Raw genomic sequence first — 230,686 nt, 5'->3', positions numbered from 1 at the left:
TATTATTTGGGTAGCTTATTTTTTTCTATTCGCTTTATATTTAAAGTTAAATGATAGTGGTGGAATCCTTCTTATTACAGGCATTATGGCATTTTCGGGCTTTTTTCTAGCTAGTTCATTAGCGGTCACTGTTAGGTGGTTAATGGGTGTGTTTTAGTAATTAAGGTGCATCCTAGATCGGGTTACATTGAATAAAAAGCTCAGCAGTTAAGTGCTGAGCTTTTAAAATTTATTACTATTACCCTAAATTTATCGCTAAATATTTTATTTCGTCACCGTTTATTTGCGGTAAAAAATAAATATCTTGGTACTTAAAATATTGTTGATCGTTAATCGTGACTGCCTCTGCCGAAATAGGGAGGGTGTCGTAGGTTTGCCCTAAATCATAATTTTTAGCACTGCCTACCTTAATAGCCTGATTAACCATTATTTTAGGCTCATCAACTACTCTATAACCATTATTATCTGCCACGTAATATACATTTTGGTAGGTATAGTAAGTGGTATTATGGCGTTTAAAGTGTGAATAATGCCTTGGTAGTGAGCGTATTCTTAAGCCTCTTGGTGGCTTAACTACGTGGTAGCCTCTTTTTGCTTTTCTGTAGTAAATACCATCACTAAATGTAAACGTAATGCCATTAAATCTGATTGAAGCACTATTGCGCGGTAAATGATTAAAATAATGCCCAGGCCGGTAGGTCACTACGTTGTGGCGATTATGTCTAAAATAATTACGAGTGCGTTGCTGCTGTTTGTAATGGGCAACTTTGCGCTTTTGCTCTTTGTGGTGCTCGCGTTTGGCTTGTTTGCGCTCTTTACGGTCGTTTTTTTTATATTCTATACGCTGTTTTTTGTCATCGCGGCGCTCATCTCGTTTGTATTCGATGCGTTTTGCGCGCTCATTATTAAAACTTTTTGCGTGTTCTCGCTCATTGGGTGCTGCATATGCAGCGCCAGATACTGCACTTATGGCAAGTAGAGCAGGGAGTAATTGAGTCAGTTTCATACTAGTGCCTCGTGTATGTTGTTACATAACTGGGTTCAATACTAGCGCTTTAAACTGAATGGTAACTGACATGTAACCGATAACAGGGGCGTGTTTACAGCTTTTTACTAACGTTTACTGTTCTTGACACAAGCCAACGTTTTCTCACACTTTTGACGATTTTAGGAACTTTTATAGGCTATAAGTTGCGTAACTAATTGTTACGGCAAGTGCTTTTAACACTTAACGTAATTTATAATTAGCCTGAATTTGGATAATAAATCTATCTCGAGCAGCTATTTTCAGTGCTAACCGCGCTTAATTTACTTGCAATAGGCCAGCTATTGACGCGTAAATTTGCCTTATTTTCACTGAAAGTTTCTAGCTAGAGAAAATAAACTTAAATATCACCATGGTTCAATATGTTAGTAAATCTCTAACCAGAGTTTAGGTTAATTAGCGTTTAGGTTTTTCGGGTAGGGCTGCTTTTAATTGCTCCAGTTTTACGTTAAGTGCCTTTGCTACAACCGTTAAATCGGCATTAGGTCCGCCGGCTTTTTGCATTGCTTGCATAAGCACTTCTTCGCTAACGCCTAGTTTGTTAGCAGCCTCAGCAAACCCCGGTGGTGACATGCCGCCGTTAGGGCCACCCGCTTTTGGAGCGCCACCAGGTGGTTCATGGCGAGATATTTCAGTGCCTTCAGGTGGCTTGGCCCCTACACCCGCTTGTGCTGTGGTCGTAAAGTTGTTTTGTGCAACCACGCCTTTTAAGCACTTAGGTAAGTTAGGGAATGTATTACTTGCATGGTAGTGGTAAGTAACTATGCCGCTTTCACCCACGGGGCCTGTGTGGCCATTACAGCTATCAAGCTCGGTTGGGGATGTACCATCAATTTCTTGGCTTCCGTAAATTGGGTAGCCATCAAAGCCATAACCAAATAGGGCGCTTGGCTTTTGCGCTAAATTATTACAGTTGGCGTTTACATGTTCGTGTTTATATACGCTGTCTATATCACTGGCGGTGCCGTGGTAGTGGTACCAACCGCCTGGATCAATATGACCTGCGCACGTATCAAGCGCGGGTAAATGCCTAGTATGTTGCACACTTGGCGCATCCGAAAAAATAGGCACACCCGCAAGCGCTATACCCACTTTAGATACAGTGCCCAGCGCTGTTGATTGCTCAGACATAACAGGGTGCAGTGGTAAAAGGGCGGTAATTTCTACGCTTTTATCTACCGATACATTAATACATGCATGATCAACTGTTGGGCGAATGGTCGCGTTATCAACAATATGCACATTGCCGTCTTCATCGTAAAAGGTAAAACCTTGCTCGTTAAGCATGGTTAAAAATGCTTTATCTAACCTATATAGCCCCGCATCGGTGCCATCCCAATCCCAAATTCCGCCTACGTCGTCGAGTGTTTCTGGGCAAAAAGGGCCGACTTCAATGTTGTCGGGCTGATATTTTAAAACAATCTGAGCACACTGAGTTTGTAAGCCGTTTTCAAGCGTACACTCTACAGTTTGTGGCAGCTTTACCATGGCTTTAATATTAAATTCATCGGTATTTATAAGCGTGTTTTTAGCGCTTTTGGTTTCTGGGGAGGCAGGTGTACTTTCGCTTTTTATCTGCTCGCCACATGCAGTTAAAAGTACCGTGGCACTAAGCAGGCAAAATGCGAGCTTAGTTTTTGTAGTGTTAACGCTAGGCGCTTTTAAACGACTTCGTTTAATTGTTGTCATACTTACCCCAAAACGATTTATATACGTAGGTTTTAGTATGGCAATAAATTGTGCAAATAAAATGAAAGTTTTAAAAGAGTTATTGATATGTTTGAGATGCATGGCTAGCTTTTAATTAACATTATTGGGAGTTGTTATTAAGTTATTTAATAAACTTACACGATTAAATACGAAGTATAAAAGTACAAGTTAGCAACTGCTGTTTTTACTTGCCCAAGGTTTACCAATAAAGCTCCATATATTTAAAGCGTAAAAAGCACAAACCTAGGTTTGTGCTTTTATATTTTACGGTTAAATAATTATATTTTTTCCCAGTAGGGTTCGTCACCAAAGTAGCCGCTAAAGTAGTCTATAAAAGCCCTTACTTTTGGCGCTAATAAACGCGAACTTGGGTAAACACTCCAAATAGCGGTGTCGGATGCAAGTGGGTAGTCTTGTAAAATTTGTACCAGCTCACCACTTTGTAGTTTTTTATAGGCACACCAGCTCGACATTAACGTAATACCTAAGCCTTGCACGCACGCATCGCGCACCGCTTCACCGTTATCAGCTTGTAATACGTTATTGGTTTTAATGTTTTGTGTGCCCTCGGGTGTAATAAACGACCACGTAGTTAAACCATGTAAATTAACACAGGTATGATTTTTTAAATCTTGCGGTGTTGTTGGGGTGCCGTGTTTTGCAAGGTAATTAGGCGATGCGCAAATTAAGCGTTTATCGCGGGCAACCTTTCGGGCTATAAGGGTTGAGTCGTTTAATGCGGCGTCGCGTATTGCTATATCAAAACCACCGCCGACCATATCAATAATGCTATCGCTTAAGCGTAAATCAATTGTCAGGTCGGGGTATTGCTCAATAAATCCAGCCAATGCAGGAATAATATGCATACGCCCGAACGAAGCAGGGGCGGTAATGCGCAATTTTCCTTGTGGAGTTACACTGCCTATACCTACCGAGGCGCGCGCCATTTCAACATTGGCAAGCACTTCCTCGGCGTGGGGTAAAAAAGCTTGCCCCTCTTCGGTTAGCGATACTTTTCGGGTTGTACGATGAATAAGTTTAACGCCGAGTGTTTCTTCAAGCTTATTCATTTGGGCACTAGAAACCGCAGCCGACAAACCTAACTCCTTGCCAGCTAAGCTAATATTATGTGTTGTTGCGATTCTGACAAACAGATTTAAATGGGCAATGTTCATTATCAAATTTTTCAATAAACTGATTATTTAAACAACTATATTATCAATACTTAGTTGTGTAAATATACTAGCAGCTTATTCATTGTGACTTTTCCTGTGGCGCTTACTATAAGCGCCTTTTTTTTCGGTATTTTTCTCGTTTAAATTTTTAAGTTTAGAGTGAGCCTGCCTTATGAGCCGTAATACATCATTACTTTTAAAGTATTTATTTAAGCAAACTTGGCCTATGTTGGTTGGCTTGTTTTCTATTATGGGAAGCCAGCTGGTTGATAGTATTTTTATTGCTAAGCTAGGCGCTGAGCCGCTCGCTGTAGTTGCCTTTAGTATTGCTATTTTTCAGGTAATTGTGGGAGTACAAGTAGGCTTAGGTATTGCGGCAACTGCGACCATTTCTACTGCACTTGGGGAAAATAAAGTTAACTACGCACGCTACTTAGGTAGTTTAATCGTATTTATTGGCACCGTAATAGTAACGCTATTGTGCTTGGCGTTGTGGCTTTTTCAGCAGTCTATAATTTTAGTGCTGGGTGCAACGCCTTCGTTATTTAATTTAACCGAGCTTTACTGGTTGCCTTGGCTAATAAGCTGCTGGCTTGGAGCGCTGCTTTATTTTGGTTACAGCATTTGCCGTGCTCATAACGAAACCTTATTGCCTGGGCGAATTATGGTGCTAACCAGTGTGTTAAATATAGGGCTCGATCCATTGTTTATGTTTACCTTTGATATGGGGTTAGCGGGTGCTGCATGGGCAAGCTGTGTTGCTTTTGCAATAGGCTTAGCAGTGGTGTTTTACACGCTTATTAAACGAGAACTTGTAACCTTTGACGTTTTAAAAAACCGCACCGATCAGGCAATAAAAGCCATTGCAAAAATGATGGCACCGGCTTTACTTTCACAGTTTATTCCGCCTATTTCAGCCATGATAGTAACTGCACTGATTGCCGCGTATGGTGGGTTTGCTGTAGCAGCTTGGGGGCTTGCAAACCGTATTGAATACATTGCGATTATTTTAATTTTAGCGCTTACCATGGCGCTGCCCCCCATTGTTGGAAATTTAAAAGGGCGGGGCGAGCTTAGGCAAATATTAAGCGTAGTAAAACTTGCGTGCGGTTTTGTAATTGGCATACAAATTTTATTAGCGGTTATTATGCTAGGTGTGGCTAACCCGCTTGCAAATGCGCTTAGCAATAATAGTGAAATAGTAGCTAACCTAACAGATTACTTTGCATTTGTGCCCCTGAGCTACGCGGCTTTGGGTGTATGTATGATCACGGTATCGGTATGTAACGCGCTGGGCTTTGCGACCACGGCCTTATTTATCTCCATATTGCGGCTATTTTTGTGTTACTTACCACTACTTTGGTTAGGCTCGTATTTTTACGGTTTAACAGGGTTATTTATCGGTATGGCATGCGGTAATACCTTGTCGGGTATTGTGGGTTGGAAGCTTTTTAAGCAGCAATATAAGCGATTAACAACACACGTTAGCGTGCGCTCAAGCACTGTTTAATTATCAATATATTGAAGAAAGTTATTCCACTTAAATTGCAATTATCAAAATAGTTAAATGCAATTAGTATGCACCTCATTGAATCATTGCTTAATCTATAGCAGCTAAATTTGCTGTGTTTAGGTCAAGCAATTGCAATAAAAATAGAGCTGCTTGAGGTGAATAACATGAAACTTTATAAATTGTTTTTAATAGCTATAACGCTATACGCAGGCGCTGCAACGGCTGCACAAGATTACTTTTCGATGAGCTATATTCAAGGTGAAGGAGACGTGCGAGGGATTAAGGTGGCTTATCAATATGCCTTAGATTACCAAATAGAAGGCTTTGAAGAGCTAGAGATTTACCTAGAAGCCAATGCCAACTTTTTTGAATACGATGACCCAAAACGCTATGACGCTAATTTAGGCTTATCGCTTTCGCCTGTTATTTTTTATCCTATTGGCAGTGTGGCTGGGAACCGCGTTTTTGCCGAGTTTGGTATTGGTTTAAGCCTATTAGACGACACTAAATTTGCGGGAAAAAACATAAGCACACATTACCAGTTTGAAGACCGCCTAGGCATTGCCATGAAATTTGGTGAGGCTGAGCAACACAGCGTGTCGCTTAAGTATTTTCATTATTCAAACGCTGGTATTAAAAAGCCTAACCCAGGCCTCGATTTTATATCGCTAAGCTACTCACGCGCACTTTAAATATTACTACCTCAGTGAAAAATACTTCACTGAGGTTTTTAGTTAACCCCTTTTAACCCATCCTTAACCCTTGCCCTAATACACTGTGTGTAATGATGTAAATTAGGTACAGTTAAATGGTTTATTTTAAAAAGCGCTCAACGGTTTTATTGCTTGCACTTAGCTGCACGCTTGCTGCGTGTAGTAGCCAGCCAAGCTATACAGGTAATAGCACCGAGCAATCGCTAAAGCAGCATGCAAATTGGCAATACACACAAGATGATGCAACCGAGGTAAGTTATATCACTGATTTAGTGAATATAGCGGGGCTTGATTCGCTTATTAACCAAGCCGTTGCAAATAATCCTTCATTTAACCAGGTGCATGTGGCGCTAAAACTTGCCTATGCACAGCACGATGTTACCGCAGCAAGCCAGTGGTTTAGTGTAGATGCCGATTTTGACGCTCAGCGCAACGAAACAACTGGCACACAGTACAGCTCATCACTAGGGGTTAGCTGGGAGGCCGACGTATGGCAAAAAATTGCTGATAACGTAGCCGCGCAAGACATGACCATAGCCAGTAATCAGGCCACTTACCAAGGCGCTAAAGACACCTTAGTAGCCAGCGTGATGCGCACGTATTTAAACATTATTTTGCAGCAAGATTTACTTAACATTGAGCAGCAGCGCTTAACGGTTTTAGAAAATAACGAGCAAAGCATTGTTGAGCGTTACCAATACGGCTTAGGTGATTTAGAAGCCCTTGATACCGCGCGTACAAATACCGCTTCTACCCGAGCCACTATTGCCGATTACCAAGAGCAAATAGCGCAAGCTAAACGTGCTTTAGTATTATTAGTGGGCGTTGATAAACTTGAAAACTTACCTACTACCTCTGTTTTACCTGAGGTTATTGAGCCGCTAAGGGCGCTACCAGAGCAAGATTTAGCGCGTCGCCCCGATTTACAAAGTGCCTATTACAATATTCAATCTAAACGTTATTTAGTGGATGTAGCTTACAAAGATTTACTGCCAAGCATTACGCTTTCGGCATCGCTTAGCGATTTAGCAGCCACACCCAGCCAAGCATTATTAACCAGCCCAGTTTGGAACTTATTAGGCAGTTTAAGTGCGCCGTTGTTTCAAGGCGGGGCACTTCGTGCACAAGTTGATATTGCAAAATTAAATGCCGAACAAGCCTTTTGGGAATACCAAGACACGCTACTTAGCGCCGTAAACGAAGTAGAAAATGCACTAGGCCAAGAGCAATCATTAACACAGCAGCAGCTACAAATTAGTAAAGCACTTGCCAGTGCTAAGCGCAGTTATAGCAACTACCAAAGCAAATACCAGCAAGGTTTGGTTGATATTTTAGACTTACTAACCGTGCAGCAGCAGGTGTACGACCTACAAGCTCAGCTTAGCCAAATAAATTACACCCTTTTAACTAACCGTATAGATTTAGGCCTTGCCTTGGGCCTTGGAGTATCGTCATGAAAATTTCGCCAGTACCTGTTGTTGTAACTCTTGTTGCCATTGTTTGTATAGGGCTTGCTATTTCATATAACGGCCAAAAAATGGCGCAGCAAGCAAATGGCCCTAAGCCTGGGCCGGCTAAATCTGTGGCACCCAATGTATCGGTTATTAACGCTGTGCCAAGTACGTATCAAGCCTATGTTAGCGGCCACGGTGAGGCTAAAGCACACTGGGCACTTAGCTTAAAAGCACAAGTTAAGGGCGAAATAACGAATATGAGCGAGCAATTTGCTACCGGTAATGTAGTTAAAAAGGGCCAAGTGCTTGCACAAATAGATAACACCGAATACTTACAAGCAGTTGCGAGCGCTAAAGCCACATTGGCAGATGCCAAACTTGCCCTACAAGAAGAGCAAAACTTAGGAAACCAAGCAAAGCGTGAATGGCAGCGCTCGGGTGTAACACAAGCACCAAGCTCGCCTTTAGTATTTAGAACGCTACAGCTAGAAGCCGCCCAAGCAACGGCCGATAACGCCCAATACGCACTACAAACTGCGCAGCGTGATGAAAAAAACACCCATATAAGTGCGCCGTTTGATGCTGTTATTTTATCGCGCGATGTAGATTTAGGTACTTACGTAAGCATTGGCGATACACTGGCTACATTAAACAGCACCGACAAAGTAGAAATTAGCGTACCGCTTTCATTAAGCCAATGGCAAAACCTGGCAAGCGATAAGTCGGGCGAGGTTATTTTAAGTGATGTAACAACACAGAATCAGTGGCAAGGTTACATTGCTCGTTTTGAGCAGCATCTTGACGATAACTCTCGCCAGCGCAGTGTAGTGGTTGCGCTAGACAAACCTTTTGAGCAAGCAACACCATTGTTACCAGGTACATTTTTAGCGGTACAAATTGCCGGTAAAGCGCTTAACAACGTAATTAAATTACCCGCCTCAGCAGTATCGCAAGAGGGCTTAATTTGGTACGTAAACGAGCAAAACACGTTAATGAGCATTCAAGCGCAAAAACTATTTGAGCGCGGTGATTACGTTTATATCTCTCCTATTGAAGGACACACTAATTTACGTGTAGTGGCTCGCCCACTCGTAAGCTACTTAAACGATATGTTAGTAAACCCAATTGTTGAGGAGATGCCATAATGAGCCCGCATCAAGCACCGCAATTACCTAATAATACTAACCCTTTGCACGGCATTATTAGCTGGTTTGCTAACAACTCAGTGGCCGCCAATTTATTACTCATTAGCGTAATAGTAATGGGTATAATGTCGCTTTCTACTTTGCGTAAAGAGGCGTTTCCAAGCCTTGAGCCAGATACTATTTCGGTATCGGTGGTTTACGACAGTGGCGATGCCTTACAAGCAGAAGAAGGCATCGCCCTAAAAGTAGAAGAAGCCCTTGAAACCGTACCGGGTATTAAGCGCATTACCTCTACATCCGATGCCAGCGGCAGTCATGTAAGCATTGAGAAAAAAACCGATTACTCGCTTGATGAGCTACTCACCGATGTTAAAAACCAAGTTGATGCCATAAATAACTTTCCGGCAGATGCCGAAGAACCGGTGATCGACAAAGCGCGCAGGCAAGATCACGCATTAACTTTACAATTATTTGGTAATGCCGACCGCCATACTTTGCAAAACCTAGGTGAAAAACTAAAAGCCGATTTATTAGCTAAATCGGGCATTAGCGATGTAGAGCAATCGGGTGTGCTTGACCCTATGATATCGGTAGAAATCGACGAAGGCAAACTACAAGCCTACGGCTTAACTATTAGCGATGTAAGCGAGGTGATTAACAACGAATCATCGAGCCCGCTTTCTACTAGTTTGCGCGATAGCAATAAAATTATGCGCCTAAAAGCGGCAGAACAAGCTTACTGGCAGCGCGACTTTGCCAATATAGTGTTACTTACAACGCAATCAGGCACACAAATTAAATTAGGTGATGTAGCAACCGTTACCGACACATTCGCAGAAGATACCAACTCACTAAGTCGTTATAACCAGGAAAATGCCGTAGGCATTGAAATTTTAATGGATGAAAATAGCGATATAACCACCATAGTTGAGCAAGCACAAAGCGTAATTGATACATGGCACGAGCGCGGCTTATTACCGCAAAATGTAGAGCTTGAAAGCTGGCACGACAAAAGCACCATGATCACCGGGCGCCTATCGCTGCTTACTAAAAATGCCGTAACCGGTATTATTATGGTGTTTGTTATTTTAGCGATATTTTTAAATGTACGCGTTGCACTATGGGTTGCAGGTGGCTTGCCATTTGTATTTTTTGGCACACTGTACTTTATGACCGACAGCTACACCGCACTGACCATAAATGAAATGACCACCTTTGGTTTTATTATGGCGCTGGGGATCGTGGTCGACGATGCCGTGGTTGTAGGGGAGAGTATTTACACCACTCGCAAAAAACACGGCGACACCCTTAATAACACGATTTTAGGCACCATGAAGGTGGCTGTACCTACCATATTTGGCGTATTAACCACGGTAGCTGCGTTTGTTGCGCTTTCGAATGTATCTGGCAATTTAGGTAAAATTTACTCTCAGTTTGCAACCGTAGTGACGATTTGTTTACTGCTTTCGGTTGTTGAATCAAAACTTATTTTACCGTCTCATTTAGCCCACGTAAGTACTAAACGTCAGTTAAAGTCGGGTCTTAGTGGCTTGTGGTCAAAGGTGCAGCATGGCGCCGACAGCGGTCTAACTTGGTTTAGCGATAAAGTGTACCGCCGCGTTATTGAATACTCGTTACGATTTAGATACGCCATTGTTGCTGCATTTGTGGCCTTTTTTATTCTGGTTGTTGGTATGCCTATGACCGGTGCAGTAAAAGTAGGTTTTTTCCCAAGTATTGCCGGCGATACCGTAACCGCTGAGCTTGTTATGCAAAACGATGCAGCGTATGGGCAAACTAATAAAAACTTGTTAGCGCTTGAGCAAAGTGCACTACAAGCCCAGCAAAATTTAATGGATAAGTTTGACTCGCAAGAGAGCGAAATAACGAGCTTACAATTAGTGAGCAGTAGCGATACTAGCGGTACGGTAAGTGTTGAGCTATTAAACGAGGGCGACTTTACAGCAAGCGAATTTGCACAAGAATGGCAGCGCCTTGCCGGTATGCCAGAGGGCAGCAAAAAACTACAAGTATTGGCTACACGTAAAATGGTCGATAACTTTAAAGTAGAATTAAAAGCCTGGGATGACGAAACCGTAATGGCCGCAGGCGCATTGTTCAAAGAGCGCTTACAAAATACTGCTGGTGTTAATGGCATAGACGATAATTTAAACCCAGGTCAGCCACAGCTTAAATTTACCTTAAACGCACAAGGGCGCGCCTTAGGTATGGATACGGCGAGCCTATCAGAGCAGGTTTTACAAGCTTTTGGTGGAGCAATTGTACAGCGTTACCAGCGCGATAAAGACGAAGTAAAAGTACGTGTGCGTTACCCAGAAAACGCCCGTAAAACACCAGCCGATATAATGCAATCGCGTATTAGGTTACCCGATGGCACTGTAGTACCTTTGGTTAACGTAGCCAATATAAGTAGCGAATACCAGCAAGATGAAATAACCCGTATTGATGGCCTACGTGCAATTTACTTAAGCGCACAAGTAGATAAAAACATTGTGGTATCTAACGAATTAGTTGCTAACTTAAGCCGCGATTTAGTACCTGAGCTTAACGCGCAATTTCCTAACTTAAGTATTCACTTTGCCGGAGAAGCCGAAGAGCAAGACGAAACAACAGGCTCAATGGCCACTATGTTTATAGCCGCGTTATTAGTTATTTACGTATTGCTGGCGATTCCACTTAAATCGTACATTCAACCTATGTTGATTATGGTGGCGATTCCCTTTGGTATTGTGGGTGCTATTTTAGGCCATTGGTGGAACGACTTAACCATCAGCATACTTTCTTTAAATGGTATTTTGGCGCTCAGTGGGGTGGTTGTAAACGACAGCCTATTATTGGTATCGCGCTTTAACGAGCTGGTAAAAGATGAAGGCATGAGCACGCACGATGCCATTGTAGAGTCGTGCACAAGCCGCCTGCGCGCGGTAATGCTTACCTCAATTACAACCTATGCGGGCTTAGTGCCGTTATTAAGCGAAACCTCAATGCAGGCACAGTTTTTAATCCCTGCTGCGGCATCACTTGGTTATGGTATTTTGTTTGCCACGGTTATTACATTAATCCTTATTCCGGCATTATTAATGATTCAAATAGACATTAAGCGCTTACTTGCCAATGTGTTAGACTTTTTAAGTGGTAAACGCACCCAAGGAGCTGCCTCTTAATGATAAACGTACTACTGGTTGAAGACGACATAGACCTGGCAACAACAATTGTTGATTACCTCGATATAGAAGACATTGAGTGTGACCATGCAAGCAACGGCGTTTTGGGCTTAAATTTACTGCAAATTAATGATTATCAAATGATTATTTTAGATGTAAACATGCCCAAAATGGACGGCTTAACAATGTGCAAAACATTGCGTGAACAAGGTAAAGATATTCCGGTATTAATGTTGACCGCACGCGATAGCCTCGATAATAAACTTGAGGGCTTTGCCGCCGGTAGCGACGACTATTTAGTAAAACCCTTTGCCATGAAAGAGTTAGTAGCGAGGGTACAAGTACTGGCAAAGCGCAAAAGTGGTGAGGCAAAACGCCTCACCTTAGCTAATTTAAATTTAGATTTAGCAAAGCGCAGTGCCGATGTAGAGGGGCAAACATTAAAGTTATCGCCCATTGCATTTAAATTGCTAGAAACCTTAGTACGCCATGCGCCGCAGCCTGTTACGCGCAGTAGCATTATGCAAGCTATATGGGGCGAAGAGCAGCCCGACAGCAACAGTTTAAAAGTGCATGTGCATCATTTGCGCAAGCAATTAGAAGCAACCACACACCAAGTTACACTTGAAACCATTCCTAGTGTGGGCTTTGCAATAACAGCAAATGAAGGGCAACCACAATGAAAATAAGGCCTAGTTTAAGGCTCTACTTTTTTGCCAGTATGGTGGTGCTTAGCTCTGCTATGGCCATTGGCTTTTCGTTTTTAAGTGTAAATTACTTTATTGATGGGCTAGATAAAGGCTTAAACGGAGTTATGTTAAAGCTTTCGCAAACCACTGAAGTAAAGCCTGGGGAAACAAAAGAGCTGGTGGGCTTTAATATAGCAAGTCGCTGGGAAGACATGCCTGCGTCAATTCAGCAGCGTTTTAAAAAACCAACAGAGGTGGGGCTTTTACATAAAACAAAAGACAGGCCATCGATGTTTTCTATGCCGCAAAATTTATTTTTTGTGGTGTATTATCCAAACCCCGAAGGCGAGCCGCGTTATATATCGCGCATTATGCTCGAAAAAGACAAACCACAATTGCTCGCTAATATAGAGCCCGAACAACGCATGCTATGGATTGCCATTACAGGCATTGCTGCCATTGTGTTATTTGCGTTTTTTTTGTTTATGGTAATGAAAAAAATAGCCAAGCCAGTGGAGTCGTTAAGGGGTTGGGCTAAATCGTTAAACCAAACTAATCTACAGCAAACACCGCCCGATTTTACATATAACGAACTAAACACTTTAGCCACATTAATACGCAGCAGCTTACTTTCGGCGAATGAAAGCGTAGAGCGCGAGCAGCGCTTTTTAAGCTATGCCAGCCACGAGCTACGTACGCCAATTTCGGTTATTCGCAGTAACGTTGAGCTACTCAATCGGCTGAGCGAAAAAGCCCCGTTAAGTGATAAACAGCAGCTTACACTTGAGCGTATAGAGCGCGCCGGTTTAACCATGAGCGATTTAACCGATACGTTATTATGGCTAAGCCGCAACGAAGATCAGCAAAGTAGTCCAGAACCTGTAAACCTTAGTGATAAAATAACGACCCTGAGTAATGAGCTTAACTACCTGCTTAATGCTAAGCACGTTGAGGTGGTTTTAAACACCCAACAAGAGAGCGTTATTACCACCGATGCTACTGCGTGCCACATTGTACTGACTAATTTAATTCGTAATGCCTACCAACATACCCAATTTGGCCAAGTACATATTACGCAGCAAGGCAGTAAAGTGACTATTGTTAATTGTAGTAAGCAGGACGAGGCCCCTAAAGCGAGCTTGCCTTCAGCAAAACACGCCAGCATAGGGTACGGACTAGGCCTGCAATTAAGCGAAAAAATAATAAAACGCCACGGCTGGATTTACGATGTAAACGACAAGCCAGGGCGCTATGAAGTGGTGGTCGATTTTAGTTAGTTATTTGGTTAATTAGGTTTCAAGTATTAATAACCGCGCTAAGGCTTTTTATAAAGTGTTAGCGCGGTTTTTTGTGGTAGGTGTGAAGTTTAAAACTAGTGATAGTAAAGAGTTAAGTAATTTGATAAAACTGTATAAATAAAGGGACTACTGGGTTTCTGAATTTTAATTATTCGCGGTTCGCAAGTGGTTAAATTTCTATGGTTTGAGGGAGAGTATATGAGTGAAGATAACAAAAGTTTAGATGTATTGGGTGTAAAGCCCATAGCTGATTCTGTAAATACCGTAACAAAAGGAACTGTAGATGGTGCCTCTGCTTTTTTAAGTCGAATTTGTTTACCTGCTGCTGAAGAATTCGGATTGCTATTAAAAGATAAAGTTAGCTCATGGAGAGCAGAGAATGCAGTGAAAATTACTGATAAGGCTAAGAATATTTTAGAAAAAGAAGCTAGTGGGACAGTTGTATCTGCACATCCGAGAATTATTTATTCCACTATAGAGTATGGTTCGTGGGCTGAAGATGACTTTATGCAAAGCCTTTGGGCAGGTCTATTGGCATCTTCATGTACATCGGATGGGAAAGATGAGAGTAATATAATCTTGATTAACTTGCTAGCTCAATTAACTAGTAATCAAGCAAGAATTGTCTCCCATATTTGCGAGAATACAACAACGTATAAAGGTGGTGGAGGCTTCATTTGTAGCAACTGGTTCCATATGGAAGCTGAAGAGCTCCTTCAAGTTTCTGGTATTGAAGATATTCATCAATTAGATAGGGAGTTAGATCATTTACGTGGACTTGAACTTATAAACTCAGGCTTTGAACCAAATAATTTAAGAGCAGATGTCACTCCTCATTCACTCTGTCTCCAATTGTATGCTAGATCGCAGGGCTATGTAGGTTCTCCAATTGACTTCTACCAGGCAGTTGAAAAAACACCTGATAACTCAGATGATTGTGATGTTTGTTAGTTGTCGGACGGTGCTGCGCTTCAGACCTACGTTTTAAAACGGTTTAAAAGTGTATTAAAAAAGCGGCTTAACGCAATGAAGGTTAAGCCGCTTTTTTATGATTACTGATAGGGCGTATTACTTATAATACCCATCCTCAAAATAGAACACTTAATTAAGCAGATTGGTATAAATGATTATTCGGGGGCAGCTTGCTTGGTTTTTCTAAACATAAACTCAAGCGGAATATGTAGGCGTTTTGCCCATGCGTTTTCGGTATGATCTTCCCCCGGGAAATACTGGCTTTGCCATAGCTTTGCTGGGTATTGTTGCGCCATAAATAAATCATCAATTTGCGCTTGTAGCTTAGGGTACATGGCATCTAAAGTGCTGTCGCCATAATCAAAATACACTTTTTGGTTACTCAGCTTGGCGATGTTGTTGGCAATATAATTTTTAAACCCGGCAAATACTTCGTCGTCGTGGCTAAAAATACCCGGCCAGTGGGTCGACATACAAATAGCGCCGGCAAATTCGTTAGGGTAATTAAGTAGTGTGTACCACGATATAAGCCCACCCATGCTAGAGCCACCAATATAGCGGTGCTGCGCGCCTTTGTTTACGTTGTAGTTAGACTCTATATAAGGAATAACTTCTTTAACTAAAAAGCGTGAGTAGTTGTCTGAGTAGACCTTAGAGGCAAATAATTTGTGGCCTGGGTATTTTTCTAACTGGTATAGGGCGTTTTGCTTTTGTTTGCTCAAGGCCTCAAACGGTTGTTGTGGGTAGTATTCGCTGTGGCGGTTTTCTACGGCGTTTGGAATGCCTACCACAATAAATGGGCGTACTTTGCCTTGCTCTATTAATGAGCCGGCTACTTCATCTACGCGCCATTCTTGCTTGTTCCATGTGCTATTGGCATCAAACAGCATGCGGCCATCGTGCATGTAAAGTACATCGTAGGTGGTGTTTTTGTTGTAACCTGGCGGTAGCCATACATTTAAAAAACGGTTTTTTACAAACTGTGATTCTATATTGTCGATCACCTCAATGTGGCCCTTGCTTACTTGCACTTTGGGCGTGTTTGCATAGCTGGTATGCACTACAAATATTGATAAGCTAAACAGTAAAGCAACTAATTTCATGGTGGCGCCTTAGCATACAAAAAGTGCACTATCACAAGCTTGCATTGTTAATTCAATGTGAATACGTATGCACTTGCATTTAAGCTACAAATGCATACACATACAATTTATAAATCGTTGCGCCAGCCCATGCCCGACTCTTCCATGAGGCGCTCGTATACGCCCTCAATATTAAGTGGCAGCCATGCTTTATATTGCTTTAAATCTGAAAACTCATCGAGCTTAACGTTTTGTTTTATTTGCTCTAGGCTTTGCCCTGCAAGCGCTGCGGCGGTTACTTGGTTGTACAGTTGCTCTATATAACTTAAATAACGTGCAACATCGGCTTTATTACCCATATCGGCATGGCCGCCCACAAAGGTATTAAAGTCGTAATTTAAAACCGCTTGGGTTGAATTAATCATACCTTGAATATCGTAGCTCCATAGTTTTTGCCATGGCATTCTGCCAATGACTATCCAATCGACCACAAATAGTGTTTTTTGCTTTTCGAACAGCATACTTACCGAGCCTCGGCCATCGTTAGGGCCGTGGTAGTTAAGTTTTAAAGTTGAGCCGCCAAGGCTAAGTATTAGTTCATCATCAAAGGTAAGGTTAGGCATAACCGTTTTTATTTTTGTATTTTTAATATCTTGCGCGGTAAGTTTGTGCGCTACAAAGGTAGTGTGAGGGCTTTTAAATACCTTTGCGCCGTAAATATGGTCGCTGTGATTATGGCTATATACAACGTATTTAACGGGTACGTTATAGCGAGTTTTAATTTGCTCCTTTAACCAAGTGGCGGCTTTTTTATTAAGTGGGTCGGTAACTATTGCACCTTGTGGGGTGATTAAAAATACCGAGCGGTGTCTGTCGTCAATAAAGCGGTGGAGGCCATCGCCTAAATCTTCAATTTCGTAACTTTGCGCCATAAAACCTGTAAATAGTAGGCTGGTGGCAAGTAGTGTTTGTATTAAGCGAAGCATGCACAATCCTGTTTAATGTTCTAAGGGTCTGTTGACCTTTGCGGATTAAAATTTGTTCAAACTAGGGGCTATTTAATCGCGGCGCGAGGTTTGTAACCTAGTGGGCTAAGTAAAAGCCGAGCAAAGCTTCCGCGTCCTGCTCACGCCCTTTACCTACATCCATGTAGGCAACAAAGAGTAAATAGCCCCTAGGAAGAACCCTTTGGGCAGCGCCTGTTTGGCATTAATGCTACGTTATCGCCTATTTGTGGGGAACAACCACACTATATAGGCTCTGCCTTGCCTAAATACCAAACAGACAGCTGCAAATTTAACCTTAAAAGATCAACAGACCCTAGCATTAAGTAAGAAAGTGCTAATGAGTATAAAATTTCAGTCAAAGTAAAAGCCATTTTATTTTAAATATAAAATGGCTTTGTTAGGTTGGATTTAACGCAGGGTGAGCTGCTGGTTTATTTCTTCAAAAATGCCGGCATCGTCTATGGTTGAAGGAATTTGTAGTTCGTCGCCATCGACCAGTTGACGTAAATTTTTGCGTAGTATTTTACCTGAACGAGTTTTTGGTAATCGTTCTACGCTTACTATCGTTTTAAGGCACGCTATAGCGCCTATTTGGTTGCGTACTGTTTGCACAAGCTCTTGCTCTACATCGGTAGGGGAGCCGGTAAAGTCGTTTTTAAGTACGATCATGGCCATCGGTAATTGGCCTTTTAGTGTATCAGTAACCCCAAACACCGCGCACTCTGCAACGGCTGGGTGGGATGCGACTATTTCTTCCATTTCGCCGGTTGAAAGCCTATGGCCTGCTACGTTTATAACATCGTCTGTGCGGCCCATTATAAATAGGTAACCATCGTCATCTATGTAACCACCATCGCCGGAAAGATAATACCCCGGGTACTGAGTTAAATAACCGGTTTTAAAGCGCGCTGTGTTTTGCCAAATGGTGGGTAAGCAACCTGGTGGCAGCGGCAATTTTATAGCCACCACGCCTTGCTCGTTTGGTGCGCATTGCTCGCCTTGCATATTCAATATTTGCACATCAAACCCAGGAGTTGGCACGGTAGAGCTACCTGGTTTTGTTACTAATTCTTCTATGCCTACGGGGTTACAGGCAATGGCCCAGCCGGTTTCTGTTTGCCACCAGTGATCGAGTATTGGCAGGTTAGTTTTTTCTTTTAGCCAGTTGTACGTTGGCGGGTCGAGCCGCTCGCCAGCTAAAAATAGTCGTTTTAAACTACTGGTGTTGTACTGCTTAAAGCCCTCTGCATTTGGGTCTTCTTTTTTGATGGCTCTAAACGCAGTGGGCGCTGTAAATAATGCATTTACTTGGTATTGCTCTACTACTCGCCAAAATGCACTGGCATCAGGTGTGCGAACTGGTTTGCCTTCAAACAACACTGTTGTACAGCGATAAATTAGCGGGGCATACACTATATAGGAGTGCCCAACTACCCAGCCTATATCTGAGGCAGCCCAAAACACCTCGCCGGGCTGCATGCCGTAAACGGTTTCCATGCTGTAGTGCATAGCAACGCCATGGCCGCCGTTTTCACGTACTACGCCTTTAGGCGTGCCTGTGGTGCCTGAGGTATATAAAATATAAAGAGGATCACGCCCACTTACAGGTACTGGCTCTACTGCAGTGGCTGTTTGCATTGCCTCATCCCAGTTAATATCTCTTGTGGGGATAAGCGTGGCAGCTACTTGTTCGCGCTGGTAAATAACGCAGTGATCTATTTTATGATTGGCAAGATCTATGGCGTGATCAATCAGCGGTTTATATTCTATTACGCTATCTACCTCTACACCGCACGAAGCGCTCAGTATGAGTTTAGGTTTAGCATCGTCTATACGTACGGCGAGTTCATGCGCTGCAAAACCACCAAATACCACAGAGTGTATAGCGCCTAATCGGGCGCAGGCCAGCATGCCTATTACAGCTTGGGGGATCATGGGCATATAAATAACAACGCGGTCGCCTTTACTAACGCCTAACGATTGCATTACACCGGCAAATTTAGCTACCTCTTGCTGTAACTGGTAGTAGCTATACTTCTGCTGCATGTTGGTTACGGGGGAGTCGTAAATAAGCGCGGTTTGCTCGCCAAAACCTGCAATAACGTGTTGGTCGAGCGCTAAAAAACTGGTGTTTAGTTGGCCATCATCAAACCAATGGTAAAGGCCGTCAGTGTCTTGTGTGTAGGCGTGTTCAGGCTTTTTATACCAAGGTAAGCGCTTTGCTTGTTCAAGCCAAAATTGTGCTGGGTTTTGTTTAAAGCTTTCGTATTGTTGTTTATATGGGCCTAACATAGTGGGCTCCTAATACTAAATGTGTGTGAGAGACCTTACAAAAGGTAGGCTTTTTTTTAACCGATAGGTATTCGACTATGGTCGGCTAAAAGTTAAACAACACTTTGGGTTTTAAAATAGAAAATTGACAATACAAAGCGTGTGGCTCAGCATGGCGAGCAATTAAAATAAGAGAAAACGCAATATGAGTAACGTAGTAAGAGTAGGGGTTGCGGTTATTATAATGCGCCAAAACACTATTTTATTAGGTGAGCGAATAGGGTCGCATGGTGCAAATACATGGGCAACGCCTGGTGGACATTTAGAATTTGGTGAAAGTGTTGAGCAGTGCGCAATACGCGAGGTATTTGAGGAAACAGGGCTAAATGTGAGTAAAATTACTAAGCTTGATTTTACTAACGATATTTTTAGTGCTGAGAATAAACACTACATTACTTTATATGTAAAAGCCGGTTACGAGGGCGGCGAGCCTGTGCTAAACGAGCCAAATAAATGTATGCAGTGGCGCTGGTGCGACATTAATAATTTACCATCGCCACTGTTTACATCACTTAAAAACTACTTAACTACAACAACGCTTACGGTTTAGTTGATGGGCTTAATACTAATTTTTTAAAGCTCACTTGGGCGTAATCACCATTTTGCTTGTCGGTGGCCCAATCGCCAGTGCCTAAACAGCCTGGGTACCAAATGCCTTTAGCGCTTTTGGTGCTACATTGGTTATAAGCACCCGCTTTAAAGTAATGCCAATCGGCAGCATAGCCATTAGGGTGATCTTTTTCATCTACCTTGCCATAGGCATCTACGTTATTGCCTAAGTTAATTGCGTAGTTAACGTCTTTTTTGCCTTGGGCGCTAAAGGTTAAGTACATCATGTTTTTATGCACGTTTACTGTGTAACTAAAGTCTTCGCCAAGCGCTATGCCTGTCGCACCGGGATCGGCCGAGTTTTCCCAGGTATTACCCCACACAGGGTATGTAATGTCGGTTCGGTTAGGATCTTTTTTTGGTAAGTTACGTTCGTAATTCCAAAAAACAGATCCGGTTTTATGGCCAGGCCATTTTTTATAATAAATTTTAAGTGGTTCGTTACCCCAGCCAAAACCCAGTTTTGTATCTATTAAAGCTTGATCTTTACCTGCGTGAATTTGCCCTACCACCACAGAATAAGCAGCTTTTTTATTAGGATCGTTAGCGCGAAGCGCAACATGATCCACCTTTAGCGTGGCTTCCATTTTTCCGCCTACCGAGCCAAAGCGCTCCGATAGCGGGTGTACAGCTAGGGCAAAGTTATTCTTTGAATTTTTAGTTTTTATTTTGGTATTGGTGCCGCGGATCATTTGTCTTAGTTCACTGCGGGTATTGGTTGAATTGGCACTGGTAAGCGCTTTATTTGGCGAGGTAAATACCATATAACCTTGATCATCAAGGTAGAAAAAATCAGGGTGCGCATAGGTTTGGATCTCTTCTACGTCTACGGTATCTATTTTTCCATCGTTATTGAGATCTACAGGTACGTTTATTTTCCATTGCGATAAATCAAATTTTGACGCAGGTACTGCGACATTACTATCAACAGGTGTACTTGTGCTGGCACAGCCCATAAATAGCAAAGGGGTAACAGCAGCCAGTGCTGTGAGTTTAAAGGTAGATGTTAGATTTTTCATTGTTGTCTCTGTGTGATGATATTAAAAATGAGCGATATTAACTTCGCTTAACTTTAATCTAACATACCAATTTAAAATATCAACATTACCAATTTTTTTGTTTTTGTAGTTTTTATAGTGCCTTTTTGGTTATACCAAAGTGGTTTTTTGTTGCTGTTGTTTTTTACGTTTTTTATTTAGGTGTTTGCGCTGCGCTTTTTTTACATGCTTAACTATCCACTTTGTCATAAGAGGCATAAGTTCTGGCGCAAAGTTATGGCCCATCCCTGGGACTACTCTTAGTTTGGCTTTTTTTATAAGGCTTGCCGTTTTTTTGCCTGCACTTACGGGTATTACCACATCGTCGCTGCCGTGAATTACTAAAGTAGGCGTTTTAATTTTACGAATTAAATGTTGCCTGTCTTTACTCGCGGCCATAGCAATAAGCTGGCGTTTGTAGCCACTTGGATTATGCGAGCGCTCTACAATTTGCGTTGCATGATGGCGAAGTGCGTCTTCTGATTGAGGGTAAGCGGGGCTGCCAATAAGTTGGTTAAGTTTAATGTTGTAGTTTATCGCCTCATCACGGCTGGATGTTTTGGGCTTTAATTTGGCAAGCTTTATAAATACGCCAATGCTTTTGGCACTCAGCCTTGGCAGGCTAGAGCTTGACATAATAGTGGTTAAACTTAGCACCTTTTTTTTATGTTGAGCTGCAATTAGCTGAGCAATCATACCGCCCATAGAAGCACCTACAAAATGCGCTTTTTTTATTTTAAGCGCCGCCATAAGCGCTAATACATCGTTTGCCATATCATCAAGTAAATAGGGCGTTTGCATGCGTATAGGCAGGCGTTTACTTAACCACGATTTAAATAAACTCGGGCTAGGGTGATGCTCTAAATGGGTAGATAGGCCAGTGTCGCGGTTATCAAAGCGTATAACTCTAAACCCTTTTTTTACTAAGGTGTAGTAAAGCGAGTCCGGCCACACGGTCATTTGTGCGCCTAAACCCATAATAAGTATGATTGCAGGGGCTTTTTTATCGCCTTCGTCTTGGTAACTGAGTTTTATACCCTGTGGTGTTTTAATTGTTCGCATAGCCAACTAGCAGTGTTTGCGTTGCTAAAATTATAGACCCTGTTTATTACAACTTGTTGGCAGTAGCCGGAAACGGTAGCTGCCACTTGTTTAAAATAGCCTGATATTCGCCGTTTTCTTTTAGCGTGTTAAGTGCATGGCTAATAGCGCTTGCGGTGTGTTTATCTAGGGTTTTGTTGGCACTAAAATATAATTTTGAAGGGTAGTCGGTTAAATGAATTCGCTTAGTTATTAAATTGGGACTTAGACCTGAGTGCTTTAGTTCGTTATTTAATGTAAGTGTATTGGTTAGTACAAAGTCGATGCGTTTTTTATAAAGCATTTGCCACAGTTGCTGATAGTAGCTTACAAGAACTAGGTTTTTGTCTTCGGTAAAACCGGCGTTTTTCAAATAGGTGGCACTTGAATAGCCACGTATTGTGGCCACTTGGTAAAATTTTGCGTGATTAAGGTGGGTAACTTCATCAGTACGGTTTTTTAAGCTAACTAAATAAGCATCGGCAAAGTATGACTCACCTAGCCAGGTGTATTGCCTTGCTCTAATGGGGGTTTTTAAAAGAGACAACGCAATTGCATTTGGGTTGTTTTCAAGCATTGTAAAAATACGCGCCATAGGAATTATTTCAAACTTGGCGGATAGCTTTGTGTGTTTAATGGTGGCTTTGGCTAAATCGACTAATGCGCCGTCGGGTTCGTTATTTTCATTTATAAAATGATAAGGCGGGAGATCTTCTGCTACAAAGGTAATGGTTTGTGCGTTGCACATGGCGCTATAAAGCATAAACACACAAATACTTAATACTACACGCACAAATTTAACCCACATTTTTAATTATTATGGGCTCTAGTTTAAAGAGTGTTGATTAAAAGGTATACCATAAATGTTTATTTAATGTGAATAACACTGCGGTTCATTTACGTTTTAAAAATTGTGTGGGTGTGCAATGGTGCCATCGTAAAAAAGCACGATTAAACGAGCTCTGATCTTTAAAGCCTAACAGGTTAGCTAGTTCGCTAAGTGGGAGCGTGCCAATTAACGTGTGGGAGCGGTTTTTTCTTTCTTGTTCGAGCAATTGCGCAAAGGTTACATGTTGTTTTTTTAAATGTCGCTGTAGCGTGCGCGGTGTTACGTTTAGTGCGCTTGCAACTGTAATAAGCTGGCAATTTTGTAATGTTGTTTTTGCAATAAGTAGCTGTTTAACTTTTTCTGTTAGGCACTGCTGACTTTTAAAACGCGATAGCTGCTGTTGTGAAAGCTGCTTAAATGTAGCATTTACAATGGCGTTGTCGGTTTTAAAGGCAAGGTTTAAATAACTGCTCGGAAAATTTATTTGGTTATGCGCTGCGCCGCTTATAACGGGGCATTTAAACCAGGCCTCTAACTGTTGTGTGTGCCTTTTAGGCCAATTATGTATAAAGCTGATACTGCTTGGGCAAAGCGATGCGTTTATTAATTGGCGAATAACGCTTACCCACGCAGTCATGTTTCGTAATACTACTTGTTCATTACAATGAGGATGAGCATGCCAGCGCACCGTAGCGGTGTCTGCAGTTTGCAAAAACTGCGCTTTACCAATATCTGCCACTAAGCTGTCGTAATTTAACAGTGCCTTTATAGCGCTACTTAGGGTATCGCTCGATTCTATTAAATAGCCCAATATACCGTAATCTGCGGGGCGAATGTGCATACCTAAAGTAAAACCAAACAGCGGATCGTTTAGCGCTTTTTGGCCATACACAAGCAGCGCATTGTAACTTTGTAAACTAATCCGGGGTGCTAATTGCTGACTATGCTGGCGACTAAATTCAGTAAACCCGATTGCCTTAAGAGCCGTATTAGAATCAATATCTTGGGTTTGCAAGTAATCTAAAATGCTCGAAAAGTAATGATCAGCCAGTGTATGCATTTGTCGTCTAAAGCTAAAAAATGGTCGTGTATGAGCAAGCTTGCCATGTTCAATTTTTATATGCTAGTTACATGAGTAATTATCTTCGCTGTAAACAATGATCTTTATATCAATAAAACAAACGCTTAATGCAGATCCTTTGCAAATAATAACCACCTTGTTGGATCATCAGCAGTTAGATCGCTTTTTTAATGCCAAGTTTGAGCTAATAAAAACAGCAAATAGCGGTGAGCTAAAAGGCTGGAAAGGCGCCATTAGGCAAGTGAAAATGGCAAATGCCACGTTTAATGAGCGTATAATAATGGCTAACCCCAGCCACATTTGCTACCAAATAGTAGGTAATAAGCCTGTGGCAAACCATCAAGGTGATATTTATTTAGTTGCTAATACAGGCGCTAAAAGTATCACTACCGAGCTTAATTATTGTATACGCTGCAAAGCGCCGTGGTGGCTGCCAAATGCTTTGCTAAAACACCTAATTAGTAAAGATATAACCCAGGCATTAAATAAACTGCAGCATTACTTTATGGCGGGCAAAGTATGAACTCAGAAATTATTTTACTTGCCCTAAGCCCTGTATTTTTAGTGTTTGTATGCTTTGAATTTGTAAAATTTAAGCGCTATTACAATATAAAAGACAGCCTAGCAAACACCGTTTTAGCCTTGTTGCACCAAGGCGCAGATGCAATTGCACTGCTGCTACTTATGCCATTTTTTTACATGCTTTACGAGTACCGCTTATTTGATATAAAGCTAAGTGTATTAAGCGTTGCTTTTGCATTTTTACTGCAAGATTTTTTGTACTATTGGTTTCATCGTGCGTCGCATCATATTCATTGGTTGTGGGCTGCGCATGTGGTGCACCACAGTTCCACTAAAATGAATTTTACCACTGCGTTTAGGCAAAGCATAATGTACCCAGTAGCCGGCATGTGGGTATTTTGGCTACCTATGATACTGCTAGGCTTTGACCCTTTAACCGTATTTAGTGTAGTGGCACTTAATTTGGCGTATCAATTTTTTGTGCACACGCAAATAGTGGCTAAGTTAGGCTGGTTTGAAAGCGTATTTAATACGCCATCGCACCACAGGGTTCATCATGCAATTAATAAACGCTACCTTGATAAAAACTTTGCCGGAGTGCTTATTATTTGGGATAAATTATTTGGCACATTTGTAGAAGAAAACAAAAATCAGCCCTGTAAATACGGCATAGTAGGGCAGCTAAATAGTAATAACCCACTAATAATAACGTTTCATCAGTGGGCTCATTTATTAAAAAGTACCTATACGGCGAAAGGGTTAAAAGCTAAATGCAAAGTGCTATTTGGCTACCCAACCAGTAGTGTTAAAGTTAAAAACGAGTGATTTAGCCAAGTGGCTTTTTACTTCTTGGCGCTCCAAGTAAAATAAACATGTGGCAAATACAAATAGATAAAAACGCACTCACACCTAAGGCACCGCCATAACCATCAAGCTTTGGTACTAGGTATTCAAATAAAAACGAAAATAAAATAGATGAGCTGGCCACGGTATAAATACCAAATCGGTGTGGGGCGCTCATGCCTATAAATGTGCCGCCAAAAAACACGACTGAGTATAAGTCGGGGTTTAGGTTTAAAGCACTTAATAGTAAGTAAGCAATAATAGAAAGCGAGGCCGATGCACGTATGCCATCAAAACGATTATGTTTGGCTAAGTAAAACGTTAAAAACGCACCTAATAAGGCTATAAATGGGTATTCTAAATTCATAAAACCATTCCTTTGGCCAACATAAATAAAGCCACGCTGGCAAAGGCAACACTGCCAAGCTTACCGCCAAATCCGGTAAACATATTTATGGTAAGCACATATAAACTGGCGCCAATAACAGAAATTATGGCTATTTCCCAATAACTTGTAATTAAGTGTGTAGAGCACATGCCGGCAAAACTACCTGCGTAAATAGCCGCATAGGGATGGTTTTTAAACCGAGCAGGAAAAGGAATAAACGAGCCAATTAGCCCTGTAAGCGCCGCCGAAATAACTAAAGGCAATGCAAAAGTTGTGTGCATGGCAAAGCAGGCTACAAAGCCTAAAAAGAAGGTTATAAACTTTAAAAATAAGAATTTAATCATAGCAGCGCATTTTAAACTAATCCTTTTACGCTTTCTAACTATCTCTAATAAATAAAATGTGGGTGTTAGCGTTAAATGTTATTAAGGCTACTTTTTAATCTGGGTTGGTATTAACTATGCTTATTTGTGGCTGTTAATGTTTCATAAATTATACTTTATGTATAATAGAGGTTATTAATATACAAATTTAAAAGATTAAAGGTAATTTATGTCTAACTGTTTGCACTTGGCTATACCCGCTGGCGATTTAAAAGTAGCGAAAACGTTTTACTGTGATGTGCTTGGCTGTAAAACAGGGAACAGCGAAGAAGGGCGCTGGGTAGACATAGACTTTTGGGGTAATGAGCTTACATTACACCAAAGCGAAGAGCGCTTACCCACTGTTCGCCACGATGTAGATATGGGCGCAGTGGCGGTACCGCATTTTGGTATTCATTTATCAGAAGATGAATTTAACAGTTTAAAAAAACGTATAGAAGATGCGGGGCTTGAATACCTAGATAAACCGTATCGCCGTTTTGTTGGTGATGAGTTTGAACAAGAAACCTTTTTTATTGAAGATCCAAACGGCAACGTGCTTGAAATGAAAACCATGGTAAACCCTGAGGTTTTATTTAAAAAAGCGTAAGCAATATTTATTAAAGAATAGGCCACTTTTGTAGTGGCCTTTTTTGTACCTATAGATGAAAATAATTACACCGTATGAGTGATATTTATTCACTCTACAGTACGGAATTTTAAACGTAGACTAACGCGCAACTCTCATACTTTATAGTTATTTATGTTGCTGTTAAAACTCACCATTGCGCCATTACTTTTATTATTTATTCACTTTGCTCAAAAACGCTTTGGCAGTTTTGTGAGCGGTATTATTCCGGGCTTGCCTATTACATCGGGCCCTATTTCGTATTTTATTGCGCTTGAGCAAGGTAAGTTATTTGCGAGTAACTCGGCTGTGGCTTCGTTGTATGGCATGAGCGGTATAGGATTATTTTGTTTTTGTTATGCTGCCATGCTTGCAAAATATGGGGTAGTTAAAGCGTTGTTTGCTGCATTAACACTATGGTGCGCTTTTAGTGCATTTACCTTGTTATTGCCGGTGAATATTGCCTTTGCATCGGTGCTCTCGCTCAGTACTTTATTGGTGCTTGCGCTTGCATCGAGTAAGTTAAAATTTGCGCCCGATGCCAAACCTTTTACCGCTGCGTGGGAGCTGCCGCTAAAAATGTTATTAGTCAGCTGCTTTATTATGTTAGTTACGTTTATATCGGCAAAAATAGGCGCTATGTGGAGCGGGTTACTTTCTACTTTTCCGGTAATTTTGGCGGTTATGGGCAGTATTGCGCATGCAAGTGATAAAAAATACTCGGCGTATAAGGTGCTTAACGGCGGCATTATTGGCTCGTTAGGGGCCTGTGTGTTTTTTGCTGTGATTGCACTCGCGCTTAAGTTTGAATTTGTGATTTGGCAGGTGTATGCAGCGGCTGCAGTGTGCTCAACTTTATTTACCATTATTATGAGCCACTATGTAAACCGTAAACAATTTGCCAAGCCGGCTACGGTTTAATAGCAATAAGCAGTATTACTTAAATTTAGCCATCTACTAACGTGAGCGGCTTAACCTTTCGTTGTATTTTTTCATGGTACATGGCGGTGTCGCCCGCTTTTAAAATTTCATCAATAGAGTGGGGCGGTTCACTAAATACGGTAGTACCCATACTCGCTTTAATGGCTATAGGGTCGTTGTTGTGATTTATTGTGAGCCTATTTAAGGCGGTTTTTAAATGATGAGTTTTAGGATTTACCTGCGCATTAGTATAAAAATGTGCAAGTACGACAAATTCATCACCGCCTAAGCGCCCTACAGCATCGCTGCTGCGAACACTGCTTTTTAAGCAACGGGCAACGTTGCATAAAGCGTCATCGCCTACAGCATGGCCGTAGCTGTCGTTTATTTGTTTAAAGTCGTCTAAATCTATATACATCAAGCATAATACGCCGCCTTTTTTGGCGTGCATATTGATAAGCGCGGTTGATTTTTTAGCCCAGCCCCTGCGGTTTAAAATACCACAAAGGGGGTCGTAGTCTGCTTCGGTTTCGGCACGCTTTTGTGCAATTCGCATTCGGCTTATGCGCCTTGAAACCGCAACAGCTAATAAAAATGATTCAACCGCAAACGCTAACACAAACCCATAACGCTGCATAAACGGGCTTTGGTTAATAAGCAGCACCCTAAAAATCATACTTACTAATACAAAGCTAAGCGCTACAAATACGAGTGTTGCCTCGCGTACACCTTTGAGGGCTTGCATTGCTGCTAAAGTAAAAATAACAGCCACAATAAACAGCGAAGAATAAGCCATTATATGCCCTGCTATTGTCCAAAATAACAGGTCGGTAACGAGCATTTTAAGTACCGCGCATAGCATTACAGTACAGGCCAATGTTTTGAGCAGCTTAGTTAATTTAGGCCAGCGTTTATTAGTCTCGAGTAACGCAAGCATAAACCACGTGGCACTTAGTACGGTTAAGCCAATGCTAAGTAGGTATAAGTTAAAAATAACGCCAGATACATGCTGCGTTACAAATAAATACAGTTGCCCTTCTTGGAGTAAAATAAAGCTGCCAATACAAAAAATGTAAATGCTGTAGAGCTTAAATACACTTTCGTTAAGTCTATGCCCCATTATTAATACATAAAAAATAAGTGTAATGCACAACCCATAAAATGAGCCCATAATCAGCGAATGTTGCTGTGCTTTTTTAAAATAAATATGAGTTGGCTGCCATTTAAACCGCGGTGTGTAATTAAGCTTTGATTCTAATGTTATTGTGGCTGTAAAAGCCCCCGAGTCCATTAAGTAGGCTACTTGCCCTGCTTTTAAGGGCGCTTTTACAGTGTTGTTTTGCTGCCAAGTAAAGCTATCTAGCCCCGGGCGTAAAAAGCTTAGTACGCCACCATTTTTAACAGAGCAACTTATTTGATATTGATTAACACCGCGTTGAGCAGTGAGTTCAGAAGGAGTATTTACCTTTAGCACAGAGACAGGCGTGGGTGAGTTTAAGTGCTTTATTTTACATGTATCGGCAGCATGAGAATCAAAAGTAATAAATAACGTGAGCAAAGTAATAAAAACAAAAAAGAGCGCCCCCTTATTTTTAGGTGGGAAAAACGTCAATCTATTACCTTTATAGCTCATAAGCGGATCCAATTTTTACTACTTTTTTTATACTAGCAGAGCCGGACTATTTAGCTATTAGTTTACTGTTTAATAACGCTTAAAAGTGCGCCATTAAACTAGCTCCTGAGGTGTTTATGCCCGCTAAGTACAAAATAGCCGCAACTTAGTTAAGCAATTAAAAACACCATGTTGATAATTTGGCAATAATATTCGTATTAATTGTTTTAAATGATGATAGTAAACTGTACTCATTGGTTACTAGCCTTATTAACAATAAAACAGGATCACACTATGAAATACTTACACTCATTATTAAGCTCTAACGCAGGCATGGCAGCACTTATTTTACGTGTATCCGTTGGTTTAATTTTAGCAGCGCACGGCGCACAAAAATTATTTGCTTGGTTTGGCGGCTACGGACTTGCAGGCACAGGACAGTGGATGGCAAGCATTGGCCTTGAGCCTGGCTACTGGCTTGCAATGATGGCAGGCAGCGCTGAATTTTTTGGCGGCATTGCTTTAGCCATTGGTTTATTAACGCGCCCAGCGGCTGTAGTTACGGCGTTTACTATGTTGATTGCGATATTTAGCGTGCACATTAGTCATGGTTTATTTGTAGCAAACAACGGCTATGAGTTCGCACTTACCTTGTTAGTTGCAACGGCTGCACTGGCTATACAAGGGGCAGGTAGCTTATCGGTTGATAACGTAATTGCTAAAAAGTTAGCGAATAAATCGCTGCCTCAGTAGTAATAAATAACAATTCAGTGTTAAAAAAATAGCGGCTAAATTAGCCGCTATTTTTGTATGGATTAAGCGCTGTTTTATTTAGCGCTAAATTTTAAAGAGTAGTTGTATTGCTTTTGCTCTAGTAAATACTCTTTATGGGTACTTGGGCTCCATGAGTCATCGCCGCCAACCCCCATATGTTGATGGTCAATATGTACATGTAAGCAATCATCAGCGACTAGCTCATTAGTGTGTTTTGCTTGCGTTAACATGCTTTGTGAGTACTCGCTGGCGGCAAATAAAAACGCACCAGTTATGTTTAGGTTATTAATGCAAAGTAATTGGCAATCACTACGTACGCCATTATCGGTTGGGAATATATACGGTGTATATAGCTCATTATATTGTGCGCTGTAATACCCTAAGCGCGCAGCCGCTTTACGATCTGGGTAGTTTTCAAATGGGCCTAAACCAAGCCAATTTACTTGTGTATCGCTTGGTTTATTAAGCGTTGTGCTTACCCCTATGCGTGGCATGGGCGGGAGAGTATCGTTTAGTTGTACATCAACATTTAAGCTAATTTCACCGGTATTATTAAGTGTATAAAGCCAAGTTGTTTTTGCTTGTACTACGCCATTAAATTCATAACTAAATACACAGGTAATACGTATATCTAAGGTTGATTGCACTACTTCAAACGAGCGACATGTACGCTGCCACTGCCCAATACCTGCTCTTAACCAGCGTGCTTCCCATGCGTTAGGGTCTAGGTTGTCTACTTCGCTTACGCCTATGTCGTTATCAAGCGGGGCGCGGTAAAAATTATCAACCAATGGGCTTTTAATAACTTGGGTTTGATTGTGTAACCATTGCTCAATAAGGCCTGATTGGCTATTAAACACAAGTTTAAAGGTATCGCCTTCAATATTTAGCTGTGTGTTGGTTTCGCTAATATTTAGTGCGCCGTGCGTTGAGGCGTTTGCTAAAGCAGGCGAAAATGTATCAGCGCTTAAACTTTGGCTATTTATAAGCTTAAATTGCTCGGTGTTTAATACATGTTCGGCACTTGCAAAGCTTGAGTCGTTAATCAGTGCAACATCTAAATTAAGGTGATATTGCGCACCTGCTTTAAACACCGTTTTTTTATTAATAGTTAGCGTTTGCGTACTTTGCGGAGCAATATTAATAACTTGCTCGCCTTGCTCTACACATTGGCCATTTTCTATTAACTGCCAAACCAGTTTTTCGTTATCGGTTGCTCTAAATACATAATCGCTAAATACATCAACGGTGTATTGGTTTTGAGTTTGCTCTCGCAGCGTAAATTGTAAATGTTGCTGGCTGTATTTAGCTTCAAACAGGCTTGGATGCGGTGTACGGTCTGGGAATAATAAGCCGTTTATACAAAATTGGCGGTCATTTAGCTCATCACCAAAGTCGCCACCGTAAGCCCAGTAATGCTTGCCGTTTTTATCTGTTTTAGATAAACCTTGGTCTACCCAATCCCAAATAAAGCCACCTTGCAAACGCGGGTATTCTCTAAATGCTTGCCAGTAATCGTCAAAGCTACCTAGGCTGTTACCCATTGCATGGGCGTATTCACATAAAATAAGTGGGCGCGTTTCACCCGGTAGGCTTAACCACTTTTTAATAGAGTATTTAGGTACGGCGTCGTCGGCAACATGGGTATCTACACGGGCATACATAGGGCAAATAATATCGGTTGCGGTGGTATTTGCGCCGCCACCTTCGTATTGCACTGGGCGCGATGGGTCAAAGCTTTTAGACAAGCCGTACATCGCATCGTGGTTGGCACCGTGCCCGCACTCATTTCCCAGTGACCAAATAATAATAGAGGGGTGGTTTTTATCGCGCTCAACCATTTGCGTATAGCGCGACATAAATGCGCCAGCCCATTGCGGATCGCTGGCAAGCCTACCCATAGGAAACATACCGTGAGTTTCTATATTGGCTTCGTCTACTACGTATAAACCTAGCTCGTCACACAGCTCGTAAAAACGAGGGTGGTTAGGGTAGTGAGCGGTACGTACAGCATTAAAGTTATTTTGCTTCATCAGCTTAATATCTTCAATCATGTCGGTGGTACTCACCGTGTGGCCGTTTTCGGGGTGGTGTTCGTGGCGGTTAACACCGCGAATAAGTAGCGGTTTGCCGTTTAAGCAAAGCTGCCCGTTAAGCATTTCTACTTTTCTAAAGCCAATGTTGTAGGCTTCTACATCTACAGTGTTGCCTTGCTCATCTAGTAAGCTTACAACACAGCGGTATAAGGCCGGGGTTTCAGCGGTCCACTTTTTAGGGTTTTGTATATCAATTGTTTGAAATACGACATCGCTCCAACCGCCTTTTTCATCAACGCGTTTATTGTTAGTGCTTTGAATCTGTGGCTCACACAATGCTTGTTCGCCATCAAAAACCTGTACGGCTACTTGGTAGTTATTTGGCGCATCTATTGCGGTTTTTATATGTAGCGCTGCATCGCGGTAGCAGGCGTCTAAATCGGGGGTTATAAATACATCGCGTATTTGGTGTTGCGGTTTGGTAAGTAAATTAACATCGCGAAATATGCCACTCAGCCACCACATGTCTTGATCTTCTAGGTAACTGCCATCGCTCCAGCGAATAACCATAACCGCAATCCGATTAGTACCAGCCACTAACAGTTTGCTTAAATCAAATTCGCTGGGTAAGCGGCTATCTTGCGAGTAGCCCACCCATTGGCCATTACACCAAAGGTGAAACGCCGAGTTTACGCCTTCAAAAATAATATGGTTACGCTGAGATAATTGATCCGCTGTAATAGTAAACTCAGTGCGGTAGCAACCTGTTGGGTTATCGCTTGGTACAAATGGCGGGTTTACTGCAAAGGGGTATTTAACATTACAGTAAATAGGTTTATCAAAGCCGTGTAGTTGCCAGTTAGAAGGCACTGGAATACTTTGCCAGTCGCTGGCGAGTGCCTCACTAAGTAATGATTCATCAACCGCTTCGGGCTTATCAAATAATTTAAAATCCCACTGGCCGTTTAAACTTTGTTTTTGTGATTGCGTGTTTGTACGGGCATGGTCAACGCTTTTAAAACCATTAAGTGGGCTGTGCGCTTTTACTTGATTAACTTGCACCGAAATTGGGTTTTCCCAATCGCGGCGGTTAATTATGTGCTGTAGTGAGTTCATTCGTGTCCTATTGCATGTGTGGCAATTATAGTGGCTTAAATATAGCTAAAATAGCGCGTTGCGGTTATGCTTAAAGCTCTCTTTTATTTATCCAAAACTATCATTTTAAATTATGCGCAACACCATTGTAGATGTACTCGATATTGGCCCAGAGTGTACAGAGCGGTTTATTGATTTAGCCACGCTTTCGCAAATGCCAAGCCTTGAAATAGAGCTGGCAGGTTGCTCAAATTTATTGGGTGATTATTGTGTTGCGCGTACTAACCCGCTTGAACACACTCTGTTTTATACTTTGGCTGGCCAGGGCACGCTAAAAACCATTAATAACCAATATGCACTGGCCGAAAATAGCTTAGCGATATTGCCTGCAAGGCAAAGTTTTGAGGTTGAAATAGCGAGTGAAAAATGGGATGTGATTTGGCTAAACCTTGCAAATACCAAGCGCTGGCAACATTTAAATTTAGCGCAGGCTAAAGTATTAACTAATCAGCAGTTAGCGCCATTACATTTAGCGATGGAGCTTTTATACAGCGAGGCAAACGCTACTTTGCGCGAAGGCGTAATGCCTATTTTAAGCCACTATTTAAACACTACGCTTCAAAGCGAGCCGCAAATAGGCGGGCAAAACAGATTAACCAGCTTGTTTTTAGAGGTAGAAGAGCGCCTGCAGTTTGATTGGACAATAGAGGCTATGTGCGAACAAGTACATTACTCAGCACCGCATTTACACAGGTTATGCCAGGCACAATTTGGTAAAAGCCCAATGCAGCAGCTTATTTATTTACGTATTAAACGGGCTAAAAACTTGCTACTAAATACCCGCTGGCCGGTTGCCCATATTGCCGCTTACGTGGGGTACCCTAATATATTTAATTTTTCAAAACGGTTTAAAAAATCAGTGGGCGTGTCACCCACTGAGTTTAGAAAAATGAGCATTTAAAAAATAGCTTGGTATAAAAAGCCTGCACCAATAGCCATAGTAATAATGACAAACAAAAAGGCGGCTATCATTTGGTTTTTAAAAATTGATTTAAGCAAAATAACTTCTGTTAAGCTTGCGCCCGCGCTGCCAATTATTAATGCCATTACCGAGCCAAGCGCCATGCCTTTTTTGACTAATGCGGCACTTAGCGGAATAACGGCTTCGGCTCTAATATAAAGTGGAATACCAATAATGGCTGCAATAGGTATGGCATACCACATACCATCGCCCGCATATTTAGCAATTAGCTCGGTAGGAATAAAGCCATAAATAAACGAGCCTATTGCTACCCCTAGCATTAAGTACGGAAACACCTGTTTAAAGTCTTTAAAGGTAGCATGCCACACTTTTACCCAGCGATTAGGCTGCGCTTTTTTAGGCTCTATTGCTTTAGGTTCGCCGCAGCTTGTGGTTGCACAGCTTGGCTCAACTTCTTTAGGCTCACTACAGCTTGGTTTTGCGCAGCTACTAGTAGATTCTGTGCTGTAAGCTTCTGGTTTTACATACCTTTCAAAGCCTAGCTTTTCAAGGGTATAGCCTGCTACAACCGACACCACCATAGCCACTAAAAAGTAAAATAAAGTGACCTGCCAGCCAAAGGTAATTACAAATAACCCAATGATCACCGGGTTAAGTAGCGGGCTGCCAAATAAAAATACCATCATAGGGCCAAAGCCCGCTCTCGCTCTTAATAATCCTTTTAAAAACGGAATGGTTGAGCACGAACAAAATGGTGTAATAGCCCCCAATAAAGCAGCAACAACGTAGCCCTTACCGTTTTTTGAACTTAAAATAGATTGAATTTTTTCGGGTGTTATAAATAGCTGTAAAACACCCACTAAATAACTAATAACAATAAATAAAATAGTTAACTCTGTAGCTAAAAAGGCAAACATGCCTAACGCCTCTTTTGCCATTGCTAGCATTTCATTACTCATAACGCACTCCAAAGTACACAAGGTATAACTTACGTTAAGTAAGTTATATTTCGAATTTTATGGAAGTATATTGATGAGCAATAATATCGTCAATACTTCATTTCTAGATATATAGAAATGATTTTTATGCCCTTGTTTTTAAATGTTTTATTTTTTAACTTTTAAGGTAACTTGCTAATAAAGCTGTATTTAAAGATTCAAATTGTTATTATTTCTAATAATTTAGAAATTACGAGGTTGTAATGGAAATTATCGACGTTGCAAAAGCATTAAAAGAATTAGGCCATCCTACGCGTTTAACTATATATAAGCGTGTAGTTAAAGCAGGGCACACTGGAATTAGTGTTGGCAATATACAAGAAGAGCTAAGCATGGCGGGCTCTACACTTTCGCACCATATATCGGGCTTAGTTAACGCTGGGCTAATTAGCCAAAGGCGCGAAGGGCGCACGCTTTATTGCGTGGCTATGTACCAGCGCTTAGACGATGTAATTGGTTTTTTACAAAACGAATGTTGTGTAGACGAAGGGCAGTAAACTTTTATCAACGGTTTTGCGCGTTGTTTATTGACCTCAAGACGCGTGCGGGTTTAATATGCCGCTGTTCCTAGTTTGTAAAATAGGAACCTACTTTAAATTTAATTAGGTAATGGATGCGCTCAAACTACTTTTTAGTCGTGATACTTCTTGTGCTTGTACACAGCTTTATTAGCTGTGATGCTGCCGCGTATCATCTACAAGAAGAAGTCGATCATGCTTCGCACATTCAGTCTGTGGCCGATACAGACGATGAAGACGCGCAACCACCTACCGAAATTCATGCCCATCAGCATTGCCACTGTGGTTACTACAGTACGATAAATCATTCAATAAGCCCTGAACAAAGCCAAGCCACAAACAATGCTTGTTACAATGGTTTAAATTACCCACCAGATGTTCCGCCACCCAATTTTTATAGCTAGTTTTTAATTTTAAACACTTTGTATATAACTGCCTGCGCCTGTTCGCTACAAGGCTAGTTATGTACATATTTAGGTTGCTTAATCTCGCTTGTTTTTAAAATAGGCATAGTGATTAAGCCAACTCTGTTTGTTAAAACGGATATGCTATATGAACAAAAAACTACTTATGCTGGTGGCGCTACTGTGTGCATTACCAACACTGAGCGCTTTGGCAAAAAGCGAGCCTCAAAACGTATTAACGCTAAAGCAAGCGCTTAAAAATACCGAGCAGCAAAACTTACAGCTTAAACGCTACCCGTACCATCAAAAAATATTAACCGCGCTTAAAAGCCAAGCAGCGCTTTCACCTAACGCTGAGCTGAGCTTTGAAGCTGAAAACTTTTTAGGAACTCATGGCTCTCATGCGTTTTCGGGGGCGCAGTACACCCTGGCTTTGAGCCAGTTAATTGAGCTTGGCGATAAACGCCAAAATCGTATTAATTACGCTACTGCAAATATAAAAGCGCAAACAATTGAGTATAAAAATACTCGGTTAGCACTTTTAGCAACCACCGCTGAGCGTTATTACCAAGTATTAAAATTTCAGGCGTTAATTGCACTAAACAGTGAGCGTAAAAACACTGTTAAGCAGGCACTCAACGCAATTGAAAAACGCGCTAAAGCCGGTGCGGTCTCAAGTGCTGATGTAACCCGCATGCGCTATGCATTAAGCCAAGTAGATTTAAACACGGCCATGCTACAAAGTGAATTTGAGCGCTCTCGCTTAGCACTCAATGAGCTTTGGCAAGAGGTGAAAGTGAGTGATTACTATACGGGCGATTTATCAAAAATAGCTGCTATTAAAAGTGAGGCAGCGTTACTTGATATGGTAAATACAGCGCCTGAGTTTGCACTGCTACAGCAGCAATATATGCAACAAACTGCCAACTTAGCACTGCAAAAATCAACGGGTCAAAGTGATTTAACCCTTGGTGGTGGTGTGCGATATAACCAGCAAACTGATGCCAGCTCGTTAGTGTTTTCGTTTTCAATGCCGCTGCAATTAAGTAACGCTAATAGCGGGAATATTGAGGCGGCGCAGCATCAGCTTACGCTACTTAATGAACAACAAGGGCAATTACGTATACAGTTACGTAAGCAAATACGCACGCTCTATGCGTATTACCAAGGTAAAGCGGCGCAAGCACAGCTTTTAACACAGCGCGTTATTCCACAAGCGCAAACGCTCATAAAACAAAGTTTAAAAAGCTATCAACAAGGGCAAATATCGGTATTGCAATTACTCGATGCACAGCAAGCTTTATTTGATTCTAAACGTGCACTTATCAACACCCATAGCGAGCTATATCAAGTGCTCCTTACCCTTGAGCGTTTAACTGGCCAACCTTTAATTGAGACTCATCAATCATGAATAAAACTCTTATCGCATTATTAATTACGCAATTACTTACACTCCCATTTTTAAGTAGCATGGCTATGGCATCTGATGACAATCACGAAGAAAGTCATGGTGACAGCCACGAACAAGGCCATAAAGATGAACACACACAAAAAGGCCCGCATGGCGGCTTTTTACTAACCAATAACACGCTTAATTTAGAGCTTAAATTAACCCAGTTTGCCGGTAATACTGAGCTGCGAATATATGGGTTTAAGAACGGTAAAGCCGTTGATGTAAACCAGTTAGACGTAACCATAAACGTGCAGCGTTTAAGTGAAGCGCCACAGCTTATTCGCTTTAAAGCTGAAGATGACTATTTAGTAAGTACCGTGAGCGTAAACGAGCCGCATTCTTTTAAGCTTGATGTAATGGCTCGCTATAAAGGCGCTGAAATAAATTATCATTATGAGCAAGAAGAAGGGCGCACAACGCTAAGCGAGAAAGCAATTGAACGCGCTGGTATTAAAACTGACATTGCAAAAGCAGGTAGCGTTGAGCTAACCGATACTCTATTTGGTGTTATAGCGCCCACTGCGCAGAGCACTGTTGAAGTAATGGCGCCTTATACCGGGTTAGTTAACGATATTTTTGTAAGCATTGGTCAAAACGTTAAAAAAGGCGATAAGCTTGCCAGCATAACCAACCGCGAAACCCTACAAAATTACACCATAAAAAGCCCAATTACAGGCGTTATTACTGAGCAATATTTAAAGCGTGGCGAGCTTGCCAGTAGCGCTTTAATGCAAATAGTAAACCTTGAAACCGTATGGGTGGAGCTGTCGGCCTTTCCCGATAACATTGAAAAGCTCGCCATAGGGCAAAGCGCTACAGTGTATGACTTACATCATCATTTAAATGCCCAAGGTGAGGTGTTTTACATAGCCCCAATGATGAGTGGCGGGCATATTGCGCGTGCGCGAATCGAGCTTAAAAACCCTGATGGCCATTGGCGACCTGGTATGCATGTTAATAGCGACATTAGTACTGCAAAAGTAGATACGGCTGTACGCGTTAAAGCGATTGCTATTCAGGAATTTAACGGCAAACCTAGCGTGTTTATAAAAAGTGGCAATGTGTTTGAAGTACGCCCAGTAAAACTCGGTGCTAAAAACAGCGAATGGGTAGAAGTGCTTGAAGGACTTTCGCCAAACAGTGAGTACGTAACTGAGAATAGTTATGTAATTAAAGCCGATATTTTAAAAAGCGGCGCAAGTCACTCTCACTAGGAGGTAGCATGATTAACTGGATAGTTTCGTTTGCGGTTAAGCGCCGCATGATGGTGCTTGCACTCACACTTTTATTTGCTGGGTTTGGCGTATACAACACACAAAATTTAGCCGTTGATGCGGTACCCGATATAACTAATGTACAAGTGCAAATAAATACCAAAGCGCCGGGCTTTACCCCGCTTGAAGCCGAGCAGCGCATTACATATTTGATTGAAACTGCAATGGCGGGTATTCCTAAGCTTGATTACACCCGTTCGATTTCGCGTTATGGGCTTTCGCAAGTTACCGTTATTTTTAATGAAGGCACCGATATTTACTGGGCGCGCCAGCAAATATCAGAGCGCATTCAAAGTATTCGTTCAGACCTACCAGCCAATATTGAACCAAACTTAGGGCCAATTGCCAGCGGGTTAGGGGAGATTTTTACTTATTCTGTGCATGCAAATAACGGTGCATTAAAAGACGATGGTACGCCATTTAATGCAGAAGATTTACGTACCCTGCAAGATTGGGTTATTCGTCCGCAGTTATTAAAAGTAAAAGGCGTTACCGAAATAAACAGCCAAGGAGGCTTTGAGCGCCAATATCAAGTAGCGCCCATGCCAGAAAAACTACTCGCTTATAAGCTTACGCTTAGTGATGTTATTACGGCACTTAAATTAAATAACAGTAACCAAGGCGCAGGATTTATAGAGCGTTTTGACGGGCAATACTTAGTGCGCTCACCAGGGCAATTAAAAACCATTGATGATATAGCCAATACCGTGGTTGCTAAGCGCGATGATGCACCCGTTCGCATAAAAGATGTGGCGAACGTGCGTTTAGGCAAAGAGCTCAGAACCGGCGCCGCTACTTATAATGGTAAAGAAACCGTGCTTGGCACCGCCATGATGCTCATTGGTGAAAACAGCCGCGTAGTGGCAAAAGCCATGGCAGAAAAACTTAAATATGTACAACTTAGCTTACCAGCTGGTGTAGTGGTTGAGCCCGTGTACGACAGAACAACCCTTGTTGATAAAACCATAGACACTGTAAAAACAAACCTGTTCGAAGGCGCGGTGCTGGTGGTTGTTATTTTACTGCTACTACTGGGTAACGTAACTGGCGCATTGATTACGGCCATGGTTATTCCGCTTAGTATGTTATTTGCCATTACCGGTATGGTAGGTAATAGAGTGTCGGGTAACTTAATGAGCTTAGGCGCAATCGATTTTGGTTTAATTGTTGATGGCGCAGTAATTGTGGTTGAAAACTGTTTAAGGCAACTTGGCCTTGCGCAGCATAAACATGGCAGGCTACTTACACTAAACGAGCGTTTAAATGTGGTAACCGCCGCCACTAAAGAAGTGTTCAGTCCAGCAGTATTTGGCATTTTAATTATTATGCTGGTGTATTTACCGCTGTTTGCACTAAGCGGGGTTGAAGGGAAAATGTTTCAGCCAATGGCATTTACTGTTGTTGCTGCATTAGTGGGTGCACTTATTTTTGCGGTTACCTTTGTACCTGCCGCTATTGCGGTATTTGTACGTGGCAAGGTGAGTGAAAGCGAAAATACCGTGATGCGCGGTATTAAAAAAGGCTATAAACCGCTACTTGGTCTATCGCTTAAGTTACCGTGGGTGATGGTTAGTATTGCGGGTGTGCTTGTAATTGCACTTGGCTTTAAAGTTAAAAATATGGGCGCTGAGTTTTTACCGCAACTAGATGAAGGCGATATAGCTATGCATGCGCTGCGCATTACCGGCACCGGTATTGAGCAATCGGTAAAAATGCAAAAAGAGCTAGAGCAAGCCATTTTAGCTAAGCCGGAGGTGGCAAAAGTATTTTCAAAAATAGGTACTCCCGATGTAGCAAACGATCCGATGCCACCTAACGTTGCCGACACCTTTTTAATGTTAAAACCTCGCGATCAATGGCCAAATCCTGCTTTACCTAAAGAAGAACTGGTTAAGCAAATTCGTCATTTAGTCAATGAAGTACCCGGTAATAACTATGAGTTTACCCAACCTATAGAAATGCGCTTTAACGAGCTAATTGCAGGCGTGCGCGCCGATGTGGCTGTGCGTATTTATGGCGATGATTTATCAACATTAAAACAGTTCGGTGAAAAAGCCACAGCCTTGGTACAAAATATTACTGGCGCAACCGATGTACGCCTTGAGCAAATGGAAGGCCTGCCTACGCTTTCGGTTACGCCGCTTCGCGATCATATGGCGCTGCTAGGTTTAACCGTGACCGATATACAGCAAAGTGTAAGTGCTGCTATAGGTGGTGTACAAACCGGGCTAATTTATGAAGGCGACAAACGTTTTTCGTTATTAGTGCGGTTAGATGAGCGTTGGTCTAGCGATATAACACAGCTTGCACGTTTACCTGTTGCTGTGCCAAAAAGTGCTAATCCCGACCTTGCATTTGTACCGCTTGGCGAAGTTGCAAATATTAGTATTGAAAAAGGGCCTAATCAAATAAACCGCGAAAGCGGTAAGCGTAATGTTGTAGTAACTGCAAACGTAGAGGGGCGCGATTTAGCAAGCTTTGTAAGCGATGCGCAAACAGCTTTAAATTCAGACCTTAATTTACCTAGTGGTTATTGGATTGAATATGGCGGCACGTTTGAGCAGTTAGAATCAGCAAGTAAGCGGCTATCGCTGGTGGTACCGGTTACTTTATTACTTATATTTGGCCTGCTTTATAGCGCGTTTAATTCACTGCATGATTCGTTTATTATATTTAGTGGCGTACCACTTGCGCTTAGTGGTGGTGTGCTTGCGTTGCTTTTACGTGATATGCCGTTATCAATATCGGCAGGTGTGGGGTTTATCGCGCTAAGTGGTGTAGCGGTATTAAATGGTGTGGTTATGCTGTCGTTTATTAAACAGTTAAGAGCTGATGGGCTTAGTTTGATAGATGCAATACAAACCGGTGCGCTCTCGCGCCTGCGACCAGTACTTATGACGGCTTTAGTGGCGAGTTTAGGGTTTATTCCTATGGCGCTAAATACAGGCACCGGCGCTGAGCTACAAAGGCCGCTGGCAACGGTTGTGGTTGGTGGAATTATTTCATCAACTTTACTGACGCTATTAATATTGCCTGCGCTTTATAAATTAGTGCATGCAAAATTTAACAAGCAACTTAGTTAGTTGCAGCTCAAAATACAACGTAAAAAGCAGCTGAAGTTTCAGCTGCTTTTTTGTTGTTAAGTAAACTTTGAACATTAATTATATTGAAACAGGTTATCCCAGCGCTCATCTAAAATAGTTTTTGCATGATCTAAATTTATTGCGCTATACACATCGTTAGTGCAGGTTACTAAACGCATCCGAGTGAGCTTTTCAAGCGCATCGCTAATTTCAAAGTCGAGTTCGCACTTATACTTTGTTTTAAACCACGCCTCTATTTGCTCATCAAGCATTTGTGCGCTTAGGCCACTTTCTGATTTTAGTAAAAATGTATAGGCAAGCAGGGCTTCTTTTATGTCTTCTTCTTCGGCGGCGTCTATAAGGGTATGAAAAACACCGGCATTGTTATCTAGATTTTTAAAGTAGAGGTTATCGCTTAGCGCTTTCATAAATTTAATTTTACGGTTTTTAAATTTACTCCACTCTTTAAAAATAAAGCTGCCAAAAACCCCCATTCCAATAGCAAAGGTAATAAAGTGTTGTTGGGTCATTTCTACGGCTTCACTTCTAAAGCCACCCCAAAAAGCAAATAAAGCAAATAACAATAAAATAGATGCGCCAAGCTTAGTAATTAATACCACAGCACCGCCTACTAAAGCCGATGAGCCAATAATCACTTTATCAATAGGGCGCATACGTACTTCGCTATTTGGAAATAGCATTTCAAGGTCGGCTTTTGGGACATTTTGAAACAGCTTAACTATGGTCGAGCTTGGCTCAAACCCTAAAGGCGTTTTATTTTTAGCCTCAAAGTAGGCTTTATCTTTAAAGCGAATAAACACCGCAACGCGGTCGTAATTGGTAAAGTGCAGGGGCTTTTTACGCAAGCCCCAAAAGCTGGTTATGGTTTCAGTGAGTTGTGATTCGCCACGACGATAAAAAACCACTTCTTCAAAGTCGTCAAACTCTACCTCAAGGCGTACTTTAAATAGTGACTCTTCGTTGAGTGCATCTTGTAGGTCTTGATGGGTGATCACTTCAAAGTTAGCTGCATTAAGTACCTTAGCAAAATCTTTAGCAAATTCGCGTTGGCACTGCGCTTTTTGATCAGCTGATACTGGCGCTAAAGATCGCGTATCGCTATTAGGATCAAAGGGCGCGTAGTTATTTTTAAGCGACTCAAGTGTTGAATGGTAATCGTAATGGATAAGGCTTGCTAATAAATCGCAAAATTGTTTAAACGATGTTTGCTCTGAGTTGTTTGTGAGCTCAGCGCTGCACATATCAACAATATCTTGTTTTCTAAAGGGAATAAAACGTGCACTTTGCATTTGCTTGACTAATTTGGAAATGAAACTACCTTTAGGGATGTTAATTTATTCCCAATAAAATTGCTAACATATAAATTTACAAATAACTAAGTTTATTGAATCCAAATCACCCCTTCATACGTTGTATACATATAGCAGTTACATTTTTCTAATTGTTTTGTATTGCAATTTTGATATTATCTTATAAATAATAACTATATTTCAAACTTAACCACTATAAAATCCAGTAAAAAGGTACTGTAAGATGTTATTTTTTTGTATCATTGACTGGATTTTGTAACGATTAGAGCTACCTTTTGGCTAAGCCGCTATTTACTCTCATTAACTATTTAGGAAATTCACTTTGGAAAATATAAGTAAAGCTGTTGTTATTGTCGAACTACTAAGTGATGTCTGGGTTGTTATGGATAATGGAGATTGGGTCAAGGTAGACTCTATACCAGAGCAATTTGCCGATCTGCCTGTTTTAAATAGCAGCGACATTGCGCTAGAGGGGAACGAGCTGGTTTTTTCTGAAGCCAGTGAACAGCTTGTTGTACCTCAAGATATTATTTCACAGCTTGTATCGGATTTAAGCCAAAATAGTACCTTTGACGCCCGCAGCAATACCAGTAGCGTTACATCTTTATCTTCAAGTGATGCTAATGAAGCTCAAGTGGCCTATCAACTTATTGCTCGCCAAGGGCAAGAACTTGTTCCTGAGTCAGGCTATGAAACAACACCTACCGAAACAACAGAAGAAGAAGATCCTAATTTTATTGAGTTTAGACCCGACCCTATTTTTACTGTAGGTCAGCTCGGAGGCGATGGTGTGTTTATTAATAAATACGATGCTGTGGCTTTGGAATTTTCCGGTACTGTTGAAAATGTACCCGATGGCTCGTTAGTACAAATAGTTTTAAGTGATAGCGACGGCAACGAAATAATTGTTACAACCGAAGTGCAAGATGGTGTTTGGTCTGTAACAAATATTGATATTACAGCTCTAAATGATGGTGAAGTGACTGCAACGGTTTCTCTTGTAGGGGGTAACGAAGATGATGCAGCGAGTGAAACTAAAGTAAAAGATACTCAAGCAGATATTTTTATTGATTTTGAGGATGGCTTAAACACTAATCAACCAATTGATTTTGAAGGTGAAGTGCAAGATGTGCAAGATGGACAGCTGGTAACAGTGACCATTTTTGATGCGCAAGGTAACCCTATAGCAACGTATGAGGCAACAGTCACTAATGGTCAATGGAGTGTTGGCCCTGAGCCTTTTGCCGATTTACCGGATGGAAATTACACCATACAAGTTAGTACCATTGATGAAGCGGGTAATGACACGCAAACTCAAAAATCATTCTCAAAAGATACTACGGCCATTATAACAATAGACGTTAATGAAACCGAAGATGGCGTAATAAATAACTCAGAAAACGTAGTACAAGTAAGCGGAACAGTTGAAGGTATTGAAGATGGTCAAACAGTCTTAGTAACCTTAACAGACATAGATGGCAATGAAGTGAGTGTTGAGGCTGTTGTTGAAAATGGCCAGTACCAATTAGAAGTCGATATTTCTTCGTTAAGTGATGGAGAGATCACAGCAACCGCGCAAGCACAAGATTTATTAGGTAACGAAAGCACCGCGTCTCAGGTAATTTCACATGATAAAACATCACAGCTCACCGTCGAAATAGACTCAACACAAGATGGCGTTATCAATAGCGAAGAAGAGAGTAACGTAACTGTACGAGGTGTAGTAACTGGTATTGAAGACGGCCAAACAGTGACTGTTGTATTGAGTGACGGTGTTAACCCTCCAATTACATTAACGGCAATCGTAGTTAATGGCAGTTATGAAATAGCCGGTGTTGATATTTCATCGTTAAATGATGGCACTATTAGTGCAAATGCAACTGCTCAAGATATTTCAGGAAACCCAGCAAGCGCGAGCGATGAAGCGCAATATGACAGCTCTGTTGCAACAAGCATAGTGGCACAAGATATTGATGGGGTTATTAATAGCGCCGAGCAAAATAATGTACAACTTAGTGGCTCGGTTACAGATATTGAGCCAGGCCAATTAGTTACCGTTACTTTTACGGATAGTAATAATCAGCAAGTAGTAGTAACAGCTGAAGTTGATGCTGATGGGAATTGGCAAATTAGCGGTGATATTGAATCTTTAGCTGATGGCGAAATCTCAGCGCAAATAAGTATTTTTGATGCCGCTGGGAATGAGGCCACTCAAGAGGTTACTTTTGCAAAAGACACACAAAGCACGCTAACACTTAATATTGATAAAACTGAAGATGGCGTTATAAATGGCAGCGCTGAAAACACCGATATTTCGCTTAGCGGCATAGTAAATGGTGTTGAAGATGGCCAAGAAGTTACCATTATATTTACAGACTCATTAGGCAATGAAGTGGTTGTTACCGCAATTGTTGAAAATGGTAATTACGCGCTTTCAGGTGTGGATATTTCTGCACTTAATGATGGCGATATTTCGGTATCAGCAAGTGTGCTTGATACGGCTGGAAATACCGCAGTTGCAGAAGATTCTTTTGAAATAGATAACAGCGCATTAATAACTGCATCAATAGATAAAACAGATGATGGAGTGATTAACGGGCAAGACGACGATCTTCGCGATAATGTTAATACAGCAGAAAATGCAGGTGTGGTTGTACGCGGTACTGTAGAAGATGTTGAAGATGGCCAAATAGTTACTGTAACGTTGAGCGACGGTATTAACCCTCCGGTAATTACTCAGGCTGTAGTTCAAAATGGTCAATATGTTACTGAACCAATGGACGCAACAGGTTTAAATGATGGCACTATGATCGCCACAGCAGAGGTTGCTGATGCAGCCGGTAACCCTATTAGTGCCCAAGATAATGTTGAAATAGACACAACTGCAGCAATCACAACTAGCATTGATAAAACAGCTGATTCGGTTATTAATGGCAGTAACGAAAATCAAGAAATTGTAGTGCGTGGCACCGTGAGTGGCATTGAAGATGGCCAAGTTGTAACTATCACCCTAAGGGATGGTGTAAACCCAGATATAGCTGTGCAAGCAATTGTACAAAATGGTGAATATGTCACAGCTCCTATAGATGCAAGCTCTTTAAACGATGGCGATATTGTGGCAAGAGCCGACGTCTCTGATTTAGCTGGCAATGAAGCCACAGCAAGAGACACCGTTGAAATAGACAAATTAGCAGACATTACAACCAACATTGATAAAACAGCCGACGGTGTTATTAACGGCAGTGGCGAAAGTGCAGCCATTGTTGTACGCGGTACTGTAGAAGATGTAGAAGATGGCCAAATAGTTACTGTAACAATAAGCGATGGCGTTAACCCTGCGGTGACTACAACTGCAACCGTGATCAATGGTGAATATGTAACAACTCCTATTGATGCAAGTAGCTTAAACGACGGCACATTAACCGCCACTGCAAGTGTATCTGATATCGCGGGCAACCCTGTAAGCGCACAAGATAGCGTTGAGCTCGATAACACTGCCGCCATTACCACAAGCATTGATAAAACAGCCGATGGCGTTATTAACGGTAACGACGAAAGTGCAGCCATTGTTGTGCGCGGAACAGTTAGCGATGTTGAAGATGGTCAAACAGTTACGGTTACTATTAGCGATGGTGTTAACCCACCGGTTGAAGTGCAAGCCATTGTAGAAAATGGCGAATATGTGACAACTCCTATTGATGCAAGCAGCTTAAACGACGGCACATTAACCGCCACTGCTACAGCGTCTGATTTAGCTGGTAACCCTGTAAGTGCGCAAGATAGCGTTGAGCTCGATAACACTGCCGCCATTATCACAAGCATTGATAAAACAGCCGATGGCGTTATTAACGGTAACGGCGAAAGTGCAGCCATTGTTGTGCGCGGAACAGTTAGCGATGTTGAAGATGGCCAAACTGTTACTGTTATTATCAGCGATGGTACAAACCAAGTTGAAACCACGGCGCTTGTGCAAAACGGCGAATACGTTACCGATCCGATTGATGCAAGCGCACTAAACGATGGCACACTCACCGCCACGGCTAGCGTATCCGATGTGGCAGGCAACCCGATTTCAGCACAAGATTCAGTCGAGCTTGATAACACCGCAGTTATTACAACCAGCATTGATAAAACCGCCGACGGCGTGATTAACGGCAACGGCGAAAGCGCCGCCATGCTTATACGTGGCACAGTGACTGACGTTGAAGACGGCCAAACTGTTACTGTTATTATCAGTGATGGCACAAACCAAGTTGAAACCACGGCGCTTGTGCAAAACGGCGAATACGTCACCGATCCGATTGATGCAAGCGCATTAAATGACGGCACACTCACCGCTGCAGCAAGCGTATCCGATGTGGCAGGTAATCCAATTTCAGCACAAGATTCAGTCGAGCTTGATAACACCGCAGTTATTACAACCAGCATTGATAAAACCGCCGACGGCGTGATTAACGGCAACGGCGAAAGCGCCGCTATGGTTATACGTGGCACAGTGACTGATGTTGAAGATGGTCAAACTGTTACTATCACTTTGAGCGATGGTATAAACGCGCCAATTGAAGTTCAAGCAACCGTTCAAAATGGCGAGTATGTTACTGATCCGATTGATGCAAGCGCATTAAACGACGGCACACTCACCGCTACAGCAAGCGTGTCAGATTTAGCGGGTAACCCTGTAAACGCGCAAGATAGCGTAGAACTTGATAACACCGCAGCGATCACAACCAGTATTGATAAAACCACCGACGGCGTGATTAATGGTAACGGTGAAAGCGCCGCCATGGTCGTGCGTGGGACGGTGAGCGATGTTGAAGACGGTCAAACCGTGACGGTGATCATCAGCGATGGCACAAACCAAGTTGAAACCACGGCGCTTGTGAAAAACGGCGAGTATGTTACTGATCCGATTGATGCAAGCGCATTAAACGACGGCACACTCACCGCTACCGCCAGCGTATCCGATGTGGCAGGCAACCCGATTTCAGCACAAGATTCAGTCGAATTTGATAACACCGCGGCGATCACAACCAGCATTGATAAAACCGCCGACGGCGTGATTAATGGCAACGGTGAAAGCGCCGCCATGGTCGTGCGTGGCACGGTGAGCGATGTGGAAGACGGTCAAACCGTAACGGTGATCATCAGTGATGGCACAAACCAAGTTGAAACCACGGCGCTTGTGCAAAACGGCGAATACGTCACCGATCCGATTGATGCAAGCGCATTAAATGACGGCACACTCACCGCTACAGCAAGCGTATCCGATGTGGCAGGTAATCCAATTTCAGCACAAGATTCAGTCGAACTTGATAATACCGCAGCCATCACAACCAGCATTGATAAAACCGCCGACGGCGTGATTAATGGCAACGGCGAAAGTGCCGCCATGGTCGTGCGTGGCACGGTGAGCGATGTGGAAGACGGTCAAACCGTAACGGTGATCATCAGCGATGGCACAAACCAAGTTGAAACCACGGCACTTGTACAAAACGGCGAATACGTCACCGATCCGATTGATGCAAGCGCATTAAACGACGGCACACTCACCGCTACCGCCAGCGTATCCGATGTGGCAGGTAACCCTGTAAATGCGCAAGATAGCGTAGAACTTGATAACACCGCAGCGATCACAACTAGTATTGATAAAACCGCCGATGGCGTGATTAATGGCAACGGTGAAAGCGCCGCCATGGTCGTACGTGGCACGGTTAGCGATGTGGAAGACGGTCAAACCGTGACGGTGATCATCAGCGATGGTACAAACCAAGTTGAAACCACGGCGCTTGTACAAAACGGCGAGTATGTTACCGATCCGATTGATGCAAGCGCACTAAACGATGGCACACTCACCGCCACGGCTAGCGTGTCAGATGTGGCAGGTAACCCTGTAAATGCGCAAGATAGCGTAGAACTTGATAACACCGCAGTGATCACAACCAGCATTGATAAAACAGCCGATGGCGTGATTAATGGCAGCGGTGAAAGCGCCGCCATGGTTATACGTGGCACAGTGACTGATGTGGAAGACGGCCAAACTGTTACCATCACTTTGAGCGATGGAATAAACGCGCCAATTGAAGTTCAAGCAACCGTTCAAAGTGGCGAGTATGTCACTGATCAGATTGATGCAAGCGCACTAAACGACGGCACACTCACTGCTACAGCCAGCGTATCCGATGAGGCAGGTAACCCTGTTAAAACAGAGGATACAGTTGAACTTGATAACACCGCAGCGATCACAACCAGCATTGATAAAACCGCCGATGGTGTGATTAATGGTAACGGTGAAAGCGCCGCCATGGTCGTGCGTGGTACGGTAAGCGATGTGGAAGACGGTCAAACCGTGACGGTGATCATCAGTGATGGCACAAACCAAGTTGAAACCACGGCACTTGTACAAAACGGCGAATACGTTACCGACCCGATTGACGCAAGCGCATTAAATGACGGCACGCTCACCGCTACAGCAAGCGTGTCAGATTTAGCGGGTAACCCTGTAAACGCGCAAGATAGCGTCGAACTTGATAACACCGCAGCGCTCACAACCAGCATTGATAAAACCGCCGACGGCGTGATTAATGGTAACGGTGAAAGCGCCGCTATGGTCGTGCGTGGCACAGTGAGCGATGTAGAAGACGGTCAAACTGTGACGGTGATCATCAGTGATGGCACAAACCAAGTTGAAACCACGGCACTTGTACAAAACGGCGAATATGTTACCGATCCGATTGACGCAAGCGCATTAAACGACGGGACACTCACCGCCACAGCTAGCGTGTCTGATGTGGCTGGCAATCCAATTTCAGCGCAAGATGCAGTCGAGCTTGATAACACCGCAGCGATCACAACCAGCATTGATAAAACCGCCGACGGCGTGATTAACGGCAACGGCGAAAGCGCCGCTATGGTTATACGTGGCACAGTAACTGATGTTGAAGATGGTCAAACTGTTACCATCACTTTGAGCGATGGTATAAACGCGCCAATTGAAGTTCAAGCAACCGTTCAAAATGGCGAGTATGTTACTGATCCGATTGATGCAAGCGCACTAAACGACGGCACACTCACTGCTACAGCCAGCGTATCCGATGTGGCAGGTAACCCTATTACAGCTGAGGATACAGTTGAACTTGATAACACCGCAGCGATCACAACCAGCATTGATAAAACCGCCGACGGCGTGATTAATGGCAACGGTGAAAGCGCCGCCATGGTCGTGCGTGGCACGGTTAGCGATGTGGAAGAGGGTCAAACCGTGACGGTGATTATCAGTGATGGCACAAACCAAGTTGAAACCACGGCACTTGTACAAAACGGCGAATACGTTACCGACCCGATTGACGCAAGCGCATTAAATGACGGCACGCTCACCGCTACAGCAAGCGTGTCAGATTTAGCGGGTAACCCTGTAAACGCGCAAGATAGCGTAGAACTTGATAACACCGCAGCGCTCACAACCAGCATTGATAAAACCGCCGACGGCGTGATTAATGGTAATGGCGAAAGCGCCGCCATGGTCTTGCGTGGCACAGTGACTGACGTTGAAGACGGTCAAACCGTGACGGTGATCATCAGCGATGGCACAAACCAAGTTGAAACCACGGCACTTGTACAAAACGGCGAATACGTCACCGATCCGATTGATGCAAGCGCATTAAACGACGGGACACTCACCGCTACAGCTAGCGTGTCTGATGTGGCTGGCAATCCAATTTCAGCGCAAGATGCAGTCGAGTTTGATAACACCGCAGCGATCACAACCAGCATTGATAAAACAGCCGATGGCGTGATTAACGGCAACGGCGAAAGCGCCGCTATGGTTATACGTGGCACAGTAACTGATGTTGAAGATGGTCAAACTGTTACCATCACTTTGAGCGATGGTATAAACGCGCCAATTGAAGTTCAAGCAACCGTTCAAAACGGCGAGTATGTTACTGATCCGATTGATGCAAGCGCATTAAACGACGGCACACTCACCGCTACCGCCAGCGTATCCGATGTGGCAGGCAACCCGATTTCAGCACAAGATTCAGTCGAACTTGATAACACCGCAGCGATCACAACCAGCATTGATAAAACAGCCGACGGTGTGATTAATGGTAACGGTGAAAGCGCCGCCATGGTCGTGCGTGGCACGGTAAGCGATGTGGAAGACGGTCAAACCGTGACGGTGATCATCAGTGATGGCACAAACCAAGTTGAAACCACGGCACTTGTACAAAACGGCGAATACGTTACCGACCCGATTGACGCAAGCGCATTAAATGACGGCACGATCACCGCTACAGCAAGCGTGTCAGATTTAGCGGGTAACCCTGTAAACGCGCAAGATAGCGTAGAACTTGATAACACCGCAGCGATCACAACCAGCATTGATAAAACCGCCGACGGCGTGATTAATGGTAACGGTGAAAGCGCCGCTATGGTCGTGCGCGGCACGGTGAGCGATGTAGAAGACGGTCAAACTGTTACTGTTATTATCAGTGATGGCACAAACCAAGTTGAAACCACGGCACTTGTACAAAACGGCGAATACGTTACCGATCCGATTGATGCAAGCGCATTAAACGACGGGACACTCACCGCCACAGCTAGCGTGTCTGATGTGGCTGGCAATCCAATTTCAGCACAAGATTCAGTCGAGCTTGATAACACCGCAGCGATCACAACCAGCATTGATAAAACCGCCGACGGCGTGATTAACGGCAACGGCGAAAGCGCCGCTATGGTTATACGTGGCACAGTGACTGATGTTGAAGATGGTCAAACTGTTACCATCACTTTGAGCGATGGTATAAACGCGCCAATTGAAGTTCAAGCAACCGTTCAAAATGGCGAGTATGTTACTGATCCGATTGATGCAAGCGCACTAAACGACGGCACACTCACTGCTACAGCCAGCGTATCCGATGTGGCAGGTAACCCTGTTACAGCTGAGGATACAGTTGAACTTGATAACACTGCAGCGATCACAACCAGCATTGATAAAACCGCCGACGGCGTGATTAATGGCAACGGCGAAAGCGCCGCCATGGTCGTGCGTGGTACTGTGACTGATGTGGAAGACGGCCAAACTGTGACGGTGATCATCAGTGATGGCACAAACCAAGTTGAAACCACGGCACTTGTACAAAACGGCGAATACGTTACTGATCCGATTGATGCCAGCGCATTAAACGACGGCACACTCACCGCTACAGCAAGCGTGTCAGATTTAGCGGGTAACCCTGTAAACGCGCAAGATAGCGTCGAACTTGATAACACCGCAGCGCTCACAACCAGCATTGATAAAACCGCCGACGGCGTGATTAATGGTAATGGCGAAAGCGCCGCCATGGTCGTGCGTGGCACAGTGACTGACGTTGAAGACGGTCAAACTGTTACTGTTATTATCAGTGATGGTACAAACCAAGTTGAAACCACGGCGCTTGTGCAAAACGGCGAGTATGTTACCGATCCGATTGATGCAAGCGCACTAAACGATGGCACACTCACTGCCACAGCCAGCGTATCCGATGTGGCAGGCAACCCGATTTCAGCACAAGATTCAGTCGAGCTTGATAACACCGCAGCGATCACAACCAGCATTGATAAAACAGCCGATGGCGTGATTAATGGCAACGGTGAAAGCGCCGCCATGGTCGTGCGCGGTACAGTAACCGATGTAGAAGATGGCCAAATCGTGACGGTGATCATCAGTGATGGCACAAACCAAGTTGAAACCACGGCGCTTGTGCAAAACGGCGAATACGTTACCGATCCGATTGATGCCAGTAGCCTAGATGATGGTACGCTCAGCGCTACAGCTACGGTAAGTGATATAGCAGGCAATAACGCAACAGATACAGATACAGTGACTCATGATAAAACAGCTGTGACCAGTATTGATGTGGCAACCGGTGATGATGCATTTATTAATACCGCAGAGCAAGAAAGCGTGGTAGTAAGTGGTGTGATAGAAGAAGCTGATGCTAACCAAACAGCCACAGTGGTGTTTACCGATGAGAACGGAGATAAAGTCACGGTTGAAAACGTCGCGATTAATGACGAAGGTGAGTGGGCAATCAACGCTACGGATATTTCAGGCCTTGCTGATGGTGAAATTACAGCGAGAGTTAGCGCATTAGACGTTGAGGGTAATTTAGCCACAAACGAAACCACCTTTACTAAAGACACTACAGTTGCAGTAACAGTTGATATTAACGATACAAACGATGGCGTAATTAACGGCAATGGTGAAAACACCAATGTTGAAATCATTGGAACTACAACCGGCGTTGAAGATAACCAAACAGTCACGGTGGTTGTAAAGGATGCAGCGGGTAATGAGCGCAGCTTTGAAGCGACGGTTATTAATAATGCCTACACGATTACCGGTGCTGATCTATCAGGGCTAGATGACGGTACATTAACCGCCACAGCCACCGTAAGTGATGTTGCAGGCAATACCGCAACCGATACAGACACAGCCATTCACGATAAAACCGCAGCAACCACCATTGAAATGGCAGCAGGCGATGACGTTGTTAATACTGATGAGCAGGGTAATGTTGTAGTAAGCGGTGTAATAGAAGAGGCTGATGAAAATCAAACCGCCACGGTGGTCTTTACCGATGTAAATGGTGACAAAGTCACAGTCGAAAATGTAGCTATTAATGCCGCGGGTGAGTGGGTAATTAATGCCACTGATATATCAGAACTTGCTGATGGAGAGATTACCGCAGAAGTGAGCGCACTTGATATTGAGGGCAATTTAGCGACTAATTCAACAACTTTCACTAAAGACACCACCATTAATATTGATATTGATACTGGTGAAAGCGGCATTAACAGTAGATCATTTAAAGACGGTGAAGTAACCACGTTAAATGGTACAACCGATGCTGAACCAGGTTCTATCGTTACACTTACGATTTTTGATGGCACTACTAGTGAAATAGTGACTGCAGCAGTAGCAAATGGTGGAACTTGGACTGTTAACGGTATCGATGTATCTGAGCTTGATGATACACAGCAGTGGACTATTACAGCAACCGTTACCGATTCTGCAGGAAACACAGCGCAAGATATCGCACCCACATTAGATGCGCTTGATAGCCAAACATTAAACGAAAGTAATACTGCAAATGGTGGCACAAGCTCAGCGACTAGTTCAATAGAAATAGATAACGCTGACCTTACATTAAGTACAAATCAATCTGGCCTTGAAGGCTTAACGGTAGATGGAAACCCTGTAACTGTTACCTTAGCAAATGATGGTTTATCGTTAGAAGTTAAAGACTCTCAAGGCAACTTAGTGTTAAGTGTGGCGCTTGCTGGCGGTGAGCTTACTACCACGTTACATGCCCCCATTGATCATGAAAGTGAAAGTTTACTAACAGATATTTTTGTCGATGCGTTGCAAACAGATGCCGATGGCACAACCGAGCTTGTCGTTGTACCAACATCCGTTACGATTACCGACTCAGCCCCACAAAGCAGTGACGACAGCTTTACAGTCACCGAAGCAGACACTGATGCAGGTAGAGTATCAACAGGTAGCTTAGTCATTAACGACAGTGTAGTAGAGGGCGAGCCAACCGTTACAAGCGTTACATTTAATGGCACTGACTATGATGACATAACAGCCGATACACCTGCAATAATAGACACCGATGAAGGCACGTTAACGGTTAACAGTGATGGCACTTGGAGCTTTAACGCACTAGATAATCGTGATTCAACCCCTTCACCACAGTTTACGATTGAATACACAATAGAAGATCGCGACGGTGTAGGCAGTTCAACAAGCACAGCCACATTTACAGTTCAAGATGGCAGTGCGGGCAGCTTTACAAATCAAACAGCGTCTTATACAGAAAGCGATTATGGCAGTACTGCAAGCAGTGGTAAAAACTTTACTGTAGAGGCAGGCTCTGATGCATTAGTTGCCGATTCAATCACCTTTGATGACACTATTGCAAGTTTAGATTCGCTTAACTTAACAAGTTCAGGCTCTGCTATTACCTTTGTTTTAAGTGAAGACGGAAAAACAATTACAGGCTCAGCTAATGGCAGCGAAGTTATTCGCTTTAGCGTAAGTGCAACGCAAGATGCAAATGGCAAAGATTTAAATGCTAATGTACAAACAAAAATAAGCTTACCGCTTGATAACCCTAATGGAGAGAATATTGATTTTGCGCTTTCTATTAATGGGGAGGACAGTGATGGTACAGCAATCAGCGGTGCGGGTAACGTAACCATAACCGTTCAAGATGGCGGTGGGCCTCAGGTTGAAGATACCTCAGAAACACCTATTAGTATTGACGAAAGTGGTTTAGACCCCGCTAATAATACCACCGTATCTCAGCAAGGTACCGTGAGCACAACAGTTGGCAGTGACACAATAACATCGCTAGCATTCTCTAGTGATTCACAACCAAATTTAACTGCCGGTGGTGTCGCGCTTGTATACACTTTAAGTGATGATGGAAGAACGATAACGGCAAATACTGGCGAAGGTACAGAAACAATTTTTGTAGCGACGTTACCCGACATTAATGGCACGAGTAATCAAAACTTAACATACGAGTTTACGCTTTACCGTCCATTTGACAACACAATAGAAGGTACCGGCGTACCATTGCAAGTCGAAGTGATCGATAATGATGGGGACAGTAATACGACCACATTAAACATTACCGTTAATGATGGCGGGGCAGAGCATACTCAAAATGATATTACTTTAAATGTTTCTGAAACACCTAACAGCGTGGCTGACAATAACGAAGATGGAGATGGCCAAGCAAATACTGATACTGATACCTCATTTACAGTAACAGCAGGTCTTGATGATGTAGTGGACATGCAAGTTAGTATTACTGATGGGGCAGCGGTGCTTGATAGTAATGGTAATCAGCTAACGCAAACTACGCTCGATGAGAACGGTAATGCTGTCACCACAAATATTGTTTGGCAAGTTAATAGCGACGGTACCGCACAAGGTATTTTAGAAGGCACTTCAACCGAGGTCTTTAAAATCACTTTACCAGATGTGAATGTTGATGCACAAACCTCTGCCACCTATGCTATTTCATTCGAAATTTCAGGTGCAATAGATCACACAGGTGATACCACAGATGCACCGCAAATAGTGATTCCAGTGTACACAGAAGATACCGATGGTTCACAAGTTACAAGTAATGTTACGGTGACATTAAACGACGGTACCGATCCTGTAATAGCTAACTCAGCTACAAGTGTTGATGAAGCTAACCTTAGAGGTAATGACTCAATAACGGCAACAGGGCAAATTAGTGTTACCCAAGGCTCTGACGAGATTATTGAGATTAAGCTTGTAGATGACTTTATAACAACCTTTAACAACGAAGGTTACGTTACTGCAGATGGAAATAATGCAATTACATTAAACGATAAAAACGCTGATGGCTGGTATATCGCTACAGCAAATGGCGAAGATGTTTTACGCGTTAAATTTAATCCTGATGGCTCTTACACTTACGAGCAATTTACAGCAATAGAACATCCTGATGCTAACGGAGCCAATACGAAGGATATTAGCTTTGATGTAACAGCTGTTGATGCTGATGGCGATACAAATAACGCGTCAGTAACTATTTCAATAACAGATGATACACCAACAATTGATGCAAACCCTGTTGAAGTCAATTTAGTCGAGGGGCAAAGCACGACTATTGATTTATTAGACACAAACAGCAATGACTTTGTAGGCAATGATAATAACCCAGGCGCTGATGGTGCCAAACTGTCTTCATTTAATTACGGTGGTACTGAATATACTGCGTTTGATTCAGGCAGTGATACCAACGGTAGCTATAAAGAAGTGGCTCTGCAAGATGAAAATGGTAACGATACTCAAGGTACATTGAGAGTATACGAAAGTGGTAAAGTGGTATTTGATACATCTGCATTTGATCAAACAGCAAGTGTTGATTTTAATGAACAAATTACTTACAACGTCATAGATAATGATGGTGATGAAGTGACAGGTTCGATTATCGAACTGACCACTAGTGATGCTGAAGGTTCGATGAGCGTAACAGCACAGAATATCCGTGAAGATGCAACTGATGATAATGGCATTGTAAACTCAGCGCGTAGCCAAATCATAATAAGTATTGACCGGGGAGACATAGATCAAAACGAAACAGTGAGTGAAATTAGAATAGAAGTTGCCTCTTTACAAGGCGGCGAACTTTACCTCAATGACGCTTTAGCAACGGATAACGCTAACGTTTCGATTGTTGATGGCTACTATGTATTCACTGGCGATACGATTACAATTAACGCTGATGATACAGTGACAATAAGTGACTTATTTTTTCAACCTGCGCAAAATAGTTCAGATGAAACCCAATCTGTAACTGTAAATATAGAGGCGACAATTGGCATCGGCAGTGCCTCTAGAGAGTTGTCGGCTAGTGATACTATTGCCGTTGAGTCAGTGGCCGACACCCCTGATTGGGATGACACAAACGATTACAGTTACACAACAGCAGAAGATACCGAAGCTACTATTAATATTGGCGCTTCACTGCAAGATACAGATGGATCAGAAACACTCACTTATATAATTAATAATATACAAGAGGGCTTAATTGTTAGTGCCGATGGCCGTGAACTATCAAACGGTGATGAAATAACCGCAGCAGAGGCGCAAAGCTTAACTGTAGTTGGCGAAGAGCACGTAGCAGGTACGTTTACATTTGATATTACTGCAGTTGCTACAGAAGCTGAAAATGATGATAGTGCATCATCAAACGCGCAAACGGTAACGGTTCAAATAACTCCTGTTGCTGATGAACCTCGCTTATTTGTGCGAAATCAAACCGTAGATGAAGATGCGCTCACCCCAGCTATCGATTTATTTAGTGGTTTACTTGTAGATGAAGATGGCTCAGAAACACTGCGTTTTGAAGTTGAATTACCAGAAGGTTTTGAGCTAGTAGATGAAAATGGAAATGTATTAGCTAAAGATACAGATGGAAATTGGCTAGTCAGTGATACAGAGCTGCAAGCAGGGAACATATTCTTAAAACAAAAAGAAGATGCCAGCCGTGCAACCGATGCTACCTTCGATATTACGGTTACAGCTATAGCAACAGAAACCAGCACCGGTGAAGAAGCACGTACACAGCCAGATACTCTACAATTAACTGTTATAGGTAAAATAGATCCGCCAGAGCTAGATGAAGAAAATAGCAATGATAACTGGGCATTTGCAGAGGTAGATGAAAACAACTTTACGCTGCAAAACACCCAAGGTACGGAAGATACTAACCTACGTTTAGACTTTTTAATTGTGACCTCTGATGTGGATCAATCAGAAGCAATTAGCTTAGTTATTTCTGACTTACCAGACTCGGTAATACTAGTTGATGTAACCGGCGACCCAGCAGATTTACCAATTGTTGGTACTGATGCTAACGGCAAGCCAATGTACAGCTTAACGGCTGCAGAGATGGAAAATTACTATTTAGCGCCTGTTGATGACTTTAGTGGTGAAGTTAACTTTAATATTAAAGTAGTTCCAACAGAAGCTGATGGTGATACTAATGATTACAACATTGCTGTAACCACAAACTTTAACCCAACAATCGACAATAATACGCAAAGCCTAGCAACAACGTCTGAGGGTAATGAAGATACACGTATTGCGCTTAACTTTAACCCAGATTTAATCGACAGCGACGGGTCAGAAACAATAACAGGTGCCGTAATTACAGGCATACCAGCAAACACTACCTTGTATGTTGATGGCAACGAAGTGAGTGTAGGTAGCGGGTATGATTTAGCTGATTTAATTAATGACGAATACCCAACACTTGAGGATGTTTTAGCCAGCGATAGAGTGCGTTTACTGCCTGATGAGGATTTCTCAGGCACGCTTACTGTTGATGTACTTTATACCGTGACCGATACATCTGATGTAGGCAGTGTGAGCGAAGACATTAGTAGTCAAGTTACAGTAACCGTAAACGGGCAAGTTGATACCCAAAGCAGTGCCGAGCGCGATAACAGTGGTGCTGTTACCCGCCTTGAAGCAACCGATGAAACAATAACGAGCTCAAGCAGAACAATGAGCTTATCAGGTGCTGTTAGCTTTACAGAAGAAGATGTTGATGGCTCTGAGGTTATTACTCACATAGAGATAATACTCCCTGATGGCGTAAATATAGAGGTGCTTCATCCAAATGGGGCGTACCCAGATGGCTCTGGCCGTTGGATTATACCTATTGATGCAGGTACAAGTGACACAGTACAAGATGTAATTAGTGACTTACTTGCTGATGTGACCTTAGAAGCGCAAAACTCTACGGGTGATATAGATGTTACTGTTAAAGCGCGCGTAGCCGATGGCAGTCACGCCGTATTATTAAGTGACAACTTTACCGTTAACTTTAGTGTAACAGGTGAAGGGAGCAGCTCAGAAGCTTCTGAAGTAGGGCAATTACAAATTTCAGTGGTTGATGCAGTAGAAGATGAAGTTGTTGATTTTACAGGCCATATTAATACCAGCTTGACTGATGATGAAAACGACACCGTGACTGTTTACATAAGCGCAGACAGCTTACCTGAAGGCCTTATTATTGAAGGTGACGGTGTTATCGCAATCCCTGGGGATGATGGTGAAGTTGCTGAGTATATTATTCCAGAAGAGTCGCTTGGCAACTTAAGCTTTACCAGTGCAGGCGATGACTACTCAGGGCAATTAATCATTCCGGTAACCATTATTGCAGTAGATGATGATAGTGGTGATGAGTATATTGATGACACTCAATCTTTAGAAATAGATGTAACCCCTGTCGCCGACGGTGGTGAGTTTAGCGCTGCTATTAACAAAATTAAAGAAGATAACCGCACCACAGCGCTTGGCTTAACGTTAGCATTAACCGATTTAAACCAAGTGGATGATGATTCAAACCCTCAGCAAAATGGGGGAGTTGAAGAGGTTGATTTCAGTCAGCCTATTACTATTACTTTACCGGACGGTGTGGGGCTATATGACCCTAATAATATGTTTACCGACAACGGCGATAACACATACACCTATAACGGGACAGAAGCAGGGTTTGCCGCTGCGCTTGCAGGTATTGGCGTTGAGCCAATTGAGGACCAATCAGGAACTGATATTGATATTCAAATAACGGCAACCATAGTTGATACCGCACAATTAAGTACAGGTACAGCTACAGCTACAACGCAAGTTACTAATACAATTAGTATTGCAGTAGAGGCGGTAACCGATGAAGCCGTATTAACAGTGGCAGATGCACAAGGGAGCGAAGATGCCGATATAGCATTAGCAGGCTTAAGCGCGCTTCTAAAAGATGATGACGGCTCTGAAACTATATCAATTACTATTTCGGGCGTACCAAAAGATGCCGTACTAAAAGACGCTGATGGTAATTTACTTGTTAATAACGGTAAAGACGGTGGCACCTTTAATGGTGAAGACACCACAAGCTGGACCGTAACTGCAGAGCAATTAGCTGGTTTAATTATTGTACCGCCGCTTGATTTTAGTGGTGAGTTTGAATTAACCCTAAATGCGCTAACACAAGACGAATCACCTGGTGAAATTGTACAAACCTCAGCCTCGTTTATGGTTGTAGTAAACCCAGAAGCCGACGCATTGGATTTTTCTAAGCAGCCGTTTGAAAGCTACGACGGGCAAGAAGATGACACTATAACTATTGACCTTGAAGCATTTAGTGAAGAGGCTGATGGCTCAGAGACAATTCAGTTAACGGTTAATATAGCAGCCGATTCGGACAGTAGTGCTCTTGAGTATATTGACGGCGAAGCGTTTATTACTATTGGGAGTGAAACTGTATTCTTTACCAGTGATGGTAATGGCGGCTTTAGCGCAACAATTACAAGCGATAGCAGCTCAATAGAAAACTTTGACTTTAATGCCGGTGGTCTTGCGTTTGGTACATTGAACATGAGTGTCGATGTAGCAACAGTTGATAGCGCAGAAATTAATGGCGAAACAGTAACAAGTATGGGTGATACACAATCATCAGAGTTTATTATTGAGTTAGAGCCTCAAGCTGATGCGCCTGTATGGACTGCCGCAAATGATGTTACAAGTAATTCAACCAACAATATTGCCCTAAACTTAGATGCAGACTTGCAAAACCCTGCAGCAGATGAAACCGGCTATATTGAAATTACCGGCTTACCTGATGGATACAGCTTTAACTTTGGAGAAAAAGTAGGTGAGACGTGGACCGTTGATATTGCTGATATTGAAGCTCTCGAAATTATTGACGCCGATGCAGGTGATAGCTTCACGCTAACGCTCAATGCGTTTTCTACACTTAACGGTGAGACTCAACAAGCTCCCACCGAAGAGGTGGATGTGACAATTTCAGCTTCAGCAAGTAACACTTCAAGCTCAAGCGGCGCACAAGCTCAATCATTTAGTGAGGGCTCAAGTGGAGGTGACACTGCTTTCGCTCAAAGTATGAATGAAGCGACAGAGGGTGACCAAACTTAATGAAGTTAATTCTAAATAGAGATCAAATGTTGGCACTCGGTAAGCATATTGCCGATGCCTTGCATTTGCGTCATCAAAGCGACAACTTGTTACTTGGTTTACCAAGTAATGAGTTTTCGGCGCATCATTTAGAGCAAGCATTAAGTAACATTAATGTAAGTGCTCAACTACAAACTACGCCTAAACATTATGCTTATCCCGCTTTGGTACTCGATAAAGATGGTTTTTTCTGGCTTTTTGAAAACAGCGGTAAAAGTACGTTTAGCTCACAAGATGATGCAAATCCCAAGCAGTTAACAGACATAGATATAGAGCTTATATGGTACTTATCGCACGATAATGTAACCGATGAACGCTCTGAAAAACTCCACACCCGTATTCCAAGCTGGCTAAGGCCTGCGTGGGATCAGGTAAAGCCATTTTATAACTCATTATTATTGGCCTCACTAACTGTGAATTTGCTCGCTTTAGTGGTGCCATTGTTTACCATGAATGTGTATGACCGTGTTGTGCCAAACGCAGCTATGGATACGTTATGGGTGTTAGCAACGGGTGCAACAATAGCGATTGTATTTGACTGGCTTTTAAAACAAGCGCGAGGGCATTTGACTGATGCCGCAGGCAGGCAAATTGATTTACGTATTAGCAGTATGCTGTACGCTAAAGTACTCGGTATGAGGCTAGAGCAGCGCCCAGCTTCTTCTGGTGCTTATGCAAAGCAAGTACAAGATTTTGATAGCGTAAGGGAATTTATCACCTCTGCAACCTTGGTCTCTGTTATTGATTTACCCTTTACCTTATTGTTTTTAGCTTTAATTTTTTGGCTTGGGGGATTAATTGTACTTATTCCTGTAGCCGTGCTTAGTATTGTTATTATTACAAGTGTTGTACTCCAAGCTAGATTAAATGAAAGCGTAGAGCAGGCATCTAAGCTATCTACCCAGCGTCAAGCGTATCTAATTGAAAATTTAAACCAACTTGTTGAGCTTAAGCAAATGAATGGCCAAGCAGGGGCACAACAAAAACTTGAGCAAACACTCGCACAAATGGTTGATTGGCAAAATAAATCACGTCACAGTGCAACAACTCTAACGCATACCGTTTCTAGCCTCAGCCAATTTACCAGTATTGGATTAATCGTTTTCGGTGTGTACTTAATTAGTAATGGCGATATTAGTATGGGCGCACTGATTGCTATTGTTATGTTAAGTGGGCGTGCATCAGGGTCAATATCGTCGTTGGCTGGGCTTGTTTTAAAGTACAAGCAAACTCAAACGGCTATTGAGTCCGTTAAAAATATAATGGCGTTAGAGCAAGAGCAGCAAAGCGGTGAAAGTACTATTGATGCAACGTTAAGTGGCAATATTACAGCTCGTTATTTAAGTTTTCAATATCATGAGCAAGAGCTCGAAGCTATTCATAATATTAATTTTGAAATAAAGCCAGGTGAAAAAATAGGCTTATATGGACGAGCAGGGTCAGGTAAGTCAACCTTGTTAGCTATTATTGCTGGCCAGTTCCGAGCAACCTCAGGGCAGCTTTTAATAGACGATATAGATATAAAGCATTGGTCTTTGAGTGCACTGCGCAGACAAAGTGGCTGGGTAGCACAAAGCCCAAGCCTATTTTACGGCACCGTGCTTGAAAATATCACATTAGGTGCTCAAAACATAAACCCGACTGAACTCACCAAAGCGCTTGTTCAATCTGGCGTAAGCCGCTTTATTGATCGTTTAGAATCGGGGCTTGAAACCCAAGTGGGCGAATTTGGCCGATTTTTATCTGGCGGCCAACGCCAAGCTGTTTGTATTGCACGAGCGCTTCTACAAAGTAATAACGCCTTACTTCTGTTAGATGAGCCTTCTTCAGCTATGGATGAAGGGCACGAAAAACTATTAATAAAAACCCTAAAAGAGCGCACCGAAACTGTGGTTATTTCTAGCCACCGTAAAGAAATGCTCTCAATTTGCGACAGAATTTTTGTTATAGACCATGGCCGATTAAAAAGTATAGAAACCCCAAAATCATTATTTAGCGAAAAAGTATCGGGCGGCGTAAAACTGGTGAGTAAAAAAGTGACGCGAGTAAGTAATGCCAATAGTGGGAGCGTGTCTAAATAATGGCTGATTTATATATGGGGCAGCTGCAAGCTGCAAAGCAAGCTAAGCGGTTGGTTATTATTGTTTTTATTTTGCTGTTTTCAGTCGTTTTGTGGGCCAAGTTTGCTAAGCTAGAAGAGGTAATTATTGGACAAGGCACTGTTATTCCTGTTCAGCGTGTACAAACAATAGAAAACCTCGACGGTGGCATATTAAAAGAAGTACTTGTACATGAGGGACAGTTAGTTGAAGTGGGCGACCCATTGCTTTTAATTGATGAAACTCGCTTTGCCGCAGCATTTGCTGAATCAAGCCAAGAGCGAGAGTCTTTACTCGCAAGGCGTAACCGCCTGTTAACAGAACTTAAAAGTGTTGAACTTGATGATAAAAGTAGTTTTGGAGCCACAATTCAGCGCCTAGAAATACCACGAAAAGGCGTGTCGCCAGAAGTATATAGGCAAGCCTATAACACTTACACATCTCGTTTAACTCAGCTCGAGTCACAATTACAGCAGCGTACGCAAAGCTTATTGCAACAAGAGCAGGCAAGTAATGAACAACTGGCTAATATTTCAGCGTTAAAGCAAAGCTTAAAGCTTACGAGCAGAGAGGTAGAGTTAACACAAAGCGCAGTAGATGCTGGAGCCGTTGCTGAAATGGAACTGGTTAAGTTACAACGCGATGAAATCGCAATGAAAGGTGAACTAAACCAAGCTACGGCACTGCTACAGCAGCTTAGAGCAGCCAAAAGCCAGGTACTTGAAGAGCGCAAAGCGATTGTATTTGATTATTTAGCCGATACACAAAATCAGTTAGATGAAGTGAGTAATGAACTGGCCAAAATTTCACAAAGTAGTAAAGCGCTTGAGGACAGGCTGTTAAAAGCACAGGTAAGAGCGCCTGTAAGAGGAACGGTTAAAAATATAGTCTCGCGTTCTATCGGCAGTGTCATCGACCCTGGTGAAGTTATGATGGAGATTGTCCCTCAAAATGATCAGCTCTTAATTGACACTAAAGTACAGCCTAAGGACATTGGCTTTATAAGAGTGGGTATGCCAGCAAAGGTAAAATTTACTGCATATGATTTTGTTATATACGGAGGTTTAGAAGGTGAGGTCACATACATTAGTGCGGATGCGCAATATTTAGAAGATGGCACCGCTTATTACCAAGCTTTTATAAAAACCACCGTAAGTCAGATTGCTCAGCAGCCTATCATACCGGGTATGCAAACTCAGGTAGATATAATTACTGGGAAAAAAACTGTTTTAGATTACTGGTTAAAACCTTTGCTAAGAGCAAAGGCAAATGCCATGCGTGAACCATAATAGGAATATTAAATGCGAATTATAGGATTACTCTCTGTTTTAGCTTTAACACCAGGGTATGCAAGTGCTCTTACATTAGAGCAGTCGGTAGCAGAAACATTAAATACAAACCCTCGCTTAATGCAAAAGTATGCGAGCTTTGAAGCTAAGTATCGTGATAAACGCAGTGCATTTAGTGAGTACTTACCACAAATACGGTTATATGCGGCCTATGGCTATGAGCATGTGAATTATAAATCGGGCAGCGAATTTGATACTGAGCTCGACCGCCGAGAATTGGGCTTAAAAATTACACAAATGCTGTTTGATGGTTTTAGCACTTCTTCTGAGGTGGCTAGATTAGATAACGAAGCACGCGCCGATCAACTCGGTTTGATCTCTGAGGCAGAAAATATCAGCCTTGAAGTTGTTCAAGTCTATTTAGATTTATTAAAAGCAATTGAATTAATTGAATTGTCTGAAAAAAATATCGAAATACATAAAAAGATTTTAAGTGATATTGAGCAGCGCCACCAACGTGGTTTATCAAGTGATGCCGATGTAGCTCAAGTGCAATCACGTTTAGCAACATCGCAGTCTGGTTATCTAGCAGCTAAAAATAATTTATTAGACATACAAGCAAATTATTATGATTTAGTAGGCAAGTATCCTGAGGATCTCGTTATCCCTAAAGCGGATGCACATTACCTACCTGACTCTTTAGAAGAGGCGATGAGAATTGCAAAAAGTTCTCACCCTGAAATAGCTGCCGCTATTTACGATATTCAAGCGGCGAATAAGCAAATACAACGTGAAAAAAGCGGTTACTGGCCTAAAGTGAGTTTAGAGCTTGATGTTGCAGATAACCGAGATATATCAGGATCGCCTGGGCGAGATGACAATGGCCGTATAATGCTAACTATGAGTTACGATTTATACAGCGGCGGTAAAACTAATGCTGATACTGATGCCGCAAAATGGCGCTATCAAGAAGCTGTAGCTGTAAAAGATTCAACCCACAGACAGGTCAAAGAGGCTACTAGCTTCGCGTGGAATGCTTATGTGTTTTTAGACGAGCAAAAGAAGTTTTATCAGGAAAACGTTGGTTATGCTGAAGTGGCACAACAAGGTTACGAAAGACAATTTGGCTTAGGGCGTCGTTCATTATTAGATGTACTTGATTCGCAAATTGAATTATTCACAGCAAGAAGAAACTATATTGAATCAGCGTATGATCAACGTATTGCAAGTTACAGACTAATTAATGCAACGGGTCGTTTAGTGAGTGCCTTAAAAGTAGATAAGCCAGACTCTTGGCAGCTTGGAGATAGATAATAATGAAAAAAATAGCTTTATTAAGTGCCGCTTTACTTTTAACAGCCTGTGCTACTGAGCCAGGTCCGTACGAGCAAAAATTACAGTCTAATGATTTGCTTGATCAAGACCAAGATGGGGTTATTAACGAGCGCGATAAATGTGCAGACACACCCTTTAAAGCAGTAACAGATAACGACGGTTGCCCGCTTGAGGAAAACATAAGCACAACTCGTGGGGTGGTAATTAACTTTGAATTTGATAAGCATGCACTTACTACTGATGCAAAGCAAAAAGTAGCCGAGTTTGCTCGCTCTATTGAAAATTCACCACTACTGAGTGTTATTTTAATAGGCGATACCAGTAAAAAGGGCTCACTTGAATACAACCGAAAGCTAGCGTTAAAACGTATTGAAACGGTTAAATCAGCACTGCTTGCGCTTAATGTGAGCGAAGAGCAAATTTCGCAACAAACGTTTATCGAAACTAAAAAAATTCCGACAGAGCTACAAGGCCGAGAAACGCGTGTTATTGCTTTAGTTGAAGGTGAGCAGTCTAGCGTTATGCAAATGCAGTTTGACGTATATAACTCAACCATTTAAATAGCGCACAACAATGGATAATAGCCCGTTTTATAACGGGCTTTTTTATGCTTAAGCGTACCTTAATACTCTTACTATACACTGTGCTTACAATGGCAAATTATTAAGGGATTTACATGGCTATTCAAAAAAAACTAAAAGAAAAAACACGGCACTTTATAGATTCTAAACATATGCTAACAGGCATTACCGTAGCGTCGTTTTTAGAATCTACGATAGTCCCTATTCCGCTTGAAGCAGTGCTTGTGCCTCTTATGCAAGCACGTCGTGAAAAGCTTTGGTTAATAGCGCTTATGGCAACAGTTGGGTGCGTGATTGGTGCTTTATTTGGTTATGCGCTGGGTTATTACCTATTTGACGCTATAGGTGACTGGGTTATTGAAATGTTTTCAAGCCAAGAGCAATTTGAAAATGTTAAGCAGCAAATGCAAAGCCAAGGTTTTTGGTTTGTAATGACGCTGGGAATTGTGCCCATTCCGTTTCAAATTGCGATGCTTGCCGCTGGGGCTACAAAATACTCTATTGGTTTGTTTTTATTAGCCTCAGGTATTGCTCGTTCAATTCGCTATTTTAGTTTAGCCGTTGTTGTATATTACGCAGGTAATAAAGCCGAGCAAATAATCAGTAAACACAAAACTAAAGCAATGATTGCTATTACTATTTTAATATTAGCTTTATGGGGCCTTAGCACTTTAATATAGTTTTATACTTAGTTGTTATAAGTAAGCTGCTCAGCGCGACTAAAACTGTGTGGACACTAATGCAAATGTGGGTTTTTAGCTTTGCATTGTATTTGTGTCTGCTTTGCTCAACTCTTTGTATTCAAGGTGGTGAAATAACCCTGCAAGTACAGGGTAAGTTAACCTTTTATAACGGTTTTTTCTGGTGTGCTATAGTTTGTTAATAACGCATTAAAAAGCGCCACCCTATGATTGAAACTGTAAAACTTACCGTTAGGCTGTCTAACTTTTATAAAATGAGTTGGATAAACAAGGCGGTAAGTATAGCGTTACTGCTCTACATTATTGTTTTCTCACTTTATGCTTTAAATACTTTCCCCCCTTTAGATGTGCAAAATAACGTGTATGGTTTTACTACCGATTTTTGCAATCTCATCGTGCTCGTATTTTTATTTTGGATAGTGCAATGCTCTGAGCTTTCAAAACAAGCGTACGTGTTTTCTACTTTAGGTTTATTGCTATGGAGTATGGGTACAACGGCTGATGTAATAGATGAATTAGTTGTGCAGCCTTATTGGATGAGTGTTTATTTTGAAGACTTATGCAGAACCATGGGAATGCTTTTTACCGCCTATGGGTTATTTAAGACCATGCGTTTTGTACAAAGTATACATAACCGTTTAGCGCACGAGTTGATAACGGACGATCTTACACAAGTACATAATAGACGCTATTTTTATCGGCATGTTAAAACTGCCCCTAGTACGCCTTACGTTATTTTAATTATAGATATTGATCATTTTAAGGCTATTAATGATGAGTTTGGCCATGATGAGGGTGACTTAGTACTACAGCAGTTAGCTACTAAGTATAATAGTGCATTTGTTAATAATGCAGTATTTGCTCGTTTAGGCGGTGAGGAGTTTGGCGGCTATTTGCCTACCGGTAATATAAGCCAAGCGGCTGAATTTTGTGGGCAACTAATAGACATTGCACACAATATTAAAGTTAAACAGGTCAAACAGCTTAGTGTAAGTATTGGTATGGCGCTGCAAAGCGCTAACGAGCCCCTCGACAAGGTAATGAAGCGGGCAGACATGGCTTTATACGTTGCTAAAAATAATGGCCGAGATCAATATAAAATAGCCCCTTAAGCTTTCTACGCAAATATCCTTATTATTTGCACATTTATTACACTTTTAAACGTTTTCGTAAAGAACTGTCAGCGAGGGTAATACTTTGTAAACTATGAAATTAAAATGCAGCAAAGAAGTCATAATAGTGATTTTAATAATAAGGAAACTTTAATGACCAACTCTCTGTTGAAAGCTGCTTTACCTCTAAGTTTAATGTCTATTTTAGTTGGTTGTGGCGGCAGCGACGGCTCAAGTGATACAGGCTACGTACAATTATATAACGGCTCATATAACAGCCCATATACGCGTTTATTTGTAGACGAAACTGAGCGCTCAGGCACTGATTTTGCTGATGTAACCACGCGTCATAATTACAGCACCGGCACTTACGATTTAAGCTTTGAATACTTAGATGCAAACGACAGCTACATTACAATTAGCGAACAAGAAGTATCAATCAAAGGTGACAAAACCGAACTAATTGTAATGAGCGGTAACTTTGACGAACCTACGTTCACAGAGCTAAGTGTGCCCATTTCAAGTGATACAGATGAGTTTAACTTAGGTTTTTACAATATCACCAGTGAAGACACTAGCTACGATATTTACCTAGCAACCGATGATGGCGTATTTGAAAGTGCTGAACTATTTACATCAACACAGTATTTAAGTGAGCTAGATTTACAAACCCTTGATGAGGGTTACTACACAATTTATATCACTGAGGCAGGTAGCACTGATGTAGTGTATGAGTCGGAGTCGGTTTATTTTTACGATGAAGAAAGCTACGTAGCCATGATCCGCCCAAGCTATGCAACAGAAGAAAACGGTATCACGCTCGATATTGTGACTGACAATAACTATGTTACAGCACTAAAGCACCAATCAGCGTTAGGCCAATTGCGCTTTATAAATACCGTTGACGATTACTCGCCAGTTAGCTTTAGCACGACCCGTGGCACCACAGTTAACGATACCAATACGGTCGCAAGCGATACCTACACCGATTACGTTGAGCTTTCGCCAAACAGTTACAGCGTTGCAATGTACGACGAAGAGGGCACTAAGCTTGCCGATAACTTTTTAATGACCCTAGAGCGCGAGCAAAGTGCGGTAGGCGTTTTTTACAACGATGTCGATAATGGTTTACGCATGATGAGTGTTGAGGAAAACCTAACACCTAGCAGCTACAGCCATACTATTTCGGTTGTTAACCTAATTGAAAGCTACGCAGGGCAAACAGTAAGCGAAGTTGACGTGTACTTTACCTTAAATGGTGAAACTGTTGATGACGCCACCAATGTAATTGATGGCTTAGATAGATACGATCAAGAAGAAATTGATGTAGATGATGAAGCTTACACTGTGTATGCCGTATACGAAGATAACGGCCAACAAATAGTGTTAATTCAACAAAGCGATATAGATTTTACCGAAGAAGGTAACTATATCTTAATTTTAGAGCACGATGAGACAACCAGTTCAGGCTTTAAAATGAGTGTAACGCGCACAATTACAGACAGCGTAGAATAAGTAACATGTAACACGTTCTAGAAAGTAAAAGCCCTAAGCATTATTGTTTGGGGCTTTTTTTTGCCTGGCTGTAGCGTGATTTTGTTTACAATAAATAAACCCATATATAAGCAGATTGCTATAACTTTTAAAAATTTTAGGTACACTCATAACATAATAAATAAAAAGAGCGTGCCATGGATGAGTTTTTAGGAATAGTGGGTTTATTTGCATTTGCAATAATGGCCGGTGCTATTTGCGGTATTGTCGCAATTGCACAACTTAGTAATTTAAAGCAAGAAATTGCCCAATTAAAAGCAAAAGTACTTAGTTTAGAATTAGCTAACAACGCACAAAGCCACGGTGAAAACGCCGATAAAAGCACCAATTGCTCCACAGCTGAACATGCGTACACGGCTCAAGCAAATAGCAATGAGGCGACTTTTAATCAAGTTAGCCCTAATCAATCCAATCAGCCAAGTCAGCCTCGTGACCAGGTAAAAACGCCAGCTTCAGCAATAAAGCCTCCCGGTAATGCTTCTGCCAATAAACATAAGCAAGGCAGTAAAAATCTCAAACCCACACTTGTTACTTCTTTTTTTGAAAAATTGCGTAGCGACTTTGAACAAAACTGGATGACCTGGATAGGCGCAATCGCATTGGCGCTAGGCGGTATATTTTTAGCAAAGTACAGTTTAGAAGCCGGGTTGCTCTCTCCTGCAATGCGATTAACCCTAGGCGGTTTATTTGGTGGTGGCTTAATTGCAGCCGCAGCTTATATGCATTACAAAAATAGTGTATTTGAAGGGTTTAATAACTATATACCTGCAGCGCTTGCCAGCGGGGGTTTTATTACGTGCTTTGCACTGACCTTATTAGCGTATAGCAGCTATAACATGATCAGCCCTTTAACAACATTTGTTGTCCTTGGGGTTATTGCCATCAGTGCGAGCGCTATGGCAATAATGCTTGGCCCAGTATTAGCCGTACTAGGTATTATTGGTGCTTATTGTGTCCCCGTGCTGATTAATACCGGCAGCAATAATTTATTTGCGCTTTATATGTACATTGGGTTTGTGAGCTTATCTGCTGCGCTGGTCGCGTATAAAGTACAGCGTGCATGGCTGTGGTATTTACTTTGGGCGGGGCATTTGAGCTGGTATGTTGTTGGCTTTACTTTAGCTAACAGCAGCACCATTTGGCTTATGGGCACGTATGGGCTATTAAGTATTATTGGTTTAATTGCCGTGCCACGCTTGGGGTTAAAACTTGCGGTGGTTGAAACTCGCCCACATAGTTTAAAGCGCCTAATAAGCGCACTCCCTAGTAACCCTTTAATGCTTGCCTGTATTGTCCCTTTGTTACTGGCTATGCTTTTTGATAGTACTAACTACTTACAGTGGCAAATAATAAATGCGTTTAGCATATTAACATTGCTGTTTTTAGTGCTTAAAAATAGCCGCTGGGATTTATGGCAAGGGGTGGCGATGTTAATAGCAGTACTCTGGCTATTAAGCACGCCTTCTTATTATGCTGATTATTCTGACTCGCTATTTATATTTAGGCACCAATATGGTGGCGCTATCTTTTTAGGGTTAGCGCTCAGCGTATATGGGCTTTATTTTGGTATAAAGTGGCAACCTAAACGATTGACTTTTCATATTACTGCCTCGTTTAGCGTATTTATAATGATTGCCACCTTATACGCTATAATCCCAAACCATGCGTTGGCCACAGCCTATCCATTGTGGGCAGTGATACTACTTACAAGTAGCGCCATTTTAATTAAGTGTGCAATAGGTGGCGCAACGCTTTTTCAGCGCTTTACATATTGGGTGGGGGCAAATGCCAACATCACGCTTGCTATTACTATGTTATTAAATGACAGCGGGCTAACCATTGCACTGGCTATTCAAGTTTTACTTATTAGCGTGTTAATAAACCGCTATCGGGTGCCTATGCCACATTGGCCAATTAAAGCGCTGGTGGCTGCATTACTACTTCGCCTTACACTGTCACCGTGGACCCCAAGTTACGAGGCGCTTAGTGTATTGGGTGTACACTGGAGCTTAGTAGTTTATCCTTTGTGTGTGGTGTTATTTTATACTGCAGCCAAATGCTTTAACGCATCGCAGTTAAAAGTTTGGCTTGAAGGCGCAGCGCTGCATTGCTTGGCGTTATTTATTACCACCGAAACCAGCTATCAACTGGTAGGGCACTATCCGCAGTTTGATTCTTTGAGCTTTTACGAACAAGCTTTACTCACCTGTAATTGGCTTGCGCTGGGTTGTGTATATTTACACCGTGCTCGTATTGCCGGTAGCTTAGCTAAATTATACCAAGTGGCAGGCATGGCATTAGCAGGTGCTGCGGGTGTTACTGCACTGAGCATCTTACTAAACGCCAACCCATTTTTAAGCTCTATTTATATTGGCGAATATTTTGTATTTAATTGGCTATTTTTGCTTTGGTTAGTGCCTGCGGGTCTCGTGCTTTGGCTTTATACGTTAATTAAGCCGCTGTATACAAAAGCTGCGCCATCTATACTCACAGTAGCGGGTGTATTGAGTGTATTGGCAATTAATGGCTTTATACGCCAATACTGGCAAGGCCCTTATATTTACTTATCAACAGGTGCAAGCAACGCGGAGCTTTATAGCTACTCGGTTATTTGGCTTGTGTTAGGGGCTATTACTGTGGTGTTAGGGCATTTAAAAAATCAGCTATTAATCCAAAAAATAGGGTTAGGATTATTGGCAGCCGTTATTTTAAAAGTATTCTTAGTGGACATGGCTAATTTAACGGGACTTTTAAAAGCGCTGTCGTTTATTGGCTTAGGCTTGTCGTTAGTGGGGCTTAGTTGGTTATTTCAAAAACTGCGAAGCCAAGCCAAACCAGCCTAATAATTAAGGGTTCCAACGCTTTGTTAAGCACATAAATAAGCCCAGCTAATGCTGGGCTTATTTTTTGCTGCTAATTGGCTATTACGTGCTGTGATTAAGCAGTGCTTTTAGCTTACCAGGCTTAATCGGCTTACTTAAATAATGAATATTAGCCGCTTTGGTTTCTTGTTTAAGCTCGGTGTCGCGTACGGCGGTTATAAGTATGGCGGGCACTTCGCTTTGCCATGTATCACGCAGTGTTTTTATAAGCGAAATACCATCGCAATCATTACCTAATTGGTAATCCATTAAAATCACATCGGGCGCTGCGTGCTGTTTAGCGTGCGCGAGTACTTTATTTACATCGTCAAACAAGGTGTAATTGGCTTGCCATTTTTTAAGTAAACTGGCCATTGCTGCTAGGTTTTCGGGGTCATCGTCTACCGCGACTATGTTAATCGCGGCGCGGTTTTCTACTAAGCTGCTGGCCGTTGCTTTTTGTTGTACAAACTGCGCATCTCCATAGGGTACTTCAATACTAAAGCGGCTCCCTTTACCGGGCTCTGAGTGCACATCAAGCTCTAAGCTAAGTAAATCGGCCATACGTTTTACAACGCCAAGCCCTAAACCAACGCCTTTGTTATCACCGGCTTCTATACGGTAAAAGTCGTTAAATATTTTAGCTTGTTCTATTTGGCTAATACCTGGGCCGGTGTCCCATACTTCTATACGTAAATTATGTTTACGGTTTCTGCATGCTATTAATACTCGCCCTGTTTCGGTGTATTTAACCGCATTAGACACCAAGTTTTGTATAATTCGGCGCAAGTAGGTAATGTCGCTATGCACAATTTGTGCGTTTGAACGCACGGTTAGTTTTAAGCCTTTATCGCTTGATAAAATAGCGTACTCGCTTTGCAGTGGCATAAGTATATCGTTTATACAAAAGTGCCGAGGGGTTGGGGTCATTGCGCCTTGCTCTAACTTGGCAATTTCTAGTAAGGCTGACATTAAATGCACGGTTGAGTCTAAACTGTGGCCAAGCTTATTAAAGCTATTTTGGTTAGTTGTATCAAGCTGCTTTTCATCAATGGCTGCAAGGTATAAACGCGCCGCGTTAAGGGGCTGTAAAATATCGTGGCTAGCCAGTGCTAAAAATCGCGTTTTACTGTCGTTGGCTTGCTCTGCTTCGCGCTTGGCTAAAGTAAGTGCTTGCTCTGTTTTTACTCGGCTATCTATTTGTGCTTGTAAGTCTTTATTAATGGTTTGCACTTCTTGGGTTCGCGCTTCAATGCGGTTTTCAAGATCCATGTTAATTTCTTCAAGCGCATTTTGCGTACTTATATGGTTTGTAATGTCTGAAAAACTCGTTACAAAGCCGCCATCGGGTAGGGGGTTACCTATCATTTCGTACACTTGGCCATTACGGCGGTGGCGAATAAAGTGATGCGAGCTACCATTTTTTAAATGCTGAACGCGTTTTTCTACTTGGCGTTCTATTTCGCCTGGGCCACATTCACCGCGTACTGCGTTGTACCTTATTATATCTTCAATGGGTTGCCCCACTTCTAAAAAGCCGTCGGGGTAGCCAAACATTTGGCTGTAGCGCTTATTCCATGCTACCAGTTTTAAATCTTTATCGACCACCGAAATACCATGGCTTAAGTTTTCGAGCGAGGTATACAGCAGGTTTTGGTTAAACTGCAATGCTTGTGTGGTTTCGTCAAAAAAGTTAACCACCTCTTCAAAGGCCATACGTTTACCCGATGAAACCGTACGGATTAGCGCCTGCGCCGAAGACGCCCCTAACACCCCAGTTAACGCACGCTCGCAGTAGGCTATAAATTCGGGCTCGGGGTGGGCATTATTGTCACTTAGCTGGTGCGAAAGTGAAAAGTGCGCCAGTACTTGTTGGCTACGCTGAATACCTAAAAAGGTTTGCAGCAGTATTTTAAAGTCGTAAACCGTGGCTTTAACATTTTTGTTTAAGCGGCGCGATAAAATAGCCTGATCTTTAGGGTTAACAAATGCAGCCGCCTGAATTTTGTCTATCAAGCGCTCTTCTGCCCCTAACGAAAAGCTAATATAACAACCAATATTAGCAAATAAGGCAATCAGAGTGCCGCGTGTAATAAGTGTTTGCTGAAGCTCGCTATCAAGAGCGCTGCCGGCATCTAAAATTGGCATCATTAAAAATAATACCCAACAAATAAAACCCGCTAATAGCCCCGCATATACACCATAAGCATGGCCTTTTCGCCAGTAAAGCCCGCCCACAATAGCTGGGAGCAGCTGCGTTACTAACGAAAATGCCACCAGCCCCATGCTGGCCAGCGCACTACCATGGCCAAACCATTGCTGATAAAAATAAGCCAATATAAGTATGCCGGCTATGGTAAAGCGCCTGACTAATAAAATTTGCGATTTATAACTGCTGGTAATTAAGTTGCGCTTAAATTTACGGCGTAGCAGAAGCGGTAGCACTACATCGTTAGAGATCATGGTGCTAAGCGTAAGTGTGGCCACCACTATCATAGCGGTGGCTGCGGAAAGCCCGCCAATAAATACAAAGGTACTTAAAAAAGCTTGGTCGTGAATAAGCGGTAGCGCTAATACAAAGCTGTCGGGTGAAAAACTGCTACCAATACTTGGGTGAATTGCGGCAGTAGCAATAGGAATTATCATCGCAGCGGTGAGTAATAAATACAGCGGAAAAGCCCAGCGAGCAGTAAATAAATGGCGTTTGTCTTGGTTATCTACCACGGTGACATGAAATTGTCGTGGTAAACAAATTATGGCCGCGGCAGCCATAAGTGACTGGCCAATAAAGTTAAAACTAAAAAAGTTAAAGTTGCCCCAGTGTTGCCAAATCGACTCTGTGACTTTATCGCCGCTAAGGGTGGGTAAATTAAATAAGGTGTACAAGGCTAAGCCAGCGACGGCAATAAGCGCAATCAGCTTTATCATTGACTCAAAGGCGACTGCTAGCATAAGCCCAGAGCGGTATTCGGTAACATCTACCTTACGGGTACCAAAAAATATTGCAAACAGCGCCATAATTAACGTGGCGGTGAGGGTAAGCATTTCGCCAGATATTTGATTGCTGTTTTGCAAAAGCAAAAAGCTAGTACTGAGTGCTTTTAACTGCAGCGCAATATAGGGAATGGTAGCAAGTAGGGCAATAACAGTGACCAGTATTGCACTGGTTTGACGTTTACCGTAGCGGGCAGAAATAAAATCGGCAATGGTAGTAATGTTTTGTTTTTTACTTACTAATACCAGTTTGCGTAAAAAGCCTTGGCCAAAAAAGAACAACAATGAAGGCCCCAATAAAATGGGTAAATAGCTCCAACTACTGGTGGCAGCGGTACCAACCGAACCATAGTACGTCCACGAAGTACAATAAATCCCTAACGATAATGAATACACAAAAGGATGATGGCTAATCCGTTTAGCAAGTGGTGTTGTTTTATCGCCCCAATTAGCAAGCCAAAACAGCACCCCAATATAGCCTAATGCTACAAAAATCAGTACAGCAGTCATGTTGTTATTAAACCTTATTATTTATACCCACACACAATACCAGAGATAACTTTAAGTGTGCGTGCACAATTTTATGCAAAATATTAACGTTGTTTTTATTGTATTGATTTTAAATGATTATTTTTATTTCTGGTGATTTATTAGACTAATGTCGCACTTTTACACAAAGCCACTTAAATTTTGCCATTAACGCCCTTTGTTAAAAGCTAACTTACTGAAAATTATGTGTAATTGTATTTTTAAATACAATTACATTTGCAGTTTACGTAAACGTTAACAGGCTGTTACGACTATGGTCTCACTTCACTCTTCACGCCGCGTTGCTAAATTAATAACCGACTATAAAAAAACCACTCATTGCAATTATGCAATGCTTAAAGGGGAAAATAAAAATGGCTTTTAAAGATGAAGAACAAGCAAAAGCTTATTGGGCAGAAAACATTTCACTACTGTTTAAGTTACTAGCAGTGTGGTTTGTGGTCTCATTTGGCTTTGGCATATTACTGGTAGATGTACTGAATGAAGTACGTTTTTTTGGGTTTAAACTTGGCTTCTGGTTTTCACAACAGGGCGCTATTTACACCTTTGTAGCTTTGATTTTTGTTTACGTTTTCAAAATGAACACGTTAGATAAAAAATACGGCGTAGACGAATAGGAGCTAGGTAATGGATGTTCAAACACTCACATTTATAATTGTTGGTTTAAGTTTTGCGCTTTATATCGGCATTGCAATTTGGGCGCGTGCAGGCTCTACAAATGAGTTTTACGTGGCAGGGGGCGGCGTACCTCCGCTAGCCAATGGTATGGCAACCGCAGCCGATTGGATGAGCGCAGCGTCGTTTATTTCAATGGCGGGTATTATTTCGTTTGCAGGTTACGATGGCGGTGTTTACTTAATGGGGTGGACTGGCGGCTATGTATTACTCGCTATGTGTTTAGCGCCTTACTTACGTAAATTTGGCAAATTCACTGTACCTGACTTTATAGGCGACCGTTACTACTCACAAACAGCACGTGTTGTTGCTATTTTGTGTGCCATCTTTATTTGTTTTACTTATATTGCTGGACAAATGCGTGGCGTAGGCGTGGTATTTTCGCGCTTTTTAGAAGTAGAAATTGAAACCGGTGTTTACATTGGAATGGTGATTGTATTCTTCTATGCGGTACTTGGCGGCATGAAAGGCATTACCTACACGCAAGTAGCGCAGTACTGTGTGCTTGTGTTTGCCTACCTTGTGCCCGCTATCTTTATTTCAATGATGATGACAGGCCACTTCTTCCCGCAAACCGGCTTTGGTGCCACATTGAGTGATGGCTCAGGCATGTATGTACTTGATAAGCTAGACGGGTTAAGCGCAGAGCTGGGCTTTGCACAATACACCGAAGGCTCTAAAAGTATGATTGACGTATTTGCTATTACCGGCGCTTTAATGGTGGGTACTGCAGGTTTACCGCATGTAATTGTTCGCTTTTTCACTGTACCTCGCGTTAAAGATACCCGTATTTCAGCAGCGTGGACATTGGTATTTATTGCTATTGTTTACACTACTGCACCGGCGGTTGCCTCGTTTGCACGCGTAAACATGATTGACACCATTAACGGTAAAGATGGTAGCGGTACAGAGTACGCTCAAGCACCAGCGTGGATCAAAAACTGGGAACGCACGGGTTTAATTACCTTTAATGATAAAAACGGCGACGGCAAAATGTTTTACACCGCCGGCAAGGTAGAAGACCCAACAAGCGCAAACGAAGTAAAAGTAGACCGCGATATTATGGTACTGGCTAACCCTGAAATTGCTGATTTACCAGCATGGGTAATCGCATTAGTAGCGGCCGGTGGTATTGCTGCTGCGCTTTCAACCACAGCAGGGTTATTGCTGGTTATTTCGACCTCAGTGTCGCACGATTTACTTAAACGCACCCTTAAACCCGACATAAGCGATAAACAAGAGCTACTCGCTGCACGGTTAGCCGCGATGATTGCCATTGTTATATCGGCTTACTTTGGGATTAACCCGCCAGGGTTTGTTGCATCGGTGGTCGCCTTTGCCTTTGGTTTAGCGGCGGCGAGTTTCTTCCCAGCAATTATTATGGGGATATTCTCTAAAACAATGAATAAAGAAGGCGCAATTGCTGGCATGGTGACCGGTATAGGCTTTACCGCTGCGTATATTATCTTCTTTAAATTTGTAAGCCCTGAGCTTAATAGCCCAGAAAATTGGTTCTTAGGTATTTCACCCGAAGGAATTGGCTTAGTGGGAATGATAATTAACTTTGTGGTTGCTGCAACCGTACTTAAATTAACAAAATCGACACCGCTTGAAATACAACAAATGGTGGAAGGTATTCGTAATCCTAAAGGGTCAGGTGAAGCACACGCACATTAATGCGCTAAGCCTACTTAAAAATAAAGCACCAAAAGCCCGACTTTAGTCGGGCTTTTTATTTGTTCAAATAATGAGTACATTAGGTTTTGTGTATACTTTTTAAGAGTACAGCAATGAGTGTAGAGCAGCAGGAAGTTGCCCAGTTTGTGTGTATGCAGGCGCCATTTAGCATGCTACACGACAGTGCGTGTGAGTATTTTGTAAGCCATATTGATAGTGTTTATTTAACCCGAGAAAACCAAGCGCAGTGGCTGCAAACGCAAACCCCCAAGCTTTTTTTAATTCGCTCTGGTTTATACGACCTAGTGGATGCAAAAGGCGATGTAGTGAAGCGTTTAGCGCAGGGGGATTACTTTGGCTATCCTTCTTTGTTAACCGGAGAGGCGATTCAAAATAGGTTACAGGTACAAAAAGAGGGCATAGTGTATATGCTTGCGCAAACGCATTTTGACTTTTTACGTCATCAATACAAACCGTTTGAGCAGTATTTTGTACGCGCGCACGCCAATCGTTTGCTTTCATCACATTATAAAAGTAAAAACGATAGCTGGTCTGAGCGCAGAATATCTGAGCTGATGACCCGCAACGCCATAACCTTAGCCCCCGATGCCAGTATTAGGCAAACCGCTAAAAAAATGAAAAAACACGGTGTATCGTCAATTATGATCACCGAACACGCCATTTTAGTTGGCGTAGTGACCGACCGCGACTTACGTAACCGTGTACTGGCCGATGAAGTCGATCCGCAAGATGCGGTTAGCAGCATAATGAGTGCAAAGCCTAAATTTATATTTGAAAACAATCGGGTGTTTTCTGCTTTGCATTTAATGCTTAAATACAATATTCATCATTTACCTGTACTTGATGAAAACCATAAGCCTTTGGGTATGCTTACCAGTACCGATTTACTGCGCCAGCAAAAAAGCGACCCTGTGCAGCTTATTGGCCGCATTTATAAAGCCCACAGCATTGCCGATTTAAAACGTTATGCGGGAGAAATCCCTGAGTTACTGCGTAGTTTTTCGTACAACATAGAAGACATATCGCTAATTGGTAAACTGCTCAGCGGCTTAACCGATGCACTCACCTCGCGCCTTATTCATTTATTTCAAGAAGAAAATGGCGCAGCCCCCACCAGCTTTTGCTTCATATGTTTTGGCTCGCAAGCACGCGAAGAGCAAACCCTACATTCAGATCAAGACAACGGCTTATTACTCCCAGATGATTTAAGCGAGCAACACCAAGCTTACTTTAAACACATGGGGGAGTTTGTATGTGAGCAGTTAGTAGAATGTGGCATTAGGCGTTGCCCCGGAAATATAATGGCCAGCAGCGATGAATGCAGAATGAGTGTAAGCCAGTGGTGCGAGCGCTTTTTTAAATGGATAAAAAGCCCAACCCCAAGCGCCATGCTTAACTGCAAAATATTTTTTGATTTGCGCTTTATAGAAGGCTCCAATGCCCTATACAGCGGCTTTTGCGAGCAGTTAAACAGAATATCGCGCGATGAGTTATTTTATGCTGCTATGGCAACCGATATAAGAGCCAGTTCAGTGCCTATTGGCTTGTTTAATAAACTTAAAACGCAAAAAAATGATAACAACCATAAGTACATTGATTTAAAAAAGCGTGGTGTGGTGATCATTAACGATATAGTTCGTTTATATGCGTTAAAAGCAGGTATAAAACGCGCCAATACCCAAGAGCGTTTAGATGCTTTACTTAAGCATTCACTGCTAAATAAAGACGATATTTATAATTTAAAAGATTGCTGGCGATTTTTAACTCAGTTGCGTTTTAGTACGCAAATAAACGAAGAAGGTTTGCCAAGTAACTGCATAAATCCTGATAAATTAAGTTCATTAGAGCGTCATCAGCTTAAAGAGGCTTTTTATTTAGTAAAACAAGCGCAGCAAGCCGCGGCGTTTAAATTTGCCCGTGGCAGTTTGTAATAAGAGGTAAGCGCTGTGGTAAAAAAATGGCTCAGTAAGTATATAAAAAGGCGTAATCTTTTAAGTCAAAATGCGTTAACGCAACGCTATTTAGTGATTGATTTAGAGCTTACTGGGCTTGATGTAAACCAGCATGAAATTGTCTCAGTAGCCTGGGTAAAAATAGATAACCAATGTATAAAAATGAGTGAGTCTCAGCATTTAATTAATAAAAACGTTAAACGCTTAGACCAAAGCCCTGTTTTTCACGGCATTGTAGAAGACACCGTTGCTAAAGGACAAAGCCTGCACACTATATTAACGCAGCTAAGCCGTGATTTTAGTGACCATATTTTGGTTTTTCATAACGCCATACTGGATTGGGGGTTTTTAAAAGCAGCCCTTAAAGGTTCCAATATAAACGCACAACCTAAGTTGATACTCGACACCCTCCACATAGAAAAAAAGCGCCTTATTTGCCAAGGCGCAGAAATAAAACAAGATGATTTAACCCTAAGTGCGTGTCGCAAACGTTATGAGTTACCAAGCTATCATTGCCATAACGCACTTACAGACGCACAGGCCACCGCCGAATTATTATTAGCCCAGTGCTACCAAATAAACCGTGGTAAAGAGCTAAAAGTGGGTGAGTTAACCTAGGTTGGCTGTAGAAGCGGCTTTATGCCGCGCGAGGTAAACTCTTGCTTACAATAAAGGGCAGTTTTCTTTTATTTTTACATGTATGATTATAGGTACGGTTACGTAATCATTATTTAACTAACTACTTTAAGGAACGACGTGAAACTCATTACCACTATTCTTCTAACCTTATTCCCTGTGATCGCTTTTGCTAATTCGAGCTTACCTGCCAATCGTCATATCTCAGTGCAAGGCACTGCTGAGGTATTAGTTGAGCCTGACATGGCTAAAATACTATTTAAGGTGAATAGTGTTAAAAAGGAGCCGAAAGCCGCCAATAACGCGCTTGAGAATAAAGTGAAGTTATTAATAGATGGGCTCAATCAATTTGAAATAAGCGCCGATGACGTAGTTGCCTCAAACGTTAAAATTGAAAAAACAGGAATGGATTATATTGAAACAGGACATCAAGCCCTTAGCGAATACGCAGCGATAAGAACGTTTGAAGTAAGGCTAAACAGTATTGAGCGTGTGAGCGATTTAACCGATTTTTTATTGAACCAAGAAGTAAATGCCATTCAAAATATTGCGTTTTTATCTTCAAAATCTGAGCAATTACAAGCGCAAGCCACACAGTTAGCAATTGAAGATGCAAAAATAAAAGCGGATTTACTTGCTGATTCATTCAATGCAAAAGTAGGTGAAGTACGCACTATTCGCTCAACTAAAAACAACTATGACAGTGGTTTTAGTACAGCCATAACCAAGATGCACAGGGCGCAGCATGATAATAACTCTTTTCCTCAAATACGTAGTAACGATTTACAGGCAACAATAAGCTTTAAATCATCCATAAACGTGGTGTTTGATTTAGAGATAACTGATTAAATTAATAATTTCATTTCAAATACATGTTCGTACTGTAAGCTAGTTTTATGTTTTTGATTAATTTGAAGGTAGCAGTATTATGAGCGATGAAAGCAACACGTTAAAAGCACAAACCGAGGCAAAAGTAGCAGCAGGGCGAAAAGGTAACCCTGATTTTATGAAAGGCGTTGATGAAACCATTGCTCAGGCAAAAGCGTTTCAAGAAGGGGCAAATGCACTTAATTTAGATCAAAATGCCCCACGCTTTGAACTGCCGAACCAGCACGGTGAGCAAGTTTTATTAGATGAGCTACTTGCAAAAGGGCCTGTGGTTATAACTTTTTATCGTGGTAGTTGGTGCCCTTATTGTAATTTACAGCTAAAAGCATTGCAGTCACGCCTAGCTGAAATTCACGCATTAGGCGCACAGCTGGTGGCTATTAGCCCACAAGCGCCCGATGGCTCAATGAGCGAAAACGACATACGTAATATGGATTTTGTTGTGCTGAGTGACCAAAATGCAGATGTAGCAGCAAGCTATGGCGTAGCGTGGCAAGTACCTGCATTTTTATTAGAGCATATGCGTGAAGACCGCGGCCTTGATTTAGAGTCACTTAATAACGGCAATGGCAGTATTTTACCTATCCCTGCCACGTTTGTTTTAGATAGCCAAGGTAAAGTGACGTGGCGCTATGTTGATGTTGATTACCGCACCCGCTCAGAGCCGCAAGATATAATTAATGCTTTAAAAGCACTACAGTAAGCAATAACGCAAGCTCGCTTTATGCCTAAAAACGTCTAATTTTTCTTATAAAAAAGTGACTGGCATTTTAACAGCGATCACTTCACCTTTTGCGCACATTACGTTATTTGCAGATAAAGTAATATCAACAATTACTTTATTATCTTTTACTTGGCTAAACTCGCCTACGAGCTCTAGTTGATTATCTATAGGTGTTGGCGCTAAATAATTAATATTTAAGGCCGCTGTAACAAAACGAATTGTAGGGACGCTGCCAATAGTTAAGTTATTTTTATAATGGACAACGGCTGCTGCGCTCCCTGTGCCATGGCAATCAATAAGAGAGGCCAATAAGCCACCATACACAAACCCAGGAATAGCGGTGTGGTAAGGCTTAGGCGTAAAGTGAGCTATTGTTTTACTTCCCTCATAGTTATCTAACCAGTAGCTTTTAAGCTGATGCCCATCGGGGTTACTTTTACCGCATCCATAACAATGGCTTAAGCTTTGTATGTAGCAGTCTTGAAAAGCGATTTTAGTCATATATTGCTCTTTTAGAGATAAAGGCTTTAAATTGCTGAGGCAGGTATTTTATTAGCAAACTCAAAGCCTTGTTGAAAATGAAACTAACACGTAGCTCTTAGATCGTCGATGACTTTGCCGTCATCGCTTAAAGTGCCGGGGCTCACAAGCTCAACACTACCACTTAACTTTGTATATATTTTTAAGTTTTTTGCTAGTTCGTTTTGTAGTGTAGTTGTATCTTTATTCTTGGTATCTTTATTGATTTCGCATAAAAGGTGCATTTTATCATTATGACTTTCGTTGGTGACTTCCAATCTGACTTTAGCAATGCCACTAACACTCAATCTAACGCGCTCTACTTGCTCGGGATGAACAAACATACCTTTAATTTTAGTTGTTTGATCTGCTCGGCCCATCCAGCCTTTTATGCGTAAATTTGTACGCCCACATCTGCTTTGTCCTGATTTAATAGCAGATAAGTCACCTGTAGCAAAGCGGATTAAAGGGTAGTCATAGTTAAAGCTGGTTACAACGACTTCACCAACCTCGCCATCGGCTACTGGCTCTAAACTGCCAGGGCGAACAATTTCCACTATAAGGTCTTCAGCTATAATTAAACCGTCATCTGCAATGCTTTCGTAAGCTATTAAGCCTACATCTGCGCTGGCATAAGCTTGTAATGTATTAATACCAGCTGCTGTAAACTCATCGCGTAGTGCTTTAGGTAAAGCCTCACCGGTAACTAATGCTTTAGTAATACTGCTTATATCTCGCTTTTGTTGCTGAGCTTTGTTTAATAAAATTTTTAAAAAAGAGGGGGTTCCACAGTAGCCTTGAGGTTTCAACCCTTCAATGGTGTCGAGCTGTTGTTCGGTTTGACCTGGCCCTGCAGGTATTACAATACAGCCACAGGCGCGAGCACCGGAATCGAGTATGAACCCACCAGGCGTTAAATGGTACGACAGGCAGTTTTGCACTTTATCGTGCTCTCTAAATCCAGCTGCATAAAATGCTTGGCCCATTCTCCACCAGTCATTTTCACAGTTTTCGGGGTCGTTAATAGGGCCGGGCGATTGAAACAGCCGACTAATATGTCCTTGTTCTGAGTTTAACCCCGCTAAAGGCGATGCTGTTTTTTGTAAGCTAATGAGTGATGATTTTCTGGTTATGGGCAGTGTGGCTAATTGTTCCCGATTAGTTATATTATCCGCAGTAATATCGGCTAATATATTTTTGTAATAAGGACTGTTTTGCTTTGCATATGAAATAAAGCCAGGTAATTTTGCAAATAAATCGTGTTCTCGGCTTATATGCGATTGGCTTTCTTTTGGGTTAAATAAGTTAGTCATAAGGGGCTCCGAAGTCATGCTAAAAAGTAAATTTATTTAAACTGTTTTTATTACAGCCAGCGCTTTCTGCGTTTATAAGACTTTAAATCTTTGAAGCTTTTACGGTCTTCGTTACCACCTCCTAAGTAAAACTCTTTAACATCCTCGTTATTCATGAGCTGCTCTTGTGTTCCGTCTAATACCACTTTTCCCGACTCCATAATGTAGCCATAATTAGCTGCGCGTAGCGCGTAATTAGCGTTTTGCTCTACTAAAAACATAGTGATGCCTTGCTCTTCATTTATTTTTTTTATTATCGCGAATACTTCTTTAACAAGTAGAGGCGATAGGCCCATTGATGGCTCATCTAGGCAAATCATCTTTGGCCTCGCCATTAATGCGCGACCTATTGCTAGCATTTGTTGTTCACCGCCAGATAAATAGCCGGCTAAACCTGTTCGCTCTTTCAAACGCGGAAAGTAGTGGTAAACCATCTCAATATCTTGGTTTATTTGCGAATCCTTTCGGGTAAATGCACCTAGCTTTAAGTTTTCTAAAGACGTCATATCTTCGATAATACGACGCCCCTCCATTACCTGAAATAACCCACTGCGCACTACATCTTCTGCATTTTTAGAATCTATGCGCTCGCCCATAAAAGTAATATCACCTTTAGTTACTTCACCGTTTTCGGTTTTAAGTAACCCTGAAATCGCTTTTAGTGTTGTTGATTTACCTGCTCCATTTGGGCCTAATAAAGTAACAATCTCTCCCTCTGGGACATCTAAGCTAACCCCCCTGAGAACCTGAATAACTTCATCGTATACAACTTCTATATTATTTACGGTTAAGATGGGTGAGGCGGGTTCTAATTTTTTTGCTGCTGATGACATACACACTCCGTAATTATTTAGTCTTGTAGGTTGGTTGCAAAGAGCTTTAGTGATCTTTGCAACCAATTTTTATATTTATTAGTAGCCTAACCAATCGTCACGGCGTTCAAGTGTTACTACCGATACTTTTTCAGCAGTTACATTACCTTTGTTGTAATTGCCTTTATATATGTTTACTTGGTTTACGCCACGGTGATCATCTTTACTCCAGTTAGCAGCTAAACACACACCTTCAAGGCCTTTAGGCACCCAGTTCTTTTTTACGTACATTCCCTTTTTAATATTTTCGCCAGTTATACCACCGTTTTCTTTTGCCCACTCCATTGCTTCTTTCATGTAAAATGTTGAGCAAACACCGCGAATATAATGGTGTACACGCTGCTCTTGTCCTGATGGATCTGATTGCTTAGATATTTCTCTGACCAATTTCATGCCTGGCGCTTGATCTTCCCAAAAAGGGGTCATTGTAGGAAAAATGTAATCTTTAATGCCTTCACCGGCTGCGTTGAATATTTTTTTATCGCCGCCCCATATATTTGACATAAATTGAATATCGGTTCCGACCGTGTTACATGACTTAACTAATGAAAGTACTGAGCCACCTAAGTTACCAATGTAACCGTAATTAGAACCTGAGCTTTTTAAACTTAAGCACTGCGCTTTAAAATCACCTGGTTTCATCGAAATTACAATTGCAGGTTGTACATCAAAACCTAACTCAGTTGCGTATTCTGCACATGCTTCTTTTGGTGCATTAGGAAATGGATGGTTGGCACCAAGGTGAGTAAATTTTGGGTTACCTTTACCTCCCTTTTTTTTCCAATCTTCGGCCGCCCATTGAACAAGTCCACGGCAAGAATCTGAGTACGAAGCGCCATAAAAAAAGTTATACGGCGCTGGTTTTTTAGTGTGAGGATTTTTGCCAGTCGGGTCAGTTAGATGTCCAGAATAAGACGCTGAAAATACGGGGACTTTGTCTCTGGCTACAAACGAAATTAGCGCTTCTGTATCAGCGGTACCCCAGCCTTGCATTGCGACCATTTTTTTACGCGAATACCACTTTTTATAAGAGGCGATGGCCTGTGGTACTTTATAGGCGTAATCGATAGTTTCAGATTCTAATCGGGTGCCGCTTATACCACCATTTTCATTAATGTAAGCGAGCGAATCACGAACTCCGTCAGCATAGTTTTTCCCGACAAATGCGGTAGGTCCTGACATATCAGCTAAGTGACCTACAAACACAGAGTCTTGAGCAATAACGTGGTTACTCATAGCTAATGAGCAACATACAAATACAGAACTTAATTTTAATTTATTGTGCATGATAATTTCCTTTTTCATTTTTTGGCTGTGTTGCCAATGAGCTTGTTGTTGTCGTGTAATTTGTTAGTAAGAAAACGGGTAAAATTTCCAATAGTTTTTAATTTGTGCCCAGCGATGCGCCATGCCTTCTGGTTCAAAAATTAAAAATAAAATAATGACTAGGCCTATAGCCATTTCTTTAATGTAAGCAAGGCCATCAACCACCATAGGAATATTGCCCCAATCAGTCATTTTCATTAATCCAACGCCGCTTTCTAACACTTCAGGTAAAAACACCATAAATACAACGCCCATAAGAGTGCCCTTAATAGAACCTAAACCACCGATGATGATCATCGCTAGAAATTGGATTGACATGAATAATGTAAACCCTTCGGCTGAAACGTATCCTAGGTAATGCGCGTATAACGCACCGCCAATACCCGCATAGAAAGATGAAACCCCAAATGACAGCAAACGGTACTTGTTAAGTTTTATTCCCATAATTTCTGCTGATAGGTAGTGATCTCTTACTGCAATAAAGGCGCGGCCTTCTCGGCTGCGCATTAAGTTACATCCCCAGATATACATAAAAACAAGGGCAAATAATGCAATGTAAAAAAAGCTGCGGTCAGTATTAAACACAAAGCCAAAAATAGAGACTGGGTCAGCAGATGAACCGGCTGAACCACCAGTAAACCACTGGGCGCGTGCAAAAAAATCTTCGAGAATAAATTGGGCAGCTAAAGTGGCAATTGCTAAGTAAAGCCCTTTAATACGTGAAGCGGGAAGGCCAAATAACATGCCTACCAACATGGTTAAAAATCCTGCGATAGGGATACACAATAAAACAGGGATCCCAAAGGACATATTCAGCCAGGCTGAGGCAAACGCACCAAAGCCAAAAAATGCGCCATGGCCTAGCGATATCTGCCCCGTATAACCGACTAAAATATTAAGTCCTAGTGCCGCAATTCCTAAATATGAAATTTGAATAAACAGCGTTAAAAAGTATGCATCGACCAAAAATGGTGCGCAGCATAGTAGTGTAATGGCAATAATAGCTACATTACGAATAGTTTTAGTTTCGTAAATAGTATTGTCTTGTTTGTAACTGGTTCTAAAGTCGCCACATGGGCGCATAGTTAAGCTAGACATAAAAAGATCCTAATTTTTATAATTTATGTATAAGCGCATTGCGCTGTATTTTTACAGCGCGCCGCTAAATGTAAGCTATTAAATTCGTTCAATATCTTTAGTCCCAAATAAACCGTAAGGTTTAAACCAAAGTATGATGAGAAGGACGTAAAATGGCGCTATGTCGTACATGTTTCCTACATGAAGGTATTGGCTATCAAAAAACTCAGCTAAGTTTTCTAGCACTCCAATTGTTAAGCCACCCACAATTGCACCGACAATCGAGTCGAGGCCGCCTAAAATAACGGCTGGGAACACTTTAATTCCCATCATTGATAGAGAGCTTGAAACCCCGTTAACCATGCCTATTACAATACCGGCTGTTGCTGATACTGTTGCTGCTATGCCCCAGCTCATAGCAAACACTTGTTTAACGGAAATACCTAAGCTTTGTGCAATTTGCTGATTGAATGCAGTGGCACGCATAGCGAGGCCATATTTTGAATGTTTAAAAAAGAGGTAAAATGCGACCATAATAATTAGGGCTATAACCGTACTCATTAAGTAGGCTGACTCTATATTTAGACCAAAAATTTGAATACTTTGAGCATCAAATACTTGGGGGTAACTTTGAGCAGATACACCAAATATCCACTTCATCAACGCTTGGAAAAAAATAGATAATCCAATTGTCACCATAATGACTGAAATAATTGGCTCGCCAATCATAGGGCGTAAAACAATCATCTGAATCAAAATACCAAAGGCCGCCATAAACGCCATTGTGAGCAAAAAGCCAACAATAAAGGGGAGCTCTAAGTAAATAAGTACGCTCCAACACACCCAGGCACCGACAAGTAAAAATTCGCCCTGCGCAAAATTTACGATTTGTGTCGACTTATAAACTAAAACAAAACACATACCGACGACGCCATACAATAAGCCTACAATAAGCCCATTAATGATTAACTGAATGAGTAATTCAAAGTTCATGATGCTCTCCGTTGTGCTTCAGACTGAGTGTTGTCCACGAGGGGAACTGTGGGAGTATTAATAAGAGATTGGATTTTAAGTTGAGTTTGAATGCGTGTTTTAGTGCCATCTTGAAATACAACAACTGTATCAATATCAACTATATTTTGATTTTGGTATATCGCATCTATGATATCGCCATACTTTTGGGCAATAACGCTGCGTCTTACTTTACGAGTACGTGTAAGCTCTCCATCATCAGCATCAAGCTCTTTATAAAGTAGTAAAAACTTATGTATTTTTTGAGCGTCAGGGAGCGTTTCATTAACACGTTGTATTTCTTCACTGAGCTTTTTGTAAACTTCAGGGTGGGTAGATAAATTAGTGTAATTTGTGAAAGAGTAACCGTGTTGTTCTGCCCATTTAGCAACGATGCTGAAACGAATACAAATGATGGCTGATAAATAAGGTTTGTTTTTACCTAATATGACGGCTTCGCCAATAAATGACGAAAACTTCAATTTATTCTCAATGTATTGCGGTGAGTATTGAACGCCGTTACTTGTACATGCTAAGTCTTTTATCCGATCAATAACAACCAAATGCCCTGAAGGCTTAAAGTAGCCAGCATCGCCTGTGTGCATCCATCCATCTTTAACATCTTCATTGTATGCGTCTTGGTTATTAAGATAGCCGGTAAACATACCCACTGTTTTTGCAACGATTTCGCCAACACCGGCTTCATCCTCGTTAATAACCTTAATTTTTGCGTTATCGAATGCAAAACCAACACTATCGTAATCAACATCATTTTGATCATGGATTGTATAAGCACCACACATTTCAGTTTGCCCATAAAGTTGCCTTAACGGCACCCCAATGGTTTGAAAAAACCTAAACGTGTCTGGGCCCATTGCGGCTCCGCCTGTTGCTGCTGATTTTAAATATGAAAAGCCGAGTCTGTCTCTAAGCGCTCTCATTAAAATAAGCTCTGCAAACCACGATTTTTTACCTTTAAGCTGGCTCTTTTCGGCAATGCTCATGGCAAAAGAAAATAGTTTTCTTTTTAGTGGAGTTGAGTCCATCATCCGAGCTTGAACATCCGCTAATATTCCTTCCCATACTCGTGGGGCAAGTAATACAAAGCTTGGACCTATTTCTCTAAGATCAGACATTAATGTTTGTTGCTCTTCAACAAAGTTAACTATTTGACGTGCAATAAGCGCTTGGCCAACAGCATAAACTTGCTCCATTATCCAAGGCAGAGGTAATACAGATACGTAATTATCGCCTGGCTGGCGTGGATCGGCTCTTAAGTAAGCGCTGCAATGTTTAACAAAATTACCACCGTTGAGTAGTGCTATTTTAGGCTTTGAAGTAGTGCCTGATGTGGTGCAGTAAATTGCTATGTCATTTGGGGAGGTTGCTTCAATTAGTTGTGGGTAGCGATTGGGTTCACTGTTATCTATGGTTTGGCCAAGTGTATACAGTGAATTTACGTCTATTAAGCGCTCATCGTTGTATTTGCGCATGCCTCTAGGGTCGCAGTAAACAATTAATTTTACGTGGGAAATTTCATCGCCTAGTTCGAGTAATTTATCGCACTGTTCTTCATCTTCAGCTATTACAACCGTGGCATGACTACTTTGGAGTAAGTAGGCCACTTCCTCATGCATTGAATCTTGATAAATACCTAAAGAGTGGCATCGCATTGCGTGTGCAGCTACTTCTCCCCATACCCATTCTGGGCGATTATCGCCAAGCAAGGCAATTGCATCACCTTTATTTACACCTTTATCTAGCAATGCAAGCGTGAGCCACTTCACTCGGTTGTTATAATCTTCCCATGTAAATTCATTCCATATACCAAACTCTTTTTCTCGCATGGCTGTTTCATGGGGCCATTGCTGGGCATTAAACTGTAATATTTTAGGAAAGGTATTGAGTTCGGCCATTTCAAAATCATTAATTGAATCATGGTGAGTCATTAGCTTACTTCCTCTAATGTGGTAACTTCTTCAGGTTCGCTATCGGCTTCTTCGAGTCCTAAGTAGGCACGTTTTACGTATGGGTCTGCCATTACTTGCTCTGGTTTGGCACAAATTAAGTTTTTACCAAAATCTAAAACCATTACTTCATGTGAAATATCCATCACCACGCCCATGTCGTGTTCAATCATGACGACGGTAATCCCAAACTCTTCATTAAGGTCAAGAATGTACCTAGCCATGTCTTCTTTTTCTTCTAGGTTCATGCCTGCCATAGGCTCGTCGAGTAAAATAAGTTTAGGATTGAGGGCCATTGCCCTTGCAAGCTCTACGCGTTTGCGTAAACCATAAGACAGGGTGCCTGCTATAGATTTGCGGATGTGTGATATTTCTAAAAAGTCGATGACTTCTTCAACTTTTCGTCTGTGCTCAAGTTCCTCTTTTTGCGCACCTGATGCCCAATATAATGGACCCGTTAGCCAATTGTTTTTTAATAAGTGGTGACGGCCAACCATAATATTGTCTAATACTGACATATGACCGAATAACGCGAGGTTTTGAAATGTTCGGCCCATGCCTAAATCGGCGCGGTCGTTTGGCTGCAAACTTGTTACGTTTTTATTATTAAAAAAAATGTTACCGCTATTAGGGGTGTAGCGTCCTGAAATACAATTTAACATTGAGGTTTTACCGGCCCCATTAGGGCCAATAATCGAAAAAACAGACTCTTCTTTTACAGAAAAGCTCACATCGGTTAAGGCTTTAACCCCACCAAAAGCAAGTGATATGTTTTCTACATTAAGTATTGAAGCTGTCATTGCTGTTCTCCAAATTTTTCGGATTGACTGTCTCTAATGTAAAAAGGGGAGGAGAGTATTCTCCTCCCAAACGCAACATTGGTTGGGAGTGTTACGCGGTGCTAAGCATTAGAGGTAAAGTGGCTTAAAGTGCAAATCTCAATGTGGCTTGAACGTAGTTAGAGTCTTTATCTTGTTCATCCATACAGAAGTTACCTACTTCAAAACCCACCACTAAATCCTTGGTTAAATTTTGAAATACGTTAACGCCCCATTGAGTACGTTCGCGCTCAGACACATCACCTTCAACTTTTCCGTAGAGTACGCTTGAACGAAGTGTATCTGTCCAAAAGTGGCGGTATGCTATGAGTACCGAAGTGAGATCTTCAACTTCGTTATCGTATACATCTTTTGCAGCGGCAGCGCCGACATAGCGCCCAAGCTCACCTTTGTGAAATTGAAAGCGTAAATCATCTTTGCCAGTTGTTTTAACTAAACCTGCCACAGACATACCAAAAGCAGATTCTTGTTCACCTGAGAGAGTGTTAAGCTGACGCGCAAGGGCTGATACTGATACGTTGCCCCAATCATCTTTGAAGTTATAGCGAGCGACTAAATCGGGAAGTTTGTCGTTAGAGGTATCGCCGCCCCATGTTTCTGGGTTTTCTAGCGATAGTTGAAAATTACCCATGTTATAACGTACTTGCCCTTGGCGAATAAACACCAGGCCTGTGGTAGCACCTGCAAAATCGGCTGCTTCTGGAATTGCACTGGTATTCATAAACGTTGACCACGTTTGGCCAACAGTGAGGTCTTGATAGTTTATAAAAGCATGACGTATACGCGGGTTTGCAGAGTTCGATATTATTTCGTTACCACCACCACCGTTAAAATCCATTTCAATAAAGCCGGTAACATCGCCATGGACATACTTGGTGTTGAAACGGGTTTCATTGGCAAAAATTTTAAACTGAGAGGCGTCTTCTTCAAGCGCTGTACCATCCCCAATCCAGAAGTCACGATAAGCTACATCGCCATCAACATAACGAGAGTCTATTTTTATATAACCACCAAATGTGAGTTTATCGTTTTCAGTTAGTTTAATTTCGTAGCCGGCAAAAGTGGCTGAACTTGCAGTTAGTAACGAAGATGCCAAGAGTAGTTTTTTATATTTTGAATCAAACATCTAGCTTATTCCCTTGTATTAGTTGTTCAGCTAATAGTAAGTAAACCGAACAAAGCAACAATTAGTAATAAGACTTAGCACCTAGCGTTTAGTCCTTTAGTCTAGTTCTTTAGTTGGGTGCTATATGGTTAAATTCAGGTTATAAAAAGGGTAAATTCTACTTCTACTAATAATAAAAAACGTGCTAAATAGCACGCATAAGAAGCTCATTATGTTCTCTAACTGGTTGCTAATAAGTGTAAGCATCGGCTATATAAGCTTACTGTTTTTAATCGCTTTTTTAGGCGGGAAGTATCGTCATAAATTAGTTGCTAAGCAGCATGCTATTATTTATGCGCTATCACTGGGCGTATACTGTACATCGTGGGGTTTTTTAGGCACATCCGCACAAGCCGCCAGTGGATCCTTTAATTATATTCCTGTTTATTTAGCCCCTATTTTACTGTTTATATTTGCTTGGCCTTTTATACAGCGGATTATAAAAACGAGTCTGCAACTAAAAACAAACTCAATAGCCGATTTACTCTCTGCCCGTTTTGGCAAGTCACAAAGTTTGGCACTTATTATTACGCTTGTCGCGTTAATAGGCACCTTGCCCTATATAGCCCTTCAACTTAAAGCAATTATTGACTCATATATTATCTTACAAGAAAGTCAGGATCTGCCAGTATGGCAGCTAGGTTTAATTGTTAGTGTTATTTTAACTGGCTTTACAATTATTTTTGGTATTAGAACAATTGATGTAACAGAGCGCCACCCAGGAGTGATGATAGCTATTGCATTTGAGTCAGCCGTTAAACTGATTGCATTTTTACTTGTGGGGCTTTTTGTATCGTTTGTAATTTATGACTCACCTTTAGAAATTTTAGAAAAGTCAAAAGGGCATGTTTCATTAGCGCAGCAATTTGAGCCAAGTAATTTGGTGGGTATGTTTGGTTTACTATTCATTGTTATGTCTGCTTGCTTATGTTTACCGCGCCAGTTTCAAGTAATGTTTGTTGAAATAAAAGATAGAAAAACAAGTAGCTTAGCGCGTTGGTTGTTACCTGCTTACATTTTAGTATTTGCATTTTTTGCAGGGCCTATAGGTTTAGCTGGCACGTTAAATTATGCCGAGTCACTAAATGCAGATGCTTATGTATTATTTTTACCCGCCTATTATGGGCAGGTGTGGTTGTCATTATTTGCGTTTTTAGGGGCTGTTTCTGCAGCAAGTTCCATGGTTATTGTATCTACCATAGCGTTGAGTACGATGTTGAGCAATGAAATTGTTTTCCCACTTATATTTAAATTTTCGCCTAGAAAAAACCATGACTATTTGCATTTTCAATCACGGCTTTTATTTATTCGTAAGGGGCTAGTCGTTGTTGTAATAGCATTGAGCCTGGGGATGTTACTTATTTCTCCCCCTGGTGCGTTATCTTCATTAGGTGAAATTGCCTTTGGCGCTATTGCGCAAATTGGACCTGCATTAGTTGCTGCTTTTTTTTGGCCAAGGGCCACGCAAAAGGGCGTGTTTTGGGGGATAAGTTGTGGTTTTGTAATTTGGGGATTTGGGAATTTACTCCCACAGCTTAGTTTTTACGAACATTTATTTAGTAACACGACTTGGCCTAAAACTACGGTAATGACCCTAATAGGTTTAAGCCTAAATATAAGTGTATTGTTTATAGTGTCATTGTTGACCCGACAAAACATCCGCGAAGAAATGCAAAGTAAGTTTTTTTACGATAAAGGTAAAAATTATCATCGGCATTTTCCTAAGCAACCTAAGGTAGATATAAGTGAACTCGAATTGCTTTTAGCCCGCTTTATTGGTTTTGAAAAGTCAAAAGAATGCTTTGCTCAATTCAACTTACTGCACAAAGATAAAAAGCATAAAACCTACAATGAAGCATTACTGTTTCATGCTGAGAATACTTTGGCACCAGTACTTGGAGCAGCTTCAGCTAAACTAGTATTGTCTTTTGGTTTAGGTGGGCGCGATATGGCTTTTGACCAAGTTGCAAAAATTGTAGAAGACAATTCTACTCAGCAGCTTGAGTTTAGTCGCTCAGTACTGCAAGGCGCAATTGAAAATACAAGTGAAGGCATATCAGTGATTGATGGCGACTTAAATTTAGTGGCTTGGAATAAGCAATATCTAGATATTTTTAATTACCCAAAAGATTTTATTTATATTGGTTGCCCTATAAGTGAACTTATTAGATACAACCTTACTAATCAAAAGCGTTATGTGTGTGATATTGAGGCTCAAGTAAATAAACGTTTAGAGTATTTAAAAGCAGGTAGCAGGCATCAGTCTGAGCGGCGTTTACTTAATGACAAAATTATTAATATTGAAGGAAACCCGATCCCAGGCGGGGGCTTTGTAATGATATTTACAGATATAACAGAGTTTAGGAAAGCCGAGAAATACTTAAAAGAAGAAAACACAGATTTAGAAAGCCGCGTTTTGGCACGAACAAAAGAGTTAGAGCAAGCGAATGTTGAGCTCGAAAAAGCGAATCAAGAACTTGTTGCAGCACAACTAAAAGCAGAGCAAGCCCACCTTAAAAAAAGCCAATACTTAAGAGCATGTAGCCACGATTTATTACAGCCTCTTTCTGCTGCTCGTTTGTTTTCATCTTCGGTGAGTTTAAGCGCCAAAGTTTCTGATCAAGAGCGCATGCAAATTAAGCAAATAGATAACTCGTTAGAGATTGCTAATAACCTTTTACTTGATTTAAACGAAATAGCACGTATTGAAAGCGGTAATATAACCCCTGATATCAGTGTATTTCCAATTGAAAAACTATTCTCTATGTTAAAGCTTGAGTTTTCAGCTTTAACGCATGATTACGCGATAGATTTTAGATGTGCTTCGAGTAAGTTGTATATAAAAAGTGACTTAACTTTACTTGCCCGAATTGTACAAAACTTTTTAAGTAATGCTTTTCGTTATGCACACGATGGAAAAGTATTATTAGGTAGTCGCAGGAAAGGGCAAAACCTGTGCATACAAGTAATTGATAATGGCCCCGGGATCCCACACGAAAAACAACAGCAAGTGTTTGAGCAGTTTACACAATTACCAACCAAGCTAGTGGGGCCGAAAGGGCTTGGTTTAGGCCTAAATATTGCTAAAAGTCTCGCTGAAATACTTGACCATAAGCTTGGGCTGCTCTCAAAAGTAAATTGTGGCAGTACGTTTAGTGTAGAAGTACCTCTAGCGTCTGTAGCTAAGCTAGCTCCTCCTAAACCTATACAGGCGAGTAACAACTTACAAGGCGTGTGTGTGCTGTGTATAGACAATGAGGAAAGCGTGACGGCTGGTATGAGTGATTTACTGTCTGCATGGAAGTGTAATGTGCTAATAGCCTCAAATGCTCAACAAGCTATGTCTATTTACAAAAGCCACGAGGAAGATATTGATATATTACTGGTTGATTATCAGCTAACAGATGAAGCTATACCCGCATGTGATTCACAAACGAGCACGGGATTACTCGGGGCCCAAAAACACAGCCCTTCTCACGTTCGTTTTTACAATGGTATTGAGCTGATTCAAGCTATACGTGCAGTAAGCCGGTATCCATTACCTGCAATTCTCATTACAGCCACTATGGATGAGTCAGTGCAAAAACAGGCGCAGAATGCTGATATCGGATATTTACGTAAAATAGTTAAACCTATTGCGTTAAGAGCGCTGATGAGCTCTCTTTTAACTAAGCGATTAGAAAAAAATTATATATCCGATACATTTCTTTAAGGTGTGTTGTGAGTAAAAAAGTCATGTTCATGCTTATGATGGTTTAGCAAAATAACGGCTTGAGTACGGTTTTTAACACCCAGCTTTAAAAATATAGTACTCACATGGCTCTTTATTGTCGATTCAGACAGGTTTAGGTCATACGCAATTTGTTTATTGAGTAGTCCATCAGCCAGCATAAAGAGTATTTTTCGTTGTTGATTAGTGAGTGTTGAAATTTTACTTTCTTCTTTATCTTGCTGGGCTCCCTGTTTTAATGCATAAGCGGGAACCCAAAGCTCACCATTAATAATGCTATTAAGTGCAGCTACCATGTCGTTAACGGGAGTGGATTTAGGTATAAAACCAGCAGCCCCAAATTCTATTGCTTTATTGATTGTTTCTGACTCTTCAAACCCAGAGATAACTACTACCGCGATATGTGGGTATTTAAGGCGAATGCTATTTAGTGTATTAAACCCCTCCGCACCGGGTATATCTAAATCTAATAAAATAAGGTCGATGTCGGGTGTATCAATGAGTGCTTGTTCTAGCTCTGCAATGGTTTGAGCTTCTAGCAATGAAGAATCAGTAAAGCTTGAACTGAGCATTAGCGACAATGCCTGCCTAAACAGCGGGTGATCATCTGCAATGATAATTTTTGTGTGTGTTGTCATTTTATTTTCTAACCTGAAGTTTAGATAAATGATCTTTTATTTTGATAATTTACTTTTAAGAAAAGGTAAATTTTTTGATGTTTAATAACATAACCCCATTAGATTAAAATTCAATGTTAATTCTATAAATTAGACTAAAGGACTAAGACTTTTATTGTTTAATTAGAAGGATATAAATGCTGTTAACTAATTTTGCTTATTAATATTGATATTAAAAGGTTTATTAATTTAAAGTTTCTAATCGCTCCCTCTTATAATAATGTTCAAGGTCGATTACAATACAGCCATCTAAAAGGCATCGATGCCTTTGTCTGCACGTAAAGAGAGTGGATTTTATATTTCATGGCAATCAAACTTGCAATTAATGGTTTTGGTCGTATTGGTCGAAATATTGTCCGCGCGTTGTACGAGTCAGGTTTGAGCAACGAGATAAAAATTGTTGCGATTAACGAACTTGCTGACCCTGAAGCTATTGCTCATTTATTAAAATACGACACGTCCCACGGTCGTTTTTCTTTTCCTGTAAAACTTGGTGAAGACACCATTAGTGTTGCAGGCGATACCATTGCACTATTTTGTGAAGAAAACCCAGTAGAATTGCCTTGGCAAACCCTTGATGTAGATGTAGTACTTGAATGTACCGGTGTTTATCACTCGCGCGAGCATGCACAATTACACATTACCGCGGGTGCTAAAAAGGTGTTGTTTTCACACCCAGCTGATAACGATGTAGATGCCACCATTGTGTATGGCATTAACGATGATGAGCTCAAACACGAGCACACTATTGTATCTAACGGCTCGTGTACTACAAACTGTGTGGTGCCTGTTATTAAAGTGCTAGATGATGCGTTTGGCATTGAATCGGGCGCTATTACCACCATTCACGCGTCGATGAACGATCAACAAGTGATTGATGCGTACCATCATGATTTACGCCGTACCCGCGCTGCGAGTCAGTCTATTATTCCGGTTGATACAAAATTAGCACGAGGAATAGACCGCATTTTACCCAAATTTGAAGGGCGCTTTGAAGCCATAGCGGTTCGCGTGCCGACAATTAACGTAACGGCAATGGATTTAAGTGTTACAGTAAATGCCGATGTAGATTTAAAGGCGGTAAATACGGCTCTTAAAGCCCAAGCAAAAGACCGCTTAGAAGGTATTTTAAGTTACACCGAAGAGCCATTGGTATCGGTTGATTTTAATCACGACCCACATTCTTGTATTATTGATGGCACGCAGACACGTGTTAGTCACAAACGCCTGATAAAGTTACTTGTTTGGTGTGATAACGAATGGGGTTTTGCCAATCGCATGCTAGATACAGCACGTGCGATGATGGCTAAGTAAGCATTTTATAATAATTTTAAAATTTATTTTTCAGGTTCAAGTATCGTTAACTAAGGAGATGTTATGTCGGTCATAAAAATGGCAGATTTAGATTTAAACGGCAAGCGCGTATTAATTCGTGAAGATTTAAATGTACCAGTTAAAGCAGGTAAAGTGACCTCAGATGCACGTATTCGTGCTGCACTGCCTACTATTAAGCTAGCTCTTGAAAAAGGCGCTAAAGTAATGGTTATGTCGCACCTTGGCCGCCCAACAGAAGGCGAGTACGATGACGAATTTTCACTTGCCCCTGTAGCCGATTACCTAAACGATGCACTTGAGCAAAATGTACGCCTTGAAAAAGACTACTTAAACGGCGTTGAAGTTGCCGATAACGAAGTAGTTGTATTTGAAAACGTACGATTTAATAAAGGCGAGAAGAAAAACGACGAAGCCTTATCAAAACAACTTGCTGCCCTGTGTGATGTGTATGTAATGGATGCATTTGGCACCGCTCACCGCGCACAAGCGTCTACTCATGGCGTTGGCTTATTTGCAGATGTTGCCTGTGCTGGCCCGTTATTATCAGCAGAACTTGAAGCACTAGGTAAAGCACTAGATAACCCAGCACGCCCATTAGTGGCCATTGTAGGTGGTTCTAAAGTCTCAACTAAATTAACTGTTTTAGACTCGCTTTCAACGATTGTAGATCAGCTTGTAACAGGTGGCGGTATTGCTAATACCTTTATTGCAGCTGCGGGTCATCCGGTTGGTAAATCACTTTATGAAGCTGATTTAATGGATGAAGCAAATCGTTTATGTGCGGCAGCTAAAGCAAACGATGGTGAAATTCCGGTACCGACTGATGTTGTAGTAGGTAATGAATTTTCAGACTCTGCAGTCGCTACGCTTAAAGATGTAAGCGAAGTAACAAGCGATGACATGATTTTTGATATTGGCCCTGATACAGCCAGCCAGCTTGCAAAAATTATTGCAAACGCCGGTACTGTTGTATGGAATGGCCCAGTTGGCGTATTTGAGTTTGATCAGTTTGGTAATGGTACACGTGCTATTGCCCAGGCAATTGCTAACTCTAAAGCGTTTTCGATTGCAGGCGGTGGTGACACTTTAGCGGCAATTGATAAATACGGCATTGCCGATAAAGTATCTTACATTTCTACCGGTGGTGGTGCGTTCTTAGAGTTTTTAGAAGGCAAAAAACTTCCAGCAGTAGAAATGCTAGAGTCGCGCGCTAAATAATAAATTTTTAGCCGCATTAGGTGAGGGGAAACCCTCACCAACGATTAATTATTAAATACCTCTCACCCTTATTTAATAGTTAATTAAGACAAAACTGAGCAGTGTAAATTGCTTTATTTTGTGGCGCAGTGATTGCGTCAAACTAACATATCCGTTCAAACTAGATGGCAGGAGACTGCTGTCGATAAATTGGAGAATACCCAATGGCTTTAATCAGTATGCGACAACTTTTAGATCATGCAGCTGAACACGGTTACGGCGTACCCGCTTTTAACGTGAATAACCAAGAGCAAATGCGCGCAATAATGGAAGCGGCTGATAAAACAAACAGCCCAGTAATTGTTCAAGGATCAGCAGGCGCACGTGCTTATGCTGGTGCTCCATTTATCCGCCACATGATTTTAGCAGCCGTTGAAGAATGGCCGCACATTCCAGTAGTAATGCACCAAGATCACGGTACCTCACCCGGTGTTTGCCAACGCTCAATTCAACTTGGCTTTTCATCAGTTATGATGGATGGCTCATTAATGACTGACGGAAAAACCCCATCAAGCTACGAATATAATGTAGAAGTAACACGCGAAACCGTGGCTATGGCACATGCTTGTGGCGTATCGGTAGAGGGCGAGCTAGGTGTACTTGGCTCACTTGAAACCGGTGAAGCGGGCGAAGAAGATGGTGTAGGCGCAGAAGGTAAACTAACTACTGATCAAATGCTTACCGACCCAGAAGAAGCCGCTGATTTTGTAAATAAAACCCATGTTGATGCCTTGGCAATTGCTTGTGGAACATCGCACGGTGCGTACAAATTTACGCGCCCACCCACAGATGACATTTTAGCGATTGATCGTATTAAAGAAATTCACGCACGTATCCCGAACACGCACTTAGTAATGCACGGATCGTCGTCTGTACCACAAGAGTGGTTAGAGATCATAAATCAATACGGTGGCGAAATTCCTGAAACGTATGGCGTACCTGTTGAGCAAATTGTAGAAGGGATCAAATACGGTGTACGTAAAGTAAATATTGATACCGATTTACGCCTGGCTTCTACCGGTGCTATTCGCCGTCATATGGCGCTTAACCCATCTAACTTCGATCCGCGTAAATACCTAGCAGAAGCAACTAAAGCAATGACAGAGATTTGTGTTGCGCGTTACAACGCGTTTGGTACAGCTGGTCAAGCAGGTAAAATTAAGCCAATTTCACTTGATGACATGCACCTTAAATATTTAAGTGGTGAGTTAGACCCACAAATTAAATAATGATCTTTGATTAATAAATGGCGTTATAAAAACCAGCTGGCGTAATCCAGCTGGTTTTTTTATACCGCAAGGCACTGGGATCACTGTTGTACCAACTTAATAAAATGGGATCACTGATTTACTAACCGCCCCGCATTTGGATCATTTATTTACCAACTAGCGCATAAATTTACGCCACGTTAGGCGCTCAATTAATCAGATCGTTTTTTATTTGTACAATAGATCAGGTGCTTAGTTGTTTGACTAAGTATAACCGTGATCCCAAACCCGATCGGCTTAGTAAAAATCTGATCTTTTTATAGGCTGCTTAGTAAAAAACAGATCTATTTTTAACCACGTAATCACATCTTCCAGTGCAAACTCAGTTTCGTACCTGGTTTTTTTACTGTGTTAGTAAAGTAATGATCCCGCCATGAATATCTACTCAGAAATAAAACTGTCATCTTTTTGTAAATATGTTTTGATTAACCGTAATTTGCAAAATAGTTTTAAAAATATGACGTTAATGAGGTTTTTTGTCACTATTTTGTGTTTTTTTTACCAGGATTTTAATTTACACGTTACACTTTCATAAAAATGTCATACTTAGTCATAATAATGAAAACTAATTCGATAGCGTAAGAGATAATTTGGAATGTCACGTAAAGTACTAGTCGTAGATGATGAAGCTCCTATCAGAGAGATGTTAGTTTTTGTTTTAGAGCAAAATGGATTTCAAGCAATTGAAGCAGAAGATTACGATTCTGCAATTGCAGCTATGGTTGAACCATACCCAGATATGGTTTTACTCGATTGGATGTTACCAGGCGGTAGCGGTATTCAAATTGCTAAGCAATTTAAGCAAAGTGAATACACACGCCAAATTCCAATCATTATGCTTACAGCCCGCGGCGAAGAAGAAGACAAAGTACGCGGCCTAGAAGTAGGGGCAGATGACTACGTCACTAAACCTTTTTCTCCTAAAGAGTTAATGGCTCGCATTAAAGCGGTTATTCGCCGTGTATCGCCTACCTCATTAGAAGAAGCCATAGAAGTACATGGCTTGCGTTTAGACCCAATATCGCACCGCGTTACCTCTGAGGGAAGCGAGCTTGATATGGGCCCAACCGAATTTAGATTATTACATTTTTTTATGACTCACCCAGAGCGTGTTTATAGCCGTGAGCAACTGCTTGACCATGTTTGGGGAACTAATGTGTACGTAGAAGACCGTACAGTTGATGTGCACATACGTCGTTTACGCAAAGCGATTGCACCGCTGGGGCATGATCGCTTAGTACAAACAGTACGTGGTGCAGGTTATCGTTTTTCTAGTAAATTATAAGGTACCGCAGCTAGGGTGTGAGTACGCATAAATTACTACTCAAAGGTAAAGTGAGTGTATGTATCGAGTTATTAATAAACAGGCGTTAGTAAAACGTCTGTTTATCTATTTTTTACCCCTGTTATTAGTTGGTGTGCTTATTGGTGCACCTTTTTTGCTTTTATTTTTAGGCACTTCTTCTCTTTTAGTCTGGCATTATCATCAACTTTATCGCTTAAGCGATTGGCTTTTAAATCAACGTAGCTTTAACCCACCAGAGGGCGAGGGTGCGTGGGAACAAGTATTTGAAGGCATTTATCATTTACAGCACCGTAATCGTAAAAAACGCAATGAACTGGCCGATTTAATTCGTCGCTTTCGCGATGGAGCTGAAGCCGTACCCGATGCCGTAGTGGTGTTGCAAAGTGATTTAAGCATTGTTTGGTGTAACCAACTTGCACTTAAAGTATTGGGGCTACAGTGGCCGACCGATCATGGCCAGCGCCTAGATAACCTAATACGCGAACCTAAATTTGCCAAGTACATGCTGCGCGGTGAATTTGAAGAGCCATTAGAGCTTGATAACGGGCATATTGTTGACCAAGTGCTTGAATTTAGGGTAATGCCGTATGCCAACACGCAGCTTATGGTGGTAGTACGTGATGTAACACGCCTAAAGCAGCTAGAGCAAATGCGCAAAGACTTTGTTGCCAATGTATCGCATGAGCTGCGTACGCCGCTTACGGTTGTTACTGGCTACCTTGAGATGATGGATGGCGATATGATGCCACCGCCTGCAATGTGGAATAAAGCGCAAAATACCATGCTTGAGCAATGTAAGCGTATGGACAGCTTAGTTAATCAGCTTTTATCTCTTTCGCGTATTGAAGGGGCGCGCAGGCAAGACAACGACAAAGCCATAAATGTGCCGCAAATGCTCAACTACATTAAAACCGAAGCGCAGTCTATAAACCAAGATAAAGGCCATGAGCTTATTTTTGATATAGATAATGAGCTTGATATTAAAGGCTCTGAAGATGAGCTACGCAGTGCATTTTCTAATTTAGTGTTTAACGCTATACATTACACTAAAGCGGGCGGAAAAATTGTTGTTACCTGGCAGCGTAAAGAGGGGCTTGCGCACTTTAGCGTAAATGATAATGGCGATGGTATTGCACCAGAGCATATAAATCGTTTAACTGAGCGCTTTTACCGCGTAGATAAAGCAAGGAGTCGCACAACCGGTGGCTCAGGTTTAGGCTTAGCAATTACTAAACATGTGCTTACACGTCACGATAGTAAATTAAATATAAGCAGTGAGCTTGGTAAAGGCTCGTGTTTTTCTTTCGACTTTTCAAAGGATAAGCTTGTTAACTTAGCAAGTTAAAGGCAATAAAAAGCAAAGTCATAAAAGTGTCATTTAAGAGTAATGTAACTGTCATCTACTCACTTTACAGTAGACGACAGTTAGGAAATGGGACGAACAAATCGGAGAACCCCGCATGAAATTTAAAAACTTAGTTGCCGCAATGGGTGTGGCTGTTACAACATTAGTATCTGCACAGGCTGTTGCTCTTGACGACGCAATTCCTGAATATCAAAAAATTAACGGCGTTTCAGGTAACTTTTCATCTGTAGGCTCTGATACTTTAGCTAACATGATGACTTTTTGGGCTGAAGAGTACAAACGTATTTACCCAAATGTAAATATTCAAATTCAAGCGGCAGGTTCGTCTACTGCTCCACCAGCGCTTACCGAAGGCACCTCTAACATGGGTCCTATGAGCCGTAAAATGAAATCAAAAGAAATCGAAGCGTTTGAAAAACGCTACGGTTACAAGCCTACAGAAGTGCGTGTAGCGATTGATGCATTAGCGGTATTTGTACACAAAGATAACCCAATTGAAGGCTTACGTATTGACCAAGTAGATGCTATTTTTTCATCTACTCGTAAATGTGGTGCGTCTGAGCAAGTTAACCGCTGGAGCGATGTTGGCCTAACGGGCGACTGGGCTGCAAAAGACATTCAATTATACGGACGTAACTCTGTATCAGGTACTTACGGTTACTTTAAAAAGAAAGCACTGTGTAAAGGTGACTTCCGTAACAACGTAAATGAGCAACCAGGTTCAGCCTCTGTTGTACAGTCAATCTCATCTTCATTGAACGCGATTGGTTACTCAGGCATTGGTTACAAAACGTCGGGTGTACGTACGGTTCCTTTATCTAAAAAAGGCACTAACTACGTAGATGCAACGCTTGATAATGTTGCTAAAGGTAAATACCCACTTTCTCGTTTCTTATACGTTTACGTGAACAAGCACCCTAATAAGCCGCTTTCACCAATTGAAGCTGAGTTCTTAAAAATGGTACTTTCTAAAGACGGTCAAAAAATCGTTGAAAAAGATGGTTACGTACCACTATCTGCTAAGTTAGTAGAAGCAGAGCTTAAAAAGTTAGGTTTATAATTTAAACCCAACCAATAAAAAAACCGCTCAATGAGCGGTTTTTTTATGTGTAAAATTTTAAAGCGTAAAACAGACTAACTTACTAAAAAGCGATTACAGATCAGTCAGCTTTTGCGCTTGTGCTTTACACTGATTATAGCTCTCTACACATTTGGCAGAGCACACTTGCTGTTTTAAACCTTTGTCAATCGATTGCTGATCGCAACTATTTTCGCACTGATAGTTTTGTTGTGCGCATTGGTTTAACTCAGGGTTTTTCACTTGATTTTGGCAAGCTGCTAACAATGAAAATGAAAGGGCGAGGGCACTCGTTTTAATAAATGTTTGCATGCTTATCCTTAACGTTGAACTGCGTTTTTGTTAAATCTCAACTTGTAAGTTGTCGATTAATCTAACATTGCCTAAAAAGGCGGCAGCTAAAATAACAAGTTGTGTATCATCAAGTGTAGCAGCTTTTAATGTATCTCGTTGAGCTATCTCAAAATAATCAGGCCTTAAGCCGGCTTGCTCTAAACTAAGCTGTGCGCTTTGCTCAAGTGCTTTGTAATCGGTATTGCCTGCTTTGAGCTGCTCAGCGCAACTGTTTAGTGTTTTAAATAATGCGGTAGCCGTGGCTTTTTGCTCTGCAGATAAATAGCCATTTCGCGAGCTCATAGCTAGGCCTGAAACTTCACGCATGGTCGGTACACCAACAATTTCAACCGGAATTGATAAATCGCGTACCATGGTTTTAATCACTTGCAGCTGCTGAAAATCTTTTTCGCCAAAGCATGCATAATCTGGTTGTACTAAATTAAATAACTTAGTCACTACTGTGGCAACGCCTCTAAAGTGTCCTGGGCGCGTGCCGCCACAATACCCCATAGATACGCCTGGTACATCTACAAAGCTTTGCTCACCAAGTCCATTTGGGTAAATGGTGTCTACGCTTGGGGTAAACACAATATCGGTGTTTAAGTCGGCTAAGCCTTGTTTGTCTTCGTTTAATGTACGCGGGTAGCTATCTAAATCTTCGTTGGCACCAAATTGCATTGGGTTGACAAAAATACTCACAACCACCTTATCGGCCATTGTTTTTGCCTTTTCAACCAGTGAAAAGTGGCCGCGGTGTAAGTTGCCCATGGTTGGCACTAAAGCCACGCTTAAACCTGCTTGGCGCCAAGCTTTAATTTGACTACGTAATGATTTAATTTCAGTAATTGACTGCATTATTTAAACTCATGTTCGGCGCTTGGAAATGCGCCACTTTTAACGTCTGTACAATATTTTTTAACTGCATCTGGCATGTTGCCAGTTTCCAGTAAAAAGTTTTTAGAGAATTTAGGAATGTATCCTGCCGAAATACCGACTAAGTCGTGCATTACCAGTATTTGGCCATCCGTTACATTACCTGCGCCAATACCTATGGTAGGAATGGTGACGGCATCGGTAATGCGTTTAGCGAGCGCACTTGGGATACACTCAAGCACTAATAATTGGGCACCTGCGGCTTCTAGGGCTTTTGCATCATCAATCATTTTTTGCGCTTTGTCGTCTTCGCGGCCTTGAATTTTAAAGCCACCAAATACGTGTACTGATTGCGGCGTTAATCCTAAATGGCCACAAACAGGAATACCTTGCTGCGTTAAACTTTTAATGCTGTCGTAAAGCCATTCACCGCCTTCAAGTTTTACCATATTAGCGCCTGCACGCATTAACTCTGCTGCATTTTTACAGGTGTCGCTAACGTTTGAATAGCTCATAAAGGGCATATCGGCTATTACAAAAAGCTCACGGCTGCCACCGCGTACACAGCGGGTATGATAGGCTATATCTTGATTGGTTACGCCTAGGGTATCGTCGCCACCTTGCAGCACCATGCCCAAAGAATCGCCAACTAAAATAACGTCCACACCGTTATCATGAAATAACTTAGCAAAACTGGCATCGTAAGCGGTTAATGCGGTGATTTTGTTATTTTCTGCTTTCATTTTATTTAAAGTAGAAACGGTTATTTTAGACATAATATCCTCGCAGGCATAAGCCTTGGTTAATTACAGAGGTAATTGTTGTAAGTCGTTGAGCGGTAAGTCTTGCGCAATGGTTTTTAATGCAATGCCGCTTGGTAAAATCAGTTCTGGGGCAAGCTCAAGTAAAGGGTAAACTACAAACTCACGTTCGCACAGGCCATAATGTGGCACAGTTAAGCGCTGGGTATTAATCACTTGCTGACCAAACAGTAAGGTGTCTATATCGAGCGTACGCGGCCCCCAACGTTCGGCTTTTCTTACCCGCCCATGTTCAAGCTCTATGGCTTGAGTTAAATCAAGTAATTGCTCAGGTTCAAGCGCGGTTTTAATACACGCTACGGCATTTACATAGTCGGGTTGATCTTGTGGGCCCATTGGTTTGCTTGCATAGTAATGCGATACACTTATAAATTCACAATGAGGCAGCTTTTTAAGCGCACAAACGGCGTTATCAAGCTGCTCTTTGGGTGAGTTTAGGTTGGCACCTAAACCCAAATATACACACTGCATGCAATTACTCGGCTGGCTTTTTAGTGGTGCGGCGGCGCGGACGTTTACGTGGTTTTGGCCCACCTTGGTGGCCTAGATTTTTTACCATTTCTTTTTGGCCATTAATATCTAGGCTCAAGTATTGTGTCCACCACTGGGCAAGCTCACTATGTTGGTGCTCACCGGCATCAACACGTAACAATAAAAAGTCATAAGCGGCTTTAAATCGTGGCTGCTGGGTAAGTCTGTAAGCGCGTTGGCCGGCACGTTTATCTAAACGTTGCTGTATATGCCAAATGTCGCGTGCGCCTAAGGTAAAGCGTTTAGGTACTGCAATATGCTGGGCATTTTCGCTCAGTACTTTATTCATGGCTTGAGCAAAGGCATCAAAGTAAGACAGCTGTTCTTGTTGTTTAATTTTAGTTGTGCGCTCAAGCAGCGGAAACCACATTAAAGCAGCAAATATAAACGCAGGCGTTACTTTTTTATCTGCATTAATGCGTTTATCGGTGTTTTGAAACATTTGCTGAATAAACGCCGCTTCTAAGCCGTCAGGGTTTTTATCTAAAATTTTATCAAGCACCGGAAATAACGACTTAAATAAGCCGTATTGGCGTAGCATTAAATAGTTAGCTTCGGCTTTACCGTTTAAAAACAGCTTTAGAACTTCTTCAAATAAACGCGCTGGCGGTATGTTATCAAGTAGACTGGCAAGCGCAGTAATTGGCTTTTCGCTTTTTGGCGCTATGCTCATATCAAGCTTGGTTGCAAAGCGTACCGCACGTAGCATACGTACAGGGTCTTCGCGGTAGCGTGTTTCTGGGTCGCCAATTAACTCAATTTGTTTTGCTTGTATAGCCGCTAAGCCATTGGCGTAATCGTATATACAAAAATCGTTAATAGAGTAATACAGCGCGTTGATAGAAAAATCACGGCGCTCGGCGTCTTCTTCAATGCTACCAAACACGTTATCGCGCAGTAACTGCCCGTGCTCGCTTGATTGGCTAATTTGGTTTTTGTCTTCTTGCGCTTCGTGGTGCCCGCGCATGGTGGCTACTTCTATAATTTCGCGACCAAAAACAATATGTGCTAAGCGAAAACGACGGCCAATTAGGCGGCAATTTCTAAATAGTTTTTTAACTTGCTCTGGGGTGGCATTGGTAACAACGTCAAAGTCTTTTGGTTGTTGACCTAACAATATATCGCGAATACAACCACCTACAAGGTAAGCGTCGTAACCACCGTCTTTTAAACGGTAAAGTACTTTGATTGCATTTGGGCTAAATTGTTTACGTGAAATACCATGTTCGCCGCGTGTTACAACAACCGGTTCATCACTTGTTTGAGTGCTTTGCACATCGGCATTTGGGCCGATTATTTGCCTGCAAAATTGAAAAAGCTTGGAAATAATAATCTGTCTCCTACAGAAATGATGATTGGCTGGTCATCGCAATCAAAAGCACATAAATTAAGTATTATAGTGCGGTGCTTTGTATTTATTGTAAATAGCCTCTATTTAGGCGGCTATCATATACCAGCGCGGTATAAAAATTAAGTTGATGGACTGAAATTAAGCCGTTTTTAAGTTTTTTATTAGCTTAAATGCGTAAATTTAGTGCTGTTTGGATACTGACCTTGCGATATTTGTATTTCGGGTATGTTTGGCACCGCTGTTAAGCTAAATTCGTTAATAGCCCACACCATTAATTGCTCCACAGACAAATCATTCAATTGGCTATGCACAGGTAAGTTTAAAAATTCAAACGCATCAATAAGCGCAGGTTTTGGATTGTCTGTGCTAATAGCGGGCGCATAATTTTGTTTAGAGAGTTTAAAACCAGGCTCGGCCACCGCAAGGGGTAAATGTGCGTATTGGGGAATGGGCGCATTAAGCTGTTTAAATAAACTGATTTGCCGTGCTGTAGGCTCGATTAAATCGGCGCCACGTACCACACGATTAATACCTTGCTCAATGTCATCAATAACCACGACTAGCTGGTAGGCAAATAATCCGTCACTGCGCTTTATTATGTAATCTTCATGGGCTAATGCACTATTTACAGTAATATCGCCTTGAATCAAATCGTTAAAATGGCATGTAGGGTGCTGTTGGCTAAGACGAAGTGCGCCTTGCTCTGTTGATAAGTTAAGCGTTTTGCAGTGACCTTGGTAAATGCCACCCATGGCTTTTATTTGTTTGCGAGAACAGCGACAACCATACACACATTGTTGGTGGATCAGCTTGTTTGTTATCTCTTGATAAAGAGGTAGGCGCTGAGTTTGATAAACAACGGATTCGTCCCAGTAAAGGCCGTAGGCTTGTAAGGTATTTAGAATATGGGTGTCGGCATTTTTAACCACGCGGGTGGTGTCTATATCTTCAATGCGCACTAACCATTTACCCTGATTTACTTTAGCATCAAGGTAGCTGCCCACAGCCGCCACAAGTGAGCCAAAATGAAGTGGCCCAGAAGGAGACGGTGCAAATCGACCGCGATAGTCACGCTTTGGCGTGGTAACGGCTGTAGGAGACATAGTTAACTAATTTTAATTAACCGCGCCCAGCTTGTTTTTCTTTAATTTCTGCAAGGGTTTTACAGTCTACGCATAAATCTGCGGTTGGACGCGCCTCTAAACGACGAATACCAATTTCGATTCCGCATGACTCACAAAAGCCAAAATCATCTTCTTTAATTAAGATAATTGTTTTTTCAATTTTTTTGATCAGTTTACGTTCGCGGTCGCGAGTACGAAGTTCTAAAGAGAACTCTTCTTCTTGCGCAGCGCGGTCAACTGGATCAGGAAAGTTGGCAGCTTCGTCTTGCATATGCGATTTTGTGCGGTCAACTTCATTACGTAAGTCGTTACGCCACGCTTCTAAAATCGCTTTAAAATGAGCACGTTGTGCTTCATTCATATACTCTTCGCCCGGCTTTTCTTGGTATGGTTCTAAACCGGCTTGAGCCAATAAACCATGTCTTTGTTGGTCTGGCATAACTCTCTCCTAAATCCTTAATTTAATGCCTCAGCATTAGCCGGCGGTATAAATAGCAGAATCTTATACCCTAGGCAAATTTATTTTTTAATTAATCGAATTAGCTTCAACCAGTGTGTTGACTAAAAAGGCTCATATTTTGATTTTGATGCTTTATTAATCGTTATTTCGGTATTTAAACTTGCCTAGTTATATGGGCATAAAGTTTAAAAGCAAGTTAAATTTTTTATTTAAAGGTCACTTTCTCACTAAGCGTTACTTCACTAGGCGAAATAGATGCCTTATAAGCGTATACCTCCACGCCTTTTTTAATCGCGTGGTTTAATAAGTCGCTGTATTTTTTATCTATGTGGCTTGCTGCACTCACAATATTAATACCTTGGTGTAAAACAGCGAACAGTAATACTGCGCGGTGGCCTTGTTCGATCATTTCTATTAATTCGCGAATGTGTTTTTGCCCACGCACGGTTTGCGCATCCGGAAAGTAGCCTTGCCCACTTTGTGGTGCGGTTTCGCTTAACAAGGTGACTGACTTTACCTCTACATAGCAAGCGGGTTTATTGTCACTGGTGAGTAAAAAGTCGATACGGCTGTTTTCGCTGCCGTATTTTACTTCACTTTGAAGCTGCTCGTAGCCGTTAAGCTCTGTAATAACCTGGTTGTTGATAGCCTCTTCGACCACTTTATTTGCCACGGCGGTATTAACGCATATTAATTGCGAGAGGGTGTTTTGAGTGAGCTCTAACGACTGAGGGTATTTTCGTTTACTGTTATCGCTGGTTGAATAAAAAGCGCTAAAACCTGGCTCTGCGCAACCTGTCATTTTACCGGTGTTGGCGCAGTGGGCGGTAAATTCAGTTCCATCGTTAAGTTGGAGATCGGCTAAAAAGCGTTTATAGCGTTTTAATAACGTGGCGGGCTGTAAAGCTGGGGTGTATTTCATTTAAATTCCAATGCTAAACGCTGCAGATGCGTTGGTTTATGTTATTTATCTCAAGCTGTTGGGAACTTGTACTCACTATAGTAAACTCGGTGGCACATTTAAGTGTAAGGGTATTCTAACATGAGTGAAAAATTTGTTGTTCAACTAAGCGAGCAAGCAGCACCAAGCCATTGGGGCGAAAACGCGGCGTTGTCTTTTAACGAGCAAGGCGCAACGGTTCATTTATCTGAGCAAGAAACATTAAAAAATGTTCAAAAAGCGGCGCGAACAATTGTAAGCCAAGGTGTTAAACAGGTTGAGCTTGCGGGCGATACATGGTGCACAGAAAGCCAATGGGCTTTTTACCAAGGGTTTGTAACACCTAAATCATTACATGGTGTTGAATTTGTTGATAACGCACAATCAGATCTAAACGAGCTTGCGCATTTAAAAGCCTCAGCTACGTGGGCACGAGAAATGGTAAACGGCACAGCCGATGACATTTACCCTGAAAGCCTTGCTGAAAAAGCCGCCGAATTTATTCAATCGTTAGCGCCTGAACACGTAAGCTACCAAATTATTAAAGGCGATGCGTTATTAGAGCAACAGTGGATTGGTATTCATGCTGTGGGCCGTGGCTCTGAGCGTCCACCTGTTTTACTTGAGCTTGATTACAACCCAACAGGCGATGAAAGCGCGCCGGTAAGCGCGGCGCTTGTAGGTAAAGGTATTACGTTTGACTCTGGCGGTTACTCAATTAAATCTAGCGAAGGTATGCTAGGAATGAAGTGCGACATGGGTGGCGCGGCAACGGTAACAGCGGGTTTAGCACTGGCTATTAACCGCGGTATAGGAAAACGCATTAAGCTATTTTTATGCTGTGCAGAGAACTTAATTTCGGGCCACGCTTACAAACTAGGTGATATTTTAACCTACAAAAATGGCACAACCGTTGAAATTGTAAACACCGATGCTGAAGGGCGTTTAGTGCTTGCCGATGGCCTAATGGCTGCAGGCGAAACTGGCGCAGAGCTAATCATAGATGCGGCAACACTTACCGGTGCTGCACTCGTTGCTGTAGGGCAAGAGTACAACGCATTATTTGCCCTGGATAAAGAGCTGGTACGCGAAGTAGAAGACTTTGCATCGCAAGAAATGGAAGCTGCATGGCCTCTTCCGCTTGAAAAATGGCACCAGCAAAACTGCCCATCTCCATATGCTGATACGGCAAATAGCCGCGCTCAAAAAGGTGGCGGTTACGGCGGCGCATCAAATGCAGCAGGCTTTTTATCTCGCTTTGTACCAAACGATGGTAAAGGTTGGGTACACATTGATTTAGCTGCAGCATTTAATATGGGTAGCACTAGCCAATGGGCTGCAGGTGCAACTACGCAAGGTATGCGCACAGTGGCACGTACATTGTTAGAAAAAGCTTAATAGTACGTAACTAGGCGTTTAATACATAAAATAGGCACCAATTGGTGTCTATTTTGCTATTTGCAGGCAAGCAATTTATTTTTATTTACGGTAAAATCCTTCGCCAATACCTGTTTGGGTGTTTAATTATTGGCTAAAGTGCCTACACTCAAATGTTATACTCACCACTGGGGTTCTAAACTATGTCAGATAAGTGCTACATCACAGCTCAACAGCTACTTGAAGATTCATTCCGCGTAGCGGCACAAGTTTATAAAGATGGCTTTCGTCCAGACTTTATAATTGGTATTTGGCGAGGTGGTGCACCTATTGGTATTGCTGTGCAAGAATACTACGACTACAAAGGCATTGAGACTGATCACATTGCGGTGCGTACGTCGTCTTATTACGGTATTGGCAAGCAATCTAAAGAAATAAAAGTACACGGCCTACACTACATTGTAGAAAACGCTAATGCTGGTGACTCACTGCTTATTGTTGATGATGTGTTTGATTCTGGCCGCAGTATATTTGCACTAAAAGAAAAGCTTTCTGAGCTTATGCGCTTAAATTTACCACGCGATATTCGTGTGGCATGTCCGTACTATAAGCCTAAAAACTCAAAAGTAGAGATGGTGCCAGATTACTTTATTCATGAGTCAGAAGAGTGGTTAGTGTTCCCGCATGAGTTATCGGGTTTAACGCCAGATGAAATAATTGAAGGTAAATCTGATTTAGTAAATATCCAAGATATTTTATTAGATAAGTAATTGCCTAAGCGTTAAGTAGGAGTTTATTTGCGCGGGGGCGTGTTTGTGTACTCGTTTTAAATAAATTGCTGCTATAGCGCAGTGCTAATAAATACCATAAAAACTAAAAAAGGCCATTACGGCCTTTTTTTGTGTCTGATTTTTTTACAGCTGCGCAAAACTGTCTACGTAATCACTTAAACTTTGTGTATCGACCGCTTTTAGCCCATGGGAGCTGCGCTGCACTAAGCCTTTTTCAACAAGCTCGGTAACTACGCGGCGATAAGCTCGCTCAGTGGTTGCAAAGCGCTCTGCTTCGGCGTTAACGGTTGGGTATGCGCGCAGTAGCGTTGGGTTATTGTTCTCGGCGCGTAGTAAGCAGTCTTTAGCTATGTTGTAGCTTAAAGGCAGCAGTAACTTATCTAAATTAATTTTTTGGTTTTCTTGAAACTTAGCCGCAATGGTTTGCGCGGTGTATAAGCTCAGCTCTGGCTTTTCGAGTAGTAATGCTCGCCAGTGGCGAAGCTCTATTAAATTATAGGTTACATCGCTAAAACAGGTGACCGTATAAATACATGGGTTATTGTTTAGTGCTTCTATTTCACCAATTAGGGTGTTGTTGCAATCTAATTGGCCTAATAATAGGCGGCGTCCGTTACCTACGTCATAACTAAATGAAATAGTACCGCTGCGCACCAGCACAAGTTTACTAAGTGGTTGATCTTGGTGGATCAGCACTTCTTTTTTTGATTGTTGATAGCTACTCCCTGCAAAAGTGAGTAATTGTTCAACAAGGTAACTAGAAAAATGGTATTGAAACATCAATATGCTCTTCGGACAATTGTCCTATTTATTACACCTTAATGACGATATTATTAAGGCTCTAAGAATTTACGCTAACTTGCTACTGTATTTAGCCTTGCTAAGTACGTAATACCTTCATTTCCCGTGTAATGATTTAGGAAGCTATTGGCTACAACCAATATACTTTTTAAGGTTTTTTAAGCAAGTTAGTTTTTTTTATTTTATACCAATCAGCCTAATTAAGTGATCAATTTTAAGGCTAGGAAAACGTGTTGATAGCTAGGCAAAAAATCGCTATTTAGTCGTTCTCGGCAATTGCTCCTACATTGCTCTACCTTCTGCATCCATGCAGTCGTAAATGAGCATTTTTTAACGCAGGTAGCGACACGTTTAGCCCACAAAATGATTGAGTATTATTGCGCATTGGTATTAAACGTTGTAACACTGACAAGTGCCACACGTTAGCATTGGCGTAATGCTAACCTAAAGGGTAGGAGAGAACAATTGAGTTGGGAATATTTAGGTTATATTGCATCAGCTTTCTTGGTTGCATCGTTAACAATGACCGATGTAGTAAAACTGCGTTGGTATAATATGTTTGGTTGTATTGTATTTACTATTTACGGTGTGGCTATTGGTGCAGTGCCTGTTGCGTTTACTAATGGCTTATTAGCGCTGGTAAATATGTACCATATTATAAAGCTCTACCGACAGCCTAAAGTTAATATTGAAAAAGGGAATGCATAAGCATTCCCTTTTTTACGCTTAATCTATTTTTTCTTCTTTGATTTCTTTTTCATAGCGTAATTCTCCAGCTACCCAAGTCTGTAAAACCTGTGTTTTATAAATCTCATCGACAGGGGCTTTAAAATAGTCTTTGTCTATTAAAATAAAGTCTGCCCATTTTCCGTTTTCTAAGCTGCCTATTTTAAACTCTTGGTGCGCTGCATACGCGCCGCCAAGTGTAAACGCTCTTAGGGCTTGTTCGCGGCTTAGCACTTCGCTTGCGCGCCAGCCGTTCTCAGGCAGCATATTATGATCCATACGGGTAATGGCTGAATACAAGCCATCAAAAGGGTTTGCCAGCTCTACTGGGTAGTCAGAGCCTGCTGCAATCACAGAGCCTTGCTTTAAAAATGTTTGCCATGCATATGCACCTTGTAATTGGTTATCGGTCAAGCGCTGCTGAGCCATATGCATATCTGAGGTGGCATGCACAGGCTGCATAGATGGAATGATTTTAAGTGCTTTAAAGCGCGGAATGTCATCAGGGGTGACTATTTGCGCGTGTTCAATGCGGTTACGCAGTAGCATACCGCCCGTTTGCTTAAACACGTTTTGATACGCATCAAGTACCACTTTATTTGCCTTATCACCAATTGCATGAGTGTTGGCGCTAAAGCCATTTTTGAAGCTTAAAGTAAATAATTCTTCAAGCTTGGCTTGGGTTTCTAGCATTAGGCCGTGGTGGTTTTTTCTATCTGCGTAGTCATCAATTAGCGCAGCCCCGCGCGAGCCTAATGCGCCATCGGCATATACTTTTACACTGCGGATAGACATAAACGATGCAGCATCTTGATAGCGCCCTGCCTTAAGCATGTGCTTTAAATCAGGGCTAGCAGCACTTAGCATAGCGACAATTCTTAGTGGCAAATTACCTTGCTCGCTGCGCTCTTTGTAAACTTCCCAGGTGGTTTTATCAATACCGGCATCGTGAGTAGAGGTAATGCCTAAGCTTAATAAGTGCGCGCCTGCGGCATCTAGCGAGTCGCTTATAGCTTGTTTTGAAGGAGCGCTCATATGCTGGGTAATTAACGACTCGGCCTTATCAACAAAAATACCGGTTGGATTACCAAATTCATCTTTAATAATTTCGCCGCCGTCAGGGGCTTGAGTGGCTGCGGTAATACCGGCCAGCTCTAAGGCTTTGCTGTTAACCCAAATTGCATGGCTGTCAACGCGCGAAAGTACCACTGGACGGTCATTGACTACTTTGTCTAAGTCTTTGGCGGTAGGAAAGCGCGTGTCGCTCCACAGCTCTTGGTTCCAGCCTCGCCCTAATATCCAGCCTTGTTTATTTTTCGCAAATTGCTCTAACTTTGTGGTTATTTCAGCGACCGATTTAGCGCCGCGTACATCAAGTTGCGATAAGTTATCGCCAAGGCCAATTACATGCCCGTGAGCGTCAATCAACCCTGGCAGTAACGTATTACCTTTGGCATCAATAAGTTTGGCATCAGGAAAAGTGTTTTTAAGCGTATCATCTCCAGTTTTAACAACTTTACCGTTTTTAATCACTAAAGTAGAAAACGTTTGAATACCACCTTGGTATAAGGGAGTGTAACCATTAGCGTTGTAAATGACCTGCGTTTGCGCAATCGCAGTGCTGCTTACAAATAAACCGGTAAGCAGTAGTGGGTTAAATAGTTTTTTGAGTTGCATAAATTGGTTATTTTTTATTGTTAGTAAAATAACCCTAGCAAACTCACTTTTAGAATACCAATATGTTGAGGTAGATAGCTTAAAAGCGTAAGGGCTGTTAAAAATTTAGCGCTTACGCTTATAAAAAAGAGTTACTTACTGGCGTATATGCCATATTCCGAAAGGGTAAGTCTGCCGTCTTTATCTTTATCATAACTTGAAAAACGCGACCAAAGGGCGGGGTCAATGGCGGTTTCTGAACGGGTTAAAAAGCCATCGTGGTTACGGTCAAACTTTTCAAATTTATCGGCAACTTCTGTACTTTGGCCAAGGCTTACATCGCTAAAAAGGCCAAGCGCAACAAGCGCTAAATAGCTTACAGTCTTCATACTTATACTCAGTAAAGGTTATTGGTTAAATAGTCTTTAAACTCAAGAAGCGAGATTTGTTTGTCTTGGTTTTTATCCCAGCGAGTAAAGGTGCTGAGTAGCTGAGGCTGTGGCTCTAATTCGTCTTCTGTTAAGAAGCCGCTTTTATTGGCATCAAGGTGATCAAAACGTTGTTTAACATCTAACGCAACAGCATTAAAGCTGATCATAGTAATAGCGATAACACTAAAAAAAACACACTTCATGGTTTTCCTTCCAACATACAGTGTTTGTAGATTAATAAAAAAAGCACTTGCCATAATTTAACTTCCCAACATTAAATCCGTTTACACATTCCCTCAGGGATTATGGCAAATGCTTTTGAAACCTACCTTACTAGGTAAAAGCTTAAGTAAAACTTAATTAACTTCAGCTGTGGATAATAAATCTATTTTAAGCAGTCAGCTTTAGCGCTAACTGCTTAAAATTTCTAGCCAGAGAAAAAGACTTAAACATCGTTACTATTGAGTTTGTTATTAAAGCGCTTAATCACAATTAAGGTTTAAAATTTTGAAACTCTTCTTTAGAAATTTTCTTGTCTTGGTTTTCGTCTAAATCGGCAAATTGCCTCATTACTTCTTTATCTTGTTTGGCTTCTGCAAGCGATACTGCTCCATCCATATCTTTGTCTAAATGAGCAAAGCGAATGTTGACAGAAGAGGCTAAAGCCGTGGCGCTAATGGCTAAAAACATTAATGCAAATGCTGCGATAAGTTGTTTCATAATCATGTTCCCTAATTAAATGAATTTACTGAATAAACTTTTTGAATTCACTTAGCGACAACTGGCCATCTTGGTTAGTGTCTATTTGTGAAAAGTTTTCGTGTAGTACGGCATCTTCACCCGCTTCTGATTCGCTAAGTGTGCCGTTACTGTCTTTATCTAGCTCATTAAATGTAGCTTGAACGTCCATAGCTATTGCATCTGTGCCCATAAACCCAAAAGCCAGCATGGGTAAAATTACTAAAAAGCGGTTGTTCATTTAATTTCCTTATTGATTAAAGTTGCACTCACTATTACAAAAATGGTGCCAACTTAAATAAATGTTTAAAATCAATGGTTTGTATTTTTTATGGGGCACTGGTCGGAATTTTTTACTTAAATGTGTGTTATTTTTGCAACAGGCGGTAGGTGCTATTAGTCGTTAATATAGTTATCAATAACTTAGTGTGTTGCTAAATGGCAACAGGAGGATATATTGGGTTAAATATAGAAGTTGATTCAGCGAGAGTATAAGGTAAGTAACTAAAATAGGGCGCTTAAAATAATAAAAGGAAATGATAATGCCTGTAACGTTGGCTAACAAGTATCGTGCAATGCTTAATTGGCGGCCTAACTTAATAGGTCAGTTTATAATTAGTATGCTGCTGTCGTTACTGCCGCTTAGTTTGGTGGTTATTGTTTTTTTAAATGCGTTAAACAAACAGCTCGCTGTTACCCAGCTTATTGTCAGTAATAATTACCAAGTTACTAAGTCGTTTAATTTTTTAAAGCAAGAGCTTAATAGCCTAGAGCGGGCAACGCGACAAAACTGGGTGTTAAAAAGCGAGTCGCTCGACACGTTAATAAACGAAAAGTGGCAATCCTCCTTACAAACAATCGACACGCTCAGCCAAGCCAGTGCCACACAGCAATACACTATGCAGTGGCGTCGCTTAGCAACAACATTGCGTAGTACTCATCAAGCTTTAATTGAAAATAACCAACAAGATGCTGCATTGTTTGTGCCTATTAGCGATTTAGTGGCTGAGCTTACGGTGTGGTTGCGCGATACGAATGCAGCGCAAATTCAAAATAACCAAAGCGAATTAAGTACTTTACAAAGTTCGTTTATTAACTGGTTAGTGGCGCTTATTCCGCTTACTTTACTAGTGGGTGGAGGCTTTTTATGGCGCATAAGCAAGCGTTTAAAAGGGCTTACGTCGGTAATAGATAAACTAGGACAAGGCCACTGGCAGCAAAAAATTGCAGTGCAAGGCTCAAGTGAGCTGGTGGAATTAGGCGAAAAACTACAATGGGTGCAAGAGCAGCTACATATGCTTGAGCAACAAAAAGATACCTTTTTACGCCATGTAACCCACGAGCTTAAAACGCCGTTGGCTTCAATGGTCGAGGGTACCGATTTACTTAGCGATGAAATAGTCGGCCCCATTACAAAAGAGCAGCAAGCTGTGCTTGAGCTTATTAGCCAATCTATGGTGCGTTTGCGCACTATGATTGACAGTCTACTTAGTTATAACGCTATCAGAACCAGTAAAGACAGCGTTAGCGAAGTCGAATTTGGCAATTTAATAAATAAAATAAACAGCCATTTTGAGCACCGCTTAACGGCTAAGCAGCAACGCTTAAATTGGCACAACAGCATAACAAAACAGCCACTTGCATTACCCGCAGAGCTGATAGAAATGACCCTCATTCAGCTCATTTCTAATGCATTAAAATTTTCAAATACAGGGCAAAGTGTTGATGTAACCTTAGCACTTGAGCAAAAGCTACTAACAATACAAGTGCGCGATGAAGGCTGTGGTATTAAAGAGCAAGAAAAAACCCAGATATTCAGCGCATTTTACCAAGGCAAGCATAATAAAGATGTTACGCTGCAAGGCAGTGGCTTAGGTTTAACCATAGTAAAAGAGTCGGTTGAGCAGTTACAAGGCCAGCTTAGTGTTGAGCATAACCAGCCCCAAGGCTGCTTATTTACAATAAAAATACCTTTAATTAATCAAGGAGTTTAATAGCATGCGTACGCGTTTAATAGCTATTTTATGTGTGCTCAGTAGTACGGTTATTTTAGCTGGGTGTGAAACAAATAACACACAAACAGCAGCAGTGTCGCAGGAGGTTGAGCCTGCAAAAAATGCGGTGCCAAATCCTAAAAAGCGCCCTAAAAGTGACCCCGTTTACCCCAGCGCAGAACGTGTTGTTGCATGGCATGCTAATCAATGTGGCGGTTTTAAAGTAAAGCCAAGCCTACATACTTATTTAGGTGAAAAAGAGCTAAAACGTTTTTTTAAATTCATGTGTGTTAACACCTCAAGTGCGCCAGAGGAGGTAATGACACGATTACAAAAACTCGATTTAGCCTACTTTTGGCCTGAGCCAATAAAACAATATTTATGGCTTCAAAAGCAGCATGTTACTCGGCAAATAAATGCTCTAAAAGAGCAGCAGGCGTTAAATGACAAAATGCAGCAAACGTTATCGTCTTTAGCCACCATAGAGCAGCAGCTGTTACTACGCGAAGACACTAAGGAGCAGTAATTATGGCAACACACACACCACAAGGTGCAAAAGTATTACTCGTTGATGACGATGCAAGTTTACTTAAATTACTTGCACTAAGAATCGAGTCTAAAGGGTATGAAGTAACAACCTGCGAAAGCGGCATACTTGCATTACAAATTCTTAAAAACCAAGTGTTTGATGCAGTTATAACAGACCTGCGTATGGACGAAATGGACGGCATGGCCTTACATCGCCAATTACAAAGCCGCTACCCAGCACTGCCGGTTATAATGATGACAGCGCATGGCTCTATACCCGATGCGGTGGAGGCGACAAAACAAGGCATTTTTGCGTTTATTACAAAACCGGTAGATAAAGACGAGCTGTTTGACAGCCTAGCCAAAGCCATTGAAATACATGGCGTAAACGCAGAAGAATCGCCCCAAAAAAGCAATATAGTAACGCGCAGTGGCGCTATGTTACACCTCCTTGAGCAAGTAAAATTACTGGGGCCAACCCAAGTAAATGTACTTATTTCTGGCGCCAGCGGTACCGGTAAGGAGCTGCTGGCTCAGGCGATTCATCAACACAGCCATGTAAGCGAAGGACCTTTTGTGGCCATTAACTGTGGCGCAGTGCCTGGGGAGCTTTTAGAGTCAGAATTATTTGGCCATAAAAAAGGCGCCTTTACAGGGGCGGTGAAAGATCACCAAGGTTTATTTCAGCAAGCTCAAGGCGGCACCTTATTTTTAGATGAAATTGGCGATATGCCGCTTAATTTACAAGTTAAGTTACTGCGTGTACTGCAAGAAAAAACCATACGCCCGGTGGGCTTTCAGGAAGAAATTCCTATTGATGTGCGCATTGTATCGGCCACTCACAAAAATTTACCCGATGCGATTAGCAACCAACAATTTAGGGAAGATTTATACTACCGCCTAAATGTTGTTAATTTAAAATTACCGCCGCTGTGTGAGCGCCGAGAAGACATAAGCCTGCTTGCCCAGCACTTTAGCGCAAGTATTGCTAAACGTATGAACCAAAAAGAAAAGCGCTTTGCAAACGATGCCATGCATGCACTAGTACGTTACGACTGGCCTGGGAATATACGCCAGTTACAAAATGTTGTAGAGCAAGTGGTCGCATTGAGCGCCAGCGAGGTAATTTCTGCGCACTTAGTGTTAAACGCACTTAACTCAAACCAAGCCAGTGCAGAGCCGCTTTCTCTAAATGATGCCAAAAAAGAGTTTGAGCGCGATTATGTAATAAACACCCTAAAAATGGCCGGTGGTAACGTAGCTGAAGGTGCAAAGCTTGCCAAACGTAATCGTTCGGATTTTTATAAGTTAATAAAAAAACACAATATTGATGTCGATAATTTAGTGTAATTTAAGAGTAAGGTTATTAAATGCAGTTATTTATGGTGTATCTGGGTGGGCGAATTCAAGGCTGCCACATAGAAATGCACGATATTCGCTTTGTCGTAGGGCAAAGCATTGAGCAAACTTATTCAAAGCTAAAAAGCCAATGGGTGGGCGATAAAAACAATGTGCATATGGACAGCTACATGGCAATTAACCATATCGACGGTTATAAAGTAGAAGTCGTTGATACCTACGTTGAGCAAAATAAGCAGCTGTACTTTGTTAATTTAGGCGCTTACAGAAGTGACTCTATGGCAGAGCAACACGACTTTGCATTGTATGTTGCCAGTAGCGCAGCAGAGGCCAAGCAGCGCGCTAAAAGCGATTTGCTTGCAGGCCTTAGCCATATTCATAAAGATGATTTACATGATGTAGATGACTGCTTTGCTATAGACCTGCTCGACAGCCAACTAAATATTAAGCTTACGCCAAGTGGGCATACTCAACCAATAAAACCAGATTGGTTTGGGTATTATATTCTTTAACAGTAAAATTAAGAGTCTTGCTCGCTTTGCTCATTGGCTTCGCTTTTAGCTGCCATTTTAAATGCCACAATAACTAGGCCAAACATCGCAAAGGGCAGCGCTGCCAACATGTATTCAACCATGTTGCTATCTTGAAAGTTAGCCTGTAATAAAAAGTGACCCGCCACGCACATTACAATAACCACAAGTAATATAGGCAGTAGCATAAGTTCTTTTTTTGATGAATGATTTTTCATTGAGTATAAGGCTATGGCTTAAAATAAAGCGCTATTGTAATGAGCTTACTTAAGCTTGGCAAACTATGGCTATTTTAATGGTATGATCGACATTAAATAACCACCCAGTGTGATTAGGATAAACAGTGAAACACAACCTTAAGCAAGTTTACCTTGTTGGTGGCGCGGTACGCGACCAGCTACTTAATATAGCATCAAAAGATAACGACTATGTTGTTATAGGCGAAACACCCCAAACTATGGAGTCGCTTGGTTTTGTGCCTATAGGAAGTGATTTTCCGGTTTATTTACACCCAAAAACAAAAGAAGAATACGCCTTGGGCCGCACCGAGCGAAAAAGCGGTAAAGGCTATACCGGCTTTGTGGTAGATGCCAGCCCTAATGTCACCCTTGAAGAAGATTTAGCACGGCGCGATTTAACCATCAACTCAATGGCACTTGATGAAAGCGGCACCGTTATTGACCCTTTTAATGGCCAAAGCGATTTACACAATAAAATACTGCGCCACACCACAGAAGCCTTTGTAGAAGACCCGGTAAGGGTATTACGCATAGCCCGGTTTTTAGCACGCTACGGAAGTGAATGGCGTATTCACCCAAGTACTTATGCATTAATGCGCGAGCTTAAAAACAAAGGTGAGCTTAATCATTTAGTGCCCGAGCGCGTATGGCTCGAAACCGAAAAAGCACTGGGTGAAAAACACCCTGAACTGTATTTTCAAGCATTACATGGCTTAGGTGTTTTCCCTGAAATAGAGAGTATGCAAGGGGTGCCGCAACCTGCAAACCACCACCCAGAAGGTGATGTGTTTGTTCATACTATGTTGGTACTTAGGCGCGCTGCCGATTTAAATTTTAATTTAGAAACACGGTTTGCGGCACTCACTCATGATTTTGGTAAGGCCCTGAGCTTTAAAAAACACGGTAATTTACGCGTTCATGAACGCGAAGGGGTAGCCGTAATAGAAAAGTTTTGTGAGCGTTTAAAAGTGCCTAATCGTTTTCGTGATATTGGCGTACTCACCAGCGATAATCACACCTTATGCCATACGCTGGAGCAATTAAGACCACAAACGATTCATAAATTAATTGTCACTAATTTAAATGCTTTAGTGCACCCAGAGCGATTTATTGCGTTTACCCAAGCATGCCAATGTGATGCGCAAGGGCGCGGAGAAACGCTCGTAAATAAGCCCTATCCGCAAGGGGCTAAACTGCGTGCAATTTTTAATGAATTACAAAAAATGGATAAAAAGCAGGTAGTACAAACTGCACTTAAAAATGGCAAAAAAGGCCCAGAAATAGGCGAAGAGGTAAAACTGGCAGAAATAAACTGCATCAAAGCATTTTTACAAAACGAGCAAGCAACGCAATAGGCAATACCCTAGCTGAGGTATTCAGACACGCCTTCGTTTTTAACTTGTTCTGGCTGTCGTAAGTTTTTATATGTAGAGGTGGCAGGCTCTGAAGGCAAGCTAGGTGCTTGCTCTTGGGGCCTGTATAGATCAAAAATAAATTCGATCTCTTCACGCTCAAGTGGGTTGTTCATGATCTATTCTCCTTAATTAGTGTTCAGGGTATGGCCGTTTGACTGAATTAAAAGTGAATAGTTACATTTTAAGTTGTAGTAAATTGTAATCGATGTGCAAAAAATAAGGGCGACTCAGTAGGGCGCCACTTTATGCATAGCTTAGCTTTGTAAAGGCAGGGTTACTTTAAACACCACGCCATTACCGCGCTCGTTGTTTTGCGCAGTGACACTGCCTTTGTGGTAATCACACACCAGCCTTACAATATAAAGCCCTAAACCTAAGTGCGGTTGCTGCTGCATTTGCTGGCTACGCACCGACACCATAGAATCAAAAATATGCTCAGTTAGCCCTTCAGGCAGGGCAGGGCCTGTATTACTCACTGTTAATATTGCTTTATTTTCGCTCTGCTTAAGACCTACATTAATAGCCGTATTTGCTTCACTAAATTCCAGCGCATTATTAATAAGCTTATCAAGTAGCTGAGCTATAAATTCGGGAGCACCTTGCATAGGTAAAGGGCTTTGGCATACATCAAGGTCAAATAACTGCTCAGGGTAAGTGAGCTGGTAGCCTTGCATACAGCCATTAATTACTTTTTGTAAATCAAACGGCTCGCTCTCGTTGCTTTGAATGCTTTGTTCAAGGCGCGTGGCTTCGCTCATGGTGGTTATTATTTTACCTAATCGCTCAACCCCTTCACTAGCTCGCTCTAGGTATTTTTGGCTAAGCTCATTTTGCTCTAAACTTTGTAGGTTTTCTAAAGAAGAGCGAACCACAGCCACCGGTGTACGTAGCTCATGAGATAACCGCGATGACATATTTTCTAAATAATTAGTGTACCCGCCTAAGCGGCCAACAATATTGGCAAAACTTCGTGAAAGGTCGCCAATTTCATCGTTTGAGTCGCTGTAATTAATACTGCCGGTAATGCGCCCTTGGGCATCAATGGCTTGCTCTGCGGTGTCGCGCAGTCGCCTAATGCGGCTCGAAATACGCGAGGCAAAAAAGAACAACGTAACGGTGCCAATTAGCATCACCGCTAAAATAACGTTAAAAAGCTTTTCGAGCGATTTATTACGCAGGGTGCGAACACCGTTAGTGGTTTCCTCGGCGATTACTGCGCCAATCACTTTATCTTCTATCCAAATAGGGTATGCCGCCGATAAAATAACGGCTTTACTGTCGGGGGTTAACCGCCAAGACGACGCTGGTTGCCCCTTCAGTGCCTTAGCTAAATGCGTGCCTTGCATTGAGGCAACATCGTGCAGGGTATCTAAAAATTCGTTTTCGGGGCGAGTTAAAATTTTATAATAAAGTGGGTGCAAATACGTTTGCTCAAAGCGTTGCCAGGCATTTTTAGGCGGCTGGTTTTTAAGGCCGTCGGCCCATACGCCATCGGCATTTTGAATTGTGCCCGACTGCGCTAATACGCGATGATGGTTATCAACCACCCAAATACGGCTACCACTGTGACCCATACCTTTTAAAATTCGGTTAATTTCTGGTGAGGGCACCAATACCGAGCCTAAATCGCTTGGGTTATTTAAATTAGAGGTCGACATTGTTTTAAAATCGAGCGGCGCTTTTTTTGTGTCAATATCGACCACGGCAAAGCCTAGCTTGTTACCAAGCATATTTATAGGAAAGCGCAGCTCTAAGTTATATCCCGATTCAGTGCGTATAAAATAGCCCTGAATTTTTGTAAACGGTGTTTTGGTATTAGCATCAAACGCATTTACCCAGCCATCTTGGCGTGGGGCAATAATGTACGTATTAAAATCTCCGTCTGGGCTTTTTAGGCCAATTATTAAATGGTCGTTATTAGTAATGCTTAAACTATTTTTAGCACGATATACAAGGTGATCGTCAGTTACTTTAAACACGGCATATAAGTAGTTATCAAATTTTCCAACCATATGATCAAACGATAAATCCTCAGCTTTATGCTCCTTGTCTGCTTTTTGTAAATAGCGTTTATCGTAATGCCAAAAGAGTGGTTGATAGCTTTGCCAGTCGCTCAGTTTGCCATCGAGTTGAATGGCGTTTTTAAGATTGTACGCATATAAGTCGCGCCCTTTTACTACCTGGTCTAAAAAGTTGGTTTGCTCATCAAAAAGTGCTGGGCGCTCATGCAGGGCGGTGGCGAGCGCGCGAGTGGTGCCTACGAGGGTTTTTTCTTGGCCTTGGCGTAAAAACTTTTCCATTTCCCACACGTACTCGTAGCCAAGCCAAGGCAGTAAAAACAAAAAACACGACAGTAATATAAATTTACTGCGCAGGCCAAATCGTAACATTAGCGTTGTTCCCACCTGTAGCCCATGCCGTACACCGTATCTATGCAGTCAAAGTTGTTATCAAGGGCGATAAACTTTTTACGAATGCGTTTTACATGCGAGGTGATAGTGCTGTCGTCTACGTAAATTTTTGCATCGCTCATTAAATCGTTACGGCTTTTTACATGGCCTGGGCGCTGCGCAAGTGAGTGCAACATCCAAAATTCGGTCACGGTTAAATCAACCAATTGCTGCTGCCAAAATACTTGCATACGCTGGGTGTCGAGCGTTAACTGGCCGCGTGTAATTAATGCATTGGCATCGGCGGGCTGCTCAAGCGCTTCCATGCGTCTAAATAGCGCGCCTATTCTGGCAGCCAAGTGGGCTAAGCTAATATCTTTTGTTAGGTAGTCATCGGCGCCCATACGCAGGCCACACACGGTATCTATTTCGCTATCGCGGGCGGTTAAAAAAATAATAGGCAGAGTTTTAGAAAGCGTACGCAAGGTTTGGCAAAGCAAAAAACCGCCGTCTATTTCGTGGCCTAAACCAATATCAACAATGGCTAAATCGGGTAGGGCGTCTTTAAATGCAATCTCTGCGCTGACGCGGTTAGCAAAACCACTTACTTGGTAACCTTGGGCGCTAAGCATTTCAATATAGTTTTCGCGGATGGCGGTTTCATCTTCAATGATGGCTATTTTTTTCATTCTACTCAACCTTATTTATTTTAAAACGCACTATATCGAAGTTTTTCAGTTATGTACGCTTAAAAAGGCAATTGCCATTTTTTTGCCACAATTGCTCAGCGGTTTGCCATTTTTGCTCCCTTTTGTTGCCACTTGCAGCTGTTTTAATACAACCATCAAAACAAAACATCACAAATTAAAACAAGTTTAAGGATTACATTATGAAGAAGACATTAATCGCATTAACGCTAGTAGCCACAGTGTGTACACCTGCATTTGCAGCAGCCGCTAACACCCCTTCTAAAGAAGCACATAAAGAAACCGCCATCGGCTTAGGTACTGGCGCCATTATTGGTGGTGTCGTTGGTGGGCCAATTGGTGCTTTTATTGGCGCATTTGCCGGGGGCTTAATTGGTGATTCAAAAGTAGCTGATGACAAAATTGCCCAGCAGCAGAGAGCAATAACAGTGATGCAGCAAAAAACCAGCGACTACCAACAGGTACTTAATCAAAACAATAGGCTAGAGCAGCAGTTAGATGTACTAACTAATCAAAATGAGCAGTTAACACAATCGCAAATAAATAACTTACTCGCCCTGACAGTACAATTTAAAACCGGCTCAAGTGCTATTGCCCCGCACTTTGCTACGCAGTTAGACCAGCTTGTGGTGCTGTTAAAAAATCAGCCGCAACTAGCATTAGATTTAAGTGGCTTTGCCGATCAGCGCGGTGATGAGCAAGCGAATCTTTTATTGTCTAAAAAACGTGTAAACGCAGTGCAAAGTTACCTTATAAAGCACGGTATTAGCCATACACGTTTAAGTGCGCACGCTTTTGGCGAGCAACAAACATTAGCGCGCAGCAATACCGTAGAAGATAACTTTTTTGATCGACGCGTAACACTTACTACCCGCTCAATAAACCCAGTAAATGGTCAAACGGCAAGTAACTAAAGCCACTTTTATTTGAGTAAAGTTAAGCGTTCGATGGAGTGATTTTATGTTGAGTAACCCAACCAAAATGCTTACTAAAGTAAGCATTTTTATTTTCTTAGTGGCTGTGCTTCTACTTAGTTTTAATAGCCGTGCACAGTCGCCCAAGCTTGAACTTTTTGACCGCAGCGGCGCATCTGTCGCGCCGGCAATTATATTAAAAAGCGATGCTAACATGACCCTAACCGGGCTGATAAATCACGTGGTTGTTAAGCAAACTTATCAAAACGAAAATCCGTTTGCGGTAAATGCGCGTTATGTGTTTCCTCTACCTGATGAAAGCGCCGTGCATGCGATGACGATGCGCATAGGTGAGCGAGTCATAAAAGGCCAAATAGATAAAAAAGTAGAGGCCGAAAAAAAGTATCAAGCAGCTAAAAATGCTGGCAAGCAAGCCGCACTTGTACGCCAGCAGCGCGCTAATATGTTTATTACTAACGTGGCAAATATAGGCCCTGGCGAGCAAATTGTGATAGAGCTTGAATACCAAGAAATCATTGATTACAGCAATGGCACATTTGCTATTCGCTTCCCAAGTACCATTACGCCGCGCTATCACACAATAAGCGCAAATATTGAAGCTGAGCAAACTAGCCTAAGCCATGCACCACAAGGATGGTTAAGCCCTGTATATAGCAAAACGCAGCACAGCGAGGCGCCAAGCAGCCAATTTAGTTTAAATATTGATATAGATGTAGGCTTAGAGCTTGTAGATATAACGTCTAAATTTCATCATGTTGAAGTACAAAACCCGGCCTTTGGGCAATATACGGTTGCTTTAAATGAGCAAGCGGGGGCCAATCGCGACTTTGTACTTGAGTTTAAACCGCTGCAAAAAGAAAGCGCACAAGCAGCATTTTTTACCCAGCAGTTTGAAAACGGCGACCGGTACGGGCTTGCTATGCTAATGCCGCCAGCAGATCACTTTACACAAACGCAGCGCCTACCTCGCGAAATGGTGTTTGTTGTAGATACCTCAGGCTCTATGCACGGGCAATCTATGGAGCAAGCTAAAAAGGCCCTGTTTTATGCGCTGTCTTTGCTTGATAGTGACGACAGCTTTAACATTATTGGCTTTGATAACGTGGTTACCCCCATGAGCGATAAACCCCTTATTGCTAGTGACTTTAACTTACGCCGCGCTGAGCGCTTTATTTATAGCCTAGAGGCCGACGGTGGTACCGAAATACAAGGTGCACTTGATGCGGTACTTGATGGCAGCAGCTTTGAAGGCTTTGTACGCCAAGTGGTATTTTTAACGGATGGCAGTGTGAGTAACGAAGATGCCTTATTTAAAAATATTCAGCGTAAATTGGGTGATAGCCGTTTATTTACTGTAGGCATTGGCAGTGCACCCAATAGCTTTTTTATGCGTCGCGCAGCTGATATAGGTAAAGGGTCATTTACGTTTATTGGCAGCACCCATGAGGTACAGCCTAAAATGCAGCAGTTATTTGATAAGCTTGCTCATCCCGCTATCACTAATTTAGCACTGCGCGATGAAAGCACTCACAGTTTAGATTTTTGGCCATCTCCTTTGCCCGATTTATATTTTGGCGAGCCAATAATGGTGGCTATAAAACTAAATGATACAAATCAAATTACGCTTAGTGGGCAAACCGCTCAAGGCCCTTTAAATATAAAATTAAGCGCACAAAATAGCGCCAGCGCAAAAGGGATTGATAAGCTGTGGGCGCGCCAAAAAATTAAATCGTTACTTTTGTATAATGACCGTCAGTCAGTTAAAAATGAGGTGCAGGGGCTGGCGCTCACACACCAACTACTGAGCCCGTTTACTGCTTTTATAGCTATTGAGCACACTCAAATTAACGAGCCTGCAAAGCAAACGGCACTGGCTAAGAACGCAGCGCCACAAGGATTGGCTATGCGTTTACCACAAACCGATGGGCAAAGCCGACTGTACATATTGCTGGGCTGCATTATATTACTTGGCTATGGCGCGGTTAAAATAAACCGAGGGCTTAAATGAAAAAGTGGCTAAGTGCGGGCTTATTAATCGCTGGGCTGGGGCTGTTTTCTCATGGTGCTTATATGCAAGCTAAGGCATGGCTTGCCCAAGTATTAATAGAGCAGGCCTGGCAAGAGGCGCTTATTACGCCACACGCTCGCGTTAAACCGTGGTTTTACGCCGACAGCTTTGTAACCGCGCAGCTTAACTGGCCTGTGCATAATAAAGTGCTTAGCGTTTTAGCTGGGGCAAGTGGTCGTAATTTAGCATTTGCACCAAGCCACTTTTTACCAGGGGCAAAGCTTGGAGATAAACATGGCGGTGCGTTAATAGCGGGCCACAACGATACCCACTTTGCATTTTTAAAACACACCAAAGTGGGTGAAACGTTTACGCTGCAGCTGCAAAGTGGCGTAATACAGCACTACAAAGTGAAAGGGATTGAGGTTATTCATCAATCCCAACAGGCCTTTTTACAAACCCCAGGGCTTTATTTATTAACCTGTTACCCTTTTGACTCGCTGGCATCGGGTACTGATTTAAGATGGCTTGTATCGGCTGAGTTGATAGAGTCATCGCCAGCTTCATTAAGCGGTATATCTACCACCAGCTCTTGATGCCGTTGGCTTATCATCACCCCTGCAAAAACAACAAATATACTTACCCATTGCCAAAAATCGAGTACCTCACCCAAAATAATGGCCGATAAAATAAGTGTAAAAATAGGAATTAAATTTGAATAAGCCGCAGCCGTTAATACCGACACTTTGCCAATTGCATAGTTATACATACCATAGCCACCTAAGGTGACAAACGAGCCTAAATACAAAATGCTCATAAGGGCGGTTAGGTCATGCTGGTTTTCGCTTGGTAAGTCGATAAAAAACAAAAACGGTGCAAAAAACACACTGCCGCTTATGCCTTGTAAAGCAATTAGCGTTAACGGCGAGTAGCGATTGGCTAAGTGCTTAATGCTAATGGTGTAAAACGCCGCGCATACCATGGCCATAAGCTCTAAAAAGTTACCCAATAATGGATTAGGGGCCTGATCGGTATTTGGTGAAAGCAAAGTAAGTAAAATACTGCCGCCAATACACAGGGTAAACCCAATCACAATGGCTTTACTTATATACTCTTTAAGCATAAAAAACGCCATCAACGCCACAATAATAGGCAAGCACGAAACAATAACTCCCGCCTGAGAGGCCGAGGTGTATTCCATTGCGTGGCCTTCAAATAAAAAGTACAAGCATGGCTCTGCGAGCGACATACCTAATAAGTACTTCCAATCGCCTTTTAAATACTCAAACCTAATTACATAACGCCATAAACAAAGCGATAAAACTAAAGTGGTTAGCATGCGTAAAAATATAACTAGTGCAGGGTCGTAAACGGCAATAGCATACTTAAGTGCAATAAAGGAGCTACCCCATAAAAAGGTGGCAATAATTAGGCATAAACTGGCTGGCATAAATGAAATTTTATCAAATTAAATTAACGCCGATCCTAGCATGAATAATTTTAACTTGTTCAAAAATACCGAGCTGGTATAAGTTTATTTATCTTTCATTTTAATAGTAAATAATAATGCATAGGGAACAGGTAATTGTTGTTAAGCTTGGTACAAGTGTACTGACCGGCGGCACCGATAAGTTAGATAAAGCCCATATGGTTGAGCTGGTTCGCCAATGTAGCGAATTAAAAAAGCAAGGCCACCAAGTTATATTAGTATCAAGTGGCGCGGTTGCTGCGGGGCGCGAACAACTTATTAAACCCTGTGGCCGCGGCCTAATAGATAAACAAATGTTGGCAGCCGTAGGGCAAGGCCAGCTTATACATATTTGGCAAAGCTTATTTGCCTTGTATGGCATAAACGTAGGGCAAATGTTGCTTACCCGTGCAGACGTAGATGACCGCGAACGCTATTTAAATGCGCGCGACACCTTAAATGCGTTATTAAGCCACGATGTGGTGCCTATTATTAATGAAAACGACGCGGTAGCAACCGCCGAAATAAAAGTAGGCGATAACGATAATTTATCGGCGCTGGTGGCTATTTTAGCTAATGCCAATAAGCTATTACTGCTTACCGATCAAGAAGGTTTATTTACCAGCGATCCGCGCACAAATACCGACGCAAAACTGATTGACGAAGTCACTCATATAAACGATGAGTTACGCCAACTGGCTGGTGGTAGCGGTACAAGTTTAGGCACCGGCGGTATGGCCACAAAACTACAAGCCGCCGACGTAGCAAGGCGCGCAGGGGTAGAGGTTATTATTGCAAAAGGCGCTGGCAATAATGTTATTTTAAAATGCATGAGTGAGCAATTACCCGGTACGCGGTTTTTAAAACTTACTGCGCCAAAAGATGGCCGTAAAAAATGGCTAATGGCCGGGCCTAAAAGTACCGGCCAAATTATGATTGATAAAGGGGCTATTTCGGCGCTACAAAACAAAGGGGCAAGCCTGCTGGCAAAAGGCATAACCAATGCGTTTGGCCGTTTTGAGCGGGGCGACTTAATAGATTTAATAGACGCCAACAACCAAGTTATTGCACGAGGGTTAACACGTTTTAACCAGGTTGAAGTAAATAAAATTAAAGGTGCTCATTCAGAGCAAATAGGTGAGCTACTCGACTTTGATAGTGGCGCTGTGGTGCTACACAGAGACGACTTAGTGTTGCTTTAGTTTTATTTAGCTTTTTTAAATAGCGCGTGTTGCGTATTGGTTATTAGTATTGCGGCCGTATATTCGGTATTTAAGCAAGGCAGGGCCTATGTTGTGTTTAGTATAACTGGTTGTACAAAAACATAAATACGAAGCATAAATACCAAAGCATAGGCTGTTTGAGGCTCTGCTGTATGTAAGTTATTAAATAATACCGCAGTAGTTATTGAGCTCACTAAGTTACAAAGCTCGCGCTATGATTTAATAACGCTTAGCTAAAACAAACTTTAATCCACATAGCTCAATGCGACCTAATTAAAAAGTATTGGTTAATTAATTAGCAAAGTTGATGATTTTGTCTAAACTGATTGAAGTTAAAACAGTTTAGGCAAACTAATGAAGGCAAACAATTGCGGGCACGAATGGATAATCAGTCTAACTCAGCAAGAAGAAGAAAGTGATTTAGATGCATCATTAGTGCAGATTATTGGCGACCTACTCGAAGTTGAAAATTTTGCTATTTATATTAATAAGCACTTTAGTGCGCAATTACCGCCTACGCTTATAAACACCCACACCCGCCTTGAAGTATTAGAGTCTAACGAAGCCTTAGCGCTGCTTAATAAAGTAACCCAAAACAAAATAAGAGTAAGCCGTGCCTTAGGTGTAGTAACTACGTATGTGCCGGTGTATTACTTTGGTAAAGTAATTGGCATATTACTAATAGAAACCACAAAAGAGTTAGCGCAAACCACCACAATGCTCGCCGTGCATATTTTAAATATTTATGCCAACCAGCTAGGGCTATTACATAAATCGCGGTTAGACCCTTTAACCGAGCTTTTAAATAGACAAACCTTTGATAAAAAAGTGATCGAAATTGTCTCAGGCAAAGGCTTTTTATTGCCCCGTGATGATACCAACGAAAAGCGACGATGGTATTTAGCCATTGCAGATATCGATCACTTTAAACGTGTAAACGACAGCTACGGCCATGTAATAGGCGATGAAGTTATTTTACTTGTGGCGCGGCTGTTAAAAAATAACTTTAGGCTAGAAGACTACGTATTTAGGTATGGTGGCGAAGAGTTTGCAGTGTTATTTCAAACCAAAACCGAGGCACAAGCACATATAGCACTTAACCGTTTACGCTCAAATATTGCTGAGTATCCTTTTCCGCAAGTTGGGCAGCTTACAATAAGTATTGGCTTTTTAGAGCTGGCAAGTATTGATACTGTATCTAGTATCGTAAACCAAGCCGATATGGCGCTGTATCATTCTAAAAATAGCGGCCGTAATAAAGTGACCGCTTATAGCGAGCTTGAGGTAAATGAAGAAGTGACCACCGATAATAGTATTGAGCTTTTTTGATTGTAAATTTGTGCTAAAATCTGGCTCCTTAAATTGTTGTAGGCAGGCACAAAACATGAAATTCGTTCGTTGGTTTTTAGGTTGTATAATTTTATTCTTTAATTTTGTATTTACTCCTCGCAGTAAAAAGCGTGCAAGCGATGTGCAAGCGCAGCTTGATCAGCAAACCTCACAATTTAAACTTTATCAATTTAAAGCATGCCCGTTTTGCGTAAAAGTACGCCGTGCAATTAAGCGCGAAGGCTTAAAAATAGAAACGCGTGATGCAAAAAATGATCAACAATTTCGTCAAGAGCTGTTAGAGCAAGGCGGCAAAATTAAAGTGCCATGCCTTCGTATAGAAAAAAATGGCCAAGTAGAGTGGCTATACGAATCTAACGATATTATTGCTTACTTAAACAAAGTAGCGGCTTAAACGACCCCCTTAATTTTTATCTCACTTATTAAAAGAGACATTATCATGACAATCCGTACTCGTGTTGCCCCATCTCCAACAGGTGACCCGCATCTTGGCACCGCTTATATTGCTTTATTTAACTACTGTTTTGCTAAACAACAAGGCGGCGAGTTTGTGCTTCGTATTGAAGATACAGACCAAGTTCGTAGCACGCCAGAGTCAGAACAAGCGATTATGGATAGCTTACGTTGGTTAGGTCTTGAGTGGGATCATGGCCCTGACGTAGGTGGCGAATTTGGCCCTTACCGTCAATCAGAGCGTAGCGATTTATACAAAAAATACGCACACCAATTAGTTGAGCAAGGTAAAGCATTTTACTGTTTTGCAACCAGCGAAGAGCTTGACCAAATGCGTGAAGAGCAAATGGCAGAAGGTCTGCGCCCTAAATACGACGGCCGTGGCTTAAACCTCACCGAAGATGAAATTAAAGCAAACCTAGCCGCAGGCAAGCCTTACGTTATACGTATGAAAATACCAAGCGAAGGCACTTTTAAATTTAACGACTACCTACGCGACGAAATTGAGATCCCGTGGGAAAACGTAGACATGCAAGTGCTATTAAAAGCCGATGGTTACCCTACGTACTTTTTAGCAAATGTAGTGGATGACCACCACATGCAAATAAGCCATATTTTCCGTGGCGAAGAGTGGATTAACTCAGCACCTAAACTATTAAAACTTTACGAAGATTTAGGTTGGGAAGCACCCGTACTAGGGCACTTACCACTACTGCGTAATCCTGATAAATCAAAGCTTTCTAAGCGTAAAAACCCAACGTCTATTAATTACTATAAAGAAATGGGTTACCTACCAGAGGCCGTGCTTAACTACTTAGGCCGTATGGGTTGGTCAATGCCAGATGAGCGTGAAAAATTCACTCTTAACGAGATGATTGAACACTTCGATATGAAGCGTGTATCACTTGGTGGCCCAGTATTTGATGTTGATAAGCTAAGCTGGTTAAACGGCATGTGGATCCGCGAAAACCTAACAGATGAAGAGCTTGTACAGCGCTTTGTTGATTGGAAGTTTAATGGCGAAATGCTAGCTAAAGTATTACCAGAAGCTAAAACGCGTATTAATACACTTTCGGACATGGTTGATTTAGCAGGGCATTTTGTAGGCGGCATTCCAACTTACGACCCAGCACTGTTAACGGCGGGCAAAGCTGACGAAAACGTAATACGCCAAGCGCTACAGTTTTTTGTATGGCAGCTTGAAGGTTTACGTAGTTTTGATAAGCCAGCTATTTTTGCCATTGCAAAAGAAGTTGCTACATTCCACGAGCTTAAAATTAAAGACTTTTTAGAGCCAATATTTGTAGCAATCACAGGTAAAACATCATCTACCTCTGTGCTTGATGCAATGGAAATTTTGGGCTCAGACTTATCACGTGCGCGTTTACGTGTAGCGCTTGCTCATTTAGGCATTTCTAAAAAGCAGGCTAAAAATATTGAGCGTGCGTACCGCACATACCCAAGTGCATAATCTTTAGTCATACTTTATAAAAAGCCGAGCTTATTAATTAAGCTCGGCTTTTTTGTTTCAGGCCGTTTGGCTATATGTCATCGCGTTTTGATATTGTTTAGCGCAAGCCGTGGCACTTTAGCAAATGCTACAATGCTGCATGTAAATTAAAAGGAGGCAGCATGATTGCACCTGTAAAAAACAAAGCTTTATTTAGCAGTAATGCCTTTTCAATAAACCTAGTTACTTACCCTACACATCACAGTGTGATGAACCATATAGATCCAGTACAGCAAGGGCGCTACTACAAACTTAATTTTGTACTAGTAAAACCTAAAGCTGGTGGGGTTTTTAAATGCTCAAAATGCATTATTAATTGGTTTAACCGGGTGTATTTATTTAGACCCGACAAATACGAGCATAGCGTATCTAAAATTGAGTCGGGAAAGCGCGTACTACTTAGCTTCTCGCTTAATATATAATTTATTAATAGTCGTAGGCCTGTCCGCTGCATAAAACAGACAGGTCACAATACGATACAGAGATTTCGCTACAAGAATTTATAGTAAAGGCGTTACCGCCTCTGCGCATTGCATCTGCTTTAAGTAAATCTATAGCATTTGATTTTAAGCGATTGTAGCTTATATTATTGTCGCCTCTAACGTCGCCATTGCAGCTTTCGCCTTCAATTCGGCCTAAAAGTGTGGCGCCACTTTCGTGTGCTTCTTGGTCGCTATAAAACTGTTGTAAATCTCGTTTTTTAACGTACGTACCAATTTCCTCAGATAAAACATCGTTATCTATATCGGTATGAAAAGTCACGCTAGAACATCCAGCCAAAGTAGTGAGTACGCTTATTACTGCAAAAACACGTAACATAATAATTAGTCCCTTATTTAGTTTGGTACCTAAATTACTAACTAAAACAGGTGTGTGCAACATTTACTCTTAAGTTAATTGTATGAATTTGTAAGTGATTCGACCTCTCTTTAAATTTTTTCTGGTAGTATGGGCAGGTTATAAGCAGTTTAAGCAGTGAACAATCTATGTTAAGTCCTTACTTTCAGCAGCATGCTGATTATGTTTCTATCTCTCGTGAGCAAGGGTGTCGTTTCGCAAAGTGCGTTGCCGATGATTACAACCCACTTCATGATAAAGATGCCAAAAAGTTTTGCGCGCCAGGAGACTTACTTTTTTCTTTAGTGTTAGACCGCTACGGTATAAGTGAGCGAATGGAATTTACCTTTGCCGGTATGGTTGATGAAAACACCAAACTTAATTTCCCAGAAGGGGATGATGAGTTTGATGTAACCAACGGCGACAAAGTAATTTTAAAGGTAAAACGCGAAGGTAAAACCAGCAAATGCCCAACACTTACTAATAGCTTAATAAAAAATTATGTTGAGTTTTCTGGTGCTGCATTTCCGCACGTAATTATTCCGCTAATGGGTAAGCAAGATGTAATGATTAACCCAGCGCGCCCTATGGTTATTTACGAGTCGATGATCATTAACCTTGATAACATTAATATTCAAGCACCAACGCTTGAGTTTGCTGAGCCAAGTTTTGAGTACACGGGTAAGCGCGGCAAAATTACCTTGCGCTTTAATTTACTAGAAAACGGCGAAAAAGTGGGTTTTGGTGAAAAGCACATGGTGGTGTCGGGTATTCGTGAATACTGCCAAGCAACGGTTGATGACTTAATCGCATTTTATAATGAGCGAAAAGCCACCTTAAAACCGGTTTAACGTCATTAAATTATAATACCAATTCGCAATAAGACTTAATCATTTTTAGGGGCAAAAAGTGTTGCTATCTGCATTAAAAAATTCTCATTTAGAACAACTAAATAGCGAATTTTTTGCCTAGCTATCAACACGTTTATCTGTCCTCAAAATAGCTCACTTAATTAAGCGGATTGGTATAAAAAAGGCGCTAAATACATTGTTATTTAGCGCCTTTTTTATTGGTGTAGGAAATACAACTAGGCTCAATACTTTTCTGAGCTGGTTAATTTACGCAGTACCGTAATATGCGTACAATAGTGCTCTTTGTTATTTTAAAGCTAAGCCTATGTCTGCCACATCGTTCTCATCTCTTAAACTCGATTCGTTATTACTAACCGCAATTGAGCAAAATAATTACACCACGCCTACCGCAATTCAGGTTAAAACTATTCCGCACATATTAGCGGGCAGCGATGTAATGGGCAGCGCGCAAACAGGCACAGGTAAAACAGCCGCCTTTGTATTACCACTACTACATAAGCTTTTAAATACACCAAAAAAAGATGAGCCAGGCATAGCCCGAGTGGTTATTTTAACGCCCACGCGTGAGCTTGCTCAGCAAGTGTTTGCAAGCTTTGAAAAATACGCCCAAGGCACAAATATTCAAGGCGCTTTAGCGTATGGCGGTGCAAGTATTGGCCCGCAAATTAAAGCGCTTAAAACGGCGCAAGTGATAGTCGCAACGCCTGGGCGTTTACTTGATCATATTGTTAAAGGCAGTGTGGTGCTTTCAAGTGTTGATTCGTTAGTATTTGATGAAGCCGACCGCATGCTGGATATGGGCTTTATTGATGAAATAAAACGTATTTTGCGCCACATTCCGGGTGATCGCCAAACCTTATTGTTCTCAGCCACATTCGATGACAGCGTGTTTGAGCTGAGTAAAAAACTACTTAAAAACCCCGAGCTAATTGAAGTTGATAAACGCAACTCAGCCGCCGTTGAAGTAGAGCAAGTTATTTACGCAGTTGATGAAGAGCGAAAGCGTGAGCTTGTATCACACATGATTGGCATGAAAAATTGGCGCCAAGTACTTATATTTACACGTACCAAACAAATGGCCGATAAACTTGCCAAAGAAATGTGTAAAGACGGCTTAAAAACTGAGTCTATCCATGGCGATAAATCACAAGGTGCACGCGACCGTGCATTACAAAACTTTAAAGAAGGCACAACGCGGGTTTTAGTTGCCACCGATGTAGCTGCCCGCGGTTTAGATATTCCGGCGCTTAAATACGTAATAAACTTTGAGCTACCTTACATAGCAGAAGATTACGTACACCGAATTGGCCGTACGGGGCGCGCTGGCGAGCAAGGCCTTGCCATGTCGCTGGTAAGTATTGACGAGCAGTGGTTACTGGAAGAAATTGAAGTGCTACTGGATACCCGCTTAGCACCACAATGGCTAGAAGGTTACGAGCCTGATTTAAACAAGCCACCTAAAGATAACCGTAAAAACACCAACAAAGCGCGTAAAGATCGCGATAAAAAGCGCATTACCGGGCAAAGAGCACCAAGTAAACGCCGCAGAAAGTAGCCTTAAACATATTTATTTGGCTATACTAAGGCCACTAAATAGCTGAGGTATAGTTATGTTTGAAACAGATCAGTGGGCGTTTTCTGGTATCGATGGCCAAATATCATTACATAAATGGCAAAAAACCATTGATCTTATTACGGGGCTTTTTTCGGCCCCCTCTGGTTATATAGTTCAGGCTACTAGTAAAGGTTATCGTGTAGTTATTAGAGCTAATGAAGGTGGCTCACACTTTGAAACCAACCCTATACTCCCTCCCGAAACTCCCTTATTTTGTAAATATGTAGCCGAAAACAACAACACTTTGTATGTTAGCGATACCCGCAGCGATACGCAGTGGAATACCATGCCCGAGGTTATTGAAGATGGCGTTGAATCCTACCTTGGCTTGCCAATTCACTGGCCTGAAGGTGAAGTATTTGGCACCTTGTGTTTAAAAGATTCAAAAAAAACCAGTTACACCGATGAATATTTTGAGCTAATAGAGCAGCTTCGTGATTTAATTGAAGACGATTTAGCCCTTATTTATAGCTTTGAGCAAATGCGCGAAATAGCCATGCTCGACCCGCTTACCAATATTTATAATCGCCGTGCACTTAGCTTACTTGCCCAACACAAACTTAATTTAGCGCTGCGTTTAGGTTTTGATGTGTGTTGCTTGTTTATTGATATAAACGACTTTAAAAAACTAAACGACACTTATGGCCATGAAATAGGCGATCAAGCGTTAATCCTCTTAGCAAATACCTTAAAAACACATTTAAGAGAGGCTGATATAGTAGGGCGTTTAGGCGGCGATGAATTTGTAGCAGTAATGCAAATTAGTGATAGAAGTAAGCTTAGCCATATTATTGATAAAATAAAAATTGAGTATACAAACGCACTATTAGAAAACAACGTATGCGCGCTGACACTCAGCATAGGCGAAAGTTTTACTAATAAACAAAAGCAACCTTTTGATACGTTATTAAATTTGGCCGATCACCAAATGTATAAAAATAAACAAGCGTACAAATTGGCTAAAAAAGCATAATAATAAAAGTAATACACTTAAACATAGCAACAAAAAAGCAAGCCATTAGGCTTGCTATAAACGGGGATAATTAGGCTTTAAGCGATTTGTTTTTCGGCTAGGTTTAATTCCATAATGGCTTTTAATAAACGGTATAAGTTTATTGATGCGTCAATTTCTTCTTTACGGTTTGTTAAGCTTTCAATATTTAAGCCCAGTGGCACATCTAGGTGCGCACAACTTTTGAGTATTAGGTCGAGATTTTCTCGGCAAATACGTACAGATTCACTTAAGGTATTGTCTGCATCAAGCATGCGCCATTTAGTGGCCTCTGGCACTGAGATACCCAGCCATTGCATAAACTCTAAGGTTTTATCGCCACCGCATGGCGTAAACGTTAAAATAATCCGTTTTGGTGTAATACCTTGTGCTTTACAGGTACGCGCATAACTTGTTATTAGCTCTATAGTTGCTTGCGCGTCGTAAACCGCTTGCGATATAAAAAACTGACAACCTTGTGCTGTTTTTTCTATAAGGCGTTCGTGCTCATTTCGCTTACTTGAATGTCGCTCAGCAATGGTGACGCCCCCTAAAAAGAAGTCATCACTTTGCTCTGCAAGCGTTTTATAGGCATCGGGCAAGCTTAGTTTTATATCACCTACCGATGAGGGGCTACCCACTAAAACGACATTTTTTAAATCGTAGTCGTTTTTAGTTTCATCCAACCAGCCTTTAAATTCCTCTACACCACGTTGTGCCACACTTTTGTAAGTAATGACATCTGGAGCAGATAAATTACGTAGTAAGTGGCTGTATTCACGTGGGTCTACAGTTTGTTTAAACGGAAATGGGCGTGCTTTATCTGTACGGCTACTTTCATCTTGAATGTCGTAAATTATCACGCCGTCGTATTCAATTTCGTGTAAGCGAGCAAGTAGTTTTTCTGCAATGATTTTTAGTTGCGCTTTATCAGTACCAATTTTAGGTGGAGTAGTACCAATAAGATAAACACCTTGATTGGTGTCTTCTATTTTTTCTTGTAGTGATAAAGCCATAATCCTCATTCCAGCTTAGTCCAATGTATGTAATTCAATATAACAGCCATTTAGACGTCTAGATAGATTTATTTAATGAAAGTTTTTCAATCAACTTGAGTTTTTTTCATACTTAAATGTTTTTAAAATAGGGAATTGACACAGTTGTTTACATTATAAATAGCCGATGGGCTCTTATATTTAGTGGCTTTGGGGCATAATCTAAGCGAGTTAGCATTAAACCTAATAACAAATTTGCTCAATTTAAAAAGGGACAACAATGAAATTTAAATTACTAGCAACAAGCTTAGCGGTATCACTGGCACTAACAGGCTGCGCAACACAGCAAAGCGAAAACACCCAAACGGCACAACAACAGCAAACAATAAAAGCTGACGAACGTGTATTTTCGCAAGAGTACTTAATCGAAGAGCTTGATAACGGCTTACGCGTAATGGTTGTTAAAACCGATTACCCCGATGTCGTCTCGCTGCAAATTCCGGTCTCGGTTGGCTCGCGTAATGAAGTAAAAGCAGGTAAAACCGGTTTTGCTCACTTTTTTGAGCACATGATGTTTAAAGGCTCTAAAAAATTTCCGCAAGAGGAATACACTGCCATATTTAAAAATGCAGGGGTCGATAACCGTGCTTACACCACTAACGATTACACAAACTACCATTTAAATTTTTCAAAGCAGCACCTTGATAAAGTACTTGAAATTGAAGCCGATATTTTTCAAAACTTAACCTACACCGAAGAGCAATTTAGAACCGAAGCGCTAACGGTTAAAGGGGAGTATTTAAAAAATAACGCCAGCCCAATTCGTAAGTTATTGAGCGCAGTACGCGAAGAAGCGTTTGATACGCACACTTATAAACATACCACCATGGGCTTTTTTGAAGATATAGAAGCCATGCCAGATCAAATGGCGTACGGTAAAGAATTTTTTGATAAGTTTTATAAGCCTGAATATGTATCGCTAGTGATTGTGGGCGATGTTGACCCACAAGCTACAATGGCTATGGTTAAAAAACATTGGGGTGGCTGGAAAAAAGGCGATTACGTTGCCGATATTAAAGCTGAGCCAAAGCAGCAAGCACCTAAATATGTACATGAGAAAAACGAAGGTTTGCCTGGTCATTGGTTGCTTGTATCTTACAAAGGTGCTGCATGGGAGCCTGCTAAAAAGGACAGAGCCGCACTTGATTTAATCTCACAGCTTTATTTTTCTAATAACTCCGATTTATACCAAGAGCTAGTTGTTGATAAACAAATAGCGAGTCAAATGTTTACCTACAATCCAGAGACAAAAGATCCTGGCTTACTGCATGTGTTTGTAAAAGTAGAAAACGAAGATGATTTAGCAAAAGCACGCGATGCTATTAACCGCACTTACGCAAAAGCACGTACCGAACTTGTTGATGAGCAAAAACTAAGTGATTTAAAGTCTAACCTTAAATACAGCTTTATTAACGGCTTAGATTCATCACAAGCGATTGCATCAACCCTTGCAAGTTATATGCATTTTGAGCGCGACCCAGAGGTTATTAACCAACTTTATAAATCGGCCGACAACATCACAGCACAAGACATTAAAACCGTGGCTAATAAATATTTTGTAGATGACGCGCGTACTACTGTAACTATGTCGGCACTTGATAAAGCGCCAGGCTTTGAACAAGAAACAAGCTTAAATGCATTAGTAACTAAGCATGATAAAGCGCCAGAGGCACCAGTATTTAAAGTGCTTGATAAAACGAATAGCTCGCCGCTGATTGATGTAAACTTTTTATTCAATACAGGGGCTGCTGCAGACCCGCAAGGTAAAAAAGGGGTTGCTGCGCTCACCGCCGCTATGCTTGCTCAAGGTGGCTCGCAAAGTACGAGTTACAAAGACATACAAAAAGCGCTTTATCCGCTTGCTGGCAGCTTTGGTTATCAAATAGATAAAGAAATGCTGTCATTCCAAGGGCGTATTCATAAAGATAACGCTGCCACATGGTATGCGCTTGTAAGCGATCAATTACTTAACCCAGGCTTTAGAGACGATGACTTTAAGCGCCTTAAAAAAGAAATGATCGACGGTATTAAGTCGGGATTAAAAGCCTCTAACGATGAAGAGCTAGGTAAAGAAGTGCTTTACAGCGCACTTTACAAAGGCCACCCATACGAAAGCTACAATTACGGTGATATTTCGGATTTAGAAGCACTAACGCTTGATGATGTAAAAGCCTTTTACAACACAGAGCTTACCCAATCAAAACTAACACTGGGTTTAATTGGCGCTGTGCCAAAAGCGCTTAAAACCGAAATTATGAGCGACTTAGCAACCTTACCTAAAGGCGAGCAAAGCCGTTTAAGTATTCCTGATGCGCCAGAGCTTAAAGGTCACCATGCCACGATTGTAGAAAAGTCGGCGCAATCTACTGCGGTATCGTTTGGTTTTCCAATTGATACTATTCGTAGTAGTGAAGATTGGACAGCCCTTTGGCTGGTGCGTTCGTACTTTGGTGAGCACCGTAGTTCTAACTCATACCTGTATGAGCGAATTCGTCAAACACGTGGTATGAACTACGGCGATTATGCCTACATTGAGTACTTCCCACGTGGCATGTTTCAAACTAAGCCTGATGCAAACTTAGGACGCTCTGAGCAAATATTCCAAATTTGGTTACGCCCGCTGCGCTCTAATAACGATGCACACTTTGCAACACGTACCGCTTTGTTTGAGCTGGATAAGCTTATTAAAAATGGCTTAACCGAAAAAGACTTTGAAGCAACACGTAACTTTTTAATTAACTACGTACCGCAGCTTGTCGCAAGTCAAAACCGCCAATTAGGTTATGCACTTGATAGTGAATTTTATAACACAGAGTCGTTTGTAAAATACGTGACAAGTAAACTTGAAAAGCTAACGCTTGCTGATGTTAATCGCGTGATTAAAGATAATCTGCAAACAGATAACGTACAGTACGTGTTTATTACCGGTGACGGCGAAGACATGAAAAAACGTTTAGTGTCAGAGCAAACATCGCCAATGGTTTACAACACAGAAAAACCAGCAGCGCTTGTTGCTGAGGATAAAGTCATTGCCGATTATAAATTAGCTATTCCAGCTAACAACATTGAAGTAATGGCTGTTGAAAAAGTGTTTCAGTAATTAATCTCTTTTTCTAACATATAAAAAATGCCCCAGTGCTTATAGCCTGGGGCATTTTTATTTAATTAGTGCTATTAAAACGTAATATTAGTTAGTCGCTAAAAGCACTGAGCCTGCGCCTAGAGCAAAGCTTATTAAGGAGCTAATAACCACTCCCGCTAAAAAGCTTTTAGTTGGCGTACTTTTAACGTCATTATTTATAGGCTCATCAAGTTTAATTAGCTCGCCTTGGCGTACTTCAAGTACCGCGCAAAGCGCCATAGTGGTTTCTTTAGAAGCGGCGCCTTCTTTTTCTACCCGTTGAATGGTCCGCAAACTTACATCGCAGGCATCTGCGAGCTGTTGCTGCGTCCAATCTAACTTATTTCTAAGCGATTTAACTGTTGTAGGATTTAATTGCACGTTAAAGCTTCCCTACAAATAGTTCAACAATAGTTGCCGTTGTATAGCCAAACACCGCGCCACCTAATGTACAGCCAGCAAGAAAAAATGCTGCCTTTTTAGGATCGTCTGAAAGGCTACTTTGAACTTGTTTGGCTATCACACTGCTATTTTTATAAAGAGTGCACTCCAGACGCCCTGTAAGTATATTAAGCATGTCAAATTTTACTTGGTACTGTGAGCCCTCAAAAGCAAAAGAGTGTGTGCTTGCACAGTAGATATTTCGTTTTTTACTGAATAGGTCATCGTTTACAAAGACTTCTTCTTTACCCGTAAAGTAGCTTCCAAAACAGGCTATTTGATTGTCGCCATCTTGAAAGTAAAATTTATAACCAAGCTTTTTTGTATTCAATATATCGTTTTTCATCATCGTTATCCTTGTTGAGTTGATGATGCTAATTTAGCGTTTGTTTTTATTTTTTACGCCGTCAGTAGTATGCCAGTAGCTAGTTTGGCATATGACAGTAACCCTGTCATGCTGCTTTAGTATCTGATTTTTAATGTAAAAGTAAAAATTTTATATTTTTTATAGACTACTTAGCTGTCATACGGAGTATTACTTCACATTGATAAATTATGCAACTAGCGTGAAGTAAAGTAACAATGTTGTGTTAAAAAAATGTTATTGATTATACTGATTAACAACAAAGCTAAAATGGAAAGCTCGTGATTGACGATAAAGCGTTTTTTAAGTTGGTACTAGATACCACGCCCGACCAAGTAGTGGTTATTAATTCTAACGGCGACATAGTCTATATAAACCGAAGTTGGCAAAGCTTTGGTGAGCAAAACGATTGTGCCTGCTGTGATATGTGGGAGCAGCAAAATTACTTAGCAGAGTGTGAAAAAGCTGCTAAAAAAGGAGATAGCTTTGGTTTAAAGGCATTTAACGGCATTAAATCAGTTATTTCGGGGGCTAATGACGACTTCTATTTAGAATATCCATGCCATAGTGAAGATGAAAAACGTTGGTTTATGATGCGAGTAGTGTCGTTTAGCCATACCGATAAAGCGTATTACGCTATTAGCCATCAAAATATTACCGAGCGTAAACTGGCTGAAGAGCAAGTACAAAAACTTGCCGCTATTGATGGCTTAACTGATATTGCTAACCGAGGCTTTTTTGATACTTTTTTAGAGCAAGAGTGGAATCGTTGTCAGCGTTTAGGTATGCCGCTTTCGTTGGCTATTATTGATATAGATGATTTTAAATTACTCAATGATACTTACGGCCACCAACAAGGCGATACATGCTTAAAAAGGGTGGCTAAAGTACTTAATGAATTTACTAAACGCCCAGGTGATTTATGTGCCCGTTTTGGTGGTGAAGAATTTGTTTTAGTGTATGGAAATACAAACTCAGATCAGGCCTTGTTAGTATTGAACGATATTTTAGAAAAATTAAAACAGTTAAACATTGAAAATAAACATTCATTACCAAGCCAAACCCTTACAGTGAGTGTAGGCCTCACTACTATTACACCCAGTAGTGACTTTACCTGTGCGTATTTAATCAAAGAAGCAGACGATTTACTTTATAAAGCAAAAGATAAAGGAAAAGATGCTTTGTGTGTGAGTGATTTAGCACTCATATAATTTTTTTACTCTTAGTTATACCTAATAACCAGAACAAATAACTAAGGCGTTAACACCTTAGGCTTTAAATCCGTTAAACTTAGGAAAAGGCTCTTTTTATATCAATTTAAGGCAGTGTAGTATTATGCGTCATGAAATTTGGCAACAGCTTCGCAGTGAAGCGAATGAAGTTGTAACTCGCGAACCACTTTTAGCAAGTCATGTGTATTCATGCATTTTAAATCATGAGTGTTTAGGTTCGGCGTTAAGCTTTATTGTTGCTAATAAGTTGGCAGATGCTGTTGTATCGGCTTTTACAATACGTGAGTTGTTTGACCAAGCGTTTGTAAAGTGCGACCGTATGCTTACCTATGTGGCCGAAGATATTAAAGCCGTTAAAGACAGAGACCCAGCAGCCGAAACCTACCTTACGGTTATTTTAAACTTAAAAGGGTTTCATGCTATTCAAGCGCATCGTTTAGCTAACTGCTTGTGGCAGCAAAACCGTAAAGAGCTTGCTCGTTTTATTCAAAGCCGAACCTCAGAAGTGTTTGGGGTTGATATTCACCCTGCGTGTCAGGTGGGTAAAGGGATAATGTTTGACCACGCCACCGGTATTGTTATTGGTGAAACGGCGGTAATTGAAGATAACGTATCAATACTACAATCGGTAACGCTTGGTGGTACGGGTAACGAGCAGGGCGACCGTCATCCTAAAATTAGAGCCGGTGTGCTTATTGGTGCAGGCGCTAAAGTGCTGGGTAATATTGAAGTAGGCGAGGGCGCACGTATTGGCGCAGGTTCAGTTGTTTTAACTGCGGTACCGCCACATACCACCGCTGTAGGCGTACCGGCTAAAATTATTGGCAGACCGGATTGTCCGTGTCCGGCGCAAAGTATGAACCAAAACTTTTTAACCACACCAGAGCCTGAAAACGAATCACACACCAGCGCCATGCTGTAATAGCAGCCTGTATAAATAAAAATAATATTAAAAGGAATTAAAATGAACAAAAATAGCTTATTAACACTAGGGATAGGATTTATTGCGGGTGTAGGTTTAACGTGGAGCTACTTTAATTTATCTTCAAGTGAGGCAAACCCCGCAAAGTTACAACATGCTGATACAAAGCAGCAGGCACCTTTTGTTCAGCCAGTTAAAAGCAGTGAAGCAACAGCAAAGCGTGTTATACCAGCAGCCCCTGAGCAAAGCGCTCGTATAGAGCAAAAAGATAATCCCCCTAAACCAGATCCACAACCGCTAGATGAGCTTCCTTTAGAAGAGCAAGTATCGCAGCTTAAACAGCAATTAGCAGCGCAAAAAGCCTTGATGAAAAACGCGGCGCAGCAGCTACGTGACCCCTCTGATGCACAAGCCGTTTTGCAAGCGCAATTTGATGAGCAAATACGTAATGAAGAGTGGGCTTATCAAACAGAAATAGCTTTACAAGATTTTTTACTTACCTCTGATCTAAGCTCTATCCCAGAGATTGTTAGTGCAGCGTGTAAAACCACCGTATGTAAATTTGAACTTGCTGCACCTACTGATAACGACTCGTTTGATCATACCCAATGGCGAGAGCTAAACGATAAGTTAATGAAGCAAGAGTTTTGGTTGCAATTTAAAAGAACAACCTCAACGTCAAGCGACACCGAGCTAACCTTACTAATGGCCACAGAGCTTTAACTGAAAGAGCTTTACAACACCGTTGATTTTATAGCGCCGTCGGCCAGCTCTGTAATTAGCACGTCACCCGTTTTAATGTGATCTACCGATTTAACCACTTTGCCTTGTTGGGTTTTGGTTATGCTGTAACCGCGCGCTAAAACATTAAGTGGGCTTACCGAGTCAAGCCTACTCGCTTGCAGCCCTAAGCTATTTTGCGCGTGTTGCAACTTGTGCTGCATTGCTTGTTCAAGCCGAGTTTGTATCTGCATAAGCTGATGGCTGGCCTGCGATAACTTTTTATCAGGCGATTGACGCATTAAACGCGGGGTTAAATTATTAAGCGTGCGCTCTTGTTGGTAAAGGCGATTGCGCATGCCCTGTTGTAAGGCAATAGTTAGCTCATCTAATCGCTGCGCTTTTTGATTAAGTTGATTGCGCGGATGACACAAGTTAAGCCGGTGCTGTAACTGTGTTGCTAGTGCGCGCTTATCGGCCATATCGTGTTTAAAGGCATTATTTAAACGGTTAATGAGCTCAATAACCTTACTATGTAGCTCTTGCGTGTTAGGGCTGACAAGTTCAGCGGCTGCTGAAGGCGTTGCTGCGCGTACATCGGCTACGTAGTCACTGATGGTTGTGTCTATTTCGTGGCCTACCGCACTGACTATGGGTAATTCACTTTGATAAATAGCTCGCGCAAGCTGCTCATGGTTAAAGCACCATAAATCTTCTAACGAGCCACCGCCTCGCCCTACAATAAGTACGTCGACCTCATTGCGTGCATTGGCTAAGTGTATTTGGTTAATTAAGTGCACATGAGCTTCTTTGCCTTGCACCATGGATGGGTAAATAATGACTTCTAATTGCGGTGCGCGGCGTTTAAGTACGGTTAATATATCTTTTATAGCAGCGCCCGTTGCTGAGGTTATTACACCTACACGGTTTATATTTTGCGGCAGTGGTTTTTTATAGGCTGAACTAAACAAGCCCTCTGCGGCTAGGCGCATTTTTAATGCATCAAACTCTTGTTTAAGCTGGCCTTCACCGGCAGGTTCCATATGCTCAACAATAAGCTGATAATCACCGCGTGGTTCGTAAAGTGAAACTCGGGCTCTTACTGTTACTTGTGCGCCGTTTTCGGGGCGGTAACTTTGAGAGCGGTTATTGCCGCGCCACATAGCCGCTTTAATTTGTGCTTTTTCATCTTTTAACGAAAAGTACCAGTGCCCAGAAGCAGGGGTAATAAAGTTAGAAATTTCGCCTGTTAAAATTAGCGATGCAAAGCCCTGCTCAAGAACTGTACGAATCTCTCTGTTAAGGCGCGATACGGTGTAAACCGTTTGCGAAGGCTTCGAAAACATAAAAAACAACCTAAAACTATTATGAGGCAAGTTATAAGGCAAGTTTATCATAAATATTTGCGAAATATTATTTACGAATGCCCACAACGCTGTTAAAATTTGGCCGCAATTCCTTATCTTAGATCCACATGTGAGAAGTTGCCAAAATGCTTAGAATCGCTAAAGAAGCTCTTACCTTTGATGACGTACTTTTAGTACCTGGTCATTCTACTGTTTTGCCACACACGGCAAATATTTCAACTCGCTTAACGCGTGGTATCAAACTTAACTTGCCGCTTATTTCAGCATCTATGGATACTGTTACAGAAGCTCGTTTAGCTATTGCCCTCGCGCAGGAAGGTGGTCTTGGTTTTATCCATAAAAACATGACCATTGAAGAACAAGCGAGAAACGTACGTAAAGTTAAAACCTACGAAGCAGGTATTGTGTCATTCCCTGTTACTGTGTCTGCCGATTTAACCATTGCAGATGCGACGCTTCTTTCGCAAGAAAAAGGGTTCTCGGGATTCCCGGTTACTGATAGCGAAAATAACCTACTAGGTATTGTTACTGGTCGTGACATGCGTTTTGAAACGAAGCTTGAACAGCCTGTTTCTAGCGTTATGACTAAAAAAGACAAACTGGTAACGGTTCAAGAAGGCGCATCGCGCGAAGAAATTTTAGGTTTAATGCACGAACACCGCATTGAAAAAATCTTAGTGGTTGATGATGCGTTTAAACTAAAAGGCATGATCACCGTAAAAGATTACCAAAAAGCGCAAGACAAACCACATGCATGTAAAGACGAGCTAGGTCGTTTACGTGTAGGTGCTGCAGTTGGTGTTGGCGCAGGTACTGATGAGCGAATTGCTGCATTAGTAGAGGCGGGTGTTGATGTTTTACTTATCGATACTTCACACGGCCACTCACAAGGCGTTATTGACCGTGTTTCTCAAACTCGTGAAACTTACCCAGACTTACAAATTATTGCCGGTAACGTGGCTACAGCTGAAGGCGCAATTGCCCTTGCTGATGCAGGTGTGGATGCGGTTAAAGTAGGTATTGGCCCAGGTTCTATTTGTACTACGCGTATTGTTACAGGTTGTGGTGTGCCACAAATTACGGCTATTTCTGATGCGGTAGATGGCTTACAAGGGCGTGACATTCCAGTAATTGCTGATGGCGGTATTCGTTTTTCTGGCGATATTGTTAAAGCATTGGTTGCGGGTGCATCGTGTGTAATGGTGGGCTCAATGCTTGCTGGTACAGAAGAAGCGCCAGGCGAAGTTGAACTTTACCAAGGCCGTTACTACAAATCTTACCGTGGTATGGGCTCATTAGGTGCGATGGATCAAAAAGAAGGTTCGTCGGATCGTTACTTCCAAAAATCTAACCAAGCTGACAAATTAGTACCTGAAGGTATTGAAGGTCGCGTCGCTTATAAAGGCCCAATTGCAACGATTATTCATCAGCAAGTAGGTGGCCTTCGTAGCGCAATGGGATTAACGGGTTGTGCCACCATTGAAGAGCTAAATACTAAACCGCAGTTTGTACGTGTTACATCTGCAGGTATGGGTGAGTCGCACGTCCACGATGTGCAAATTACCAAAGAAGCGCCTAACTACCGCTTAGGTTAAACAACACGTTTAAATTACGGGGCTGGAATTACCAGCCCTCTTTTATAGCCACTAAGCAAATTAGTGGAATCTAGCATCTACTTTACGAGATCCTTCATGAGCAAAGATATTCACGATTCACGAATTCTAATTTTAGATTTTGGTTCGCAATACACTCAATTAATCGCGCGTCGTATCCGCGAAATTGGCGTTTACTGTGAGCTGTGGGCATGGGATGTGACCGAAGAGCAAATTCGCGAATTTAATCCACAAGGTATTATTTTATCTGGTGGCCCTGAGTCAACTACACTAGAGAACAGCCCGCGTGCACCTGAATACGTGTTTAACGCTGGCGTGCCAGTGCTGGGTATTTGTTACGGCATGCAAACCATGGCAGCTCAACTTGGCGGCAGTGTACACAGCTCAGATAAAAAAGAGTTTGGTTATGCACAAGTAGAAAAAGTGGGTAACTGTGCATTATTCGATGCAATTGAAGATCATATTACCGATGGCGGCAACGGCGTTTTAGACGTGTGGATGAGCCACGGCGACAAAGTAATGGAAGTGCCGGCAAGCTTTAGCACCACAGCTAAAACACCAACGTGTCCACATGCTGCTATGTCTAACGAAGAAAAACGTTTTTACGGCGTACAATTTCACCCAGAAGTAACGCACACTCATCAAGGACAACGTTTATTAGAGCGTTTTGCAATTGATATTTGTGGATGTGAAAAGCTATGGACACCTGCCAAAATTATTGATGATGCTATTGAGCGCATTAAAGAAACCGTTGGCGATGACGAAGTTATTTTAGGCTTATCAGGAGGTGTTGATTCATCTGTTGTAGCAATGCTGATCCACCGTGCAATTGGCGAAAACCTAACATGTGTATTTGTTGATAATGGCTTACTTCGCTTAAACGAAGGTCAGCAAGTTATGGACATGTTTGGCAATAAATTTGGCTTAAACATTGTTAAAGTAGACGCTGAGGAGCAATTTTTAGCTGACCTTGCGGGCAAATCAGATCCAGAAGAAAAACGTAAAGCCATTGGCCATACGTTTATTAATGTATTTGATGAGCAAGCGAAAAAGCTTAAAAATGCGAAGTGGTTAGGTCAAGGGACTATTTACCCAGACGTAATAGAATCAGCCGCTTCAGCGACAGGTAAAGCACACGTAATTAAATCTCACCACAACGTGGGCGGCTTACCAGATGACATGAAAATGGGCTTAGTTGAGCCATTACGTGAATTATTTAAAGACGAAGTACGTAAAATTGGTTTAGAGCTTGGTTTACCGTACGACATGCTTTACCGCCACCCATTCCCAGGGCCAGGTTTAGGTGTTCGTGTACTTGGCGAAATTAAAAAAGAGTACTGTGATTTACTACGCCGTGCTGATGCTATCTTTATTGAAGAGCTACACAAAGCTGAGCTTTATCATAAAGTAAGCCAAGCGTTTACTGTATTCTTACCTGTTAAGTCGGTAGGGGTTATGGGCGATGCACGTAAATATGATTGGGTTGTATCACTACGTTGTGTTGAAACTATCGACTTTATGACGGCGCGTTGGTCACATTTACCGTATGAGTTTTTAGGTGTGGTTTCTAACCGTATCATCAACGAAATTGACGGTATCTCACGTGTTGTTTACGATATTTCTGGTAAACCACCGGCCACTATTGAGTGGGAATAACACCCGTCTTTACTAATGGTTAATACCTTTTAGATAGCAAACATAGTTTTGTTATCTAAATAATAAAAAGTCCGCTTACACGGACTTTTTTTATGCCTAAAAACCGTTAGCTCTTGCCCACTAAACTCATTAAGTGAAGTGGGCTAAGCGGGTTTATTTTGCAGGAACGGGCGTAGGTTGCTCGGTTTCTGTAAGTAGCCCTTTAACTAGGCTAATACAGCCTAAAATTAAAATAATAGTAAAGGGCAGGGCGGCAATAATAGTAATGTATTGCAATGCTTGGATTGAATCGGTGCCACCAATCCACAGCATTAACATAGCAATAATACTGGCAATAACGGCCCATACTAGCTTTTGCTTTATAGGTACTTCTAGTTTTCCGCCTGATGTAAGGCTATCTATTACAATAGAGCCGGAGTCGAGGGTGGTAACAAAAAAGATAATTATTAACGCCACAGCTAAAAGCGAAAGCAGCGTACCAAACGTATAAGCATCTAGCATATAAAACAAGCTAAGCGTTACATCTGTAATACCTTGGTTTGCGCCAAGTACCCCAACTTCATTTATAATTTGATCAATCGCAACACCACCAAAAACCGACATCCAAGCAGTAGTTACAAGAGTAGGAATGAGTAATACATACACTAAAAATTCGCGTATGGTACGCCCTTTTGAAATACGCGCTACAAACATACCAAAGCAAGGTGCGTATGCAACCCACCACGCCCAATAAAACACAGTCCAGCCATGTAGCCACTGCGTATCTTCTCGGCCTGTGCTTGAGCTTAGAGGAATGATATTTTTAACATAACCTATTACGGCTGTGTAGGCAGAATCAAGTACCGTGGTAAAGTTTAAAATAAACACTAAACCCAGAAACACAAAGGCTATGCCCATATTTATATTGCTTAGGAGTTTAACGCCACCATCCATACCGCGCACAATAGAGAGGATAGCCAAGCTCATAATTAATAAAATAATGCCTTGTTGTAATAATAAAGAGCTTTTAAAGCCGAGCACGTGGCTAATACCACTGGCAGCTTGTGCCCCGCCTAAGCCTAACGACGTAGCAAGACCAAAAAGGGTTACTAATACCGCCATTACATCGATAACATCACCTAACTTGCCCCATACTCTATCTCCTAAAAGCGGATAAAATATTGAGCGCATAGAAAGCGGTAAGCCTTTGTTATAAACAAAATAGGCTAGGCATAAAGCGGTCATACCGTAAATTGCCCACGCGTGCAGACCCCAATGGAAAACAGTAGCCCCTAAAGCCATTTCTCGGCCTTGCTCGGTAAAGGCTTCTGCATTGAGAGGCGTGCCAAACCAGTCGGTGTAAAAGGCGGTGGGCTCTGCCACACCCCAAAAAATAAGGCCTATACCCATGCCTGCAGCAAAGAGCATAGATACCCACGATAAGGTTGAATAGTCTGTAGTTGCTTTATCGCCGCCAAGGCGAATTTTACCCAGCGGTGAAGCGGCAATACCTACTGCAAACAGCAGTAATATATTGGCGCCCCACATAAATACGTAGTCAAAATTAGTTAGTGCGGCATTTTTTATTGAGTTAATCGCCTCTTTAGCTTCGTTAGGCGAGAGTGCAAGTAGAGTAATTATAAAAAGTAGAGATAGGCCAATAGAAACAGAAAATACATTAGTATGAATATCCATGCCCCATTTGCTAACGTTATCTTGTCCTACTTGGTAATCGGTTGAATCGATACTGTATTTTTTTGATTTAAACTTCATATAACACGGCGTGAACTACCAGCAACTGCTAATAGTAAAGCTCCTCCATATTTGCATTGTGAATGACCCGCGTAAGTAAGATACATGATGAAATATGCAATTAGGTGGTAATACCAATCGACTTAAATACTTAGTCTTTCTAGCGAGCTAAATAAAGCGCTAACAGCGTTATAAATTTCTCAGGTAGAGCAACTACATGTAAAAATTAATGCCTTGTAACCGCTCTATTTATCTGTCGCTATAAGCGACTAATAACTTAACACGATTGGTATAACGCGGATCCCCTAGACGCTAAATTGTATCATAAATGCTGCCAATGTTATTGACTTGTTTATGTATACAGCAACTCAACCAAGCTAAACCGCTATAAAAATAACTAGCAGCAAGTGTAAATACACCATGCTAGCTAAAGTATTTAACACTTAAGAAGAAATTTACAGCATAGCGTTTGGGCTAAGCGTAGGTAAAAACAGTACCCCGGTTATTAAGCTCGCACGGTTTTAAAGCACACACTGCAGTTTTAATTACGCTAAGCTGAGCAGCATTTATTTTTTAAAGGTAAGTGCTGTTAAAGCTAAAGTGGCTTTACAGCGCTATTTAGCTTGCTAATTCAGCGTTTTGTATAATTAAAAAGCAGTTAAACTAAAAAGTTAATTTTTTACTTTACCTTTTCTAAAAGGTCTCTATAATTCGTCGACATTGCAGGGGCGTAGTTCCAATTGGTAGAACAGCGGTCTCCAAAACCGACGGTTGGGAGTTCGAATCTCTCCGCCCCTGCCATTTCTTCTTTACATCGTTTTTATTACTTCATATATTGTTCTAGTGTTTAATCTACTGAGTTGTTATGCATCCACGTTACGCAGCTATTTTTGGTATAGAAAACCTTGAACTAAATCAGCATTATCGTCCTAAAAATACTGATCCTACTTTAGCCGTTTCACAAAGCACTCCAGCTGAGTCTTTAGCGCTGAGCAAACAGTTATTAAGTGATATACGTTTAAGTGCACCTTCTTTAACAATTAATCATGTTTTAAAAGGGCCAGACATACAGTTAGCCGACGATAAGCTTACACTACCAACCTCACAGCTCAGTGCTTCTGATAAGCGCGCTTTATGGGCTTTAATGAGCACACACCTTGATAAACTTTAAACCTGTAAACGAAAGCGCAATAGCACAATTAATGGCTATTGAAACTGCCTGCCACTCTCATCCTTGGTCTCTTAAAACAATGAGCTCTTGCATGGGCGGCCGTTACTTTAATTTAGCGGCGTTTGATGAAAACACCCTGGTAGGTTTTTATATAGGTGAAAAGGCAGGGCCTGACTTTACCCTTATGGATATATGTGTAACGCCCAGTGAGCAAGGTAAAGGCATTGCAAGGCAGTTACTTAGACAGTTTATTGAATATGGCGAGCAGCAAAATGCTGAAAACCTTTTTTTAGAAGTACGCGAATCAAACGCGCGTGCAATAACGCTTTACGAACATGCTGGCTTTACGCAAATGTCGGTACGTAAAAACTATTACCCAAGCGATGAGCCCTCTAAAAATGGCTATGAAGACGCCATACTAATGGGTATGGCGCTTAACTTAGGGTTTAGTTAAAGGGTTAAATTAAGCGCTAAATAAACGTTTAAAGTAAAACACGCGCTTTTAGGCTGTTTCTTTACTTTTAGCTATGGTTTGCTCAATAGCATTAATTAAATTTACAATTAAGGTGGGGCGCTGCGCTTGGTCATTACTAAGCAGGTTTTCTTCTAGTAGCGCTGCACTGTGGTAAATATCGTCAAAATTAAAGCAACCCGCACTGCCTTTTAAGCTATGAGCTACGCTTCGAAGCGCCTCTGCATCGTTACTGGCTTTTAAGCTGTTTACCTTTTGCAAGTAACTTGGCAGGTTAGCCACATAGTTATCGTTAATTTGCTGAAACTTTTCACTTTTTAGTAAACTATCCCACTTGTTCTGATTATCTTTTTCAAGGTTTAAGTAACTAACTAGCACGTTTTCAAGTGCGTCTTTATCAATGGGTTTTGCCAATGCTTTATCGCAACCTGCCTCAATGTATGTGTCTATATCATGGTTCATTACATTGGCAGTAAGCGCGATAATGGGCCCATCGTAGGCTGCATGGCGTAGCATTTTAGTTGCCTCAAGGCCGCCCATTATAGGCATTTGCATATCCATAATAATTAGCTGGTAGTCGTTTACTAACGCCATTTCTACTGCTTGTGCACCATTGTTAGCCATATCTGGCTCTAGGCCCCAGGTTTGTAATAGCAGTTTTATAAGTAGCTGGTTATCGGGGTTATCTTCGGCAACTAATATGTTGGCATCAAAACTAGAAGTGGCAAACGACAAGAAAGGGTCTTTTTCTGGAATAAGCTGTGCTTGCTCAGTTAAAAGCTCTAGTGACTGTTTAGGCTCGTTAATATGGCAATCAACGGTAATAGCAAAGCGACTGCCTATGCCAATTTCGCTTTTTAAAGTAACATCGCCACCCAATAACTGCGCTAAGTTTTTAGAAATACATAAACCTAATCCTGTGCCTCCAAAGCGGCGCGTGGTGGTGGCATCGGCTTGTTCAAAAGGTTTAAATATACGCTCTATTTGGTGCTCAGACATACCAATACCGGTGTCTTTAACCACAAATTCAAGCTGCTGCTTACTTTGCAAATAATGCACACAAATTGATACTTTGCCTTGTTCGGTAAATTTTACGGCATTGCTGGCTATGTTTATCAAAATTTGTTTTAAGCGCGTCATATCACTATAAATAGTGCGCGGTAATGGCAGCTCGTAATGAATGCTAAACCCGAGTTGTTTTTCGTGTGCTAGCGGTTCAATAATTGATTCTATATCGTGAACCAGCTGCACTACATTAAGGGGTGCTTGCTCTACAGCGAGCTTTTCTGCTTCTATTTTAGATAAATCGAGTATGTTGTTTATTAGCTCTAGTAAGTGTTTAGAATTTCGTAAAATGGTATTTAAATGCTGTTTGTCGTTAACCACTTTATCGTTAATTAATAACTGCTCGGTAAAGCCCATAATGGCCGTAAGTGGGGTGCGAATCTCGTGACTCATATTTGCTAAAAAACGGCTTTTAAGCTGGTTAGCTTGCTCTGCTTGAGCTATGGCAAGTTCAAGCTGGCTGTTCATCGCTTCGAGCGCTTTAGTACGGCTTTCTACTTTGTCTTCTAGGTGGTGCTTATATTCTTCTAGCTGCTCTTGGTAGTGTCTAATTTGGTTAATCATGTGATTAAAATCGTTAAACAACACGCCAACTTCATCATTTGTATGAGCAGGTAAATTTACCGATAAATCACCATCACCTACACGGTGGCTGGCGGCCCCTAAAAGCTCAATTGGGTTTAGCAGTAAATTGCGCACAACCACAAAAATAAGGATAGGCAGGGTGATCACCGAAATTATCACAATTAAGCCTGTGATTAAGCTAATTGCCTTACCCGATTGATAAAGCACGCCTTTTGGAATGGTTGATACAAAGTAATAACCGCCACTCATTTGTACAGCAAATATCATTCTTTCTATTTTATCTATGCTCGAAAGCTCAATAGTCGAAAGGGTGCCTACATCGGCTAAATCGTGAACCTGTTCAAGCTCGTGCTCGGTAATATATTGCCCGCGTAAGCTGTAGTCTGAGCTAAATAAAATTTGCCCGTCGTTGGTTAGCAGTAAATTAAGGGTGTTGTTATAAGGTGCTTCTAAAATACTCGTGTTTAATATAGAGGGTTCAACTTGCAATACTATAAAGCCAAGTTGTTGTGGGCGTTTTAAATAGTAATCAACACTTTGTACGCGCTGTACAAAAAATAAGTTGGTGGTGCCGTCGTTGTTTTGCACCATAAATTGTTGTTGGCGCAAATTACTTTGCAGTACTTGCTTAAAAAATGGGTATGACTGCGGTGCGGTTGTTAAATTATTAGAATAATACGCGTCACTTTTACCACTGGCCGAGACTAAGTTAATACTAATTATGTCTGGGTAGGCTTCGCTGTAACTGGCAAAAACATCCATTAGTGCCCCTAAGCGGCGGGTATAGCTGCCATCAGCATGAATGTCGTTTGATAAAAAATCGTTTAAAACAGGCGAAGTAGACAGTAGTTTTGCTGTTGAATGAAACGAGTCTATGTAGTTGAAAACCTTTTGCTGTTGCTGCTCAACAAAGCGACTCATTATAAGATCAGCCTGCTTTTGTGTTGAGTTGGTTACGTTAGTTAATGTAAAACCACCTAAAAACAACAAGGGTAATATAACAAGGGGGGTTATATACCATAATAATCGAATACTTAACTTACTGGTTTTCATGACCAAACTACTTATCCTCCGTGCAATCTAGCAATGATATGCGTTACGACTTTATTACACAAGAAGCGTAAGCTGATTTGGGTTAATTTAGCGTAAAAAAAGTGTGTATATAATTGGTTTAAATACGGCTAATGAGCACCGAAAACGAGATTATCTTTTAAGGCGCTATATTTAGCTTTGTTTAAATAAGTTAGCGGCTGCGCTGCTTGGTTTTTTAATTATATAGCTAACAGTGCAGTATCAATGCCTGTCATAAATTGAGCGCAAGGGGCTAACCCGTAGCGCTATTTTTATATTTATTAGTGTTTAGCACAATGCATTAAAATATGCGTTTTTAGGGCATTGGCATTGAGGGTAATTTAGCCACGCTTAAAATTAATGCGTGGCTTTAAAATGCTATTTATTTAAAGTATTACACATTTAAAAATTAGTTCTTTTGAGTGTGAGCCGTACCGTAAGAGCGCACTAAAAAGTTTATTGCTACTTCTACCCAGCGGTCTATATCTTTTTTAAGCACAGGCTGATCGGGGTGAGTTAAGTACATTAAATGTAGCTCACTGCGCATTAAGGCAACAAATAGGTTAGTGGCTTCTTCAATGTTTAATTCTTCAAAATCCAGCTCTTTAGATTCCACTGCCGCTTTTAAATAATTAGAGACCTTGTCTTTTACCACCCGCGGGCCAGAGTTATAAAACATATGACCTAGGGCGGGTAAGCGGGGGGCTTCAGCAACAACAATTCGGTATAAAGCCATGGCCGTCTCTGATAGAGCGATTTGTAAATAAGCATGCCCAAGGCGGCGTAAGTTTTCTGTTAAGTTGCCTGGCTTAAACGTTATATTATCGATTGATGCTGTAAATATTTCGCATTCGCTTTTAATGACCGCTAAAAATAAAATTTCTTTATTTGCAAAGTGAGCGTAAACCGTCGATTTTGATACGCCTGCCTCACGTTGGATCATGTCGGTGGTTGCACCATTAAAACCATGAATTAAAAATATTTTACGTGCAGCGTGTAATACCGTTCGTGCTTTTGCACCAAGCTCTAATTCACTTGGAGGCAGAGTGTTTTGGGCATTAGTAAGCGTTTTTGTCATTACATATCACCTTGACATAATGTTAAATTACGCCTAGCATATCAAACCGAGCGGTACAGTTCAATTTGAGCTTTAAGTTAAGGGTGTTTTTAGCAGCTGTTAACTATCGGTATTACCCTGTTTAAATGTATCTAAGGTGTGACTAGGCAGCAATTAGCGTGCTTAGCTTTTTTTTGCTTATCACTCGAACCGAGCGGTACAGTACATAAATAATTGTGTTATTAATTTAGGATTTAAAAATGGCTAATCAGTGTCTTAATAAAAGACTTTTTAATTATTCGCGGCATTCAGCTATTGCGCTTACATTAGCTGCGGCTTTGTCGGGTTGTGTAGTGGGTCCTAACTTTGAAGAGCCTAATACAAATATAAACAACGATGCTATAAAGCCAACTCCCGAATTTACTCAGCTACAACGCGGTAATGCTGAATTGGCGTGGAATTGGTGGACAATTTTAAACGATCCTATTTTAACGGAGCTAGAGCGCAAAGCACAGTTAGGTAATCTTGACTTACAGCTAGCATCAAGCCGAATTGCCCAAAGCCGCGCGGCATTGGGTATTGCATCGGCAGACCGCTTACCCAGTGTATCTGCTGGGTTTGACTACAAGCGCGAAGGGCTGAGCGAAAATGGTAAGTTTGTTGCACTCGGTGCGCCCTCAGACCCTGATAACTTTTGGCAGCTTGGTTTTGATGCCAGCTGGGAACTTGATTTATGGGGCCGTAATAAACGTGTTGAAGAAGGGGCCGTCGCTATGCTGCAGGCCTCTTTGTATGCGCGTGAAGCCGCCCGTGTTAGCTTAGCTGGCGAGGTGGCTAAAACATATTTGTTACTGCGCAGTGCGCAAACGCAGCTCAACATAACACACGAAAACAAAACCATTGCAGAGCGTGTGTTAAAGCTTGCACAAAGCCGCGAAAAAAACGGTGTAAGTACACGTTTTGAAACAATTAGTGCAAAAGCAGAGCTGGCAACAATTAATGCTGCGCTACCAGAGCAAACGCAGCGCCGTAATGTGTTAATGAACGCGCTTGCGTTGCTAGTAGGTGAAAAACCACGTGCCTTAAATACTTTGTTAGCCGAGCGTATTGCTGCGCCTGTTATGCCAAGCGAAATCCCTTCGGCTATTCCATCAGAGTTTGTAAAACGCCGCCCAGATATTTTACAAGCGCAAGCAAACTTACACAGTGCTGTTGCCGCTATTGGCGCGGCCGAAGCGAATTTTTACCCACGCATTACTTTAACGGGCTCATTAGGAGTTGAAGGGTATGCGCAAAGTGATTTATCAACCTGGGATTCACGTGTTTTTTCAGTGGGACCAAATGTTTATTTGCCTATTTTTCAGGGGGGGCGCTTAAAATCACAGCTTAAGCTGACTAAAGAGCGCGAGAAAAACGCGGCATTAACGTATCGTCAAACTGTACTAAAAGCGTGGCACGAAGTTGATAACGCAGTAGATGGCTGGGCTGCGCAGCAAAATCACCATCACAAAGTTGAAATTGCTCACGACTTTAATAAGCAGGCTTTACAAACCGTTGAAAGAGCCTACCAGCAAGGGGCAGCCGACTACCTTAGCGTTTTAACGGCGCAGCGTAATTTATTAGCAAGCCAAACTAAGTTAAATAACAGTGCAACCAATGCCTCGATTGCGGTTGTAAATTTGTATAAATCTCTCGGTGGTGGCTGGAACCCAGACGCGCTACCTGAAAGTGCGCTTACGCCAATGTCAGCCAAGGCGGAGGGCGAGTAATGAATGCAGTCACGATTAATGTGCCTGTACAAAATGCAGCACCTGTTGCTAAGCCCGCAGGGCCATCAAAACAAGCACTGGCTGGGCTATTAGGCATTTTTATTGCCGCTATGATGGCGGGTTTAAATAACCGAGTAGGGGCACTTGGATTAGCAGATGTGAGGGGCGTAATAGGGGCTAGTTTAGACGATGCCTCTTGGCTTTCAAGCGCATATACCGTTGGGGAGCTAATCGCTATGCCTTTTGCTTCTTGGTTTGCCATTACGTTATCGGTTAGACGCTTTCATATTTCTATGGTGACTATATGTGGCGTTATTGCGGCAATTTTGCCTTTTATTCATGATTTAAACTTATTAATTGCGCTGCGTTTTGTGCAAGGGGTAAGTAGTGGCGCGCTCATTCCTATATTAATGATGGCTGCACTTAAATTTTTACCCCCTAACATACGTTTACACGGTTTAGCGCTTTACGCCATGACCGCTACATTCGCCCCAAATTTAGCTATTTGGCTAAGCGGGCAGTGGGCTGATGTGTTATCGGACTGGCGCTGGATTTACTGGCAAGTTATTCCGCTTTGTATTATTGCGGGCTCACTAACTGCGTGGGGGCTCCCAAAAGAGGGCGTTAAATATGCGCGCTTTAAAGAAGGAAACTGGTTAGGCCTAGTGTGCGGCGTATCGTCTTTGACGTTAATTGCCATCGCGCTTGATCAAGGTGTGCGTTTAGATTGGTTTAATTCATCGCTTATTAGTGTGTGTTTTTTTGGTGGGCTAATTTTATTTGGCTGCTACGTATTAACCGAGTGGCATCACAAAGCGCCGTTTATGAGACCGCAATTATTAGGCCGACGCAATTTAGGTATTGGCTCTGTACTGCTTACCATGTTGTTAGTGGTGTTGATGTCGGGCTCAATGTTGCCCTCAACCCATTTAGCCAATTTGCATAGCTATAGAGCATTACAGCTAGTGCCAGTAGGGTTATTAATTGCGCTACCACAACTTGTACTTGGCTCGGTAGTGGCACTGCTTTTATACAAAAAATGGGTAGACGCCCGCATTGTGATGTCAATTGGATTATTTTTAATTGCGCTGGCCTGTTTTAGCGGCGCACAAATTACGCCTTTATGGCATCGGGATCAATTTATCACAGCGCAGCTGTTGCAAGCATTTGGCCAGCCCATGGCAGTGGTCTCTATTTTATTTTTAATGACCAGTGTACTAGACCCAAGCGAAGGGCCGTTTTTTTCGGGAACCATAAACACATTACGTGTGTTTGGCTCGCTTATTGGCGGGGCTGTTGTGGGGCAGCTATTAACGGTGCGCAGTCATTTTCATAACGAAATGCTATTAGATCGCGCCTCACTGGTCGGTAATTCATTGGCAAACACCATACCTAATGAGCAATTAGGTGGCGTTATTGCCCAGCAATCGTTAGTGATGTCGGTAGGTGATGCCTACTTGGTGCTTGGTGTGTTAGCACTTGTATTAATTCCGCTGGCGCTATGTATGAACTTTGTACCAGCCCCGAATCTTAGTAAATCTTAAATTTTAATCGTTGAGTAATATATTATGGCCTTACCAAAAGTAGTTAAATTAACCGTTGCAGCAACTATACTTGCCGTTGTTGCAGGCAGTATTATTTATCTTAATAAACCGGAGTCGCAAAGTGCAACTCAAACAACTGACGATGCCTACGTGCAAGCCGACTTTACCTTTGTGGCGCCTCAGGTATCTGGCACGGTAGATCAAGTACTCATTAAAGATAACCAACGAGTACAAAAAGGCGATTTAATTGCCACCATAGATAATCGCGATTTTGTAGTGGCCCTAGATTCCGCTAAAGCCCAAGCTAATAGTGCTAAAGCTAGTGTAGCTAGCTTGCAAGCTAAGTTAACTTATCAAGATTCGCTGGTACAGCAAGCGCAAGCTGCGGTAGAGGCTGACACTGCATCACTTAAATTAGCGCAGTTAAATTTAAAGCGTTATACCAACTTAGCAACCGATGGCTCAGGCACTGTGCAAGCACGAGAAGAAGCACAAGCAAAGCTGGCTATTCAAAAAGCAAACTTGCATAAAAACCAAGCAGGCCTTGCAGCAGCAAAGCAGCAGATTGAAATTTTACGTGCCGATATTGAAAAAGCCAAAGCTGTGCTTGTACAAGCTAAAGCACGTGTAGTAGATGCCGAGCTTAAGTTATCGTACACCCAAATTACAGCGCCTATTGATGGCATAGTTGGCCAAAAATCGGTGCGTGTAGGGGCGTATGTAAACCCAGGCAGCCCGCTATTGGTTGTTGTACCACTTGATAAAGTGTTTGTTAGTGCAAACTACCGTGAAACTCAACTAGCTAATGTAAAAGTAGGCCAAGAAGTTGAAATAAAAGTAGATGCACTACCAGGGCAGATTTTACGTGGCCACGTTGATAGCCTAAGCCCTGCCAGTGGCGTGAGCTACTCAGCCATTGGTGCACATAACGCCACAGGAAACTTCACCAAAATTGTGCAACGTTTACCGGTTAAAATTAGCTTAGATGCAAACCAGCCGGCGCTTAAGCAGTTACGAGTAGGTATGTCGGTGGTGCCAAGTATTTCAATAACGCAGTAGCACATTGCGTTAATTACAGGGCCAGTAACCATGTTGCTGGCCTTTAATATTAGTTACTCCTTCCTTTTGCATACAAAGCCAAGATATTTTTGAGTTAGATAGCACACTTTTATACCGACTCCTGTTACAATTGCCACTATTAAAAAATTAGCTATATGGCGTTAATTGTTGTCAATTTATTCACACTAAATTGCTCAAAGCCCAGTTAATAACGATCAACTTAACGGGTTGCCTTGCATACACTCAATGTTATGCATGTAACTTGGCATCAAACTAAAAGAACTTATTAATGGCAGACCAGAATATTATCAACGAAATTAGCAAGCGAAGGACTTTTGCAATCATATCGCACCCGGATGCTGGTAAAACCACCATCACCGAAAAAGTACTTTTGTTCGGACAAGCGATTCAAAAAGCCGGTACTGTAAAAGGCCGTGGCTCTAATCAGCATGCAAAGTCTGACTGGATGGAAATGGAAAAAGAGCGTGGTATATCGGTTACTACCTCTGTAATGCAGTTTCCGTATAACAATGCGCTGGTTAATTTACTTGATACCCCTGGACACGAAGACTTCTCAGAAGATACTTACCGTACATTGACCGCGGTAGATTCGTGTTTAATGGTTATTGATGCCGCAAAAGGTGTAGAAGAACGTACCCGTAAGCTAATGGAAGTTACGCGCCTACGTACCACGCCTATTGTTACCTTTATGAATAAGTGTGACCGTGATATTCGTGACCCAATGGAACTACTTGATGAAGTAGAAACAGAGCTAAATATTGCCTGTGCGCCTATTACCTGGCCAATTGGTTGTGGTAAAGAGTTTAAAGGTGTTTATCACATTCATAACGACGAAGCAGTTTTATACAAAACAGGCCAAGGCCATACTATTCAAGAAGTTCGTACTGTAAAAGGCCTAGATAACCCAGAGCTTGATACTGCCATTGGTGAAGAACTCGCTGAGCAATTACGTGAAGAGCTAGAGCTGGTAATTGGTGCCTCAAATGAGTTTGATCTTGAATTGTTTTTAGCGGGTGAGCTTTCACCGGTGTACTTTGGTACAGCCCTTGGTAACTTTGGTGTAGACCATGTACTTGATGGTTTAACGCAATGGGCACCAACGCCATTACCGCGCGAAACAGATGACCGCCAAGTAATCGCAACAGAAGAAAACTTTACCGGTTTTGTGTTTAAAATTCAGGCCAACATGGACCCTAAACACCGTGACCGCATTGCCTTTATGCGTATTGTGTCGGGCAAATACAGCCAAGGCATGAAAATGAACCACGTACGCCTTGGTAAGCAAATTAGTATTTCTGATGCGGTAACCTTTATGGCGGGCGATCGTGAGCGTGCAGCAGATGCATATGCGGGCGATATTATTGGTTTGCATAACCACGGTACCATTCAAATTGGTGATACCTTTACGCAAGGCGAAAAGCTTAAATTTAGCGGTATTCCTAACTTTGCTCCTGAGCTATTTCGTCGTATTCGTTTGCGCGATCCGCTTAAGCAAAAGCAATTATTAAAAGGCTTAGTACAACTTTCTGAAGAAGGTGCTGTACAGGTATTTAGACCGCTTACTAACAACGATTTAATTGTAGGCGCGGTAGGTGTACTACAGTTTGACGTAGTTGTAGCGCGCTTAAAAGCTGAATACAACGTAGATGCAATTTACGAAGGCGTAAATGTAAATACGGCACGTTGGGTAAGCAGCGACGATGTTAAAAAGTTTGAAGAGTTTAAACGTAAGTGCGAAAGCAACTTAGCACTCGATGGTGGCGATAACTTAACTTACATAGCACCGAGCCGTGTAAACCTTAACTTATCGGTAGAGCGTTACCCAGAGGTAACCTTTAACCATACGCGCGAAAACTAGAATCGACTGACTAAAGTTAACTGAAAGCCTGCTATGGCGGGCTTACAAAGGTAAATAATATAATGAACATTCGTACTATTTTAGTAGAAAAAGCCATTGCCGCCATGACCGCAGCAGGCCTACCAGAAGACACAAACCCAGCTGTTACACAAAGCACACGCCCACAGTTTGGGGATTACCAAATTAATGGTGCAATGGGCGCCGCTAAAAAAATGAAAAGCAACCCACGTGAGCTTGCGCAAAAAATTATTGATAACCTAGATGTAACCGACATCGCTGAAAAAACAGAAATTGCCGGCCCAGGTTTTATTAATATTCATTTAAAGCCTGAGTTTTTAGCTAACAGTGTAAAAGCAGCTAACAGCGATGCAAAACTGGCTGTAAACGAGCACGCAAATCCGCAAACTGTCGTGGTAGATTACTCATCACCTAACCTTGCAAAAGAAATGCACGTAGGCCATTTGCGTTCAACCATTATTGGCGATGCCATTGTACGTGCGCTTGAATTTAGAGGCGACAAAGTCATTCGTCAAAACCACATGGGCGATTGGGGCACACAGTTTGGTATGCTAATTGCGCATTTAGAAGATCAAATTAGTCAAGGCGTAGACTTAGAGTCGGTAGCGCTTGCTGATTTAGAAACGTTTTACCGCGATGCTAAAAAGCGCTTTGACGATGAAGAAGGCTTTGCCGATAAAGCCCGTGACTATGTAGTTAAACTACAAGGCGGCGACGCGCACTGTGAAAAACTATGGAAGCTATTTATAGCGACCTCTGTTAAGCACTCTGAAGAAGTTTACAAACGTCTAAACGTAACGCTTACCCAAGACGATATTATGGCTGAAAGTGCTTACAACAGTGAGCTTAACGATATTATTAGCCTATTAAAAGATAAAAACATAGCGGTAGAGTCGCAAGGCGCACAAGTGGTGTTTTTAGATGAACTTGCCAATAAAGATGGTGAGCCATCGGCGTTTATCGTGCAAAAATCTGGCGGCGGCTTTTTATATGCAACCACCGATTTAGCCGCGTGTAACTACCGCTCAAACACCTTAGGTGCTGAACGTATTTTAATATTTGTTGATGCACGCCAAAGCCTTCACTTTAATCAGGTGGAGCTTACCGCACGTAAAGCAGGCCTTTTACGCGATGAAACAAGCTACGAGTTTTGCCCGTTTGGCACCATGATGGGCGCCGATGGTAAACCATTTAAAACCCGTACAGGTGGTACAGTAAAACTTGCTGATTTACTTGAAGAATCAATTAGCCGTGCAGCAACAAAACTTGCTGAGCGTGAATCTGACTTATCGGATCATGATCGCAGCGAAATTGCGCGTAAAGTAGGTATTGGCGCTGTTAAATACGCTGATCTTTCTAAGCATCGTACCAGTGATTACATATTCAACTGGGACACCATGTTAAGCTTTGAAGGCGCAACAGCACCTTACTTACAATATGCTTATACCCGTGTGCGCAGTATTTTCCGTAAATCAGGTGTCGACGCCGCTACGCTAAATGCAGATGTAGCCATAGCCGAGCCGCAAGAAAAAGCACTCGCACTTAAACTGCTACAGCTTGAAGAAGTCCTTGATTTAATGATCTCTGAGGCTACTCCTCACGTACTATGTAGCTACTTATACGAGCTAGCTAGCCTATACATGACATTCTATGAAGCCTGCCCAGTATTAAAAGAAGGCGTAGAGCCAAACGTACGCGATAGCCGTTTAGTGTTATGTAATTTAGTGGCAGATACTTTAAAAACTGGATTGGATTTGCTTGGCATTGAAGTCATGGAGCAAATGTAATCACCGTCGTATTTTAACCTAATACTGCGTTATCCACCCCAACTTACCCTAATCACATACAAACCGTATGCTCATAGGGATAAGTAGGGGTGAATGCCTTGTCTTAGGCTAAACTACTTAGGTGAACCTTCTGCTGCGTGTAGTTTGCTTTGTCAGCACTCCTACACTTGCAGATATATAGGTTTGCACCGTAGGTTGGGTTGAGTGAAACGAAACCCAACATTAACCAAGCACTAACCCAAAATATAAAATTGTTCTTATTACTGATTACTATTAATTGCCTGACCTTACTTACCCACATACGCTTTAATAAACAGAGAAGGATTTGTTTATGAAACTCGAAGACATCCGCCGTGAATACCTGCAAGACGCGCTAAGCGAAGATAACTTGCAAGATGATCCATTCAAACAATTTGAAACGTGGCTTGAGCATGCTGTGGGCAGTAATATTCCAGACCCAACGGCCATGGTTGTGGCAACGGTTGATGAAACCGGGCAACCTTCACAGCGTATTGTATTGTTAAAACATTTAGATGATAACGGGTTTGTATTTTTTTCTAATACCGGCTCACGTAAAGCGCAAGAGCTAAAAGGCAATAACAAAATATCGCTGCACTTTCCGTGGCACCATATGGAGCGCCAAGTGATTGTATACGGCGAGGCAAAACCATTACCGACGGCTGCAGTCGCTAAGTATTTTTTATCGCGCCCTAAAGAAAGCCAATTAGCAGCATGGGCCTCAGCGCAAAGCAGGCCAGTCTCATCGCGCAAAGTGCTTATGGAAACCTTTGCCAACATGAAGAGTAAATTTGCTAATGGTGAAATTCCACTGCCTGATTTTTGGGGTGGTTACTGCGTAGTCCCTTCTAAAATTGAGTTTTGGCAAGGTGGCGCACATCGTTTACACGACCGCTTTATATATCAGCGCCAAACTGATAATAGCTGGCAAATAACACGTTTAAACCCTTAACCGGTTTGCGCTGTGAAGTTTATAGACTCCCACTGCCACCTCGATTTTACTGAGTTTGACGCAAACCGCGGATCACTCATAAAAGAGTGTATGGCTAAAGGTGTTGAGCGCTTTGTTGTGCCAGGAATTAGCTTGGCGCAATCTAAGCAACTAATTGAATTTAAAGCTAAATACCCACAATTACATATTGCCGCAGGGCTTCACCCTTACTTTTTAGATGAGCATAAAGATGCTCACTTAGCACAGTTATTCGATTTTGCAAAAGCCAATAAAAAGCAGCTGGTGGCAATAGGGGAGTGCGGGCTTGATAGAAGTATTGATGACCTTGAAAAACAAACCAGCCTATTTGAGCAACATATTACCCTTGCTAACGAGCTCAAGCTGCCGCTTATTGTGCATCACAGGCAAAGCCATGATTTAATTGCGCATGCGTTTAAGCGCTGCAAGCCAAAATATGGCGGCGTGATACATGCATACTCAGGCTCCATGCAACAAGCACAGTATTATATTAAACAGGGCTTTAAATTAGGTGTAGGTGGCGTTATTACTTATGAACGAGCAGCTAAAACCCGTGATGTAATTGCTCAAATAGAACCGCAGCATTTAGTGCTTGAGACGGACGCACCCTCAATGCCATTAAGTGGCCATCAGGGAGAAATTAACACCCCTGCGCATATTCCTACTGTATTTGAAGTTTTATGCAGCTTAAAGCCAAATAGTAATAAAGCCGAACTTGCTCAGCAGCTTTACGATTCTTGCTCTGAGGTTTTTTGCATATAGCGATTTACCTGCCAACGTTTTAGGCCTCGCCCTAGCTGCCATGTAAAAATACAGGCTATTACTAGCATTAATAAAACTTGCCTGCCTAAATCATGAAAATGATTGTGGCTGTCAGATATTGCCGCGCGGGTTAAATAAGTAATAGATACAAAGCCTAAAGGCTTATCTATGTCGCTTACAACAGGCTCAACAAATGGGGTTTTTAGTTTACTAATCCCTGGGGTAGACTCTGGCAATTGGCCAAATATGTGGTGCGATTGCCAGTGATCGCTGCTGGCTATAAGTACGCCTTGCTGATCGTAAATTGTGGCTGAAAGTACAAACTCGTCTTTGCTTATATCATTACACAAAGCTCTAAGCTGTGGCTTATTTTTAGCAAGCAATGGCTCTTTAGCATTAAGTGCCATAAATGAGGTTAAGCTTTTGGCAGTATTATCGGCACTATTATAAAGTAGTTGGTGGCTTTCAAAGCTACTGTTAACACCTACAAAACTCAGTAATACAAAACAGCCCGCAGCCAATAATAAGCGAACGATTCGCTTTCTTTGTGATGCAGACAAAGGGCTTTTTATATGGTTATTTTTCATAGTCACCGTATATGCTACTGACAGCATTTTGATTTGATGTTACAACTACGCTAACTATAACCTTAAATCTACCCCGATGGCGAATTTAGCGTTATGAATACCCTAATTGATACGCCAAATTAGAAAAATAAATAACAAACACGGAGAACCCATGTCGCAAATGAACATGGCACAGCCAGCTGCTGAGCAAGCATTACATTCTTTAACGCTAAACACATGGTTTGATTACAAAGAAGGGAGTTTTACTCCTGCTCAAACAATACCAGATAAAACCGTTGGGTTATTTAGTATTGCGTTTGCGGGCGATTTTGAACTAAAGCATGTAACGAGTATTATCGACTTTCTAAAAACGCACGCGCTTAAAGTAACCGCTGTATGTCAATATCAGCCCGACTTAGGGTTAGCCCCAGCTCTGTGTTTTTATAGCCCAGAGGCAGAGCAAAAAATTAACCCGCTTGCGCTAAGAGAGTTTGCAAACACGCTTGATTTTCAGCTAGTGCAAGTTACAACGCCACCCAACCTATATGAGCCAGGGCTGCTGGTTATGGATATGGACTCTACCGCCATCACCATAGAGTGTATTGATGAAATTGCACGTTTAGCAGATGTATATGACGATGTGGCTTCGGTGACCGCGCTTGCAATGGCGGGCAAACTAGATTTTAGCGAAAGTTTAAATCAGCGTGTAGCAAAGTTAGCCGGCATAGAGCAAAGCTTAATTGAAGACTTAAAAAACACCTTACCATTAATGCCAGGTATTAAAGCGTTATGCCAAATTTTAAAGCAGCATAATTGGTATCTTGCTATAGCATCAGGCGGGTTTGTACCCTTTGCCGAGCGTGTGCAGCAGCTGATTAATTTAGATGAAGTACACGCTAATGTGCTTGAATTTGCAAACGATAAACTCACAGGAAAAGTCTCTGGTGCCATTGTTGATGCACAGCAAAAAGCGGTTGTTTTAGAAACACTGCAGCAAAAGCTGGGCTTAGCAAATACGCAAACGGTAGCCATTGGCGATGGTGCAAACGATTTGCTAATGATGGAAAAAGCAGGGTTAGGTGTTGCCGTACATGGTAAACCAAAAGTGGTGGAGCAAGCTCAAGCGGCTATATGTCAGGGCTCGTTACTGCAATTGTTGTATATGTTGGCTGTTCCCTTAAAGAAGTAACCTGAGAATATCCACCAAAATAAGTTATACCAATCGGGTTAAGTTATTTAGATATTTTAGCGACAGATAAATAGTGTGATAACAAGGCATAAATTTCGACATGTAGTTGTTCTACATGAGAAATTTATAACGCTATTAACGCTTTATTTAGCACGCTATAAACTTTTAAGTCGATTGGTATTAAGCCGCTTAGCGCAAGCGGTTTAACCATAACAGCTTTCTGCGGCCCATTTGAGCGACCTGCTTTTGATCTAACTCTAAATGGCTAAGCGCTTCGTCGGTTATATCTACAATATCACCCACCCCAGATACTGCCCACAGGGCTTCTTCTATGTCTTTTGCTTTGTGCATTGCATATTGGCTTACATATTTAAGTTCGTTTGATAGGTAGTCTGTATCTGGGCGACCCGTTCGCGATAAGTACAAGCGCATAACAAATACCAGATCAGATTTAACGCCTGCGCTAATTTGCTCACTAAAGCTTGAATAGTTTTCGCCTAGTACGCATTGGCTCGTCACAGCCTTTTCAATGTTATCTTGTTTAGGGTCAAAATTAATTGCGAGTGTAAACGGCAAAGGCGGGTCTTGTCGGCTACGATCTTTAATGCTTGGGGTGATCACATCAATAATTTGTTGCTGCGTTAAAATATGGCTTAGGTCAGTTTTATTATTTAATAAGCCAAAATTTTGTAAAATCACGTGAATTGGGCTGGCATATAAACCAAAACCTATGGCTCCTGGAATAAAGTGGCTTGCTTCTTTATGTAAATAAAGCGGGAATTGGCACACACTTTTGGTCACCATATTTCTCAGTGCGGTAGAAAGGCCTTCTATTTTAGGGGCTTCTTCAGACACTTTTAATTTATCTTTATTACTTTGAATTAATTGGGTAAAAAAGTTAACCCCCGCATGTGGTAAGTCTGCAACTCTGTTGGCTTTTAAATTAATGGTCGTTAACGACTTACTAATTGCCATCACTTCGTATTTAAGCTCACTTAAATTATGCTTTTTAGTTATTTTTTGTAAATCGGGGAAAGATAGTAAAACAATATCACCTTTTTTAAAGCTAACCGGCGAGGCTGACTCTAATTGCAAACCCATAACCGAAAAATCCCGAGTATGAGCCTGATACTGCTTATCCTCAAACAAAAGCTCGGCAGGTGTTTTATATAAGTATCGTTTGTGAGAGCGCAAGTTTACATACTCTAGTGGCACAATATCTAAATAAGGAGGCTTATTATGCTTAGCGTGGCCAAAATGTTTAAGCTGGTTAACTAACGCCTTATCGTAGGGCTGCTTCTTATAATGCGCTTGTTCTTCACTGTTGCCAATGGCGGTTAAAACCGCAATATATTTTACATCTTTTATAAGGCCTGCCACTCTTGGAGAAGGTGGCTTATTTAGCTTTTCTATGTTTTTACCCGCCGAATTAGGCAACGATAATGGAATAAACGAATCATCTGGGTGGCTTGGCATAACTTGTAATTTAAAGCATTGCCAGCTGTCTTTTTGGCTACCAAACCCTAAAAATAGGTTTCTTAATTTAGGGTTGTTATTAAGCTCTGTTCGCGTGGCTGAGTAGTAATAGATTTTTCCTGCAGAAACATGAGTAAACGTATATAAGTAATCTTCTTTTACTGCGTTTACTTGGGTAAGCATTTGGCTAATACGTTGATTATTTAAAATGCTATATAAGCAGGGTACTTTTCGTTCATCAGTAAAATAGCGCTGAATAAAAATATTATTTTCAGTGGTTAGGCTTAAACTAGGAACAATTTGTTCGCCTTTTTTACTTAAAAATACGTATAAAGAGGTAACGCGCGGAATATAATATTGCTCATAACCCTTTGAAACCAAAGCATCTAGGGTGTTATCTAAGTTCACTTTATAGCGGCGTTTATTACCGTTTATAAAGCTATCTAAAAAATTATCGAATGCTTCATTTTTTTCTATAAAAGTACGCTTTAAACGAATGTGGTTATATTCACGAGATATGTTTTCAACTGCAACTACTTCATATTGAATGCCATTTTTAAGGCCTAGCTCAAAATCTTGCTCAAGCCCTACTAGCCGCATGGCAATTAGCTGCCCTTTTTTTATAATTTGGCGGGTAGGAAGCTTAATTTTACAACCACTCAAAGAGATATCTGAGGTACTCGCGGCAATGTTTTTCTTATCGTTGTACTCAATTTTAACTTTAATCGAGTAGTTCATTCGCTCCTCAGAGCGGCTTTCATAAGAGGCAAATTTTATTACGCTGGTAGTCAGAGTGTCGTTTTCAACTTGTGTATCACTTTGCTCTTGTGCTTGTTTTTGTAGTACGCGATGGTTGTTTTCGGTATTCATTACCGCTTCGTATACCGCTAAAGTATAGCCGCCGTGTTGTTTTAAGGCTGCCTCAAATACTTCTATGGCGGTGTCATCCATAAAGTGTTGTTTACCATTGTGCTCATACGGGCGAACTTGGCCTGTTACTAAGCCTCGCAGGTCAACAAAACGGGCAACTGGCTGAGATAGGCGCGACATTTCCATTTTCATTAAAAACTGCTCAGGCTTTGTTAAAGCTGCCGTTTTAGATTTGAAAATTAGGTCGAACTTTGCGTTACCTAAATAGGTTTTTAGCTCATTTACGAGGTCTTCGTGTTTGAGCAGTATGTCTTCAGCCATCTATAAATCGTCACCGTCTAATTGAAAAGTAGGTATACTGTAAAGTCCATTTATTTGAAAAATTCAATAAACGTAACATCGTGCTATGTTATTAATATAGGTACGATTTTTCGTGTAAGTACAGTTTAACTCTTGTTATTATGTGTTAAATGCCAATTTGTTGGCAAGTTACTTTGAAGTATTTAAAAGCAATAAGTATGCCCTAACTTAAAGTAAAAGAGAAAATTACATGTGTTTGTTTCTAATATAGTTCCTTGATTGGCTTTAGCAATGTAGCGCTGCTATGTCGTTCTCCCCATGATAAAATAAACAACTAAATGTATGCATTTTAAATTAAAGAATAGTAGGTAAGGTTATAAATGGCTAAGGCGGCAAAAGTAGAATTTGTTTGTACAGAGTGTGGTATGAACTACCAACGTTGGCAAGGTCAGTGTCGCTGTGGTGCGTGGAACACGTTGGCAGAATTTAAACCCTCTGCAGGGCAAAGTAAAAAAGCCGCTGCGCGAGCAACCGTTGGTGGTTATGCAGGTGGTATTGGTGGTGGCTCTAAAAAAATTGATGATGTAGCCACCACCGAGGCCGAAAAGCAGCTAACAGAAATAGGCGAGCTTGACCGTGTACTAAGCGGCGGCGTAACCACGGGCTCGGTTAATATTATATCGGGCGACCCAGGGGCAGGTAAAACAACGCTGTTATCAGATTTAGTAGCCAGAATGTCGCAGCGTATGCCATCACTTTACTGTACTGCTGAGGAGTCGTTGTCGCAGTTTAAAAACCGTGTAAACCGCTTAAAGCTTAACTATAACGCCGATGAGCTTTATTTACTTTCTGAAACTAGCGTAGAAACCATTATTGAAGAGCTTGATAAAAATAAAATTAAGTTTGCTGTTATCGACTCTATTCAGGCGGTTGTAACCGACACTGCAAATGGCAGCCCCGGTTCGCCTTCGCAAGTAAAAAGTGCCGCGCAAGCGCTTACTCAGTATTGTAAGCAAAACGATGTCACTATGTTTATTATTGCCCATGTAAATAAAAACAACGAAATTGCAGGGCCGCAAACATTAGTGCATATAGTGGATGCCTTATTGCACATTGACACGAATGATGGACAGGTACGTACGCTTAGAGCTAACAAAAACCGTTTTGGTGATATTGATACCGTAGGCATTTTTAAAATGTGCGAACGCGGCATGCTAAGTGTTGATAACCCCAGCGAGATTTTTTTATCGGGATCAAGTACTGAATCACCAGGCTCTACTATTACGTGTATCCGAAAAGGTAACCGTAATTTGTTGCTCGAAATTCAATGTTTAACCACCGAAACTGAAGCCGAATTTCCGCAGCGTGTGTGCGTGGGTTTAAACATGAACCGAATAAAAATGCTCACTGGTATTTTACGCAAACACACCAAAACTAAAATATTTCACGATACGTTTTTTAATATTGTGGGCGGCTTACGAATCGATGAAACCGAAACCTGTATTGATTTAGCGTTAGTAACTGCGCTTTTAAGCAGCTTAAACGAGTTTGTTGTACCGCGTACAACCTGCATTATGGGAGAGCTTAGTTTAAACGGCGATGTGCGCCCAATCGACAGCGGTGTACCACGGGTTAAAGAAGCGGCTCAGCATGGGTTTACTGAAATATTTATCCCGTTTCGTAATTACCATAAATCGATGGAAGGACTAGGGGCTAAAATTACGCCAGTAAAAACCGTGCACGAGTTACTGAGTTTAATTAATTAACGCTTACAGCGGCTGCTGTGCAATGTTACTCTTGAGCAAACACAATTTATATACAGAACAGAATAAGGAAATAGCATGAAAAAACTCGTAATAGCCATAGCCATCGTTGCAGCCGGCGTAGGCGGTGTTAGCTACGCAAACTATGTAGCAACTCAAGAAGTACGTACCGAAGTAGACAAGCAGCTTGCTTTAGTGAGCGATCAAACCGGTGCAACATTTAAATACGCGGGTTTATCGGCAAGTGTTATTTCTAAAAGTGTTGAAATTACTAACATGGAAGTAATTAGCCCTGAAGGTGATAACGTAGCGCATATTCAAAGTATTGAAGTAACCGGTTACGAAACCGATAAAATATCGCCACATACATCGTTTACAGTAAAAAGCTTTCAGTTCGATAAAGACTTTGTAGCAAAACTACCTGCTGATACAAACGAAATGCTTGCCTCTGCAAGTTACGACTTAAGCTCATCGCTCGATTACGATGAACAATCTGGCGACAGTGACGTAGTTTTAAAACTAGATGCAAAAGATATTGCTAGTTTTAATATGGATGTAGGCCTTGCCAATTCTAAAGCATTAATGGACGCATCCCTTGCGATAAGCAAAGCACAGCAAGAAGCAGGTGACACGCCGCTTACGTACGAGCAAGAGTTACAACAGCAAACCTTAGTTATGCAAGCTATGAGTAAGCTTGAGCCACGAAATATTAATTTAGTACTTAATAACCAAGGCAAATTAAAAGAGCTATTTGTGAGCGAGCTTGAAAAACAAGGTATGACGCTTGAGCAAATGCAAATGACGCTACAGCAACAGTTACAGCAAGCTCCCGTAACTGAAGAAATTGCACAGGCGCTGACTGATTTTGCCAAAGGTTTAAACTCATTAAGCATATCGGCAAAATTGCCTGAAGGTAAAACCATGATGGAAGTAAACCAGCAAATAATGATGTTAGCTGGCCAGCCTGAAGAGCTAGTTAAATTTGTTAATTTAGAAGTTAAAGGCGAGTAATAGCGAACAGCTCTCACCAGCCAGTTTAATACAAAAAAGCCGTACTTGATTAATCAAGTACGGCTTTTATTATTTTAGCTGATAGCTTAGTGAAGAATACGCGCTCTAATTGTACCTTCTACTGCACTTAGCTCTTTAAGTGCAACTTCTGACTGATCGGTATCTACGTCAATAACTACATAACCAATTGATTCATCAGTTTGTAAGTACTGAGCGGCAATGTTAATACCGTGCTGGGCAAATGCTTGGTTAATTTGCGTAAGTACGCCAGGGCGGTTGTGGTGTACGTGCAATAAGCGGCTACGGTTAGCAAGCTCTGGTAGCGAAACCTCAGGGAAGTTAACCGCTGTAATAGTTGAACCATTATCTGAGTATTTAGCTAATTTACCGGCTACTTCAATACCAATGTTTTCTTGCGCTTCTTGGGTTGAACCACCAATGTGCGGCGTTAAAATAACGTTGTCGAATTCACGCTGTGGCGATACAAATTCTTCTTCGTTAGACTTTGGCTCAACAGGAAATACATCAATAGCAGCGCCGCTGAGTTTTTTCTCGCTAAGTGCTTCGGCTAGTGCATCAATATCTACCACAGTCCCGCGTGAAGCATTGATCAAAATAGAGCCTTGCTTCATTAATGAAGCTTTAGCACCACCAATGTGGTCATAGCCAATAATACCAAGCGTTTTACCAAGAGCTTCAAACGATCCATCTAAATTTTCGCCCAAATAACTAACACCATAGAGAAATCAATCTACACCAACGTGTAAAAAGGTATTAAAAGCACTGCAACTGGTAAGCAACCTAAAGAGTTATTACATTTTGCTGGTATGGTGCGTCAGATAATGCCGAAAGGCCTGCCTTTTGAGTTAAATCGTATCTTGAACTAATTGAATTAATAGGGCGCTGTATTAAAGAGGGTAAACGGTGTTATATAGAAGGTAATCATTTACCATTATCAGAGCGTAAAAATATAGCTCCGAAAACTAGTTAAAACTGACTACGTAATTTACCCACGTGTTTAATGGACTGTTGGTAGGGTGTCGTTGCAACATTAGCAATAGCGAAAACTACTGGCCTAGTTTTTATACCCAAAAAAAAACATCAAATATTGTCCCAAGGCAAGGGTCAGCATGTCAGTAATTTAGGAGTTGTAGAATAAAAGCTTCCCGAGAGAATCATAGATGTAACTTTGAATGAGTTGTAGGCGGTAAATTGATTTTATGTGAACTTATTTACCGCTACTTTTAGGTGATATTTAAAGTAAGTGTCAGTCTAGTTGTACTAGAAGCTTTTAAAGTTATAAGAAGATAATATTTAATGCTTCCAGATATATAAGCAAAAGAATAAGGATGAGTGATGGCCAAATTATTAATTCTTTGAACTTAGTCGAAATAAAAGGTTTTATTACTGGTGGGTATTTATTATAAAATTCGTCATATAATAGCTTTGTTATTTTGGACTGGACAGACTTTGATAACTCTAGTTTTTTTAGTAAAAAGTTTTGTTTGTCAGTAGCGTTATCAAACTCTTTCCAAGGAGGAGAAGTTGTTAGAACTTTTTTAATATCAATTATTTGGCTTGTTTTTAATTCAGTTATAGCATATCTTGCTAGCTGAGAATTAAGGTTTTTAATTCTAGTAAATTTCATCATTTGAATATTTAAAATAACAGCGTTCTCTTGCTTTTCATGCACTTCTTTACAATGTGCTTGCCAATCCTTCAGTGACTCAGTCAAGCAGTCTTCAATCTTTTTTAATATGTCTTCAATAGCACTTTTAGCTTCATTTCTTGATGTAATATGCCGACTGCTGTCTAAAATGATGTACCAGCCAATAATGATTGGTAATATTTTAGATAGTAAGTCAAACATTGGTGTCTCGTTTAGAGTTATATTCTCTTTCAGCTTCATGCATATAAAATTTTATTTCTTCTTTCCAGTCATTATGTTCACTAATTAAATTTAAATGCTGAAACACAAATAGCGGCTCAAATTTTTCACACCTAATTAGGTTAGCGAAAGCTTCGACTATAAAAGAAGAGCCATACTCATCATTAATTCCATCCAAATAAACATCGATTCGAGCACCATTTCTTAAGTGGGGAACTAAATAATCTTTTCTAAAATCTTCCCCATTACCAGGACCATCTTCATGGTACCTGCCGAGTGGTTCGAGTGTATAATCGCTTACTTTCACTGATATAGTCATGTAAAGTCCTTATTTAGTTCAAATATAGTCGCCATTGAACTAGAGTCCCCTTTATTGGGTTTTTAAATTCTTGGAGTTTGGAGTCAACCAATTCCGCGTTAGACATCCTGTAATAAATACCTGTATTTCCACTTAAGACTAGCAATTTATCATTACAGTTTTTCATGAACTTAATTGGTTTTATGATGTCTGTTGAACCCTTCCCCCTATCTGTTTGTCTAGTAGAAGTAATAGAAGCTTTCATTGCTTGTCTAATAAGGTAAGAGTCATCAGGCTTTCCTATCTGGTATAAAGGTTTAATGGTTGAAGGTATACCTAAACCTCTATCGCAAATACCAATATCAACATACTCACCAAACTCATCATTATCTTTATAAAAGTATGACCACCATTGAACATCTAATAAACGCGTTGGTTTACCATAAGCGTGATGGTAAACATTTAAGCAAGTTTCTTTAATTGCAGTGGCTAGTTTGTCTGGTAGTTTGCTCAGACCCAATTCTCGCTTCATTGCATCTTTAAGGAGTGTCGTGTTACTTAAATTTCCACAAACAAAACTCGACTGGCTCCATAAGTCTACTAACTTACCTTTTTTAGCAATACATAATGCTTCAGTAAACCCCAGATGCTCCATTTCTCTTCTAAGTAGCTTATATTTCGGTAGCTTAATTGTACATATCTTTTTTGAGCTATAGTGTTGTCTACCAGTAACAATTGCAAAAAGGTATAATGCAGTTAATGCGCATATCTTTTCACAATTTGTAAAGTCTAGTAAGAAACGCTTTTTATCACCTAAATGCTCTATTTTTAATAATAGCTTTATAGTTTCATCTCTGAGATTCGGGTTTGTAAAGCTTAATTCCCCTCCACAATCTATATATTCTCTTTCCATAAAGCTAAACCCAAAAATACATGTCAAAGTTTAATTTATATTAAATATACTTGTAAATCAAAAGCATTAGGCATATTTGCTGAAAATAAAAAACGCCTGAAAGTAAGTGAAGCAAGACTTTTAGTTAATAGGTTTAGCCTAGTGCAATATACGGGCTCGGATAGTGCCTTCAACTGCGCTTAGCTCTTTAAGTGCAACTTCTGACTGATCGGTATCTACGTCAATAACTACATAACCAATTGATTCATCAGTTTGTAAGTACTGAGCGGCAATGTTAATACCGTGCTGGGCAAACGCTTGGTTAATTTGCGTAAGTACGCCAGGGCGGTTGTGGTGTACGTGCAATAAGCGGCTACGGTTAGCAAGCTCTGGTAGCGAAACCTCAGGGAAGTTAACCGCTGTAATAGTTGAACCATTATCTGAGTATTTAGCTAATTTACCGGCTACTTCAATACCAATGTTTTCTTGCGCTTCTTGGGTTGAGCCACCAATGTGCGGCGTTAAAATAACGTTGTCGAATTCACGCAGTGGCGATACAAATTCTTCTTCGTTAGATTTTGGCTCAACAGGGAATACATCAATAGCTGCGCCGCTTAGCTTTTTCTCGCTAAGTGCTTCGGCAAGTGCATCAATATCCACTACAGTACCGCGTGAAGCGTTAATTAGTATTGATCCTTGCTTCATTACGGCAAGTTCTGCTGTGCCAATTAGGTTTTTAGTTTGCGGTGTTTCTGGTACGTGTAAACTAATAATATCAGCGCGCTGTAAAAGCTGTGTTAGGTTATGAATTTGTGTTGCATTACCTAAAGAGAGCTTATCTTCAATGTCGTAATACTCTACGTTCATACCTATGTTTTCGGCCATAATACCAAGCTGTGTACCTATGTGGCCGTAACCAATAATCCCGAGCGTTTTACCGCGCGCTTCAAACGAGCCGGTTGCTGTTTTTAACCAGCCGCCACGGTGAGCTGCTGCATTACGCTCTGGAATACCACGTAATAGTAATAGTATTTCGCCAAGTACAAGTTCAGCCACTGAACGAGTGTTTGAAAACGGTGCATTAAATACCGCAATACCGCGCTCGCGAGCTGAGTTTAAGTCAACTTGGTTAGTACCAATACAAAAACAACCAATGGCTACTAGCTTTTCAGCTGAGTCTAAAACTGCTTGGTTAATATGAGTACGAGAACGAAGCCCTACAAAGTGCACATCTTTAATACGCTCTTTAAGTTCGTCCTCAGGTAGCGATGTTTTTACGTAGTCGATGTTGCTGTAACCATTACGTTTAAGCGTTTCTACTGCGCTTTGGTGAACACCTTCAAGCAAGAGAATTTTAATTTTGTCTTTTGCTAACGATACCTTACTCATAACCTCATCCTATTTAATTTGTGGCCCATTTTTAGTGCCGATAATCACTTTATCAGCGCCGCGCATCGCAAATAGGCCGTTGGTAACTACGCCAACAATTGAATTAATTTGTGTTTCAAGTTGTTTGGCATTACTAATACTTAAATTGTGTACATCTAAAATAACGTTACCGTTATCGGTTACTACGCCTTGGCGGTACACAGGGTCGCCACCAAGTTTTAATAATTCACGCGCTACGTAGCTGCGTGCCATGGGTATAACTTCTACCGGAAGCGGAAAATCACCCAATGTATCTACTAATTTTGTGTCATCAACAATACAAACAAATTGTTTTGCAACGGCTGCAACTATTTTTTCGCGGGTAAGTGCTGCGCCGCCGCCTTTGATCATTTCGTTTTGGGCATTAATTTCATCTGCGCCGTCTACGTATACATCAAGAGCATCTACATCGTTTAGCTCAAACACTTCAATACCTAACGCGTGTAAACGCGCTGTTGAAGCCTCAGAGCTAGATACCGCACCCGTTATGGTGCCTTTTACTGTGCCTAGGGCATCAATAAAATGATTTACGGTAGAGCCTGTCCCCACACCAACAATGGTGTTTTCTTTTACAAACTCGAGTGCAGCCCACGCAGCTGCTTTTTTTAATTCGTCTTGCGTCATTGTTATGCTCATATTTCAAATGTGTAGTGGGTGTTTATTACCAGTGATAAATTTTATCGGGAGTAATAATGGTTTTAAGTGGAACATCCCACGATTCAATCGGCAGTGCATCTACTTTTTGGCAGCTGTGTGCTAAGCCTATAAGTTGCGGTTTTTGCCAATTGTAAGCGTGTAATTGCGCCAGTGTTTTATCGTAAAATCCACCCCCCATTCCTAATCTGTTACCTTGATTATCAAATGCTACAAGTGGCATCAGTAAGTAATCTAAATCAGTTAATGGGCATATTTGAGAGCAGTTCAGCTTAGGCTCCAAGATACCATAGCGATTTGCCCTCATGGGTGAGTTTTTTTCATAGCGTTGAAACAGCAAAGTAGCCCCATTAAATGGGTGTATAACGGGTAAGTAAAGGGTGTGGCCTTGTTGCCATAACTCATTAATTAACAATGAGGTATCTAATTCTCCATCGTTACTAAAGTAAATGGCTATTTGTTTTTTTGAAGCTGTTTTATCGCTATTTAGCTGTTGAGTAAAATTCAACTTTAGCTGTGCCGCGGCTTTTTCTTGCTGTTTTTTTGATAGATTATTGCGTAATTGGCGAATAGATTGGCGTATGTGTGTACGTTTATTGCTCATTGTAATTACGCACCTTTGATTAATTAGACACTAAATCAGGAAAAGCTAAGTAAACAGCAAGCACAATAAGTAGTAAAACGGCAGTGGCAATCAGTGAATATAACAAAGTATTGCTACGCGTTTTAACGGGTTCATCGAGCTGCTCGTCAAGCATAAGATCATCTTCTTGCCAGTCATCGCTTTCGTCTGTAGGGCTTTTTAGCTCATTGGTTGGAAGCCTTTGTTCTAGCTCTTCTAGTTTTTCTTCTAGGCGGATCAGGCTGCTCGTTATGTAATCAAGGGCATCAAAAATCCGTTCATCACGCTGACTAGCTGCGCTAGGGCTTTGAGTGGGTAGCTCACCTGTGGCTTGTAACTTACTTTTAATGCCTAGGCTTGCCAGTAATTTGGCCTGCTTTAAGGCTTTGTCTTTATTGCTAGGTGCAAAGAGTGCTTTGCCATTAAAAAACTGAGTTACTTTATCTTCAGACGTTTTTAGCTTACTTGCTAAATTAACGCAGGCCGTTTTAGCCTCAGTGCCCTCGGCGAGTCCTACAAACATAACGCGAAAATTATTGGCCATTTACTTATCCCTTAAGCTTTTATTATGCAAAGAGTATATACCTAAAACCGTACGAAATTCGAGGGCTAGCTAATACCAATTTAATTCAAAACACGATTAGTTTAGCGTATTAAAGAGCGCACTGATTGCGTTAAAATTATTTATATAAAATAACTGTACGCCGTAAATTCCTTTGTTATTGCACTATTTATTGGGTGCTACGATAAACAACTAAATTAATGCAATTGATATAAATAGTATAATTAGCCTTTGCTTTAGATATAAAAACGGCCCTTAAAAGGGCCGTTTATTATTTAATGCATTTTGGCTTAAAGGCCAGCAGCTGCGCGAAGTGCGTCTGCTTTATCTGTACGTTCCCATGGGAATTCGTCACGACCAAAGTGACCGTATGCCGCTGTTGGTTGGTAAATTGGGCGCTCTAAATCAAGCATTTGAATTAAGCCGTAAGGGCGTAGGTCAAAGTGCTCACGAATAAGCTCAATTAAACGACCTTCTTCAAGCTTGCTTGTACCAAAGGTTTCAACGCTGATAGAGGTAGGCTCTGCTACACCAATTGCGTAAGATACTTGTAGCTCACACTTATCAGCAAGGCCTGCAGCCACTACGTTTTTAGCTACGTAACGTGCAGCGTATGCAGCTGAGCGGTCAACTTTTGATGGATCTTTACCTGAGAAAGCACCACCACCGTGACGTGCCATACCACCGTATGTATCTACGATAATTTTACGACCTGTTAAACCACAATCGCCCATTGGTCCGCCAATTACAAAACGACCCGTTGGGTTAATGAAAAATTTAGTCGCGCTAGTAATAAGCTCGGCAGGAAGTACCGGCTTAATGATGGTTTCCATCACGGCTTCTACTAAGTCATTTTGCGAAATTTCTTCAGCGTGCTGAGTAGAAAGTACAACTGCATCAATACCTACAGGCTTGCCGTTTTCGTATGCAAAAGTTACTTGAGATTTTGCATCTGGGCGTAACCAGTTAAGCTCGCCGCTTTTACGTACTTGCGCTTGGCGCTGTACTAAACGGTGCGAGTAAGTAATTGGCGCAGGCATTAGTACTTCTGTTTCGTTACATGCATAACCAAACATTAAGCCTTGGTCGCCAGCACCTTGTTCTTCTGGGCTAGTACGGTCAACACCTTGGTTAATATCAGGAGACTGCTTACCAATTGTGTTTAAAATTGCACACGAGTCTGCATCGAAACCCATGTCTGAATGCGTGTAGCCAATTTCACGTACTGTTTTACGTGTAATTTCTTCAATATCAACCCATGCGCTAGTGGTAATTTCACCACCAACCATAACCATACCGGTTTTTACGTAAGTTTCGCACGCAACACGGGCATGAGAGTCTTGCTCTAGGATAGCATCAAGTACCGCATCAGAGATTTGATCGGCGATTTTATCCGGATGACCTTCAGAAACAGATTCAGAAGTAAATAAATGTTTTGCCATTGTATTTCTGCTCACAAATATTGCGCTTCACAAACGTCGGTATTAGCGCTAAAAAATTAAGGGGCGTATTTTATCTAAAACAAAACACCTTGCATAGTGTTTTTACGCCTAGACGTCTAAATAAAATGAGTAATAACTTTTTGGTCTTAAAAAATATTCATAATAGCCCATTTTTATGGGGTTTTTAATTGCACAGTGCACCCACATTAAGTAAGAATGGTTGCTATAACAGCTCTTAAGTTACTTAAGGGTATTAACGAACACATAAGTACCCGCGCAAATACACATAAAGGTAGGAGAATTCATGCCATCTCGCAAAGAACTTGCAAATGCTATTCGCGTCTTGTCAATGGACGCAGTACAAAAGGCCAAATCTGGCCACCCTGGAGCCCCTATGGGCATGGCCGATATCGCAGAAGTATTATGGCGCGATTATCTAAAGCATAATCCAACTAATCCAGAGTGGGCTGACCGTGACAGATTTATTCTTTCAAATGGCCACGGTTCAATGCTTATCTATTCTCTATTGCACCTAACTGGTTACGACTTACCACTTGATGAAATTAAAAACTTCCGTCAAATGCATTCTAAAACGCCAGGCCACCCTGAGTACGGTTATGCACCGGGAATTGAAACTACTACGGGTCCACTAGGTCAGGGGATCACAAACGCGGTAGGTATGGCGATTGCTGAAAAAGCGCTTGCTGCACAATTTAACCGTGAAGGCCACGACATTGTTGATCACTACACATATGCATTTATGGGTGACGGTTGTTTAATGGAAGGTATTTCTCATGAAGCATGTTCACTTGCTGGCACATTAGGCCTTGGCAAGTTAGTGGCTTTTTGGGATGACAACGGTATTTCAATCGATGGTGAAGTTGAAGGTTGGTTTAGCGACGATACACCAGCACGCTTTAAAGCGTACGGCTGGCATGTAATAAGTGACGTTGATGGCCACGACAGCGATGCTGTTAGTGCTGCAATAGCAGAGGCTCAAAGTGTTACCGACAAACCATCACTAATTTGTTGTAAAACAGTGATTGGTTACGGTTCACCTAATAAATCTGGTAGCCACGATTGTCACGGCGCGCCATTAGGTGATGACGAAATTACAGCGTCTCGCGAATTTTTAGGCTGGTCTGGCGGTGCATTTGAAATCCCTGATGATATTTACGCACAGTGGGATAGCAAAGAAAAAGGTCAACAGCTTGAATCTAGCTGGGACGAAAAATTTGCAGCATACGCAAAGGCATTCCCAGAGCTTGCAGCTGAATATAAGCGCCGTATTAATAACGAACTTCCAGGCGATTGGGCTGAAAAATCTCAAGCGTACATAGAGCAACTACAAGCAAACCCTGCAAACCCTGCATCTCGTAAAGCGTCGCAAAATGCATTAAATGCATTTGGCCCGTTATTACCAGAATTCATGGGTGGCTCAGCCGATTTAGCTGGATCAAACTTAACAATTTGGGATGGCTCTAAAGGGCTAACTGCAGACGATGCAAGCGGTAACTACGTTTACTACGGTGTACGTGAGTTTGGTATGTCGGCAATTATGAATGGTATTGCCCTTCATAAAGGCTTTATTCCTTACGGTGCAACGTTCTTAATGTTTGTTGAATACGCAAAAAATGCGGTACGTATGGCTGCACTAATGAAGCAACCAAGCATTTTTGTATACACGCATGATTCAATCGGCCTAGGTGAAGACGGTCCAACTCACCAACCGGTAGAGCAAATTGCGAGCATGCGTTTAACGCCAAACTTATACAACTGGCGCCCGTGTGACCAAGTTGAGTCGGCAATAGCATGGCAACAAGCTATTGAGCGTAAAGACGGTCCTACATCACTTATCTTTACTCGCCAAGGCCTTGAGCAACAAGCGCGTGACGCTCAGCAATTAGCTGATGTTAAAAAGGGTGGTTACATCCTTAGCTGTGACGGCGAGCCAGAGCTAATTATTATTGCAACAGGTTCTGAGGTGCAACTAGCACAAGACTCTGCAACAGAGCTACGCAACCAAGGTAAAAAGGTACGTGTTGTATCTATGCCATGTACTGATGTATTTGAAGAGCAAAGCGCACAGTACAAAGAAAGCGTACTACCGGCAGCCGTTACACGCCGCGTAGCAGTAGAAGCTGGTATTGCTGATTACTGGTACAAGTACGTGGGCCTAAATGGCGCAGTAGTAGGTATGACTACCTTTGGTGAGTCGGCACCTGCTGGTGAGCTGTTTGAGCACTTTGGCTTTACAGTAGAGAACATTGTAAATAAAGCAAACGAACTGTTTTAATAGTTAGCTTTAATATTTAAAAGCCCGCCCTGTGTAAAACAGGGCGGGCTTTTTTGTTTGCTAACTGAGTTATAAAGTGGCGTAGTAGCCTTAAGATACTTGAATCACACTGCTTGAAATACGTAGTACTTTTTTGGCTTAAAGCCTTTTGAGTTTTAATTTCAGATGAGTAATTTTCACAGCGCTTTTCTTGCAAGGCTATGACCTATCAGGCAAGGTGGTGGCCGATTAAATAAAATAATACAACAGGAGTGAGGATGTCTCAGTTTGAAAATGTAAGCGTAATTAAAAAAGCGAACGTGTATTTTGACGGTAAAGTATCAAGCCGTACCGTGGTATTTAACGATGGCACAACCAAAACGCTAGGTTTTATGCAACCAGGTGAATTTGTATTTGATACCAGTAAAAAAGAACTCATGGAGCTATTAGGCGGCCAGTGGGACATTTTATTACCTGGCGAAACGCAGTGGAAAACATTTATGGCGGGCGAATCATTTAATGTTGATGCCAATGTTAGCTTTAAAGTAAAAGTGAGTGATTTTGCTGACTATTGCTGTTCGTACACAGACTAAACGCTAAAGGCTAGACGTCTGAAAGCCCATATTTTATGGGCTTTGCATAAACTTTGCACAACTTATAATTTAAATCAGTTTAAGTAACAATTTAATTTCAAAAATCAGTGCTTTTTCCTTGTGTTAATCTAAATAGCCCCCAATACTATTTATGAGGTAACAAATAAAAGGATACCCTATGAAAATTAATCTTTCTGGTCACCATGTAGACGTTACTAACTCTATTAGAGAGCATATCAACGAAAAGTTTTCAAAAATCGAGAGCCACTTTCCATCACTTATCGCACTCGACATTATATTGTCTAAAGAGCATCACAAAATCCAAGCAGAAATTAGCACAAATTACGAAGGTGCGCGTATATCGGTAAAAGGGGAAAACGAAGTTATGTACCCGGCGATTGCAAGCGCAGCTAAAAAACTCGATGCAGCACTAAAACATCGAAAAGGGCAAATAAAAGCAAATTTACACGAAAAGCCTGTAAGCACAACGCCAGAAATAGCGCACGAAATCATCCAAGAGATGGAACTAAAATAAGATTTAGTCCCAAAGTACTATAAAAAAGAGCCTTACGGCTCTTTTTTATTGCCTTTAATTTAGGTAAGTTATGCAGCCTTCGGTGTTATTAATTATGAAAATTAATAACCAGAGCGAATAACACACATAATTTGAGAAATTAATGCAGCAAACACACACCTCTTGGAAATCTCGATTGGGCGCACTAGGCCCTGGTATCTTAATGGCAACCGCAGCAATTGGCGGCTCTCACTTAGTTGCATCTACTCAAGCTGGCGCGCTATTTGGCTGGCAACTGTTTTGGCTAATTCTCGTTGTTAATGTATTAAAGTACCCATTTTTTCGCTTTGGTATGGAATACACCCTAGCAACCAAAAACAGTTTAGTAGAAGGCTATAAAAATAAAGGCCCTGTCTATTTTTATAGTTTTATTGGCTTAAATATCCTGGCCGCCATAGTTAATACCGCAGGGGTGTTATTACTGACTGCAAGCTTGCTGCATTATGCGCTGCCAATAGTGATAGAAGTCACGCTACTGTGTTGGATATTATTGGCCGTGTGTTTAGCTATTTTATTACTTGGGCACTTTAAAGCGCTCGACAGCGTTGCTAAAGGCATAATGGGGCTATTGACGCTTGCTACTGTTATTGCACTGGTTATCGCATTTAGTAACGGCCCAATGGCACCAGCTGACTATATTGGCCCATCACCTTACGAGTTGGCTATGCTGAGCTTTATGGTCGCGTTAATGGGCTGGATGCCGGCACCCATAGAAATATCAGCGCTTAGTTCGCTTTGGCTTAAAGAAAAACAAACTCAGCAAACGGTTACTAAAAGCCAAGGCTTATTCGATTTTAACGTAGGCTATTGGCTAACAGCCTGTTTAGCATTGGTATTTTTTAGCTTAGGTGTGCTGGTGCAATATGGGCAAAGCAGCAGTATTGAGCTTGGCGGTGTTGCCTTTGCTAAACAGCTTATTGATATGTACGCACTGACTATTGGCGAGTGGGCAAGGCCACTTGTATCAGCCATTGCTTTTTTATGTATGTTTGGCACTACACTCACCGTGCTTGATGGCTACGCACGTACACTTAACGAGTCACATAAACTACTTGGCTTTAAGCAATCTAAACACAGTTTAAATATTTGGTTAGTACTGCAGGCCTTTGCCGGTATGGCCGTTATTTTATTTTTTAAATCGGCCCTTGGCCCAATGCTTACCTTTGCTATGACACTTGCTTTTGTCACTACCCCCGTTTTTGCATGGCTTAACTTTAGCCTAGTGCGCTCAGAGCCCGCCATTAAACACAGCGTACTATTGCGCAGCTTAACGTGGTTAGGCTTAGTGTACTTAGTTGGTTTTGCTGTTGCGTTTGTGGTGTGGAAGCTAGCAGCCTAAATATAGCTATTTGCTTTAGGGCTTTAATTAAAGCCCTAAAGCATTAAATTCAAGGATTAAATGGGGTGTAAATGGATATTAGAACAGACGCGCTTTCAAACCCACACATTATAAAGTTACTACAAGCGCATCATAACGATATGCTAAAACACTCACCTGTTGAAAGCGTACATGCGCTGGATGTAACTAAACTCACAAAGCCTGATATAACTTTTTATAGCTTATGGATTGATAATAATTTAGCGGGTGTTGGTGCTTTAAAAGCACTAAATACAACGCATGGCGAAATTAAATCAATGCGCACCTCAAGCAACTATTTACGCCAAGGCATAGCCGCTAAGTTACTCACGCATATTATTGAGCAAGCAACACTGCTAGGGTATAAAAAGTTAAGTTTAGAAACAGGCACTGCAAAGGCGTTTTTACCCGCGCAAAAGCTTTACACTCAGTTTGGTTTTAAAAAATGCGAACCATTTGGGAATTATGAGCAAGATCCGTATAGCTTGTTTATGAGTAAAGTGCTTTAAAGTGAGTAGGGGATATTATGGTTTATAACGTTGAACTGAAAGCTCCAGCACAGGATGAATTTGCTAATTTACGTACACAAGTAAAGTGGCAAAACCCTGACGATAAAACATTAAAAGCAAGCATCGAAAACTCATTGTTTTGGGTCACTGTATACGACACGGGTAAGTTGATAGGCACTGGCAGAGTGGTTGGTGATGGCGCAATGTATTTTTATATTCAAGATATAATTGTTGCGCCAAGCTATCAAAAACAAGGCATTGGTCATTTAGTAATGACCCACATTGAAAACTACCTAAGCAGCACCAGCCCTAATGGCGCTACAATCGCTTTATTAAGTGCTCACGGTAAAGAAAGATTTTATACACAATATGGTTATGTAAAACGCGATGGCGATAGTTTAGGGCTCGGAATGTGTAAGTTTATTAGCAAGTAATAATAAATATTGCTACATGAAATCAAGATTAATAAAATCGCTTTTAGGGGGGGGGAATGAGAAAACGTGATTTATTTTCAGAATTAACGACAGCACTTGATGATGCCAAAGCGCATTCACAAGGAAAACTTACGTTACGTACTCATACATTATTATTTTGTGATCTCATCCCATAATATAGTAAACATCCGACACATTTCAGTAGTAACGCTCGAAAGCTGAGTAAGAGGGCGGAGAGTACCAATTGATGAACGGTAAAATTACTGTGGTTTTTTGTTATGTCACTCCATAACATTGAACTATATAGCTAACACTTACTTTATGTTTAACTAATTCTGCTCCTATATTCTAATTTACCCCCATCAACTAAAAGGAAATAAGCTTATGAGTGAGATGAAGGTTCGAAATTACTATGAAAGTATAAAAAGCTCTATAAAAAATGTACAAAATTATACTGAATGCGAAGACAAAGATAATCTAGTTGAAAGTGTGAATGTTTTGAGTCGAGACTTTGGATTGCCTTTTTTAAAAACAGTCTCTTTCTCTGAATACAGATATAAGTACATAGATCATAGAAATGGACTATTAAAAAATGAAGAGGTGCTCAGCTTCATTAATTGTTTTGAAGCAGGTATTTTTGACGTGCTTAAAGAGCAAAGTGTTTTTTATGGTTTTCAATTAAATCTTCTAAAAAGCCTTATAAAGGCTTATAAAAGTGGTTTTTTTGAAGCCTGTTTACCAGGAGTAGTTACATTAATAGAGTCTGCATTATCACTATTCGAATATGAAGATGATACCCCTAATGCTAAAGAGAGAGTGCGCTATAACCAAAGAGTAATTAAAGATAAACTCAAGACCCTAGAATTTGGCTTGGAATTAAGTGCTTCTTTGAAATCTGTAAGTGGACTTCTAGATTACTACTTTAAACCTTTGGATTTTCAGGAGTCTGAAGAACCCAAAGATGTAAACCGCCATTGGTTACAACATGGTAGGCATATTGCTTTAATTGTTGATAAACCAATGACTCTTAAAATATTTGGATTTTTAGCAACTGTAATTCAGACAATAGAATTGTTTCATTATGAATACCCTCCTTTAAATGAGCTGCATGATTAGTTGAATTAAAGACTTTTTTATGGGGCTACGTAAACTAACTCAGCTCTTTTATCGCGTTACTTATTCCATCTAAACTCAGCGGGTACATTCTGTTATCCATCAGCTGCTTAATAAAATCAATTGATTGATAGTACGGCCAGTGTTCAACAGGTTGTGGGTTGAGCCAGGCGACTTTATCAAAGTGATTGGTAATTCGTTGTAACCATGCACTGCCGGGCTCTTCATTGTAGTGCTCTACTGAGCCGCCGGGGTACGCTATTTCGTATGGGCCCATAGTGGCATCACCTACAAATATGACCTTGTAGTCGCTGGTAAATTTATTAATCAGCGTCATGGTGTCGATGATGTTTGAATGGCGCCGCGCATTGTCTTGCCAAACGTGCTCGTATAAACAGTTATGAAAGTAGTAAAACTCTAAATGTTTAAACTCACTGTGGGCTGCGCTAAATAGCTCTTCGCAAGTATGAATGTAGTCATCCATTGAGCCGCCAATATCAAACAGCATTAATACTTTTACGGCATTGTGGCGCTCGGGTGCCATTTTTACATCCAGCATGCCGCCTTGTTTGGCGGTAGCGCGAATGGTCTCGTTTAAATCAAGGGTGTCACTTGCGCCTGTGCGGGCAAATTTACGTAATTTTTTAAGGGCGAGTTTAATAGTACGAGAGCCAATTTCGCGATCAGAGTCTAAATTGCGGTATTCGCGCTTATCCCACACTTTTACGGCTTGGCGATTACGGTTACCGTCTTGCCCTATACGCACGCCTTCTGGGTTATAGCCGTATGCACCAAAAGGTGATGTACCGCCGGTGCCCACCCATTTATTGCCGCCTGCGTGGCGTTTTTGTTGCTCTTGTAAACGCTCCTTTAGGGTTTTCATTAGCTCGTCGAGCCCACCCATGGCTTTTAGCTGGGCTTTTTCTTCATCGCTTAGGTGTTTTTCAAACTCTTTACGCAACCAATCTTTAGGTAAGTTGTGCTGTTGTTTTAAACTTTCGAGCAAATCAAGGTCGGCAATACCGCTAAAATAGTCGCTGAAGGCTTTGTCGAACCGGTCAAAATGGGTTTCGTCTTTCACCATTATGGTGCGGGCTAAATGGTAAAAGCCATCTACATCGGCAAATATAACGCCTTTTTTTAAGGCGTTTATTAAATCGAGTAGCTCGCGCAGGCTTACCGGTAAGCGGTATTTGCGCAGCGTGAAAAAAAACTGTACTAGCATGTTAGCGACGACTCATAAACGCAAGTTTTTCGATGAGGCTTATGTCTTGCTCATTTTTAAGCAGTGCGCCAAACATCGGCATTAAGCCGCCTTTTTGCGCTTTATCGTGCAGTGTTTTAGCGTCTATATCTTCTGCCATTAAAAGCTTTAACCAATCCAGCAGTTCGCTGGTGGAAGGTTTCTTTTTAAGACCGTTGGCTTCACGTAAGTTAAAAAATACTTCGAGTGCTTGGCGTACTAAATCTTGTTTAACGTTAGGGTAGTGCACATCAACGATTTGCTGCATTTCTTCGCTGCTTGGAAAATCAATATAGTGAAAAAAGCAGCGGCGTAAAAAGGCATCTGGTAGTTCTTTTTCATTGTTTGACGTGATGATCACAATAGGGCGTTCTTTCGCTACAATGCGCTCGTTAGTTTCGTAAACGTGAAACTCCATTTTATCAAGCTCTAGCAGTAAGTCGTTTGGGAACTCGATGTCGGCTTTGTCTATTTCGTCGATTAAAAGCACTGGCCGTTTGCCGTTAAGTTCAGCGTAGTTAAACGCTTGCCACAGTTTGCCTTTAACAATGTAGTTGCCAATGTTATGTACGCGCTCATCGCCTAATTGGCTGTCGCGTAGGCGAGATACCGCGTCGTATTCGTACAAGCCCTGTTGTGCTTTAGTGGTTGATTTAATGTGCCACTGAATAAGCTCTGTATCTAAGCTTTTAGCAAGCTCTTCAGCCAGCATGGTTTTACCTGTACCTGGCTCACCTTTAATTAATAAGGGCTTTTCAAGCATAATAGCGGCATTTACAGCCTGTTTAAGCGAGCTGCTAGCGATGTAGTTGTCAGTAGAATTAAATTGCACGGGTTCCCCTTGCCTGGTCTGATCAGTGTTGTATGTGATTATAATGCCATAGTTAATCTGCAGCTCCAAGGTAGGCAAAGCGGGGAATAGTGCGTCCATCTTTTTCAACGGTTTCTAAAAACATACTTAGTGGGCGTGCCCACATGCCGTACTCGCCATACAGGGCTTGGTATATAACTAGTTGCTCGTCGGTTTCACTGTGTGTTGCTACGTAAAATACTTTGTATTGTGGGCCTTTGTAGTGTTGATATATACCTGGTTTGAGGGAAAGCGGTTTTATTACTGTAGTCATGTTTTGATCTCTTGTATAATTGCGTTTGCTTTTTATTATGCCAAAGAATACACCAACACTATGAATTATATTTCGCTCGATGATCACAAAAAAGCCTGGGTTTTTCGTCATAAAGACCTCCCTGTATCTGAAGAAGACGCTGCGCGTATTAAGCCAATGACCAGCGAACGTGCTGCGGTGCTTTGGAGCACTATGGTGAGCCGCGAGTTCGACCACCCTGATTTTTTTGATAAAACTGATTGGTGCGGTAAAGAAGAAAGCTTTAGCGACGAAGTAAATTGGGAAGATGCGTGGGAAAATGGCGACGAAAGCTTACCACAAGCTATTTTGGATCATTTAGATTGGCAGGCGAATACCACTGTTTATTTTTGTATGGCACGCGATAACGTTATAGAAACCACCTTTGATGTATTTAAACGTAATTGGCAAAACTTTATGTTTTTAGCTGATGGCAGTTTATTAATTGGTAAAAAGCGTAATACCGTGGTGCAATTTTTAGAAAGCGGCATTGCTAAATTAGGTGAAAAGCCAAGCGCTTAAATTGCCTAGCGCGCTTAAAAAATAGCCGCTATTGTGCTATAAAACAGCTACCTAATTGTTTTTTGAGTATAACTATTGGTAGCGAAGAGTCAGCCACTTGCAGCTCAGCAGCAAGAAATATGGCAAAGTGATGCGCAAAAAGTGCTGTATGCACAATTGTGCAATGCGTTTTATCAGCGAGAGGTACAGCGCTTAGTTGCTGAGCCTAATGCCGATAAACTACGCCGCCAATTAAAAAGCTTACCGTATTATATAGAACGGGCGGCAACTTTGGTTGCCAATGGGAGTTCGCCGTTTACGCTCGACTCACAAAATGGCTCTTGGCTTGAAAAACAAAAGCCAACACCACCAGAGGTTAACGCTCAGGCAAATGAACTTTTTTATAAAAAATATGCCCAAGTGGGGCTAATAGTGCCGGTGTTAATAAATAGCCATGACCAAGTGAGGCTAAGAATAGACAGCATAGATCAAGTAAGCGACAATAAACTGCACTGTAATGAACTAGGCTGGTTTGATTTTTTTGGCAAGGGCCTAGAACAAGCAAATGCGCAGTTGGTAAAACCCAGTAAAATGAGTTTAACAGCGGCGTGTTGCGGGCATCAGTGGCAATTTTCAAAACGCTGCGCACCTAGGTTGCTTTCACTTAGAGAAATGCTATTAGCGGGTAATATTAATTGGCGTAATATAAAACGCCCACGAGCCTAATTTTATTTAAAAACGAATAGGGAGTGTTAAATGCGGTTTTTTCAGCTTGGCCTGTTGTGCTTAGCACTGTTTATACAATACCGACTTTGGTTTGGTCATAACGGTGTGCAAGACTATACACGTTTAAAAGCAGCCGTGGCTTCTCATCAACAAACTAATGAAAAACTAATTAAGCGCAATAAAGTACTTACCGCCGACATAGAAGATTTAAAGCTTGGTCAAGAAGGCATAGAAGAGCGCGCTCGTAACGAATTAGGAATGATTAAACCGGATGAAACATTTATACGTGTTTTACCGGGCAAACAACATGAAAAATAATAATTCAATAGCTGCCATTGTACCCGCTGCCGGCGTAGGCAGCAGAATGCAGCACAGTGCACCTAAGCAGTATATTAAATTGGCAGGAAAAACTATTTTAGAGCACACGCTCTGTAAGCTTTCGCAATTACAAAGCTTAAGCCAAATAGTTGTAGCCGTTAGTCAAACCGACCCTTATTTTGACTCGCTTGCGCACATAGACTCGCGAATTTTACGCGCGAACGGCGGGCAAGAGCGAGCAGACTCAGTGCTTAATAGCCTATTATTTTTAGAAAATAACCCTCCTGAATGGGTGCTGGTGCACGACGCAGCCCGCCCTTTAGTCACTATTAACGATATTGAAACCTTAATAGCGCATTGTATAGCCGACGACGAAGGCGGTATTTTAGCAAGCAAGGTAAAAGACACCATAAAGCGTGGTAACACGCATAGCGAGCAAACCGTGCCTCGTGATGATTTATGGCAAGCGCTTACACCGCAGTTTTTTAAATATGACGAGCTTAAAAATGCGTTGCAACGTGCGCTTTGTGAAAACGTAACTATTACCGATGAAGCCAGTGCCATTGAGTGGGCAAATAAACCCGTTAAGCTAATTGCAGGGCGCAGCGACAATATTAAAATAACCACGCCGGAGGATTTAGACCTAGCGGGGTTTTTATTAAACAAACAACAAAACGAGCAAGCATTATGATTCGAATTGGCCATGGTTTTGACGTACACAAATTTGGTGGCGAAGGCCCAATAACAATTTGCGGCGAAAAAATAGATTACCCGCAGGGCTTTTTAGCACACTCAGATGGCGATGTTGCTATTCATGCATTATGCGATGCTATTTTAGGCGCTTTGGCAATGGGCGATATTGGTAAGCATTTTCCGGATACGGCGAGCGAGTATGAAAATATCGACAGCCGTATTTTACTTCGCCATGTTGTAAGCCTTGCCAAAGAGCAAGGTTATGTACTGGGCAATGGCGATGTCACTATTGTGGCGCAGGCTCCTAAAATGTTGCCACACATCCACGCTATGCGCACTAATTTAGCCAGCGATTTAAATTGCGAGCTTTCACAAATCAATGTTAAAGCGACCACCACCGAAAAGCTCGGCTTTGAAGGGCGTAAAGAAGGTATTTCTAGCCATGCGGTAGTTATTATGAGCAAAGCGCCTGAGAGTACAGCAAGCGCATGAGCGATTTAAATTACCTATACGGTGCACCGCTTTCAAAAGCAGACTTTAAAACCGTTGCTGAAGATTTTATGGTTGATGAAGACCTCGGCATAGAATTTACCGGCAGTGGTGAGCATGTATGCTTACAGGTCGTTAAAAAAGGTGAAAACACGCAGTACGTGGCCAAGTTAATTGCACAAAAGGCTGGAGTGTCACCGCGCGAAGTAAGCTATGCTGGCATGAAAGACCGCCACGGCGTGTGTAGCCAATGGTTTAGCGTAAAAGTCCCCATTAAAAAGCACATTGATTTTAGTGAACTCAATAGCGACAGCATTTTTGTAGTTTCGCAACAGCGCCACGAACGTAAATTACGCACCGGTTGCCACAAAGGAAACCGATTCACTATTACGCTTCGTAATGTAACCCAGCCGCTTGATATTTTATGCCGCATTAATGCCGTGCGTGCGGGGGTGCCTAACTACTTTGGCGAGCAGCGCTTTGGCCGCGATGGGCATAATTTAGTTATGGCCGAAAAAATGTTTGCCGGCGAGCGCATTCGCGATAAAAAACTACGCGGTATTATTATCTCCGCTGCCCGTTCTCATGTATTTAATCAAATAGTGAGCTTACGTGTTAAAGAGCATGGGTTAGCTAAAGCCATGCACCGTGAAGTATTTATGCTAAGCGGTAGTAACGCATTTTTTGAAGATGCAATAAGCGATGAAAACATAGCACGTTTAGCCTCTGGCGATATTATGATGTCGGCTCCTATGGTTGGTAAAAGCGAAAAGGGCTTAACTAATCAAGAAAAAATATGGCTAAAACCATACCAAGCATGGTGTGAGGGCTTAGGCGAATTAGGCCTTAAAAATGAGCGCCGTATGCTGCGCCTCATTCCGCAAGATTTAACCATAGAAACACTAGACGAAACGACTTTAAAATTAAGCTTTGGATTGCCTAAAGGGTGTTTTGCTACCGCACTTTTACGTGAGCTGGTGGATTACACCGATGCAAGCCCTAATGAGCGAAAAGAAAAGGACAGTCAAAATGAAGATACTGCTAAGTAACGACGACGGTGTAAACGCTAAAGGGATTGCTGTTTTATACCAGGCTCTTACGCAAATTGCCGATGTAACCCTTGTAGCCCCTGATCGTAACTGTAGTGGTGCCAGTAACTCGTTAACGTTAATAAATCCACTGCGCTCTACCACGCTTGAAAACGGCTTTATATCGGTTAATGGCACACCTACTGATTGTGTTCATTTAGGGGTTAATCAGTTAGTTGATGAAACGCCTGATTTAGTCGTAGCAGGTATTAACCACGGCGCTAATTTGGGCGATGATACATTGTATTCAGGCACTGTGGCAGCGGCGACCGAAGGGCGCCATTTAGGCTTGCCTGCTATTGCCGTGTCGCTTTGCTCGCACCATGGTGAGCACTTTGAAACCGCAGCAGCTGTGACCGTTAATATAATTAAAGGGCTGGCATCGCACCCCCTGCCTAAAGATCAAATTATCAACGTAAATGTACCCGATATTCCTCTAAGTGAGCTAAAAGGGGTGCAAGTTACGCGTTTAGGCGCTCGACATAAAGCCGAAACCATGACCAAACAAACGGACCCATGGGGGCGTGATATTTTTTGGTATGGCTCGCTTGGTATTGAAAGCGATGCCGGTGAGGGCACTGATTTTTACGCTGTTAATAATGGCTATGCTTCAGTTACACCGTTAAGTGTTGATATGACAGCAAAAGAAAGTATTGAAGCGGTTGGGCAGTGGTTAGCTGAAATGGAGATAAACCGTGCTGGCTAATTACTCGCGCAGTGCTATTGCGCTTTCTAAGCTATTAGAGCAAGAAGGGGTAGAAGACAAACAGGTATTAAAAGCCATTGCAGATATACCACGTCATGCCTTTATTGATGATGTACTAAAACACAAGGCGTACGAAAACACGGCGTTGCCAATAGGGCAAGGGCAAACTATTTCGCAGCCTTATATTGTGGCGCGTATGACCGAGCTGCTTCATTTGGCTGGCGTACGCGACAAAGTATTAGAAATTGGCACAGGCTCTGGTTATCAAACCGCAGTGTTAGCCAAGTGTTTTAATAAGGTGTATTCGGTCGAGCGTATAAAAGCACTGCAATGGCAGGCTAAACGCCGTTTACATCAACTTGATTTATACAATGTAACCATGAAACACGCAGATGGCTGGCAAGGCTGGCAATCACAGGCCCCGTTTAATGGTATTATAGTTACCGCGGCCGCATCGAAAGTACCTCAAGACTTACTTGCACAACTAGCTGATGGCGGTGTACTCCTTGCCCCCATTGGAGAGCAAGAACAAAAATTAACCATGGTTATTCGCCAAGGCGATAGCTTCACAGAGCATGTTATTGCACCAGTTCGGTTTGTCCCTCTCGTCCCTGGTGATATTGAATAGGAATTCACGTTGAAATTGTTTACTAAGTTATACGATATGGCCCTAGTGTGGGCAAAACACCGCTTTGCTGAGCGCTATTTAGCAGCCATGAGCTTTGCTGAGTCTGTTTTTTTTCCGGTACCACCGGATGTAATGCTTGCCCCTATGTCGCTTGCTCAGCCAAGTAAAGCGTGGCGCTTTGCAAGCTTTGCAACAGTTGCTTCAGTACTTGGGGGGATTGTAGGTTACTTTTTAGGTTACTGGTTATTTGAGCCTGTTGTACAGCCCTTTATTGAGCAGATGCACTGGCAAGAAAAGTTTGAAACAGCGCTTACATGGTTTAAAGAGTATGGCGTGTGGGTGGTATTTTTAGCGGGCTTTTCACCTATCCCTTATAAGGTATTTACTATTGGTGCAGGGGTATTACAAATGGCATTTTTACCATTTTTAATAGCGTCTGCCGTTGGCCGTGGTGCGCGTTTCTTTTTAGTTTCTGCTTTAATGAAGTGGGGCGGGGTTAAAATGGAGCAAAAATTACGTCAATATGTTGAAGTACTTGGCTGGGGTTTAGTTATATTAATAGCGGTTGCTTACTTTTTATTACGCTAACTAGCAAAAGTAGTACTTTTTAAATTTCGGAGCAAAACACCTTGAATAGTCAGTACGCTTTATATGTAGTTGTATTTATTGCTGTTTTTCTTACTGGGTGTTCATCTCGCCATATTCCTGCTCCTGTTAGTAGCCTCAATACTAATGTTAATGATTTTCAAAAAGGCATTAACATTAATGGCAATAAATACACAGTACAAAAGGGTGATACTTTATATTCCATTGCCTTTAGTGCAGGGCAAGATTTTAGGTCGCTTGCAAAAAACAATTCAATTCCATCACCTTATGTTATTTATCCTGGGCAAGTTATTTCGCTTGTAGCCACCAGTAGCCATGCGGTTGCTAGCAATTCACCCGTTAAACAAAAAATAACATCCACTAAAACAAAACAAAAAACTAACAAAAAATTAAAGAAAAATCTTGATCAGCCGAAACAACGAGAGTATGTTCGAAAACAAGCCAATGAAATAGTTAGTAATGCTAAACCTTCGTCGAGCAGTAAAGTAAAGTGGTTTTGGCCTGCAAAGGGCAAAGTGACTAAACGCTTTTCTAATAAGGAAAACGGTTACAAGGGTTTACAGATTACTAACCGTACAGGGGCTTCAGTTTTAGCCGCAGCACAAGGAACGGTGGTGTATGCGGGTAATGCGCTTCGAGGGTACGGTAATTTAATCATTTTGAAACATAATGATGATTACCTAAGTGCTTATGCACATAACTCGAAACTACTTGTTAGAGAAAAGCAGAAAGTTAAGGCAGGACAAAAAATAGCAGAAATGGGCAAGTCAGAATCTTCGGTCACTGCGCTTCGTTTTGAAATTCGCTACCGTGGGCAAGCTGTCAATCCTGCTAAATACCTTCCCTAATTTTTAGGTATTGATAATTGCTCGGGAGAAGGCTTATGGCTAACGCAGCAAAACTTGACAAAAACACCACCGACGAAAAATTTGATGACACCGCAGTAGAAGAAACTGCAGCATTACTTGAAGAGGTTGATAACGAAGAAGAGATATTTGCAAAAGAGGAAGTAACTAAAAACCTTGATGCAACCCAACTTTATTTAGGAGAAATTGGTTTTTCTCCCCTACTTAGCGCTGAAGAAGAAGTCTTTTTTGCCCGCAAATCGCTACGTGGATGTGAAGCATCTCGCAAGCGTATGATTGAAAGTAACCTACGTTTAGTTGTAAAAATTGCCCGCCGTTATAACAACCGAGGATTAGCACTTCTAGATTTAATTGAAGAAGGTAACCTAGGTTTAATTCGCGCTGTTGAAAAGTTTGACCCAGAGCGCGGTTTTAGATTTTCGACTTATGCAACGTGGTGGATACGCCAAACAATTGAACGCGCCATTATGAATCAAACGCGCACAATTCGCCTGCCAATACATGTAGTTAAAGAATTAAATGTTTACTTGCGTACAGCACGCGAGCTGACACAAAAGCTAGACCATGAGCCAACTGCTGAAGAAATTGCTGAAAGCCTAGGTAGACCCGTAGAAGACGTAACTAAAATGCTACGCTTAAACGAGAAAATTGCCTCAGTTGATATGCCAATTGGCGGTGAGAACGACAGCGCACTGTTAGACATTATTGCCGATGAAAAAAGCGCAGGCCCTGAGGGCGAAGTTCAAAACAACGATATTAACAAACATATTGTTGATTGGTTAGGTGAGTTAAACCCTAAACAACGTGAAGTATTAGCGCGTCGCTTTGGTTTACTTGGCTATGAGCCATCAACACTTGAAGATGTTGGCCGTGAAATTGGTTTAACGCGAGAGCGCGTAAGACAAATTCAGGTAGAAGCATTACGTCGTTTAAAAGATATTTTACAACAAGAAGGGTTAAGCACAGAAAGTTTGTTTGACCAGTTCTCGTAACTCCCTTTTATACTGTCTATGTGTTTAAAAGCTGAAGGATAAAACCTTCAGCTTTTTTTATGTCTTACGACCCCCAAGAAATACTATTTACAGTGTTATCAGCCTCTTAACCACCGCTCAAGTTACCTATATTTAAAGTAGTGCTTTTAATTTATAAAGAAGTTCGTGTGCTTGACGCGGCGATAGGTTATCAGGGTCAATGGCACCGAGCTGCTCCTCAACTTCAGAAGGCTCAGGCGCAGGTAACTCATTAGCAAATGAAAACGCCTGCTGCTCAGCATTAGGCGCTGTTACACTTTGGTGGTTTTCGAGCAGTTTAAGCTTTTGTTTTGCTTGGGCTATCACGGCTTTAGGCACGCCGGCAAGCGCTGCGACCTGTAAGCCAAAGCTTTTACTTGCTGCACCATCAAGCACAGTATGCATAAATGCAATGGTGTCGTTGTGCTCTATGGCATCTAAGTGCACATTCACCAGCCCAGTTTTTTGCTCAGCAAGTTCCGTTAATTCAAAGTAGTGCGTAGCAAATAATGTTTTAGCAGATATTTTTTGTGCCAGATGATCAGCCGTTGCATAAGCAAGTGACAAGCCATCGTAGGTACTGGTGCCTCTGCCTATTTCATCCATTAATACCAAAGATTGCGCAGTTGCATTATTTAATATTGTGGCAGTTTCGGTCATTTCTACCATAAAAGTAGAGCGGCCAGAGGCTAAATCGTCGCTTGCACCAATGCGAGTAAATATACGGTCAATATTACCAATTTTTGCACTATCAGCAGGGACATAACAGCCAATATGTGCCATCAATACGATAAGTGCTGTTTGGCGCATATAGGTTGATTTACCACCCATGTTTGGACCGGTAATAATCAACATTTTACGCTGGCTATTTAGCTCCACAGGGTTGGCAATAAAAGGTTCTTTCATTACTTGCTCTACCACGGGGTGGCGACCTTGTTTAATACTTATATTGTCATCATCGCATAGCTGTGGTTTAGCATAGTTAAGCGTTTGTGCTCGCTCTGCTAAGTTATTCAATACATCTAAATCAGCTAATGCGCCAGCCATCATTTGAAGCTGTTCAATATGCGGGGCTATAAACTCAAATAGCTCTTCATATAATTGTTTTTCAAGCGCAAGAGCTTTTGATTGGCTGCCAAGCACTTTGTCTTCGTGCTCTTTTAATTCAGGTATTATGTAGCGTTCATTATTTTTAAGCGTTTGGCGGCGAATATAATCAGCAGGTACTAAGTGTGAATTTGCACGACTTACCTCGATAAAAAAGCCATGCACCTTGTTATAGCCAATTTTTAATGTGCTGATCCCGGTGCGCTCGCGCTCTCTAAGCTCTAGTTGCTCAAGTATATCGGTAGCGCCTTTACTCAAGTTTCGCCATTCATCGAGTTCGCTGTTGTAGCCTGGTGCAATAACGCCCCCATCGCGAATTAGTACCGGTGGGTTATCAATAACAGCACGCTCAAGTAAAGCTTGTAGTTCAGGCAGCTCTGGAGAATGGCGAACAATGCTCGCGATACGCTCATCATTAGCATCGTTTAATAAAGCATGCAGTGGTGCGAGTGCTTGTAGGGCACTGCGCAGTCGGGTTAAATCGCGCGGGCGTGCAGTGCATAAAGCAAGTCGTGCTATTACGCGCTCTATATCACCAATTTCTTTTAATGAGTCGTGTAACTCGCCATATAATTGCACATCTAAAATAGCGCTAATGGCATTTAAACGTGAGTTAAGCTCATTTTTATTACGCACCGGTGTATGAATGCGGCGTTTAAGTAAACGCGACCCCATGGCCGTGGCGGTTTTATCAAGTACCTGCGCTAAGGTGTTTTCAAAGCCGCCCGATAAATTAACGGTTAGTTCTAAATTTTTGCGCGTTGCCGCATCTAATATAACTGCGTGCTCGTTATGCTCAAGCGTAATAGCGCGAATGTGAGGGAGCGCAATACGTTGTGTATCTTTTACGTATTGCATTAAACAACCCGCAGCGACCAAAGCAGCATGCGCTTTATCTACACCAAAACCAACTAAATCTTTGGTGCCAAACTGCTCGCACAGTAAGTGTTGCGCGGTGTCTAGGTCAAACTCCCACTCAGGGCGTCGGCGTGCCCCTTTTATATGCTCAATTAAATGTGTGTTTTCAAAGCTTTCACAGTATAAAAGCTCAGCGGGTGCTAAGCGCTGTAAGGTTGAAGTAAATGCTTCGTCGGTGTTAACTTCAACTACGTTGAAGCGCCCTGAATTTATATCAAGGTAGGCAATACCGTATAGCCCTTTTTTATTTTGCCATACGCTAGTGAGTAAGTTATCTTGGCGTTCTTGCAATAGCGCTTCATCTGAAATAGTACCCGGAGTAACGATACGTACGACTTTGCGCTCTACTGGCCCTTTACTGGTTGCAGGATCGCCAACTTGCTCACATATAGCAACCGATTCGCCCATTTGCACTAAACGAGCTAAATAGTTTTCTACTGCATGATAAGGGACACCCGCCATAGGGATAGGATCGCCGCCGGCTTTACCACGATGCGTTTGCGAAATATCGAGTAGTTGGGCCGCGCGTTTAGCGTCGTCAAAAAAGAGTTCATAAAAATCCCCCATACGATAAAACAATAAAATATCGCGATGCTCTGATTTTATTTTTAGATACTGCTGCATCATAGGGGTTTGTTGTTTTATAGTGTGCGGTGCATAAAGATCAAACGACATGTATTTACCCAAAGGCTGAATATGGAATTACATCAAGAGATTAAAACACTTGCTGCGCAATTGGGCGTTATTTTAACGGATAAACGCTTATGGATCACTACCGCTGAATCATGTACTGGTGGCGGAGTGAGTTATGCGCTTACAGATACGCCAGGTAGCTCAGGTTATTTGGGCCGCGCATTTGTTACTTATAGTAATGAAGCTAAGCATGAACTGCTTAATGTGGCCAATACTACGCTAGAGCAATTTGGTGCGGTGAGTGAGCAAACAGTAAAAGAGATGGCTTTTGGTGCCGCAAGCGTTGCCAAAGCTGATGTTGCAGTGGCAATTTCGGGCATTGCAGGGCCAGGTGGCGCTACGTCCGATAAACCAGTTGGCTTTGTGTGGTTTTGCATACAAATTGCCAATGAACAATTTACGTTTAAGCAAATATTCAACGGCGATAGAGCGCAAGTTAGAATGCAAGCTATTGAATTTGCATTGAAAAGAACTATCGAGAAGATAAAGTTATAAATTTCACTTGATACTGTGATTTCATACAGTATACTTGTTCGCATTAGCCGGATTTGGAGAACAGAATGAACGATAATAAACAAAAAGCGCTGGACGCTGCACTATCACAAATTGAGCGTCAATTTGGTAAGGGATCAATTATGAAACTGGGCGATAACAAAGCCCTAAATATTGATGCTGTATCTACAGGCTCACTTGGGATTGATATTGCTTTAGGCATAGGCGGTTTGCCTATGGGGCGTATTGTTGAAGTGTATGGCCCTGAGTCTTCAGGTAAAACAACGCTTACTTTGCAAGTTATCGCGCAGGCTCAAAAAGAAGGCAAAACATGTGCCTTTGTTGATGCTGAGCATGCTCTTGATCCGGTATACGCACAAAAATTAGGTGTTAACATTGATGAGCTGTTAGTTTCTCAGCCTGATACCGGTGAGCAAGCACTAGAAATTTGTGACATGTTAGTACGTTCAAGTGCTGTAGATGTTGTTATTGTCGATTCTGTTGCAGCGCTTACACCAAAAGCTGAAATTGAAGGCGACATGGGCGACTCGCACATGGGCTTACAAGCACGTTTAATGTCGCAAGCACTACGTAAGCTTACAGGTAATATTAAACGCTCAAATACGCTATGTATTTTCATTAACCAAATTCGTATGAAAATTGGTGTAATGTTTGGTAACCCTGAAACAACAACAGGTGGTAATGCACTTAAGTTTTACGCATCAGTGCGTATTGATATTCGTCGTATTGGCTCTGTTAAAGAAGGCGATGAGGTAGTCGGTAACGAAACCCGCGTTAAAGTAGTTAAAAACAAAGTTGCACCACCGTTTAAACAAGCTGAATTCATCATTATGTATGGTGAAGGTATTTCTAAACAAGGTGAGTTAATTGATTTAGGTGTTAAGCACAAAATTGTTGAAAAAGCAGGTGCTTGGTACAGCTACAACGGCAATAAAGTAGGCCAAGGTAAATCAAACTCTATTAAGTTTTTGAAAGAAAACGTAGAAATTGCAGATGAAATTGAAGGTAAGTTACGTGATATGTTGCTATTAAAAGCAACGGTTGAGCCAGAAGATGGCGAAGACGTATTAGGCGCTGAGTCTGACCTTTAAGTGTAAACGTTCTCTAAGCTTGATTTGACCCGAGCTTTAAAAGGCGCTAACCAGCAGTGGTTAGCGCCTTTTTGTGTTTAAAGCACGCTAAAACTATAACCTTACAGGCTTTAATAGATGCAGTTTAAATAGCGCTTAGCCATATTTATAGTGAGGCTGGCTAACAAGTACGCTTTTTAATTGAGGCGCGTAATAAAAGCATGGTATTGCAAATACTTTGCATAAGGTAGATAGCGCAAGGAGGGTGATAAGCGTTTTAACTTAAATGGGCTGAAAGCAAAAACGGCACTAAAAAGTGCCGTTTAAATTTAAAAGCCGTACTTTAAAAAAGCGACTTATAGCTGCCAGTTTACAGATAGCGCGTAGTTACGCGGCGCACCGTAATAACCTTGAGCCCAGTATAGGCTGTGTAGGTATTTTTCATCCGTGGTGTTATTGACGTTAAAAGTAACCCCAACGTTTTCTGTAATTTTGTAGTTAGCCATTAAATCAAGAATACCGTAAGCATCTTGGTTCGTGGTTGTTACATATACTCTAGGCTCAACATTTTCATTATATTGGTCACGAGCTGTAGAGTCTTGCCAGCGGTAGTTTGCACCAAATGTCAAGCCTTCAACAAATGGTACTTGGTAAGTTGCAGCCAGTTTTAGCTGATTCTCTGGTGTGTAATCTTCAACTAAATCATCACCATCAATACTTAAATTACTAAAGCTGATGCTTGCACTTAAATCGTCGGTTACTTTACCACTTAGCTCAATTTCAAAACCGTCACTGTTAATACCATCAGCGGCGTAGTAACGAGAATTTGGTGCTGTGTTTGCTATTTCAACGGCAAGTCCTTCCTGTTTTGCATCAAAGTATGCAAAGGTGACAAATACTTGATCGTCTAAAAGCTGTGCTTTTAAACCAATTTCGCTACTTTTACCTGTTATTGGTGCAAGCTGCTCATTGTTGATATCTAGTTCTTTTTGCGGCACAAACGTTTCAGTGTAACTTGCATAAGCTGAAAATGATTCATTGAAATCGTATACAGCTCCAACATACGGAATAACTTCACTGTCGTTACGTGTTTGTTCTACACCATAAGCACTACCAGAAGTTTCCCAATCAGTGTAACGCACACCGGCTAGTACGCTTAATGGTTCACCTAACTTTATACGTGTAGATATATAAGCTGATTGTTGCTTATTTTTTATGTCACTGCCACTTAAGGCATCAACAAGTGTTGCCTCAGGCGCTACACCATCCCATGTGTCAAGTGATGGCATTGCAGGAAAGCCGTTGCCCGTGGTGTAATCGAAAAGCGACTGCTCATTGTAATCCATTTTTGCTTGGCTAACACCAAATGACAGGTCGTGTTCTTGGCCAAATAAATCAAATTTACCGCTGGCGTATAAATCAAATAAATCGTGCTTATCTTCGTAGTCGTAACGGCTTGCGTAACCTGTTAAACCAAGGCCAGTTTCGCTATCTGGCGTACCGAATACGTAAAATAGTTCTGAGTCTTGCTCGTTTTCTATATGTGCGTAACGCGCTGTTGCAACCCACGTAGCCGATAGGTTTTGCTCAAGTGTTACATATACTTGCTCTGCGCTGTTATCCCAGTAAGACCAATCAGATGCCGTACTTGTAGAGGCGTCGTAGTTTGTTGCTGTGCCATCGGTGTAATAAAGAGGGAGTGCGCCCCAAAGTGGGCTATCGGCATCTTTTTGTTGGTTAACATAGTTGATGCTTAATGTTGTGTCGTCGGTTAGCTTGCCTTCGTAAGCAAGATAAGCAATTGTTTTATCTGTTTCGTAACGATCTAGGTATGACTCCGCTTTTTGCTTGGTAAATACGGCGCGCACAGCGTGGTCGTCGTTAATTGGCGTTGAAACATCTACTTCTAAACGCTTGTTGTTCCATGAACCATACGATGCAGATGCATGCGCTTGAGTTATGTAAGTTGGTTTTTTTAATACCATATTTACGGTTGCAGATGGGTTACCTGCGCCAGTCATCAGGCCGTTTGCACCACGTACAATTTCTACACGGTCGTAAATAGACGTATCTAAAGTGCCTTGAATAGAGCCTGAGCTTTGTGGGATGCCTAAACCATCAACCTGAAAGTTTGTTATTTCAAAGCCACGGGCTTTAAAATAAGTACGGTCAGTTTCTATTTGTTCTACAGTTACACCGGGGGTGCTCTCTAGCACTGAGTTAATATCATCTAGTGAAAAATCATCCATTAAAGCGCGAGAAACAACAGAAATACTTTGTGGGGTTTCTTTGATTGTTAGGCCTAATTTTGTAGCAGATTGCGCATCTTCTGTGATGTAGTTTTTATGGTGCTGGCCATACACTGCTATTTTTTCTAATGAGTCATCTGTATTTGTTGTAGTTTCTTGTGCAAATGCATGACCAGATAAAACAAGTGAAGTAATAAAGCTTAGCTTAGATAAACGCAAAATTTGTTGGGACGACATGTGTTTTTCCAATAGGTTCAAAAAAGAAGTGCATAACATAATCTAAATGAGAGTGATTTTCAATAACATGCTTGTAGTTTGTGCAAAATAATTAATAGTTATCCGAAATTGTGGGAATTTAGTGGATTTTAGCAACTAAATAGCCGCTTAGTTTAGCGCTAAGGTAATATTCCTTAATCGCAAAGAGGGTGCTATTTCTGTGCAAACTTTTATCTGAGCTCTTCCAAATGCTGCTATTTAAGCTTATTTAAGCGCTAACCGTGTTTAATTTACTGAAAATCTCAGACAAAAAAGCATTCTTAAATACCATTACTATCACAATACTATTAAACCTTTTAAACAAAGTTCAAGTTGTATAGCTAAAAAAAGCGGCCTAAGCCGCTTTATTGTGATCACTATGTTTAATTAAAAATTGTATTTTACAGAAAATTGTAAGCGCTCTAAATCACCGTCAATACCACTTTCTGTTTCGCGCTCGGCATGTTTAAACTCTGCACCAAATGTTAAACGCTTAACCGGTGAGTATAAAATGTTTGCACTAAAGCTTTGGCTTGATTCAACAGGGTCACCTGATATTGTTAATAGATCGGTGTTGTTGTCAGCACTAAAGAAAGAATATAAGAAGGTTGAGCGCCACTGGCTTGTCCATTTATGCTGATAAGCAACAAAACCAGATGTTGAGTCTATTGCATCAAGCTCATCGCCATTAAGCACTGCACCATGGGCAACATTTAAGCCCACGTAACGGCCAAGGCCTTTACCTTGAGTAAGCATAAATTTAAGGTAATCTTCGCCAAAATTTACACGGCCCGAAGCGCTAATACCAAACGAGGTTTCATCAGCGTCAACATCGCCTACCTTATAAGTAAGTTGGCGAGCAAGTGCTGCAACTACAAAGTTACCCCAATCGGCATTGTGTGTGTAGCGCGCAGTAAAATCAGGAAGTGACGCATCATCTGTTTCTACACGTGCGCCACCTTGAGTGGTAATTGTGCTTTCTGGGTTTTCTAGTGAGAACGACCAAGCACCGGTTGTGTACTTAATTTGCGTTTGGCGAACAAAAACAGTGCCTTCAGCAGGGCCTACAAAATCAAGTGTTTCTGCAAGTGCACCCACGTTTTGAAAGTTTGACCATGTTTGTCCAAATAACCAGCCATCGTAAGTTACAAATGCATGGCGAATACGTGGTGCATAAGAGTTTGATACGCGCTCGTTACCGCCAGGGGCCGATGCTAAAAAGTCTAACTCAATTTTAGTTTTAACTGTTTTACCGTTATCCATTAACGTTGACGTACCAAAGTTAAAACGTGACTCACGTGCATGCATATCAAATACGGCATCCGAATCATCGTCATCGCCTACTGGCAGTGTGCTTGGTACGTAAAAATCACGCCCTACATTTGAGCCATCAGGAGCGCCTGCAGAGTAATCACTCCACATTGTATCTAGCTTAATGTATCCGCCGTAAGTAAATTCGGTGTTACCTACTTTAGCTGCAGTTGCCGCATAAGCTGTGCTTGTTAAAGCACATAATACAGCACTCGCTGCAAGAGTTTTTAATGGGGTAAATTTCATTGTGGTGTCCTTTAAAGGCTACTTGTTGTTTGTTGCTTTTTAAACGTTCAAATGTATTACTTGCTACAGGTATTACTTACGAATAAAAATTTATTTATCTTGCATCACGCTACGAGTTCGTTAAATAAGTGTTTAACTTGCATGGCTGCATCATTATTTTAATGTCCGAAAACCACTTTTAAATATGTGCAAAATTTACTCAATTACCTATTGGTCTATAAGACGAAGGTTTAAGAGTAATTCAATGGCCACTTACTTATATTTAACATACTGTATTTCTATGTAAAAAAGTCATGAGCGGCGAGATTATAAACCACAAAATGTTAATTAGAAGGGTTGTACAACTAAGGTCTAATACTTAATAAAGTACTGCTGAGTAATCCTTTAATCATGGCAAGTTATTAAAATGGAGACTGAGATGTCACAAAGTATCTATCCTGTTCCTGCACATATTGAAAAAACGACGTTAGTTGATAACGAAAAATATAATACACTCTACAAACAGTCGATTGATGACCCACAAGGGTTTTGGCGTGAACATGGCCAGCGCTTAGATTGGTTTACTCCGTATACCAAAGTAAAAAACACCTCATTTGATAAAGGCCATATCGATATAAAATGGTACGAAGATGGAGTTTTAAATGCCTCTTATAACTGTATTGACCGCCATTTAAAAACCAAAGCCGATAAAGTTGCGCTTATTTGGGAAGGAGACAACCCAAACCAAAGTGAAAACATTACCTACCAACAATTACATGATGAAGTGGCACGCTTTGCTAATGGTTTAAAAAAACTGGGCGTACAAAAAGGTGACCGAGTTGCTATTTATATGCCGATGACGCCGCAAGCAATTTACGCCATGCAGGCCTGTGCACGTATTGGTGCTATTCACTCGGTTGTATTTGGTGGTTTTTCTCCCTCTGCCATTGCAGATCGAATTAAAGACTCTGGCGCTAAAGTGGTGATCACATCCGATGAAGGCCGCCGAGCTGGTAATTGTGTTCCTTTAAAAGCGAATGTTGATGAAGCCGTAGCACAAGAGTTGGTGACAAGCATTGAACACGTTATTGTACATCAGCTAACCGGTGGCGAAGTTGATTGGAACGAGCACGATATTTGGTGGCATGAGCTTGTAGCCGACCAACCGGCGCAGTGCGAACCGGAGCCAATGAATGCAGAAGATCCACTCTTTATTTTATATACTTCGGGCTCTACCGGCCAACCAAAAGGGGTTGTGCATACTACAGGGGGTTACTTAGTTTACTCATCAATGACCCACGAATACGTATTTGATTTACAAGAGGACGACGTATATTGGTGTAGCGCCGATGTAGGTTGGATCACCGGCCACAGCTATATTGCTTATGGCCCACTGGTTAATGGCTGTACGCAAGTGGTATTTGAAGGCGTGCCGACCTACCCAACCGCAGGGCGTATGGGGGAGGTGATTGATAAGCACGGCGTAACCATTTTATACACTGCACCAACCGCTATTCGAGCGTTAATGGCTAAAGGCGATGAGCCAACCGCGTCATCTAATCGTCAAAGTTTACGCATTTTAGGCTCGGTGGGTGAACCCATCAACCCTGAAGCATGGACGTGGTATTACGAAAATATTGGTAATGCTAATTGCCCAATCGTAGATACGTGGTGGCAAACCGAAACGGGCGGCATTATGATCACCCCACTGCCTGGTGCCACCCAAACTAAGCCAGGTTCAGCAACGCATCCGTTTTTTGGTATTGCGCCGGCTCTATTTGATGCAGAGGGTAATACACTAGAAGGTGCCGTTGACGGTAATTTAGTGATATTAGATAGCTGGCCTTCACAAGCGCGTACTGTTTATGGCGACCACGAACGTTTTGAACAAACCTATTTTAGTGCTTACCCCGGTGTTTACTTTACAGGTGACGGCTGTCGTCGTGATGAAGATGGCTATTACTGGATCACAGGGCGTGTTGATGACGTGCTTAATGTATCAGGGCATCGTTTAGGCACCGCTGAAATAGAAAGCGCGCTGGTTGCTCACGAAGCTGTAGCAGAGGCCGCCGTAGTAGGTTATCCGCATGATATTAAAGGCCAAGGTATTTATGTTTACATTACGCCAAATGAGGGCGTTACTGTAAGTGATGAGCTGACAACTCAAGTCCGTAATTGGGTACGTAAAGAACTAAGTCCAATAGCTTCCCCTGATATGATTCAATGGTCGCCAGGCCTACCAAAAACGCGTTCAGGTAAGATTATGCGTCGAATTTTACGTAAAATAGCCGCAAATGAACACCAACAGCTAGGGGATACATCAACACTTGCAGACCCAACCGTGGTAGATGAGCTCATAGAAAATCGATTAAATCGTTAAATGCGCGTTAAAAACTTGATTACAAGTTGATTCTAAACGTAGTATATCGGCTGTCAGTAAGTACTTTATACCTTATTGGCAGCCGAATTTATTAGGAGCGAACCATGAGTCAGTTTTTAATAGCGGATGATCATCCGTTATTTCGCGAGGCACTAAAAGGAGCATTAAGTGCTAAGTTTGACGATTTAGAGGTATTTGAATCATCAGATTTTGACAGCACACTGCAAGTACTTAGCGAACAAGAAGATCTTGATATATTACTGCTAGATTTACACATGCCAGGTAATGGCGATTTATATGGCCTGATCCGCATTCGCGAAGACTACCCAAGCTTACCCATTGCGGTTGTCTCAGGAAGTGAAGACATAAACATTGTGTCTAAGGTAATGGGTTATGGCGCAATGGGCTTTATTCCTAAGTCATCATCTTCAGATGATATTGCTAATGCTATAAACCAAATACTAGAAGGCGATACGTGGCTTCCAAAAGAGTTAAAGAATAAAGTAGCCGAAATAGAAGGAGAAGACAGAGAAATTGCCGCGCAGGTTGCATCGTTAACGCCGCAGCAATATCGTGTATTGCAATACCTTCATGAAGGGTTACTAAACAAACAAATAGCGTACGAACTACATATTTCTGAGGCAACAGTCAAAGCACACATTACCGCAATTTTTAGAAAACTTGGCGTTTATAACCGTACTCAAGCCGTTCTTATTGCAGCTAAACTACAACTAGAACCAATAGAGCAAGCTTAAAATATTAAAAGCGCTAAAATATGTTTATCGTTAGGCAAAGCCGTGCCTAGCTAATGAGCTTATTGCCAGTTAATAGGTGATAAGCGCTTACAAATACCAGATATTCGCTGCTCTGGGTGATATGGCAAGACTGAATAAACTTCAATCCACAAAAGCCAATACACTCAAGCAGCGCTTTTTAAACTTAAAACCTACACGTCATTTACCTTTTATACATGATCTCTTTTGCAAACAATGCTAGGTTAGCGCAATTTTGTAATTTATAGAGCCAAGTATGACAGACTCCACACACTCACCTAATAATCAACCTAAAGACAATAACGGCTTATTTAATCGCTTTTTAGCAACCGTTGAGTTTTTAGGAAATATGCTTCCTCATCCCATTACTTTATTTGCGATATTTGCGGTTTCAATTGTGCTAATAAGTGGTATTGCCGATTGGTTTGGGCTAAGCGCAATTGACCCAAGACCGATTGGGGCAGCAGGGCGTGCGCCTGATGGAGTAATTGAAGTTGTTAGTTTACTCAGTGCTGAGGGGCTACAGCGTATAATGGCTGGCCTGGTTACTAACTTTACCGGTTTTGCGCCTTTAGGCACTGTATTAGTGGCACTACTTGGGGTAAGTGTTGCAGAGCATTCAGGGTTACTCTCTGCTGCTATGCGTGGCATGGTTATGGGCGCGTCAAAGCGTTTAGTTACCTTTATGGTGGTGTTTGCGGCCATAATGTCTAACACAGCTTCTGAGCTTGGCTATGTGGTGTTAATTCCGCTTGCAGCCATGATATTTCATAGTTTGGGGCGCCACCCTTTAGCTGGCTTAGCGGCTGCATTTGCCGGTGTTTCTGGCGGCTATAGCGCTAATTTACTACTTGGCACAATAGACCCATTATTAGCAGGTATAACTACGCCTGCAGCACAAATGATTGACCCAACGTACGAGGTTGGCGCCGAGGCTAACTGGTATTTCATGATGATATCAGTATTACTTATCGCCGCACTGGGTACACTCGTAACCGAAAAAATAGTAGAGCCGCGTTTAGGTAAATATAACCCCGATGAAGCCAGTATCGACTTGTCACAAAACAATATTGATACACTTACCGCGTTAGAAAAAACCGGTCTAAAATGGGCGGGCGTTGCTCTATTAGTGGTGCTGTCGTTATTTGCTTGGACGATTATTCCTGCCGATGGCATTTTACGCCACCCAGAAACAGGCCAAGTGGCAGGCTCGCCTTTTTTAAAAGGAATAGTCGCAATTATATTTGTAACTTTTAGTGTGCCAGGCTTTGTTTACGGGCGTGTTGTTGGCAGCATGAAAAATGATAAAGACATTATTAACGCAATGAGCAAAAGCATGAGCTCAATGGGTTTATATATAGTATTAGTATTTTTTGCAGCCCAGTTTGTGGCCTTTTTTAAATGGACTAATTTAGGCACTATTTTGGCAATTAATGGTGCAGCACTATTACAAGCGTTAAACCTTACCGGCCCAGAAGTGTTTGTATTGTTTATATTAATGTGTGCAATGGTTAACTTGAGTTTAGGATCGTCATCGGCGCAGTGGGCGATTACAGCCCCTATTTTTGTGCCTATGCTTATGCTTATTGGTTACGCGCCAGAAACCATTCAAGCGGCGTATCGTATTGGTGACTCTGTGACTAACTTAATCACCCCAATGATGAGCTATTTTGGCTTAATTTTAGCTGTAGCAGTTAAATATAAAAAAGACATGGGTATAGGAACGTTAGTGGCCACCATGCTGCCATACAGTATTGTGTTTTTTATCGGTTGGGTCATTTTATTTTACGTATGGGTGTTTGCTTTAGGCTTGCCAGTAGGGCCTGAGTCACCTATTTATTACACACCTTAATGGTGGATGCCAATTTACAATTAATTACGGTGTCGGATCAAACACAGCTACAGCTAATATCTGACTCTAATTAAGCTGTTAGGCATAAAAAAGCCAGCAAAAGGGGAGAGCCCTATTGCTGGCTTTATAGTATGTAAAAAGGGGTCTTATACCACTTAGCTAAATACCACGGTTTTATTACCGTTAATAAATAGTTTGTGTTCAGAAGCTAGTTGTAAGGCTTTACTAAACACGGTTTTTTCTACGTCTTTACCCATTTTAGCCATCATTTCAGCGGTGTTAGCGTGCGTTACGCTGGTAACGTCTTGTAAAATAATAGGGCCTTCATCTAGCTCATTATTTACAAAGTGAGCCGTAGCACCAATAATTTTTACGCCGCGCTCAAATGCTTGATGATACGGTTTAGCGCCAATAAAGGCCGGTAAAAACGAGTGGTGAATATTAATAATTTTGTTCTCAAAGCGACCCACAAACTCAGGACTTAGTATGCGCATGTATTTTGCCAAGCCAATAATGTCAGGGTTATAAGAGGCAATTAAATCACCTACTTTTTCATCATGCTCGGCGCGACTTAGGCCTACGTGCGAAACAACATGAAAAGGCACATCAAAGCCTTTTGCTAATGGCTCTAAATCTGGGTAGTTGGCAATCACAGCTAATACTTCAATATTTAACGCTTGCTCAAACTGTTTAAGTAATACAGACCCTAAGCAATGTGCTTCTTTTGTTGCAAGCAGTACCACTTTAGTTTTTGTATCATCATGTAGAGCAAGTTGTGCACCCTCAGGTAATAAAGCGCGTAATTGCGATAAAAAGTCACTTTGTGGTTCGCCGGTTAGTTCAGTGCGCATAAAAAAGCGCTTGGCGTCTTTATCTACAAATTCGTTATTACGTGTAATATTTAAATTGTGCGCGTGGCAAAGCCCTGTAATTTTGGCAATTAGGCCTACATCGTCGGCACATTGGGTGGTTAGTATATAGCTCATTTTCCTCATTCTTACCCAGTTTATAATTGCTTCATTATTTGGTTTTTAACGCATAAAGCAAGGGGTTTATGCGTAAATTTAGAATTAATCGGTCAAATAGGTATAAATGATTCAATAAAGTGAAGGACAATTAAAAATACGTTAATAATAAGGCAGATAAACACCATAAATTTTAACAAGCGGGTATTTAAAAAAGGTTTAGTGGTAAGTATTTAGTGCGTGCACGGTTTGTAACCTAGTTGCCTAGATTACAAACCGCGGCGCAGTTTAGCTTTTAAAAATATAGCAAAGCGATTATTAAGCTTTAGGCTCTGGTGTTAAGTTCTCTTCTTGCCTTAGGTAACCAGCGGCCTCTTCATCCTCTTTTGTTATTGCTTGCTGAGTAGGTATTGCACGGGTTTGTTGGTTTAATTGATGTATTTGCGATGCATTGCCTAAATCGCGCTCACTGGTAATGGAGGCAATCGATTCGCGGTCTTTTAGAAAGGCAATTACATCATTTTTAATGGCTTGTAATTGACCTTCATCTTTGTGCATTTCCATTATATGGCGAGGAGGCTCAAGGTTTTTCATACCGGTGGCAGCAAACGTGCTCGTAATAACACGAGAGACAATGACCCATGGCGTGATACTGCTGCGCACTAAGGTGTTTTCTGAGCGGGTGCTGTCGTGAATACCTGTACCCGTTGAAATTTTTGACTCGGTAAATGTGCCTTCGCACTTAAAGTACACAAGTAATGATTCAAACTGCATTTCGGCAAAAAATAAATGAGCACAGTTAGCCAGTAAACGAGCAAAGGCTTTAATAATCACTGCTATTATTAAAATATGAACACTGCTCATTAGTAAGCTACTAAACTGTATAACGTTTTGGTTATTAAACGCTTGCTGTAAATTATTAATATTAGCGCTATCTATGTAGTAATAAATATCTATTAATGAATAGGCTAACAACACCGTTAATGCTAACGCCACAATATAAAGTAAATTAGCACTGATTAGCGCAACTAATCTGGCTAGGGTAAAGTTTTTACCTAGCTCCATAGCATGCAGTTTAGGCTGAACCTCTTGAATCATTTCGCCTTTAAAACCGCCTTTACCCTCTATTTGCTCTTGCAGTTTTGGGTCTAGCTCGCGGTAAACTCTATTGGGCACCTCTTTGTAGCGTCTATTTGCCATGACAAGATTATCAAGGTTTATAAATACTTCATCAGGGTGAACAGACTCTTGCCAGTTTTCACGTAATTCTGACACTTCGGCGGTAGGGGTCACTGCGTTTAAGCGTGCTTTGATCATTGTAAATACTAATGCGCAGCTTAACGTTGCTAATATAATAATGGCAATGAGGTATATGCCAGCATGCAAGTTTGGCAGTTGTGCCATCCACGCGTCTATTTCTTGTTTGCTGATATGTTGCTCTTGCATTAGCCACGACATAGAAAGGCCAATAACAATCGGCAAAATAAACGACAACGAAATAATTTTAGCTAATGTACCGCCTCCCAGCGCTTCAATGTTTCTTTCAGCATTGCGAGAGATAGGTTTGCTACTTGAGCGCCAAGAAAAAAGCACATAAAACATTAAAATAGCACTGTAAACCGGAAAGGCTAATTCGCCAGCTTCCCCAGTAAAGCCCGACAGCGAAACAAACGCTACAAGCCCATAAGCAATTAAGGCAACAAGCGTGCTCACCCATGAGCCAAATAATCGCTGCGCAACATTTCGAATTGGGTAAGGTAAAAATAACAGTTTGGGAATTAAGCTGTGTAACAAACGAGATAAAAATCCGTTAGGCTCTTTAAAGGTACTGTTTTTACGACCAACCAGCATTTCTTCGAGTGATTGGGCGTTATAGGCTACTTCTTTTTTTTCTTCTTGCGCGGTAGAGCTCTCAGACTTACTAAAATTATACGCAAGCGATGTAGGGTGGTTTCTGCCTACAAAGTACTTTAAGGTGGCATAAATACCTGACGATAAAGAGCGAATACCCAGCGCTAAAATAAACATGCCAAATAGCATTAAAATCCAGCCTGCGGTGGTACTTTCTTTCACCGAGCTTGCAGCTATAACAAGTAAACTTACGCCTGCTACCGACTCAATAATACCTCTTAGCGCGGTTACTTTACCTTCCAACTTAAAGGGGTTTTTTAACCCAAGATCAATAGAACCATAATCAAATGCCATTGTATGCTCCTTGTAAACAGCACATTATTTAAGGGGGGTTACCAGTTTTGCAATAATACTTAATCATTTGCGGGACCAAACCTAGTGTTAGCTATGTTTTTCCGGGCTCAAATAGACTAATTAATTAAGCGAGTTGGTATTATTATCCGTGTATATTTTGGCCAAAATGAGCATAGCTAAACGCTACCAAAAGGTGCAGTTTATATACTTAAGCAGGTAATTAAACTAAACGGATTTTTATATTATTGTTCAATTTTTGATTATATATCAATAACGTTGTTCAGTTTAAGGTTATTTTACAGTGATACCTTTATTGATGTTGGTTTAAGTTGCTAGGAGCATAAATGAAACTAATCTACGTCGATGATAATTTACCCGGTATAACCCGTAAGCGTAAAAACAAAACGTGGTTGTACTTTGACCCAATAGGAAAGCAAATCACCGATCAAAAAGTGATTGATCGTTTAAATGCGTTAGCGTTTCCTCCCGCCTACAAAAATGCTTGGTTTTGCCCTGAAGAAAATGGCCATATTTTAGCAACGGGGATAGATAGTAAAGGCCGTAAGCAATACCGCTACCATGAAGATTTTAGAGCTCAACAAGAGGCGAAAAAATACCAAGCCTGTGGGGTGTTTGGCAATAAGCTGCCATTACTGCGTGCCCGTTTAGAAAACGATTTACAAGGGGATGAGCTCAGCGTAGAGCGCACATTAGCTGCGGTAGTTAGGCTTATGGACTTAGGTGCATTGCGGGTAGGTAACGAGCGAAATGTAAAGCAAAACAAAAGTTTTGGCGCCACAACCCTGCGCAATCGCCATGCTAAGCTTACGGGTAAAAATATACAGCTACGGTATCGGGCTAAATCGGGCAAAGAGCGCGAGGTAAACATAACCGACAGAGTGCTTAGCCATGTAATTAAAGACCTACAAGATTTACCCGGTCAGCATTTGTTTCAATATATAAGCGATGGAGAGCGCACAAACGTAACCTCTAGTGAAATTAACCAGTATATTCAACAAATAATGGGTGAGGACTTTAGCGCTAAGCACTTTAGAACCTGGCGAGCCAGTGTTATTGCCTTTAAGCAACTTGTAAAAGCAAAAGGCGCACTTAGTTTAAAGAGTATGCTCGAGAGTGTGTCTGAGCAGCTAGGTAATACGCCCGCTATTGCCCGTAAATCGTATGTTCACCCGGATTTAATTGCCTTGTGTAAAGAGGATGAACAAACCCAAACAGCGTGGCGAGAGTCGCTTTCTTTACCGCGAAAAACAAAATACTTGAGTCGTTATGAGCGTGGCTTTTTAGCCTTTTTAAAAGACTAATTGCTATAGCAACTTTACACACTACAGCAACCAAATTACATAATTGCGTAGTTGAAGTGTTTTTTAATTACCATGTGAAAGTTTAAAAAGTTATTAAATTTCAGTGTTTTGTGTTTTTATTTTATTTTGGCACCTGCATTGCACCTTCAAATTACTGTTAAGCAGTAAGTACAAAAGCATTTATCAATGATATTTAGCGAGGAGGTACAAAGTGAAGGGGTTATTTTCAAAGGCATTGTCTACAAAGGTAAAGCACATTACGTTACACGCTACGCTTGCAGGCTGCGTTAGCGCCATGCTAACAGGGCAAGCGCTAGGCAGTGCAGATCTTGAAAGTGTGGCACTTGCCAGCTCTTCATTGACCACTTACAACTCGCAACAACAATTGCAAAATGGCGATTATTATTTTGATCAAAATGCAGCACAGTTAATAGCGCGCACCGAAAAAGCAATTAACTGGTACACAGAAATAGTTAACAGTGGCGGGTTTACCCCTTTATACACTAATGAGTTGCTTGAACTTGGCAGCACTAGTAAAGCGGTGAGTCAGTTGGCGCTGCGTTTGTATCAAGAGCGTGACTTAACCAGCAATGTATGTGACACCGCAATGTGCACATTTGATAAAACCATTGAGCAGGCTGTGCAACAGTTTCAGCGTCGCCACGGTTTAAAGGTTGATGGGCGAGTAGGAAAGCGCACCTTAGCTAAGCTTAATGTACCCGCTAAGAAAAAATTGGCTAAATTAAAGCTTAACTTTTACCGCATAACTAACTTCGCAGGCTCAAGTGATTCGCAGTATGTGTATGTAAACATACCTGAGTACACATTGCGCTATGTAAAAGCAGGCGAAGTAAAACTACAAAATAACGTTATTGTGGGTAAGCCGAGTTGGGAAACACCTGCCTTTAGTGACGAAATCGAAAAATTTGTAGTAAACCCTGAGTGGCGCATACCAACCTCTATTGCAACCAAAGAAATAGCACCAAAGGTGGCAAAAGATCCTCAGTACCTTGCTAAAAATAATATCGAAGTTAGAAAAAACAGCTACCTAGATTCTAAAACAGTTAACCCCAGTAATATTGATTGGCAGGCTATTAAGCCCTATCAGTTTGATCACTTTTTAGTTAAGCGGGCAGGGGATGAAAACCCACTTGGCGAAGTGAAATATCTGTTTCCAAATCCTGAAGCCATTTATGTTCACGATACTCCAGCAAAGCAGCGTTTTAACCAAGCGCAGCGTGCGTTATCACATGGCTGTATAAGGGTTGAAGAGCCATTTTCATTGGCGCGTGAAATAATTAAGCACCAAGGTGAAGAGCGCACCCTTAAGCAAGTGGATAAAGCCAGAGATACCGATACCACTCAAACTTTTTATTTAAATGAGCCCTTACCTATTCATTTAGTGTATTGGACGGCGTGGGTTGATGAAGACATGCTCGTTAATTTTAGAGACGATATTTATCAACACGACGCAAAAGCATTACTTAAAAACGAAGATCAGTCAGTCATTGCTGCATTGATTAAATAGACTATGAGAGGATTTATGCCGTTTATACCGTGTATTTTAGGGGGCATATTAGCGCTTTGCGTAAGCGTAGGTAGTTATGCCGCCGAGCCCGTGAAAAAAGCACACCCAAGCGTTGATATTCAAAATAAAGCAAATTTTGAAGATGCAGAGTTTAGCCTAAAAATTAACGACATAGTAATGCCGTATTCGGTGTTTTCTGTATTTGTGATGCCTAATGAGGCAGTTGAATTTGAAGTGCTTTACGCACAATCAAAACGACCCTATTCATTTATTAATAACCATAGCAACGCCACCTTAACTGATACAAACCGCTGGCAGTGGCAGGCGCCTAAAAAGCCTGGCTTAACACGGGTAATTATTGAATCCCCCGACAAAAAGCAACGTATGACAATTAATGTGTTTGTTAAAGTACCTGCAGATGAAGTACAAGGTGGAAAGCTTAAATATTACCACATTGGCCATTACCCAACGCCCTCACAAATTAAAGATAGTAAGCATTACATAGTGCCCGATGGTTTTGTAAAGGTGACCCCAGAGAACGAAAATATAAAAATATCACCGCATTTTTCTCTTAAAGAATTTGTGAGTAAGCAACGAAGTAAGCACCCTAAATACTTATTTTTACAAAATAAGTTGTTACTTAAACTTGAAAAAATACGCAAAGAGCTGATTTTAGAAAACATATCGGTTAAAAATATGGTGGTAATGAGCGGTTACCGCACCCCTTATTACAACAAAGCCATTGGTAACGTAAAGCTTAGCCGCCATGTGTTTGGCGACGCTGCCGATATATTTATAGATAACGATGGCGACTACCGTATGGATGATATAAACAAAGACGGCAAGCACTCTATTGGTGATGCACAAGCTATGGCTGGTATAGTGGAGTCGCTCGCTAAGCGAGAATCATTTAAAGGCTTACTTGGCGGTTTAGGTGTTTACGGGCCAAAATCGCATCGCGGTGCATTTATACATGTTGATACGCGTGGTTTTAAAGCGCGCTGGGTGAGTAAGTAATATATGTTTCATGGTTAGTAATCACGTTAGCATAAAAAGTATTGGCAATTTTTTTGCCAATACTAAGCAGGTCATTGTTAAATATTGATTACCTTTTACCTTTTACCTTTTACTTAAAATTTAAGTGCAAAGATTTAACTCAATAACAGCCATGTTATTAAAACACATAAGGTATAAGACTCGTTCAAACCAATTAAGCGAAGGTTGAAGATGTCTGAAATTAAACGGTTCCAAACTTCTTTAAATAGTGCCGACAAAATACAGGCGCTTATAATCCACATTGCTAGCAGTAGCACCATTTTTACTGTGAATGTTTGTATATAAATATCAATAAGGCTATTCCTTTGATATGCATTCCCTACATCAAACGTCATTAACGTATACAACAAGCTAATAGCCCACAAAGCTATGGTTGCAAAGATATTAAAGCGCGTGGTAATTCCTTTTTTCATTAAAGATAAGTCCTTTTTAATTAAAGTTAGCTTTACTTTTGTAAGTTACCATTAATGGTACGGCGGTTCTACTGCAGCATAAAAGTTTCGTACTCAAGCTCTTCAAATTGTTTTGATAGCCAATACAGACCAATTACAGATGTAATTATGGTCGAGAGCGCAAAACCGTAACCATAAAACTGTGGCCCTAATGCAATTGAGGCAATCGTAAATACGATATTGATAAACAAAAACAGCCCAGATAAAAATAATACGGTGGCACGCTTATCTAAGTAAAATAAAATATTTAAAATAGACAAAAATATAACCTGTACACCTACACCCACCACATCAATAAACAGTAATGTTTTATAGTTAGGGTCTATGCCTATAAAGGTCAGTATTTGCTCGCCCCACAGTAATAAGCACGCAACGGTTATACCTTGGATTTTAAATATATCGTAAAGGCCGCCTTGTGCTGTTTGCACCATTTTATCTTTTAGGTAAAAAATTTCTTCAAGCGATGAGCCACCTCTAATGGCGGTATAAAAACGGTCGTATTGTTCTACAAAGTCGGTTTCCATTCTGACTAAAAATACCGCCATTCCTGGAATAATGGTTAAATAGGCTAAAAATATAGGCAAGTCGTAAATAGGGCTTGCTCTTAATGTGCCTATAATTTGAATAGAGGTAGCGGGGGAGTACCAAAAAATAATTTTATCGGCCCACACGCCTATGTTGTAAAAAAGCCCACAAAAAAATAGGCTGTAATACACTTTTTTGTTGTTTAAAAAATCAAAACTAATGAGTTTACCGCCAGGGTAGCGACGAATAATCATAAACAAAAAGCTAAAAAAGAGCAGCGCTTCACCGGCAAAAAAAGCAAAAAACAACCCGTCTATTTGCCAGTCGCGCAGTAAAAATGCCAGTAACACCATAAAGCTGTAACCGCTTAACATGGTCACTAAAATAAGCCGGTACTCCTTCATTCCCGACAAAAATATAGCGCCAAGCCATTGGTTACATAAGCTTACAAACGCCCCTAATATTATTATTTTAGTCACAACAGGTAGCGGTAGTATTGGCCATACAGCTAAGCCAATCAGTAATGCGGCAAGGGTGGTAACTAGCTGCGCGCCAAGTAAATTAGGCAGTACCTGCTCGTCCTTTTTTTGAAAAAACAGATCGGCAACAAAACGCGTTAATAATAGCTGCAGACCGCCGGTTAATATAAGGGACGCTGCCATCATATACGTAATAAGCGTTAAAAACTGAATAATTAATACTTTAGGTAGCACGACACCTAGGCTTAAAATACCAATTAGCATGAGCGCAATGATAGAAAGCAGCCAAGGGCCTGAGCCTATTAATCCCGCATAACCGTATGCTTCAAAAACAGAGAGTAGGGTGTTTTTTTTGAGAATTTTACGTATCTCAAAACCTATTCCGGCCATGCGATTGTATCCTTGTAAAGTTTATCGTAGCGGGCAAACATATGGCTCTCGTCGTAGTATGTTTTAACGCGATTGAGGCCGTTTTGTTGGTACTGATACCATGTTTGCTCATTTTCCAATAGGGTGATTATTTGCTGTGCGGTTTCGCTGGGTGAGGCAATAGAAACTACTTCGCCAGCTTTACCAAGGGCCCTATCTTCCTCGCTTGCCCCTTCTATTATTTCTCGGCACGAGCCCACGTCACTTGCAAGTACAGGTACGCCTGCAGCCATTGCTTCAAGCAGTACTAATGGTTGAGCTTCAGAAATTGAAGTCAGCGCAACAATGCCTAGCTTTGGGAGTATTTCGACGATGTTTTTCATGCCGGTAAACGTAATGTTTTTGTCTAAATCTAGGCTGCTTACTAGTAGCTGGCACTCTTTATAATACTGTGGGTCTTCCTCAAAAGGACCTATGATCCAGCCTTCTATGTCTGGCAGTTCGGCTTGGACCTCTTTAATGGCGCGAATAAAGGTTTTAATATCTTTTATTGGTACTACACGGCCAATTAACCCAACCACCATAGGGACCGATTTAGGTCTCGCGTTAAGCGCATCAGCAAAGCGTTTTGTTTTTATACCATTAGGCACTACCGAGGCTTTACTTTCGCAGGCACCATCTTTAATTTGCCTTTGTCTATTCCCTTCATAAAGCGAGATGATTTTGTCGGCTTGATGATAAGTAGTGCGGCCAATTTGCTCAAAAAAGCTGATCCACATTCGGCGAATAAAGCCCATTTCAGTATTTAGGTTTTTACCTAGGCTTTGTTCAGACTCTTTTATCCAGCTGGCCTGTATTAAATCTATTTTACGCTCTTTAGTATAAATACCGTGCTCGGTAAGCAAAAATGGCGTGTTGTGTATAACGCTTGCACCTGCGCCCAATATGCCAGCATAGCCTGTCGAAATAGAATGAATAAGTTTAACATCGGGGAGTGAACGAGCTATTTCGGCTATTTTAAACAGTGGTTTATACAAATTTCTGTACGACCAAAAAAAGTCGATAAATGACGATTCATCGCAATAGGTTAAATAATAGTTTGCCAGCACCTGCCACGACGACTCGCTGTATAAAAAATCGGCTTCGTTGATACCGTCTTTTTTAGCTAGATTTTCAAAGGCAAACTTTAAAAGCTCCGTCGGTATTGGGTCTTTACAGTCACGGAAGTACCCTTGCAATTGCTGCCAAAAATCAAACAGTTCTTTTTTATATTTAACGCCATGTTTTGCTTTTATTTTTGTACTGTGTTGCGTAACTAAATAATGAACATGCAGCTTAGTTACGTTACTTGGTAGCGTGTACTGAATGTCGCCGTAGTGTTCGGGTGCGCCACCGACAAACACTAATTCAAAGTTATAGTGAGGCAGGCCTTCTATAATTTGGTGTACCCAGCTCGATACGCCGCCCCGTACATAAGGGTAAGTGCCTTCAAGTAAGAGTAAAATGTCGGCTTTTTTTTCACTCATGCCAATACTCCTGTAAATGGCGTAACTCAGAGCCTTTAGGCTGTAGTGCTAGCTCTTCAAGATAGCGCTGACAGTCTGTGTAATTGTGTAATCCAAAGGCAACTTCGGCTTTATAAGGTAGTACGTGGCGTCTGGCCATGCCTAATTGCGTGGCTAAATTTAAGCTTTGCTGCGCCTCATTTAATTTACCGAGCGCAAGTTGAATTCGCCCTAAAAACACATAGCTTGCTGGCTGCGGGTTAAACTTTATACTTGTTAAGGTTAGTGCTTCTGCTTTTTCTAGTACGTACTTTTTTAGTGCGCCTTGTGCTAAGCCTAAGTAACTAAGCTCCCAATAAAGCTCGGCTTGTTGGCGTTGCAGATTGCTTAATTTAGGTTGTTGCGTGGTATTGGCTATAGCGTGCTGGCATTGGCTTATTTTTTCGTTCAGTTTAGTTTCTTTGCTATCAAGAGTTGAATAGGCAAGTAAGCGAATATCATCTTCTAAGTCTTTTAAAGCCAGTTTGAGTATAGGAATAGCTTGGGCATCGCTCATGTGCCGTGCAGCCATTACTGCACTTAGGCGTTTATTTGGCTCACTGGCGTGTTTTAAAATAGCTTTTAGTCCACCCATTGAGTAAATAGGCGTTGCTGAAACACTTCTTGCTTCAAAAGGCAGGGCAGGAACCTTGTGCTCTACAATATCAATGTCGTTGTTTTTAAGCGGTTTACTAAGGGCAAAAGTAATGGCAAATACCACCCCTAAAATACCAAATACAGGCAAGGTAAATAGCAGTAAAAATAACAGCGCTGAGCCACTTTTTAAGGTGGTTTTGTATTTGTTAGGAATAAAAGCATGGCTTACAAAGGTAAAGCACAGGCAAGCAATGCCATGTAATAAAACAATTAACAGCCAGTTAGGCGCATCTAAAATATGCGCAAAAGCAAAGTATTCACATAAACAGCCAATAAAAGCGGCAACGATAATTTTAATCATGGGATGCAACTAACTTAGCGATGTGTTCGCTGCTTATAGGCAATGCCATTTGTTCTTCTATTTTAATTTGCAGTTGATCAACGGTTTTACCAAAGTGCTCGATACACCAAGTATTAATACGCGATATAAAGCCACTTTTGTCCAGTTCACTTGCCATTGGCATAAGCAGTAGTAGTGTGTGGTTTTCACTATCGTAAAGATAAATATCTAAACCTCTGCGAGCTTCACTTAAATACTCTAATAATTGGCGCGACTCTTCACTTGTTTGCATTGCTTTGAGTTTAAGCAGCTGCGAGGGAATATTATAGCGTTTAGCTTCTTTGTTGGCCCTGCGTAGTTGCCTTACAAAATAAGGGGTTTCTTGTGGTGTCATTACCGGGTTGGTAATTTCATGACGCAGCAAATCGCCAATGTTACCGGCCATAACGGCTAGCAAAGTAAGTGTGGTGTTTTTAAGGGCAAAAAATTGAATGCTTTGTACTAAAATTACCCCGTAAATAGTGTTATTAATATCAACCAGTGGGATAGCAATATGGTATTGGCTAAATTTATTTTTAACCTCTTTAACAGAAACCAGCTCGCGCTCTTCAAACATGGCTTTAATAAGGGGGTCTTCCCTATTTAGCTCGCCCATAGCACCTATGCTTGCTAATGGTTGCTCTATTATGGTGTTGTTTTCTACTTTATAAAGCGCTGCTTTTTCAAGTGAGCCATATTCAACAAATAAGTTTAAAATGCTATTTGCCGCACTGTCTAAGCGTCTTTGTGTTAGTTGCCCTATAACGGCCCGTACCGCTTGGAGCGATTCGCGCAGGCTAAGAGTATGACCTGCTAACATTTGCTCAATCCGGTCGTGGGATGAGTTTATTAAATGGTATTGGCGGGTAAAGGTTTCTAATCGGTTAGTTACATATTCAAGCTCAATACTTTGCTGCTGATTAGTGCGCTCCCATACATCTCTGAATTCGCCAGCAATCATAATTACAATTAAATAACCAATCATGGCGTTAATATTAAATTCGTTAGGTTGCGCTAATACTTCGCTTTTGCTTAACAGCAATTGCCCGGCTAATAAACATAATATGCTTATAAAGCCTTTTGAAAAACCATAGCGCAAAGCCACTAACAGCGGCCCAAGTACGGGCCACGAAAACCCATTTTCCGTCCAAAAGGGGTCTTCGGCGTTAAATATAACCGGCAGCACAATTGCAAGCGCGGTAAATACAATTACCTCAGCCCAAATTTGTAGCTCAGGGACCTCTCTTGGTCGAAAAAAATGTGTTTTCACTCACTAACCTCAATGTACGAAATTAAATCGGCGATGACATCTTGTGCAGTCGCGGCAATACTGTCGCGCCCCCAGCCACTTTTTGCGATAGTGCCCGTCCAAAGTGGGGTTGTTTGACCTTTAGCCGTTAAGCTAAGTGTAAGTGCGACTACCGGCTCGCCATCTAGACCCGCTTTATAACGCCATTCTTCTATGCTACCTGATAACACATAGTCTGTTTGCTGTGTGCTTAACCACTGCATGGCGTTATCAAGACGGTATTGATCGTCAAGTGGCGGAAGGTCTTTAGTGTTACTGCGTGGTGCACGTAATAACGTAGGAAGCTTATTTTGCTGCCAAATACTTGCAAGTATATCTTCTGCACGTTCACCGGCTAAGGGGGTTTGCGCATGATTTACCAAAGGCATTAAAGCCACGGTAGTTGATGGACCTAGCTCTACATCATCAGCCACACGGCTGGTGGTACATGCACTGAGCACTAATACCAAACACGGTATGATTAAACGAAACATATTCTCTCCTAACATTAAAAATGTACGTAATAGCCTAATTGTAATTGTGTATCTGAGTTACCCACTTTATTACTACTTTGATAACCCAGCTGTAATTTAAATAAATCATCCCCTAGCACTGACCAGCCCGCACCACTTGTTACTGAAATGTCGAGGGTGTCGTTTAACGTTTGATAACCCGTACTGATGTCGAATAACCACGAGGGGCTTTCGCCTAAATAAGGGGGGGCTAAGTTTGAGTTTGACGAAAGCGAAGTGCCCAGAGCAAAGCGCCTAAAAGGTTGCATATCAATAAGCAGCGGTCGCGCTCTTTGATCTATGCCTAAAGGGGCTAATGTGCGTTCAAAGTCTTGCCATTGAGCACTAAGATAAGTACTCCAAATAGGGCGGTCTTTTAAAATAGTGTATTGATAACGGGCGTTATATTCTTGTCCGCTGACAAGCGTTGAGCTATCACTGCGGCGCTTAAATGCCATTGCGGCTGCCGAGAACTGCACGTTTTGACGCCCATCAATAGCGTAATTTATATAAGCCGTGGTTTTATTTAATTTGGCAAAGCTAAGTAAGGTTTCTGATTGGCGGTTTTCAACGTTGTGCTCAAGTTTTACACCTACTTGCGTGCGCGAGTCCCACTGGTAACGCGCATCTAGGCTCAAGCCTTGGCGGCTCATTAAATTGCCCTGATGAGAGTCTACTTTTGCATCAAAGTACCAACGACCCCATGTCATTTTATCTTCTATGGCAAACAGTAACCCGTTGTTATTTAAGTTTTGTTGATTGCTAATGCTAAGTTTCCATTGCCCTTTAGCATACGGAAAATAAACATTTACATCGTACTGGCTGGTATTTAAACCGGCCTCAGGGGATAGGTTAATCTCTAATGCTCTAAAGTAGCTGGTGCGGGCATTACGTAATAAAGACGTTTCGGCTTGTGTTGGCTCTTGTGTTAATTCCTCATACCAACGCTGCATAGTTGCATAAGGCTGCCTTAAATAGAGCAAAGCACTTAGCTCATCTATTTTGCCTAACGTTTGCGTATTTACCAGTGCCTTTACTTTATTAAACTCGCCGTTGCTCATAGCCAATTGTAGCTTTTGCCATGGCTCAAGCTTTTGTGCTGCGCGTCTGGCTAACCACCAGTTGGCGGTTGCGTTGTTTATAGCCTCAGGCGCTATGTCATCTAAGCTGCTAAATTGGCGTAAGTGGGGCACGGCCATTGCGCCGGCCCATTGGATCATTAAACCTCGGTATGCGTATTTGTCTTTTGGTAAATGGTTTAATAAATAATGTTTAAGTTCGCTGGCATTAGCGTAGTAGCCTAACTGGTTCATAACATCGGCTAAATTTACTAAAGTAGTTAAATCTCGAGGGTTACTAATGGCTAATTGGCGCAGATAAAAATAAGCACTATTAAAGGCTTTTTGATGAATAGATAAACTCGCCAGTAATTGTGCCCACTCTCGGCTGGGTTCATTGCTTGAGTAGTTAGCTAAAATACGCTTAATCATAATGGTGTCGTGCATTTGCAATGCAAGCCAGCCTTGCGCTAGTACCACATCGGGATTGTATTCACTTAGTTTTGCTGCGCGGTTAAGTGTTGTGTATGCGTAATTTAAGTCACTTTGATTTTGGTACCAGTTTGATAATATTAACCATGCAGGGTAAAGCGCTTTATTATAACGTTGTTTTTCAAGAGCCTGATGAGCACGAGTAACGTGTTCTTCATCGCCAATTTGCGTGCTTAATAAGGTAATTTGGATTAACTGTCTATCAGTGAGTGCGGTTTGTTGCCATAGGTAATTTAATAACCCTTGTGGGTTGTCGGCAAATTTTAGCTGCTGATAATGCAGCATATCACCTACACTCAGTGGGCTAATGTTTTTTAATTGCTCTAAAGCGTACAGCTCTTCTTTTTTATCATTTACACGCAAAG

The 230,686-nt window shown here is 41.6% G+C and carries 185 protein-coding genes, 1 tRNA gene and 1 pseudogene (2 of these 187 only partly in view); 107 read left to right on the top strand and 80 right to left on the bottom strand.

Features of this window, described 5'->3' with window-relative positions; translation table 11 throughout:
* Positions 1–157: the final stretch of a hypothetical protein gene (locus PSH50_RS06160; protein ID WP_273587196.1), read on the top strand. Its footprint begins 317 nt before the window's first position; 157 of the gene's 474 nt are visible here — the last part of the coding sequence; its start codon lies off the left edge, out of view; the stop codon is at positions 155–157.
* An 81-nt stretch (positions 158–238) separates the two neighbouring features.
* Here the strand turns inward: PSH50_RS06160 and PSH50_RS06155 are convergent, their stop codons facing one another.
* From PSH50_RS06155 to PSH50_RS06145, 3 genes are all read right to left on the bottom strand, one after another.
* Positions 239–1,006 (bottom strand): DUF6515 family protein, encoded by a 768-nt coding sequence (locus PSH50_RS06155; protein ID WP_273609399.1) that lies wholly within the window; start codon positions 1,004–1,006, stop codon positions 239–241.
* 435 nt (positions 1,007–1,441) lie between these two features.
* On the bottom strand, positions 1,442–2,734 hold the full coding sequence (locus PSH50_RS06150; RefSeq protein ID WP_273609398.1) for a YHYH protein: 1,293 nt from the start codon (positions 2,732–2,734) through the stop codon (positions 1,442–1,444).
* A gap of 299 nt (positions 2,735–3,033) precedes the next feature.
* Positions 3,034–3,930, bottom strand: a complete 897-nt coding sequence (locus PSH50_RS06145; protein ID WP_039972407.1) for a LysR family transcriptional regulator — start codon at positions 3,928–3,930, stop codon at positions 3,034–3,036.
* 172 nt (positions 3,931–4,102) lie between these two features.
* Here PSH50_RS06145 and PSH50_RS06140 point away from each other — a divergent pair, with 172 nt between their 5' ends.
* From PSH50_RS06140 to PSH50_RS06105, 8 genes are all read left to right on the top strand, one after another.
* Positions 4,103–5,440: an MATE family efflux transporter gene (locus tag PSH50_RS06140; RefSeq protein WP_273609397.1), complete on the top strand. Its 1,338-nt coding sequence runs from the start codon at positions 4,103–4,105 to the stop codon at positions 5,438–5,440.
* A 167-nt stretch (positions 5,441–5,607) separates the two neighbouring features.
* Positions 5,608–6,135, top strand: a complete 528-nt coding sequence (locus PSH50_RS06135; RefSeq protein WP_055252901.1) for an acyloxyacyl hydrolase — start codon at positions 5,608–5,610, stop codon at positions 6,133–6,135.
* Between the two features lie 116 nt (positions 6,136–6,251).
* Positions 6,252–7,613, top strand: coding sequence for a TolC family protein (locus tag PSH50_RS06130; RefSeq protein ID WP_273609396.1), 1,362 nt, complete (start codon positions 6,252–6,254; stop codon positions 7,611–7,613).
* Positions 7,610–8,755, top strand: a complete 1,146-nt coding sequence (locus PSH50_RS06125) for an efflux RND transporter periplasmic adaptor subunit (protein ID WP_273609395.1) — start codon at positions 7,610–7,612, stop codon at positions 8,753–8,755. The genes PSH50_RS06130 and PSH50_RS06125 overlap by 4 nt, the downstream gene beginning before the upstream one ends.
* Positions 8,755–11,940: an efflux RND transporter permease subunit gene (locus tag PSH50_RS06120; RefSeq protein WP_273609394.1), complete on the top strand. Its 3,186-nt coding sequence runs from the start codon at positions 8,755–8,757 to the stop codon at positions 11,938–11,940. Before PSH50_RS06125 ends, PSH50_RS06120 begins: the two co-directional genes overlap by 1 nt.
* On the top strand, positions 11,940–12,623 hold the full coding sequence (locus PSH50_RS06115) for a response regulator transcription factor (protein ID WP_029772931.1): 684 nt from the start codon (positions 11,940–11,942) through the stop codon (positions 12,621–12,623). The genes PSH50_RS06120 and PSH50_RS06115 overlap by 1 nt, the downstream gene beginning before the upstream one ends.
* Positions 12,620–13,906 (top strand): HAMP domain-containing sensor histidine kinase, encoded by a 1,287-nt coding sequence (locus PSH50_RS06110; protein ID WP_273609393.1) that lies wholly within the window; start codon positions 12,620–12,622, stop codon positions 13,904–13,906. The genes PSH50_RS06115 and PSH50_RS06110 overlap by 4 nt, the downstream gene beginning before the upstream one ends.
* A gap of 219 nt (positions 13,907–14,125) precedes the next feature.
* Positions 14,126–14,878 (top strand): hypothetical protein, encoded by a 753-nt coding sequence (locus PSH50_RS06105; protein WP_273609392.1) that lies wholly within the window; start codon positions 14,126–14,128, stop codon positions 14,876–14,878.
* Positions 14,879–15,054: 176 nt separating this feature from the next.
* Here PSH50_RS06105 and PSH50_RS06100 read toward each other — a convergent pair whose 3' ends face one another.
* The 3 genes from PSH50_RS06100 to PSH50_RS06090 all read right to left on the bottom strand — a co-directional run bounded on the left by PSH50_RS06100 (position 15,055) and on the right by PSH50_RS06090 (position 19,280).
* Positions 15,055–16,002 carry an alpha/beta hydrolase gene (locus PSH50_RS06100; RefSeq protein ID WP_273609391.1) on the bottom strand — a complete coding sequence of 316 codons (948 nt, stop codon included), beginning with the start codon at positions 16,000–16,002 and terminating at the stop codon, positions 15,055–15,057.
* Positions 16,003–16,109: 107 nt separating this feature from the next.
* Positions 16,110–16,967: an MBL fold metallo-hydrolase gene (locus PSH50_RS06095; protein ID WP_273609390.1), complete on the bottom strand. Its 858-nt coding sequence runs from the start codon at positions 16,965–16,967 to the stop codon at positions 16,110–16,112.
* A 429-nt stretch (positions 16,968–17,396) separates the two neighbouring features.
* Entirely contained in the window at positions 17,397–19,280 is a 1,884-nt protein-coding gene (locus tag PSH50_RS06090) for an AMP-binding protein (protein ID WP_273609389.1), read from the bottom strand.
* 184 nt (positions 19,281–19,464) lie between these two features.
* On the opposite strand from PSH50_RS06090, the gene PSH50_RS06085 reads away from it, so the two are divergent.
* Positions 19,465–19,869 (top strand): NUDIX hydrolase, encoded by a 405-nt coding sequence (locus PSH50_RS06085; RefSeq protein WP_004586050.1) that lies wholly within the window; start codon positions 19,465–19,467, stop codon positions 19,867–19,869.
* Here the strand turns inward: PSH50_RS06085 and PSH50_RS06080 are convergent.
* The 4 genes from PSH50_RS06080 to PSH50_RS06065 form a co-directional block, all read right to left on the bottom strand.
* Positions 19,859–20,947, bottom strand: coding sequence for a polysaccharide lyase family 7 protein (locus tag PSH50_RS06080; RefSeq protein WP_273609388.1), 1,089 nt, complete (start codon positions 20,945–20,947; stop codon positions 19,859–19,861). The genes PSH50_RS06085 and PSH50_RS06080 overlap by 11 nt on opposite strands.
* Positions 20,948–21,076: 129 nt before the next feature.
* Entirely contained in the window at positions 21,077–22,027 is a 951-nt protein-coding gene (locus PSH50_RS06075) for an alpha/beta fold hydrolase (RefSeq protein WP_273609387.1), read from the bottom strand.
* 46 nt (positions 22,028–22,073) lie between these two features.
* Positions 22,074–22,853, bottom strand: coding sequence for an ABC transporter substrate-binding protein (locus PSH50_RS06070; protein WP_273609386.1), 780 nt, complete (start codon positions 22,851–22,853; stop codon positions 22,074–22,076).
* An 85-nt stretch (positions 22,854–22,938) separates the two neighbouring features.
* Positions 22,939–23,934 (bottom strand): AraC family transcriptional regulator, encoded by a 996-nt coding sequence (locus tag PSH50_RS06065; protein WP_273609385.1) that lies wholly within the window; start codon positions 23,932–23,934, stop codon positions 22,939–22,941.
* Positions 23,935–24,031: 97 nt separating this feature from the next.
* On the opposite strand from PSH50_RS06065, the gene PSH50_RS06060 reads away from it, so the two are divergent.
* Both PSH50_RS06060 and PSH50_RS06055 read left to right on the top strand, forming a co-directional pair.
* Positions 24,032–24,478, top strand: coding sequence for an SRPBCC family protein (locus PSH50_RS06060; RefSeq protein ID WP_273609384.1), 447 nt, complete (start codon positions 24,032–24,034; stop codon positions 24,476–24,478).
* Positions 24,475–25,302 carry a sterol desaturase family protein gene (locus PSH50_RS06055; RefSeq protein WP_029772939.1) on the top strand — a complete coding sequence of 276 codons (828 nt, stop codon included), beginning with the start codon at positions 24,475–24,477 and terminating at the stop codon, positions 25,300–25,302. The genes PSH50_RS06060 and PSH50_RS06055 overlap by 4 nt, the downstream gene beginning before the upstream one ends.
* A gap of 1 nt (position 25,303) precedes the next feature.
* Here PSH50_RS06055 and PSH50_RS06050 read toward each other — a convergent pair whose 3' ends face one another.
* On the bottom strand, positions 25,304–25,687 hold the full coding sequence (locus tag PSH50_RS06050; protein ID WP_004586056.1) for a hypothetical protein: 384 nt from the start codon (positions 25,685–25,687) through the stop codon (positions 25,304–25,306).
* Complete coding sequence (locus tag PSH50_RS06045; protein WP_036963831.1) at positions 25,684–25,989, bottom strand: hypothetical protein; 306 nt, start codon at positions 25,987–25,989, stop codon at positions 25,684–25,686. The genes PSH50_RS06050 and PSH50_RS06045 overlap by 4 nt, the downstream gene beginning before the upstream one ends.
* 271 nt (positions 25,990–26,260) lie before the next feature.
* Between PSH50_RS06045 and PSH50_RS06040 the strand changes: the two genes are divergently transcribed.
* Both PSH50_RS06040 and PSH50_RS06035 read left to right on the top strand, forming a co-directional pair.
* Complete coding sequence (locus PSH50_RS06040; protein ID WP_273609383.1) at positions 26,261–26,680, top strand: VOC family protein; 420 nt, start codon at positions 26,261–26,263, stop codon at positions 26,678–26,680.
* Positions 26,681–26,833: 153 nt separating this feature from the next.
* Positions 26,834–27,619 (top strand): hypothetical protein, encoded by a 786-nt coding sequence (locus PSH50_RS06035; protein WP_273609382.1) that lies wholly within the window; start codon positions 26,834–26,836, stop codon positions 27,617–27,619.
* A 25-nt stretch (positions 27,620–27,644) separates the two neighbouring features.
* Here the strand turns inward: PSH50_RS06035 and PSH50_RS06030 are convergent, their stop codons facing one another.
* Complete coding sequence (locus PSH50_RS06030; RefSeq protein WP_273609381.1) at positions 27,645–29,231, bottom strand: diguanylate cyclase; 1,587 nt, start codon at positions 29,229–29,231, stop codon at positions 27,645–27,647.
* A 294-nt stretch (positions 29,232–29,525) separates the two neighbouring features.
* Here PSH50_RS06030 and PSH50_RS06025 point away from each other — a divergent pair, with 294 nt between their 5' ends.
* The gene (locus PSH50_RS06025; RefSeq protein ID WP_273609380.1) at positions 29,526–29,984 is read left to right on the top strand and encodes a DoxX family protein; all 459 of its coding nucleotides are present in this window, start codon (positions 29,526–29,528) and stop codon (positions 29,982–29,984) included.
* Positions 29,985–30,058: 74 nt separating this feature from the next.
* On the opposite strand, the gene PSH50_RS06020 is transcribed toward PSH50_RS06025, so the two are convergent.
* Complete coding sequence (locus PSH50_RS06020; protein ID WP_273609379.1) at positions 30,059–33,157, bottom strand: beta-galactosidase; 3,099 nt, start codon at positions 33,155–33,157, stop codon at positions 30,059–30,061.
* Between the two features lie 112 nt (positions 33,158–33,269).
* Here PSH50_RS06020 and PSH50_RS06015 point away from each other — a divergent pair, with 112 nt between their 5' ends.
* Entirely contained in the window at positions 33,270–34,097 is an 828-nt protein-coding gene (locus PSH50_RS06015; protein ID WP_273609378.1) for an AraC family transcriptional regulator, read from the top strand.
* Here PSH50_RS06015 and PSH50_RS06010 read toward each other — a convergent pair.
* Positions 34,094–35,077: a permease gene (locus PSH50_RS06010; protein WP_273609377.1), complete on the bottom strand. Its 984-nt coding sequence runs from the start codon at positions 35,075–35,077 to the stop codon at positions 34,094–34,096. The genes PSH50_RS06015 and PSH50_RS06010 overlap by 4 nt on opposite strands.
* Positions 35,078–35,319: 242 nt before the next feature.
* Between PSH50_RS06010 and PSH50_RS06005 the strand changes: the two genes are divergently transcribed.
* The 5 genes from PSH50_RS06005 (at position 35,320) to PSH50_RS05985 (ending at position 41,848) form a co-directional block, all read left to right on the top strand.
* Positions 35,320–35,613 carry a helix-turn-helix transcriptional regulator gene (locus PSH50_RS06005; protein ID WP_024033207.1) on the top strand — a complete coding sequence of 98 codons (294 nt, stop codon included), beginning with the start codon at positions 35,320–35,322 and terminating at the stop codon, positions 35,611–35,613.
* Between the two features lie 116 nt (positions 35,614–35,729).
* Positions 35,730–36,038: a hypothetical protein gene (locus PSH50_RS06000; RefSeq protein WP_138578522.1), complete on the top strand. Its 309-nt coding sequence runs from the start codon at positions 35,730–35,732 to the stop codon at positions 36,036–36,038.
* Between the two features lie 148 nt (positions 36,039–36,186).
* Complete coding sequence (locus PSH50_RS05995; protein ID WP_273609376.1) at positions 36,187–37,449, top strand: TolC family protein; 1,263 nt, start codon at positions 36,187–36,189, stop codon at positions 37,447–37,449.
* Entirely contained in the window at positions 37,446–38,705 is a 1,260-nt protein-coding gene (locus PSH50_RS05990; RefSeq protein WP_273609375.1) for an efflux RND transporter periplasmic adaptor subunit, read from the top strand. Before PSH50_RS05995 ends, PSH50_RS05990 begins: the two co-directional genes overlap by 4 nt.
* 8 nt (positions 38,706–38,713) lie before the next feature.
* Positions 38,714–41,848, top strand: a complete 3,135-nt coding sequence (locus PSH50_RS05985) for an efflux RND transporter permease subunit (protein WP_273609374.1) — start codon at positions 38,714–38,716, stop codon at positions 41,846–41,848.
* Positions 41,849–41,922: 74 nt separating this feature from the next.
* On the opposite strand, the gene PSH50_RS05980 is transcribed toward PSH50_RS05985, so the two are convergent.
* Entirely contained in the window at positions 41,923–43,158 is a 1,236-nt protein-coding gene (locus PSH50_RS05980; protein ID WP_029772949.1) for a TMEM143 family protein, read from the bottom strand.
* A gap of 343 nt (positions 43,159–43,501) precedes the next feature.
* On the opposite strand from PSH50_RS05980, the gene PSH50_RS05975 reads away from it, so the two are divergent.
* From PSH50_RS05975 to PSH50_RS05935, 9 genes are all read left to right on the top strand, one after another.
* Entirely contained in the window at positions 43,502–61,711 is an 18,210-nt protein-coding gene (locus PSH50_RS05975; RefSeq protein WP_273609373.1) for an Ig-like domain-containing protein, read from the top strand.
* The gene (locus PSH50_RS05970; RefSeq protein ID WP_273609372.1) at positions 61,711–63,831 is read left to right on the top strand and encodes an ATP-binding cassette domain-containing protein; all 2,121 of its coding nucleotides are present in this window, start codon (positions 61,711–61,713) and stop codon (positions 63,829–63,831) included. Before PSH50_RS05975 ends, PSH50_RS05970 begins: the two co-directional genes overlap by 1 nt.
* Positions 63,831–65,138: an HlyD family type I secretion periplasmic adaptor subunit gene (locus tag PSH50_RS05965; protein WP_055017294.1), complete on the top strand. Its 1,308-nt coding sequence runs from the start codon at positions 63,831–63,833 to the stop codon at positions 65,136–65,138. Before PSH50_RS05970 ends, PSH50_RS05965 begins: the two co-directional genes overlap by 1 nt.
* A 12-nt stretch (positions 65,139–65,150) precedes the next feature.
* The gene (locus tag PSH50_RS05960; RefSeq protein WP_273609371.1) at positions 65,151–66,452 is read left to right on the top strand and encodes a TolC family outer membrane protein; all 1,302 of its coding nucleotides are present in this window, start codon (positions 65,151–65,153) and stop codon (positions 66,450–66,452) included.
* Positions 66,453–66,454: 2 nt separating this feature from the next.
* Positions 66,455–67,033: an OmpA family protein gene (locus PSH50_RS05955; protein ID WP_138684499.1), complete on the top strand. Its 579-nt coding sequence runs from the start codon at positions 66,455–66,457 to the stop codon at positions 67,031–67,033.
* A gap of 116 nt (positions 67,034–67,149) precedes the next feature.
* On the top strand, positions 67,150–67,734 hold the full coding sequence (locus PSH50_RS05950; protein WP_029772950.1) for a YqaA family protein: 585 nt from the start codon (positions 67,150–67,152) through the stop codon (positions 67,732–67,734).
* 227 nt (positions 67,735–67,961) lie between these two features.
* Complete coding sequence (locus PSH50_RS05945) at positions 67,962–68,867, top strand: GGDEF domain-containing protein (protein ID WP_273609370.1); 906 nt, start codon at positions 67,962–67,964, stop codon at positions 68,865–68,867.
* 153 nt (positions 68,868–69,020) lie between these two features.
* Positions 69,021–70,382 (top strand): DUF4397 domain-containing protein, encoded by a 1,362-nt coding sequence (locus PSH50_RS05940; RefSeq protein ID WP_024033201.1) that lies wholly within the window; start codon positions 69,021–69,023, stop codon positions 70,380–70,382.
* Between the two features lie 176 nt (positions 70,383–70,558).
* Positions 70,559–73,264, top strand: a complete 2,706-nt coding sequence (locus PSH50_RS05935; protein ID WP_273609369.1) for a DUF2339 domain-containing protein — start codon at positions 70,559–70,561, stop codon at positions 73,262–73,264.
* An 81-nt stretch (positions 73,265–73,345) separates the two neighbouring features.
* On the opposite strand, the gene PSH50_RS05930 is transcribed toward PSH50_RS05935, so the two are convergent.
* Positions 73,346–76,786 carry a PAS-domain containing protein gene (locus PSH50_RS05930; protein ID WP_248530587.1) on the bottom strand — a complete coding sequence of 1,147 codons (3,441 nt, stop codon included), beginning with the start codon at positions 76,784–76,786 and terminating at the stop codon, positions 73,346–73,348.
* Positions 76,787–77,178: 392 nt separating this feature from the next.
* Here PSH50_RS05930 and PSH50_RS05925 point away from each other — a divergent pair, with 392 nt between their 5' ends.
* From PSH50_RS05925 to PSH50_RS05900, 6 genes are all read left to right on the top strand, one after another.
* Positions 77,179–77,442, top strand: coding sequence for a DUF4212 domain-containing protein (locus tag PSH50_RS05925; RefSeq protein WP_004586074.1), 264 nt, complete (start codon positions 77,179–77,181; stop codon positions 77,440–77,442).
* A 10-nt stretch (positions 77,443–77,452) separates the two neighbouring features.
* On the top strand, positions 77,453–79,177 hold the full coding sequence (locus PSH50_RS05920; RefSeq protein WP_004586075.1) for a sodium:solute symporter family protein: 1,725 nt from the start codon (positions 77,453–77,455) through the stop codon (positions 79,175–79,177).
* Between the two features lie 113 nt (positions 79,178–79,290).
* Complete coding sequence (locus PSH50_RS05915; protein ID WP_273609368.1) at positions 79,291–81,129, top strand: DUF294 nucleotidyltransferase-like domain-containing protein; 1,839 nt, start codon at positions 79,291–79,293, stop codon at positions 81,127–81,129.
* Between the two features lie 15 nt (positions 81,130–81,144).
* Entirely contained in the window at positions 81,145–81,768 is a 624-nt protein-coding gene (locus PSH50_RS05910; protein ID WP_256845428.1) for a 3'-5' exonuclease, read from the top strand.
* A gap of 138 nt (positions 81,769–81,906) precedes the next feature.
* Positions 81,907–82,635 (top strand): SIMPL domain-containing protein, encoded by a 729-nt coding sequence (locus PSH50_RS05905; RefSeq protein WP_273609367.1) that lies wholly within the window; start codon positions 81,907–81,909, stop codon positions 82,633–82,635.
* Positions 82,636–82,714: 79 nt separating this feature from the next.
* Positions 82,715–83,377: a peroxiredoxin-like family protein gene (locus PSH50_RS05900; protein ID WP_273609366.1), complete on the top strand. Its 663-nt coding sequence runs from the start codon at positions 82,715–82,717 to the stop codon at positions 83,375–83,377.
* A gap of 45 nt (positions 83,378–83,422) precedes the next feature.
* Here the strand turns inward: PSH50_RS05900 and PSH50_RS05895 are convergent, their stop codons facing one another.
* The 9 genes from PSH50_RS05895 to PSH50_RS05855 form a co-directional block, all read right to left on the bottom strand.
* Positions 83,423–83,899, bottom strand: a complete 477-nt coding sequence (locus PSH50_RS05895; RefSeq protein ID WP_273609365.1) for a PaaI family thioesterase — start codon at positions 83,897–83,899, stop codon at positions 83,423–83,425.
* An 83-nt stretch (positions 83,900–83,982) separates the two neighbouring features.
* Entirely contained in the window at positions 83,983–85,230 is a 1,248-nt protein-coding gene (locus tag PSH50_RS05890) for a phenylacetate--CoA ligase family protein (RefSeq protein WP_273609364.1), read from the bottom strand.
* 50 nt (positions 85,231–85,280) lie between these two features.
* The gene (locus PSH50_RS05885) at positions 85,281–86,102 is read right to left on the bottom strand and encodes an ABC transporter ATP-binding protein (protein ID WP_273609363.1); all 822 of its coding nucleotides are present in this window, start codon (positions 86,100–86,102) and stop codon (positions 85,281–85,283) included.
* A gap of 78 nt (positions 86,103–86,180) precedes the next feature.
* Positions 86,181–87,428, bottom strand: a complete 1,248-nt coding sequence (locus tag PSH50_RS05880; protein WP_273609362.1) for an ABC transporter substrate-binding protein — start codon at positions 87,426–87,428, stop codon at positions 86,181–86,183.
* A 63-nt stretch (positions 87,429–87,491) separates the two neighbouring features.
* Entirely contained in the window at positions 87,492–88,565 is a 1,074-nt protein-coding gene (locus PSH50_RS05875; protein WP_273609361.1) for a branched-chain amino acid ABC transporter permease, read from the bottom strand.
* 78 nt (positions 88,566–88,643) lie between these two features.
* Complete coding sequence (locus PSH50_RS05870; RefSeq protein WP_006791860.1) at positions 88,644–89,537, bottom strand: branched-chain amino acid ABC transporter permease; 894 nt, start codon at positions 89,535–89,537, stop codon at positions 88,644–88,646.
* Positions 89,534–91,504: a long-chain fatty acid--CoA ligase gene (locus tag PSH50_RS05865; RefSeq protein WP_273609360.1), complete on the bottom strand. Its 1,971-nt coding sequence runs from the start codon at positions 91,502–91,504 to the stop codon at positions 89,534–89,536. Before PSH50_RS05865 ends, PSH50_RS05870 begins: the two co-directional genes overlap by 4 nt.
* Positions 91,504–92,322 carry an ABC transporter ATP-binding protein gene (locus tag PSH50_RS05860; protein WP_273609359.1) on the bottom strand — a complete coding sequence of 273 codons (819 nt, stop codon included), beginning with the start codon at positions 92,320–92,322 and terminating at the stop codon, positions 91,504–91,506. The genes PSH50_RS05865 and PSH50_RS05860 overlap by 1 nt, the downstream gene beginning before the upstream one ends.
* Before the next feature lie 124 nt (positions 92,323–92,446).
* Positions 92,447–93,487 carry a DcaP family trimeric outer membrane transporter gene (locus PSH50_RS05855; RefSeq protein WP_273609358.1) on the bottom strand — a complete coding sequence of 347 codons (1,041 nt, stop codon included), beginning with the start codon at positions 93,485–93,487 and terminating at the stop codon, positions 92,447–92,449.
* A 211-nt stretch (positions 93,488–93,698) separates the two neighbouring features.
* Here PSH50_RS05855 and PSH50_RS05850 point away from each other — a divergent pair, with 211 nt between their 5' ends.
* A complete protein-coding gene (locus tag PSH50_RS05850; RefSeq protein WP_273609357.1) occupies positions 93,699–97,238 on the top strand; it encodes a PAS domain-containing hybrid sensor histidine kinase/response regulator in 3,540 nt (1,179 codons plus the stop codon).
* On the opposite strand, the gene PSH50_RS05845 is transcribed toward PSH50_RS05850, so the two are convergent.
* Positions 97,235–97,894: a response regulator transcription factor gene (locus PSH50_RS05845; protein ID WP_273609356.1), complete on the bottom strand. Its 660-nt coding sequence runs from the start codon at positions 97,892–97,894 to the stop codon at positions 97,235–97,237. The two genes, PSH50_RS05850 and PSH50_RS05845, sit on opposite strands and share 4 nt — an antisense overlap.
* A 342-nt stretch (positions 97,895–98,236) precedes the next feature.
* On the opposite strand from PSH50_RS05845, the gene epd reads away from it, so the two are divergent.
* The 6 genes from epd (at position 98,237) to PSH50_RS05815 (ending at position 105,525) form a co-directional block, all read left to right on the top strand.
* On the top strand, positions 98,237–99,247 hold the full coding sequence (gene epd, locus PSH50_RS05840; protein ID WP_126008039.1) for an erythrose-4-phosphate dehydrogenase: 1,011 nt from the start codon (positions 98,237–98,239) through the stop codon (positions 99,245–99,247).
* 63 nt (positions 99,248–99,310) lie between these two features.
* Positions 99,311–100,486, top strand: coding sequence for a phosphoglycerate kinase (locus tag PSH50_RS05835; protein WP_273609355.1), 1,176 nt, complete (start codon positions 99,311–99,313; stop codon positions 100,484–100,486).
* Between the two features lie 203 nt (positions 100,487–100,689).
* Entirely contained in the window at positions 100,690–101,754 is a 1,065-nt protein-coding gene (gene fba / locus PSH50_RS05830; protein ID WP_004586082.1) for a class II fructose-bisphosphate aldolase, read from the top strand.
* 634 nt (positions 101,755–102,388) lie between these two features.
* Positions 102,389–103,078 (top strand): phosphate regulon transcriptional regulator PhoB, encoded by a 690-nt coding sequence (gene phoB / locus PSH50_RS05825; protein ID WP_004586083.1) that lies wholly within the window; start codon positions 102,389–102,391, stop codon positions 103,076–103,078.
* A gap of 58 nt (positions 103,079–103,136) precedes the next feature.
* Positions 103,137–104,444 carry a phosphate regulon sensor histidine kinase PhoR gene (gene phoR, locus PSH50_RS05820; RefSeq protein ID WP_004586084.1) on the top strand — a complete coding sequence of 436 codons (1,308 nt, stop codon included), beginning with the start codon at positions 103,137–103,139 and terminating at the stop codon, positions 104,442–104,444.
* Positions 104,445–104,559: 115 nt separating this feature from the next.
* Entirely contained in the window at positions 104,560–105,525 is a 966-nt protein-coding gene (locus PSH50_RS05815) for a PstS family phosphate ABC transporter substrate-binding protein (protein WP_004586085.1), read from the top strand.
* Positions 105,526–105,618: 93 nt separating this feature from the next.
* Here the strand turns inward: PSH50_RS05815 and PSH50_RS05810 are convergent, their stop codons facing one another.
* The 8 genes from PSH50_RS05810 to sfsA all read right to left on the bottom strand — a co-directional run bounded on the left by PSH50_RS05810 (position 105,619) and on the right by sfsA (position 111,961).
* Complete coding sequence (locus PSH50_RS05810) at positions 105,619–105,855, bottom strand: hypothetical protein (RefSeq protein ID WP_024033192.1); 237 nt, start codon at positions 105,853–105,855, stop codon at positions 105,619–105,621.
* Between the two features lie 30 nt (positions 105,856–105,885).
* On the bottom strand, positions 105,886–106,734 hold the full coding sequence (gene panC / locus PSH50_RS05805) for a pantoate--beta-alanine ligase (RefSeq protein WP_273587422.1): 849 nt from the start codon (positions 106,732–106,734) through the stop codon (positions 105,886–105,888).
* Positions 106,734–107,528 carry a 3-methyl-2-oxobutanoate hydroxymethyltransferase gene (panB, locus tag PSH50_RS05800; protein ID WP_055252800.1) on the bottom strand — a complete coding sequence of 265 codons (795 nt, stop codon included), beginning with the start codon at positions 107,526–107,528 and terminating at the stop codon, positions 106,734–106,736. The genes panC and panB overlap by 1 nt, the downstream gene beginning before the upstream one ends.
* 30 nt (positions 107,529–107,558) lie before the next feature.
* Positions 107,559–108,044: a 2-amino-4-hydroxy-6-hydroxymethyldihydropteridine diphosphokinase gene (folK, locus tag PSH50_RS05795; protein WP_029773910.1), complete on the bottom strand. Its 486-nt coding sequence runs from the start codon at positions 108,042–108,044 to the stop codon at positions 107,559–107,561.
* 4 nt (positions 108,045–108,048) lie between these two features.
* Complete coding sequence (gene pcnB, locus PSH50_RS05790; RefSeq protein ID WP_171036107.1) at positions 108,049–109,398, bottom strand: polynucleotide adenylyltransferase PcnB; 1,350 nt, start codon at positions 109,396–109,398, stop codon at positions 108,049–108,051.
* A 218-nt stretch (positions 109,399–109,616) separates the two neighbouring features.
* Positions 109,617–110,558: a tRNA glutamyl-Q(34) synthetase GluQRS gene (gluQRS, locus tag PSH50_RS05785; RefSeq protein ID WP_273587423.1), complete on the bottom strand. Its 942-nt coding sequence runs from the start codon at positions 110,556–110,558 to the stop codon at positions 109,617–109,619.
* Between the two features lie 16 nt (positions 110,559–110,574).
* On the bottom strand, positions 110,575–111,018 hold the full coding sequence (gene dksA, locus PSH50_RS05780; RefSeq protein ID WP_004586092.1) for an RNA polymerase-binding protein DksA: 444 nt from the start codon (positions 111,016–111,018) through the stop codon (positions 110,575–110,577).
* A 226-nt stretch (positions 111,019–111,244) separates the two neighbouring features.
* Positions 111,245–111,961 carry a DNA/RNA nuclease SfsA gene (gene sfsA / locus PSH50_RS05775; RefSeq protein WP_273587424.1) on the bottom strand — a complete coding sequence of 239 codons (717 nt, stop codon included), beginning with the start codon at positions 111,959–111,961 and terminating at the stop codon, positions 111,245–111,247.
* Positions 111,962–112,081: 120 nt separating this feature from the next.
* Between sfsA and pepB the strand changes: the two genes are divergently transcribed.
* Both pepB and PSH50_RS05765 read left to right on the top strand, forming a co-directional pair.
* A complete protein-coding gene (gene pepB, locus PSH50_RS05770) occupies positions 112,082–113,377 on the top strand; it encodes an aminopeptidase PepB (RefSeq protein WP_273587425.1) in 1,296 nt (431 codons plus the stop codon).
* 182 nt (positions 113,378–113,559) lie between these two features.
* Positions 113,560–114,126 carry a phosphoribosyltransferase gene (locus tag PSH50_RS05765; protein WP_004586095.1) on the top strand — a complete coding sequence of 189 codons (567 nt, stop codon included), beginning with the start codon at positions 113,560–113,562 and terminating at the stop codon, positions 114,124–114,126.
* A gap of 144 nt (positions 114,127–114,270) precedes the next feature.
* Here PSH50_RS05765 and PSH50_RS05760 read toward each other — a convergent pair whose 3' ends face one another.
* Positions 114,271–114,927, bottom strand: coding sequence for a Crp/Fnr family transcriptional regulator (locus PSH50_RS05760; RefSeq protein ID WP_004586096.1), 657 nt, complete (start codon positions 114,925–114,927; stop codon positions 114,271–114,273).
* Positions 114,928–115,413: 486 nt separating this feature from the next.
* Between PSH50_RS05760 and PSH50_RS05755 the strand changes: the two genes are divergently transcribed.
* On the top strand, positions 115,414–115,656 hold the full coding sequence (locus tag PSH50_RS05755) for a YgjV family protein (RefSeq protein ID WP_024033185.1): 243 nt from the start codon (positions 115,414–115,416) through the stop codon (positions 115,654–115,656).
* Positions 115,657–115,674: 18 nt separating this feature from the next.
* Here PSH50_RS05755 and PSH50_RS05750 read toward each other — a convergent pair whose 3' ends face one another.
* The 5 genes from PSH50_RS05750 to PSH50_RS05730 all read right to left on the bottom strand — a co-directional run bounded on the left by PSH50_RS05750 (position 115,675) and on the right by PSH50_RS05730 (position 118,740).
* On the bottom strand, positions 115,675–117,351 hold the full coding sequence (locus PSH50_RS05750; RefSeq protein ID WP_273587426.1) for an amidohydrolase: 1,677 nt from the start codon (positions 117,349–117,351) through the stop codon (positions 115,675–115,677).
* A gap of 131 nt (positions 117,352–117,482) precedes the next feature.
* A complete protein-coding gene (locus PSH50_RS05745) occupies positions 117,483–117,719 on the bottom strand; it encodes a calcium-binding protein (protein ID WP_004586100.1) in 237 nt (78 codons plus the stop codon).
* An 8-nt stretch (positions 117,720–117,727) separates the two neighbouring features.
* Entirely contained in the window at positions 117,728–117,964 is a 237-nt protein-coding gene (locus PSH50_RS05740) for a calcium dependent protein (RefSeq protein ID WP_024033183.1), read from the bottom strand.
* A 289-nt stretch (positions 117,965–118,253) separates the two neighbouring features.
* Positions 118,254–118,481 carry a hypothetical protein gene (locus PSH50_RS05735; protein WP_004586102.1) on the bottom strand — a complete coding sequence of 76 codons (228 nt, stop codon included), beginning with the start codon at positions 118,479–118,481 and terminating at the stop codon, positions 118,254–118,256.
* A 25-nt stretch (positions 118,482–118,506) separates the two neighbouring features.
* Entirely contained in the window at positions 118,507–118,740 is a 234-nt protein-coding gene (locus PSH50_RS05730) for a calcium dependent protein (RefSeq protein WP_004586103.1), read from the bottom strand.
* 301 nt (positions 118,741–119,041) lie between these two features.
* Here PSH50_RS05730 and PSH50_RS05725 point away from each other — a divergent pair, with 301 nt between their 5' ends.
* From PSH50_RS05725 to PSH50_RS05710, 4 genes are read left to right on the top strand one after another with little or no spacing between them, the layout of a single operon-like run.
* The gene (locus PSH50_RS05725; protein WP_273587427.1) at positions 119,042–120,493 is read left to right on the top strand and encodes a HAMP domain-containing sensor histidine kinase; all 1,452 of its coding nucleotides are present in this window, start codon (positions 119,042–119,044) and stop codon (positions 120,491–120,493) included.
* A 4-nt stretch (positions 120,494–120,497) separates the two neighbouring features.
* Complete coding sequence (locus PSH50_RS05720; RefSeq protein WP_248462308.1) at positions 120,498–121,019, top strand: hypothetical protein; 522 nt, start codon at positions 120,498–120,500, stop codon at positions 121,017–121,019.
* A gap of 2 nt (positions 121,020–121,021) precedes the next feature.
* Complete coding sequence (locus PSH50_RS05715; protein WP_004586106.1) at positions 121,022–122,371, top strand: sigma 54-interacting transcriptional regulator; 1,350 nt, start codon at positions 121,022–121,024, stop codon at positions 122,369–122,371.
* Between the two features lie 20 nt (positions 122,372–122,391).
* Positions 122,392–122,892 carry a DUF1543 domain-containing protein gene (locus tag PSH50_RS05710; RefSeq protein ID WP_138576894.1) on the top strand — a complete coding sequence of 167 codons (501 nt, stop codon included), beginning with the start codon at positions 122,392–122,394 and terminating at the stop codon, positions 122,890–122,892.
* Positions 122,893–122,900: 8 nt separating this feature from the next.
* Here PSH50_RS05710 and PSH50_RS05705 read toward each other — a convergent pair whose 3' ends face one another.
* Positions 122,901–123,128: a hypothetical protein gene (locus PSH50_RS05705; RefSeq protein ID WP_004586108.1), complete on the bottom strand. Its 228-nt coding sequence runs from the start codon at positions 123,126–123,128 to the stop codon at positions 122,901–122,903.
* Positions 123,129–123,253: 125 nt separating this feature from the next.
* On the opposite strand from PSH50_RS05705, the gene PSH50_RS05700 reads away from it, so the two are divergent.
* Complete coding sequence (locus tag PSH50_RS05700; protein ID WP_273587428.1) at positions 123,254–124,504, top strand: multifunctional CCA addition/repair protein; 1,251 nt, start codon at positions 123,254–123,256, stop codon at positions 124,502–124,504.
* A gap of 8 nt (positions 124,505–124,512) precedes the next feature.
* Here the strand turns inward: PSH50_RS05700 and PSH50_RS05695 are convergent, their stop codons facing one another.
* From PSH50_RS05695 to pdsR, 3 genes are all read right to left on the bottom strand, one after another.
* Positions 124,513–124,677, bottom strand: coding sequence for a hypothetical protein (locus PSH50_RS05695; RefSeq protein WP_024033174.1), 165 nt, complete (start codon positions 124,675–124,677; stop codon positions 124,513–124,515).
* 141 nt (positions 124,678–124,818) lie between these two features.
* Entirely contained in the window at positions 124,819–126,954 is a 2,136-nt protein-coding gene (gene pdsS, locus PSH50_RS05690) for a proteobacterial dedicated sortase system histidine kinase (protein ID WP_273587429.1), read from the bottom strand.
* Positions 126,954–127,643 carry a proteobacterial dedicated sortase system response regulator gene (gene pdsR / locus PSH50_RS05685; RefSeq protein ID WP_004586111.1) on the bottom strand — a complete coding sequence of 230 codons (690 nt, stop codon included), beginning with the start codon at positions 127,641–127,643 and terminating at the stop codon, positions 126,954–126,956. The genes pdsS and pdsR overlap by 1 nt, the downstream gene beginning before the upstream one ends.
* A 200-nt stretch (positions 127,644–127,843) precedes the next feature.
* On the opposite strand from pdsR, the gene pdsO reads away from it, so the two are divergent.
* From pdsO to PSH50_RS05670, 3 genes are read left to right on the top strand one after another with little or no spacing between them, the layout of a single operon-like run.
* Positions 127,844–128,575 (top strand): sortase-associated OmpA-like protein PdsO, encoded by a 732-nt coding sequence (gene pdsO, locus PSH50_RS05680; protein WP_273587430.1) that lies wholly within the window; start codon positions 127,844–127,846, stop codon positions 128,573–128,575.
* Between the two features lie 46 nt (positions 128,576–128,621).
* Entirely contained in the window at positions 128,622–130,604 is a 1,983-nt protein-coding gene (locus tag PSH50_RS05675) for a marine proteobacterial sortase target protein (protein ID WP_273587431.1), read from the top strand.
* A complete protein-coding gene (locus PSH50_RS05670; protein ID WP_273587432.1) occupies positions 130,601–131,200 on the top strand; it encodes a class GN sortase in 600 nt (199 codons plus the stop codon). Before PSH50_RS05675 ends, PSH50_RS05670 begins: the two co-directional genes overlap by 4 nt.
* On the opposite strand, the gene PSH50_RS05665 is transcribed toward PSH50_RS05670, so the two are convergent.
* Positions 131,089–132,054, bottom strand: coding sequence for a DMT family transporter (locus tag PSH50_RS05665; RefSeq protein ID WP_273587433.1), 966 nt, complete (start codon positions 132,052–132,054; stop codon positions 131,089–131,091). The two genes, PSH50_RS05670 and PSH50_RS05665, sit on opposite strands and share 112 nt — an antisense overlap.
* A gap of 116 nt (positions 132,055–132,170) precedes the next feature.
* Between PSH50_RS05665 and proB the strand changes: the two genes are divergently transcribed.
* From proB to PSH50_RS05640, 5 genes are all read left to right on the top strand, one after another.
* Positions 132,171–133,274: a glutamate 5-kinase gene (proB, locus tag PSH50_RS05660; RefSeq protein ID WP_138576882.1), complete on the top strand. Its 1,104-nt coding sequence runs from the start codon at positions 132,171–132,173 to the stop codon at positions 133,272–133,274.
* A 375-nt stretch (positions 133,275–133,649) separates the two neighbouring features.
* A complete protein-coding gene (locus PSH50_RS05655) occupies positions 133,650–134,624 on the top strand; it encodes a GGDEF domain-containing protein (protein ID WP_024033165.1) in 975 nt (324 codons plus the stop codon).
* Positions 134,625–134,679: 55 nt separating this feature from the next.
* On the top strand, positions 134,680–135,039 hold the full coding sequence (locus PSH50_RS05650; RefSeq protein WP_273587434.1) for a glutaredoxin domain-containing protein: 360 nt from the start codon (positions 134,680–134,682) through the stop codon (positions 135,037–135,039).
* 45 nt (positions 135,040–135,084) lie between these two features.
* A complete protein-coding gene (gene gltX / locus PSH50_RS05645; protein ID WP_248462316.1) occupies positions 135,085–136,569 on the top strand; it encodes a glutamate--tRNA ligase in 1,485 nt (494 codons plus the stop codon).
* 161 nt (positions 136,570–136,730) lie between these two features.
* Positions 136,731–137,030, top strand: coding sequence for a hypothetical protein (locus PSH50_RS05640; protein WP_004586120.1), 300 nt, complete (start codon positions 136,731–136,733; stop codon positions 137,028–137,030).
* A gap of 4 nt (positions 137,031–137,034) precedes the next feature.
* Here the strand turns inward: PSH50_RS05640 and PSH50_RS05635 are convergent, their stop codons facing one another.
* A complete protein-coding gene (locus tag PSH50_RS05635) occupies positions 137,035–137,427 on the bottom strand; it encodes a hypothetical protein (protein ID WP_273587435.1) in 393 nt (130 codons plus the stop codon).
* Positions 137,428–137,594: 167 nt separating this feature from the next.
* On the opposite strand from PSH50_RS05635, the gene PSH50_RS05630 reads away from it, so the two are divergent.
* The 3 genes from PSH50_RS05630 (at position 137,595) to PSH50_RS05620 (ending at position 140,905) form a co-directional block, all read left to right on the top strand.
* Positions 137,595–138,296 (top strand): DUF3581 domain-containing protein, encoded by a 702-nt coding sequence (locus PSH50_RS05630; protein ID WP_055252813.1) that lies wholly within the window; start codon positions 137,595–137,597, stop codon positions 138,294–138,296.
* 325 nt (positions 138,297–138,621) lie between these two features.
* Positions 138,622–139,872 carry a DEAD/DEAH box helicase gene (locus PSH50_RS05625; RefSeq protein WP_004586123.1) on the top strand — a complete coding sequence of 417 codons (1,251 nt, stop codon included), beginning with the start codon at positions 138,622–138,624 and terminating at the stop codon, positions 139,870–139,872.
* 55 nt (positions 139,873–139,927) lie between these two features.
* A complete protein-coding gene (locus PSH50_RS05620) occupies positions 139,928–140,905 on the top strand; it encodes a sensor domain-containing diguanylate cyclase (RefSeq protein ID WP_273587436.1) in 978 nt (325 codons plus the stop codon).
* 77 nt (positions 140,906–140,982) lie between these two features.
* On the opposite strand, the gene PSH50_RS05615 is transcribed toward PSH50_RS05620, so the two are convergent.
* Positions 140,983–141,939 (bottom strand): methylenetetrahydrofolate reductase, encoded by a 957-nt coding sequence (locus PSH50_RS05615; protein ID WP_024033159.1) that lies wholly within the window; start codon positions 141,937–141,939, stop codon positions 140,983–140,985.
* Positions 141,940–142,198: 259 nt separating this feature from the next.
* Here PSH50_RS05615 and PSH50_RS05610 point away from each other — a divergent pair, with 259 nt between their 5' ends.
* Complete coding sequence (locus PSH50_RS05610; protein ID WP_273587437.1) at positions 142,199–145,078, top strand: pitrilysin family protein; 2,880 nt, start codon at positions 142,199–142,201, stop codon at positions 145,076–145,078.
* Positions 145,079–145,165: 87 nt separating this feature from the next.
* On the opposite strand, the gene PSH50_RS05605 is transcribed toward PSH50_RS05610, so the two are convergent.
* On the bottom strand, positions 145,166–145,480 hold the full coding sequence (locus PSH50_RS05605) for a helix-turn-helix transcriptional regulator (protein WP_024033157.1): 315 nt from the start codon (positions 145,478–145,480) through the stop codon (positions 145,166–145,168).
* A gap of 1 nt (position 145,481) precedes the next feature.
* A complete protein-coding gene (locus tag PSH50_RS05600) occupies positions 145,482–145,889 on the bottom strand; it encodes a hypothetical protein (protein WP_054982749.1) in 408 nt (135 codons plus the stop codon).
* Between the two features lie 296 nt (positions 145,890–146,185).
* Here PSH50_RS05600 and PSH50_RS05595 point away from each other — a divergent pair, with 296 nt between their 5' ends.
* The 3 genes from PSH50_RS05595 (at position 146,186) to PSH50_RS05585 (ending at position 148,781) form a co-directional block, all read left to right on the top strand.
* Positions 146,186–147,115, top strand: coding sequence for a diguanylate cyclase (locus tag PSH50_RS05595; protein WP_273587438.1), 930 nt, complete (start codon positions 146,186–146,188; stop codon positions 147,113–147,115).
* 124 nt (positions 147,116–147,239) lie between these two features.
* Positions 147,240–148,058 carry a serine O-acetyltransferase gene (gene cysE / locus PSH50_RS05590; protein WP_004586131.1) on the top strand — a complete coding sequence of 273 codons (819 nt, stop codon included), beginning with the start codon at positions 147,240–147,242 and terminating at the stop codon, positions 148,056–148,058.
* 42 nt (positions 148,059–148,100) lie between these two features.
* Positions 148,101–148,781 carry a hypothetical protein gene (locus PSH50_RS05585; RefSeq protein WP_273587439.1) on the top strand — a complete coding sequence of 227 codons (681 nt, stop codon included), beginning with the start codon at positions 148,101–148,103 and terminating at the stop codon, positions 148,779–148,781.
* Between the two features lie 11 nt (positions 148,782–148,792).
* On the opposite strand, the gene xseA is transcribed toward PSH50_RS05585, so the two are convergent.
* A complete protein-coding gene (gene xseA / locus PSH50_RS05580; protein ID WP_273587440.1) occupies positions 148,793–150,124 on the bottom strand; it encodes an exodeoxyribonuclease VII large subunit in 1,332 nt (443 codons plus the stop codon).
* 146 nt (positions 150,125–150,270) lie between these two features.
* Between xseA and guaB the strand changes: the two genes are divergently transcribed.
* Both guaB and guaA read left to right on the top strand, forming a co-directional pair.
* Positions 150,271–151,740, top strand: coding sequence for an IMP dehydrogenase (gene guaB, locus PSH50_RS05575; RefSeq protein ID WP_004586134.1), 1,470 nt, complete (start codon positions 150,271–150,273; stop codon positions 151,738–151,740).
* A 96-nt stretch (positions 151,741–151,836) separates the two neighbouring features.
* The gene (guaA, locus tag PSH50_RS05570; protein WP_024033152.1) at positions 151,837–153,414 is read left to right on the top strand and encodes a glutamine-hydrolyzing GMP synthase; all 1,578 of its coding nucleotides are present in this window, start codon (positions 151,837–151,839) and stop codon (positions 153,412–153,414) included.
* A 153-nt stretch (positions 153,415–153,567) separates the two neighbouring features.
* On the opposite strand, the gene PSH50_RS05565 is transcribed toward guaA, so the two are convergent.
* Complete coding sequence (locus PSH50_RS05565; RefSeq protein WP_273587441.1) at positions 153,568–155,166, bottom strand: BCCT family transporter; 1,599 nt, start codon at positions 155,164–155,166, stop codon at positions 153,568–153,570.
* A 703-nt stretch (positions 155,167–155,869) separates the two neighbouring features.
* Between PSH50_RS05565 and PSH50_RS05560 the strand changes: the two genes are divergently transcribed.
* The 3 genes from PSH50_RS05560 to rimI all read left to right on the top strand — a co-directional run bounded on the left by PSH50_RS05560 (position 155,870) and on the right by rimI (position 156,770).
* Positions 155,870–155,946: transfer RNA gene (locus PSH50_RS05560), tRNA-Trp, on the top strand.
* 64 nt (positions 155,947–156,010) lie between these two features.
* Positions 156,011–156,316 (top strand): hypothetical protein, encoded by a 306-nt coding sequence (locus tag PSH50_RS05555; protein ID WP_273587442.1) that lies wholly within the window; start codon positions 156,011–156,013, stop codon positions 156,314–156,316.
* On the top strand, positions 156,303–156,770 hold the full coding sequence (gene rimI, locus PSH50_RS05550) for a ribosomal protein S18-alanine N-acetyltransferase (RefSeq protein ID WP_273587443.1): 468 nt from the start codon (positions 156,303–156,305) through the stop codon (positions 156,768–156,770). The genes PSH50_RS05555 and rimI overlap by 14 nt, the downstream gene beginning before the upstream one ends.
* Before the next feature lie 48 nt (positions 156,771–156,818).
* On the opposite strand, the gene PSH50_RS05545 is transcribed toward rimI, so the two are convergent.
* Both PSH50_RS05545 and PSH50_RS05540 read right to left on the bottom strand, forming a co-directional pair.
* Positions 156,819–159,491 carry an ATP-binding protein gene (locus tag PSH50_RS05545; RefSeq protein WP_248442779.1) on the bottom strand — a complete coding sequence of 891 codons (2,673 nt, stop codon included), beginning with the start codon at positions 159,489–159,491 and terminating at the stop codon, positions 156,819–156,821.
* Between the two features lie 427 nt (positions 159,492–159,918).
* Positions 159,919–160,587: a TetR/AcrR family transcriptional regulator gene (locus PSH50_RS05540; RefSeq protein ID WP_024033146.1), complete on the bottom strand. Its 669-nt coding sequence runs from the start codon at positions 160,585–160,587 to the stop codon at positions 159,919–159,921.
* A gap of 239 nt (positions 160,588–160,826) precedes the next feature.
* On the opposite strand from PSH50_RS05540, the gene PSH50_RS05535 reads away from it, so the two are divergent.
* From PSH50_RS05535 to PSH50_RS05505, 7 genes are all read left to right on the top strand, one after another.
* On the top strand, positions 160,827–162,335 hold the full coding sequence (locus tag PSH50_RS05535; protein WP_273609354.1) for an efflux transporter outer membrane subunit: 1,509 nt from the start codon (positions 160,827–160,829) through the stop codon (positions 162,333–162,335).
* A complete protein-coding gene (locus PSH50_RS05530) occupies positions 162,335–163,879 on the top strand; it encodes an MFS transporter (protein ID WP_273609353.1) in 1,545 nt (514 codons plus the stop codon). The genes PSH50_RS05535 and PSH50_RS05530 overlap by 1 nt, the downstream gene beginning before the upstream one ends.
* A 24-nt stretch (positions 163,880–163,903) precedes the next feature.
* The gene (locus PSH50_RS05525) at positions 163,904–164,938 is read left to right on the top strand and encodes an HlyD family secretion protein (protein WP_054982739.1); all 1,035 of its coding nucleotides are present in this window, start codon (positions 163,904–163,906) and stop codon (positions 164,936–164,938) included.
* Positions 164,939–165,227: 289 nt separating this feature from the next.
* On the top strand, positions 165,228–166,817 hold the full coding sequence (prfC, locus tag PSH50_RS05520) for a peptide chain release factor 3 (RefSeq protein WP_004586154.1): 1,590 nt from the start codon (positions 165,228–165,230) through the stop codon (positions 166,815–166,817).
* A 62-nt stretch (positions 166,818–166,879) separates the two neighbouring features.
* Positions 166,880–168,622 carry an arginine--tRNA ligase gene (gene argS / locus PSH50_RS05515; RefSeq protein ID WP_248442783.1) on the top strand — a complete coding sequence of 581 codons (1,743 nt, stop codon included), beginning with the start codon at positions 166,880–166,882 and terminating at the stop codon, positions 168,620–168,622.
* A 331-nt stretch (positions 168,623–168,953) separates the two neighbouring features.
* Entirely contained in the window at positions 168,954–169,592 is a 639-nt protein-coding gene (gene pdxH, locus PSH50_RS05510) for a pyridoxamine 5'-phosphate oxidase (RefSeq protein ID WP_273609352.1), read from the top strand.
* Between the two features lie 12 nt (positions 169,593–169,604).
* Positions 169,605–170,372: a TatD family hydrolase gene (locus tag PSH50_RS05505; protein WP_248442785.1), complete on the top strand. Its 768-nt coding sequence runs from the start codon at positions 169,605–169,607 to the stop codon at positions 170,370–170,372.
* Here the strand turns inward: PSH50_RS05505 and PSH50_RS05500 are convergent.
* Complete coding sequence (locus tag PSH50_RS05500) at positions 170,339–170,959, bottom strand: AhpA/YtjB family protein (protein ID WP_004586158.1); 621 nt, start codon at positions 170,957–170,959, stop codon at positions 170,339–170,341. The genes PSH50_RS05505 and PSH50_RS05500 overlap by 34 nt on opposite strands.
* Before the next feature lie 151 nt (positions 170,960–171,110).
* Here PSH50_RS05500 and serB point away from each other — a divergent pair, with 151 nt between their 5' ends.
* Positions 171,111–172,127: a phosphoserine phosphatase SerB gene (serB, locus tag PSH50_RS05495; RefSeq protein ID WP_273609351.1), complete on the top strand. Its 1,017-nt coding sequence runs from the start codon at positions 171,111–171,113 to the stop codon at positions 172,125–172,127.
* A 189-nt stretch (positions 172,128–172,316) separates the two neighbouring features.
* Here serB and PSH50_RS05490 read toward each other — a convergent pair whose 3' ends face one another.
* A complete protein-coding gene (locus tag PSH50_RS05490) occupies positions 172,317–174,794 on the bottom strand; it encodes a PilZ domain-containing protein (protein WP_273609350.1) in 2,478 nt (825 codons plus the stop codon).
* 359 nt (positions 174,795–175,153) lie between these two features.
* Between PSH50_RS05490 and radA the strand changes: the two genes are divergently transcribed.
* Both radA and PSH50_RS05480 read left to right on the top strand, forming a co-directional pair.
* Positions 175,154–176,539 carry a DNA repair protein RadA gene (gene radA, locus PSH50_RS05485; RefSeq protein WP_004586161.1) on the top strand — a complete coding sequence of 462 codons (1,386 nt, stop codon included), beginning with the start codon at positions 175,154–175,156 and terminating at the stop codon, positions 176,537–176,539.
* A 75-nt stretch (positions 176,540–176,614) separates the two neighbouring features.
* Positions 176,615–177,547: a hypothetical protein gene (locus tag PSH50_RS05480; protein WP_256845395.1), complete on the top strand. Its 933-nt coding sequence runs from the start codon at positions 176,615–176,617 to the stop codon at positions 177,545–177,547.
* 86 nt (positions 177,548–177,633) lie between these two features.
* Here the strand turns inward: PSH50_RS05480 and PSH50_RS05475 are convergent.
* The 9 genes and pseudogenes from PSH50_RS05475 to metK form a co-directional block, all read right to left on the bottom strand.
* A pseudogene (locus PSH50_RS05475) lies at positions 177,634–178,257 on the bottom strand (NAD(P)-dependent oxidoreductase); the annotation flags it as partial.
* A 587-nt stretch (positions 178,258–178,844) separates the two neighbouring features.
* On the bottom strand, positions 178,845–179,417 hold the full coding sequence (locus PSH50_RS05470) for a hypothetical protein (RefSeq protein WP_138576857.1): 573 nt from the start codon (positions 179,415–179,417) through the stop codon (positions 178,845–178,847).
* The gene (locus PSH50_RS05465; RefSeq protein WP_138576855.1) at positions 179,410–179,754 is read right to left on the bottom strand and encodes a DUF4325 domain-containing protein; all 345 of its coding nucleotides are present in this window, start codon (positions 179,752–179,754) and stop codon (positions 179,410–179,412) included. Before PSH50_RS05465 ends, PSH50_RS05470 begins: the two co-directional genes overlap by 8 nt.
* Before the next feature lie 13 nt (positions 179,755–179,767).
* Positions 179,768–180,646, bottom strand: coding sequence for an ATP-binding protein (locus PSH50_RS05460; RefSeq protein ID WP_138576853.1), 879 nt, complete (start codon positions 180,644–180,646; stop codon positions 179,768–179,770).
* A gap of 138 nt (positions 180,647–180,784) precedes the next feature.
* Positions 180,785–182,014, bottom strand: a complete 1,230-nt coding sequence (gene serA / locus PSH50_RS05455; protein ID WP_004586164.1) for a phosphoglycerate dehydrogenase — start codon at positions 182,012–182,014, stop codon at positions 180,785–180,787.
* A 9-nt stretch (positions 182,015–182,023) separates the two neighbouring features.
* Positions 182,024–182,677, bottom strand: coding sequence for a ribose-5-phosphate isomerase RpiA (gene rpiA / locus PSH50_RS05450; RefSeq protein WP_273587449.1), 654 nt, complete (start codon positions 182,675–182,677; stop codon positions 182,024–182,026).
* 37 nt (positions 182,678–182,714) lie between these two features.
* Positions 182,715–183,311, bottom strand: a complete 597-nt coding sequence (locus PSH50_RS05445) for a 5-formyltetrahydrofolate cyclo-ligase (protein WP_256845392.1) — start codon at positions 183,309–183,311, stop codon at positions 182,715–182,717.
* 19 nt (positions 183,312–183,330) lie between these two features.
* Positions 183,331–183,873 carry a hypothetical protein gene (locus tag PSH50_RS05440; protein WP_248530648.1) on the bottom strand — a complete coding sequence of 181 codons (543 nt, stop codon included), beginning with the start codon at positions 183,871–183,873 and terminating at the stop codon, positions 183,331–183,333.
* 308 nt (positions 183,874–184,181) lie between these two features.
* The gene (gene metK, locus PSH50_RS05435; protein ID WP_004586168.1) at positions 184,182–185,333 is read right to left on the bottom strand and encodes a methionine adenosyltransferase; all 1,152 of its coding nucleotides are present in this window, start codon (positions 185,331–185,333) and stop codon (positions 184,182–184,184) included.
* Between the two features lie 304 nt (positions 185,334–185,637).
* On the opposite strand from metK, the gene tkt reads away from it, so the two are divergent.
* The 7 genes from tkt to PSH50_RS05400 all read left to right on the top strand — a co-directional run bounded on the left by tkt (position 185,638) and on the right by PSH50_RS05400 (position 192,191).
* Positions 185,638–187,629, top strand: coding sequence for a transketolase (tkt, locus tag PSH50_RS05430; RefSeq protein WP_273609349.1), 1,992 nt, complete (start codon positions 185,638–185,640; stop codon positions 187,627–187,629).
* Between the two features lie 257 nt (positions 187,630–187,886).
* The gene (locus tag PSH50_RS05425) at positions 187,887–188,201 is read left to right on the top strand and encodes a pyrimidine/purine nucleoside phosphorylase (protein WP_273609348.1); all 315 of its coding nucleotides are present in this window, start codon (positions 187,887–187,889) and stop codon (positions 188,199–188,201) included.
* Between the two features lie 178 nt (positions 188,202–188,379).
* Positions 188,380–188,736 carry a ribosome-associated translation inhibitor RaiA gene (gene raiA, locus PSH50_RS05420; RefSeq protein ID WP_024033129.1) on the top strand — a complete coding sequence of 119 codons (357 nt, stop codon included), beginning with the start codon at positions 188,380–188,382 and terminating at the stop codon, positions 188,734–188,736.
* A 142-nt stretch (positions 188,737–188,878) separates the two neighbouring features.
* The gene (locus PSH50_RS05415) at positions 188,879–190,114 is read left to right on the top strand and encodes an NRAMP family divalent metal transporter (RefSeq protein ID WP_064385273.1); all 1,236 of its coding nucleotides are present in this window, start codon (positions 188,879–188,881) and stop codon (positions 190,112–190,114) included.
* A 71-nt stretch (positions 190,115–190,185) separates the two neighbouring features.
* Entirely contained in the window at positions 190,186–190,641 is a 456-nt protein-coding gene (locus tag PSH50_RS05410; RefSeq protein WP_138578998.1) for a GNAT family N-acetyltransferase, read from the top strand.
* A gap of 17 nt (positions 190,642–190,658) precedes the next feature.
* Entirely contained in the window at positions 190,659–191,075 is a 417-nt protein-coding gene (locus PSH50_RS05405) for a GNAT family N-acetyltransferase (RefSeq protein ID WP_273609347.1), read from the top strand.
* 384 nt (positions 191,076–191,459) lie between these two features.
* Entirely contained in the window at positions 191,460–192,191 is a 732-nt protein-coding gene (locus PSH50_RS05400; protein ID WP_273587454.1) for a hypothetical protein, read from the top strand.
* A gap of 34 nt (positions 192,192–192,225) precedes the next feature.
* On the opposite strand, the gene PSH50_RS05395 is transcribed toward PSH50_RS05400, so the two are convergent.
* Genes PSH50_RS05395 through PSH50_RS05385 form a run of 3 tightly spaced genes read right to left on the bottom strand, consistent with a single transcriptional unit; the run spans position 192,226 to position 194,555 of the window.
* On the bottom strand, positions 192,226–193,413 hold the full coding sequence (locus tag PSH50_RS05395; RefSeq protein ID WP_273609346.1) for a VWA domain-containing protein: 1,188 nt from the start codon (positions 193,411–193,413) through the stop codon (positions 192,226–192,228).
* A 1-nt stretch (position 193,414) separates the two neighbouring features.
* Positions 193,415–194,263, bottom strand: a complete 849-nt coding sequence (locus PSH50_RS05390; RefSeq protein ID WP_004586178.1) for a MoxR family ATPase — start codon at positions 194,261–194,263, stop codon at positions 193,415–193,417.
* A gap of 52 nt (positions 194,264–194,315) precedes the next feature.
* Positions 194,316–194,555, bottom strand: a complete 240-nt coding sequence (locus PSH50_RS05385) for a DUF1653 domain-containing protein (protein ID WP_273609345.1) — start codon at positions 194,553–194,555, stop codon at positions 194,316–194,318.
* Positions 194,556–194,615: 60 nt separating this feature from the next.
* Between PSH50_RS05385 and PSH50_RS05380 the strand changes: the two genes are divergently transcribed.
* The 11 genes from PSH50_RS05380 (at position 194,616) to rpoS (ending at position 202,186) form a co-directional block, all read left to right on the top strand.
* Positions 194,616–195,095: a DUF2947 domain-containing protein gene (locus PSH50_RS05380; RefSeq protein WP_024033120.1), complete on the top strand. Its 480-nt coding sequence runs from the start codon at positions 194,616–194,618 to the stop codon at positions 195,093–195,095.
* 75 nt (positions 195,096–195,170) lie between these two features.
* Complete coding sequence (locus PSH50_RS05375; RefSeq protein ID WP_024033119.1) at positions 195,171–195,800, top strand: hypothetical protein; 630 nt, start codon at positions 195,171–195,173, stop codon at positions 195,798–195,800.
* Positions 195,801–195,830: 30 nt separating this feature from the next.
* Complete coding sequence (ftsB, locus tag PSH50_RS05370; RefSeq protein ID WP_004586182.1) at positions 195,831–196,118, top strand: cell division protein FtsB; 288 nt, start codon at positions 195,831–195,833, stop codon at positions 196,116–196,118.
* Complete coding sequence (gene ispD, locus PSH50_RS05365; RefSeq protein ID WP_273587456.1) at positions 196,108–196,809, top strand: 2-C-methyl-D-erythritol 4-phosphate cytidylyltransferase; 702 nt, start codon at positions 196,108–196,110, stop codon at positions 196,807–196,809. The genes ftsB and ispD overlap by 11 nt, the downstream gene beginning before the upstream one ends.
* Positions 196,806–197,303: a 2-C-methyl-D-erythritol 2,4-cyclodiphosphate synthase gene (gene ispF / locus PSH50_RS05360; RefSeq protein ID WP_121637863.1), complete on the top strand. Its 498-nt coding sequence runs from the start codon at positions 196,806–196,808 to the stop codon at positions 197,301–197,303. The genes ispD and ispF overlap by 4 nt, the downstream gene beginning before the upstream one ends.
* Positions 197,300–198,349, top strand: coding sequence for a tRNA pseudouridine(13) synthase TruD (truD, locus tag PSH50_RS05355; RefSeq protein WP_273587457.1), 1,050 nt, complete (start codon positions 197,300–197,302; stop codon positions 198,347–198,349). The genes ispF and truD overlap by 4 nt, the downstream gene beginning before the upstream one ends.
* The gene (gene surE / locus PSH50_RS05350; protein ID WP_004586186.1) at positions 198,330–199,094 is read left to right on the top strand and encodes a 5'/3'-nucleotidase SurE; all 765 of its coding nucleotides are present in this window, start codon (positions 198,330–198,332) and stop codon (positions 199,092–199,094) included. Before truD ends, surE begins: the two co-directional genes overlap by 20 nt.
* A complete protein-coding gene (locus PSH50_RS05345) occupies positions 199,084–199,722 on the top strand; it encodes a protein-L-isoaspartate(D-aspartate) O-methyltransferase (RefSeq protein WP_004586187.1) in 639 nt (212 codons plus the stop codon). Before surE ends, PSH50_RS05345 begins: the two co-directional genes overlap by 11 nt.
* Before the next feature lie 9 nt (positions 199,723–199,731).
* Complete coding sequence (locus tag PSH50_RS05340) at positions 199,732–200,310, top strand: YqaA family protein (RefSeq protein WP_004586188.1); 579 nt, start codon at positions 199,732–199,734, stop codon at positions 200,308–200,310.
* 41 nt (positions 200,311–200,351) lie between these two features.
* A complete protein-coding gene (locus tag PSH50_RS05335) occupies positions 200,352–201,176 on the top strand; it encodes a peptidoglycan DD-metalloendopeptidase family protein (RefSeq protein ID WP_273609344.1) in 825 nt (274 codons plus the stop codon).
* Positions 201,177–201,211: 35 nt separating this feature from the next.
* Positions 201,212–202,186 (top strand): RNA polymerase sigma factor RpoS, encoded by a 975-nt coding sequence (gene rpoS / locus PSH50_RS05330; RefSeq protein ID WP_024033114.1) that lies wholly within the window; start codon positions 201,212–201,214, stop codon positions 202,184–202,186.
* 132 nt (positions 202,187–202,318) lie between these two features.
* On the opposite strand, the gene mutS is transcribed toward rpoS, so the two are convergent.
* Positions 202,319–204,904 (bottom strand): DNA mismatch repair protein MutS, encoded by a 2,586-nt coding sequence (mutS, locus tag PSH50_RS05325; protein WP_248531623.1) that lies wholly within the window; start codon positions 204,902–204,904, stop codon positions 202,319–202,321.
* A 21-nt stretch (positions 204,905–204,925) separates the two neighbouring features.
* Here mutS and PSH50_RS05320 point away from each other — a divergent pair, with 21 nt between their 5' ends.
* Positions 204,926–205,417, top strand: a complete 492-nt coding sequence (locus tag PSH50_RS05320; protein WP_273587461.1) for a CinA family protein — start codon at positions 204,926–204,928, stop codon at positions 205,415–205,417.
* A 65-nt stretch (positions 205,418–205,482) separates the two neighbouring features.
* Positions 205,483–206,526: a recombinase RecA gene (recA, locus tag PSH50_RS05315; RefSeq protein ID WP_004586193.1), complete on the top strand. Its 1,044-nt coding sequence runs from the start codon at positions 205,483–205,485 to the stop codon at positions 206,524–206,526.
* A gap of 335 nt (positions 206,527–206,861) precedes the next feature.
* Here the strand turns inward: recA and PSH50_RS05310 are convergent, their stop codons facing one another.
* Both PSH50_RS05310 and PSH50_RS05305 read right to left on the bottom strand, forming a co-directional pair.
* A complete protein-coding gene (locus PSH50_RS05310) occupies positions 206,862–208,991 on the bottom strand; it encodes a TonB-dependent siderophore receptor (protein WP_273587462.1) in 2,130 nt (709 codons plus the stop codon).
* 405 nt (positions 208,992–209,396) lie between these two features.
* A complete protein-coding gene (locus tag PSH50_RS05305; protein WP_004586195.1) occupies positions 209,397–210,566 on the bottom strand; it encodes a DcaP family trimeric outer membrane transporter in 1,170 nt (389 codons plus the stop codon).
* Between the two features lie 418 nt (positions 210,567–210,984).
* Between PSH50_RS05305 and acs the strand changes: the two genes are divergently transcribed.
* The 3 genes from acs to PSH50_RS05290 all read left to right on the top strand — a co-directional run bounded on the left by acs (position 210,985) and on the right by PSH50_RS05290 (position 215,550).
* The gene (gene acs / locus PSH50_RS05300; RefSeq protein WP_273587463.1) at positions 210,985–212,925 is read left to right on the top strand and encodes an acetate--CoA ligase; all 1,941 of its coding nucleotides are present in this window, start codon (positions 210,985–210,987) and stop codon (positions 212,923–212,925) included.
* A 104-nt stretch (positions 212,926–213,029) separates the two neighbouring features.
* On the top strand, positions 213,030–213,680 hold the full coding sequence (locus PSH50_RS05295) for a response regulator transcription factor (RefSeq protein WP_004586197.1): 651 nt from the start codon (positions 213,030–213,032) through the stop codon (positions 213,678–213,680).
* A gap of 274 nt (positions 213,681–213,954) precedes the next feature.
* Entirely contained in the window at positions 213,955–215,550 is a 1,596-nt protein-coding gene (locus PSH50_RS05290; protein ID WP_054982716.1) for an AbgT family transporter, read from the top strand.
* A 155-nt stretch (positions 215,551–215,705) separates the two neighbouring features.
* Here the strand turns inward: PSH50_RS05290 and purU are convergent, their stop codons facing one another.
* Together purU and PSH50_RS05280 are read right to left on the bottom strand one after the other, a co-directional pair.
* On the bottom strand, positions 215,706–216,536 hold the full coding sequence (gene purU, locus PSH50_RS05285; protein WP_024033106.1) for a formyltetrahydrofolate deformylase: 831 nt from the start codon (positions 216,534–216,536) through the stop codon (positions 215,706–215,708).
* A gap of 297 nt (positions 216,537–216,833) precedes the next feature.
* A complete protein-coding gene (locus PSH50_RS05280) occupies positions 216,834–218,720 on the bottom strand; it encodes a hypothetical protein (protein ID WP_273587464.1) in 1,887 nt (628 codons plus the stop codon).
* Positions 218,721–219,064: 344 nt separating this feature from the next.
* On the opposite strand from PSH50_RS05280, the gene PSH50_RS05275 reads away from it, so the two are divergent.
* From PSH50_RS05275 to PSH50_RS05265, 3 genes are all read left to right on the top strand, one after another.
* Positions 219,065–220,042: a DNA topoisomerase IB gene (locus PSH50_RS05275; RefSeq protein WP_138684452.1), complete on the top strand. Its 978-nt coding sequence runs from the start codon at positions 219,065–219,067 to the stop codon at positions 220,040–220,042.
* A gap of 211 nt (positions 220,043–220,253) precedes the next feature.
* On the top strand, positions 220,254–221,570 hold the full coding sequence (locus PSH50_RS05270; protein ID WP_054982714.1) for a murein L,D-transpeptidase: 1,317 nt from the start codon (positions 220,254–220,256) through the stop codon (positions 221,568–221,570).
* 15 nt (positions 221,571–221,585) lie between these two features.
* On the top strand, positions 221,586–222,587 hold the full coding sequence (locus PSH50_RS05265; RefSeq protein ID WP_273587465.1) for a D-Ala-D-Ala carboxypeptidase family metallohydrolase: 1,002 nt from the start codon (positions 221,586–221,588) through the stop codon (positions 222,585–222,587).
* A 134-nt stretch (positions 222,588–222,721) separates the two neighbouring features.
* On the opposite strand, the gene PSH50_RS05260 is transcribed toward PSH50_RS05265, so the two are convergent.
* From PSH50_RS05260 to PSH50_RS05230, 7 genes are all read right to left on the bottom strand, one after another.
* The gene (locus tag PSH50_RS05260) at positions 222,722–223,039 is read right to left on the bottom strand and encodes a hypothetical protein (protein WP_024033101.1); all 318 of its coding nucleotides are present in this window, start codon (positions 223,037–223,039) and stop codon (positions 222,722–222,724) included.
* A gap of 68 nt (positions 223,040–223,107) precedes the next feature.
* Complete coding sequence (pelG, locus tag PSH50_RS05255) at positions 223,108–224,472, bottom strand: exopolysaccharide Pel transporter PelG (RefSeq protein WP_024033100.1); 1,365 nt, start codon at positions 224,470–224,472, stop codon at positions 223,108–223,110.
* Complete coding sequence (gene pelF / locus PSH50_RS05250) at positions 224,460–225,977, bottom strand: GT4 family glycosyltransferase PelF (RefSeq protein ID WP_273587466.1); 1,518 nt, start codon at positions 225,975–225,977, stop codon at positions 224,460–224,462. Before pelF ends, pelG begins: the two co-directional genes overlap by 13 nt.
* A complete protein-coding gene (locus PSH50_RS05245; protein WP_024033098.1) occupies positions 225,970–226,953 on the bottom strand; it encodes a lipopolysaccharide assembly protein LapB in 984 nt (327 codons plus the stop codon). Before PSH50_RS05245 ends, pelF begins: the two co-directional genes overlap by 8 nt.
* Positions 226,946–228,241, bottom strand: a complete 1,296-nt coding sequence (locus tag PSH50_RS05240; protein ID WP_024033097.1) for a PelD GGDEF domain-containing protein — start codon at positions 228,239–228,241, stop codon at positions 226,946–226,948. The genes PSH50_RS05245 and PSH50_RS05240 overlap by 8 nt, the downstream gene beginning before the upstream one ends.
* The gene (locus PSH50_RS05235) at positions 228,238–228,753 is read right to left on the bottom strand and encodes a hypothetical protein (protein WP_055252862.1); all 516 of its coding nucleotides are present in this window, start codon (positions 228,751–228,753) and stop codon (positions 228,238–228,240) included. The genes PSH50_RS05240 and PSH50_RS05235 overlap by 4 nt, the downstream gene beginning before the upstream one ends.
* 14 nt (positions 228,754–228,767) lie before the next feature.
* Positions 228,768–230,686 carry the 3' portion of a tetratricopeptide repeat protein gene (locus tag PSH50_RS05230; protein WP_273587467.1) on the bottom strand. 1,369 nt of this gene lie beyond the right edge of the window, so only the last 1,919 of its 3,288 coding nucleotides appear in the window; its start codon lies off the right edge, out of view; its stop codon occupies positions 228,768–228,770.

The sequence above is a fragment of the Pseudoalteromonas sp. Angola-7 genome, assembly GCF_028599255.1.
GTDB lineage: Bacteria > Pseudomonadota > Gammaproteobacteria > Enterobacterales > Alteromonadaceae > Pseudoalteromonas > Pseudoalteromonas atlantica.
Note: the sequence above shows the minus strand (reverse complement) of the source record. Positions and strands in the feature narration are given on the sequence as shown.

What these genes read in the sequence shown, in the direction of transcription:
- PSH50_RS06155 (WP_273609399.1), bottom strand. Translation starts at nt 1,006, where the DNA reads ATGAAACTGACTCAATTACTCCCTGCTCTACTTGCCATAAGTGCAGTA.
- PSH50_RS06150 (WP_273609398.1), bottom strand. Translation starts at nt 2,734, where the DNA reads ATGACAACAATTAAACGAAGTCGTTTAAAAGCGCCTAGCGTTAACACT.
- PSH50_RS06145 (WP_039972407.1), bottom strand. Translation starts at nt 3,930, where the DNA reads ATGAACATTGCCCATTTAAATCTGTTTGTCAGAATCGCAACAACACAT.
- PSH50_RS06140 (WP_273609397.1), top strand. Translation starts at nt 4,103, where the DNA reads ATGAGCCGTAATACATCATTACTTTTAAAGTATTTATTTAAGCAAACT.
- PSH50_RS06135 (WP_055252901.1), top strand. Translation starts at nt 5,608, where the DNA reads ATGAAACTTTATAAATTGTTTTTAATAGCTATAACGCTATACGCAGGC.
- PSH50_RS06130 (WP_273609396.1), top strand. Translation starts at nt 6,252, where the DNA reads ATGGTTTATTTTAAAAAGCGCTCAACGGTTTTATTGCTTGCACTTAGC.
- PSH50_RS06125 (WP_273609395.1), top strand. Translation starts at nt 7,610, where the DNA reads ATGAAAATTTCGCCAGTACCTGTTGTTGTAACTCTTGTTGCCATTGTT.
- PSH50_RS06120 (WP_273609394.1), top strand. Translation starts at nt 8,755, where the DNA reads ATGAGCCCGCATCAAGCACCGCAATTACCTAATAATACTAACCCTTTG.
- PSH50_RS06115 (WP_029772931.1), top strand. Translation starts at nt 11,940, where the DNA reads ATGATAAACGTACTACTGGTTGAAGACGACATAGACCTGGCAACAACA.
- PSH50_RS06110 (WP_273609393.1), top strand. Translation starts at nt 12,620, where the DNA reads ATGAAAATAAGGCCTAGTTTAAGGCTCTACTTTTTTGCCAGTATGGTG.
- PSH50_RS06105 (WP_273609392.1), top strand. Translation starts at nt 14,126, where the DNA reads ATGAGTGAAGATAACAAAAGTTTAGATGTATTGGGTGTAAAGCCCATA.
- PSH50_RS06100 (WP_273609391.1), bottom strand. Translation starts at nt 16,002, where the DNA reads ATGAAATTAGTTGCTTTACTGTTTAGCTTATCAATATTTGTAGTGCAT.
- PSH50_RS06095 (WP_273609390.1), bottom strand. Translation starts at nt 16,967, where the DNA reads ATGCTTCGCTTAATACAAACACTACTTGCCACCAGCCTACTATTTACA.
- PSH50_RS06090 (WP_273609389.1), bottom strand. Translation starts at nt 19,280, where the DNA reads ATGTTAGGCCCATATAAACAACAATACGAAAGCTTTAAACAAAACCCA.
- PSH50_RS06085 (WP_004586050.1), top strand. Translation starts at nt 19,465, where the DNA reads ATGAGTAACGTAGTAAGAGTAGGGGTTGCGGTTATTATAATGCGCCAA.
- PSH50_RS06080 (WP_273609388.1), bottom strand. Translation starts at nt 20,947, where the DNA reads ATGAAAAATCTAACATCTACCTTTAAACTCACAGCACTGGCTGCTGTT.
- PSH50_RS06075 (WP_273609387.1), bottom strand. Translation starts at nt 22,027, where the DNA reads ATGCGAACAATTAAAACACCACAGGGTATAAAACTCAGTTACCAAGAC.
- PSH50_RS06070 (WP_273609386.1), bottom strand. Translation starts at nt 22,853, where the DNA reads ATGTGGGTTAAATTTGTGCGTGTAGTATTAAGTATTTGTGTGTTTATG.
- PSH50_RS06065 (WP_273609385.1), bottom strand. Translation starts at nt 23,934, where the DNA reads ATGCATACACTGGCTGATCATTACTTTTCGAGCATTTTAGATTACTTG.
- PSH50_RS06060 (WP_273609384.1), top strand. Translation starts at nt 24,032, where the DNA reads ATGATCTTTATATCAATAAAACAAACGCTTAATGCAGATCCTTTGCAA.
- PSH50_RS06055 (WP_029772939.1), top strand. Translation starts at nt 24,475, where the DNA reads ATGAACTCAGAAATTATTTTACTTGCCCTAAGCCCTGTATTTTTAGTG.
- PSH50_RS06050 (WP_004586056.1), bottom strand. Translation starts at nt 25,687, where the DNA reads ATGAATTTAGAATACCCATTTATAGCCTTATTAGGTGCGTTTTTAACG.
- PSH50_RS06045 (WP_036963831.1), bottom strand. Translation starts at nt 25,989, where the DNA reads ATGCACACAACTTTTGCATTGCCTTTAGTTATTTCGGCGGCGCTTACA.
- PSH50_RS06040 (WP_273609383.1), top strand. Translation starts at nt 26,261, where the DNA reads ATGTCTAACTGTTTGCACTTGGCTATACCCGCTGGCGATTTAAAAGTA.
- PSH50_RS06035 (WP_273609382.1), top strand. Translation starts at nt 26,834, where the DNA reads ATGTTGCTGTTAAAACTCACCATTGCGCCATTACTTTTATTATTTATT.
- PSH50_RS06025 (WP_273609380.1), top strand. Translation starts at nt 29,526, where the DNA reads ATGAAATACTTACACTCATTATTAAGCTCTAACGCAGGCATGGCAGCA.
- PSH50_RS06020 (WP_273609379.1), bottom strand. Translation starts at nt 33,157, where the DNA reads ATGAACTCACTACAGCACATAATTAACCGCCGCGATTGGGAAAACCCA.
- PSH50_RS06015 (WP_273609378.1), top strand. Translation starts at nt 33,270, where the DNA reads ATGCGCAACACCATTGTAGATGTACTCGATATTGGCCCAGAGTGTACA.
- PSH50_RS06010 (WP_273609377.1), bottom strand. Translation starts at nt 35,077, where the DNA reads ATGAGTAATGAAATGCTAGCAATGGCAAAAGAGGCGTTAGGCATGTTT.
- PSH50_RS06005 (WP_024033207.1), top strand. Translation starts at nt 35,320, where the DNA reads ATGGAAATTATCGACGTTGCAAAAGCATTAAAAGAATTAGGCCATCCT.
- PSH50_RS06000 (WP_138578522.1), top strand. Translation starts at nt 35,730, where the DNA reads ATGCGCTCAAACTACTTTTTAGTCGTGATACTTCTTGTGCTTGTACAC.
- PSH50_RS05995 (WP_273609376.1), top strand. Translation starts at nt 36,187, where the DNA reads ATGAACAAAAAACTACTTATGCTGGTGGCGCTACTGTGTGCATTACCA.
- PSH50_RS05990 (WP_273609375.1), top strand. Translation starts at nt 37,446, where the DNA reads ATGAATAAAACTCTTATCGCATTATTAATTACGCAATTACTTACACTC.
- PSH50_RS05985 (WP_273609374.1), top strand. Translation starts at nt 38,714, where the DNA reads ATGATTAACTGGATAGTTTCGTTTGCGGTTAAGCGCCGCATGATGGTG.
- PSH50_RS05980 (WP_029772949.1), bottom strand. Translation starts at nt 43,158, where the DNA reads ATGCAAAGTGCACGTTTTATTCCCTTTAGAAAACAAGATATTGTTGAT.
- PSH50_RS05970 (WP_273609372.1), top strand. Translation starts at nt 61,711, where the DNA reads ATGAAGTTAATTCTAAATAGAGATCAAATGTTGGCACTCGGTAAGCAT.
- PSH50_RS05965 (WP_055017294.1), top strand. Translation starts at nt 63,831, where the DNA reads ATGGCTGATTTATATATGGGGCAGCTGCAAGCTGCAAAGCAAGCTAAG.
- PSH50_RS05960 (WP_273609371.1), top strand. Translation starts at nt 65,151, where the DNA reads ATGCGAATTATAGGATTACTCTCTGTTTTAGCTTTAACACCAGGGTAT.
- PSH50_RS05955 (WP_138684499.1), top strand. Translation starts at nt 66,455, where the DNA reads ATGAAAAAAATAGCTTTATTAAGTGCCGCTTTACTTTTAACAGCCTGT.
- PSH50_RS05950 (WP_029772950.1), top strand. Translation starts at nt 67,150, where the DNA reads ATGGCTATTCAAAAAAAACTAAAAGAAAAAACACGGCACTTTATAGAT.
- PSH50_RS05945 (WP_273609370.1), top strand. Translation starts at nt 67,962, where the DNA reads ATGATTGAAACTGTAAAACTTACCGTTAGGCTGTCTAACTTTTATAAA.
- PSH50_RS05940 (WP_024033201.1), top strand. Translation starts at nt 69,021, where the DNA reads ATGACCAACTCTCTGTTGAAAGCTGCTTTACCTCTAAGTTTAATGTCT.
- PSH50_RS05935 (WP_273609369.1), top strand. Translation starts at nt 70,559, where the DNA reads ATGGATGAGTTTTTAGGAATAGTGGGTTTATTTGCATTTGCAATAATG.
- PSH50_RS05930 (WP_248530587.1), bottom strand. Translation starts at nt 76,786, where the DNA reads ATGACTGCTGTACTGATTTTTGTAGCATTAGGCTATATTGGGGTGCTG.
- PSH50_RS05925 (WP_004586074.1), top strand. Translation starts at nt 77,179, where the DNA reads ATGGCTTTTAAAGATGAAGAACAAGCAAAAGCTTATTGGGCAGAAAAC.
- PSH50_RS05920 (WP_004586075.1), top strand. Translation starts at nt 77,453, where the DNA reads ATGGATGTTCAAACACTCACATTTATAATTGTTGGTTTAAGTTTTGCG.
- PSH50_RS05915 (WP_273609368.1), top strand. Translation starts at nt 79,291, where the DNA reads ATGAGTGTAGAGCAGCAGGAAGTTGCCCAGTTTGTGTGTATGCAGGCG.
- PSH50_RS05900 (WP_273609366.1), top strand. Translation starts at nt 82,715, where the DNA reads ATGAGCGATGAAAGCAACACGTTAAAAGCACAAACCGAGGCAAAAGTA.
- PSH50_RS05895 (WP_273609365.1), bottom strand. Translation starts at nt 83,899, where the DNA reads ATGACTAAAATCGCTTTTCAAGACTGCTACATACAAAGCTTAAGCCAT.
- PSH50_RS05890 (WP_273609364.1), bottom strand. Translation starts at nt 85,230, where the DNA reads ATGACTAACTTATTTAACCCAAAAGAAAGCCAATCGCATATAAGCCGA.
- PSH50_RS05885 (WP_273609363.1), bottom strand. Translation starts at nt 86,102, where the DNA reads ATGTCATCAGCAGCAAAAAAATTAGAACCCGCCTCACCCATCTTAACC.
- PSH50_RS05880 (WP_273609362.1), bottom strand. Translation starts at nt 87,428, where the DNA reads ATGCACAATAAATTAAAATTAAGTTCTGTATTTGTATGTTGCTCATTA.
- PSH50_RS05875 (WP_273609361.1), bottom strand. Translation starts at nt 88,565, where the DNA reads ATGTCTAGCTTAACTATGCGCCCATGTGGCGACTTTAGAACCAGTTAC.
- PSH50_RS05870 (WP_006791860.1), bottom strand. Translation starts at nt 89,537, where the DNA reads ATGAACTTTGAATTACTCATTCAGTTAATCATTAATGGGCTTATTGTA.
- PSH50_RS05865 (WP_273609360.1), bottom strand. Translation starts at nt 91,504, where the DNA reads ATGACTCACCATGATTCAATTAATGATTTTGAAATGGCCGAACTCAAT.
- PSH50_RS05860 (WP_273609359.1), bottom strand. Translation starts at nt 92,322, where the DNA reads ATGACAGCTTCAATACTTAATGTAGAAAACATATCACTTGCTTTTGGT.
- PSH50_RS05855 (WP_273609358.1), bottom strand. Translation starts at nt 93,487, where the DNA reads ATGTTTGATTCAAAATATAAAAAACTACTCTTGGCATCTTCGTTACTA.
- PSH50_RS05850 (WP_273609357.1), top strand. Translation starts at nt 93,699, where the DNA reads ATGTTCTCTAACTGGTTGCTAATAAGTGTAAGCATCGGCTATATAAGC.
- PSH50_RS05845 (WP_273609356.1), bottom strand. Translation starts at nt 97,894, where the DNA reads ATGACAACACACACAAAAATTATCATTGCAGATGATCACCCGCTGTTT.
- epd (WP_126008039.1), top strand. Translation starts at nt 98,237, where the DNA reads ATGGCAATCAAACTTGCAATTAATGGTTTTGGTCGTATTGGTCGAAAT.
- PSH50_RS05835 (WP_273609355.1), top strand. Translation starts at nt 99,311, where the DNA reads ATGTCGGTCATAAAAATGGCAGATTTAGATTTAAACGGCAAGCGCGTA.
- fba (WP_004586082.1), top strand. Translation starts at nt 100,690, where the DNA reads ATGGCTTTAATCAGTATGCGACAACTTTTAGATCATGCAGCTGAACAC.
- phoB (WP_004586083.1), top strand. Translation starts at nt 102,389, where the DNA reads ATGTCACGTAAAGTACTAGTCGTAGATGATGAAGCTCCTATCAGAGAG.
- phoR (WP_004586084.1), top strand. Translation starts at nt 103,137, where the DNA reads ATGTATCGAGTTATTAATAAACAGGCGTTAGTAAAACGTCTGTTTATC.
- PSH50_RS05815 (WP_004586085.1), top strand. Translation starts at nt 104,560, where the DNA reads ATGAAATTTAAAAACTTAGTTGCCGCAATGGGTGTGGCTGTTACAACA.
- PSH50_RS05810 (WP_024033192.1), bottom strand. Translation starts at nt 105,855, where the DNA reads ATGCAAACATTTATTAAAACGAGTGCCCTCGCCCTTTCATTTTCATTG.
- panC (WP_273587422.1), bottom strand. Translation starts at nt 106,734, where the DNA reads ATGCAGTCAATTACTGAAATTAAATCATTACGTAGTCAAATTAAAGCT.
- panB (WP_055252800.1), bottom strand. Translation starts at nt 107,528, where the DNA reads ATGTCTAAAATAACCGTTTCTACTTTAAATAAAATGAAAGCAGAAAAT.
- folK (WP_029773910.1), bottom strand. Translation starts at nt 108,044, where the DNA reads ATGCAGTGTGTATATTTGGGTTTAGGTGCCAACCTAAACTCACCCAAA.
- gluQRS (WP_273587423.1), bottom strand. Translation starts at nt 110,558, where the DNA reads ATGTCTCCTACAGCCGTTACCACGCCAAAGCGTGACTATCGCGGTCGA.
- dksA (WP_004586092.1), bottom strand. Translation starts at nt 111,018, where the DNA reads ATGCCAGACCAACAAAGACATGGTTTATTGGCTCAAGCCGGTTTAGAA.
- sfsA (WP_273587424.1), bottom strand. Translation starts at nt 111,961, where the DNA reads ATGAAATACACCCCAGCTTTACAGCCCGCCACGTTATTAAAACGCTAT.
- pepB (WP_273587425.1), top strand. Translation starts at nt 112,082, where the DNA reads ATGAGTGAAAAATTTGTTGTTCAACTAAGCGAGCAAGCAGCACCAAGC.
- PSH50_RS05765 (WP_004586095.1), top strand. Translation starts at nt 113,560, where the DNA reads ATGTCAGATAAGTGCTACATCACAGCTCAACAGCTACTTGAAGATTCA.
- PSH50_RS05760 (WP_004586096.1), bottom strand. Translation starts at nt 114,927, where the DNA reads ATGTTTCAATACCATTTTTCTAGTTACCTTGTTGAACAATTACTCACT.
- PSH50_RS05750 (WP_273587426.1), bottom strand. Translation starts at nt 117,351, where the DNA reads ATGCAACTCAAAAAACTATTTAACCCACTACTGCTTACCGGTTTATTT.
- PSH50_RS05745 (WP_004586100.1), bottom strand. Translation starts at nt 117,719, where the DNA reads ATGAAGACTGTAAGCTATTTAGCGCTTGTTGCGCTTGGCCTTTTTAGC.
- PSH50_RS05740 (WP_024033183.1), bottom strand. Translation starts at nt 117,964, where the DNA reads ATGAAGTGTGTTTTTTTTAGTGTTATCGCTATTACTATGATCAGCTTT.
- PSH50_RS05735 (WP_004586102.1), bottom strand. Translation starts at nt 118,481, where the DNA reads ATGAAACAACTTATCGCAGCATTTGCATTAATGTTTTTAGCCATTAGC.
- PSH50_RS05730 (WP_004586103.1), bottom strand. Translation starts at nt 118,740, where the DNA reads ATGAACAACCGCTTTTTAGTAATTTTACCCATGCTGGCTTTTGGGTTT.
- PSH50_RS05725 (WP_273587427.1), top strand. Translation starts at nt 119,042, where the DNA reads ATGCCTGTAACGTTGGCTAACAAGTATCGTGCAATGCTTAATTGGCGG.
- PSH50_RS05720 (WP_248462308.1), top strand. Translation starts at nt 120,498, where the DNA reads ATGCGTACGCGTTTAATAGCTATTTTATGTGTGCTCAGTAGTACGGTT.
- PSH50_RS05715 (WP_004586106.1), top strand. Translation starts at nt 121,022, where the DNA reads ATGGCAACACACACACCACAAGGTGCAAAAGTATTACTCGTTGATGAC.
- PSH50_RS05710 (WP_138576894.1), top strand. Translation starts at nt 122,392, where the DNA reads ATGCAGTTATTTATGGTGTATCTGGGTGGGCGAATTCAAGGCTGCCAC.
- PSH50_RS05705 (WP_004586108.1), bottom strand. Translation starts at nt 123,128, where the DNA reads ATGAAAAATCATTCATCAAAAAAAGAACTTATGCTACTGCCTATATTA.
- PSH50_RS05695 (WP_024033174.1), bottom strand. Translation starts at nt 124,677, where the DNA reads ATGAACAACCCACTTGAGCGTGAAGAGATCGAATTTATTTTTGATCTA.
- pdsS (WP_273587429.1), bottom strand. Translation starts at nt 126,954, where the DNA reads ATGTTACGATTTGGCCTGCGCAGTAAATTTATATTACTGTCGTGTTTT.
- pdsR (WP_004586111.1), bottom strand. Translation starts at nt 127,643, where the DNA reads ATGAAAAAAATAGCCATCATTGAAGATGAAACCGCCATCCGCGAAAAC.
- pdsO (WP_273587430.1), top strand. Translation starts at nt 127,844, where the DNA reads ATGAAGAAGACATTAATCGCATTAACGCTAGTAGCCACAGTGTGTACA.
- PSH50_RS05675 (WP_273587431.1), top strand. Translation starts at nt 128,622, where the DNA reads ATGTTGAGTAACCCAACCAAAATGCTTACTAAAGTAAGCATTTTTATT.
- PSH50_RS05670 (WP_273587432.1), top strand. Translation starts at nt 130,601, where the DNA reads ATGAAAAAGTGGCTAAGTGCGGGCTTATTAATCGCTGGGCTGGGGCTG.
- PSH50_RS05665 (WP_273587433.1), bottom strand. Translation starts at nt 132,054, where the DNA reads ATGCCAGCCAGTTTATGCCTAATTATTGCCACCTTTTTATGGGGTAGC.
- proB (WP_138576882.1), top strand. Translation starts at nt 132,171, where the DNA reads ATGCATAGGGAACAGGTAATTGTTGTTAAGCTTGGTACAAGTGTACTG.
- PSH50_RS05655 (WP_024033165.1), top strand. Translation starts at nt 133,650, where the DNA reads ATGAAGGCAAACAATTGCGGGCACGAATGGATAATCAGTCTAACTCAG.
- PSH50_RS05650 (WP_273587434.1), top strand. Translation starts at nt 134,680, where the DNA reads ATGAAATTCGTTCGTTGGTTTTTAGGTTGTATAATTTTATTCTTTAAT.
- gltX (WP_248462316.1), top strand. Translation starts at nt 135,085, where the DNA reads ATGACAATCCGTACTCGTGTTGCCCCATCTCCAACAGGTGACCCGCAT.
- PSH50_RS05640 (WP_004586120.1), top strand. Translation starts at nt 136,731, where the DNA reads ATGATTGCACCTGTAAAAAACAAAGCTTTATTTAGCAGTAATGCCTTT.
- PSH50_RS05635 (WP_273587435.1), bottom strand. Translation starts at nt 137,427, where the DNA reads ATGTTACGTGTTTTTGCAGTAATAAGCGTACTCACTACTTTGGCTGGA.
- PSH50_RS05630 (WP_055252813.1), top strand. Translation starts at nt 137,595, where the DNA reads ATGTTAAGTCCTTACTTTCAGCAGCATGCTGATTATGTTTCTATCTCT.
- PSH50_RS05625 (WP_004586123.1), top strand. Translation starts at nt 138,622, where the DNA reads ATGTCTGCCACATCGTTCTCATCTCTTAAACTCGATTCGTTATTACTA.
- PSH50_RS05620 (WP_273587436.1), top strand. Translation starts at nt 139,928, where the DNA reads ATGTTTGAAACAGATCAGTGGGCGTTTTCTGGTATCGATGGCCAAATA.
- PSH50_RS05615 (WP_024033159.1), bottom strand. Translation starts at nt 141,939, where the DNA reads ATGGCTTTATCACTACAAGAAAAAATAGAAGACACCAATCAAGGTGTT.
- PSH50_RS05610 (WP_273587437.1), top strand. Translation starts at nt 142,199, where the DNA reads ATGAAATTTAAATTACTAGCAACAAGCTTAGCGGTATCACTGGCACTA.
- PSH50_RS05600 (WP_054982749.1), bottom strand. Translation starts at nt 145,889, where the DNA reads ATGATGAAAAACGATATATTGAATACAAAAAAGCTTGGTTATAAATTT.
- cysE (WP_004586131.1), top strand. Translation starts at nt 147,240, where the DNA reads ATGCGTCATGAAATTTGGCAACAGCTTCGCAGTGAAGCGAATGAAGTT.
- PSH50_RS05585 (WP_273587439.1), top strand. Translation starts at nt 148,101, where the DNA reads ATGAACAAAAATAGCTTATTAACACTAGGGATAGGATTTATTGCGGGT.
- xseA (WP_273587440.1), bottom strand. Translation starts at nt 150,124, where the DNA reads ATGTTTTCGAAGCCTTCGCAAACGGTTTACACCGTATCGCGCCTTAAC.
- guaB (WP_004586134.1), top strand. Translation starts at nt 150,271, where the DNA reads ATGCTTAGAATCGCTAAAGAAGCTCTTACCTTTGATGACGTACTTTTA.
- guaA (WP_024033152.1), top strand. Translation starts at nt 151,837, where the DNA reads ATGAGCAAAGATATTCACGATTCACGAATTCTAATTTTAGATTTTGGT.
- PSH50_RS05565 (WP_273587441.1), bottom strand. Translation starts at nt 155,166, where the DNA reads ATGAAGTTTAAATCAAAAAAATACAGTATCGATTCAACCGATTACCAA.
- PSH50_RS05555 (WP_273587442.1), top strand. Translation starts at nt 156,011, where the DNA reads ATGCATCCACGTTACGCAGCTATTTTTGGTATAGAAAACCTTGAACTA.
- PSH50_RS05545 (WP_248442779.1), bottom strand. Translation starts at nt 159,491, where the DNA reads ATGAAAACCAGTAAGTTAAGTATTCGATTATTATGGTATATAACCCCC.
- PSH50_RS05540 (WP_024033146.1), bottom strand. Translation starts at nt 160,587, where the DNA reads ATGACAAAAACGCTTACTAATGCCCAAAACACTCTGCCTCCAAGTGAA.
- PSH50_RS05535 (WP_273609354.1), top strand. Translation starts at nt 160,827, where the DNA reads ATGGCTAATCAGTGTCTTAATAAAAGACTTTTTAATTATTCGCGGCAT.
- PSH50_RS05530 (WP_273609353.1), top strand. Translation starts at nt 162,335, where the DNA reads ATGAATGCAGTCACGATTAATGTGCCTGTACAAAATGCAGCACCTGTT.
- PSH50_RS05525 (WP_054982739.1), top strand. Translation starts at nt 163,904, where the DNA reads ATGGCCTTACCAAAAGTAGTTAAATTAACCGTTGCAGCAACTATACTT.
- prfC (WP_004586154.1), top strand. Translation starts at nt 165,228, where the DNA reads ATGGCAGACCAGAATATTATCAACGAAATTAGCAAGCGAAGGACTTTT.
- argS (WP_248442783.1), top strand. Translation starts at nt 166,880, where the DNA reads ATGAACATTCGTACTATTTTAGTAGAAAAAGCCATTGCCGCCATGACC.
- pdxH (WP_273609352.1), top strand. Translation starts at nt 168,954, where the DNA reads ATGAAACTCGAAGACATCCGCCGTGAATACCTGCAAGACGCGCTAAGC.
- PSH50_RS05500 (WP_004586158.1), bottom strand. Translation starts at nt 170,959, where the DNA reads ATGAAAAATAACCATATAAAAAGCCCTTTGTCTGCATCACAAAGAAAG.
- serB (WP_273609351.1), top strand. Translation starts at nt 171,111, where the DNA reads ATGTCGCAAATGAACATGGCACAGCCAGCTGCTGAGCAAGCATTACAT.
- PSH50_RS05490 (WP_273609350.1), bottom strand. Translation starts at nt 174,794, where the DNA reads ATGGCTGAAGACATACTGCTCAAACACGAAGACCTCGTAAATGAGCTA.
- radA (WP_004586161.1), top strand. Translation starts at nt 175,154, where the DNA reads ATGGCTAAGGCGGCAAAAGTAGAATTTGTTTGTACAGAGTGTGGTATG.
- PSH50_RS05480 (WP_256845395.1), top strand. Translation starts at nt 176,615, where the DNA reads ATGAAAAAACTCGTAATAGCCATAGCCATCGTTGCAGCCGGCGTAGGC.
- PSH50_RS05470 (WP_138576857.1), bottom strand. Translation starts at nt 179,417, where the DNA reads ATGTTTGACTTACTATCTAAAATATTACCAATCATTATTGGCTGGTAC.
- PSH50_RS05465 (WP_138576855.1), bottom strand. Translation starts at nt 179,754, where the DNA reads ATGACTATATCAGTGAAAGTAAGCGATTATACACTCGAACCACTCGGC.
- PSH50_RS05460 (WP_138576853.1), bottom strand. Translation starts at nt 180,646, where the DNA reads ATGGAAAGAGAATATATAGATTGTGGAGGGGAATTAAGCTTTACAAAC.
- serA (WP_004586164.1), bottom strand. Translation starts at nt 182,014, where the DNA reads ATGAGTAAGGTATCGTTAGCAAAAGACAAAATTAAAATTCTCTTGCTT.
- rpiA (WP_273587449.1), bottom strand. Translation starts at nt 182,677, where the DNA reads ATGACGCAAGACGAATTAAAAAAAGCAGCTGCGTGGGCTGCACTCGAG.
- PSH50_RS05445 (WP_256845392.1), bottom strand. Translation starts at nt 183,311, where the DNA reads ATGAGCAATAAACGTACACACATACGCCAATCTATTCGCCAATTACGC.
- PSH50_RS05440 (WP_248530648.1), bottom strand. Translation starts at nt 183,873, where the DNA reads ATGGCCAATAATTTTCGCGTTATGTTTGTAGGACTCGCCGAGGGCACT.
- metK (WP_004586168.1), bottom strand. Translation starts at nt 185,333, where the DNA reads ATGGCAAAACATTTATTTACTTCTGAATCTGTTTCTGAAGGTCATCCG.
- tkt (WP_273609349.1), top strand. Translation starts at nt 185,638, where the DNA reads ATGCCATCTCGCAAAGAACTTGCAAATGCTATTCGCGTCTTGTCAATG.
- PSH50_RS05425 (WP_273609348.1), top strand. Translation starts at nt 187,887, where the DNA reads ATGTCTCAGTTTGAAAATGTAAGCGTAATTAAAAAAGCGAACGTGTAT.
- raiA (WP_024033129.1), top strand. Translation starts at nt 188,380, where the DNA reads ATGAAAATTAATCTTTCTGGTCACCATGTAGACGTTACTAACTCTATT.
- PSH50_RS05415 (WP_064385273.1), top strand. Translation starts at nt 188,879, where the DNA reads ATGCAGCAAACACACACCTCTTGGAAATCTCGATTGGGCGCACTAGGC.
- PSH50_RS05410 (WP_138578998.1), top strand. Translation starts at nt 190,186, where the DNA reads ATGGATATTAGAACAGACGCGCTTTCAAACCCACACATTATAAAGTTA.
- PSH50_RS05405 (WP_273609347.1), top strand. Translation starts at nt 190,659, where the DNA reads ATGGTTTATAACGTTGAACTGAAAGCTCCAGCACAGGATGAATTTGCT.
- PSH50_RS05400 (WP_273587454.1), top strand. Translation starts at nt 191,460, where the DNA reads ATGAGTGAGATGAAGGTTCGAAATTACTATGAAAGTATAAAAAGCTCT.
- PSH50_RS05395 (WP_273609346.1), bottom strand. Translation starts at nt 193,413, where the DNA reads ATGCTAGTACAGTTTTTTTTCACGCTGCGCAAATACCGCTTACCGGTA.
- PSH50_RS05385 (WP_273609345.1), bottom strand. Translation starts at nt 194,555, where the DNA reads ATGACTACAGTAATAAAACCGCTTTCCCTCAAACCAGGTATATATCAA.
- PSH50_RS05380 (WP_024033120.1), top strand. Translation starts at nt 194,616, where the DNA reads ATGAATTATATTTCGCTCGATGATCACAAAAAAGCCTGGGTTTTTCGT.
- ftsB (WP_004586182.1), top strand. Translation starts at nt 195,831, where the DNA reads ATGCGGTTTTTTCAGCTTGGCCTGTTGTGCTTAGCACTGTTTATACAA.
- ispD (WP_273587456.1), top strand. Translation starts at nt 196,108, where the DNA reads ATGAAAAATAATAATTCAATAGCTGCCATTGTACCCGCTGCCGGCGTA.
- ispF (WP_121637863.1), top strand. Translation starts at nt 196,806, where the DNA reads ATGATTCGAATTGGCCATGGTTTTGACGTACACAAATTTGGTGGCGAA.
- truD (WP_273587457.1), top strand. Translation starts at nt 197,300, where the DNA reads ATGAGCGATTTAAATTACCTATACGGTGCACCGCTTTCAAAAGCAGAC.
- surE (WP_004586186.1), top strand. Translation starts at nt 198,330, where the DNA reads ATGAAGATACTGCTAAGTAACGACGACGGTGTAAACGCTAAAGGGATT.
- rpoS (WP_024033114.1), top strand. Translation starts at nt 201,212, where the DNA reads ATGGCTAACGCAGCAAAACTTGACAAAAACACCACCGACGAAAAATTT.
- mutS (WP_248531623.1), bottom strand. Translation starts at nt 204,904, where the DNA reads ATGTCGTTTGATCTTTATGCACCGCACACTATAAAACAACAAACCCCT.
- PSH50_RS05320 (WP_273587461.1), top strand. Translation starts at nt 204,926, where the DNA reads ATGGAATTACATCAAGAGATTAAAACACTTGCTGCGCAATTGGGCGTT.
- recA (WP_004586193.1), top strand. Translation starts at nt 205,483, where the DNA reads ATGAACGATAATAAACAAAAAGCGCTGGACGCTGCACTATCACAAATT.
- PSH50_RS05310 (WP_273587462.1), bottom strand. Translation starts at nt 208,991, where the DNA reads ATGTCGTCCCAACAAATTTTGCGTTTATCTAAGCTAAGCTTTATTACT.
- PSH50_RS05305 (WP_004586195.1), bottom strand. Translation starts at nt 210,566, where the DNA reads ATGAAATTTACCCCATTAAAAACTCTTGCAGCGAGTGCTGTATTATGT.
- acs (WP_273587463.1), top strand. Translation starts at nt 210,985, where the DNA reads ATGTCACAAAGTATCTATCCTGTTCCTGCACATATTGAAAAAACGACG.
- PSH50_RS05295 (WP_004586197.1), top strand. Translation starts at nt 213,030, where the DNA reads ATGAGTCAGTTTTTAATAGCGGATGATCATCCGTTATTTCGCGAGGCA.
- PSH50_RS05290 (WP_054982716.1), top strand. Translation starts at nt 213,955, where the DNA reads ATGACAGACTCCACACACTCACCTAATAATCAACCTAAAGACAATAAC.
- purU (WP_024033106.1), bottom strand. Translation starts at nt 216,536, where the DNA reads ATGAGCTATATACTAACCACCCAATGTGCCGACGATGTAGGCCTAATT.
- PSH50_RS05280 (WP_273587464.1), bottom strand. Translation starts at nt 218,720, where the DNA reads ATGGCATTTGATTATGGTTCTATTGATCTTGGGTTAAAAAACCCCTTT.
- PSH50_RS05275 (WP_138684452.1), top strand. Translation starts at nt 219,065, where the DNA reads ATGAAACTAATCTACGTCGATGATAATTTACCCGGTATAACCCGTAAG.
- PSH50_RS05265 (WP_273587465.1), top strand. Translation starts at nt 221,586, where the DNA reads ATGCCGTTTATACCGTGTATTTTAGGGGGCATATTAGCGCTTTGCGTA.
- PSH50_RS05260 (WP_024033101.1), bottom strand. Translation starts at nt 223,039, where the DNA reads ATGAAAAAAGGAATTACCACGCGCTTTAATATCTTTGCAACCATAGCT.
- pelG (WP_024033100.1), bottom strand. Translation starts at nt 224,472, where the DNA reads ATGGCCGGAATAGGTTTTGAGATACGTAAAATTCTCAAAAAAAACACC.
- pelF (WP_273587466.1), bottom strand. Translation starts at nt 225,977, where the DNA reads ATGAGTGAAAAAAAAGCCGACATTTTACTCTTACTTGAAGGCACTTAC.
- PSH50_RS05245 (WP_024033098.1), bottom strand. Translation starts at nt 226,953, where the DNA reads ATGATTAAAATTATCGTTGCCGCTTTTATTGGCTGTTTATGTGAATAC.
- PSH50_RS05235 (WP_055252862.1), bottom strand. Translation starts at nt 228,753, where the DNA reads ATGTTTCGTTTAATCATACCGTGTTTGGTATTAGTGCTCAGTGCATGT.